The organism is Dactylosporangium sp. CA-152071, from assembly GCF_050936335.1.
Taxonomy (GTDB): domain Bacteria; phylum Actinomycetota; class Actinomycetes; order Mycobacteriales; family Micromonosporaceae; genus Dactylosporangium; species Dactylosporangium maewongense.
Genome location: NZ_JBNJMZ010000001.1, coordinates 1,768,007 through 1,993,280, shown reverse-complemented (window position 1 = coordinate 1,993,280; position 225,274 = coordinate 1,768,007). Strand labels below are relative to the sequence as shown.

Below are 225,274 nucleotides of genomic sequence, written 5' to 3'. Positions count from 1 at the left end.
CCAGGCAGGGGTGTCCGACACGCCGACATAGAGCACCTTGCCGGCGGTGACCGCGTCGTCGAGCGCCCGCATGGTCTCCTCGATCGGCGTGTGCCGGTCCCAGATGTGCACCCAGTAGACGTCGACGTGGTCGGTGCGCAGGCGGCGCAGGCTGGTCTCCAGCGACAGCCTGAGGTTCTTGCGATGGTTGCCGCCGCCGTTGGGGTCGGTCGCGTCGCGCGTGACGGTGTACTTCGTGGCCACCACGAACCTGTCGCGCCGCCCGGCGAGCAGCTCGCCCAGGATCTCCTCGCTGGCGCCGCCGCGGTAGTTGACGGCGGTGTCGACGGTGTTGCCGCCGGCGTCGGCGTAGGCGTCCAGGATGCGCCGGCACTCCTCGACCGGTGCGCCGACCCCACCCTGCTCGCCGAATGTCATCGCGCCGAGCACCAGCTCGGACACCCGCAGGCCGGTGCGCCCGAAAGTCGTGTACCTCATGCGGCGACCATACAGAGTGTCTGGTCACGCTGTCCAGACATGCCATGCGGTATGCTGCCGCACGTGGCAGCACGACGTGACGGACCCCAGCAGAGCGGCGCCGAGCTGCGCGAACGCATCCTCGACGGGCTGCACGGACTGCTGCGGGAGCGCACCTTCGACACGCTCAGCGTGGCCGAGATCATCACCGCCGCGGGGGTCTCCCGGGCGAGCTTCTACTTCTACTTCGCCGGCAAGCAGGCCGTGCTGGCCGAGCTGGTGCGCCGGGCGGTCGGCGCCGGCCACGAGGCGGCGCGGCCGTGGTCGGAGGCGGCGGCGGGCCCGCGCGAGACCCTGCGCGCAGGCGTCGACGCCGGCGCCGGGCTGTGGCTCGCCAACGCCGCCGTCCTGCGCGCGATCGTGGAGAGCTGGGCGTCCGACCCGCAGCTGCGCGAGCTGTGGCTGGAGCAGATGGCGTCGTACACCGACGTCGCGGCCACCCGGATCGAGGCCGACCGCCGGTCCGACCCCGCCGTCGCGGCCCGGCTGGAGGGCATCGACGTGCGCGCGCTCGCCGCCTCGCTGACCTGGACCGGCGAGCGGCTGTACTACCTGGCGGCGTGCGGCGTGCCGCCGTTCGACGACCGGACGGTCCTGGTCGACACGCTGACCCACCTGTGGGTGTCCGCGCTGTACGAGTAGCGGGCCTTCCTTCCCGATTCCTGTTATGCCCGGCCCTGCCTTCGCATCTACCTGGGTGCCCGCCGGATCGCCCCGGCGGTTCGTAGCTCAGCGTGACCGGAAGGGACCGGGTTCATGTCCAGATCGAGTTGGTCGAGGCGACATCTGCTCTATGCCGCGCTCGCCGTCGTCGTGCCCGCCGTGGTGACCGGGGTGTCGACGCCGCCGTCCGACGCGGCGACCCTGCCACCCACGGGCGGCACCTATCAGCTGGCGGTCAGGAAGAGCGGCATGTGCATCGACGTGCCGTCGGCGTCGACGGCGAACGGCGCGCTGCTGCAGCAGTGGGGCTGCACGAGCGGCGCGGCCTGGCAGCAGTTCAGGCTCACCGCCGCGGGCTCGGACTTCCAGCTGGTGAACGTGAGCAGCGGCAAGTGCGTCGACGTGCCGGGCTGGTCGACGGCCTCGGGTGTGCAGCTGCAGCAGTACACGTGCGTGGCGAGCCAGGCCAACCAGCAGTGGCGGCTGGTCGCGTCCGGCACCGGCACCTTCCAGATCATCAACGTGAACAGCGGCCTGTGCGTCAGCGACAAGGACGCCAGCACCGCGTCGGGCGCCGCGGTGATCCAGGAGACGTGCACCGCCAACAGCAACAAGCAGTGGGCCTTCAACGCCGTCGGCGGCACCGGCCCCGCCACCGTCGCCAAGGACGGGACCGGGCAGTACACGACCGTGCAGGCGGCGGTCGACGCGGTGCCGGCGAACAACACCACCCGCCGGGTCATCACCATCAAGGCCGGCACCTACCGCGAGATCGTCACGATCCCGTCGAACAAGCCCTTCGTCACCCTGCAGGGGCTGGGTTCGTCGGCGTCGGCGACGGTCATCGTCAACAACCACAGCAGCGCCGGCGGCTACGGTACGAGCGGCAGCGCCACGGTCTTCGTCAACGGCCACGACTTCGTCGCGACGAACCTGACCATGTCCAACGACTACGGCGAAGGCAGCCAGGCGGTCGCGGCGAACGTCAACGCCGACCGGTCGGTGTTCGACAACGTGCGGTTCCTCGGTAACCAGGACACGCTGCTGGTCAACAACTCCCGCCAGTACTACGTGAACTCCTACGTCGAGGGCACCGTCGACTTCATCTTCGGCGGCGCGACCGCGGTGTTCAACGCGAGCACCATCCACGAGAAGCGCAGCAGCGGCGGGCCGATCACCGCGGCGAACACCGACGCGGCCAAGACCTACGGCATCCTCATCTACAGGTGCACCATCACCGGCGCCGCGAACAACGTGACGCAGCTCGGCCGCCCGTGGGGCCCGGCCGCGCAGGTGCTCTACCGCGAGTCGAACCTCAGCGCGACGATGAAGACCGCGCAGCCGTGGACCGACATGTCCGGCAACTCGTGGAAGAACGCGCGGTTCCTGGAGTACCGCAACACCGGTGCCGGCGCCGGCACGAACAGCAACCGCCCGCAGCTGAGCGACTCGGCCGCGGCGAACTACACCCCGCAGAAGTACCTGGCCGGCACCGACGGCTGGAACCCAGTCTGAACCCGGTCTAGGAAACCACCGGCGACAGCCCACGGGCACCGCTCGCCCCGGTGCGTTCGCGACGCGGCGCACCGGGGCAAGTCAGCTGCAATTGCGCTGCAATCGGGGCGTTCCATCGTGGTGCGGCACACGATGGAAGGGACTCAACTTTGCGCACCATTCTTGTCACTGGATCGGCCGACGGCATCGGCCTGCACACCGCGACCCAGCTCGTCGACGGCGGGCACCGGGTGATCCTGCACGCCCGCAACGAGGAGCGCGCCGCCGCCGCGAAGGCCGCGCTGCCCGGCGCGGCCGCGGTCGTCGTCGGCGACCTGCGCTCGCTCGACGACACCCGGGCCCTGGCCGCCTCGCTGTCGGGGTACGGTCACCTCGACGCGGTCGTGCACAACGCCGGGATCGCCCGGCTGGAGAGCAGCGAGCGGGAGTTGACCGGCGACGGCCTGGAGTCGATGTTCCAGGTGAACGTGCTCGCCCCGTACCTGCTGACGGCGCTGCTGCCGCGGCCGGAGCGGCTGGTGTTCGTGTCGTCGGCGATGGCCGCGGACGGTGTCGTGGACCTGGCCGACCTGCAGTACGACCGGCGCCCCTGGGACGGGTTCGTGGCCTACTCCACGTCGAAGCTGCTCGACCTGATGCTGGCCGTCGCGATCGCCCGGCGCTGGCCGGCGACGCTCAGCAACGCCCTCGACCCGGGCTGGGTGCGCACCAAGATGGGCGGCGACAGCGCCCCGACGGACCCCGCGGACGCCGCGCGGGCGCAGGTGCGGCTCGCCGTCGGCACCGACCCGGAGGTGCTGGTCACCGGCCGGTACGTCAGCGACCGCGACTGGCGGCCGGGCGACGCCCACCTCGACGCGGCGCTGCTGGAGGCGCTGCTCGAGCACCTCGCCGACCTCAGCGGGGCACCGCTGCCGGCGTAGGTGTCGTATCCTGGCCGACTTTGCTGTCACAGGAGGTAACGATGGCCAGGTATCCGAAGAGCATCACCGAGCGGTTTCACGGCACGCCGGAGCAGCTGGCGGCGGGGTTGGTCGGCGACCCGCCCCGCCGCTGGTCCGCCGTTGTCGTCGACGACTACGACCCGTCGTGGCCGCTGCGGTTCGAGACGACCCGCGCCGCCCTGACCGGGGCGCTCGGCGACCTCGTGCTGGCCGTCGAGCACGTCGGCTCCACGGCCGTCCCCGGCCTGCCCGCGAAGCCGGTCGTCGACGTGGACCTCACCGTGCCCGACAGCGACGACGAGTCGTCGTTCGTGCCCGTCCTGGCCCCGCTCGGCTACCGGCTCGTGCTGCGCGAGCCGTGGTGGCACGGGCACCGCATGCTGGTCAGCGCGGCCGACGACGTGCACCTGCACGTGTGGCCGCCGGGCGCCCCGGAGCCGATCCGTCACCTGCTCTTCCGCGACTGGCTGCGCGAGCACCCATCGGACCGGGACCTGTACGCCGGCACGAAGCGGCGCCTGGCCGGCGAGACCGTGGACCGGCCCGGCGACTACAGCCTGGCGAAGAACGACGTCATCGACGCCATCTTCGCCCGGATCTTCGCTGCTTGACGGCTCCTGACGGCATTGCGCGCCGCGGGATCTCTCAGGAGCGGGACGGTTGCGCCGATCGGTGGGGTGCGAGCTTCGCGAGAACGGTCGGCGAGGGGTGGCAGAAATGGACGCGCTGCGGCGGACGCGGGTGGTCACGCGGCTGGTGATCGGTTTCCTCGTCATCGCGCTGTGCGTGGTGGCCATCTGGATCGCGGCGGTCTCGGCCTCCCACGGCACCCGCGACACGGCCGGGCACCTGTCCGCCGCCCAGGCCCAGCTCGACGCGGCCGAGCAGCTGAAGTTCCGCATCACCGACATCTCCGGCTGGCAGGTCGGCTACGCGTTCGACGTCGAGCGCGGCGAGCCCGGCAGCACCGACGACACGGCCGACACGCGGGCGGCGTTCCTGCAGGCGATGCGGGACTTCAGCACCGAGCTGGGCACGATGGCGAGCCTGCCGCTGCCGGCCGCCGACCAGGCCGCCGTGCGGGCGATCCGCCAGGCGTTCGACGACTTCAAGGCCCTCGACGACCGGGTCATCGCGGCGTACCGGGCGGGGACCCCGGCACAGGTCAAAGCGGCCAACGACCTCGTCGTCGGCGAGGGCCTGGAGGTGTACGCCCGCATCAGCGGCCCGGTCGACGAGCTGCTCGCCGGCGCCAAGCAGCGGTCGGCCGCCGCCGACAAGGCCGCCCGGTCGACGGCGAGCCGCACCGGCAGGCTGGCCAACGTCGTGGGCAGCGGCGCGCTCGTGCTGGCGGTCGCCATGGCGCTGGCGCTGTCGGTCTCGATCCTGCGGCCGCTGCGGGCCCTGCACGAGCGCCTGTCGGACATCGCCGAGGGTGAGGGCGACCTGACCCACCGGCTGGCGGTCAGCGGCAACGACGAGTTCACCACCGTGAGCCGCGAGTTCAACACGTTCGTCGAGAAGATCGCCGCGACGGTACGGGCGATCAGCGGGTCGGCGTCCACGGTCGCGGTCGCCAGCGAGCGGCTCAGCGACACCTCGACCCGGATCATGACCAGCGCCCAGCAGACGTCGACCCGGTCAGGGCTGATCGTGGCGTCGGCCGACGAGGTGTCCGACAACGTCCGCACCGTCGCGACCGGCGCGGAGCACATGAGCGCCTCGATCCAGGAGATCGCCGGCACCGCCGCCGACGCGGCCCGCATCGGCGGGCAGACCACCGAGCTGACCCAGTCGGCGCACGACCTGATCGGCCGGCTGAGCGGGTCGAGCCAGCAGATCGGCAACGTCGTCACGGTCATCAACGACATCGCGGCGCAGACCAACCTGCTGGCGCTCAACGCGACCATCGAGGCGGCCCGGGCCGGCGAGGCCGGCAAGGGCTTCGCCGTCGTGGCCACCGAGGTGAAGGACCTCGCCCAGGAGACCGGCCGGGCGACCAGCGACATCGCGTCGAAGGTGCAGAGCATTCAGGCCGACACGATGGCCGCGACCGAGGCGATCACCCAGATCGTCGAGATCACCGGGCGGCTCGGCGACTACCAGAACACCATCGCGGCGGCCGTCGAGCAGCAGAACGCCACCACGACCGAGATCGGCCGCAACATCTCCCGGGCCGCGGCCGGCTCGGCCGACATCGCCGCGAACATCGCCACCATCTCCGACGCGGCCCGCATCACCACCAGCGGGGTCGAGGAGACCCGCACCGCCGCGGAGGAGCTGTCGGCGATGAGCCGCGAGCTGCACGCCCTGGTCGGCCAGTTCCGCGTCTGACAGTGGCGCCGGGGACGGGCTACGCTCGGTGGGTCTCATCTACCGCTGGAGCCGCCGCGATGCCGATCGACGAAGCCGAGGAACGGCTGCGGGTCGGGCCGCCCGCCGACCACGCGGCGGGGCTGCCGGCGGTGCGGCTCAGCGTCACCAACGCGGTGCGGCGGATGGGGATCGTCAAGGCGACCCGCAACCTGCTCGCGCTCAACCAGGTCGACGGCGTCGACTGCATGAGCTGTGCGTGGCCCGACCCCCAGGGCAAGCGGCACACCGCCGAGTTCTGCGAGAACGGGGCGAAGGCCGTCTCGTGGGAGGGCGTGCGGGAGACCGTCGAGCCCGCGTTCTTCGCCGCGCACTCCCTGGAGGACCTCGCCGGGCGCACCGACCACTGGCTGGAGGCGCAGGGCCGGCTCATCCACCCGATGGTCCGCCGCGACGGCGGCACCCACTACGAGCCGATCTCCTGGGACGAGGCGTTCGCGCTCGTCGCCACCCACCTCAACGCCCTGGACGGCCCCGACGAGGCGGTGTTCTACACGTCCGGCCGGGCCAGCAACGAGGCGGCGTTCCTCTACCAGCTCTTCGCCCGCGCGTATGGCACCAACAACCTGCCCGACTGCTCCAACATGTGCCACGAGTCGACGTCGGCCGGGCTGGCCGCCACGATCGGCATCGGCAAGGGCTCGGTGTCGCTGCAGGACCTGCACGAGGCCGAGCTCATCGTCGTGTCGGGGCAGAACCCCGGCACCAACCACCCGCGGATGCTCACCGCGCTGGAGACCGCCAAGCGCAACGGCGCGAGGATCCTGGCGATCAACCCGCTGCCGGAGGCGGGGCTGCTGCGCTTCGACAACCCGCAGAAGGCGCGCGGGCTCGCCGGCCGGGGCACCGGGCTCGCCGACGAGCTGCTGCAGATCCGCTCCAACGGCGACCTGGCGCTGTGGCAGGCCATCGGCCACCTGCTCCTGCAGGCGCCCGGGGCGGTCGACCGTGACTTCGTCGACCGGTACACCACCGGCTTCGACGAATGGGAGCGCCACGCGCGCGCCGTGGACCGCGCCGCGGTGCTCGCCGCGACCGGCCTGACCTGGTCGCAGATCGAGACCGCCGCGGCGATGCTGGCCGCCTCCAAGCGCACCGTGCACTGCTGGGCGATGGGCATCACCCAGCACCACAACGCGGTCGCCACCATCAAGGAGTTCGTCAACGTCGCGCTGCTGCAGGGCAACATCGGCAAGCCGGGTGCCGGACTGTGCCCGGTGCGCGGCCACTCCAACGTGCAGGGCGACCGCACGATGGGCATCTGGGAGAAGCCGCCCGCCTGGTTCCTCGACGCGCTCGGCGCCGAGTTCGGCTTCGCGCCGCCGCGCCTTCCCGGGCACGACGCCGTCGACGCCGTGAAGGCGTTCCGGGACCGGCGGGCCAAGGTGTTCGTCGCGCTCGGCGGCAACTTCGTCGCCGCCATGTCCGACACCGACGTCACCACCGCCGCCATGCGGGATGCGACGCTCACCGTGCAGGTGTCCACGAAGCTCAACCGCAGCCACGTCGCCGCCGGCCGCACGGCGCTGATCCTGCCGACGCTCGGCCGGTCCGAGCAGGACATGACCGGCGGAAAGGTGCAGCGGGTCACCGTCGAGGACTCGATGTCGGAGGTGCACGCGTCGCGGGGCCGCTCCGCGCCGGCGGGCCCGCTGCTGCGCTCGGAGGTCGACATCGTGTGCGGTCTCGCGGCGGCCGTCCTGGGGGACCGGCACGGCATCCCGTGGGCGTCGTTCACCGTCGACTACGACCGGATCCGCGACCGCATCTCCCGCGTGGTGCCCGGCTGCGCCGACTACAACGCCCGTATCTCCGACGGCGGCTTCACGATGCCGCACGGGCCGCGGGACTCCCGCACGTTCCCGACCCCGGAGGGCAAGGCCGTGTTCACGGTCAGCCCGCTGGTCGTCCTGGAGGTGCCGCCGGGGCGGCTGGTGCTGCAGACGATCCGCAGCCACGACCAGTTCAACACGACCATCTACGGCCTGGACGACCGATACCGTGGCATCCGCTCCGGGCGGCGGGTCGTGTTCATCAACGCGCTCGACCTCGCCGAGCTCGGCTTCGCCGACGGGGACGTGGTCGACCTCGTGTCGGAGTTCTCCGACGGCGTCGAGCGTCGCGCCGCGCGGTTCCGGCTCGTCTCGTACGACACGCCGAAGGGCTGCGTCGCCGCGTACTACCCGGAGACCAACCCGCTGGTGCCGCTGGACTCGCAGGCTGCGGTCAGCGGCACCCCCACGTCGAAGTGGGTCGTCGTGCGGTTGGAGGCTAGCGGTAGGTGATGTCGCTCGCGCTGTAGAAGCAGTTGACGCCGTCCGCGCCGGAGCCGACGTGGGTCGGTTCGCTGCCCTTCGGGGCGCCCTTGTACTTGTCGCAGATGGTCGCCGAGCCGTAGACGGTGATCCGGGTGAACCGGGCCGTGTCACCCCAGTTGATGTTGATCCCGGCGATCACCTTCGTGGACTTCGCGATGATGTTGTCCACCACGACGTTGCGCTGGTAGGAGTTCGTGCAGTTGCCGCAGGCGCGGTACAGCTTGCCGGCGTTCTCGACGTAGAAGCCGGAGATGTTGACCGTGCCGTTGCCGTTGTGCTGGAACACCTTGTCGCTGGCCGACTTCGCGCCGCCGCCGATCACGTAGCTGGTGCCGCCGCCCGTGCCGAGGAACGTCGCGGCGTCCTCGCCCACGTCCTCCCACCACACGTTCTGGATCGTGCACGTGCCGAGGCAGTGGATGCCGTCACCGGCCGGCGCGCCGATGATCACGTTCTTGATGGTCGCACCGTTGGCCAGCTCGAACATCGGGTCCTGGCTCTCGCTCTGCCCGCCGTCACCGATGCAGCAGTACCGCTTCATCCCGCCGTCGAGCGTGCCCGACACCTTGACGGTGCCGCTGACGCTCGCGTCGCCCGACTTCGTCGGCCAGCTCGTGCTGGGGTTGGTAGTTGTGGGCGTGGTCGTGCCCGCCACCACCAGGCGCCACTGCTGGTTGGCGCCGTTGAGGTCGGTGAACTGCGAGATCCGCGCGCCGTTGGCGGTGGACCACTCCCAGACCTCGAGGGCCTTGCCGCTGTGCCGGTTGATGAGCTGGATGTTGTCGTCGATGTTCTGCACGGAGAACTGCTGGTTGTAGCCGCTGCTGATCGGCCACTGGCGGTACTCCGCGCCGTCGGCGGTGTTCCACTCCCACAGGTCGACGGCCTTGCCGCTGTGCCGGGCGATGATCCGCCACCAGCCGGTGCCGGCCGACTCGAACCGGAACTGCTGGCACTGGCAGCCGTTGCTGCTGTACTGGGTGACCGTGGCGCCGTCCGCGGTCGACGCGCCCGTGACCTCCATGACCTTGCCGCTGTTGACGTTCACCAGGTTGTACCAGGTGCCTTGCACGATCGTCGCCGCGTCCGCGGACCGCACGGCGACGGTCGTCACCGCCGCCACCACGGTCAGCACGACCGCACTGAGCAGCCAGCGTCTGTGTCTCTGCCTTGCCACGTCGGGGAACCTCCGATCGGTGTCTTGGTTCGTGTCGCGAGGAAAGCGCTTTCCTCGGTGGCGGACCGTATCGGCGTCGTCCGTACTTGTCAACGTCGATGTGAGCGCTCACTTCGTCCGCTCCTCGTCAACGGCGGCGCCGTGAAAGGAGGCTGTGAAAACTGTCGTACCCCGCGGGCATGATGTGCGCATGAGCGGTGGGGTGGGGATTCGGGACGTGTGGCAGCTTGTCGACGAGGCGCGGGCGGACCTGGGCGGGGCGCCGTCCGCCGACGACGTCGCGGCGGCGATGGTGCGGTTGCTCAGCGCGCGGCCGGCGGCTGGCATCGCCGCGTTCGACCGGCCCTTCGACGAGCTGATGGCGGTGTCCTACCGGGCGGATCTGTGGGCCGCCGCGTACATCATCAACGGCGGCGCGTCCGGTGACGGGTTCGACTATTTCCGCGGCTGGCTCGTGGCACAGGGCAGGGACTGGTTCGAGTGCGCCCTCGCCCACCCCGACAGCCTGGCCGCCCATCCCGCGGTGGCCGCGGCCGCGGACGGGGGCGGAGACCTCGACGGCGAGCCGGTCCTGTATGTCGTGATGGACGCCTATCGCGACGTCACCGGCGAGGAAGAGGTGCCGCCCTATCCCGACACGGTCTGGATCCCCGACCTCGACCCGGACTGGAATTTCGACTACAACGACGAGGCCGAGATGCGTCGCCGCCTCCCGGCGCTCGTGGCGCTCTTCGACGGGGAGGACGAGCAGTGAGCGTTGCCGAGGCGCGGCCGCCGGGCGCGGAGGACGTGTGGCGCCTGATCTCCGCGGCGCGGGCGGACCTGGGCGGGTCGCCGTCCGCCGAGGACGTGGCGGCGGCGGTGGTGCGCTTGCTGCGCAGCCGGCCGCCCACCGACATCGCCGCGTTCGACCGGCCCTTCGAGGAGTTGCTGGCGGCGTCCTACCGGGCGGACCTGTGGGCCGCCGCGTGCATCATCAACGACGGCGCGTCCGATGACGTCTTCGACTATTTCCGCGGCTGGCTCGTGGCGCAGGGCAGGGAATGGTTCGAGCGCGCGCTCGCCGACCCCGACAGCCTGGCCACCCATCCCGAGGTGATCGCGGCGGTGGCCGGGGTCGGTGACCTGTATGGCGAGGATGTCCTGTGTGTCGTGATAGACGCCTATCGCGCCGTCACGGGCGAGGATGTGCCCCGGATTTCCGACCCGGTGCGGATTCCCGACCTCGACCCGGACTGGAATTTCGACTACAACGACGAGGCCGAGATGCGCCGCCGCCTGCCGCGGCTCATGGCGCTCCACGACGGCGAGGAGGAGCGGTGAGCCGGACCGAGGCGCCACCGCCGGGCGCGGAGGACGTGTGGCGGCTGGTCGACGAGACGCGGGCGGGCCTGGGCGGGTCGCCGTCCGCCGACGACGTCGCGGCGGCGATGGTGCGGCTGCTCGGCGCGCGTCCGCCGGTCGTGATCGCGGCGTTCGACCGGCCGTTCGACGAGCTGGTGGCGGTGTCCTACCGGGCCGGCCTGTGGGCCGCCGCCTACGTCATCAACGGCGGCGCGTCCGACGACGGGTTCGAGTATTTCCGGGGATGGCTGATCACGCAGGGCAGGGAGACGTTCGAGCGGGCGCTCGCCGACCCCGACAGCCTCGCGACACATCCCGCGGTCGTCTCGGCGGCCGCCGAGTGCGACGACCTCGAGTGCGAGGACGTGCTGGCTGTCGTCTGGCAGGCGTACCGGGACCGGACCGGCGGCGACGAGCTGCCCGCCCGTGACTTCACCATCCGCTATCCCGACCTCGACCCGGACTGGGAGTTCGATTTCGACGACGAGGCCGAGATGCGGCGCCGCCTGCCGCGGCTCATGGCGCTGTACGACGAGGAAGAGGACACGTGAGCGAGCTTCGGGAAGAGGTCGGCGGGGACGAAGCGCTCTGGGGTGTTCTCGCGCCGCACGTGCTGCCGTCGGTCCGGCTGACCGGCGGCGGGGCGTGCGCGCCGGATTCGCGGGGCACGCGGCTCGGCGGGGACACGCTCGCCGGGGACGGGTTCGTCTGGCCGCGGACCGATGGCGGCAGAGCGCTGTCGGTGATCGCCCAGCTGGACTGCGACGAGATCAACGCGACGCTCGGCGGCGACGGCCCGGGTGTGCTGCCGGGCGGGGCGCTGCTGACGTTCTTCTACGACGCCGTCGAGATGGAAGGCTGGGGCTACGAGCCAGGCCACCGGCAGCACTGGCGGGTCGTCGTGTCCGACGCCGCGACGGCGCGGCCGGTGGTGGCGCCTGAGGGGACGGAAGCGTTCGGCGCTGTGGCGTGCGTGCCCCGGCGGGTGCTGACGATCCCCGACAGGTGGGAGCCGGCCGTGGAGCGGCTGCGCGAGCACGGTCGCGGCGCGGTGAGCCGGTTGTATGACCGCGTCGGGGCGAAGGACGAGGCGCCCAGACACCGGGTGTTCGGCTGGCCCGAGCCGGTGCAGGGCCCGATGCAGCTGGAGTGCCAGCTCGCCGCCAGCGGCATCTCCGTCGGCGGGCCCGAGGGCTATGGCGACCCGCGCGTGGAGCGGCTCCGCGAGGGCGTCGCCGACTGGGTGCTGCTCCTGCAGGTCGACTCCGACGACGTCGCCGGCTGGATGTGGGGTGACGTCGGCACGTTGTACTACTGGATTCGCTCCCAGGACCTCGCCGCCGGCGACTTCACCCGCATCTGGGGGATCGGCCAGTGCTGCTGAGCCGCCCCTCGTGCCCCGATCCAGCCGGCGGCCCGGCCGCGGCCGGAGACGGACGGCGGGCATGACCGAGGTCCGTGACGGTGTCGATGGCGACGACGACGAGGCGTTGTGGGCGGCGGTGATGGCGCATGCGCTGCCGTCGGTCCGCCTGACGCACAGCCCGGCGCACGGTTTGGAGTGCAGCCCGGCGCACGGTTCGGTGTGCGGCCCGGCGGGCGGTTCGGCGTGCGGGGAGGGGTTCCGGGGCACGCGGCTCGGTGGGGTCGCGCTCGGAGACGAGTGGTTCGTCTGGCCGCGGACGGACGGCGGGCGGGCGCTGTCGCTGATCGTGCAGCTGGACTGCGACGAGGTCAACGAGGCCCTCGGGCTGGACGCGTTGCCGGTGGGGGTGCTGCTGGCGTTCTTCTACGACGCCGTGGAGATGGGCGGGTGGGAGAACGACCCGAGCGACCCGCAGTGGTGGCGGGTCGTCATGGTGGACGCGGGGACCGCGGTGCCGGTGGCGACGCCGGAGGGAGTCGCGACCTTTCCGGCGGTGGCCTGCGCGGGCCGGCGGGTGCTCACGATCCCGGACGAGTCGGAGGCAGTCGTCCAGCCGTTGTGGGAGCGGCAGCCCGCCGGGATGGATGCGCTGTACGGGAGAGCGGAGGCGCCGATGCACCGCGTCTTCGGCTGGCCGGAGTTCATCCAGGACCCCGCACGGCCGGATGACGGCGACTGGGTGCTGCTGCAGGTGGACTCCGACGGCGTCACCGGGTGGATGTGGGGGGACGTCGGCCGGCTGTACTACTGGATCCGCCGGCAGGACCTGGTCGCCGGGGAGTTCGGGCGCGTCAGGGGCGTCGTGCAGTGTCATTGAACGGAGGGGCTGAGGGCGCGCGGCGGCGGTGGCGCGCGCCCCGTGAACGACGGTCAGGAGCCGGGCGGCGGCGGGGGCGGCGGGTCGACGGCGATGCCGACCTGGGCGCGGGTGGAGAAGTTGCCGGCACCGTCGAAGGCGCGGACGGCGACGAAGTAGGTGCCGTAGCCGGTGTAGGGGACGTAGGCGGTGGTGTTGCCGACCAGGCTGATGACCGTGCCGTTGAGGGCGACCTCATAGCCGGCGACGAACTGGTTGTCGGTCGAGGCGGTCCAGACGACTGTCCAGGAGCCGTCGGTCACCCCGCGAAATGCCAGGCCCGTCGGCTGGCTGGGGGCGGTGGTGTCCGGCGGCGTGCCCAGGCCCACCGTGGCGAAGGGGGAGCGGTTGCCGGCGGCGTCGATCGCCCGTACACCGAACGACATCACCATCGGTGGGGGCGTCGGCATGCTGTAGCTGGTGCCGGTGACGGTCGCGATCGGGGCGGTGGAGGTGTTGGAGTAGATCTCGTAGCCGGTGACGGCGCGGTCGTCGGTCGAGGGGGACCAGGTGAGCACGAACGAGCTGGCCTGTGCGGTGCCGCGCAGGTTGGTCGGGGTCGACGGCGGGCGGACGTCGCGCGACGGTGGGCGGCCGTCGCACGGGGCGGCGTTGAGCAGGCAGCCCTGCGGCGTGCCCTGGCCGGCGGCGACCCAGCCGAAGCTGGTCGACGCACCCGGGGCGAGGCTCGCGTTCCACGACGCGCCGACGGCGACGTAGTGGCTGCCGGAGCGGGTCACCGTGGCGTCCCAGGAGCTGCCGATGGTCGTGCCGGCGGGCAGGTCGAACTCGACCCGCCAGGTCAGGGCGGTCGTGCCGCCGTTGGTGACGGTCATGCGGCCCACGTAGCCCGCGGGCCACGTGCTGTCCTGGGAGAACGCGGCCGTCGGGACGGTGGCGGCACCGGCGGCCACGGGGTTGAGCGTGATCGCGAGGATGCCGGCCACGACGGCCGCCCTCGCTAAGAATCGACTCATGTGAATGGACGATACGCGAGCGCCGCAACTCAGGGGCAGTCGCGGCCCGTGCAGGTCCGCTGGCGGGCGAGGGCGGCGGCGAGCGCGGGGCGGGTCGAGCCGTCCTGGAGCGGGTTGGTCAGCTGCCACGGGTCGCGGGCCAGGTCGTAGTACTCGCGGTCGGTGACGGTGAACGCGTCGTCGTAGATCTCCGTGTACCGGTAGCGCCCCGGCACCACCGTCGACGCCCACGACGGGATGCCCGCACCGTTGGCCGGGTCCCGCCAGTACTCCGTGAGCAGCGCCCGCCGGTCGCCGGGTGCCAGCAGGTCGCGCCCGTCCACCTGGAACGACGGGGTGAGACCGGCGGCGGCGAGCACCGTCGGGGTGATGTCGAGGTTCGCGGCCAGCCGGCGGTCGCTGCCGGCGGGGATGTGCCCCGGCCACGAGATCGGCAGCGGGACGCGCTCGGCCTGCAGGTACGGCATGAACTTCTCCGGCAGCCCGTGCTCGCCGAACAGCTTGCCGTTGTCCGACAGCCACGCCAGCGCCTTCGGCATCGCGAACGTCTGCCCGGTCCGCGCGTCGTCCATGGGCAGCAGCAACACGTTCGGCCGACCCGGCGGCGCCGCCGCCCGTACATCATGGGTGGGCGCGACCGGACCGGCCGCCGCCACCACCGCCACAGCCCACGCCGCCACCCGTATCGCGCACTCCAGGTATCCGCTGCAACACGCTGTGCTACAAGGTAGCCGCTACGGGACGGCGGGGTGGTATTCCCCGTGATACATGCCGAGGAAGGGCGCGACCAGCAGCGCGACCTGCGTGGCGAGGAACCAGGCGACGGCGAGGGCGGGCACCGCCAGCAACGCGAGCGCCGGCGCCGTCCGGGCGGCGGCGACGACCCGGTCGAGCCGCGGCGAGTCGACCCTGGCCACCGCCACCAGCACGAGCAGCACGGCCGCCGCGCCGAACAGCAGGGACAGCGCCGCCCCGGCGTACTGCGCCAGCCACGCGAACCCGTTGTGCAGCCAGCCGAGATCCAGCGGCGCGTCCACGCCGTCGAGTCGCGCGCCGCGCCACCACCCGGGCCCGTACCTCGCCAGCAGGAAGTACGTGACGGCGGCGACGGCCGACAGCACCGTTGCGCCCCGACCGGACTCCCGCGCCGCCATCGCCACACGTTACCGCCGGACGGTGCCTCCGAACGGGTCGCTGTGCACCAGGTGCACGAAGGGATGCGAGCCGAGCGGGGTGGCGCCCTTACGGACGGGTGCGGCGGCGAGCCGGTCGCCCAGTCCCCGCCTTCGGCCTGCCCGTCGACCGTTCGTCGTGACGGTCAGCGGAACAGCGGGACCCACTCGTGGCGGCGCACGATCGTCACGCCGGGCGCCCGGTAGTACGGGTCGTCGTCGATGATCGCCTCGAACTCCTCGGCGGTCACGTCGAAGAGCAGCAGCGCGCCGGTCTCGTCCGAGTACGGCCCGGCCATCACCACCCGCCCGGCCTCGTGCAACACCCGCAGCCGTTCCCGGTGCGCGGGCCGCACCGCCAGCCGGTCGGGACTCCCGTCGAAGGCAAGCTCAAGCAGGTACACGCGGCCATCGTAGGGGAGGACCCGCTCACGGGTCGGGGGAGGTGGCGCGGACCTGCCGGAACGCGTCCAGCCACTGGCGCACCTGCTCGTCGGGGTGCAGGTACGGGCCGTCCGGGACGATCCGCGTGTCGACGCCGGACAGCATCGACAGCGCCAGCCACACCACCTGGTCGGCGGCGACGCCCGCGTCGGGGCGCGCGTGCCAGGGCGCCGCCCACGCGGCCACGTCCTCGCGCGACCGGGTGCCGCCCAGCACCGCCACGAAGCACCGTTCGAGCTCCGCGCGGGTCGGCCGCGGCGCCGGCGTCGTCATGCGCCCCAGCGTCGCAGACGGCGTCCACCCCGGGTGGCTAAGGTTTCGTCCGTGGATGCGAAGACCGATGAGCTGCGAGCCGCCCACGACGTCCTGGCCGAGATCTACGCCGACGGCCTGGCCGGCGAGCTGGACCGGATGCCGGTCGAGCGGGCGGTGCTCGGCCTGTTCTGCGAGCTGACCCTCGCCGCCGACCTGGGCCCCGACGTGGGCGACGTCGGCTGCGGCACCGGCCGGCTCGCCCCCTACCTGTCCGCCCACGGCCTGTCCCCGCACGGCGTCGACCTGTCCCCGGAGATGGTCAGGGTGGCCCGGCGCGACCACCCGGGCTTCCCCTTCGCCGTCGCCGACCTGCGCGACCTGCCGTTCGCCGACGCCTCCCTCGCCGGCGTCGTCTGCTGGTACTCGCTGATCTTCCTCGCCCCCGAGGACCGCGCGCCTGCCTTCGGCGAGCTGTCCCGCGTCGTCAAGCCGGGCGGCCACCTGGTGACGGCCTTCAAGGACGGCGACGGCACCCTCCGCCGCGCCGGCCGCACCGCCGGCGTCGAGTTCGACGCGTACTGGCTGCCCGCCGACGAGATGGCCCACCACCTCACCACCGCCGGCTTCACCACGCTCTTCCGCGCCACCCGCCCCGCCGAACAGGGCGAGTCGACCCCCCAGTCCTACCTCCTCGCCCGCCGCACATGAGACACGTGCTGCCGGCGCCGGTGTGTCAGACGTAGGCGACCGTCACGTGTTGCAGGGTGAGGGTGAGCTTCGGGGTGCCGTCGCCGTGGTAGCTGGTCTCGGGGACGACGCCGGCGGCGGCGACCTGCTTGACGATGTCCATGCCCTTGGTGACGATGCCGATCAGGCTGTAGTTCGCGGGGATTCCCGGGTTGTCGGCATAGTTGATGAAGAACTGGCTGCCGCTGGTGCCCGGGTCCTCCCAGCGGGACACGGCCACCGTGTCGCGGAGGTAGCCGGCCTTGGGGCCGAGGTTCTCCTCCGCGTACTGGTACGCGGGGCCGCCCGTGCCGGTGCCGGACGGGTCGCCGCACTGCAGGATGGACAGGCTTTCCGTGGTGCCCAGGCGGTGGCAGCGGCTGCCGTCGAAGAACTGCTTGCCGGCCAGGTAGGCGAAGCTCGCCACCGCGCACGGGGCGACCTTGGCGTCCATCGTGATCTCGATGGTGCCGAGGTTGGTCGTCAAGGTCATGGTCGCGATGGTGCCGCTGGGGACCGTGCCCGGGGGTGTGCCGACATCCTTGGTGTTCGCCTTGTTGTCGGGGTTGACCGGGGACCATCGGCACTCGGCGGTGGCGGCCGGCGACGGTGCCGCGGGCGTGGCGACCCGCCGGGCGGCCTGCGGCTGGCCGGTGCAGCCGGCCAGGCCCGCCGTGACGAGCAGCGCGGCGAGCGCCTGGGTGAGTCGCTTCACGGCTGGTTCCTTTCGGAAAGCGCGGCGCCGTCCGCCGCGACCCTTCCGACCATGCGGGCATCCGTCGTTGTCCGGTAGGGGCGACGCCCCTCGGGCGGTCAACTCCGGACAACCCCGGTGATGCCGAAGTTCGCCATGTCGACGACGGGGCGGTAGCCGAGGGCGGCGTAGATCTTGTTGGAGGTGGGGTTGGCCTGGTCGGTGAAGAGGCAGACGCGGTCGCCGGTGGACTGGAGGTGGCGGGAGACCTCGGCGACGGCGTTGCTGGCCCAGCCGTGGCCGCGCTGGTCCGGCGGGGTGTAGACGGGGGCGATCCTGACCACGCCGTACGTGGGTGCGGTGGCGCCGACGAGGCTGACCGGCCGGCCGGTGCCGTCGAGCCAGAACCAGAGCAGGCCGTCGTCGATGCGGCGCAGCAGCTCCTGGCGGTCGGGCATGGCGTGCATACCCGTGCCGCGGGGGCGACCGGCCTGCTCGTCGGCGTCGCCCATGAACGCGGTGACCCACTCGACGACCAGGTCGACGGCGGAGGCGGGGACCGGGGCCAGGCGGCCCGGCGCGGGGCGCGGCGGGACGAGCTCGCCGAGCACGTGCAGCCGGGTGTGGATGAGGACCTCGGCCCGGCCGCCGGTGAGGCGGGCCAGCTCGGCGGCGCACACCTGCGACGCGGGCAGCGAGCCGTTGACACCCAGGGTCTCCTCGCCGCGGGCGTGCAGGGCACGGGCGAGCTCGACCGCGGCGTCCGCCGGCATCGGCAGCAGGTACAGCGGATGCGGCGCCATCGGGGCGGTGCGCATACCCGCCCCGACCACCGCGCCGGAGGTGTCGCGCGCGACGAGCCACCAGAAGTGTGCGGGCGGGCCGCCGTCGGGCCAGGTGCGGGGCTTGTGCGCGTTCGCGGTCACGACGGTGTTCAGGACGGGGTCGGCGGCCAGGTGGTCCCCGGCCGCGGCGAGGAACTCGGCGGCGTCGGCGGTGAACTCGAGTGTGACCATCCGCGTACGGTATCCAGATGTCGACGATGGTGTTGGTACCGGCGGATCCGCTGCGCCCCCGCCGACCCGACGGGCACTTCGCCCCGGAGGCCGGCGCCGCCCGCGAGGCGGGCCTGGACGTGGCGGTGGTGGACCACGACGCGTTGAGCACGCCGGACGGGGCGCGGCGAGCCGTGGCCCGCGTCGAGGCGGGCGAACGGCAGGCCGTCTACCGCGGCTGGATGCTGCGCTCCGAGCAGTACGCGGCGTTCGCCGGAGCCCTGCGGGACCGTGGCGTCACGTTGCGGACCAGCGCCGCGCAGTACCGGCAGGCGCATGAGCTCCCCGGCTGGTACGCCGCCCTGGCGGACGTCACCCCACGCTCGGTGTGGACGGCCGGCGACGAGCGCGAGGCGTTCGAGCGGGCCGCGGGCGACCTCGGCAACGGCGCGGCGGTCCTGCGCGACTACACGAAGTCGATGAAGCACCACTGGCACGAGGCCGCGTTCATCCCCGACCTCGCCGACACCGCCGCGGCGTGGGCGGTCGCGCAACGGTTCCGGGAGCTGCGCGACGACGAGTTCACCGGCGGGTTCGTGCTGCGCCGGTTCGAGGAGCTGAGCAAGGCGGAGGTCCGCACCTGGTGGGTCGGCGGCGCGTGCAGGCTGGTCGGCCCGCACCCGGACACGCCGCACGACCTGCCGCCCGCGGATCTCGACCTGGCCGCCGTGGCGCCGCTCGTCGCCGCGCTGGGCCTGCCGTTCGTCACGGTCGACCTGGCGCTGCGGTCCGACGGCGTGTGGCGGGTCATCGAGCTCGGCGACGGTCAGGTCAGCGACCGGCCCGGCACCGTCGACCCGGAGGAGTTCGTCGCGGCCGTGGTGTGACGCCACACCACCCTCGCGGGCGGCCGGCCTCGCGAGATCGACCGCCGTCGCCCTGCTGCGGACCGGACAGCGTCGGTGGCGGATGTACGACGCAGCCGTCGGCCCACGGCAGCACCGGCGGTCATGATGACCCGATGCGGAGGCGGCGCGACGGTGTCCTGACGGTCCTGGTGGCGCTCGTCGCCGGCGGCACCATCGCGTGCCTCGTCGCCGCGCTCGTCGACGGCCTCGGCCCGTGGGTGCTCGCCGTGGTGGCGCTGCTCGCCGCCGGCGTCGCCTGGCTGAAGTGGCGCGAGGTGCGGGCCCGCCGGGCGGAGCGGCGCACCGAGGACGCCGTCCACGACCTGTACACCGACGCCCTCGACCGGGCCGGACGCGGCGACCACGCCGGCGCCGCCACCCGCCTCGCCAGCGCGCTCCGCCGGGGCGGCGGGGACCTCACCGCGGAACTCCAGCAGTGCCTGGCCGCCGCCCACCTCGCCCTCGGCGAGACCGGCCAGGCCGTCGCGGTGTGGCGCGAGGCGTACGAGCTGAACCAGCGCGAACAGGGCGACGACGCGCCACCGACGATCGCCGCCGCCAACGGCCTCGCCGCGGCGCTGCTGACGCACGGCGACCGGGCCGCGGCGGCCGCCCGCTACCGCGACACCCTCGAACGCTGCCGCCGGCTGCTCGGCGACGCCGACCCGGAGACCGTCGCCGCCCTGAACGGCGTCACCAGGACCGACCCCACCCCGCGCCACGACACGGTCGCCGCCCTGTACGAGGACCTGTTCGGCGCGTCCCACCCGGACGCGCGCATCGCCCGGCGCCAGTCCGCCCCGCAGGACCCCGCGACCGCCCACCTCGCCACCGGCGACCTCCGAGCCGCCCGCACTCTCTCCGAACAGGCCGCCACGACCCCGCCGGCTCTGAACGACCTGGCGATGGTGCTGCGCGAGCAGCGCGATCTGATGGGCGCCTACCGCGCCTACGAACGGGCCACCGAGCTCAGCGACCCCCTCGACCCGCACCACCTCACCGCGCTCGCCGGCCTGACCCGCATCATGCTGCTGCAGGGCGACGAGACCAACGCCACCGCCGCACTCACCGACCTCGCCGAGGCGTACGCCACGCGGTACGGACCCCACCACCCCGAAACGACCGCCGCCCGGCGCAACCTCGCCCGCCTCACACGCCCCGCGTAGCGGCCATGGCATCGTCTCGGCGGTCCGCGGTACGAGCCGAACCAACCCTCGCATCGGGGGCTTTCCGCCGACGAACGTCAGGACGGAGAGATGGCTCAGCTGCTGTGCAACCCACCCAGTGCCACCGAGACCCGGTCACTGGAGGGACTTGCGGAGCCAGTGGCCGGCGTACGGGCTGTCGTTGAACGCGGGCACCTCGTGGAAGCCGTGCCGCGTGTACAGGGCGCGGGCCTCGACCAGGTCGGTGCGCACGTCCAGCCGCAGGGACGTGACACCCTCGGTGCGGGCCTGCTGCTCCACGACGGTGATCAGCCTTCCGCCGAGGCCCTGCCGGCGGACCTTGTCCGAGACGTAGACCCTGGTCAGCTCGCCGACCCGGTGGCCGTCCTCGGTGACGTACCGCAGGCCGACGCAGCCGGCGACCGTGGTGCCGACGGTCGCGACCCAGAACCAGCCGGTCGGCGGCTGCAGGTCCTCGTCGGGGTCCTCGGAGAGGATCGTGTCGACCTCCACCTCCGTCATCGGGCGGTCGTAGTACCGCCCGCCGATGTCGTGGTAGTAGGCGCGCAGCGCCGCCCGCGCCCGCGGGTGCGCCGGTGGCACCACGGTCACGGCCAGGCTGGTCTCGGAGACGGCGGTCACCCGGCCATCATCGGCCGGTCCGCCACGCGCCGCCATCGCATTCCCGGCGGCGCGGGCGTGGCATGATGCGAGCCACCCGACGAGCCCGAGGGACCCGATGAGCGCTGGACTGGCGGCGGAGCTGTGCTACACCGGCGCGGTGCGCCTGCGTCCCTCGCCGGCCACGTTGCGGCGGTACTGGCCGTCCGCCACCCTCACCGACGGCACGAGCCGCGGCGGCGGGTACATGGTCGGCTTCCCGGAGCTCACCGCGCCCGACCCGATCCGGCTCCTGGTCAGCTTCGGGCGGCCGGCGGTGTCGCAGGGCCGCCGGGACCTCGCCCACACCCGTGGCTGGGCGGAGGCGGCGGAGGTGATGGCCGGGGTGACACGCACGGTGACGGTCACCGAGATCTTCGGTACGTCGTTCGCCCCCGCCGACCGGGTGCGGGCGTTCACCGCCGTCGTGCGTACCCTCGCCGACGACACGGCACCGGTCGCGGTCTGGTGGCCGTCGAGCCGGCTCGCCACGCCACCCGGCTCCGAGGTGGGCGTGGTCAACGTGCGGCACCACGACGTCACCGGCCGGTACCTGCTGGACACCCTCGGGCTCGGCCCGCTCGGCCTGCCCGACCTGCAGTGCGTGTGCGGGGCGCTCCCGCCGGAGGCCCTGTCCGCGTACCTGGCGGCGACCGCCTCCTCGATGATCGACGGCCGCGGCCTGAAGGCCGGCGACGTCGTGCCGGGCCTGACCCCGCACCAGCGGTGGAAGGTCGAGGCCGGACCCGCGTTCGCCGCGCCGGACCGGCCGGTCCTGACCATCACGCCGGACGGCGCCGCGTAAGGTCACCGGCATGAAGCTGCGTGAGGACGAGGTGTCGGTGCCGGCGCCCGGCGGGCCGGTCCGGGCCGTCGTGCTGCGGCCCTCCGGCGACGGTCCGTTGCCGGGCGTCCTGCTGTACACCGACATCTTCCAGCTGACGGAGTCGACGCTGCGGACCGCGCGGCGGCTCGCCTCGGCCGGCTTCGTCGTCTGCGTCCCCGAGATCTACCCGGACGGCGACCTGGCCGGCGTCGCGCTCGAGTTCGACGACGCGGGCAAGCAGGCGGGCCTCGCCGGCGCGGCGGCCACCACGACCGCCTCGTTCGACGCCGACCGGGTGGCGGTCCTGTCGTACCTCGACGGACGCCCCGACACGACGACCCTGTTCGCGACCGGGTTCTGCATCGGCGGGCACCTCGCGTTCCGGGCGGCGTTCGACCCGCGCGTGGCCGCGACGGTCTGCTTCTACCCGACCGGCCTGCACAACGGTGCGCTCGGCGCCGACCCCGACGCCGGCACCCTGGGCTCCCTCGCCGAGATCCGGGGGCGGCTCATGCTCGTGTTCGGCTCACAGGACCCGCACGTGCCCGCCGACGCCCGCCTGCGGATCATCGCCGCACTGTACGACGCGGGCCTGCACGATGCGGAGCTGCACGTCTACGCCGGCGGCGAGCACGCGTTCATGCGCGACGTCGGCCCGCGCCACGACCCGGTGCTCACCGACCAGGCGCTGACGGCGGCCATCTCCTTCTTCACCACGCTGTAGCAACCGTCCCGCACCCCGCCGCCCGCACGCTCACTTGTGACGTGACCGGCGACGGACGGAGTGGTGCATGCGGCGGCAACTGACGGTGCTGGGTCTGACGGGCGCCGCCCTGGTGGCGTTCGGCTCAACCGCGCTCGCGGCCTCCTCGTCCGTGCCGGGCACCGTCTCCTCCGGCAAGGTGAAGCTGGCGGTGCGCTCCGCCCCGACGCCCGCGGCACCCGCCGTCGGCAGCCTGCGCAACGGCGCGAAGCTGTCGCTGGTCTGCTCCGTGCGGGGCCCGAAGACGAAGGGCCGCGTCCGCACCACCGACCGTTGGGACCGGCTCACCAGCGGCGCCTACGTCTCGGACGCCTACGTCTCCCGCCGCAAGACCGTCCCCGCATGCCCGGCCCCGGCGCCTTCCGCGTCCCCGTCGGTCACACCATCGGCCACGCCGTCTTTGATCGTGCCGCCCACGGGTGCCGTGCCCGTCGGCACCTGGGTCAACCCCGTGCCGGGCAAGGGCACCAGCGGCTTCCGCACCGTCTCCCGCCCCACCCACGACGGCATCGACATCATGGCCGCCCGCGAGACCCCGATCCGCGCCGCCGCCGCCGGCACCGTCATCACCGTCGTGTGCAACACCTCCGGCCCGTCCTGCGACGTCGACGGCTCACCGAGCATCAAGGGCTGCGGCTGGTACGTCGAGATCCACCACGCCGGCGACATCGTCACGCGGTACTGCCACATGGTCCGCCAGCCCGACGTCACCGTCGGCCAGCAGGTCACCGCCGGCCAGACCATCGGCCACGTCGGCACCTCCGGCAACTCCTCCGGCCCCCACCTGCATTCGAGGTCCACTACGGCCGCCCCGCCACCCGCCTCAACGCCATCGACCCCGTCCCCTTCATGAGGACCGCCGGCGCCCCCGTCGCCTGACGTCACTTCTGTGGGTTCTCGATGAACCCGACATCCGGCACCTACTCGACCGCCACGCGCCTCTGCTGGATCGGCCGCCACAACCCAAGGTCAAAACGGACAGCGGTGCGACACGTGGGCCGGCAACCAAACGTCAGGACAGCCCGCCACGACAGCCGGACCGGCAGCTGTCGACCTGACTCGATCACCAACAACAGCCTGCCCAACGCCAGCGGGACAGCCGAATGACGGCAGAACGCGGACTCTCAGCTCGGCGATTGGCAGTCCTGCGTCACCATCTCCTTCCAGGTCCCGACCAACTCGACCTTCACATCCACCGACCGTCGCACACCGTCGGCCGTGACCACCACCAACGCAAGCGGCAGCGGCTGCTGCTCGACGCCGGCGGCGCACACAACCGTCAGGTTCGCCGGAAACCGCGCAGCCCCACCTGCTGCGACCCGCTGCTGACCCCACACTCGAAAGTCCCCGCTCGCAGGACCCGACACCTCCACCGGCAGTGGACCCCCGTTCGCGACCGCCACGCTTCCCTCCATCGAGACCCGGCCGTTGGAGCCCGTGGTCGTCGAGAGATCCGCTACCGCAACGAACAATGAAACCCGCGCCGACTCCAGCTTTCGCTGCTCCCATCGCGCCCAAGCGCGCCCGAGTGCCGCGCCGATCAACCCGCCTATCAACACCAGCACCACGACGCCAGAAGCGGACACCCGCAGCGACGTCCAACGCCGCCGCAGCCCGACTGGCCGCCGCGGCAACGGATCGTCGCTCAGATCAAGATCAATATGCCCGCTCGGGGGAGCTTGGCCATCCGGACCGTCCACCCGCAGACCCTATCTGGAACCCACTGCGCAGCGACCACCCCCCGGTTCGCCGCAACCAGCCCATGCTCCGATGCCACGCGAACCGCGACATGCAACGCACTTCAGAACAACAGATCGACGAGTAGAAGTCGGCGACAAACCGATGAGAAGCCCTGGGCAAGGCCAAGGTCAGCAGACATCAACCGCCGACAACATCCGGCCGACACACAGTGCTCGGGCGTCGCTGCGGTGCCGTGATCGTGAGGTCGCGGCCGACCGCTGCCACCCTGGGCCAGGCCACGCGGCGTTTGAACGCGTCGACCTACGCGTTCCACCAGCGGTCGGTGCCGCAGCCCACCTCGAAATGCCACCAGCCGTTCGACTCGCCCTCCACCAACACCCGCTTGATCTCTCCGAAGTCGGCGTCGACGGGCACGTCGAACGCCACCAGCGGAAACTCCGCGCTGAAGACCTCACCGCCCAGGCCGAAACGCTTGAACGCGGCGTGGACGGCCTGGGCGCTCGGGCCCAGCGGCCCGGAAGGCACCGGAAGCACACGGACAACGCAATGCCCGGATGCCTGCACCCGGCCGGTCGCCCACCGCAAGCCTTCGGCGTCGGTCCCGAACCGGACGATGTCACCTTGCGCAACACCGTTCTGCAGGAGGGCCACGTTGTCCACCCGAGCCGTGTCCTCGCTCAACTGGGTTGCCCACAAGCCTTCGGTGTCATGCGGCAACCAGCCCTCGCGCGGCACGAACTTGAACCAGATCTTGATCGCGTCGCCCACAGGCCGCTCGTGCGGCACGGAATCCGTCGTCACACCCGACATGATCCGCGACCGGTGCCTTCTCAGTGCTGCTGCGCCTTCACCTTTCCCACTGCTTGGTGAGGGCCTCGCGGAAGTGCTTGCTGAAGTCGTCGGACCCCGGGAGGTTGCCCGGCCACGAACAGCCCGACCTGCGCGTCGGTGCACCACGGCCCGAGGTCCAGCCTCGACCAGGGCGCCGTCGCCGCCGCGGGCCACGGCGGCACCTCGATGACCGGACGCATCGTGATCACGGCGCGGGGCTACCCGGCAGCCGGGGAGGAGCCGAGGAAGCCGGCCCGCTCGGCCACGAGCTCCGACCGGACGAGCTCCAGCAGGCGGCCGACCCAGTTCCGGGTGTCGGGGCCGCCGCCGTGCCCGAAGGAGTCGCTGCCGTAGTCGATGCGGGCGTCGCCGGTCGCCACGAGGACGTCGGCGAGGGCCGGGTGTTGGGTGAACTTCGCCCGCAGGACCGTGTGCATCGCGGCGGCGCGGACGAGCGGCCAGTCCGGGCGCAGCGGCGCGGTCCTGGCGGTCCGTTCCGCGAGCATCGCCGTCGCCGCGGCGCGGATCGCGTGGCGGGCCGCCTCGTCGGTGGTGGCGAGGGCCCAGTACGCGTGCACCGCGCTGGCGTACGTCGACCCGGCGACGGTGACCGGCACCGGGTACTCGTTGCGCAGCCACTCGATGCCCGGCGCCTGGGGCCAGGTGCCGGGGAGCCATGCCAGCATGACCGTGGCGTCCTGCGGGCCGTCGACGGATCGGCCGCCGTGCCGCCGGGCCGTCGCCCTGGCCCGGTCGGCGAAGTACTCGTCCGCCTGCGCGTGCATCGCCGGGGTGACGACCGCGCCGCGGGGTGTGGGCTCGCCGACCTGGGTGCACAGCACCTGCAGCGGCCAGTCCTTCGCGTCCATGTCGCCCAGGGTGAACATCCGCAGGTGTTCCGGGACGGCCAGGTACGCCTCCCGCAGCGCCACCCGGTCCGCCTCCGTCCGCGTCTCCAGGTAGCGGTCCAGCGCCTGCCGGCAGCGGCCGGTGGAGTCGGGCCGGTCGTTGAGCTCGTCGATCAGGTCGGCGACCTCACCCAGGAGGCCATCGGCGGTCACCCACATCTCCGGCTCCTCGATCCGCCAGTCCGCCAGCTCATGGGCGCTGGCCTCCGCGCCGGGCTCGAGCCGCGTGGCGACCCAGCCGGACGCCAGCTTCTCGCGCAGGCCGTCGAGGTCGACCCAGCCCCAGCAGTCGATGACGCCGTCGGCGAAGACGAACAGCTCGGTCAGGAAGTACGTGTCACCGTTGCGGATGAAGATGGGCCGCCAGGTGCCTTCGATCCGCTCGCCGTCGACGAAGCGGTACGTCCTCCTGAGCGCCACCGGCGAAGTGTACGGCCGTAGAGTGCGGTCCGTGACCAGCGAAGCCATGCGGCTCATCGGCTGGGGCGTCCTGGACCACTTCGCCGACGGCGGACTGGAGCGGGCCGGCCGCGACGGGCTCGACGAGCGGCTGCACTGCCGGTTCCGCCGCGACCCGGCCGAGCTGGTGACGATCCTCGGCGGCGGCAGCGACGGGCTGCATTACGGCCTCTGGTACGACGACCCGGCCGAGCTGCCCTCGTTCGTCGCCTACAACTACGCGAGGGACTCGGCGGAGACGTGGACGGCGAAGGCCCCGACGGGCCTCGCCCAGATCCGCCGCGTGCTCGACGACGCGCTCGACGACGACGAGGACCCCGAGCGGTACTGGACGCTGTACCCGCTGCGGGCCGTGCTCGACTGGTTCGACGCGGCCGACGCCGCGGCGTGCGCGGCCGACGGACCGCCGCGCTGGGCCGACGCGCGGCGGCCCCCGGGCGGCGTGACGCTCGGCGCGGTGCTCCCGCCGGACAGCGGCGACCCGCGCGTCGGGGAGATGGAGGCGCGCCACGACGCGTCCCGCGGCGACGAGGAACGCACCCGCGGCTGGATCGCCGAGGCGACGGCGGAGCTCGCCGCCGGCAGGCCCGCGTTCGCGCTCGTCCTCGGCCGGGAGCTGCACTGGCTGGACGCCGACCGGCACCGGCGAGAAGCCGTCGAACTGCTCGCCGGCGCCTACCGTGCGCTGGGCCGGGACGCCCTGGCGGGCATCGCCGAGGTCCACGCCGCCAACCGTGACCTGCCGTCGGTCGACGTCCTGCAGCCGCGCTGACGTCACCGGTCTTCGAGACGCTGCCGCCACCAGGCCCGCGCGTGCCTGGGGCCGCGGGTGGCGGCCCACGGGTCGGGCAGCGTCTTGCGCAGGAACTCCTCGTCCAGCACCGCGACGAGGCGCCGCAGCTCGCGGGCGGCGGCGCGGGGCAGGGCGTGCAGCGCCGCCTCGAGGATGTCCCGCTGGAAGCTGATGTCGCAGCTCGGGCTGGGGCACTGGCCGGCCAGGTCGATCCAGCGGCCCGCCTGCCGGATCTCGCGCCGGTAGGTGCGGAGCGCGCCGCCGACATCGCCGATGCGGGGGCGCAGGGCCTGGATCGCCGCGTTGGCTCGGCTCGACAGGCCGTCGATGGTGGGCGTCCGCGGTGTCACGCGGCCGGCGCCCGGGGCGTTACGCGCCATGCGCCTTTCGGAGTCGTCGCATGCGACCCATTGTGGCACAACGCTATGCTCGACCGGTCATGTCCGGGAGCGTGCGGTTCGCGATACTCGGGCCGCTCCTGGTGTCCCGCGACGGCGCGGCCGTGCCGGTCGGCGGTCCCAAGCAGCAGGCGCTGCTGACCCTGCTGCTCCTGCGACCCAACCGGGTGAACAGCACCGGCTGGCTCACCGACGCGCTGTGGGACGGCGACCCGCCGCCGAGCGCACAGGTCACGCTGCGCAGCTACGTCGCCGCGCTGCGCCGGGCGCTCGAGCCGGGCCGCGGTGCGCGGGCGCAGGGCACGGTCGTGGTCGGCCACGCCGGCGGCTACGAGCTGCGCGTGCCGCCCGAATCGGTCGACGCCGCGGAGTTCGTCGCGCTCGCCGAGGCGGGCGCCAGGGCCCTCGCCGCCGGTGACCCTGCCACCGCCGAACGCGACTACACGCGGGCCCTCGCGCTCTGGCGCGGCGACCCGCCCGCCGGGGACCTGTCGGCCGTCCACGCCGAGGTGGCCAGGCTCGCCGAGACCCGCCTGGCGGTCGAGGAGGGCCGCTGCACCGCCGCCGTCGCCGGGGGCCGGCATCTCGCGGTCCTGCCCGACCTGCGGCGGTTCGTGGCCGAACAACCCGCCAGGGAGTCGGCGCGCGGGCAGCTGATGCTCGCGCTGTACCGTGCGGGCCGGCAGACCGAGGCCCTCGCCGTCCACGACGAGGGCCGCCGCTTCCTGGCCACCGAGTTCGGCGTCGAGCCGGGCGCGGCGCTGCGCGAGCTGCACCACCGGATCCTCAGCCACACGGTCCCCGAGGCCGGGTCGACCGTCCACATCGGACACGAAGCCGCGCCGGCCGGCTTCGCCGGGCGGGAGGCGCGGCCGGCCGGCTTCGTCGGGCGGGGCGCCGAGCTGGCCGTCCTCGGCGAGCATCTCGGGGCGGCGCTGCGCGGCGGCGGGCGGATGGTCGCCGTCGTCGGCGAGGCGGGCATCGGCAAGACGACCCTGGCCACCGCCGTCACCGACCGGGCCGCGGCCGCCGGCGTCCCCGTGGTGTGGGGCCGCTGCCCCGCCGTCGGGCAGGCGCCGCCGTTCTGGCTGTGGAGTCAGATCGTGCGCGGACTGCTCGCCCTCCCGCACGCCGAGCCTCCCGCGGCGGCCCTCACCGGGTTCGTCGGCGGACCGTCCACGGTGGACGTCGCACCCGATCCCGCGGCGAGGTTCCGCGCCTACGAGGCGGTTTCGGCGCTGGTACGAACGTCCGCCGCCCCCTCCGGTCTGGTGCTCGTCCTCGACGACCTCCACGCGGCCGACCCGGACTCGCTGCTGCTGACCCGGTTCCTGGCCACGACCATCCACACGGGACGGACGCTCGTGGTGGCGACGCTGCGCCCGTACGAGCGCGACCCCGCCCTCGTGGAGACCCTCGACGACCTCGCCCGCGGCGCCGGGTCCGGGCAGCTGCGCCTCGCCGGCCTCGACCCCGCCGGGGTCGCCGACCTGGTCGCGGCCCGCACCGGCGCACCCGCGCCGGACGACGTGGTGCGGCGGCTCGCGGAGCGCACCGGCGGCAACCCGTTCTTCCTCACCGAGGTCCTCGGCGCGCCGGGGGAGCGGCTGCCGCCGAGCGTCCGCGACGCCGTGCGGCTACGCCTGGACGGCGTCCGCGACGCGGTCACCCGCGAGTGCCTGGACGTGCTCGGCGTCGCCGGACGGGACCTGGAGCTGCGGCTCCTCGCCGCCGTGACCGGCGCCTCCGCCGCCGAGCTGCTCGCCGGCCCGGCCGCGGCGCAGCTGGTCACGGAGGCCGGCCCCGGCGCGGTCCGGTTCCGGCACCCGCTGTTCGCCGAGGTCGCGTACGCCGAGCTGCCCGCGGCGCGACGGGCCGCCCTGCACGCCCGCCTGGCGTCCGCGGCCGCCGACCCGTACCCCGGCGCGCTCACCGCGGGCGAGATCGCGTTCCACTATGGACGGTCGATCGGCCTGGGCCACGCGGGCGACTTCCTGCGCTGGACGGTGCGCGCCGCCGACGACGCCGCGCGCCGCCTCGCGTACGAGGACGCGCTCGCCCACCTCGCCCGCGCCACCGACCAGCTCGCGCCGCACGCCGCCACGTCCCCCGGCGCGGCCGCCGCCGAGCTGGACGTGCAGCTGCGCCGGGCGGCGCTGCTGCAGATCACCGTCGGCGTCGGCAGCGACGTGGTCGCCGAGGCGGCCGCCCGGGCCAGGTGGCTGCTGCCGTACACCGGCACCGGCACCGACGTGCGCGCCGCGCTGTGGACCCTGGGCGAGGTCGCCTGCAACCGCGCCGAGTACACGGTCGCCGAGGACCTCGCCCGCCAACTGCTCGCCTCCGCCCCATCCGCGGGGGCGTCAAACGACTCCGGCGCGCCCGCGGAGGACCCGCTCGGTGCAGGCGCGCCTCCGCGCGAGCCGCTCGGTGCGGGCGCGCCTTCGGACGAGCTTCTCGCCGCCGCCGGCCCGTACCTGCTCGGTGTCGCCTGCTACTTCACCGGCCGCCTCGCCGAGGCCGACGAGCACCTCAGCACCGCCGTCGACCGCCTCGCCGCCGTCGACCCCCGCCACCTGCGCTCGCAGGCGGGCCGCACCCCGGCCCTCGCCGCGTACAACTTCCGTGCCCTCGTCCGCTCGCTGCGCGGCCTGCCCGCCGCCGCCCGGGAGGACCTGGCCTCGGCCGCGGCACTCGCCGAGCGCTGCGACGACCCGTACGGCCGGGCCAACGCCGCCCTGTACGCCGCCTGGACCGCCCTGCAGGAGCACGACGTCCCCGCCGGCCTCGCCGCCGCCCGGCGCTGCCGCGAGATCGGCGCCCGCCAGGGCATGCCCCACTTCGTCACCACCGGCGACTTCGTGGCGGCCTGGGCGGCCGTGCACACCGGTACACCCGCCGCCCTCGCCACGATGCGCACCACCGGCGAGGCGATCCACCGCCTCGGCCTGCGCGCCACGAGGACCATCTCCATCGCCGCCATGGCCGACGCCCACCTCGCCGCCGGCGACCGCACCACCGCCGCCACCCTCGCCACCGAAGGCCTCACCGCCGCCGCGGCCATGGGCGAGCAGGTCCTCACCGCCGAACTCCTCCGCGTCCGCGGCCTCGCCACCGCCAACCAGGAAGACCTCCACACCGGCGCCGCCACCGCCACCGCCCAGGGTGCCCACCTCCTCCTGCACCGCCTCCAGCACCCCCGAGCCGGATCGGCCTGACCCTCGGCACCTGGCGTGAGCGGGTTTCAGCAGCGTTTCAGGGGTGGCGGTCAGCCTTCTGGGAGATCGGCCGGGTGGGTCCGGCCGGCGGAACCAGACGGAGGTAGGCCATGAAAGCGAAGCGCAGCGCCGGTTGGCGGGTGGTCGTCGTGCTCGCGGCGGCGGGTGCCGTGCTCTTCGGGGCGGCGACCAGTGCGTCGGCGGCGACACAGCAACAGGCGGCGCAGGTCGCTGCGGCGCCGAGGCTGGTGATCCTCGCGCAGGACGGCGGGGCCAGGCTGCTCGACGCGCACGAGATCGCCTCGCAGGACTACAACGTGGTGACCAGGCCGTACCAGACGGACAACACGCAGAAGTGGTGGCTGACGGACGTGGGCGGTGGGCTGTACACCTTGCAGCAGGCCAGCAGTGGACGGTTCCTCGACGCGCACGAGATCGCGAGCCTCGACTACCGGGTCGTGACGCGGCCGCGGCAGACGTTCGACAGCACCCAGCTGTGGCGGCTGCAGGACTACGGCGGCGCGTTCTACACGGTGCAGCAGGTGAGCAGCGGCCGGTACCTCGACGCGTACGTGTCCAGCGCGCAGGACTTCCGCGCCGTCACGCGGCCGTGGACGGGGGCCAACTCGCAGGTGTGGCGGATCGTGGGCGCCTGATACCGGCTGTCAGGTCACCGACCGACGGGTCCCTCCACCGCCACACCTGCGGCTACCGTTTACCGGTCGTTGAAGGGGTGTGGGGGACACGATGCAGGTCAGGCTCCTCGGGCCGATCGACGTGACGCAGGCCGGGGTGCCCCGCGAGGTGCCCGGGCTGCGCCGCAAGGCGGTGCTCGCGGCGCTGGCGGTGGGCCGGGGTGAGGTGGTCAGCACCGACCGGCTGATCGACGCGGTCTGGGGTGAGGACCCGCCGGCCACGGCGATGAACACGTTGCAGCGGCACGTGTCGTACCTGCGGCAGGTGCTGGGCGGGCGGGACACCATCGTGGCCCGTCCGCCCGGCTACGTGCTGGCGCTGCCGGGCGACGACGCCACCGACGTCGCGGTCGCCGAACGGCTCATCCGGCAGGGGACCGCGCAGGGTTCCGCGCAGGGTTCCGCGCAGGGTTCCGCGCAGGGTTCCGCGCAGGGTTCCGCGCAGGGCGAGCACGCCGAGCGGGTGCGCGTGCTGCAACAGGCCCTCGCCCTGTGGCGCGGCAGGCCGCTCGAGGACATCGCCGGCCAGACCGGCCTCGACGCGGAGGCCGAGCGGCTGGAGGTGCTGCGCCTGCACGCCCAGTCGGCGCTCGCCGAGTGCCGGCTGCAGCTCGGCGAGCACGCGCAGCTCGTGCCCGACCTGGAGCGGCTCACCCGCGACCATCCCCTCGACGAGGGGCTGCACGGGCAGCTGATGCTCGCGCTGTACCGGTCGGGCCGCCCCGCCGACGCGCTCGCCACCTACCAGCGGCTGCGGCAGGCGCTCGCGACCGAGCTCGGGCTGGACCCGGGCCAGCACCTCCGCGACCTCGAGGCGGCCGTGCTGCGGCAGGACCCGGCGCTCGACCTGACCGCGTCGCGGGTCACCGCCGCCGCACCCGCCGCGCCGGCGCAGCTGCCGCTGGCGGTGCGCGGGTTCGCCGGCCACGCGCAGCGCCTCGCCCGGCTGGACGCCCTCGTGCAGGAGGCGGCGGCAGCGCGGACCACGGTCGTCTGTGCCGTGTCCGGCCCGCCCGGCGTCGGCAAGACCAGTCTCGCGGTGCACTGGGCGCACCGGGTCGCGGACCGGTTCCCCGACGGTCAGCTGTACGTCAACCTGCGCGGCTTCGACCAGCGCGGCGCCGTGATGGACCCGGCGGAGGCGCTGAGCGGCTTCCTGCACGCGTTCCGGACGCCACGGGAGCAGGTCCCGGCCGGGCTGGACGACCGGGCCACCCGGTACAGGAGCATCCTCGCCGGCAAGCGGGTCCTCATCATCCTCGACAACGCCCGCGACGCAGACCAGGTCCGCCCGCTGCTGCCCGGCGCGCCCGGCTGCCTGGTCCTGGTGACGAGCCGCAACCAGCTGACGCCGCTCGTCGCGGCCGAGGGCGCGGTGCCGCTCGCGCTGGACCTGCTGACGGCGGGGGAGGCGCGCGAACTGCTGACCCTCCGGCTCGGCGCGGCCCGGACCGCCGCGGAGCCCGCCGCGGTCGCGGAGATCGTGCAGCGGTGCGCGCGGCTGCCGCTCGCGCTGTCCATCGCCGCCGCGCACGCCGCGACCCGTCCGGGCACGTCGCTCGCCACGCACGCGGCCCAGCTGCGCGACACGGCCGGCGGACTGGACGCCCTCGACGGCGGCGACACGAGCACCGACGTGCGGGCGGTGTTCTCCTGGTCGTACCGCGCGCTGACCGACGACGGGGCGCGGATGTTCCGCCTGCTGGGCCTGCACCCGGGCCCCGATCTCGGCGTGCCGGCCGCGGCCAGCCTCGCCGGCGTCGGGCTGCCGCGGGCGCGGGCGCTGCTGGCCGAGCTCGTCGAGGCGAACCTGCTCACCGAGCACACGCCCGGCCGGTTCCGCTTCCACGACCTGCTGCGCAGCTACGCCGCCGAACAGGTCTCCGCGGACCGGGCCGCCGCCGTCCTCAGGATGTTCGACCACTACCTGCACACCGCGCACGCGGCGGTCATGCAGCTGGACACCGGCCGCCCGCCGACGCGGCTGCCGCGCCCCGCCGACGGCGTCACGGTCATCAAGGTCCGCGGCGGCGACGAGGCGATGGCGTGGTTCACCGCCGAGGACGCGGTCCTGCTCGCGGCCGTGCACGGCGGCGCCGCCGAGGGCCTCGACGAGCACGTGTGGCGGCTCGCGTGGACGCTGACCACGTACCTCGACTGGCTGGGCCGCTTCGACGACCTCATCGCGACTTCCGCCGCGGCCCTCGCGGCCCTGCTGCGCGTCGGCGACGTCCTCGGCCGCGCGCACGTCCACCGCGACCTGGGCCGAACCCTCGCCCGGCTGGGCCGCTTCGACGAGGCCGCGACGCACCTCGACCAGGCCATCGACCTCTACCGTTCCCTGGGCGACCCGGTCGGCCAGGCCCGCACCCACCACAACATCGGCTGGATGCTGCAGGTCCAGCAGCGGCACCGGGAGGCCCTGACCCACAGCGAGCAGGCGTTCGACCTGTTCGAGGCGGCGGGTGACGTACTGTGGCAGGCCCGCACCCTGAACGCGGCCGGATGGCTGCACGCCCAGCTCGGCGACCACCGGCGGACCCTGGACCTCTCCGGCCGGGCGCTGCAGCTGCTGCAGGAGGTCGGCGACCGGCACGGCGAGGCGGGCACGTGGGACAGCCTCGCCCTCGCCCACGACCATCTCGGCGACCACCAGCAGGCGACCCGCTGCTACGACAAGGCGATCCAGCTCTTCGAGCAGCTCGGCGACCGCGCCACCGCCGCCGACGTCCTCGTCGCCGCCGGCGACCGCCACCACGCCGCCGGCGACGGCGCCGGGGCGGCCGTGTCGTGGCGCCGCGCCCTCCAGCACTTCGAGGCGATCGGCGACCCCCGCGCCGGCGACGTCAACCGGAAGCTGCAAGCGGTCTGAGGCGCACGCTCCGGCGGGGCTACGATGCCGGTATGGCCGGGGACCGGCACTGGTTCAGGGGTGACTGCCACGTGCATTCCCGGCGCTCGCATGGTGGGGAGCTCACGCCGGCGGAGCTCGTCGCCGCCGCCCGGGCGGCCGGGCTCGACTTCATCGCCGTGACCGAACACAACCTGGACACGGCTCGGGACCCGTGGTCGCGGCTCGCCGGCGACGGCCTGCTGGTCATCCCCGGTCAGGAGGTCGTCACCGAGACCGGGCACTGGCTGGCGCTCGGCCTGGCTCCCGGGCACGTCGCCGACTGGCGCTACGGCGTCCGCGACGACCTGATCGACCGGTCCGTCGCCGAGGTCCACCGGGCCGGCGGCCTGTGCGTCGTGGCGCACCCGCACGCCCCGTACCCGGCGGGCACCTTCATGTACCCGTTCGACGGCTTCGACGCGGTCGAGGTGTGGAACGGGCAGTGGAGCTCCGACCTGCCCTGGAACGCCGACAACGAGGCCGCCCTCGCGGAGTGGGGCCGCGGCCTGGCGATCGGTGTCCACCGCCGCCGCTGGACACCGGCGATCGGCAACAGCGACGCCCACCTGGCCGGCCAGATCGGCACCCCGCAGACCGTCGTCCACGCCGCGGACCTCACCCAGCACGCCGTGCTCGCCGCCCTACGCGCGGGCCGCTGCTGGATCGCCGGGTCCGCCGCGATCCAGCTGACGCTGGTCGCCACCGCTGGTCCGTCCGAGGCCGGAATCGGCGAGCACCTGCCCGCCGTCGACGGCGCACCCGTCACGGTGGAGGTCCACGTGAGCGGCGTGCCGTCGGGCACGGTCAGCCTCCACACCGACCGCGGCCGGTCCCACCAGGAGGCACTGCCTCCCGCCGGCGCGGGCACCGCGACCTGGTCCACCACCGACCGGCCCACCTTCGTCCGCGTCGAGGTCCGCCATCCCACCGGCCACATGGCGGCACTCACCAACCCGGTCATCCTGACGTAGCAGCGCCGCGACGGGGCTTCAACCGGGTCCGGAACAGGTCGCCGGCGGGTCGCCCAGCGGACACTCCTCGTCGACGACGCGATCCCGCCACGCCTCGTCGGTGCGCACCTCCGCAGGCGGCGCGAACCGGAGATCCCGGTGTCGACGCTGCCGACCAGGTCGAACACGTCGTACAGCCCCACCGGCAGCCCCGCGTTCCGCGGCAACGGCACCGGGTCACCGACGACGGGAATGCCCTGCTCGACCGCCAGCCGCCGACACGTCTCGACCCGCTCCCGGAGCACCTCGTTTCACGTCCACCGCGGACTCGGCCACCAGTCTTGCCGAACTCCGCCGCCGATGAGACACCTGTGATCGCAACGCTCCTCCGCCCCCCGACCGGCCAGCACCTTGACATCGACCACCGTGGAACCGGCCCGAACCGGCATGCCGGCCCTGTGGAGGACGGCTACGCGCCCGCGCCGTTGACTCCAGCCCCTCATCGGGTGGGACCGGGCGACGTCGCGGCTGTCGGCGTCGGCCTGCAGCTCACCGTAGGTCGATCTCAACCTGGTGCGTCGTGAGCATGTTCAGCAGAAATTCCATGGTGACGGCAGGGCCCAGCCGGCGCCGGTCGTAGCCGGCGACGAGGTGCGCGCGGGCGACGGCGGAGTCGTGCCACACCAGGCGAAACGGTGTCTGCGCGCCGAACTTCCCGCACAGGCAGTCGTCGAGGGCGTCGAGGTTCCAGCCGAAGTATCCACCCGGGCCGTTGATCGCCTCACCGATCGCGCAGTAGAACCCGTCGATGTCGGTCACGAACCGGCCGTCGAGGTCGTATGTGGTGCCGGCCGGCCGGTCCGGCGTACCGGACGGGTGGGCGAGCGCCATGCCGGCCCAGTGATGGCGCAGCTCCCGGTCGTAGCCGGCCCACAGATTCTTCCCGGCGGGCCGTCCGGTGTGCCAATGCTCCAGGATGCTGAGGACTCCCGTCGGCAGCGGCTCCTGCGGATCGCTGTCGACCGTCACGTCGACGAGCCCGGCACCGAGCCGTGACGGCCCGCTCGCGGCGACCGTTCCGGACACCACGGCACCGATGATCTGGTCGGCCGAACCGTCGGCGGCGACTGCGTACACCTCGGCGCGGACGCGACGGCGACGCAGACCTGCCTTGGTCGACTGGCCGAGCGCACCGAGCGCGGTCAGCAGCAGAGGTTCCGGCCGGCAGCCGAGCAGCCGGATCTGCGGCACGGGTGGTGCGGCCTGATCGCGGAACACGCCGGTGACGTCCCGGCATGTGCCGTAGGGCTCCTCGTCCCGGCCCTGGACCACGAACTCGGTCACCTCGCCGGGACGCACCACGGCGTCCGTGCGGTCGTAGACATGGACGAAGCCGCTGAGATCGATGTCCACGGTTCCCGGCACGGCGAGGCTCGGCCGTTGCGCGAGCACGACGATGTCGCCGAGGTGCTCCCCCCACCAGGGCGGCGACGTGCCCGGCGGTGGCAGCGGCACCGCTATGTGGACGTCGCCCAGCCAGGCCTGATCTGTGCCGAACGCCTCGGCGGGCAGCCGGTCGAGGAGGTCGGCAAGCGCGCCGCCCGGGGCGCAGCCGACGAGCGTGAACCCCTCCCGGGGCCGGGGCGGCAGATCCACGAACAGTCCGTCGATCTCCGCGCACAGCGCCAGCGGGATGTCGTCCTCGTAGGTACCCTCGAAGCCGACGTCACCGAGGAGCAGCCAGCGCGGGTCGACCGGATGCTCCCACGTCCACCGCCGCCGCTCGGCCGGCAGGACCGCCTCGGGACCGGCGCCCATCGTCACACCGAGACCCTACCCCGCCGGAGACGCCACGACGGGGCGCACCGGTGGACGGTCGAGCACGGCCGGGCGCAGTCCGTACACAGGGTGGAACAACGCGATGACGGCCACCCTACGATCATGCACGCTTGCGATCAGCGTCGATGTCGGCGGCCGCCCGCACGGCGGCCGCCTGCTGGCCCTGGGCGCGAAGAAGGCGCACCAGCAGGTGGAGGGCGGTCTTGTCGCCGTCCTCCGCGCGGCGGCGCAGTTCGCCGGCGCGGCCTTCCTCGAACAGGAGCCGGTCCAGCCGCCGCCGCGCGTGCACGTCGATGCCGGCCTGATCGGCCAGTTCGTCCAGCAGGCCGGCTCTCGCCAGAAGGTCCATGTGCCACAGGTGTGCGTTGTGCCGGTGGAAGTCCTGGCTGTAGCACTCGGCGAACTCGCTGACGACGGCGATCGCCGTGGTCCAGTCGCCGCGCGCTTCGGCCGCTTCCGCCGCGGCGTGATCGAACCACGTCTCCATCCGACCAGTCTCGCGCCCGGGCGGCGGAATCAGGGGGTGGGCTTCACGGGAATTCGTCATCCATGGGGCGACGTATCGGTGTTTGCGGGTCTGGTACGCCCGGAGGTTGCACACGGTCGCCGCGAGGCGCGGGTACCCGCCCAGCGGACACTCCTCGTCGACGACGCGATCCCGCCACGCCTCGACGGTGCGCACCTCCGCGGGCGGCGCGAACCGCAGATCCCCGGTGTCGACGCTGCCGACCATGTCGAACACGTCGTACAGCCCACCCGGCAGCCCCGGATTCCGCGGCAACGGCACCGGCGCACCGATGACGACGGGAATGCCGTGCTCCACCGCCAGCCGCCGAAACGTCCCGACCCGCTCCCGCAGCACCTCGATCACATCCACCGCGGCCTCAGCCGACCGCCCAGGTGAGACAGAATCAGAATTCGCCAAGGTCGACTTCGACCAGGAAGGGCGCGGTCAGCTTGACGACGCCGGTGAAGATCTCGCTCTCGCGGTAGCGTGCGGTCGCCGGGTCAAGAACGTACGTGTAGAGGAGCGGCGCGCCAGTGGCGGCCTGCTCGACGCGCCAGTAGAACTGGATACCGGCCCTCGCGTACTGATCGGCCTTGACGATCCGATCGGTCGTCTCCGACCCGGGAGAGACCACCTCGACCACAAGAAGCACATGCTCGGGTCGAGTCGGAGTGACGTCGATGGTCTCCGCCCGGTAGACCGTCACGTCAGGACGACGGTTGTTCAGCGGCACGTCCTGAAGCCGGACGTCGAAGTCGGTGTCGGCGTTCCAGTCCGGCCCCGCGGCGGCATCCAAGGCGTTCGCCAGTAGCCTGGCCAGGCGGTTGTGCCGCTTGGAGGCGCTCGGACTCACGAGGACCATCCCATCCACGATCTCGATACCCGCGCATTGTTCTTCTGACCAGGACGCGTATTGGTCGGCCGTGACCTGCTCATGCATCCAGGCCGGTGCGACCCTCTCGGCCGTCATGCACACCTCCTGAACGGCGATCGGCTATGAGCCTCAAGATACCGCGGCTGCGGCGACAAGCCGTTCCTCTCGGCTCGTCTGGGTCTGTTGTCCTGATTGTTCCACTGCCCCCGCCGCGGTCGTGCCGGTTCAGGCGGCGGGCGGTGGTGGGCGGAGGCCGGCGACGAGGAGCTGGGCCATGTGGCGGGCGTCGTAGCGGGGGTCGCGGCCGGCGCCGATGCAGAGGTTGCCGACGGCGTACATGAGGGCGAACGGCTCCACGTCGGGCCTTGCCTCGCCGGCGGTGACGGCCGCTGACAGCAGGGACGCGCAGACGGGCAGCAGGCGGTCGATGAAGTACGCGTGCAGCGTCTCGAACGTGGTGTCGTCGGACCGCAGGGCGGCGGCGAGGCCGTGCTTGGTGACGAGGAAGTCGACGAACAGGTCGATCCAGGCGGCCAGGGCGGCGTGCGGGGAGGCGGTGCCGGCGAGGAGGTCCGGGCCGGCGGAGGCGCACGCCTCGACCTGGTGGCGGTAGACGGCGACGATCAGGTCGGCGCGGGTCGGGAAGTGGCGGTAGATGGTGCCGACGCCGACGCCCGCCCGCGCGGCGATGTCGCGGACCGGGGCGTCGACGCCCGCCGCGACGAACGCCGCGGCCGCCGCGTCCAGCAGGGTCTGCTCGTTGCGCCGCGCGTCGGCGCGCTTCCGTGGTGCCTCGTGCGTCACTGCCCGCTCCAGGAACTTGGCAAACGGAACCGTGTTCCGTATCGTCGAGAGAGCGGAACGAGGTTCCGCTTATAGGGAAAGGATGCCAGACGGCCATGCAGTACCGCACTTTGGGCCGCACGGGTGTGCAGGTCAGCACGCTCGTGCTCGGCGCGATGAACTTCGGCAGCATCGGGCGCACCACGCAGGACGAGGCGACGGCCATCGTCGACGCCGCCCTCGACGCCGGGATCAACATGATCGACACCGCCGACATGTACGGGCAGGGCGAGTCCGAGGAGATGGTCGGCCGGGCGATCGCCGGGCGGCGCGACGACATCGTCCTCGCGACGAAGGCGGTGATGCCGATGGGCGACGAGCGCAACCACCGCGGCGCGTCCCGCCGGTGGCTCGTCACCGAGCTCGACAACAGCCTGCGCCGCCTCGGGGTGGAGCACGTCGACCTGTACCAGATCCACCGTTGGGACCCGACGACCAGCGACGAGGAGACCCTGTCGGCGCTCACCGACCTCCAGCGCGCCGGGAAGATCCGCTACTTCGGGTCGTCGACGTTTCCGGCGTACCGCATCGTGCAGGCCGAATGGGCGGCGCGGCGGCACCACCTCGGCCGGTACGTGACCGAACAACCCAGCTATTCCATCCTGCAGCGGGGAATCGAGGCGCATGTGCTGCCCGTGACCCAGGAGTACGGTCTCGGCGTGCTCGCGTGGAGCCCGCTCGCGTCCGGATGGCTGTCGGGTGCGGTGCGGGAGGGCCGGGAGATCACCACCAGCCGGTCGGCGATCCTGCCGGAGCGCTTCGACCTCGGCATCGCCTCCAACCGGGCCCGGCTCGAGGCCGTCGAGCGGCTGGCCAAGGTCGCCGAAGACGCGGGACTCACGCTAATCCAACTCGCGTTGGGTTTCGTGACCGCACACCCGGGCGTGACGAGCGCGATCATCGGGCCGCGCACGCTGCAGCACCTGGATTCCCAGTTGGCGGCGGCGGATGTGGTACTGCCGGCCGACGTCCTCGACGCCGTCGACGCCGTTGTCGCGCCGGGCGTGGACCTGGCGCCGCAGGAGAAGTTCGACACGCCACCGTCGCTGCTCGACGCCGCGCTGCGCCGCCGGTAGGGACACCTCCACACGGGTTCCACACGGTTCCCACAGCGCGCTGGTGGACTGCCCGGATGGACACAGACGTCGTCGTGGTGGGCTGCGGGCCGGTCGGCGCGCTCACCGCCAACCTGCTCGGCGTCCGCGGGGTGCGGACCGTCGTCGTCGAGCGCAGCACCGCCCCGCACGGGCAGCCGCGGGCGTTCTCCTGCGACGACGAGGCCCTGCGGATCTACCAGCAGGCGGGGCTGCGCGACGAGGTCGCCGCCGACATGTACCCGCCGCCGCTCGTCGAGTACGTCAGCGGCGACGGCCGGCCGTTCGCCACGATCGCGCTCGACGAGGTCGACTTCGGCCTGGGCAGCGAGCCGCTGCACTTCTTCGACCAGCCTCGGCTGGAGGCGTCGCTGCGCGGCGGCCTCGAGCGGTTCGAGCACGTGTCGCTGCGGACCGGCGTCGAGCTGACCGGCCTCGACCAGGACGCCGACGGCGTCACGGTATTCCTCCGCGCGTTGGATAACGGCGCCGTCAGCTCGCTCCGGGCGCGGTACGTGCTCGGCTGCGACGGCGCCCGCAGCGCAACCCGTGCGGCCGTTGGAATCGCGTTGAGCGGCACGTCGTACGCCGAGCCGTGGCTGGCGATCTCCGGCGACGTCGAGCCGGGCGGCGTCCGCCAGCCGACGACCAGGTTCGTCTGCGACTGGCGCCGCCCCGCGTTCATCTCGCCCGGCGCGTTCGGCACGCACCGCCTCGAGTTCATGCTCCGCGCCACCGAGACACCCGCGGAGATGACCCGGCCGGAGACGGTGGCGCGGCTGGCCGCCCCGTACGTCGACCCCGACCGCTTCACGGTGACCCGCGCCGTCGTGTACACCTTCCACCACCTCGCCGCGCGGCAGTGGCGGGTGGGCCGGGTCTTCCTGCTCGGCGACGCCGCCCACCAGATGCCACCGTTCCTCGGCCAGGGCCTGTGCAGCGGCCTCCGCGACGCCGCGAACCTCAGCTGGAAGCTCGCCATGGCCCTGGACGGCACCGCCGGCGACGACCTGCTCGACACGTACGAGGCCGAACGACGCCCCCACACCGCCGCGATGGCCGCCATGAGCGTCCGCCTCGGCCGTGTCTTCCTGGTCCGCAACCGCGTGCTCGCCTTCCTGCGCGACACCACCCTGCGGGCAGTCCAGGCGGTGCCCCGCGTACGCCGCCTCATCCGCCACTTCGAGTTCAAGCCCGCGCCGATCCTGGACAAGGGCGCGCTCGCCGGCGGCACCCGCCGCGGCCCCATCGGCACGATGTTCCCCCAGCCGCTGGTCCTACCTGCCGGCGCCACCGCCCCCGTCCGCCTCGACGACGTGCTCGGAACGGGCTTCGCGGTGATCGGCCCGTCCGTGACCGCCACGACCCGACGCCCCGGCCCGCCGGCAACCCTCATCCGCGTCCTACCACCCGGCACCACCCCCGCCGCCGCGGAAGCCCCCGCCGCGTCAGACAGCCCAGCCGCGGCAGAAGGTCCTGCAACGGCGGAAGACGCGCTGACGGTGGTCGACGTCGACGGCGTGCTGACCGCCTGGTTCGCCAAGCACCGCGCCGAGGTAGCGGTCCTGCGCCCCGACCGCTTCGTCTACGCCACCACCCTCACCGCCTGACCAGCGGACCGCGAAACCCGATGCCGAACCAGTGCCCCGGCGCGATGATGAACGCTGTGGTCGCGACGTAGCGGGTGGCTCAGCAGCCGGGCCGTTTGGTCGCGGTCCGTCGCGGTGACGGAGGAGGCGACATCAGCGAACCGCGGATCGTCACCAGCTGGCTGCGGGAGCGGATCGGGCGCCGGCTGGCCGAGGTGACCGAGGCGCGCCACTGGCACCAGGGTGAACGCGACCCGGACGCCGCCAGTCTCATCCACGCGTGGCCGCGCTTCGAGGGACTGCCGCCGACCGAGCTGCACTGCAACGGTGACAGCCTGGAACTGTCCACCGCCGACCCGTACGACGGCTACGACATGGACGAGTGCGGTGACGTACGCGTCGCACCGGCCACACCGCCCGACCTGCTGGCCGGCGTGGTGGGGCGGCGGCTCACCGACGCCGCCGTGATCCTCGGCCCGTTCGGCGGCCAGGACTGCGCCGGCGTGCTGCTGCGCCTCGACGGTGTCGACATCGTCATCGGAGCCTTCTGCGACGAATGGGTCCTCACCACCGGCCGGCCTCCGGCACGCGTCGCTCCGTACTGGCGCGTCCAACCCTGGCTCGGACCGCGTTGACCCCCGACCCCTGCGCGGTCCGCAGGGAAACGCGGGCTGTCGCGGCCCCGCGTAGGGACACCCGACCGCGACGGCCGAGGTCGCCATCGGCCCGGCCGTCAGTGGCCGCGGCGGCGTTCGCGAGCCTTGGCGCGGCGGGCGTCGCGGCGATGCTCGGCGTGTGCCTCCTTCGCCTCGCGGCCGCGTCGGGTGGAGGCCTGCTTGCGCAGCTCCAGCTCCTTGCGGACCGCCTCCTGGGCCGCGGTGCTCGGCCGCGCCGCCTGTGCGGCCCGGGCCGCGTCCCGGGCCAGCCGCTTCGGGCTGCGGGCCGGGGGCTGCGCCGGCTGACCGGCCACCGCAGCAGACCGTCCGGCCCGGTCGAGCAGGGCACCGCCGTGCCGGAGCAGGAACTGGTACAGCTCGGCATCGGTCGGCTCGCCGCCGAAGACGTGCCGGGTCGCCCGTACACCCTCCGGGTCACGCACTTCGAGCACGGCAACCCAGAACGGGTTGTCGAAGAACACGGTCATCGTCGCCATCACGGTCTCCTGAGTGCAGGCAGCATGCGTCCTGCACCGGACAACCGGTCAGCGAACCGACCGGCAGGAGACGGATCGCCACCGAAGCGGCGACGCCCCGACTACCAACGGGGCCGTGTTTTCGTGCGCCGCCGACGATACCCTGCGCCGGCAGATGGGCGGCGGTTGATCGGTGGGGCGGTAGGGTCCGCGGCATGGAGTTGCGCGACGCGCTACGACGCAGGCCGGTCACGGCCGAGCGACGGGCCGCGATCACGGCGGCGGTACAGCGGATCGAGGAGCTCGTCGGCAGCGGTGCGGACGCCGCCGCGGCGGTCGCGGCACTCAACGAGACGACCGGCCACCGCTTCGGGCCGGACGACTTCCGTTATCACTGCGGAGCGCCGGACCGCGAAGCACTGATCGAGTGGGCGTGCGCGGCGCCGCCGGCCCGGCTGCCCGACGTCACCCGGGACGAACTGGTCGAGATCGTGCGTCGCATTCTCGCCGACCCGGCCGATGACTGGTCCATCGCCGCGTTCGACCGCAACACCGTGATGCCGGGCGCGAGCGGCCTCATCTTCCACCCGGCGCCCGCACTGCGCGACGCGACGGCGGAACAGATCGTCGACGCCGCGCTGGCCTACCGTCCGATCGCGCTCTGACACGGGCCGACGCACGATCGACATCGGCGCGGGCGTGGTGAGCGTGGGCGGGGGCGGGGAAGCGCGGGTGGATGGCTCAGGTGGGACATGGCGCGGAGGAGCTCGGAGCGCTCCTCCGGTTTCGTGCCGCGCAGGACGATGAGGACCAGGACAACGCGAGCCGTTGCCCAGATCGCCGCGCATGCGACAGGGACGAGGAAAGCGAACGCGGGCAGCGCGCCCATTGCGGTACCTCCGGCAGACACGGCAGCTTGCGTTCGACGCTGGGCCGAACGTGAGCGTGCAGCTGATACCGGAGGTCTCTTCCGCCGTCCGCTACGCGTGGACGACCGACAGTGCCGGGTCGAAATCCGGGATGGGCTCCGACCGTGCTGACGACAGCTGCCGCGGGGGAATACTCCCCTCCTGTTGTCTAGCGAGCATTGCACGTCCGGTAGCAGATCGCCAGATGTCGCTGTCGCGAGCGGCGTACAAGATCATCCGACCTCCGCGAGGGCGGACCGCCGCGCGGAGTCGGCGACAGGCGCAGCGCCCTTGAGCCGGTCCACCAACCAGATGGCGGCCGCCGGGGCGACGAACACGGTGGCGAACACGGCGACCGACGCCGCGACCAGGCCGACCCAGGCCATGGTCGAGAGCCCGTTCACGTCACCGACCTCTTCGGAGAAGACGCCGATGGCGGGCAGCATCAGGAACAGCGCCCCGGCCGCCGCCGCGAGCCAGCGCCACCACCGCATCGTGAAGGCAGCCGCCAGCGCCGCCGGCGCCACCGCGACAACGAAGATGAGCGCGATGAAGAAGGTCCCCGACCAGCTGAACCCGGGCTCACCGCCGGTCGCGAGCGTCAGGAGCCGCATGAACCCGCGCGACAGCGCACCCAGGACGACACCGGCGCCGACCGCCCCAGCGACCGCGCTGGTCAGAACCTTGATTGCACGCATGGAGACGGAGTTTAGGCAGGCGAACGGCGCGTGGCCGCGCCTTGGTCATCTTTATGACCGGCGGACCGCTGCCGGCTTCCCGACGATGTCAGGTGGTCGAGCAGTAGGCGGTGGCGCGGGCGAAGCCGAGCTCGAACTGCTCGTCGGTCAGGGTGATCAGCTCCGGTCCCTGGCCGGTGGTCAGCTGGAACCGGTCGCGCAGGGCCCGGGCCCAGAGCTGCCGGACGGCGTCCAGGATCTGCTGCCGATCCCCGCCGGCGCCTTGGACCTCGATGTAGTACGTCGCGCCGCGGGGGCGCACGCGCGTGTGGGCCATGAAGATCTCGGCGCCACCGGCCGCGCCGTGCAGCACACCGGCGCAGCCGACGACCGCGCGCAGGGGCAGCGGCCCGCCGCCGGTCGCGTCGGCGATGAGCTGCCCGGCCGCGACGTCGTCGGCGTCCAGCGGTAGCGCGGTCACCAGCGCCACCCTGACCGACGTCCGGCCGGCGGCGGCGCGGGGCGCGCGGCCGGCGGGCTTGACCCGCACCGCCCCGGGAAGGTCTTCCTGCCGGGCCCACCGGAAGGCCGTCGTGAGGCCGGCCGGGTCCAGGTTCATCGCCCTGACGATCAGCCGATGCTGGAACTCGGCGAAGACCTTCGTCCCGGTGCCGAACTCCCCGCGCAGCGTGACACCGAGCCGATCCAGGTCCACGGAGCCCACTCCGAACGGTGCGAACACACCGGGATCGGCGCCGCCGAAGCGGACCCTGGTCTCGCTGCCGTCGCCGGTGTACCGGCCGGCGAGCGCTGCCCGGTCGGAGACGTACTCGTGGACGCGGTCCCCGTCGCGGTAGACGGTGATGAACACCGCGTCCGAGTCGACGACGACGTGGCTCACCACGGGCGTGCGCAGCCGCGCGCTGACCGACCGCGCCAACCCGTCGACGTCGGCGACGCCGTGCTCGCCTTCGCGGGGCAGCACCGCCACCCGACCCGCCGCCGCAGGCACGACCCATGCGTCGGCGTCGAGGTCCGTCAGGGCGGACACCACCCCGGCGAACTCCCCGACCACCATCATCGTCTCGTAGCTGGTGCCCATGGCGTTCGTGCCTCCCGCGCTCTCGATCAGCCAGCGGAGGATACGCGCCGCACCAGGCTTCCGTGAGCCCGTTCTACGGCTTCGTCGCGTGGGCGCCGATGAGGGACGGGGTCCAGACGACCGTGCCGTTGGTGACGGCGTCGGCGCGGAGGCGGTCGGCGAGGGTGTCGAGGTCGCCGGGGAGGTCGAGACCGAGCTTCTGGATGAGCGGCGCGAGGGCTCGGGTGACGCCGGCCAGCCAGGCGTAGCCGCCGAAGTCGGGGCCGCCGCCGATCAGGGCCTCGTCGCGCATCGTGGGTTCGGGCAGGCCGGCGGCGGTGTACGCGGCGAACAGCTGGCGGCCCATGCGGACCTGCATGCCGGCGCGGCGGAAGGCTTCGGTGGTGAGCCGGCCGGTGTCGTTCCACAGCGACGCCTCGGGCAGCGACCGCGCGGCGATCGCGGGGTCGAGGTCGAGCTCCTGGAAGGCGACGATCCCGCCGGAGCGGACCCGGTCGGCGACGGCACGCAGCGCCGCGACGGGGTCGGCGCGGTACATCAGGACCAGGCGCCCGACGGCGGCGTCGAACCCGGTCCCGGCGTCGGCGGTGTCCAGGTCACCCTCGACGAATTCGACGTTGGACAGCCCGAGGGCCTCGGCCCGGCCCCGGGCGACCCGCAGCGCCGCCGCGTCGACGTCGACGCCGACGACCGTGCCCTGCGGTCCGACGATGCCGGCGGCGAGCAGCGCCACGTCGCCGGCGCCGCTGCCCACGTCGAGGACCCGCATGCCGGGGCGCAGGCCCGCGTCACGCAGCAGCCGTTCGGTGGTGCCGTGCAGGAACAGCGCCTGACGGCCGAGTCGTTCGTACTCCTCCTGCGACCGCTCCAGCGCGTACGCCGGGTCGCCTGTCGGGTTTCCCATCGCCCCAGGCTGGCTGCCCGGCGGGCGCCGCGCAGCCAGCATCAGGACAGCCGCGGGTTGAACCGCCGGGGCATCCCGTGCGTGCGGTCAGGCGCTCTCGGAGACCTCGAAGCCGACGAGCCAGTGCAGCCCGTAGCGCGTCGGGGCGGTCATGTTGTGGATCTTACGTACCGCGGCCGCTTCGCGCTGACCCTGATCGATGCGGGTCATGGAGGGGCGCGGAACGTGCGGCGGTAGGTGTCCGGCGGGACGCCGAGCGTCCGCTGGAAGTGCCGGCGGAGGGTGGTGGCGGTGCCCATGCCGGCGGCGGAGGCGATGGCGTCGATGCCGTCGTCGGTGCTCTCCAGGAGCTGCTGGGCGCGGCGGATGCGTTGCGTGTGCAGCCATTGCAGCGGGGTGGTGCCGGTGACGGCGTGGAAGAGGCGGGCCAGGTGCCGGGAGCTCAGGTTCGCCCGGGCGGCCAGGTCCTCCACGGTGAGCGGCTGGTCGAGGCGCTGCATCACCCACGGGAGCAGGTCGGACAGGGGGTGGCCGTCCTCGTCCGGCACCGGCGTGGTGACGAACTGGGCCTGGCCGCCGGCGCGGTGCGGCGGCACGACGAGGCGGCGGGCGACGATGTTGGCGACGGTCGAGCCGTGGTCGAGGCGGACCAGGTGCAGGCACAGATCCATGGCGGCGGCCTTGCCGGCGGACGTGAGGACGCGGCCGTTGTCGATGTACAGCACATCGGGGTCGACGGCCACCCGCGGGTAACGCGCGGCGAGCTCGTCGGTGTGCGCCCAGTGCGTCGTGGCGCGGAGCCCGTCGAGAATGCCGGCGGCCGCCAGTACAAAGGCGCCGGTGCACAACGAGACGACCCGGGCGCCGGCGTCGTGGGCCGCACGCACCGCCTCGACCAGGTCGGCCGGCGGGTCGGCGGCGACGTCGGCGAGCGCCGGCACGATGACGGTGTGGGCGCGCGCCAGGTGGTCGAGGCCGTGGTCGGGCTCCAGCCGGAAGCGGCCGGCCCGCACGCCCCGCGGGCCGCACACCGCGAGGTCATACCAGGGGCCGGTGAGCGCGTCCGGCGGCGGGCCGAACACCTCGCACGCCAGGGCGAGCTCGAAGTGCAGCATCCCGTCGGTGGCGGCGACCGCGACAGAGGTCATGTCGGAAATTGTACGGGTCGCGTCGTTCCGGACGCTGGTGCGGCTCGGCGGGCCGGGACAGGATCGTCCGCGTGGATCACTTCAAGGCAGAGGTCGCCGTGTACGGCGCCTACGGGCACACGGGGAAGTTCGTCGTCGCGGAGCTGGCCGAGCGCGGGTACACCCCGCGGCACGTGGGCCGCGACGCCGCCAAGCTGCCGGCCGGCGGGTGGCGGGCGGCGGTGGACGACCCGGCCGCGCTCGACCGCGCGCTGGACGGCTCGGCGGCCGTCATCAACACCGCCGGGCCGTTCGCCACGACCGCCGCGCCGCTGGTCGAGGCCGCGTTGCGGGCGGGCATCCCGTACGTCGACGTCGCCGCCGAGATCGAGGCCAACCGCGACACGTTCAGCCACTTCAAGGACCGCGCGGGGAACACCTCGGTCGTGCCGGCGATGGCGTTCTTCGGCGGGCTCGGGGACCTGCTCGTCACCACCGCGATGGGCGACCGGACCACGGCCGGCGAGGTGCACGTGGCGTACGGCCTGAGCGGCTGGCACCCGACCGCCGGGACCCGGGTCGCGGGCGCCGTGTCGGGGGAGCGGCGGGGCGGGCGCAGGGTCCGCTACAGCGGCGGGCGCCTCCAGTACCACACCGACACCCTGCCGGTCCTGGAGTGGCCGTTCCCGGCGCCGCTCGGTCCGCGCGACGTCATCGGGGAGTTCACGATGGCCGACGTCGTCACCGTCCCCAGCCACCTGACGGTCCCGGAGGTGCGCACGTACATGACCGCCACGGCCGCCGCCGACCTGGCCGCGCCGGAGACCCCGGCCCCGGCCGCCGTCGACGCGCGGGGCCGCTCCGCGCAGACGTTCATGGTCGACGTCGTGGTCCGCTCCGGCACCGAGGAGCGCCGCATCACCGCGACCGGCCAGGACATCTACGCGATCAGCGCGCCCCTGGCGGTCGAGGCCGTCGACCGGATCCTCACCGGCCGCGTCAGGACCACCGGTGTCGCCTCGGCCGGCGCCGCCTTCGACGCCCCGGACTTCCTGCGCGCGCTGTCGCCGCACCTGTCCGTGCACACGCCGGACGGCGGCGCGTTCACCGCCCGTTAACCGTAGGACCGGCGGCCGGCGGGCATGAGACAGCAGAGACACGAGTGAGAGGACGATGCCGTCATGACCGGTCCCGACGGGGTCGCTCACCTGGGCGACATCGACACGGCACTGCGGCGCGAGGCCGACATCCTGTCCGAGCGGTTCCCCGGCGCCCCGCGGGCCGAGGTCGACGCGATGGTCCGCGAGGTCTACGCCGAGCTGCTGCGCGACGCCGAGGTGGAGACGCACGTGCTGTCGCTGACCCGGCCGCGGGTGATCGAGCAGTTGCGCGAGCGCGGGTACGAGCTGCACGAGCCCGAGGTCGAGGCCGGCTAGCGAGCCCGGCACGCACCTCTCATGGCGCGGCGGCGAGGCAGAACGGGTGGCCGGCCGGGTCGAGCATGACCGGCCGCGGCGGGCTCGGCGAGTACCTGCGCGGGGCGTCGCTCACCACCGCGCACGTCGGCACGTGCGTGGAGGACATCGACCAGCTTGAGCGGTCGCACATCACCTGCACGGCCCGGTGGCTGGAGGGCGCGGGTGACGTGATCGGCATTGCCCCGGAAGGTGTGACGGCCGTCGACGCCGGCGTGAGCGGCTCCCACTACGAGGTCCGCCTGCCGGGCGGCGAGGACCTGCGGGTGTTCGCCCGCGGCGCCGAGGCCAGGGCCGCCGACAGCAAGTCGATGCTGGTCGGCGGCGGTGTCCTGCTGGTGACGGTCGCCCTGCTGGCGTGGGAGCTCACGGTCGTCGTGCGCCGCAGGCGCAGCTGACGGCGAGCGGGTCACGGGCCGGGCGTCGGCCAGGCGCCGCGGTGACCGCGCCGTGCGGCCGGCACCTCCGCCGCGGTGGTTGACCCAGTCGCCGACAATGCAGGGCATGGTTGCGTTCGATGTCGTCCTGCGCGGGTACGACCGGCGTGCCGTCGACGCCCTGATGCGGGCGGTCGAGGCGGCCGCGGGCGACCGGGACCGGATCGCCGCCGCGGTGCGCGCGGCCGGCCGGCTGCCGGTGGTGCTCCGCGGCTACTCGCCGGTCCAGGTCGACGCCTGGCTGGCAGCCTCCCGCACCGCCGAGCCGGAGCCCGGCGCCGGCCCCGCCCCGGTCTGGGCGGCGGCCGTCGAGCTGCCGGTCGTGCTGCGCGGGTACCGCCCCGCGGAGACCGACGCGCTGCTCACCCTCGTCGCCGGTGCGATCGCGAGCGGCGACGCCGCCCGGCGGGCCGACGCGCTGCGGGCGATCGGCGACGCGCACCTGCCGGTCGCGTTCCGCGGCTTCGACCGGGCCGCGGTCGACGCCTGGCTCGCCCGGGCCGCCCACCAGCTGCGCGGACGGTAGGGCTGTCCCTACCGGGCCGCCGCCCGCCCGCCCCACCCCGGGTCCGCCGGTCCGCCGGATCGATCCGGGGTGGGCGCCTCAATAGCGTTCCAAGCATGGAATCCAGGGACAACGTGAAGGGCATCGCGGCGCGGGTCGCGGTGTGGAGCGCCCGCCATCGCGCGCTCGCCATCATCGGATGGCTCGTCTTCGTCGTCGGGGTCACCGTGCTCAGCGGGCAGGCCGGGATGGTCGAGGCGGGCAGCGGCGACTTCGGCAACGGCGAGTCGGGCCGCGCCGACCGGATCGTCGCCCAGGCAGGCTTCCCCGAGCAGGGCGCCGGCGAGATGGTGATCGTCACCAGCAAGTCCACAGTGGACGACCCGGACCTCGAGGCCGCCGTCGCGGAGGTCACCGCCGCCGTGAACGGCACCGGCGCCACCGAGCCCGTCGCGGCGCCGGTCACCTCCGAGGACGGCAGGTCGGTGCTGCTCACGTTCACCGTGCGCGGCGACCCGGAGACCGCCAAGGACCGCATCCAGCCGGTCCTCGACGCCGTCGCCGGCGTGCAGCGCGCGCACCCACAGCTGTACATCGCCGAGGCCGGCGACGCCAGCGGCGACAAGCTCATCGGCGACGAGCTCGACGAGGGCCTGAACCGGCTGTCGATGCTGTCGATCCCGGTCACCCTCGGCATCCTGCTCGTCGCGTTCGGCGCGATCGTCGCGGCGCTGCTGCCCGTCGGGCTGGCCGTCACCGCGGTCGTCGGGGCGGTCGGGCTCCTCGCGTTCGCCAGCCACCTCGCGCCGGCCGTCGACACCACGATGCACGTCATGCTGCTGGTCGGGCTCGCCGTCGGCGTCGACTACTGCCTGTTCTACATCCGCCGGGAGCGCGACGAGCGGCGCAACGGCGTCGACCCGCACCGGGCCCTGGTCATCGCCGCGCAGACGTCCGGCCGGTCGATCTGGGTCTCGGGGCTGACCGTCATCGTCGCCATGGCCGGCATGTTCCTGACCCGCGACACGACGTTCGTCAGCTTCGCCGTCGGCACCATCCTCGTCGTCGCCACGGCCGTCCTCGGCTCGCTGACCGTCCTGCCGGCGCTGCTGTCCGCGCTCGGCGACCGGGTCGACCTCGGGAAGATCCCCGGCCTGTACCGCCGGCGCGGCGGCGGAGGCCGCGTCTGGGGTGCGGTGCTGCGGCTGGTGCTGAAGCGCCCGCTGGTCTCCACCGTCGTCGCCGTCGCCGCGCTCGGCGTGCTCGCCGCGCCCGCGCTGGACCTGCGCACCAAGGGTGAGGGCGTCGAGGACCTGTCCCCGAGCGCGCCGATCACCCAGGCGTTCCTGGCGATCCAGGCGGCGTTCCCCGGCGGCACCGGGCCCGCCGAGGTCGTCGTCAAGGCACCCGCCGTCACCGGCGCCGGATGGGACGCGGCGGTGGCGGAGTTCAAGCGGCAGGCGCTCGCCACGGGCAAGCTGCACGAGCCGGTCACGGTGACCGTCAACCCCGCCGGCGATGTGGCCGTCATCAGCGTCGGCCTCTCCGGTACCGGCAGCGACCGCGCCTCCGAGGAGGCCCTGGCGGCCCTGCGCGGGACGGTCATCCCCGCGACGCTCGCGAAGCAGCCGGGCGCGTGGGTCGGCGTCACGGGCGGCACCGCCGGCTCGAAGGACTTCAACGACCAGCTCGCCGGCTCCATGCCGCTGGTCTTCGGGTTCGTGCTGGGGCTGGCGTTCCTGCTGCTGCTCGTGTCGTTCCGGTCGGTCGTCGTCGCGGTCACCGGCGTGGTGCTCAACCTGCTGTCGGTCGCCGCGGCCTACGGGATGCTGGTGTTCGTCTTCCAGTACGGCCACTTCGAGTCGCTGCTGGACTTCCGGGCCGCCGACGGCATCACGAACTGGATGCCGCTGTTCCTCTTCGTCATCCTGTTCGGCCTGTCGATGGACTACCATGTCTTCGTCGTCAGCCGCATCCGCGAGGGCCACGACCGGGGGCTGCCGACCCGGCAGGCGGTCACCGAGGGCATCACCGCCACCGCCGGCGTCATCACCAGCGCCGCCGCGGTCATGGTGGCGGTGTTCGCCCTGTTCGCCACGCTGCCCCTGGTCTCCACCAAGGAGCTCGGCGTCGGGCTCGCGGCGGCGGTCCTGCTCGACGCGACGATCGTCCGCGCGGTGCTCCTGCCGGCCACGATGGCCCTGCTCGGCGAGCGCAACTGGTGGCTGCCCCGCTGGCTCGGCTGGCTGCCGGAGGTCTCCCACGACGTGCCGGCGCAGCCCAGCGACGCCCGGGAGCTGGCGGCGAGCAGCGTGTGACCGCCGGCGCGGCCATAGGATCTTCCCCATGCTCCGTGCCCTGCGGCACCCGACCCGCCTGCTGCCGACGGCGTTCCTGGCCGCGCTCGCCGTCGGCACCGGCCTGCTCATGCTCCCCGCGGCCCGCGCCGCCGGGGAGCCCGCGCCGTTTCTGGTGGCGCTGTTCACCGCCGCGTCGTCGGTGTTCATCACCGGCATGAGCACCGTCGACCCGGCGACCTACTGGTCACCGGCCGGCCAGGGCATCATCCTCGGCCTCATCCAGGTCGGCGGCTTCGGCATCATGACCTTCGCGACCGTCCTCGGGCTGATGGTCTCGCGCCGGCTCGCGCTGCGCACCCGGCTCGTCGCCCAGGCCGAGACCCGCTCGCTCAACCTCGGCGAGGTGCGGGCGCTGCTGCTGCGGGTCCTGGCCATGATGGTCGGCTTCGAGCTGGTGGTCGCCGCCGTGCTGACCGTCCGCTTCCGCACCACCTACGACGACTCGTTCGGCACCGCGCTCTGGCACGGCGTCTTCCACGCGGTCAGCGCCTTCAACAACGCCGGGACCACCCTGTACTCCGACAGCTTCATGGGCTTCGTCGGCGACCCGTGGATCTGCGGCACCGTCGCCGTCGCCGTCATCCTCGGCGGCCTCGGATTCCCCGTGATGCTGGAGCTCTACCGGGAGTGGCGCAAGCCGCGGTACTGGTCGATCCACACCCGCCTCACCGTCTGGGGCTCGGCGATCCTGCTGCTCGTCGGCGCCGGCGCGGTCACCGCCTTCGAGTGGTCCAACCCCGCGACCCTCGGCCCGCTCAACTGGTGGCAGACCCTCGTCGGCGGCATGTTCTCCGGTGTCAGCCCCCGCACCGCCGGGTTCAACAGCATCGACTACGCGGCGGCCCGCCCGGAGACCCTTGCCCTCACCAACGTCCTCATGTTCATCGGCGGCGGCAGCGCCGGCACGTCCGGCGGCATCAAGGTCACCACGTTCTTCCTGCTCGCGTTCGTCATCTGGGCCGAGGTGCGGGGCGAGGACGACGTCAACGTCGGCGCCCGCCGCGTCCCGGCGCAGACGGTCCGGCAGGCGGTCACGGTCGCGCTGCTCGGCGTCGGCATCGTCGCGCTGGGGACGCTGGTCCTGCTGCTGATCACCGCGCTGCCGTTCGACCGGGTGCTGTTCGAGGCGACCGCCGCGTTCTCGACCGCTGGGCTGTCCACCGGCATCACCGCGTCCCTGCCGCCGGCCGGCCAGCTGACGCTCGTCGCGCTGATGTTCATCGGCAGGGTCGGTACGATCACGGTGGCCTCCGCGATCGCGCTGCGGCACCGGAAGCTGCGCTACCGCCTGCCCGAGGAGCGGCCGATCATCGGGTGACGTTTTTCCGGGGAGGCTCCATGGGCAAGAGCGACGTGTCGGGCGGCGTGGTGGTCATCGGCCTCGGCCGCTTCGGCGGGCAGGTCGCCGAGTCGCTCACCGAGCTCGGCCACGAGGTCCTCGGCATCGACGAGAACGCCGAGATCGTGCAGAAGCTGGCCAACGTCCTCACCCACGTCGTGCAGGCCGACTCCACCGACGAGGAGGCCCTGCGCCAGATCGGCGTCCCCGAGTTCAACCGCGCCGTCGTCGGGATCGGCACCGACATCGAGGCGAGCGTCCTGACCGTCCTGGCCCTCACCGAGCTCGGCATCGAGGAGATCTGGGCCAAGGCCATCTCCGCCAAGCACGGCCGCATCCTGGAGCGCGTCGGCGCCCGGCACGTCGTCTTCCCCGAGGCCGACATGGGCGTGCGCGTCGCGCACCTCGTCACCGGCAAGCTGCTGGACTTCATCGAGTTCGACGACGGCTACGCCATCGCCAAGGTCTGCCCGCCCGACGACATGATCGGCCAGACCCTGACCCAGCTCGCCCTGCGCACCCGGCACGGCATCACCGTCGTCGCCGTCAAGCGCGCCGGCGAGGAGGCGGAGACCGCCCTGCCCGACACCGTCATCCAGCGCGGCGACACCCTGATCGTCTCCGGCCCGACGGAGAAGGTCGAGCAGCTGGGCGCCCGCCCCAGCTGAGGGGCTGCGGGACCGGTCCGGGTGCGACATGATCGGTCGCGGGCGGACGGCGGGGGGAGGCGCGGGTGCAACGCTATGTCGACGGCGACGGCATGCGCATGTGGCACGACGAGCGTGGCTCGGGCGAGCCGGTGGTGCTGCTGCACGGCGCCATCGTCGACTCGCGCTGCTTCGCCGGCAACCTGGACGCGCTGGCGGGATCGTTCCGGCTCTACCTTCCGGAGCGGCGCGGCCACGGGCACACCGCGGACCCGGGCGGCCCGCTCAGCCCGCAGGTGATGGCCGCGGACATGATCGCGTTCCTGGAGACCGTGGTGGGTGGGGCGGCCGCCCTGGTCGGGTACAGCGCGGGCGGGGTGGTGGCGCTGCTGACGGCGCTGGCCCGCCCGGACCTGGTGTCCCGGCTGGTGCTGATCAGCACCGCGTTCCACCAGGACGGCTGGGTGCTGCCGCCCGCCTCGCCGGCGGACATCCCACAGATCATCTACGACCAGCACGCCGGCGTGTCGCCGGACGGGCCCGGGCGGCTGACGTCCGTCATCGAGCGGATCGCCGAGTCGGCCGGGGCGGGAGACCTGGCGCTGACCGCGGCCGACCTGGGGGCGGCCGGCTGCCGCACGCTGGTGCTCGTCGGCGACGACGACGCCGTGTCCCTGGAGCACACGCTGGCGCTCTACCGCGGGCTGCCCGACGCCGAGCTGGCCGTGGTGCCACGCGCCTCGCACACGCTGCTGATCGAGCAGCCGCAGCTGTGCACCGGCCTGGTCGCGGCGTTCCTCGGCGGGGCACCGGCGACGACGCACATGCCGATCCGCAGGGCCTGAGTGTGTGAAGCCCGGGGCACACGAACGGCCCGGGACGCGAGGTCCCGGGCCGTTCGTCGAAGGGGTGGTCAGATGAGCCAGCGGTTGCGCTGGACGAAGGGGAGCTTGGCCCAGAGGCGGCCGAGGCCCCAGGTGTGGCCGGCGTACGCGGCGGCGAGGACGACCAGCACCACCGCGTAGACCAGGTGGTAGTCGGCGAACGGGTTGGTCGAGCCGCTCGCGGCGCCGGCCGCGGTGTGCTGCGCGATCGGGAACTCCGCCAGCCACATCATCGCCATGATGAGCGCGCCCGACGCGGCGGCGATCCGCAGGCCGATCCCGGCGATGAGGGCCAGGCCGACGCCGAGCATGCCGAGCATGAACAGCCAGTTCGCCCACCAGGTGCCGGCCATGGCGTGGAACGCCGACTGCAGCGGGCCGACGTCGACGGAGCTCAGGAAGCCCTTCGTGGGCGAGCCGCCGTTGATCCAGGCCTTCGCCGACGGGGTCGCGTAGCCGAGGCCGAACGTCTTGTCCAGGAACGCCCAGAGGAACACGAACCCGGTGCCGACCCGCAGCACCGCGAGCGCCTTCGCGGCGGTCTTGGTGAGCATGCTGCCGGGGGCTTCGACCCGCTCGAGGTGGCTGACGGGGGTGTGGTGGACGGATGCGGCGCTCATTTCGGGCCTCCAGTCGGTGTCCTCGACGACTTCAGTGTTGTCGTCGCGGCGCCGGTGCGAACGGGCCGGAAGTCCCGTGTTCGCGGGACCTCAAGCCGGGCGCGGGCCTGCCGATGGGACCATCGGGGGTGGTCTCGTGGACCCGGAGCCGTCGCTGTCCGAGGACGACGTGCGGGGCATCGTCTGGCAGGTGTGGACGGCGTACCTGAACTGCGCGCCGGAGGTGACGCCCGCCCCGGAGCCGCCGGCGGACACCGCGGACGTGACGGCCAGCATCGGCCTCGCCGGCGCGTGGAACGGCCTCGCCGTGCTGCGCTGCGGGCTGCCGGTCGCGGGGGTGATCGCCGGCGCGATGCTCGACGTCGACCCCACGAGCGCCAACGCCGACGACTGCGCCGACGCGCTCGGCGAGCTGGTCAACATCCTCGCCGGCAACGTGAAGAGCCTGCTGCCGAAGCCCAGTCACCTGTCGCTGCCGCAGGTGGTGGTCGGCCGGGCGAAGATCGTGTGGCCCGGCACGACGCCGCTGCACACGCTGCAGGTCACGCTGAACACCGAGCCGATGCTCCTGACGATCCTGCACGGCCAGCCCAAGCCCGCCTGACCCCCCGCCTGACCCCGGAGAGAGGGTGGACAGGACCTTCGCCTCTGGCGGTCGCCCGGCGTCCGGGGGAAGCGTCGTACCCGGCAGATACCGTGCGCACCCGCCGGGGGGGCATCCATGTGGGACCAGGACACGTTCGTCTCCGCGGTCGGCGACGCCGTGCGGGCGCCGTCGATCCACAACAGCCAGCCGTGGCGCTTCCGCCGCACGGAGGGCGGCATCGAGGTGCGCGTCGACCCGGCGAGGGCGCTGCCGGCCACGGACCCGGACGGCCGGGCCGCGCGCGTGTCGTGCGGCGCCGCGGCGGCCAACCTCGCCCTGTCGCTCGCGGTCGCCGAGGCGCCCGCGGACGTCGCGACCCATGCGGGCGCGGTGCACCTGACGCCGGCCGTACCGCGGCCGCCGACGCCGCTGGAGCGCCGCCTGCACTGGCAGATCTGGCGCCGGCACACCAACCGGTCGCCGTTCGCCGACACCGCCGTCGCCGCCGGCGTCACCACCCAGCTCGTGCGGCAGGTCGAGTCGGACGGCGGCTGGCTGGACCTGGTCGAGGACGGACCGGACCTGCACGCCCTGGCGGCGCTCACCCATGAGGCCGACACGGAGCTGCGCGCGGACCCCCGGTACCTGGCCGAACTGCGCGCCTGGAGCACCGGCGCCGACCAGGACGTGGAGGGTGTCGGGCCGCGGGCGGCCGGCGCCACGCCACACCCGGGGGAGCTGATGACCCGACGGGACTTCGGCGGCCCCGGCCACGAGGACACCCGCGACCCCGGCCGCGGCCCGGTCGTCGCCGTGTTCGGCGTCCACGGCGACCGGGCCGCCGACGAGCTGCGCGCCGGCATCGTGCTGCAGCGGCTGCTGCTGCTCGCCGCCGACCTCGGCCTGGCCGCCGCGCTGTTCTCCCAGCCGATCGAGGTGCCGGCCGTGCGCGAGCAGGTGCGGCTCGCCCTGCACCGGTCCCACGACCCGCAGCTCGTGCTCCGCTTCGGCTACGCACCGTCGATGTGCTTCACGAACCGCCGCCCGCCGTCCGACGTCATCGGGTAGCCCGGGGGCTTCCGCAGGCCGCGTTCAGATGGAAACATCGGTTCTCACAGCGGAACGAGGGGAGTCCCATGCACGTCGTCGTCAGCCAGGCCTGGACCCGGGACGCGGAGGGCCACGCCGACGCGTACGTCGCGCTGTCCGCGCGGTTCGCCGACTACTTCGCCGCCCATCCCGGCTTCCGGGGCCGCTGGCTGGTCCGCGACGCCGACGACCCGACGCACTTCACCCACATCCGCCTCTTCGACACGGCGGAGTCCTACGCCGAGGCGACCCGTACACCCGGCTACGTCGAGCACACCGAAGCCATGTACGAGCACCTCCGCCCGTACGACACCTATCCCCGCATGACCGGCGAGGTCGTGCTGGAGGACCGGCCGTGACCGTGTTCGTCCTGGTCCATGGCGCCTTCCGGGGCGCGTGGTCGTGGTCGCGGGTCCGCCGCCTGCTGACGGCCGCCGGTCACGAGGTGCACACGCCGTCGCTGACCGGCATGGGCGACCGCCGCCACCTCACCGCCGAGCCGCCATCCCTGGACACCTGGGCCCTCGACGTCGCCAACCTCCTGACCGAGGAGGACCTGCACGACGTCGTCCTCGCCGGCCACAGCCAGGGCGGCATCGCGATCGCCGCCGCGGCGCCCAGGTGCGCCGACCGCCTGGCCAGGCTCGTCTTCGTCGACGCGCCCGAGCCCCTGCCGGGCGAACGCGCCGCCGCCCTCCTCGGGCCCGTCCCCGACCTGCCCCGCGACCTGTGGCTGCAACCGAAGCCCCTCCAGGCCGGCGCCGGCCTCGACGAGGACACGGCCGCCTGGATGAACGCCCGCCTCTGCCCGACCCCGCTCGCCCCCTCCCTGGACCCCATGCCCGCGCACACGGCGGCGTCGGCGTCGGTGCCGCGCACGCACATCTTCTGCACCGCGACCCCACCCGGCTACCCGGCCGCCGTCACCCGCGCCCGCCTCGAAGCGGCCGGCACCCCGTACCACCTCATCGACAGCGACCACGACGCCCCGATGTCCCACCCCGCCGACCTCGCGGCGCTCCTCACGGGTCGCTGACGAGTGCCGTCCGACGGCGGGCCGCCCCGCGGCGCCGGTAACGCTGCGGCCGGGAAGTGGTCCGGAGCCGTTCACGTCGATGGCATCGGTCGATCGGCCCGCTCGCGTAGACCAAGGGCATGACTTCTGGAACCTGGAACCGCCGGCGGGTGCTGGGCACCTCGGCGGCCGTCGCGGCCGGTGCCGTTACGGCGTCCGCGCTGCCGGCCACGCCGTCCGTCGCGTTCGTGCCCGACGGCCGGCCGGTGCTGACCCACGGTGTGCAGAGCGGCGACGCGTTCGGCGCGGCGGCGAACATCTGGACCCGGGCCGACCGGGCCGGGCGGATGCTCGTGGAGCTCAGCGACCGCCCCGACTTCCGGCACGCGCGGACCCTGCGCGGCCCCGTGCTCGCCGCCGGCAGCGACTTCACCGGCAGCCTGCGGGTCCACGGCCTGGTGCCGGGGCGCCGCACCTACTACCGGGTCCGCGCCGACGCCGGGCACGGCCGGGTGAGCGAGCCGGTCAGCGGCTCGCTGCGGATCCCGGCCCGGCACGAGGGCGTGCGGTTCGTGTGGACCGGTGACATCGCCGGCCAGGGCTACGGCATCAACCCCGACGTCGGCGGCATGCGCATCTTCCGCGCGATGCGCGACGTGCGCCCCGACTTCTTCCTGTGCAGCGGCGACACCGTCTACGCCGACGGGCCGGTGCCGGAGACCGTCGCGTTGCCGGACGGGCGGGTGTGGCGCAACGTGACGACCGAGGCGAAGAGCAAGGTCGCCGAGACGCTGCAGGAGTACCGCGGCCAGTACGCGTACAACCTGCTCGACGCCAACCTGCGTGCCTTCACCGCGGAGGTGCCGCAGCTCAACCAGTGGGACGACCACGAGGTCCGCAACAACTGGTTCCCCGGCCAGATCCTCGACGACGCGCGGTACACGGAGAAGCGCGTCGACGTGCTCGCCGCCCGCGCCAGGCAGGCGTTCTACGAGTGGCAGCCGATCAGCCCCGGCCCGGTGTACCGCAAGGTGTCCTACGGCCCGCTGCTGGACCTGTTCAAGCTCGACATGCGCACCTTCAAGGACGCCAACGACGGCAACACCTACGCCGACCGGTCCCGGGGCCTGCTCGGCGCGCAGCAGCGGGCCTGGCTGACCCGGGAGCTGCTCAGCTCGCGCGCGACGTGGAAGGTCATCGCGATCGACCTGCCGCTGGGCCTGGTCGTCCCCGACGGCGCCGCGGCGCAGGAGGGCGTCGCGCAGGGCGACCCGGGCGCGCCGCTGGGGCGGGAGCTCGAGTTCGCGTCGGTGCTGCAGGCCGCGCACCGTCACGGTGTACGGGGCATCGTCTTCCTCACCGCGGACGTGCACTACACCGCCGCCCACCACTACGACCCCGCGCGGGCCGCGATCCAGGACTTCACGCCGTTCTGGGAGTTCGTGTCCGGGCCGGCGAACGCGGGTGCGTTCGGGCCGAACGCCCTCGACGCGACGTTCGGGCCGCAGGCCGCGTTCGTGCACGCCCCACCGCGCGCGAACGCCTCGCCGATGGAGGGATTCCAGCACTTCGGGCAGGTCGACATCGACCCGCACACCAGGGCGCTGACCGTCCGCCTCCGCGACCTCGACGGCGCGGTGCTGTGGACGACGACGCTGCCCGCCGCCTGAGCTGAGCGGCACCGCGGGCGGCCCGGGTTCCCGGGCCGCCCGCGCCGGTAACGCGGCAGGCCGGCGATACGCCCCTTGTCTGTACGGGTGCTTCCGCCCGCGGGAAGGGTGAGGTGGCGAGGGAATGTTCGGCCCGTGGCTCAGCACGGCCGGTCCGCGCCGGCGGCGCGAGCGGTCCGCGCCCGCCGGACGTAACGAGACCTCCGGCGCCGGCTCCTGCGGAGGCGCCGACCCCGACGGCCCCGGCCGCGCCACGGACGGTGCCGGCCGCCCTCTGGACGGCGCCAGCGGCGGGCGGGACGACGCGGCTCACCAGCGGGTGCGGAACCTGGCCGCGGCCGCCCGCGTGGCGACCGGCCCAGAGGCGCGGGCGCGGGCCGGGACCGAGCTGCGGCACGCGCTGCGGGGCCTGTGCGACCTGGTGCTCGCCGACGGCATGGCCGGACCCGACCTCGGGGCGTCGGTGCGCGGGCTCGCCGCGGCCATGCCGTTCCCCGTCGTCGTGACCGTGGACGTCGGGCCGGCGGCGAACGCGGTGGCCTCGACGGCGTACGCGGTGATCTGCGAGGCCCTCGCCAACGTCGCCGGGCATGCGCACGCCCGGCGGGCGGTCGTCACGGTCCAGCGGCACGTCCGGACGGTGCAGGTGGCGGTGGCGGACGACGGCGTCGGCGGCGCGCAACCGGTCATCGGCGGCGGGATCGTCATGGTCGCCGCCCGGGTCGCGGCGCTCGGCGGCCTGCTGCACCTCGACAGCCCCGCCGGCAGCGGCACGCACCTGACGGTGGAGCTCCCGGCCGGCTGATCCGCTCCCGCTGACCGGAGCCGAGGGCGGGAGAAGCTGCCGGCGCGACGGGCGCTGTTCGCGGCGCGTTCAACGGGCCGACGTCGCCGTCGGGAAGGCTGCGAACTTCGACATCCGTCCATGTCTGGAGCGTCCTTCGTGCGTGTTCGCCAGTCCCTCACAGCTGTCATCGTCGCCGCGCTGACCGTCCCGCTGCTGCCCGCCCCCGCGGCGCACGCGGCGGCGACCGGCGTGCGGATCAACGAGGTCGAGTCCAGCGGCGGCAGCCCGGGCGACTGGGTCGAGCTGACCAACACCGGCACCACCGCGGTCAGCCTCGCCGGATGGGTCGTCAAGGACAACGACGACGCCCACCAGTACGTCATCGGCGGCGGCGTGAGCCTGGCGCCCGGCGCGTACCTCGCCGTCGACGTCGAGAGCGCGTTCGGCCTCGGCAGCGCCGACAGCGTCCGCCTGTACGAGCCCGGCGGCACCCTCGCCGACTCCTACACCTGGTCGAGCCACGCGAGCAGCACGTACGGCCGCTGCCCGAACGGCACGGGCAGCTTCGTCACCACGAGCGCCGCCACGAAGGGCACCGCGAACGCGTGCCCGCCGCCGCCCCCGGCCGCCTGGCCCGGCGGGTCGGCGGTCGCCGACGCCGACGCGAGCAACGCCTTCGGGGAGAACCTCAGCGGCCTGTCGTACGAGTCCGCATCCGTCGTCTGGGCGGTCCGCAACGGCGCCGGCACGCTCTACCGGCTGACGCCGAACGGCACGACGTGGCAGAAGGCCGCCACGTACACGCTGCGCTACGCCAACGGCAGCGGCGACCCGGACGCCGAGGGTGTCGTCGTCACCCCCGACGGGATCATGGTGGTGACCGAGCGGGACAACGCCAAGAGCGGCACCAGCCTGCAGAAGATCCTGCGGTACAACCCGTCCGGCAGCACGGTGAACGCGTCCGCCGAATGGAACCTCACCGCCGACCTGCCGGGCACCGCCGCGAACAGCGGCCTGGAGGCCATCGCGTGGGTGCCGGACACCGCCCTCGTGGCGGCGGGCTTCCGCGACGAGCGCACCGGTGGCGCCTACACGCCGTCGTCGTACGCCGGCCACGGCACCGGCCTGTACCTCGTCGGCGCCGAGGCCACCGGCACCGTCTACGCGTATGCGCTGAACCTCGCGGGCACCGGCTACACCCGGGTCGCCGCGTTCCCGACCGGCCTCGCCGCCGTCATGGACCTCGAGTACGAGCCGTCGACCGGCCGCCTGTGGGCAGCCTGCGACGACACCTGCTCCGGCCGCTCCACCACCCTGACCATCAACGCGCAGGGCACCTTCACCCCGACCGCCACCTACAACCGCCCCTCGGGCATGTCGAACTACAACAACGAGGGCCTCGCCTTCAGCCCCGCGTGCTCGGGCGGCACGAAGCAGGTCCTGTGGGCCGACGACAGCAACGACGGCGGCCACGCCCTGCGCAGCGGCACCCTGTCCTGCTGATCGTCCTGCTGATCGCCGCCGGTGCGGGCCGGCCATGGTGCATGCTGGCCCCTCGGGTGGCGTCCGGGACGAAGGAGGATGCATGGGCAAGGTCGTGGCATCGGCGTCGATGTCGCTGGACGGGTACATCGCGAAGGACGACAACACGATCGGGCGTCTCTTCGACTGGTTCCAGAACGGGGACGTGGAGCTGCCCACCGTGGCCGGGCACTTCACGTTCCACGTGAGCCGGCCGAGCGCCGACTACTGGACGCGGTGGGTCTCGCAGATCGGTGCGCTGGTCTGCGGGCGGACGCTCTTCGACTTCACCGACGGGTGGGGCGGGCAGCACACGATGGGCATGCCGGTCGTGGTGGTCACCCATCAGGTGCCCGCCGAATGGGTGGCGGCGCATCCGGGTGCCCCGTTCCACTTCGTCACCGACGGCGTCGCGGCGGCGGTCGCGAAGGCCCAGGAGATCGCCGGCGACCGGATCGTGTCGGTCACCGCCGGCACGATCGCCGGGCAGTGCCTGGAGCTCGGCCTGCTCGACGAGGTCGCGGTCGACCTGGTGCCCGTGGTGATGGGCAAGGGCCGGCCGTTCTTCGGCGACCTCGCCGCCGGGGACGCCCTGCTCGGCGACCCGACCGTCTGCATCCAGGGCGACCGGGTCACCCACCTGGTGTTCCCGGTCGACCGCGCCGCCTGACGCGGCACCCATCGGACCGGCCGCGTCGCGGCGCGATCGCGCTGCGACCGGTCCGGCGGCGGGCCCGGCGGCCTCCTTGCAAGGGCCAGGCCGGTCCGGTGGCGGGTCCGGCGGCCTCCTTGCAAGGGCCAGGCCGGTCCGGTGGCGGGTCTGGCGGGCGTCCGGCGAGGGCCGGTCCGGTCCGGTGGCGGCGTGGTCAGCGACGCGGGTCGACGGCCTGGCGCAGCGCGGGTGAGTGGCCGGCCGCCGCGAAGGCGCGGTCGAGGTCGGCCAGGCCGAAGCGTTCGCCGACCAGCTCGGCGAACGGGAAGCGGCCGGCGTGCCCGGTGAGGAACGCGACGGCCCGGCGCAGGTGGCCGGGGCGGTAGTTGTGCACGCCGGTCACGGTCAGCAGGTTGCGCACGAAGCGCTCCGGCGCGATCGTGACCGGCGGGCCGGGGGAGACCGAGCCGGCGAGGACCGCGTGGCCGCCGACGTCCAGGGCGGCCAGGCAGCCCTCGACCGCGGTGGCCGAGCCGGACAGCTCCAGGGCGACATCGAAGCCGGTCAGCGGCTCGCCGGGGGCGGCCACGCGGTCGGCCCCGAAGCGGGTGGCGAGCCGGCGCCGGGCCGGATCCGGGTCGCTGACCGTGACCTCGGCGCCCGCCGTGGCGCACATCGCGGCGGCCGTGACGCCCAGCAGGCCGGCGCCGGTGACGAGCACGCGGCGGCCCGGCAGCGGCGGCGCGGCGTCCAGCATCGCGGCGACCGTCGCGGTCGCGCAGGACGCCGGTGCGGCCACGACGTCGGGCAGGTCCTCGGGGACCGGCACGATCGTGGTCCCGGCCGGCAGGACCGCGTGGGTGGCGAAGCCGCCGCTGAGGGTCCAGCCGCCGTCGACGGGCTCGTGGCCGAACTTGCGCAGCCGCACGCACTTGTGCTCCAGGCCGCGCGTACAGCGGGGGCACGCGCCGCAGGAGACGGTCACCGACCAGACCACCCGGTCGCCCGGGCGGACCGGGGCGCCGGGGGCCGCGGCGACGACCCGGCCGACCTGCTCGTGACCGAGGACGGTCGGCGTCGGGGCGGGGCGGTGGCCGGCGACGGTGTGCAGGTCGCTGCCGCAGATCGTCGCCAGCTCGACCTCGACCAGCACCTCGCCGGCGTCCAGCCGCGCCGGCAGCGCGGTGCTGACGACGCGGAAGGGCGATCCGGCGCCGTCCCAGCGGGCGAACCGCACCGTGCCGCCGCCCACGTCGCCGCCCACGTCAGCGCCGGCCGTCGGTGACGGCGTCGATGAGTGCGGGGAGCTCGACGACGCTGCCGAGCACGTGCTGCGCGCCCGCGGCCCGCAGCGCCGGCTCGGCGCGGCCGCCGGTGAGGACGCCGACGACCAGGCCGGCCCCGGCGGCGACGCCGGAGGCGGCGTCCGACTCGGTGTCGCCGACCACGACGAGGGCGTCGACGGACCCGGCGCCGGTCCGCAGCAGCGCGGTCAGGTTGAGGTCCGGGGCCGGGCGGCCGCGGCCCGCGTCGGCGGGGGTGAGCACGGCGTCGGCCAGGTCCCGCCAGCCGAGGGTGCCGACGACGGCGTCCGCCGTGGCGCGGCCGAAGCCGGTGGTGAAGACCACGGCCAGGCCGCGCTCGCGCAGCTCGCGGACGGCCTTCTCGGCGCCGGGGATGGGCGTGCACCGGCCCTCTTCGACCAGCTCGCCGTAGGCCTGCTCGAAGGCCTGGTTGAGGCGCTGCGCCGTGGCCTCGTCGGCGAGGGCGCGGAAGACCTCGATCTTGGACTGCCCCATCGTCGCCCGCACGTGCTCGACGGCGGCCGCGCGGCCCGGGTCGCCGGGCAGCACCCGGTCGAAGGCCCGCTCGAAGCCCAGCTCGACCAGGCCGTCGTCCACGACGGTCGTCCCGGCGAGGTCCAGCACCACGGTCTCGAATCGCATGTTCTCGTTTCCCATCTATGAGGTGGTTCCGAACAGGTCGGCGACGGTCGCGTCGCCCAGGCCGAGGCCGGTGGTCATGCCGATGCCGGTGGTGACCGACACGACCCGCAGCCCGTCCGCGGGCGCGGCGACGAGGAACTCTTCCGGCGCCGACGCGTAGACGCCCTGCCACCGTTCGCGGACCGGCAGGCCGGGCAGGCCGAACAGGTCGCGGGTGACGCCGGCGAGCGCGGCGAAGGACGACTCGGCCTGGAACGGCGCGACCGCGGCGTCCCGGTAGTGGGTATCGCCGACGATGAGGGTGCCGTCGGGGCGCTGCGTGTACATCTGGTTGAGGTCCAGCGCGTACAGGTCGGGGTGCTCGGCCGAGAGCCGCTCGCGCAGGGCCGCGGCGGCCGGGGTCGCGTTGGTGGCCGAGTACCGCAGCAGCGACCATCCTGTGAGGACCGGGGCGCTCAGCGGCGACGGCAGGGCCCCGGCGTCGACCAGGAGCATGTCCAGGCCGCAGCGTACGACGCCGGCGGCCTCCGCGACGTGCGGGAACAGCTGGTCGACGTCGTGCCCGACGGCGACGACGACCGCGCCGGCGCGGATCGGGCCGCGGGACGTGTGCAGCACGCCGCCGTCGACGCCGAGGGCCGAGGTGCGCCAGCGGAACTCGACGCCGGCCCCGGCCAGGTGCCGGGCCAGCGCCGGGGCGGCCTGCCGCGGGTCGACCTGCAGGTCCCGGGGCAGCCAGGCCCCGCCGACCGCGCCCGTCACCGGCACCCAGTCGGTGACCTCGTCCGGGCGCAGCAGGGTCATGGCCGGTTCGTCCTCGCGCCACTGCTCGAGGACGGCCAGCTCGTCGGCGGCCCGGGCGACGATCACGGTGCCGGACTCGCGGGCCCAGAAGCCGGCCCGTTGCGCGTAGCGCAGCCAGAGCTCGCGGGCCCGCTCGGCGTATTCGCGCGCCTGCCCGCTCTGCGCGGTGATGCAGACGTGCCCGAAGTTGCGCACGCTGGCGCCGTGGATCGCGGTGGACCGTTCGACGACGACGACCCGCAGCCCGCGCGCGTGCGCCGCGGCGGCGTGGCCGAGCCCGACGATCCCGGCGCCGACGACGGCGAGGTCGAAGGCGGGGGCGGCGCTCACCGCAGCGCCCGGCGGATGACGGCGGAGACGGCCTCGACCACCAGCACGACGACCACGAGGACGATGACGAACGCGGTGACCTGGTCGTAGCGGGACACCCGGGTGGCGTCGACGAGGTAGTAGCCGATGCCGCCGGCCGCGACGATGCCGAGCACGGTCGCCGAGCGGATGTTGGAGTCGAGCAGGTAGAGCGTGTGGCCGACGAACGCGGGCACGCTCAGCCGCGCGGTGGAGGAGAAGAACACCTGGGTGCGGGTCGCGCCGACGGAGCGGACGGCGACCTGCGGGCCCGGCGCCGCCTCTTCGAGGGAGTCCGCGATGAGCTTGCCGAGCAGGCCGACGCCGACGAAGCCGAGGGCGAGGGTGCCGGCCTGCGGGCCGAGCCCGGTGACGATGATCAGCACGATGGCCAGGATGAGCTCCGGGACCGAGCGGACCACCAGCAGCAGCAGCCGGGCGGCCGCCCGCGTCGGGCCGTTCGGGGCGGCGTTGCGGGCCGCGAGGGGGCCGACGAGCAGCGACAGCACGACGCTCAGCAGCGTGGCCGCCGCCGCGATCTCCAGCGTCACCAGCAGCGCGTCGAAGACGTCCGCCCAGGTGCGCGGCTCGATCGAGGGTGGCCAGGTCCGGTCGAGGAGGAACGGGATCTGCCCCCAGAAGCGGAACAGGTCCAGCCACTTCGCCTCGGACCCGATGACGGCCGCCACGATGACGGCCACCGCGGCGCCGACGGCCGCCGTGGACCTGACGCGGTCCGCGTTCCACGGGCGGCGCATCGCGGCTGCCACCGCCGCGTCCCGGTCATGGGTCGCGGGGATGGCGGCGGTGACGGGGAGGTCCGGCGCCGGCAGCCGGCGGGCCAGCCGGGAGCCGAGGCTGCGGCCGGTCGGCGCCGCGCCGAGCAGCTGGGCCCGGATCACGGTCGAGACGATCTCGAACAGCACGCACAGGCCGAAGATGACGAGGGCGAACGCCATCGCCTTGTGGTAGTTCAGCGACTCCAGGGACAGGCGCAGGTCGTAGCCGAGGCCGATGATGCCGGCGTAGCCGAGCAGGACCGACCCTCGCAGGTTGATGTCGCTGCGGTGCAGCGTCGTGGCGATCCAGGAGGGCAGCACCTGCGGGAAGATGCCGGACCAGAACTCCTGGGCCCGGGAGGCGCCGGTCGCCCGGATCGCCTGGCGCGGGCCCTCGTCGATCTGCTCGATGGCGTCGGCGAAGAGCTTCGAGATCATGCCGATCGAGTGCAGCGCGATCGCGAGGATGCCGGGCAGCGAGCCCAGCGTGAAGAGCAGCACGAACAGCATGGCCAGCACGACGTCCGGCACGGCGCGGGCCACGACGCCGATCGCCCGGCCGATCGGGACCAGCCACGGCAGCGGGCTGGTGTTGCGGGCCGAGATGTACGCGACCGGCACCGACAGCAGCGCGGAGATCGCGGTCCCGCACAGCACGACGCCGAGGGTGACGCCGATCGAGCGCAGCAGCTCCTGGACCGGCGGGAAGCGCAGCGGCAGCATCCGGTCGAGGAACGGCCCGACCTTGTCGGCGCTCTCGGTGAACGTCTCGGCCGTGAAGCCGATCTCGTTCAACGACCAGACCGCGAACCCCAGCAGCGCGACGAGCAGGCCGGCCGCGACGATCGTGGACGGGGCCGGTGCGGGGCGCTTCACAGCCCGGTCCAGGTCCAGCACCGGCATCTCGGGCAGGTCGGTGGCGCTCACTGCACCTCCGCCAGCGACGCCGTCATCCGGCCGTAGATGCGCATCGCCGTCTCGCGGGTGAGACCGGCGGCGGGCGTGTCGAGCACGACGCTGCCGCTGCGCATGCCGACGATGCGCTGCCCCCAGGCGAGCGCGAGCTCCACCTGGTGCAGGCTGCAGATCACGGTCAGCTTGTCCTCGGCGGCGATGTCGCGCAGCAGGGCCATCACCTGGTCGCTGGACTCGGGGTCCAGCGACGCGACCGGTTCGTCGGCGAGCAGGATCTCAGGCCGCTGCATCAGCGCCCGGGCGATGGCGACGCGCTGCTGCTGGCCGCCGGAGAGCGTGTCGGCCCGCTGGTAGGCCTTGTCGAGCAGGCCGACCCGGTCGAGCTGGGTCAGTGCCCGCCGGCGCTGCTCCCGTGGGTAGGACGCGACGCCGATCCGCGGGCCGCGCAGCCCGGCGAGGGCGCCGGTGAGGATGTTCTCCAGCACCGTGAGCCGGCCGACCAGGTGGAACTGCTGGAAGACCATGCCGATGCGGCCGCGCAGCCGGCGCAGGTCGCGGCCGCGCAGGCGGGTGAGGTCCTCGCCGAGGACGCGCAGGTCGCCCGCGCTCGGCGTCTCGAGGCCGTTCATGTGGCGCAGGAGGGTCGTCTTGCCCGAGCCCGAGAGCCCGAGCAGGACGACGATCTCCCCGCGGGTGACCGTCAGCGACACGTCCCGCAGCGCGGTGACCTGCCCGTAGGTCTTGCTGAGCCCGTGCACCTCGACAGCGGGCGCGTCGCTGACAGTCATCGTCCCTACCTCAGTTGCCGCAGGCCGCGGCCTTGGTCTGCTTGCACAGATCGCGGATGATGTCGTACTTCGCGTCGTCGACCGGCGCGAGGGCGTAGAAGGTCTTCTTGAAGGCGTCGCTGTCCGCGCCGGCGACACCGGCGGCCTGGATCTGGTCGATCGTGACGTTCTGCAGGCCCGAGACCAGCTTGGTCTTGAGGTCGGCCGGCAGCCCGTCGGCGAGGGTCATCGGCGCGCCGATGACGAAGGTCTTGTTGATGACCTTCAGGCCCTTCTGGGCCTCGACGGCGACGTCCTCGGCGAAGCCGGCCTCGCACTCGGAGCCCTGGGAGACCTTGAGCGCCGACGCGTCGTGCTTGCCGGCGAAGACCGGCGTCACGTCCTTGGTCGGGTCGATGCCGGCCTTGAGCAGGTTGTAGCTGGGGTACAGGTAGCCGGAGGTCGAGGTCTGGCTGACGAAGCAGACCTTCTTGCCCTTGAAGTCCTCGATCTTGCTGATGGAGGAGCTCTCGGGGGCGATCGCCTCGGAGTAGTAGCCGGGCTCCTGGCCCTTCTTGGTGATGATGGAGGCGAACGGCGTGATCTTGGCGCCGTTGTTCTTCGCCGTCACGTACGTGAAGCCGGAGAAGCTCGCGATGTCGACCTTGCCGGAGACCGCGGCCTCGATGAGGGCTGCGTAGTCCGACGACTCCCGGTACTCGACCTTGAGCCCGGAGATCTTGGCGATGTAGTCCTCGAGCGGCTTGTAGTTCTGCTGCGTGGAGGCGGTGTCCGGCACGACGCCGAACACGAGCGTGCCGGAGTCCTTGGCGAACTTGCCGGCCGCGGCCGACGCGCCGGCGGCGGTGGAGGTGGTGTCGTCGTCGGAGGAGCACGCGGTGGTGCCGGCCAGCAGCACGGCCACGGCGGCGACGCCGAGGGCGACCCGGGTGGAGACCTTCATGTTCAACCCTTCTTGACCTGCGGGTTCAGTCGTTCGTTCGGATTCCTCATCAGCGGCGTCAACGTAGGGAGCACAGGTGAACGGGCCGCCAACGAGCCGTAGTTCGCAGCGAACGAGCCACAAAGGTTCGCACCTGTTATGGTTCCGTTATGAAGCGGGCGCGCCGTAAGGTTGCCCCGTGTCGGTCTCCCTGCACCACTCAGGCATCCCCGCGCACGGCCGGGTCCCGAAGTACTACGCCGTCAAGGCGCGGATCCTCGACGAGATCGCCGAGCTCGGCGTCGGGGCGCTGCTCCCGCCGGAGCGTGACCTCGCCGCCCGGTTCGGCGTCGCCCGTTCCACGGTCCGCCAGGCGATCTCGGAGCTGGTCATCGAGGGCCGGCTCAGCGCGCGGCAGGGGCGCGGGACGTTCGTCGCCGGGCCCAAGCTCATCCATCCGCTGTCGCTGGCCAGCTACACCGAGGCGCTGCGGGCCATGGGCCGCACACCGTCCCGCATCGTCGTCACGATCGGCGAGATCCCGGCCGACGACGAGCTGGCCGCCACCCTGGAGATCGCGTCGGCCGCACCGGTCATCCATCTGGAGCGGGTGCTGCTCGCCGACGGCGAACCGCTCGGCCTGGAGAGCACCTGCCTGCCGGCCGAGCGCTACCCGACGCTGCTCGACGTGCTCGACCCCAGCGGCTCGCTGTACCGCTGCATGCAGGACGAGCTCGGCGTCGTCTGGGCCGAGGCGACCGAGCGGATCGAGACCGCCCTGGCCAGCCCACGCGAGGCGCTGCTGCTGCAGACCAACCCGGCGCTGCCGATGCTGCTCATGCAGCGGGTCAGCCGCGACCCGACCGGCACGCCCATCGAGCGGGTCCGTTCGCTGTACCGCGGCGACCGGATCGGCTTCGAGACCCGGCTGACCGCCGAACGGTAGGCGCCGCGCAGGCCGCGCTGTCCCCCGGTCGGTGCGACGTCGGCCGCGACCGGTCCGTCCCGCGGGCCCGAACGACCGCACCTGGGACGTCCGCGTCGCCGGCACCGCCGCCGTGTACCTCTCGGCGAGCGCGGACGGCACCGCCCCGTTCTCGGTCGACGACATCGTCGACATCACGGTCGTCACCCCGACCGGCTCGACCCGGCGCTGGCAGCGCGACTTCAGCCTGAACTGCAACACCACCGTCGACTCCCGCGCGGCCGAGAACATCCGCACGCTGTTCGAGCCGGGCCTCAACACCATGCGGGTCGTGCTGAAGGACTGGTGCGGCTACGACGTCGGCAACTCCGACCTGTGGCTGACCGGCGCCGCCGGCGCCACCCCGCGCTGACGCATTGTGGTGCCGGCCGCGAGCGCCGATGATGGTCACGACATAGACCATTGTCGAAGGGATGGACATGATCCGTCGTACGATGCTCGCGCTGCTGGTCACCGGTGCCGTGATCGCCGGCGCCGCCACCCCCGCCGGGGCGATCCCGCCGCCCCCGCCCGGCGGTGACCTTCTCATCGTCTTCGCCTACTACGCCGACGCCGCGAAGACCCAGGTCATCGGGCAGTCGTGGACCGGCTGCGGCCAGCCCCCGGGCAGCTGGGGCGTCACCTCGGGCATCAGGCAGGTGTTCTTCACCCCCTGCTGACAACACGGTCGCGACGGCGGCGCCGGCCCTGCCGCCGGTGCCGCCGGCGCCCGCATAGACTCCGCCGGGTGATCGTGCGGATGGCGGGACCGGCGGACGTGGCGGCGCTCGCGGAGCTGCGGGAGATCGGGCCGGACCAGTTCGACGAGTTCGCCGGCTGGGTGGCGGCGCACGCGGAGACGCACCTGCCGTTCGTCGCCGAGATCGACGGAGCCGTGGTCGGGTGCGCCTTTCTGTGCGTCGCGGAGCGCGTCCCCGGCAGCGGGGCGCCGCAGCGGCGGTTCGGGGACGTGCAGTCGGTGATGGTCCGCGAGGAGCGCCGGAACCGGGGCATCGGCGGTGCGCTGATAGCGGCGATCCTGGCCGAGGCCGAGGCGCGGGGGCTGCTGCACGTGACCGTCCACTCAGGACGGCGGGCGGTCGACTTCTACGCGCGCAACGGGTTCAGCCACCACCGGCAGCTGTTGCTGTGGGAGGCGGCAGCAGGGTCGTGAGGGCCTCGGCGGTGCTTCGCGACGCCGCAGCAACCACCGGAAGGCCCCGCCGTCTAGGGTGGCCGGTGTGATCGGTGTGCCTGTGCGGGTGATGGTGGTGGACGACCACCCGATGTGGCGGGACGGGGTGGCACGGGATCTGACCGACGCCGGTTACCTGGTCACCGCCGTGATCGGCGAGGGAGCCCAGGCGCTGCGGGTCGCGCGGGCGGCCCGCCCCGACGTGGTCGTGCTCGACCTGCAGCTGACCGACCTGTCCGGCGTCGAGGTGATCGGCGGGCTGCTCGAGGCGCTGCCCGAGGTGCGCGTCCTCATGCTGTCCGCCAGCGGGGAGCAGCGCGACGTGCTCGACGCGCTGAAGGCTGGCGCCACCGGCTACCTGGTGAAGTCGGCGGGACGGCAGGAGTTCCTGGAGGCGGTGCGCCGCACCGTGGAGGGCGAGGCCGTGTTCACCGCCGGGCTGGCCGGTCTGGTGCTCGGGGAGTACCGGAAGCTGGCCCGGTCCACGAGCGGCGGGCCCGAGCTGACCGCGCGGGAGACCGAGGTCCTGCGGCTGGTCGCCAAGGGCCTGCCGTACAAGCTGGTGGCGGAGGACCTGGGGCTCTCGGTCCGCACGGTGCAGAACCACGTGCAGAACACGCTGGGGAAGCTGCAGCTGCACAACCGCAGCGCGCTGGTGCGCTACGCACTCGAGCACGGGCTCGACTGAGTACTTCTACTCATGCCCGGCCGCCGCCGGTGCGGAATGTTCTGTGCATGGCCCTGAACCAATCGATGGTGGTCGCCCAACGGCACGGCGTCGTCCGGCGCCGTGACCCGCTGTACCGCGCCGTCACCCGCCTGCTGGCCGTCTCGCTGACGCCGGTCGCCGCGCTGGTCGCGCCGGGGCGGGCGCGGCACACCGCCTGCCAGTGGGCGCTGACCCTGCGCTTCCCGGCCGAGGACCTGGCCGGGCTCACCCCTGCGACGCGGGCGGCGTTCGAGGCGGCCCGCACGCGGGCGTTGTGGCGGCACGGCGAGCTGCTCGGGCTGACCTCCGGCCACCGGGACGCGGATGTCCAGGCCGCGCTGTACGCCGCGCAGGTCGAGCGCTGCGGTTCGGAGGAGCTGGCCCGGCGGTGGACGCTGCCGCCGGACGAGTCGCGGCACGTCGCGGGTCTGGCCCTCGACGTGCGGCCGTCGGAGGGTGCGCGCTGGCTCGAGGTGTACGGCGCGCGGTACGGCCTGTACCGGATGTACGACAACGAATGGTGGCATTTCGAGTACCACCCGGAAGGCCGCCCGGCCCGCCTGGCACACCCGGCCGTCGCGCACGCGGCCCATCGGTCATGATCATCGACATGCATGAACGGACGTTGCGGTGGTGGATCGCGCTGGCGGGTCTGGGCGGCGGTCTGCTGGTCGCGGTGGTGCAGTCCTCGCACGGGGGAGGATTCTCGCCGCGGCTCGGCGTGCAGGGGCCCGACGCGTACTACGGGCCCGACCCGTACACGCCGCTGATCCCCACCGCGGCGACCGTGCTGGCGCTGTGCCTGCTGCGGTGGTGGCCCTGCCTGCTGACGGCCGGCGGGCTGCTGTGCGTGCCGATCGCGTGGCCGGACCTGGTCCCGTATCCGGACACGATGATCTTCTACCACCTGTCCAGCGCGGCGTTCCCGGTCCTCGCCATCGGGGCGCTGGGCGCCGCGCAGCGGCTGCTGTGCACCGGCGCGCCGGGTCTGGGCGCCGCCGTGGCCGGCCTCGTCATCGGGTTCGGCCTCTTCGGCCAGGCCCTGCCGGGCACCATCTACCAGTTCATGGACCCGGCGCTGCCCATCTGGCGCGGGTTGCTGGTCGTGGCCGGCCTCGCCGCCGTCGCCCCGGCGACCTGGTGGTGGCGGCGCGGCGATCCCGCCGCGGTCGGGCCGCCGGACGAGAAGGCCTGGAGCTGGAAGCGGCTGCGGCCGATCGTCACCGGCGGGCTGGTGGCGATCGTGGCGCTGCCGTTCGCCATGCTCTCCACCGAGCGGCTCGCGGACCTGCTGGGCGTCAGCTGGCGGACGCTCGCCAACTCCCCGAACGCCAGGACCGCCATTCTCGGCGGGATGACCCTCGCGGCGGCGGTGGTCCTGGCCACGCTGGCCGGGGTGTGGTCGCTGGCCGGGGCGCTGACCGCGGCGACGGCGCAGATCGCGGTCTCCGCGCCGCTGGCGATCGCGCTGCTCGCGACCAGGGACGCGGGCCCCGCCCGCTGGTCCGCCGCGCTGCTGGGGGTGGCGATCGGCGTGGCCGCCGCGGCGACCAGGTGGCGGGTCGCGGCCACGGTCGCGCTCACGGTGGGCGCGGCGACGTGCCTGTTCATCGCGTTCTCGGGCACGAGCGGCGACCCGCAGAAGCTCGCCGGGCAGTACGGTGCGACGCCGGCGCTGCTGATGATCGTGCTGGTCACCGGGGCCGCGACCGCGGTCGCCGGCGCAACGGCACCGGTGCTCGCCCCGCGCGGCTCGCTCCCCGCGGTCCTCGGCCCGATCGCCGGCGTGCTCGTCGTCGCCGGCGTCAAGACCGCCCCGGTGATCGACCTGGGTGGCGCGGCGCCGCGGTCGATCGGCACGACGCTCCGCCTCGACACGGCCGGCGTCCTGCTGCTGGTGTCGGCCGCGGCGATCGGCGGACTGGGCATCGCGCACCATCTCTCCGAGCGCTGGGCGGAGCGCAAGCAGGCCGAGCTGATCCGGCAGGAGGCGGCCGCCGCGGAGCGGGACCGGCTGGCCCGGCCGATCCACGACGGCGTGCTGCAGGTCCTCGCCATGGTCCAGCGCGAGGGCTCGGAGCTCGGCGGCGCCGGCGCCCAACTGGCGGCGCTGGCCGGCGAACAGGAGGTGGCCCTGCGCAACCTGCTCAGCGGCAACCCGGCGCCACCCGGCGCGGGCACCGAGGCCGACCTGCGGGCCAGGCTCACCGGGCTGTCCTCGGCCACCGTCGACGTCGCCGCCCCGGTCGACCCGGTCATGCTGCCGGCCGCCCCGGCGGCCGAGCTGTTCGCGGCGGTCCAGGCGGCGCTGGACAACGTCCGGCAGCACGCCGGGCCGGGCGCGCGGGCCTGGATCCTCCTGGAGGACGAGGACGACGGGGTACGTGTGACGGTCCGCGACGACGGTGCCGGCTTCGAGCCGCACCGGCTGCGGGACGCGGCCCTGGCGGGCCGCCTGGGGGTGGAGCAGTCGATCCGCGGCCGGATCCACGACCTCGGCGGCACCGCGACCGTCAAGAGCCGCCCGGGCATCGGCACGGAGGTCGAGCTGTGGGTCCCGTTCCCCGCGCGGTGACCGAAAGTGACCGGAGGCATATTATCGGAAAACAACGGATTTGCAGTGATCCGATGAGGCCGCGGTACCGGTCAAATCCAACGGGATTGGCCGTTTCGCTGCCGCAGCGCGATTCTTATTGGATGATGGCCACACTCCGGGCCCGAGGGCGCGGATTCCGATCCAGCGGGATGGATAGAGAAGTGGAGCGGCGGTGATCGGGTCAAGGGTGGGTCTGCGCAGCGACATCGAGCAGGGCACAGTCGAGGTCATCGTCGAGGGGCCGTGCGACGGGCGGGTCAAGACCGACCTCGCCACCGCGGTGCGCAAGGGTCTGGCGGAGCATCCGAGGGCGCTGCTGCTGAACCTGACGGCGGTCGAGCAGCCCAACCCCGCGCTCGTCGGCGCGGTCCTCCTCGCCGAGCGGCACAGCGGCTCCATCCAGCCGCCGGTCCCGCTGGTGCTCGTGGCGTCGGACGCCACCTGGCGCAAGCTGGTCGGCGCCGGGCTCATGACCCGGATCCCGATCTACACCACCATGGCCGCGGCGCAGGACGCGCTCAGCCACAGGACGCCACCGTTCGGCCGGGTCAGGCTCGACCTGCAGCCGGAGGCCATGGCGCCCTCGACGGCGCGGTCGTTCATCGGTGACACGGTCCTGGCCTGGGACCTGCGCGCGCTGCTGCACCCGGCCCGGGCGATCATCTCGGAGCTCGTGACCAACGCCGTGCAGCACGCGCGGACGCCGTTCACCGTGACCGCCTCCCGCCGCTGGGACCTGCTGCATCTCGCGGTCGAGGACGGCGATCCGGCGCTGCCCCGCATGATCAGGCCGGTGCAGCGCGAGGACGTGCCACTGGACGTCCGGGGCATCGGGCTCGGGATCGTCGCGCGGTCGGCGCGCGCCTGGGGGGCGACGCGGACCGTGGCGGGCAAGGTGATCTGGGCGACCCTGGCGACGGTGCCGACGCAGCGCCGGACCTGAGCACGGGTCGGTAGCCCGCTCGGCGGATGCGCGGCGCCGAGGGACGATGCGCGTCCCGCACACAGACCAGCACGACTCCGCCGGCCGGCCGGCCGACCCGCCCGCACGTGAAGGTCGTGGCGCCGGCGGGCCGGATCACGCCGCCCGACTCCGTCCGAAGTGGATCGGCGCCGCGCTGGTGCTGCTCACCGCCGCGGACCCGCCGCACCTGGTGAAGGCGTCCGGGATCGACCCCGGCACACCGGATTCCCCGCACCGCGAACCCGGGCCGCGTGCCCCGGTGAGGCGGCGTGTGACGCGCGCAGAGCACCTCGGCCCACCGTCGCGGCCGCTGAGGGTGGGGGCGCCGCGCCGTGGGTGGTCTCGTGGTGAGAACTGACCGACGCCGCTCCCGCGAACTGAACCGGGGCGGCAATCTGGGGATGCGGTGCCCACCCAGGTGCCGCTGCCTCCGTTGGACCGCACCCGGTCACGCTGTGGCACGGCACGCCCGGGTCTCCGCCCCCGGCGCGCCCCCGTTCATGACTGTCGCTGAGACCCGCGGCCGGTCCTACGCCGGCCGCGGTGCCCCGCTGCGCCTTGGCGGCAGCCGCGCCGCCGGCCCGCACCTGTGCCGCGGCGGCATCAGCAGAGATAGGGCTGAAATTTTGATCCAGGCAACCACCAGGACGACCGCGCCGCCGTCCCGGCAGCACGAGCTCACGGCGCGACGCCTGCACCACGTGTTCGAGACCGCGTGCGACCGCACCCCCACCGCCGTCGCGCTGGAATGCGACGGGATCCGCCTCACCTACCAGGACCTCGACGAGCGCGCCAACCGGCTCGCGCACCGGCTGCGCGGCCTCGGCATCCGCGGCGGCGCCCGGACGGCGATCCTGCTGCAGCGCTCCGTCGCGACGTACGTGGCGCTGCTCGCCGTCGGCAAGGCCGGCGGGGCGTTCGTGCCGATCGACCCGGAGTCGCCCGCCGACCGGGTCGCCTACATCGCCGAGGACTCGGCGATCGCGCTGCTGCTGACGTCGGCGGAGCTCGCCGACCGCGCCGAAGGGCTGCCCTGCCCGGTGCTGCGCGTCGACAGCACCGGCGGCCCCGACGAGACCGCAGCGGCGGCCGGTGGGGACGGCGGCGCCGCCGAGGCGCCCGCGCTCCGCCCGGAGCCGGACGCCGCCGGCGACCCCGTCGCTTACATCATCTACACCTCGGGCTCCAGCGGCCGCCCGAAGGGCGTGGAGGTGGCCCAGTCCAGCATCTGCAACTTCCTCGACGTCGTGCCGGGGGTGTACGACGTGCGCCCCGGCGACCGGGTCTACCAGGGCATGACGATCGCGTTCGACTTCTCGATCGAGGAGATCTGGCCCACGTGGTCCGTCGGCGCCACCCTCGTCGCCGGGCCGACCGACTCGCGGCGCTTCGGCACCGAACTCGCCGACTTCCTGGACTCGTCCGGCATCACCGTCCTGTACTGCGTGCCGACCCTGCTGGCGACGATCCCCCGGGAGCTGTCCCGCATCCGCAGCGTCCTCGTCGGCGGGGAGGCCTGCCCCGGCCAGCTCGTCGAGCGGTGGAGCCGGCCGGGCCGGCGCATCCTCAACACCTATGGGCCGACCGAGGCGACCGTCACCGCGACCTGGTGCGAGCTGCTGCCCGGGCGGATCGTCACCATCGGCCGGCCGCTGCCCACCTACAGCGTCGTGCTGCTGGACGAGCAGCGCCGGCCGGTCCGCGACGGCGAGGTCGGCGAGATCTGCATCGGCGGGCCCGGCGTCGCCCGCGGCTACGTCGGGCGGCCCGAGCTGACCGCCGACCGGTTCGTCGAGCACCCTCTCGCACCGCCCGGATCCCGCCTGTACCGCACCGGCGACCTCGGCCGGCTCACCGCCGACGGCGAGGTCGAGTACCTCGGCCGCGCCGACGCCGAGGTCAAGATCCGCGGCCACCGGGTCGACCTCGGCGAGATCGAGAACGTGCTGCTGGAGGACGCCGGCGTGAGCGAAGCGGTCGCGGCGCTCGTCCCGGTCGGCACCGGGGACGACGCGCCCCGGGAGCTCGCCGCCTACATCGTCTGCCCGGAGCCCGGCGACTCGCTGGTGCCCCGCCTGTTCGAGCAGCTGCAGGAGCGCCTGCCCGGGTACATGGTGCCGGCGTACCTCGACGTGGTCGAGGCGCTGCCCGCCATGCCGAGCGGCAAGGTCGACCGCAAGCGGCTGCCGGCCCCGGTGCACCGGCGCCCCGCCCGCGGCGCCGTCGTCGCCGCGGACACCGAGCTCGAGGAGCAGGTCCGCGCGGTGTGGGCCGAGGCGTTCGGGCTGGAACCGCAGGCCCTGTCGGTCGAGGCGCACTTCTTCGACGACCTGGGCGGGCACTCGCTGCTCGCCGCGCGGGTCGTGTCGCTGCTGCGCACCCGCGGCATCGGCGCCAGCCCCGCCGTGCGCGACCTGTACAGCAACCCGACGGTGCGCGGCCTGGCCGGCCGGCTCGCCGCGCCCGCGACGGGACTTGCCGCGCCGCGCCGCCCGGCGCCGCTGCGCCACGGCAGCCGCCGCATCGCGGCCGCCGGCGCCGGCCAGGCGCTCGTCATCTACCTGCTGGTGCTGCTCATCACGCTGCCGGTGTCCTATGTGTACACCTGGAACAACGGCCGCGTGTCCTTCGAGGTCCTCGCCCAGCTGATGATGGCGATCCTGGTGAGCTACCTCGGCGTGCGCTGGATCGTGCCGGTCCTGCTCGCCCGGCCGGTCGCCGCCGGCATCCGCCCCGGCCGGTACCGACTATGGGGCCCGACCTACGTGCGGCTGTGGATGCTCGACCTGCTGCTGGCGCTCGGGCCGATGACCGTGCTCAGCGGCTCGCCGCTGATGGCGGTGTACCTGCGGCTGCTCGGCGCCCGCGTCGGCGCCCGGACCACGATCGCGACCAGCTCGATCGGCGTCCCCACCATGATCGAGATCGAGTCCGACGCCACCGTCGGCTACGGCGTGTCGATGCGGCCGTGGCGGGTCGAGCACGGCTGGGTCGTCGTCGAGCCGATCACGGTCGCGCGGCACGCGTTCGTGGGCGCCAACGCCGTGCTCGAGCCGGGGTCGTCGGTGCGGTCCGGCGCCGGGCTCGGCGAGCAGTCCGTGCTCGAGCAGGGCGAGACCGTGCCGCCCGGCGCGCGGTGGGCGGGCTCCCCGGCGGCGCCCGTCGACGCGCTGTGCTCGACGGTGGAGGTCATGCTGGCGGCCAAGGGCCGCCGCCAGAACTGGCACCCGAAGCACCTGCTCGCCGCCGGCCTCGGCGCCATCGGCCTCGAGCTGAGCGCCATCGCGACCGTCGTGCCCAGCGTGGTCCTCGTCTGGTGGGCGCTGCTGCAGTGGGGGCTGCTCGCCGGTCTCGTCGCCACCGTCCCCGCCGGGCCGCTCTACGTGCTGACCACCTGCGCGGTCATCGCGGGCGGCAAACGCCTCGTGCTGCGGCACGCCCCGGCCGGCATCCACCCGGCCCGCTCCGGCCTCGGCGTCCGCAAGTGGATCGCCGACAAGCTGCTGGAGTTCAGCCTGCTGTTCACCAACTCGCTGTACTCCACCCTGTACACGGTGCCGTGGCTGCGGCTGCTCGGCGCCCGCGTCGGGCGGGGCGCCGAGGTGTCCACCGCCGCGCACCTCGACCCGGACCTGCTCACCCTCGACCCGGACAGCTTCGTGGCCGACATGGCCAGCGTCGGCGCCGCCACGTTCGCCAACGGGCGGATGGCGCTGCTGCCGACCAGGGTCGGGCACCGGGCGTTCGTCGGCAACGCGGCGTTCGTGCCGGCCGGCACCACCCTCGGCGCCGGCAGCCTCGTCGGCGTGCAGACCCTGCCGCCGGACGAGGACGTCCCCGACGGCACCTCGTGGCTCGGCTCGCCCGCGATGCACCTGCCGCGGCGGCAGAGCAGCGGCACGTTCTCCGAGCAGGAGACGTTCCGCCCGCCGCGGCAGGTGGTGGCGCACCGCCTCGCCGTCGAGTTCGCCCGCGCGACCGTGCCGGCCTCGCTGCTGGGCATGAGCGTCTACCTGTACCTGTGGGTGCTGTCGGCGCTGGCCCGCGGCCGTGACCTGCCGGTGCCGGCGCTGGTCTCCCCGCTGGTCGTCATGGCCGCGGGCGCCGCCGTGATCGGGTGCTGCGCGGCCACGAAACGCAGCATCATCGGCGCCTACCGGCCCAGGGTCGAGCCGCTGTGGAGCACGTTCGTGCGGCGCACCGAGTTCGTCACCGGCCTGTACGAGGCCGCGGCGATCCCGGCCGGGGTCGGCATGCTCGTCGGCACCCCGTTCCTGCCGCCGGTGCTGCGCTGGTTCGGCGCCCGCATCGGCCGGCGCACCTGGATCGGCACCACGTACCTGACCGAGTTCGACCTGGTCGAGATCGGCGACGACGCCGCGGTCGGCGCCGAGGTGTCGCTGCAGACCCACCTGTTCGAGGACCGGGTGATGAAGATGTCCGTCGTCACCGTCGGCGCCGGCGCCAGCATCGGCACCCGGGCGATCGTGCTGTACGACGCCGTCGTCGGCGACGAGGTGTCGCTCGGCTCGCTGTCGCTGCTGATGAAGGGCGAACACCTCACGCCCGGCAGCCGATGGCGTGGCATCCCCGCACAGGGCGTCGCCACCCTTCCGGAGCTCGCCGCCCTTCCGGCGCCCGCCACCCTTCCGGCGATCGCAGCCTGAACCGTCCGCTGTCCGGCCCGCACCGGCGCCCGCCGTCCGCGTGCCTGCCGGTCGCGTGCGCACCGCCCGCTTCGCAAGATCCCGTCACACATCAAGGAGGACACCGCCCCATGAACACCGAACTGCTCGTCTCCGACGCCACCCACTTCCGCATCGACTACGAGATCAACCCGTACATGCACACCGACGTGCAACCCGACCCGGTCGCGGCCAACGCCGAGCACGACGCGATCGTCGCCGCGCACCTGGCCGCCGGCCGCCTCGTCGAGTACGTCCCCGCCGCACCCGAGTGCCCGGACATGGTGTTCACCGCGAACGCCGCGGTGGTCCGCGGCGAGCGGGCCGTGCTGGGCTTCCCGCCGCCGGAACGCAAGGCGGAGATGTCGTACTTCGAGGAGTGGCTGGTCGACCGCGGCTACGAGGTGGTCGAGGCGCCGTTCCCGTTCAGCGGCCAGGGCGACGCCCTCGCCTGCGGCGACCTGCTGCTCGCCGGCCACGGGCAGCGCACCGACCAGCGCATGCACGCCGTCCTGGCCAAGGAGCTCGACTACGACGTGATCCCGCTGCGCACCGTCGGCCCGCGCTGGTACGACCTCGATCTGGCCATCGCCGTCATCGACCCGCACACCCTGGCGTACTGCCCGCTGGCGCTCGACGAGCCGAGCCGCGGCAGCCTGCGCGCGCTGGGGCTGGACCTGATCGAGGTCGGCCTCGACGAGGCGTCCCGCCTCGCGCTCAACCTGATCAGCGACGGCCGCACCGTGACGATGACCCGCGGGGTGCCGCGCCTGGCCGCCGCGCTGCGCGAGCGGAGGCTGCACGTGGTCGAGCTCGACACGACCCAGCTCGCCAAGGGCGGCGGCGGCGTGCGGTGCACCGCCCTGACCCTGGACAACCCGCCGCGGCAGGGGTCGCGGTGATCGCATCCCGGCGCGTCCGGAGCACCGGCGCCGGGCGCGCCATGGCCGCGACGTGCCGCATGCCGGCCGCGCAGCCCACGGGAGGGTCCGGCGGGGCGCTGGTCGCGCTGGTGTACCGCGGGCCCGCGTCCCTGCCCGGCTGCCCCGAGGCGGTGGCCGACCTGCTGCGCCGCAGCCGCTGGGGCTTCGACGTGCGCTTCGTCGGCCCCGGCGAGGACGTGCAGGTGTCGGCGCGCGCCCTGTCCGGTGCGGTCCTGTACGCGCAGCCCGGCGGCGGCCTGCTCTCGCACGGCTACCGCCACCTGCGCCGGCACCGCGCCGCGATCCGCGAGTTCGTGCACGACGGCGGGCGGTACCTCGGCTTCTGCCTCGGCGGGTACCTGGCCGGCGCGACCCCCGGCTTCGGCCTGCTGCCGGGGGACACCGACCAGTACATCGCCTCGGCCGCCGCCACCGTCGTCGAGCCGCACGACACGCTCGTCGAGGTCGCGTGGCGGGGCCGCGCCCGGACGCTGTTCTTCCAGGACGGCCCGTACTTCTGGGTGCGGCCCGACGCCGGTGCGACGGTCGTCGCCACCTACCCCAACGGCACCGTCGCCGCGCTCGTCGCCGGCTTCGGGGAAGGCCGGGTCGGGGTCGTCGGCCCCCACCCGGAGGCGACCGGCGACTGGTACGCCGATGCCGGTCTGTCCGTGGACCGGCTCGGCGTCGACCTGGGCCTCGACCTGGTGGACGCGGTGATGACCGCATGACCGCTGTGCAACAGGGCGCGGGGGACAGTACGGCGCGGCCCGGTGACCTGGCGGCGTCCGCGCCGCCCGCGCGAGCCGCGGCGCCACGCACCCGGCAACGGCTCATCGGCATCGACGCCGCCCGGGGTGTGGCGCTGCTCGGGATGATCACCCTGCACGCGCTGTGGGAGGCCGATGCCGCAGGCAACCCGACCTGGTCGGACAGGGCGTTCAGCGGGCGGGCGGCGGCGGCCTTCGCGCTGCTCGCCGGCGTCGGCATCGCGTTCGTGTCCGGCCGGCGACGGGTCCCGGCGGCCGACCGTCCCGCCGTGGCCGCCGGGATGGCCGCCCGGGCTGTCGCCATCGGTGTGGTCGGATTCCTGGTCTGCGCCGCCGACACGACGCTCAAGGCGGTGATCCTGCCGTACCTGGCGGTGGTGTTCCTGCTGGCGATCCCGCTGGTGTTCCTGCGCACCTGGACCGTTGCCGTGGTGGGTCTGCTCCTGGCGACGGCGGGCCCGGTCGGCAACTACTTCCTGCTGCCACGGCTGCCGGAGCCGGAGCTCGGCAACCCGTCGTTCATAAGGCTCGTCCAGGACCCGATCGGGATGCTCACCGAGCTGACGTTCACCGGCTTCTACCCGTCGCCGACCTGGCTGGCGTACGTGTGCGTCGGCATCGTCATCGGGCGGCAGGACCTGAGCCGGCGACGGTTCGCCGCCCTGCTGCTGGCCGTCGGCACGGTCGTCGCCGTCGCGGCGCACACGGCCTCCACGCTGCTGCTGCACCGCTACGGGGGGCTGGCACACATCTGGGCCGCGCAGCCGCGCAGCGACCTGACGGCGGCGCAGACGACCGAGCTGCTCAAGTTCGGCGGCAACGGCAACGTCCCGTCCTCCACGTGGTGGTGGCTGGCGGTCGACACCGCGCACACGGGCACGCCGCCCGAGATGTTCGGCGCCGCCGGTTGCGCCGTCGCGGTGCTGGGCCTGATGCTGCTCGCCGCGCACGTCACGCACCGGGTGCTGGGGCCGGTGTGCACGGTCATCCTGGTGTTGCTGGCCTCGGCCGGCAGCATGACGCTGACCTTCTACTCCGCGCACATCCTGTTCATCAACTCGGATTTCGACACTTACAGTGCCGGGAACGGCTGTCTCGTGCAGGTCGTCGGCGCATTGCTGATCGGCCTCGCGGTCAGGGGAACGGTCGGCCGCGGCCCGCTGGAGGCGGCCGTCGCGGCGCTGGCCAACCGCGCCCGGCGGTTGACCACGTCCCGCGGCGCGGTACGGGTCGTCGCCACCATCAGAGCTACCGCCACCATCCCGGTCCAGGCCTCGCCGGCGCCGGTCTCGGCCGTGCCGGCGGCTTCGGCACCGGCTTTGGCACCGGCACCGGCGAAGCCCTCGGAATCCTCGATGGATTCGACGACGGCGTCGGCGGCGCAGGCACCGGCTGCGACGGCGTCCAAGGGGTCGGGGTCCGGTGGACCGGCGGCTGATGGCTCGGGGTCAGGTGGGCCGGTGCCGCGGCGGGCGCCGCGACGGCCGCATGGGCCCGGCGACGGCCGCCGCCGCACCGTCCGGCGGCGGGCGCAACCCGGGGCCGGACAGGGCGGCGGCCGGTGAACCGGCGGCGGTTCCTGCTCGGCGCGGGCGCCGCCGCCGGTGTCCTCGCCGCGCTCGGCGGGGCGGCCGGCGCCGGGTACATGAAGCTGTCCGGTGACCGGCCGCTCGCCCTCGTCTACCGCGGCCCGGCCGCCTGCGCGGGCTGCTCCGAGGCGGTCGCGGCCCTGCTGCGCGGCGCGCCGAGCGGGTTCCGGACCGAGTTCTGCGGCCCCGGCGAGCAGGTGGCGCTGTCCGCGGACTCGCTCGCCGGGGCCAGCGTGTACGCGCAGCCCGGGGGCGGAGACGTCCGCCAGGCGTGGCGCCGCCTGCGCGGGCACGCCGAGGAGGTCCGCGGCTTCGTGCACGGCGGCGGCAACTATCTCGGCTTCTGCCTGGGCGCCTACCTCGCCGCCGCCGACCCCGGCTTCGGCCTGCTGGCCGGGGTCGGCGTCGAGGGGTACATCTACAGCGCCGAGGCGACGGTCCACGACCAGGACGACACCGTCGTCGGCGTCGACTGGCGGGGCCGGCGGCGGCACATGTTCTTCCAGGACGGCGCGCTGTTCCGCCCCAAGCCGGGCACGCCGGTGACGGTCCTGGCCACGTACGACACCGGCGGCGCCGCGGCCGTCGTCACCGGCTACGGCTCCGGGCGCGTCGGGCTGGTCGGCCCGCACCCGGAGGCGGACCGGTCCTGGTACGACGACGCCGGCCTCAGCAACCCCGACGGCATCCAGTTCGACCTCGGCCACGACCTGATCGAGAGCACCCTGCGCCGGGACTGATCCGCCGCCGCGCCGTCGGCCCGCGCCGGCCGGCGTCAGGAGCCGCCACCACCGCCTGCGATGTCGGGGGAGCGGGGCGCCGGGCGGAACGCCGCCGCGATCCGGTCGGCCATGGCGCCGATCGCCCGGCAGTTCGCTGTATCCCGCTTCGCCGTGTCCTGCTGCGGTGTGGACGGCTCGCACCACGGCAGCCCGTCGACCCACGGCGGTGGGTGCGCGCCGGCCGGCCGGTGCCGCACCGTGCCGAAGGCCACGTGGTCGGCCAGGCTTCCGCCGTGTGCGCGGCACCGCTCGGCCCGGTCGAGCACCTCGGCGGCCGCGGCCCGGCCCTGTGCGGTCAGCCGCGGCCCGGTCAGCAGGTGGCGGACGACGAGGTACAGGCCGGCCGCGGTGGGCACGCCGATGGCCGCCGCGGTGGCCGCCGTGGCCGCGCCCTCGGCGAGCGCCGCGCCGGCGACGACGCCCGTCACCGCCACCACCAGGGTGGCCAGGGTGCTGCGCAGCTGGTCCCACGCCGGCGGCACGGTCTGCCAGAGCCCCGCCGTCTCGCCGCTTCGCCGGGCCCGCAGGTACAGCCTCCGGGCGGCGCCGGCGGCGGCGTGCCGGTGCAGCGACACCTCCCGCTCCGGGCCGAACAGCTCACCGAGCAGCGCGGCGTCGGCCGCGCCGATCCTGGTCGCGGGGCCGCGCGCGTGCGACACGTCGACCGCCCACAACCCGGCCGGCCGCTCGTGCCAGCGCAGCGTCACCAGCCCACGCTCGGCCACGTCGACCAGCTGGGCGGCGACCGCCCGCCCGTCCAGCGGCCGCCCGGCCAGCTCGGCCAGCAGCTCGTCGCGAATCCGATCCGGCACGCGCCCTCCCGCCCCGGTAGGCGCCCGATCGTATGCGGCAAGGTCAACGGCGGGTGGCAGTTGCCCACCGGTGGCAGTTGCAACGTTGTCGCGTGCGTACATGAGCACATAAAGTGGAGGCATGGGCGATCGACACGGGCACGGGCACCACCCGGACTCCCGGTGGGCGGCGGCACGGCACCGGGTCGGGCATCTGCTGGCACCGCACTCGCACGACACCGCGGGCAGGGTCGACGGTGCGCTGGAGACCTCGCGGGAAGGGATCCGCGCGCTGTGGGTCTCGCTGCTGGTGCTGGGGGCGACCGCCGCGATCCAGGTCGTGGTCGTGCTGGTGTCGGGGTCGGTGGCGCTGCTCGGCGACACGCTGCACAACATCGCCGACGCGCTGACCGCCGTGCCGCTCGGGGTGGCGTTCATCGTCGGGCGCCGGGTCGCCGATCGGCGGTACACCTACGGATACGGCCGCGGGGAGGACATCGCCGGCATCGTCATCGTGCTCACCATCGCCGCGTCGGCGGTCCTCGCCGGGCTCGAGGCCGTCGACCGGCTGTTCAACCCGGCCGCGGTGACGCACCTGCCGTGGGTGGCGGTCGCGGCCGTGACCGGTTTCGCGGGCAACGAGCTCGTCGCCCGGTACCGCATCCGCATCGGCCGGAGGATCGGCTCGGCGGCGCTCGTCGCGGACGGCCTGCACGCCCGCACCGACGGCTTCACCTCCCTCGCCGTGCTCCTCGGCGCCGGCGGCGTGGCCGTCGGCTGGCGGTGGGCCGACCCGGTCGTCGGCCTGGCCATCACCGTCGCGATCCTGTTCGTGCTCAAGGACGCGGCGCGGGAGGTGTACCGCAGGCTGATGGACGCCGTCGACCCCGCGCTCGTGGACACCGCCGAGGCGACCCTCGCCGGCACGCCCGGCGTGCGGAGGGTCGCCGCGCTGCGGATGCGCTGGATCGGCCACCGGCTGCACGCGGAGACCGATCTCGTCGTGGCGGACACGCTGACGGTCGTCGAGGCGCACGCCATCGCCCTCGACGCCGAGCACCGGCTGCTGCACGCGGTGCCCCGGCTCACCGGGGCCACCATCCACACCGACCCCGACAGCGCCGACGCGCACGCCGCCGTGGCGCACCACCACCGGGCTTCCGCGGTACCGTGAGTGCTCATGTACGCACCAGACGAAACCACGGTCGACTCGCCGACCGACGCGCAGGTCGCGACCGCGGTGACCGCGCTGCGGATGCTCGCCGACCCGACCCGCCTGCGGCTGCTGTGGGTGCTGCGCGATGGCGAGCAGGACGTCAGCACCCTGACGGCGGCGGTCGGCGCCGCCCGCCCGGCGGTGTCGCAGCACCTGGCCAAGCTGCTGCTCGCGGGCCTGGTCCACACCCGGCGGGACGGCCGGCGGGTGCTCTACCGGGCGGCCGGCGGGCACGTCCGCCGGCTCGTGACCGAGGTGTTCCACGCGGCCGACCATCATCTGACCGGCGCGCCCGAGCACGACTGACGCCGCCGCCAGTGCTTCAGCGTCAGCGCGCGGCGTTCGACGAGATGCCATGACGCGTAGGCGACGGCGGCGGTGATCGTCAGGCTCAGCGCCGTGTAGGGCAGGTAGCCCCAGCGGTTGGCGCCGAACGTGGCCAGGAGCTGCTGGACGACGAAGCCGTAGATGTAGATGCCGTAGGAGTAGTCGTTGACGGCGCCGACGCGGCGCAGCCGCCGCGGTGCCCGGACCGCGGCCCACACGAGCAGGTAGGCGAGGGTGGGGAAGCCGGCGACGAAGAACCCGCCCAGCAGGAGCGACGCGGCCAGGATCACGAGGCAGCCGGCGGCGAGGCCGTCGTGGATCGGGACGCGGTCGCGGTACAGCTCGATGGTCGCCCCGGTGAGGAACAGCGCGCCGAGGTAGATGAGCCACTGCACCGAGACGCTGCCGACCAGCGGCGGCACGATCGCCCCGTAGTGCTGCGCCGGCGGCCCTTCCAGGGTCCAGCCGCGGATCTGGTCGGCGACGATGCAGCCGTACAGCCCGGCGGCGAAAACCGGCACGAGCCACCGCGCCCGGCGCAGCACGGCCGTCACCGCGAGGACCGCGACGACCGCGTAGCAGGTGGACTCGTAGACGAGGGACCACAGCGCGCCGTCGAAGACGCTGTTGCCGCCGATCTCGCGGCCCCACGGGGTGTCGGCGAGGAGGTCCTGGATGCCGTACTGGCGCACGCCGGTGAACCAGTTGCCGGCGACGTACTGCAACGGCCCCTTCGGCCCGTCCCAGAACCCGGCGAGGGTGCCCCGCTGGTGCAGCGCGACGACCGGCGCGGCGACGAACGCGGTGACGAGCAGGCACACCCACAGGCCGGGCAGGATGCGCAGCGCGCGGTGCCAGGCGAACCGCCCGACGCTCGTGTGCGCGGCGGAGCGGGTGATGAGCAGTCCGGACAGGACGAAGAAGCCGAAGACCGCGAGGGTGCCGACGTTGGTCTGTCTCTGGAACAGGCTCCGGCCCAGGTCCTCCCAGCCGAAGCCGAGCGAGGTGGCGTGGGCGAGGACGACCGCGACGGCGAGGCCGAGGCGGATGGCGCCGATGCCGTTGTCGCGCCCGTCCCACCGCCCGGCGAGGCTGCCGTGGGCGAGGCGGTATCCGCGCGGCGGGGCGGCCGATGCGTGGTTGCCGGTGTGGTTGTCGGCGTGGTCGCCGGTGTGGGTTTCGGTGTGGGTTTCCGTGTCGGGGGCATGGTGCGTCGGCCGCCGGTCGGCGGTTGCGGGCATGTGGGAGCTCCAGGTGTGTGGCGTCGGTCAGGACACGTCGCGAGCGCCGTGCCGGCCTAGATCCGCCATACCTGGAGGTGCGACTGCCGAGGTTGCCCGGTGTCCCGGTCCGGGACCGCCGGTGGTGGTGGGGGTTCGGTGACGACGCCGGCCGGGACCGTGATGACGGTCGCGGAGCCGGTCGGCAGCTTCGGCTGCTGCGGGTACGCCGGCGCCCCGGCCGTGTGCAGCACGTTGTGGTGGTGCTGGTGGGAGTGCTCACCGGTGACGCCGTGATGGCCGTGCCCGGCCGATGCCGCGTGGCCGTCGGGGTGCCCCTGCAGGAGGTGCGCCGACTGCGCGCTGGCCAGCGGCGCGAGCAGTAACGACAGGAGGAGCAGGAACGTCAGTCCGGCCCGTGCCGGCCACAACACCCACCACCGCCCCATGCCTCGGATGATGGCAGCCTGCCGGGCCGTGGCGGTGTCGGAGATCCGCCACAACGCTGCATGTTCACCCGCACGTAACGGGCCGGCGCCCCGCGAGGTGGGGGCGCCGGCGGCGGCGCGTACGGGCGGCATCGGGCCTATTCCGCGACCTCGGACCGGATGGCGGTGAACCATGCCGGCCCGGCTGCGGCGGGTGCGGGACGGTTGGCCCGGTCGACGACGACGAGCGTGGCGGCGAGGACGCCGAGCACGATGATCGCGGTGGCAGCGACCCGCCGCGCCCGCTCCGACGTGTACCGGGCCGGCAGGTAGCCGGCGGCGAGCATGACGACGACGAGCGCGATGACCTGGCCGCCCTCGATGCCGAGGTTGAACGCGACGATGCGGGTGAGGCTGCCGACGCCGTGCACGACGAACTCGGGGACGGACCTGCCGGCCGCGTCGTCGACGCCGTGCGCCGACGCGGCGGTCGGCAGGAGCAGCAGCAGGGTCAGGGCGGCGCCGGGCACGACGGTGCCCCGGCGCAGGGTGGGTCGATGCATGGAGGCCTCTCGGGGTTTCCCGGGCACGGTGGAGCGACGCCCGGACGGACGTTGGGAAACAGCGCTATGCGGGCGTTCCCGACGCCGGCGGGGCTCGGCCCGCCACCCGGAGCACGGACCAGACCGACTCGCCGCCCGCGGCCGCGCGCACGACGGCGCGCATCCGCACCGGCGGATCGAACCGCCGCGAGGCAGCCGCCGCGGCGGCGAGGCTGATGCGCCGCACGGCGCCGCGCCACAGCAGCGTGGCGAGCACGCCGGCGGCGCCGTGCACCGCCAGGCCGAGCAGCAGCACGACCGGCGGCGGCACCACGTGCGTGTCGGAGGCGGCCCAGGCGGCGGTCTCGGCCGCGAGGAACGCTCCGGTCGACCAGAGCCCGGCGGTGCGGGCCAGCCGCCGTTTGCGCGGCGCCGGCAGCCGCCCGCCGGACGCGAACGCCGCGGCGGTGACCGCGAGCAGCGACGTCGCGGTGAGGGCGAGGGCCACGACCACCGCGGCCAGCTCGGCCGCGTGGACGTGCGAGACACCGTCGGCCATGCCGTGCGCCGCCGCGTGCCGGTGCGCGAGCAGCCGCGACGTGACCAGGTGCGCGGTGCTCCAGCCGAGCGCACCCGACGAGACCGCGGAGACGGCGACGAGCGCGCGACCCGCGTGCCGCTGGTCCGTCGCCCTCACCTCCCGCACCGTGTGGCCGCCGCCATCGTACGGGGTCGCCGCCGGCACCTGCCGCAGCCGTTCGGCCGGACTGTGGTGGCCGGCCCGCGGGTCAGCGTGCGGAGGCGATGGTCCGCACGACCGTGGCGTGGACGGTGGCGAGCGGTGCCGGGCCGAACAGCCTGGAGTCCAGGCCGGGGCGGTCGCCGAGCACGACGACCATGCCGGCCGGGACCGGGCCCGGCGCCGCCGCCGGCACGTCCGGCGGGAGGGGGTCGCCCGGCACGGCGGCGACCCGCTTGACCAGCCACGGCGACGGCGTCGCCGGCGTGGGTCCACCGTGGACGACCTCGGCGCCGGGCGGTGGCGCGGCGGCGGCCGGGCGCCGCAGCACCACGATGTCGCCGCGGCGCGGTGTGCGGCCGGCCCGCCGCCGGGCCAGCACGAGGTCGCCGTCGTGCAGCGCGGGTTCCATGCTGTCGCCGTGCACCCTGACCACCAGCCACCAGGGCCGGAGGAAGAGCCGCAGCAGCCACGTCACGGCGCCGCCGGGTCCAGGTCGTAGCCGCTGGCCTGCAACCGGAACAGCGTCGCGTACGTGCCGCCGGCCGCCATCAGCGAGGCGTGCGTCCCCGTCTCGGCGATCCGCCCGTCGGCGAGGACCACGATGCGGTCGGCGTCGCGGACCGTGTTGAGCCGGTGGGAGACCAGCACGCTGGTGCGGCCGTCGCGGTGGGCGGCGATCGCCCGGTGGACGCGGTGCTCGGCGGCGGCGTCCAGCCCGGAGCTCGGCTCGTCCAGGATCAGCAGGTCCCGCTGCCCGCGCAGCAACGCCCTGGCCAGCGCCAGCCGCTGCCACTGCCCGCCGGACAGCAGCACCCCCTCCGGCCGGTCGTAGTCGACGAACGTGCGGGACAGCAGGGTGTCGTACCGGCCGGGCAGGGCCAGCAGCGTGTCGTGGATGCCGGCCCGCGTCGCCGGTTCCGCGAGCCGGGACGGGTCGGTGTCCAGGGTCGTGCGTCCGTCGGTGTCGCCGAGCGCGATGTTCTCCGCGGCCGTCAGCTCGTAGCACATGAAGTCCTGGAAGACGGCCGCCACCCGCCGGCGGAGGTCCTCGACGGGCAGGTCGCGCAGGTCGACGCCGTCCCAGCGGATCGCGCCGCGGGTCGGGTCGTACAGGCGGCACAGCAGCTTCACCAGGGTGCTCTTGCCCGCGCCGTTCTCGCCGACGACCGCCACCGCGCACCCGGGCGGGATGGCGACGCTGACGCCGCGCAGCACCCACGGATGCTCGTCGCCGTAGCGGAACCACACGTCGTCCAGGACGATTCCGGTCTCGCCGGCGACCGGTCCGCCCACCGCCGGCGCCGCCCCGGCGTCCGGTGGGGTGGCCAGCAGCGCGCGGTAGTGGTCGAACAGCAGCCCGGCATGATGGGCCAGCGCGAGGTACTGCACGCCGCCCGACAGTGCGGCCTGCACGCCGGCGACCGCGAGGATCACGGCGCCGACGTCGCCGGCGCTGAGGCGGCCCGCGGCGGCCGCGACGAGGGTCCAGGCGACCGCGGCGCCGGCGAACAGGGCCGACAGCGCCGCGAGGGACACCTGGCTGCCGAGCTCGGCGCGGTCCATCCGGCGGTGCCCGGCGTTGACGGTCCGCAGCTCGGTGAGCATCCGGTGGCGCAGCAGGTCGCCGGCGCCGAACAGCCGCACCTCCTTGGCGGCGCTGAGGTCGGTGAGCAGGTCGGTGTAGAACAGCTCCCGCCGCTCGGCCGGGCTGAGGCTGAAGGTGAGCGCGGCCCGGCGCCGGCTCAGCCGCAGCTCCGCCACCAGCGCCGGGACGGCCGCGGCGGCGAGACCGGCGGCCAGCCACGGCGAGACGACGACGAGCGCGCCGGCCATGCCGGCGATCGTCACGACGGCCTGGGCGACGCCGAGGACGCTGTCGACGACCTGGCTCGGGCCGCCGTTCCCGGCCTGTTCGGCCATCCGCAGCCGGTCCCGGAACGCCGGGTCCTCGAGGGTCCGCAGCAGCGTGAACCGGCCGACGGCCGCGTACAGGCGGTCCTTGGCGATGACGGCGACGGCGCGGCCGAGCTCCGCCTGGACGTAGCGCAGCACGGGCGGGCCGAGCGCGGCGAGCAGCCCGGCGGCGGCGAGGGCGGCGGCGACGGGGAGCACCGCCGCGGCCGCGCCGCCCGCGACGACCCGGTCGATGCCGACCTTCGTCAGCCACGCGGCAAGCGCCGGTAGCGCGCCGGACAGCAGGCGCGCGGCGACATACCCGCACAGCAGCGCCGGACGGGCCCGCCACGCGAGCAGCAGCGCCGCGCCGGCACGGGACAGCACGGCGGTCACGCCGGCACGGGCACCTGGTAGCCGACGGACTCGACCACGCCACCGTCCCGCACGAGCACGAACGCGGGGAAGCCCCGGACGCCGAACGCGCCCGCGACGGGGCCCTCCGGGTCCTCCAGGATGACCGCGACGCCGCCGGTGCCGGTGAGCGCGCCGACGACGGGTGCCGGGTCGCCGCCGTCGTCGACGACGACCGCGAGGACGTCGCCGGGGTGCCGGGCCGCCGCGGCGCGGAAGTCGCCGAGCCGCTCATGGCAGGCGGGGCAGTCGGGCGAGAAGAACCCGATGAGGGTCTGGCCGGTGAGCGAGGCCCGGTCGACCCGCCGGCCGTCCACAGTGGACGCCGTGAAGTCGGCGACGGGTTCGCCGAGGGTCGCGGTCGACACCGGCGGCGGCTCGGCCATGTCGCCGAGGCGGTTCTCGTAGGCGCGCAGCCGGCGCACGACCCCGAGGACGACGACCAGGTTGAACAGGGTCAGCGCGGTGAGCAGCAGCACCGCGACGAGCAGCGCGGTGGTCACCGGCCCGCTCCCTTCGCCGGTACCGGCGGGATGCTGAGCAACGACACGATGTCCTCCAGCGACGCAAGGATGAGCCCCACGGCGCCACCGGCGACCGCGCGGACCAGGGACGGGGTTGAGGTGCCGGGGCCGGCGACGGGCACGGCCGCGGCGGCAGGCGGGCGTCCCGGCCCCGGCCGCAGCGCGGCCGCGCTGCGCCGGAGCCGGGTGAACGACCGGGATGAAACTTTCCCGGCGACCGCCATCGCGAACACGACGGCCGAGCCGGCGGCGAACGCGGTCACCGGCATCGGTGACCCGCCGGGGCGCGCCCGGCCGTCGTGTGGTTCAGCACGTGCCGGTGACCGTGCAGGAGTAGCAGTGGTTCGGCACGCCGGAGCAGCCGTACATGCACTTGCGGCGGTACCGCAGGCCGCCCTTGCAGTAGCACGTCTCCCATTCGTACGTGCATCCCGCGTCCGCCTCGGCCGTCGGGGCGAGGCGCGCGAGCACGCGGTCGGCGAGCCGACCCATGGCTTGAACCATCGATGACATCCTTCCATCGGGGGATACCGATAGGCAGCGTGATCGATACCGGTCGACCTGTCAATGGGAGCGTTCCCATCGCGTTGGCGGGCCGGGCGGTCAGCCGTACTGCATGCCGGGCGCGTTGCCGTCGTCGACCATGGCGAGGATCGCGTCGGGTTCGGCGGTGCCCGCCGTCGCGCGGACCATGTGCAGCCCGCCGCCGAGCGCGGTGACCGTGACGTCGCGGAACACCTCGGCCGGCCGGTCGTGCGCGTACTCCTGCCGCTGCTCCGTGACGGAGCGGTCCATGTCCTCGGCCGTGCTCCACGACGAGCACACGACGAACTTCGCCGGTTTGCTGGAGCCGGCGCCCGCCCGGAGCACCCCGGCGGCGATCACGTAGGTCCGTTCGTCCCGCGTCCGGGTCCGGAAGTACGCGGCGACCACGTCGCCGAGGCAGCCCGCCAGCGCGCGGAACGTCGGGTTCGCCGCGAGCGAGCGCTCCGGAGCGGCCCGGACGTCGTCCCAGTTCGCGTCGTCGCCGCCGACGAACAGGTCGCCGCCCTCGCCGTGGACGCGGGGCATGGCGATGCTCAGGAACTGCAGGCCGTCGCCGGTGAGGACCGGTGGGGCGACGAGGCCACCGCCGTCGTCCCGCCAGCCCGCCGCGACCAGCTTGCGGGTGACCTCGACCGGGAACTGCCCGCCGGCGACGAGCGACACGTCGCGCGACGACCCCCCGGCGGTGACGACGTATTCGCTGTTGTCCAGCCGGATGTCGTAGTCGGGCAGTCTGATGACCTCCGGCTGGAGCCGGGCGCTGCCGCGACCGATCAGCCCGCGCCACTTCACCGACCCGGTCTTGCGCGGGAAGTGCATCGTGACCGCCTCGTCGGCGAAACGCACGTTCGTGCGGATGTTCTCGGTGTCGGCGAGGCGGCCCAGCGCCTTGACGAGCTCGGCGTCCCCGCCGCCCGAGCCCGGCGACCCCTCGCGATCACCGCAGGCGGCCATGGTGCCGAGCAGGACCGCGCAGGCCAGGAGCAGTGCGTGCGTCCGGTGCCGCCGGAAGGGTGCGAACATGCCGGCACTGTGCCGCCCCGCGCGTGCAGCCGACGTGCAACCGGACCGGCCGCATGAATTTCCGGCCGGTTGTCGATTTCGGGCCGGTGGCCGCGTCATGGTGGCATCGGATGGAGGAGGAGTCATGCGGTACGCGCTGTTGCTCTACGGTGACGAACGGGTGTGGCAGGAGGCCGACGAGGCGGCCCGGCGGGAGATCTACGCCAGGCATGAGCGGTTCATGAAGCTGCTCGTGGAGCGCGGCGCGCTGGTCGGCGGGGCGGAGCTGGCGCCGACCGGGACGGCGACGACACTGCGGCGCGACGGTGCGGCGGTCAGCGTCACCGACGGGCCGTTCGCGGAGACGGCGGAGCAGCTGGCCGGGTTCTACCTGATCGAGGCGGCGGACCTGGACGAGGCGCTGGAGCTGGCCCGGGAGCTGCCGTCCGGGGTGGTCGAGGTGCGGCCGATGGCGCCGGGCCCGAAGGAGCCCAGCTGAGCGGTGCGGTCGAGCAGGCGTACCGGGAGCACTGGCCGCGCCTGCTCGCGCTGCTCGTCACCCGGCTGCGGCGGTTCGACCTCGCCGAGGAGAGCCTGCAGGACGCGTTCGCGGCCGCGGTCGAGCGGTGGGACCGGGACGGCGTGCCGGCGAACCCGGCGGGCTGGCTGATGACCGCCGCGTGGCGGCGGGCCCTCGACCGGGTGCGGCGGGAGGAGGCGGACCGGGAGCGGCTGCCGCTGCTGGTCGTCGACGCGCCCGGCACCGTCACCGAAGCCGGCGTCGGGGACGAGGTCGGCGACGAGCGGCTGCGGCTGCTGTTCGCCTGCTGCCACCCGGCGCTGGCGCCCGACGCGCGGACCGCGCTGATGCTGCGCTTCGGGGCGGGCCTGACCACGGCCGAGATCGCGCGGCTGTGCCTGGTGCCGGAGCCGACGATGGCGGCGCGCCTGACCCGGGCGAAGAAGAAGATCGCGCAGGCGGGGATCCCGCTGCGGGCACCGGCGCCGGCCGACCTCGCCGGCCGCCTCGACGGGCTGCTGACGGCGGTGTACCTGCTGTTCAGCGAGGGCTACCGGGCCACCGTCGGGCCGGTGCTGCTGCGGCCGCGGCTGGCGCAGGAGGCGATCCGGCTCGGCTACGAGCTGGGTCTCCTGCTGCCGGACGAGCCGGAGCCGGTCGCGCTGCTGGCGCTGATGGTGCTGCAGCACGCCCGCCGCGACGCCCGCGTCGACGCCGACGGGCACCTGGTCCGGCTGGCCGAGCAGGACCGGTCCCGCTGGCACCCGACCGAGCTGCGGCACGGCTTCGAGCTGCTGGCGTTCGTCCGCGACGACGAGGGTTCCGGCCGGTACGCGCTGGAGGCGCTGATCGCCGCGGAGCACGCGAAGGCAGCCGTCCTGACCAGCACAGCGGCCGGCACCGACTGGGCGCGGATCGCCGGGCTGTACGCGCGGCTGGAGGCGCGTACCGGCTCGCCGGTCGTGCGGCTCAACCGGGCCGTGGCGGTCGCGGAGGCCGGCGACCCCGCGCTGGCGCTGGCGCTGACCGAGGAGGCGGCCGAGCGGCTGCCGGGCCACCACCTCGTCCCGGCCGTGCGGGCGGAGCTGCTGCAGCGCCTCGGCCGTTCCGGCGCGGCTGGCGCGGCCTGGGAGGCGTCGCTGCGGCTGGTGCGCACCGAACCCGAGCGCCAGTACCTCCTGCGCCGGGCCGCCGCCGCCCCGGCGCCGCGGTCGTAGCCGCCGGCCGGTGCCGCGGCCGTGGTCGCCGGCTCGCTCAGGTGGCGGGGGAGACGGTCACCGGGATGCCGTTGAGGACGCTGTTGCCCGACAGCGGGTCGATGGCGTGGTCGTCGGTGAGGATGTTGCTGTTGACGCCGGGTGTGGCGGCGGCGACCGCGGCCCGCGTGCCGGGCGCGCCGTGCCCCCAGCCGTGCGGCAGGCTGACCACGCCCGGCATGACCGTGTCGGTGATCTCGACGGCGACGGTGAGCGTGCCGACGCGGGACGCGACCGTCGCCCTGCCGCCGTCGGCGAGGCGCAGCGCGGCCGCGTCGTGCGGGTGGACCTGCAGCGTGCAGCGGTCCCTGCCCTTCATCAGCCCCGGCACGTTGTGCATCCAGCTGTTGTTGGACCGCAGGTGCCGCCGGCCGACGAGGACGAGCCCGTCGCTCGGCCGGTCGAGGGCCGCCCGCAGCCGGTCGACGTCCTCGGCGATCGGCGCGGGGCACAGCTCGACCTGCCCGCTCGGGGTCCGCAGCACCTCCGGCACCCGCGGCTGCAACGGACCCAGGTCGACGCCGTGCGGGTGGTCGAGGAGCTTCCGCAGCGTCAGCCCTGACTCGTCGGCGCCGAAGCCTTCACCGTACGAGCTGAGCCGCAACCGCACGTCGAGCAGCCGCTCCGCGGGTCCGTCGCCGCCGACGAGGGCCCGCAGCCCGGCGACGTCCCGGCCGTGGACGGGGGAGCCTGGGTCGTCGACGGCCCGCTGCAGCAGCTGCAGGAGCAGCCGCTCGTGGTCGACCCCGGCGAGGCGGGCCAGGATGTCGGCCTCGTCCATGCCGCCGGGGTCCTTCGGCAGCACGGGCGGCGAGTACGCGGCCGTGTTGCGCACGACGAGGGTCAGGAACGCGAAGTCGTAGTGGCCGACCCGGGCGGGGTCGGTCGGCGGCAGGATCACGTCGGCGTGCCGGGTGGTCTCGTTGAGGTACGGGTCGACGCTCACCATGAACTCGAGCCCGCCGAGAGCCGCGTCGAGCTGCCCGCTGTTGGGCGTGGACAGCACCGGGTTGCCGGCGACGGTGACGAGCGCCCGCACCTGCCCGTCGCCGGGCGTGGTGATCTCGTCGGCGAGGGTCGCGACCGGCAGCTCGCCCTTGACCTCCGGCAGGCCGCGGACCCGGCTGGTCCACCGCCCGACCCGGAAGCCCTTGCCGCCCGGCTCCGTGGCCTTCCGGGCGTGCGGCGCGAGCGGGAACATGACGCCGCCGGGCCGGTCGAGGTTGCCGGTGAGCACGTTGACGACGTCGACGAGCCAGCTCGTCAGGGTGCCGAACTCGACCGCGCAGGTGCCGATCCGCCCGTACACGGCGGCGGACGGCGCGGCGGCGAGGTCGCGGGCGAGCCGGCGGATGTCCCCGGCCGGCACCCCGCACGCGGCGGCGACGGTCTCGGGCGGGAAGTCCTTCGCGAGGCCCGCGACCCGCTCCACGTCGCGGACGTGCCCCTCCAGGCGGCCGAGCGCGACGAGGTCCTCGTCGAACAGGGTGTGCACGAGCGCGAACAGCAGCAGCGCGTCGCCGCCGGGCCGGACGAACACGTGCTCGTCGGCGACGGCCGCGGTCCGGGTCCGCCGCGGGTCCACGACGACGACCCGCCCGCCCCGGGCCTGGACGGCGGCGAGCCGCCCGGGGAAGTCGGGCGCCGTACACAGGCTGCCGTTGGACTCCAGGGGGTTCGCGCCGATGAGGACGAGCAGGTCGGTCCGGTCGATGTCGGGCACCGGGATGGCGTCGGGGTTGCCGTACAGGTAACCGCACGACACGTGCTTCGGCATCTGGTCGACGGTGCTGGCGGAGTAGACGTTGCGGCTGGCGAGGGCCTTGACGAGCGGCCCGCCGTAGAGCGGCCCGGCCATCGTGTGGACGTTGGGGTTGCCGAGGTACACGGCGACCGCGTCCGCCCCGTGCCGCGCCTGCACCTGCGCGAGCCCGGCCGCGGCCGCCGCGAACGCCTCGTCCCAGCCCACCCCGTGATGCCGTCCGTCGGCGCCGCGCACCAGCGGCCGGCGCAGCCGGTCCGGGTCGTGCACCAGCTGCCCGAACGTGGCCCCCTTCGGGCACACGAACCCGGCGCTGAGCACGTGCTCCCGGTCGCCGCGCGCCGCCACGATCCTGTCCCCGGCGACGGTGAGCTCCAGCCCGCAGACGGCCTCGCACAGCGGGCAGGTCCGGAAGGCCGTGCGGGTCGCTTCACCGTGCATCGTGCCCCACCACCATTGGTCGAGGTTCGCCGTCGCGGCCAGCTTCACCCCTGAGACACGGTCCCGGCAAGCGGGCTACCGCGCCTGGACGGGCAGCTGGAGGTAGGAGGCGTGCGCGCCGCCGGTGTGGATGACGTGCCGGCCGCTGTTGGCGGGGGTGTACTCGACCAGCCGGGGCATCATCGGGCCGAGGAGGTTGCGGCCGCTGATGACGAGGCGGAGCTGCTCGCCGGGGTGGAAGAGCAGGCCGATCGGGAGCAGGTCGATCTCGACGTCGACGATCTCGCCGGGGGTGAGCTTCTCGACCCGGTCGAAGGTGTGGACGGGCACGTCGCCGGTCGACAGGGTCTCGTCGAGGTGGCGCAGGGAGACCCGCAGGCGGCCGTCGGAGCCCTTGTACCGCAGGATCGTGGCGCCGCGCTCGGTGAGGTCCTGCAGCATCGCGCTCTGGTTGGGGGTGGTGAACGCCTGCAGCGGCGTGCCGTGCGCGTCGAGCTTCTGGACGAGGACGAACAGGTCCATGTCGTCGGCGCCGTGCGCCTCGACCCACAGGTGCGCCTTCGGGTAGCCGACCAGCACGGTCTCCCGGTCGAACCGGGTCACGAACGAGACCACGTCAGGGTTGGCGCCGATGTCGTACGCCGCGGGCACGCCGGCCGCCGGTGCCGCCGGCACCAGGGTGCGGGAGCGGCCGTCGAGGTAGAACCTCGTCGGGGTGACGTCCCGCGGCGGGAACTGGTCGGCGGGGACCGCGACCCGGTCGCCGCCGTGCAGGTCGAGCAGCGAGTATCGGACGCGCGGCGTCCGCTCCCAGCCGTTGTCCTCGCCCTTGAGGTAGTGGTCGAAGAACCGGCGCAGGTCCTCGACGTTCGCCTCGTCGTAGTAGTCGGGCCACTCCTGGGTGTTGTGGACGCGCAGCCACTTGTCGGTCGAGGCCATCCGCCGCCAGGCGCGGAACGTGCCCGCGGTGTGCAGCGTGTTGGAGTAGCTGGCCACGACGTACGCCGGCACCGTGATCCGGTCGAAGTCCGGGACCTTGTCCGCCCACAGGGCGTTCATCAGTGGGAACCGCTCGGCCTCGGCGACGATGTCCTCCTTCTGTCCGAGGCCGAGGAAGCTGTGGTCCCGCAGCTGCCGGGCGAACCCCGTGTCGGGCATGCCGCCGCGCAGCACGAGGTCGCGGTACACGTCGCTGACCCCCTCCCACGGGTTGATCGCCACCAGGTGCGGCGGCTGCTCGGCGGCGGTGAACCATTGCGAGGCCGCGAGGTAGGAGGTGCCGCTCATCGCGACCTTGCCGGTGCACCACTCCTGGACGGCGAGCCACTCGATCAGGTCGTAGCAGTCGCGGCCCTCCTGCCGGTCCCACAGGACGCTGTCGCCCTCTGAGTTCGCGACGCCCCGGACGTCGGGGTTGCAGATCGCGTAGCCCCGCGCGCACCAGTACGCCGGGTCGGGCGCCTCGAACTTCGCCAGCCCCGACACGATCCCGTTGTCCAGGCCGACCAGCCCGAACACGCCCATCACGCTGGCCGAGGTGCCCTGCCCCTTGCCGTACGGACTCCACGCGACGATCACGGGCACCGGCTGCGCACCGGCGGGCCGCAGCACGTCGACGTAGATCGTCACGCCATCACGCAGTGTCACGGCGACGTCCTTCTCCAGGACGATGTCGACCGGGATCGGCTTGAACGGCGGCGCGATCCGGAAGCCCGCCTCCAGGGTCCGGGTGCCGGGCTCGAAGCCGCTCAGGATCCCGTACCGGTCGCCTGGCTGCAGGGGCTGGGACGGCAGGTAGATCTTCTCCATGGCAAGAATATAAACACGCGTTGAGATTGGCCGGCAAGGGTTCCGGGTTGGCAAACTCAACGCGCGTTCATAAACTGGGCGTGATGGAGGAGACGGTGCGACGCGGCCGCCGGCCCGGGCAGAGCGCGACCCGGCAGGCGATCCTCGAGGCCGCCCGGGCGCGCTTCGCCGCCGACGGCTTCACCGCCACCACGATCCGCCGCATCGCCGCCGACGCCGAGGTGGACGCGTCCCTCGTCATGCAGTTCTTCAAGTCCAAGGACGAGCTCTTCGGCGCCGTCATGTCGGTGCCGCCGGCCGCCCTCGACCGAATGACCGACGCGTGGCGGGGCCCGTCGGAGGAGATCGGCGAGCGGGTCGCCCGCGCGTTCCTCGGCGTCTGGGAGGACGACCCGGAGGCCTCTGAGCCGCTGCTGGCGATGCTCCGCGGCGCGATCGCCCAGGAGCAGGCCGCCGCCCAGCTCCGTGACTTCGTCGAGGCCCGCCTCATGAAGGGCGTCGACGCCCACCTCCGGGACGACCCGGACACCCGCCTGCGCGTCGCCCTCGCCGCCGCCATGCTGATGGGCGTCGTGGTCGCCCGCCGCATCGTCCGCGTGCCGACCATCGCCGACGAGGACCTGACCCAGGTCGTGGCCGCCGCCGGCACCGCCCTGCAAGCGCTGCTCGCGCCCGGCACGCCCGCACGCTGAGGCAGCCCTCCACAAGCTCGGCGCGAGGCAGCCCTCCACAAGCTCGGCACAAGGCCGGCGGCCGACGATGCGTTACATGACGCCAAGACTGAGGCAGGCACTCACCGCAGGTGCCGTCGTGTCCCTCGCCGTCGCGGTCGCGCCGGCACCGCCCGGGCGGAGCGCCGCCGCCGAGCCGTGCCTGCGCACGGTCGCCGTCCAGCCACAGGTGACGGCCGGCGAGCGCGCCGGCACGCTGACCTTCCTGGTGTATTCGGGCGGGTGCGCCGCGGCCGGCGCGGTGGAGTTCACGGTCACGGCCGGCAGCGCCCTGCCGGCGGCCGACTTCGTGCTGCCGGACGGGGTGCTGCGCTGGGACGCCGGAGACACCGGCGTCCGGTCGATCGTGGCGAGGATCGCCGACGACCGGGTGCGGGAGGCCGCGCTCGAAGACTTCACGGTGCGGCTCACCGCACCCAGCGCCAGCATCGTCGTGTGGCGCGGCACCGCGAACGGGCGCATCCTCGACGACGACGGCCCCGGCCTGGTCTGGGCCGTGGACGACGGCGTCGTCCCCATGCTGGGCCACGGCTACCTGTGCCCGCCGCCGCCTCCGCCCCCGCCGACACCGCTGACCTACGTGTGGCAGACCGGCGACGGGACGGCCAGGGCGGGCGTCGACTACGTCCCGGTCGGTGAGCGGACGCAGACCGTCCCGGCCGGGGCCACGCGCGTCCCGTTCGACGTGACCCTGCTACCGCGTCCGGCCGGCACCCCGAGCCGCTGGTTCACGGTGCGGATCGTCGCGGTCTCGTCCGGCACCGTCGTCGACTCGGTCGCGGTGGTCACCATCGACGGTCCCTAGGTGGGCCAGGACGACGGACTCGAGGTGCCGGTCGGCGAGCTCGCGGGCGAGCGCCAAGGCCCGGCGGAACTGGGTCGCGGCGGCCGCGCGGTCGCCGCGACCCAGGTGGGCGAGGCCGATGAACCTGAGCGTCTCGGCCTCCACGCCCCGGGCGCCGATCCTCCGCCGGATCGCCAGCGACGCCGTGAACTGTTCGAGCGCGCCCTCGTGGTCGGCGGCGGCCAGGTGGATCTCGCCGAGGCTGGTCAGCGTCAGCGCCTCCATGGGCGCGTCACCGATCTCGCGGGCGAGCGCGAGCGCCCGGCAGAGGTGCTCGCGCGCGAGGTCCGGCTCGCCCATCCGGGTGTACACGTGACCGAGATTGTTCAGGGCGAGGGCGACACCCGGCAGGTGGCCGTCCGTGCGGTGCAGGTCCAGTGCCTGGCCGAACGCGCCCGCCGCCGCGTCGAGCCGGCCCAGCTCGCAGTGGGCCACGGCGATGTTGTTCAGCGCCAGGCCCTCGTCGCGCCGGTACCCCACGGCACGCAGCAATGCGAGCGCCGCCGGTAGGTGCTCCAGCGCCTCCTCGTGCCGTCCGGCCGTGTTCAGGGCCATGCCGAGCAGGCCGCGCATCAGCGCCTGTGCGGCCAGTTCGTCGCCGCGCTCGGCGGCGGACAGGCCCAGGCGGTAGGTCTCGAGCTGGTCGGGCCAGCAGCCGCGCAGCATGTGGAAGCCGGTCAGCAGATAGGCCAGCTGCCAGGTCGCGCGGTCGTGCCCGTGCTCGGCGGCGTGCCGGACCACAGGGAGCAGGTTGGCCCGCTCGGCGTCGAGGAAGGCCAGCGCGTGGCCCCGGTCCAGCGGGAACGGCACCTCGACCGGCGGTTCGGCGGCCACCGCCCCGGCCCGGTCACGCGCCGGGTCGCACACGCGGTTCGCGGCGTCGGCGGCGACGAGGTACCACTCGACGATGCGCCGGTCGGCCGCGGCCGCCTCCTCCGGCCCGGCCCGTTCCGCCGCGTACAGGCGGATCAGGTCGTGGAACCGGAACCGGCCGCCGCCGGTGTCCACGACGAGATGCGCGCCGAGCAGCTCGCCGAGGGCCTGCCGTGCCTCGGCGTCGCGGGCACCCGCGACGGCGGACGCCAGCGCCGGGGTGAACGTGGCACCGGGATGGCGGCCCAACCGGCGGAAGGTGCGCGCGGCCAGCGGGCTCAACGCCTCGTAGGCGCTGGTGAACACCGTCCGGACGCTGCGGGAGTCGCCGGGGACCGTCAGGGTGGCCAGCCGGTCGGCGCCGGCGAGCGCGGCGACCAGCTCGGCGATCGGTCGCGGCGGATGGACGGTCAGCTTGGCCGCGGCGATCCGCAGGGCCAGCGGCATCCGGCCGCACAACTCGACGAGCGCCGCGGCCGGGCCGGGCTCCCGCGCGACCCGGTCGGTGCCGATCACGCGGCCGAGCAGGGCCAGGGCCTCACCGGCCGCGAGCACGTCGAGGTCGACGAGGGTGACCGCGTGGTCCATCGTGAGGCCGGCCAGCTGGCGGCGGCTGGTCACCAGCAGCCGGCTGCCGGCCGACGGCGGCACCAGCGAGGTCACCTGGGCCGCCGTCGCGGCGTTGTCGAGCAGGATGAGGACCTGGCGGTGGTGCACCACCGACCGGTACAGGCCGAGCAGCGCCGCCGGGTCGACCGGGATCTGCGCGGCCGGCACGTCGAGCCCGAGCAGCAGCAGGGTCAGCGCCTCGGCGGCCGGCGTCGCGGTCGCCGGGTCGTGACCGCGCAGGTCGAGGAAGAGCTGCCCGTCGCGGAACCGGCCGGCGACCCGGTGCGCCCACTGCACGGCCAGGGCGGTCTTGCCCATGCCGGCCGGACCGCACACCACCCCGACCTGCGACGGACCGCCGAGGAGCCCGTCGAGGGCGGACAGCTCGGCGGTGCGCCCGACGAAGTGGCCGACCCGCGGCGGCAGCTGCGCCGGGGTGGTCACCCCGGGCTGGGAGACCTCGAGATCGAGCACCGGTGACCGGCGCAGGACCGACGCGTACAGCGCCGCCGCCCGCGGACCGGGCTCCACCCCGAGCCGCTCCGCGAGCCGCCCCCGCAGCCGCTGGTACGCCTCGATGGCGTCGGTGTGCCGGCCGCACCGGTACATGGCGAGCATCGACAGCTCGACGAGCCGCTCCCGCACCGGATGGGTGACGAGGGCCTTCTCCAGCTCGTCGACGGCGGCGGCGTGCTCGCCGAGCCGCAGGCGGGCGTCCCACAGGTCCTCCTGCGCGCCGAGCCGCAGCTCGTGCAGCCGGCCCACCTCGGCCGCGACCCAGCCCACCGGGTCCGCGTCGGCGAGCGCCTCGCCGCGCCACAGCGCCAGCGCCAGACGCAGGCGGCTCGCCGCCTCGGTCACCTGACCGGCGGCCAGCGCCCGGCGGGCCTCGGCGGCCCATCGCTCGAAGCGGTGGGCGTCCACCTCGTCGGGCCGGACCGCGAGCAGGTACCCCGGGCCCCGGGTGAGCAGCACGCCCGGCAGCCCGCACGCGTCGAGGGACTGCCGGACCCGGGCGACGTGGCTGTACAGCGTGGCGACGGCGGTCCGCGGCGGCGCCTCTGCCCAGAGCGCGTCGAGCAGCCTGCCCTGCGTGACGACCCGGCCGGCGGTCAGCGCCAGCACGCCGACCAGGGCCCGCTGGCGCGCCCCGGACAGGGCCGTCGAGCCCCTCGGCCCGGCCACCTCCAGCGGTCCGAGCAGTCGCACCTCGGCCCGCCGCGCCGGCTCCTGGACCCGGACCGGCCCGGTGGCCCGGCGGCGGTGGTCCTCCGCGCGGTCCCGCGCGGTGGCGAGGACGCCCTGCTCGGCGGGGGAGGCGCCGAGCAGCCGGACGAGGACGTCGAACCGGTCGACGGGCGGCAGTGACTTGCCGGAGAAGTACTGCGCGACGATCCCGAGCGACCAGCCGGTGGCCGCGGCGAGGTCCCGGTAGGTCAGCTCCGCGCCGCCCCTCCGCCGGGCCTCCCGTCGCCGCAGCTGGTGCAGCATCCCCGGAAGATCCGGCACAGCCTGGTCGTCCGCCATCGACCGTTCATAGATGGACATCAGGCTTTCTGGCAAGGCGTCCGCGCAAACCCAACAGTTCAACAATGTTCAACCGTCGATGTTCAGCAGGGTTCAGGTTCGGCGGCGCGCCCCGGCGGCCGGGCCCACCGTGGTGGCACACCTCAACTGGAAGGGGCACCGATGAACATCCACCGACGCCTGGCCACCGTGGGCGCGGGCGCCGTCGTCGCGGTCGCCGCCGTCGTCCCGCTCGGGCCGGCACCGGCATCGGCCGACCCGGCGGGCCTGGTCACGGTCGGCTTCACGACGGCCGCGAACAGCAGCGACAAGACCTACTCGAAGGCCTGCCCGCCCGGCACCGTCGTCACCGGCGGCGGCGGGTACCTCACCGCCAACCCGGCGGCCCAGGGCTGGGTCGGGCTCGACCAGCTCGAGCCGAACGCCGACGGCTCGGGGTTCACCGCCACCCTGCGCGAGGTCGACACGTACGCGGGCAACTGGTCGCTGACGGTGAAGGCCCAGTGCGCCGACCCGCTGCCGGGCTGGCAGCGCCTCAGCGCCACGTCGGCCGCCGCCACCACCTCGGCCACCGCCACGACGCCGTCCTGCCCGGCGGGCAAGAGCGTGATCGGCACCGGCGCCAAGGTCAACAACGGCCAGGGCGAGGTCGTGCTGGACGACGTCATCCCGTCGGCGAACCTCAAGACCGTGACGGCCAAGGCGTACCGCGTCCCGGGCAGCGCACACAGCGGCTGGACCCTCACCGCGTACGCCATCTGCGCGAACACCCCCGCGGGCCTGCAACTGGTGTCGTGGGACACCGGCCCGCTCACCAGCACGGCGCATCAGTCGCTGAACTGGCACTGCGACGAGAGCGCGGGCCCGAAGGGCACCTTCGGCGGCGGGTTCGCGATCGACAGCGGTCTGGGCAACGTGCTGCCGTCCGTGCTGAACGTCTACAGCAGCGACGACATGTCGGCGGCAGCCGACGAGTTCCACAGCGGCTACGCCGGCAACTGGAACCTGACCCTCTACGTGATCTGCGGAAGCTAAGCGCCACAGCGGTCGCGCCGGGGCACACCCCCGGCGCGCACCGCGTACAGGAATCGCGGCGCTGGTGTGCCAGGCTGGTGTGGTGCGGATGATCGTTCCACAGTTGGTGGCGGAGCCCCGGGGCTCGTCCTCGACGGCGGACTCGTGCTGAGCGGCGGGCGGGTGGCCCGGCTCGGCACGGCGGTCAGCGAGTGGCGGTCCTCGATCCGTCCACATTGGACGTCGGTGACCACTTCGACTGGCACGGGTTCTTTCTCGGCGACCGTCGGGCCGTGCTCAAGACGTACGAGAGCGGCCTCCTGCTCTGCGACGCGGACCTGCGACCGGAGGCCTGGATCGCACTGCCCGGCGACGCCGAAGCGGTCGAGGCGGCCGTCGGGCTGGACGAGGACCTGTTCGCCGCGCAGCTGTGGGTCGACGACGAGCCGATGACGATGGTGTGGAGCCTGCCGACGCCGTGAACGAACGTGGACGTGCTCCGCGCCACGCAAGGATACGGCGCCACGTGTGGACGCCCGGGCGCGGCGCAACAACCCGGCCTCAGCAGACGTGCTCGGTGGCGGCCAGGATCTGGTCGGTCACGGCGTCGGGGTGGGAGATCAGCGTCAGGTGTGACCCGCCCGGCACCGTGCGGATGTGTGCCTTGGCCCGGTGCGCCATCGACTCCTGCGACGCCGGCGTGATGATCTTGTCGGCGCCCCCGATGACGTACCACGAGGGGATGCTCTCCCACGCGGCTGCCTTCGACGGGGTGGAGAACGCGGCGGTCGCGGCCGAGCGCTGGCTCGCCCACAGCACGTCAGCCTGGCCGGGCGCGAGGTCCGGCCCGAACGAGTGCACGAACACCGGCTGCTTCAGGTACAGGTCCGTGCCCACCTTGTCGAACAGCACGGTTGCGTTCTGGTTCAACGCCGAACCGGACCCGCTCAGCCCGCCGGTCGTCTCCCCGACGGCCGGCGCGGCGGCGTCGACGTAGACCAGCGCCTTCACGTTGGTGTTGCCGGCCGCCGCGTTGGTGATGACCGCGCCGCCGTAGGAGTGCCCGACCAGCACCACCGGCCCGTGCACCGACTTGAGAAATTCGGAGACGGACGCCGCGTCACCGGTCAGCCCGCGCAGCGGGTTGGCGATCGCCCGCGCCGTGTAGCCCCTGCCCTGCAGGCGGGAGACCTCCCCGCTCCAGCTTGACGTGCCCGCCCACGCGCCGTGCACCAGCACGATCGTCGGTTTCCCGCCGCACCCCGCCGGCGCCGCGGGGGCCGCGGAGGCGGTGAGCGAGGTTCCCAGCAGCCCGAGGACGATCGCCGAGGCTGCGCCACCAATCGCCTTCATCCGTCGGAACTACCCCGGCCGCCGGCCTTGATGTCCGCGTCGGCGATGCAGAACGTCCGGGCTATTCATCGGGTGGCTGCGCCGTCCGGCACACACGTCGCTGGACTCCGGCGGTGTAGCAGGCGGCTGCGGCGGCACGATGAGGGCATGGAGGAATATCGGGAGATCGTGTCGGACATTGTCACGACGGCCGGCGGAGCAGAGGCGTGGATCGAGATGAACCTCTCCGGATACCTGACTGAGCGCTGCACCGGATGCGGCGCGGACGAGGACGCGGATGGGATCGCGCCCGCGCTGCAGTGGCTGACCGATCACGCCGCCACCTGCACCACCCGCCTCTAGGCACGGCGCCGTCATCCACGCCTCGGGTCACCCGGTGACGATCCAGCTGCGCGCCCGCGGCAACATTTCGGGAAAGACCGAGGCTGGGACGTGGTGGGCACGGTGGCGTCCGGCTGTCGCCCCGCGGGCTCGGCCGTCGGGCCGGGCCCGGGTTCCCTCGTCAGATGGGCCGGACGGCACAGGCCAGCGCCTGCGGTGAGGCAGCCCGGCATGATCGAGCCGGATCACCGCTTACCGGATTTCGGAGATCCCGCCCGTGGAGGTCAGGCGCGGCGGTCCTGCCCGGGTCGTGCGGCGGGTCGGCGGGCCGGGGGCGGTGTGAACAGGTCCACCAGGTCGTCCAGGCGGATCATCAGCAGGCCGCAGACGGCGCCCGTCGTCAGGGCCACCGCCGTGCCGGCCAGGTCGGGCGGCTGGGTCCGGGTCATGGCGATGCCGAGCGCCGCGGTGCCGGTCGCCGCCAGCAGGAGTCCGTTGCGGACCAGGTGGCGGGCGCTCAGCGGGCGTTCGGCGGCGCCGAAGCAGGCGCAGCGGGCGCCGGTGCCGCGGCGCACGGCGAGCGCCACGCCGGTGGTGAACACGGCCAGCAGGGCGCCGGTGAGGGCGAGCACCACCATCGCGAGGGGCCGCGCGGGCGGCCATCCGCCGGTCACGGCCACCGCCGCCGCGGCGAGCCCCGCCACCAGGCCGGCCTCGGCGACCGTGGCCGCCATTGCCACGCCGGTCACGTGGCCGGCGGGGACGAGCGGCACGGGGCGCAGGGACTCCGCGAACGCCTGCTGGGCGGCGCGGCTGCGCAGCTTGCTCCAGGCGGAGGCGGCGAACACGCAGCACAGCGCCGCCAGCAGTCCCAACGACAGGTACGACATCGTCACCTTCAAACGGTCAGCCGGCCACGCCGGTCAGGGTGGTGAGCCGGGCGCGCACCTGCTCCGCGTCGGCGTCGCCGAGGTCGGCGAGGATCTGGCCGGCGACCCGCCAGGCGGCCCGCGCGGCGTCCGGGCGGCCGGACGCCAGGTGGGTGTCGCCGAGGTGGGTGAGCACCTTGGTTTCGCTGAACCGGTCGCCGAACCGGCGGCACAGCGCCAGCGCCCGTTCATAGCACTCCAGCGCGCGGGCGTACTCGCCCTGATGGTGGTGCACGTAGCCGATGCTGTCCAGGGTGGCCGCCTGGCCGCTGCGGTCACCCAGCTCGTCCTGGAGGGCCAGGGCGCGCCGGCAGTGGGTCAGGCTGTCCGCCCACTCGCGCTGCCTGGCGTGCACCCAGCCGACCAGGTTCAGCGCCCGGCCGCGGCCCAGGCGGTGCCCGGCCTCGGTGTAGAGCCGCAGCGCGGACGCGCTGTGCGAGCGCATCAGCGGCCACTCGCCCCGCGACTCGGCGAGGCGGGCGAGCGCGAAGTGCACGCCCGCGCGGCCCGCGGTGTCGCCGAGCCGCTCGTATCCGTCCAGCGCCGCTCGGTACGCCGCCTCGGCCTCGCCGTACCGCCGCAGGTGCGCGTGGGCGCATCCGAGGAACCGCTGCGCCCAGGCGCGTTCGCGGTGCTCGCCGAGCCGCTCGGTCGCCTCGATCGCGAGCCGCCCGACCGCGATGAGGTCCTGCCACCGTCCCTGGTTGTGCAGCAGCCCGGCGAGCACCCGGGCCAGCTGCCACGCGCGCCGGGTGAACCCGGCCTCGGCGGCCAGCGTCGCCGCGGCCAGCATCGCCTGCCGGTGCTCGGTGAACCAGGCCAGCGCCCGCCGCTCGCAGGCGCACGGCTCGACCAGCACCCCGGCCGGCGGCGGGTCCGCGACCAGGCGGATCCAGTGCGGCTCCAGCCGTAGCGCCGCGGCCTGCCCGCAGTACACGTAGTGGTCGAGCAGCCGGCCCACCGCGGCGGCCCGGTAGCGCAGGTCGGCGTAGCAGTCCAGCGCGTCGACGGTCCGGCCGGTCAGGTGCAGGGCCCGCATCAGGACGGCGGTGAGCGGCTCGACCAGCGGATACTCGCCGATCGCCTCGGTCAGCGGGCCGAGGACCGTGCCGGCGTTGCCGCAGCGCAGCTCCGCCTCGGCCCACTGCACCAGGGCGTCGACGTACTGGCGGCGCCACGCCCTGCGCATCCGCTCGGCCCAGCTCCCCGGCACCCCGGCGAGCGGCTCGCCGGTCCACAGGTTCAGCGCCCGGCGCAGCAGCGCCACCCCTTCGCCGTCCGGGCGGCCGCGGGCCCGGTCGATGAGGTCGCGGAAGCGGTTCAGGTCGATCCGCTCGGGCGCGACGTCCAGCACGTAGCCGCCGGAGCGGCGAGGCAGCACGGGCGCGTCGCCGTCGGGGGCCAGCAGCCGGCGCAGCCGGGTGAGGTAGACCTGGAGGGTGCGCCGGGCACCGGACGGCGCCTCGTCCCACACCCGGTCGATGAGCAGCTCGGTGGTGACCGGGCGGCCGGCGTCGGCGGCCAGCACCGCCAGGACGTGCCGCTGCTGCGGCGGCCCGGCGTCCACCACGTGGTGGTCGAGCCGCAGTTCCACCGGACCGAGCAACCGAATCTCCATGCCACCGCCCCCGTTGGCAGCGCCCGGCGTCAATGCCTGACTCAGTGATGCCTATCTAACACTCGTGCTGGCCGGATGCCAACAATTCGTTAACGAATCGACTTCGGTCTCCGTCGCATGCTGTGGGCAGCCGGCCGAAGATCACAGGCCGGCGCCTCCACTCATCCGTACAACGGAAGGGAAGGTGCACATGCGTGCAGCCAAGAAGATGGTCGGCGCGGTAGCCGACCGGATCCTCGGCATGGTCGTGCCGCACACCGTGGCCCGGGCAGCGGACTGCGACTACGAGTGCTGCAGTGCGCGCAACAGTGGCCGGTACTGCTGCTACTACCCGAGCGGTTCCCACCACTGCGGCAGCTGCATCACGTACATCCCGTGCTGACCCTGCGGTGAGCCCGGCGGATCGCCGGTGTCCGCGGGCACCGGCGGTCTGCGGGCCCGGTCCTTCCCACCCGTTCGCCGGTCGACCGGCAGATGCAAAGGCGGTTTCCATGCCCCTCCTCATAGTCGTCGTGGCGCTCGTCGGTGCCCTGTGCGTGCTGAACCTGTTGCTGTGCCTCGGGATGATCCGCCGGCTGCGCGAGCAGACGCAGCTGATCGACGCGGTGTACGAGTTCGTCGGCGGCGCACCCGCCGCGGGCCCGGCCGGGTCCGACCCGGTGGCCGGTGACACCGTCGCCGACTTCCACGCCACCACCACCGACGGTGCGCCGGTCGGCCGGGACGACCTGGCGCCGGCGACCGTCGTGGCGTTCCTCGCCGCGGACTGCAAGGGCTGTCAGGCGCAGCTGCCCGACTTCCTCGCCTGGGCCCGCGGCCAGGACCGCCAGCGGGTCCTGGCCGTCGTGAACGCCCACGACAGCGACCCGGACGCCCTCATCGCGCAGCTCACGCCGGTGGCGCGGGTGGTCCTGGAAGGCGCGAGGCCGCCGGTCGCGCGCGCGTTCGGGGTGACCTCGTACCCCCGGTTCTGCGTGCTCGGCGCCGACGCGACGCTGTCCGCGGTCGTCGCGGCGGTGTCCCGGCTCCCGGTCGGCACCGCGGCGTGACCGCTGCAGCAGCCGACCCACGGCCCGGCCGGCGTGCCCTTGCCGGCGCCGCCGGCCGGGCCGCCGGCATGGTCTGGCGCGCGGCCCGCGGCCACGTCCTCGGGTACGTCGCCGCGACCGTGGTCACCGCGGCGGCCCCGGTCGCGATGGCCTGGCTCACCCGGGAGGTGCTGGACCGGGTCGCCGGGCCGGGCCGGGCCGGCGCGGTCGCCGGGCTGCTCAGCCTGGCGCTGGCCCTGGCCGCCGCCGGTGCCGCCCTCGCCGTCGCCGTGCAGGCCGCGGAGTACCTCCGCAGCGAGGTGGACCGGCGGGCCGCGCTGCGCGGCAAGGACGAGCTCTTCGCCGCGGTGTCGAGCCTTCCCGGGCTGGCCCGCTTCGAGAGCCCGGCGTTCCTCGACCGGCTGCGGCTGGGCGTGCTCAGCGCGGCCAACCCCGGGCGGCTCGTGGACACCGCGCTGGCGGGAGTCCGCAGCGGGCTGACGGTCGCCGGGTTCGTCGGCTCGCTGGCCCTGATCAGCCCGGCGTTCACCGGCGTCGTCCTCGCCTCGGCCGTGCCGGCGCTGCTCATCGAGCTGCGCCTGTCGCGCCAGCGGACCGGCATGCTGTGGCGGATCGGGCCCGTGGAGCGGCGCGGCCTGTTCTATTCCAACCTGCTGTCCACCGTGGACGCCGCCAAGGAGATCCGGCTCTTCGACCTCGGCGGCTTCCTGCGCGGCCGGATGCTCGACGAGCAGCGCACCGCCGACGCGGCCCGGCGCCGCATGGACCGCCGCGAGCTGCTGGTCCAGGGCGGGCTGGCGGGCAGCTCGGCCGTGGTGGCCGGGGCCGGCCTGGTGTGGGCGATCCTCGCCGCCGGCGACGGCCGGCTCGGCGTGGGTGACGTGTCGATGTTCGTGGCCGCGATGGCCGGCGTACAGGCGTCCCTGGGCACGGTCGTCTCGGCCGGGGTGATGGCCTACGAGCACCTGTTGACGTTCCATCACTACGTCGCGGTGGTCACCGCCGAGCCCGACCTGCCGGTGCCGGCGTCACCCCGGCCGCTGCCGCCGCTGCGCCGGGGGATCGAGCTGCGCGACGTGTGGTTCCGTTACAGCCCCGACCACCCGTGGGTGCTGCGCGGGCTGAACCTGACCATCCCGTGCGGGCAGACGGTCGCCCTGGTCGGGCGCAACGGCGGCGGCAAGAGCACCCTGGTGAAGCTGCTGTGCCGGTTCTACGACCCGACCCGCGGTGAGATCCGCTGGGACGGCGTGGACATCCGGGACGTGCCGCCGGCGCAGCTGCGGGCCAGGATCGGCGCGGTCTTCCAGGACTTCGTGTCCTACGAGCTGACCGCTACCGAGAACATCGCGGTCGGCGACCTGTCCGCCGCCGCCGACCCGCGGCGCGTCGCCGACGCGGCCCGGGAGGCCGGGGTGCACGACGCCCTGTCCGCGCTGCCCCGCGGGTACCGGACGATGCTGAGCCGCGCCTTCGACGCCGACCCGGAGGGCGCCGGGTCCGCCACCGGCGTGCTGCTGTCCGGCGGCCAGTGGCAGCGGGTGGCGCTGGCCCGGGCGTTCCTGCGCCGCGACCGGGACCTGCTGATCCTGGACGAGCCGAGCGCCGGCCTGGATCCCGAGGCGGAGCACCAGGTGCACACCCACCTGCGCACCCTGCGGGCCGGCCGGACCAGCCTGGTCGTGTCGCACCGGCTCGGCGCGGTCCGCGACGCCGACCGGATCGTGGTCCTGGCCGACGGCGTCGTGGCCGAGGAGGGCACCCACGCCGAACTGGTCGCCGCGGACGGTGGCTACGCGCGGCTCTTCGCCCGCCAGGCGGCCGGCTACCGCGACGCCGTGCCCGCTGAGCCCGCTGAGCCCGCTGAGCCCGCTGAGCCGTTCAAGGTGCACGGATGATGTGGCTCCCGCTCGCCACGGTGGTGCTGGCCGCCCTCGGCGCCGTGTGGTGGCTGCGCCGGCGCTACCTGACGGTCACCGTCGACGGCCCCAGCATGCTGCCCACGTACCGCCCGGGCGAACGCCTCCTGGTCCGCCGGATCCCACCGGCAGCGCTGCGCACCGGCCAGGTGGTGGTCTTCACGGCCTCGCCCCCACCCCCACCGGCACCCCAGCGACCCGCGCGGATCGTCAAGCGTGTGGCCGCCGCCCCCGGCGACCCCATCCCGCGCGACACCGTGCCCGCCCTGCGCACCGTCCCGGGCAATCACGTCCCTCCCGACCGCGTGGTCCTGCTGGGCGACAACCCCGTCGTGTCCCACGACTCCCGCCGCTCCGGCTACTTCACCACCGACCGCCTCCTCGGCGTCGTCATCCGCCGACTGGGCGCACCGTAGGACGGAATTGATTGGACGGCACCGATCGTGCGGGCCGATACTGTGCGGCTGGTCTCCGGTTGACCGGCGTCCGGGGGCGGTCGCCCACCGGGCCGTCGCGACGACGGGCTGGGTGGTCATCGTGGAGCAGCGTTCGGAAGAAGCCGTCCTGCGTCGCCTGTACGCCGGGATTCGTGAGCGGCGGTCGCCGCAGGACGTGGCGGTGGACATCGTGGAACTCGGCGCGCAGCGGTGGCTGAGTGCGGTGGGCTGCCGGGACCTGTATTCGATGATGCGGTACCAGCGGGCGCGTCAGCTGGTGGTGGCGCAGGACGGGCCGGCGGTGTGGACCGGGCCGGTCGGGTCGTCGATGCCGACGACGTGGCGGCATCATCCGGGGCTGGCCAGGGCGTACGAGACGGCCAAGGTCGCGGTGGACGCCGTCGCGCTCGCCGCGGCGCGACCGGCACCGGTGGCGGCGGACCCGGCCGAGCCGGCGGCGCTGCACCTGTGGCTCGGGTCGGCCCTGACGCTGCTCGGCCTCCCCGACGAGGATCCCTGGCCGGCCCGCCGGACGGTCCCGCGCCGTCCGGTGCCGATCTCGTGGGCGGGCGGCACCTATTACCGGCTGCGCAAGCCGGCCGGGGCGCGGGGCGACCGGGGCGGGCACGCCGACGCCCGGGACCGGATGGCCGCCGCCACCCGCCGGGAACTGCTTCCCGGGGTGTCGGTGCGCACGTACCGCCGGGCGGTGCGGGCCGTGCTGCACCTGCAGCAGCGCACCGAGGTGCTGGGCGCCGAACGGGACCGCGAGGCGTCGGTGGCGTTCGGCAAGGCGCGGCTGGCGTACCTCGTCACCGAGGAGGACTTCGTCGCGTGCCCGGCCACCGCCGCGTTCACCGCGTACTACGTGGCGCGGCTGAACATGCGGACCCTGTTCACGTCGGGGCGCCAGGCCCGTCCCATGGACACCCTCGCCGAGCAGCTGCTGGCGGCCGCGCTGTCGAGCCCGGCCTGCCGGCCGTGGGTGCTGGCGTCGGTGCTGACGCGGTGGTCGGTGCTGGACCGGCTCGACGACACGCAGTGCGGCCGGCTGATGGGGCTGTACTACGAGCAGCTCGCCGCGTCGGCACGGGCACTGCGGCGCGCCTACGACGTGCGCCGCGACCCCACCCACATGATCATGCGGGCCGGCGACGACTCGTCGACGTGGAACAGCGCGTCCCGGGCGTTCAACCAGGCCCGCACCGGCTGGCTGAATCTGACGCGCGGACTCGGGTACGACGACGTCATCGAGGCGAGCTGCCCGGGCAAGGTGCCCGCGCTGGTGGCGGCCGACGTGGCGGCCTGGCACCGGTTGGAGGGCCGCGACCAGCACGCGGACGTGCAGGTGTGGGCGGACCTGCCGGTGCCGTGGGACGTCGTGCTCGGTGACGACTCCTGCGACGCCGACCTGGTGCGGCAGGCATGCCGCCGGCACGGGGTGGATCCGGAGGCCACCGGCTGGACGCAGCCGTACCGTCAGGGCATGACCGAGCTGCCGGCGCCGGCCCGGGATCTGGTGCACGGGGTGACGGTGTCGTCGCCGCTGCTGGCCGGGCTCCTGCGGGAGACCGGCGTGTTCTCCGGACAGACACAGCGGCGATAACGCCTTGCGCCGACCGGCGCGATCGACGAGGCTGACGTGGCACGGCGGTAGCTCAGAGAGCCGGAGGAGGCTCCGGCCCGGCAGAGCGGGCGGCTCACGAACCTTCCGCCCCGTCCCCGTTTCGACCACGGGTCGTCGTGCACACAGGCCAGGTGTCCGGAACCGTCCGGGCGCCTGGCCTGTGTGGTGCTGCGGGCTGAGCGCGGATCGGGGCTCAGCACAGTCCAGAGGGCGGTGAACCGGCAGCCGAGGCCGTCGAGTCCACTGTGGATGGCGGCGGCGGCGGTACGTAGGCACCGACGCCGATCCGGGTGACCGCCACCGCCTCGTAGGCGGACGTCAGCGAGCTGAGGTTGGCGGCGATCGAGGCCAGCGCGGCGACGGAGTTGGCGACCTGCCGGGTGCCGTCGGTGGAGCGGCCCGCCGCCTGCGCCAGGTCGTTGATCGTCGAGGTCAGCGCGAGCGTCGTGTCGCCGGTGTCGTGGACCCGCCGGGTCATCTCGGCGGTGACGGTGCGCTGGTCGTCCACCGCGGCGGTGATGTCCGCCTGGTGGCCGGTGATCTCGTGGATGACCTTCGTGATCGAGCCGAGCGCCGTCGCGGTGGCCTCCGCGTCGGTGCGGATGGCGGCCACCTGCGCGTCGATGCTGCCGGTGGCCTCCGCGGTCTGCTGGGCGAGGCCCTTCACCTCGTCGGCGACCACCGCGAAGCCCTTGCCGCTCGCGCCGGCCCTGGCCGCCTCGATGGTGGCGTTGAGCGCGAGCAGGTTCGTCTGGGCGGCGACACCGTTGATGAACGCGACCACGCCGCTGATCTCGGCGCTGGACGTGCCCAGCCGGGTCACGCTGACCTGGGTGTCGGCGGCCGTCGTGACGCCCTGCTGCGCCACCCGCCCGGCGTTGCCGGCCCGCTCGGCGATCGCGTCGATGCTGGTCCGCACGGCGTCGGCCCCGGACAGCAGGCCGCGCATGTTGGCGGTGACGTCGTCGATGGACCGGACAGCAGCACCGCCTGCTGGGCGGTCTCCGCGGTGTGGCGGGTGACCGTCGAGGCGTTCGTGGCCAGGTCGTCGGCGGCGTCGCGCAGGTTGTGCGCCTGCTGTGCGATATCGGCGACCACCGCGCGGAGTTGAGGCCGATGGGCCGCTTCGTTCGTGGATCCGGCCGGGGTACGGCGTCACCGCCGGGCGTCCTGCCCCGGGCGCCGCTCGACGCGGTGGAGCCGGGGCAGGAGTGTGCTGCGGGAGGACGGGCCGCTCAGGTGATGGGGACGTCGCGGCGGCGGAAGCCGGCCAGGCCGGCGACGACCAGGGCGACGGTGATCGCGGTCAGGACCAGCAGCGGCGCCGCGGCGACCGGCCCGCCCGGGACGTGGGGGATGTGGGTGAAGGGGGAGACGTCCAGCAGCGCCTGGCTCAGCTGCAGCGCGGCGCCGACCTGCCCCAGGATCACGCACAGCGACAGCGCCGCCCAGCCGATCGCCGGGGCGCGGCGGGGCGCCAGGCCGAAGACCGCCACGGTGAGCGCGGCGAGGAGCCAGATCGCGGGCAGCTGGACCAGCGCCCCGGCCAGGACGCGGGGGAGCTCCCGCCCGACGGCGCCGGTGGCCGTGCCGTAGAGGAGCCCGGCGGCGAGACCGGTCACGACCATCACGAGCGTCGGGCCGAGGAACGCGAAGACGAGGTGCGACGCGGCCCACCGCAGCCGGCTCACGCCGGTGGCCAGCAGGGCCTCGCTGCGCAGCGCCGCCTCCTCGGTGCGCATCCGCAGCGCCGCGGAGATGCCGTAGGCGGCGACCGCGATCGCGCCGAGGCCGAGCGAGCCGGCGATGAACACGTCGCCGGCGCCGGACGCGCCGCCGAGGCGCTCCATGATCTGCTTGAGCTGCTCGTTGTCGGCCAGCAGATCCCCCGAGGTCTTCGCGACGCCACCGAAGAGCAGCCCGCCGACGATCCCGAGGCCGATCAGCCAGCCGTACAGGGAGCCGCGGTGCAGCCGCCACGCGAGCGCCAGCGGGCTGGCGAGCCCGGGTCCGGCCGACGCCGGGCCGAGCTTCGGGGGCAGCAGCCCGGCGCCGACGTCGCGGCGGGCCGACAGGCGCAGCGCGAGCGCGGTGACGGCGAGCGCGGCGGCGGCGATGACCGCGAACACCCACCAGTGGTCGCCGGCATAGGCGCGCACGTGGTAGATCCAGCCGAGCGGCGAGACCCACGACAGCCACGACAGGCCACCGCCGGCGACGTCGCCGGCGCCCCGCACCCCGAACGCGACGCCGACAACGGCGACGCCGATGCCCCGGGCCGCGCCCGCGCCCTCGCTGAGCTGCGCGGCGGCCGCGCCGACGGCGCCGAACAGGATGCCGGCGCAGGCCCAGGCCAGTCCCATGGCGGCGGCGCCGCCGGCCTGCGTGTGCTGGCTGATCATGCCGAGCGTGACGAGCGCGCCGACGAGCACGCTCGCGCAGGAGATGGTGGCCAGCGCGGCGGCGACGGGGGCGTGCCGGCCGACGACGGTCGCGCCGAGCAGCTCGCGACGCCCGGCCTCCTCCTCGACCCGGGTGTGCCGGATGACGAACAGCACCCCGATCAGCGCCATGATCACCATGCCGGTCGCGGACCGCCAGTAGATCAGCGCCCCGAGGCTCGCGTTGTCCGGCTTCGTCCCGTAGAACAGCAGCAGCATCGGGTTGCCGGCGAGGTTGTCGATGTAGCCCTGCCGCCCGGCGTCGGTCGGGTACAGCTGCGCGGTGCCGGACGCGAGGGACAGCGGCAGCAGGCCCAGCAGCAGCATCCAGATCGGCAGCAGCACCCGGTCGCGGCGGACGATGAGGCGGGCGAGGGCGCCGGTGCCGGTGAACGCGCTCATTTCGACGGCTCCGTCTCGTAGTGGCGCAGGAAGAGCTCCTCGAGCGTCGGCGGCTGGCTGACGAGGCTGCGCACGCCGTGCGAGGTCAGCTGGCGCAGCACGGTGTCGAGCTGCGCCGAGTCGACCTGGAGCCGCACCTGGTGGTCGCGCACGTGCAGGTCGTGGACGCCGGCCAGGTCCGCGAGGCCGTTGGGCGGGGTGCTCAGCTCGGCGGAGATGGACGTGCGCGTCAGGTGCCGCAGTTGCGTCAGTGTGCCGGTCTCGACGGTGCGGCCCTGGCGGATGATGCTGACCCGGTCGCAGAGCGCCTCGACCTCCGACAGGATGTGGCTGGACAGCAGCACGGTGCGGCCGCGCTGCTCGGTCTCCTCGGCGACGACCTGCCGGAACACCTCCTCCATCAACGGGTCCAGGCCGGAGGTGGGCTCGTCGAGCAGCAGCAGCTCGACGTCGGAGGCGAGCGCGGCGATGAGGCCGACCTTCTGCCGGTTGCCCTTGGAGTAGGCGCGGCCCTTCTTGCGGGGGTCGAGGTCGAAGCGCTCGAGCAGCTCGTCGCGGCGGGTCCGGTTCACCCCGCCGCGCAGCCTGCCCAGCAGGTCGATGACCTCGCCGCCGGAGAGGTTGGGCCACAGGGTGACGTCGCCCGGCACGTACGCCAGCCGCCGGTGCAGCGAGACGGCGTCGTGCCACGGGTCGCCGCCGAGCAGCCGCACGGTGCCGCCGTCGGCGCGCTGCAGGCCGAGCAGGATTCGGATGGTGGTGGTCTTGCCTGCCCCGTTGGGACCGAGGAACCCGTGCACCTCGCCCTGCGCGACGGTCAGATCGAGGCCGTCCAGCGCGGTGGTCTGGCCGAACCGCTTGATCAGTCCGGCGACCTCAATGGAGTTTTCCATGCTTCAGACGCTACACTCATTTCACACAAGTGTGAAAGTTCGTGTTGGACAATTGACGGATGGAATCCCACATGCGAGATGAGGCGGCGTTACGGGCCTTCGTGGAGGACATGGCCAGGCTGCTCGGCGACTGGGGCTTCCCGCGCATGGCCGGCCGGGTCGTCTTCACGCTCATGGCCGCCGACGAGCGGTCGCTGACCGCCGGTGAGCTGGCCGACCGCCTGGGCGTCAGCGCCGCCGCGATCTCCGGCGCCGTGCGCTACCTGTCGCAGATCTCGATGGTGGCCCGCGAGCACGTCCCCGGCGACCGTCGCGACCGCTACCGGCTCGTCGACGATTCCTGGTATGAGGTGACGGTCGCCAAGATGACCCTGCTGAAGACCCTCGCCGACGCCGCCGACGTGGGCGCGGCCGCGGCGGGCGGACCCGGCACCACTGCCGGCGCCCGGCTCGCCGGGATGCGTGACTTCTACACCTGGGTGCAGGACCGGCTGCCGGCCCTGCTCGACCAGTGGGCCGCGGAGAAGGCGGCCAAGGCGGACTGAGTGCCCGGAGACGGACCTGCCGCCGGCCCGTTGGGGAGCCGGCGGCAGGTCGGTCGGGTGCGGGAGCTACTTCAGGGACTTCATCCAGTCCCGCAGCTGGCGGGCCTGGCGGTCGAGCTCGCCACGCGCCGCGTCGGTGCCGGCGGTGGGGGAGCCGGCCAGCGCGATGATCTTGTTGAGTGAGGTGCCCGCGGCGTTGTAGTCCAGCCGCAGGTACGCGGCCTGTGCCTCGTCGAGGAGCGCGGTGACCGCCGCGGCGGACTCCGGGTCCAGGGTGCCACCGGCGGCGCCGGCGGTGATCAGCGTGCGGGTCTGCCGGAAGGTCGAGCAGTTCGCCTCGCTCTGCCCGGCCGTCCAGTTGATGCCCGCCAGCAGGATCCTGGTGAAGTCCTCACGGTAGTACTGCGCGCGGTCGTGGCCGAGGATGAGCGAGAAGGCGCGGCCGCCGTCGTAGTTCTGGCACCACGCGATCGGGTGGTCGCCACCCATCAGCGCCATCGGGACGTTCGCGGCGTTGCCGCTGTTGAGGCTCCGGCGGTACGTCGACTCCTCGAGGCTCAGCAGCGTGTGCACCTCGGCCCGCGGGTTGTGGTCGAAGTTGTACAGCTCGTCGATGGTGAGCCAGGTCTTCGGCAGGTGCGCCGTGGCCGGGTTCGTCGGGTCCTCGGTGTTGACCTGCACGTTGATGCAGCTGCCGCAGGTGCCCTCGCCGTTCTGCCCGCCCGGGTGGTTGGTGAACCACGCCCCGACCAGGTCGCGGTACCAGGCCACGTTGTGGATCGCGTCGGACGCGCCGTGCAGCCCGACGAAGCCACCGCCGGCCTGGATGTACCCCTGGAACGCGGCCAGCTCGGCGGCGTTGAGCGCGTCGGACGCCGGCGCGCTGTTGGGGTTGGTCCCGTCCACCGGGGAGCCGAAGATGACCGTCTTGTACTTCGCCAGGTCGGCGGCGGAGGTGAACGGCGTGCTCGACAGCGACGCCGGGGCCAGCCGCGGGTCCCAGATGTCGACGTCGAAGCCGTGCTGCTGACCCCACTGCTGGACGAGCAGGGCGGTGTCGGCGATGTGGTCGTGGCGGAAGCCCTTGGTGGCCGAGAAGTACAGCACCCGGTAGGTGGCGCCGGGGAAGTTCGTCGAGGCCGCGAGCGGCGTCGCCGGCGCGATCGGGTTGGGCCCGATGGCCGGCGTGACGGTCATGCCGGTCGCCGGCTCGGCCGGGAGCTTCCCGGCGAGCTTGTCCTGCAGGTAGCGGGCGTCGCCGACGAGGGTGTCCCGGGCCGCGCCGGAGACCGATCCGTCCTGCGCGGCGGCGACGAACTGGTTGAGGGCCCGCTTCGCCTGGTTGACGTTGCCCGCCTCCGCGAGGCCCGCCGCCTCCGTCAGCTTGGCCCGCAGGCCGGCGCCGAGGTCCGCGCCGATCGCGCCGGCGGTGACGTAGCCGCCGATCAGGGTGTCGAGTTCAGCGAACGACGTGGTCACCACGAAGGTCTGCTCGAAGTGCGCCGCGTTGCCGGCGGCGTCGCTGGCGACCACGCTGATCGTGTGCGCTCCGGTAGCCAGGGTGGAGGTGGCGACGGGCAGCGGGGTCGTCTCGGTCTGGTCGATCCACATCCGGTGGATGAAGACACCGCCGGAGCCCGGCGCGGGATCGGTGCGGGTCGGGATCAGCGTGGCGGTGTGGCCGACGTGCCCGTCGACGATGCCGGGCCAGCTGACCACCGGGGCGACGGTGTCGACCCGGACCGTGATCGTGCGGACGGCCTCGGCCGACCCGTCGCCGCCGACGGCGCGGTACCCGACCGTGGTGGTGCCCTGCTGGGTGATCTGCACGGAGCCGCTCAGGCTCGCGGGGAACGGGCCGGTCGCGGACACCGCGGTCTGGAACGGTGCCGTGTTGCCGAGCCGGTACTCCAGGCGCTGGACGCCGTTGGCCGCGTCGGTCGCGGACAGGTTCAGCGTGACCGGGCCGCGGTAGTAGTTGTTGGTGCCGCTGGGGGTGGCCGGGGTGAGCGTGGCCGGCGCGCTCGTCGGCGCGGCCCATGCCGGGGTGGCGATGACGAGCGACCCGACGGACATGGACGCGACCGGCACGGCGGCGACCAGGCACCGTAACAGGTGCCGGCGGGCGTCTGGGCGGGCTCGGCCGGAGGTGGTCTGGCTGGGCATGGTCTTCCTTCCGGTTCAGGAACAGGAAAGGCAAGCGAACGGTCTCCGATGCGGCCGGAAGGGTCCCGTCCCTCCGGCCGCACCGGCCAACCACTCCGACTTCGCCGCCTCCGGCTGTGGAGCGCACCCACAGCCGGACCCTCTGGGCAGCGATGCCGGAGAGCTTCTGTATCGCCGCGTGCGTCGCCGGCACGTGTGCATGCGTCGATGGCAACGGTGGTCCCGGCGGCGCGTCCGTGAGGACGGCCGTGGGGTCAGCGTTGCTCGACGGTCACGGTGCGCAGGTCATCGCGGCGGGTGCAGGCACGGATCGAGCCGGCTGCGGTGTGCTGCGTGGTGGGTGTCAGACCTGAAGTGCAAGCGGACCACCTCCCCGGCTCGTTCACGTCGTTGAAACAGTGCTGCCCCGTGGCCGACACAGTAAGAGCCTTCCGCTCAGGATGTCCAGGGCTTCGATGTTTTATGAACCAACTTTCGTTCATCTCAGCGAAAGTGAACTTTTGTCCTCACGCCGCCATTCGCAGGTGTCGCCGGGTTTGGCGCGCCCGCGGCAGTGCAAAAAGCCTGATCGTCAGTTGCCATATGGCGATCCGCCGCATGTCACAGCCGATTCGGCGGTCCGCCGGAGCGACGTGTAACGCGAATCGCTCGCGTTCCGCTCCTTCGAATAGGGGCAATCTCAAGACCGCCATGAGTGCCTCCGGGAGGCTGGTGGCCGAAAGGAACTTTTGTAAGCACGATTAAAAGTTACGACCATCCAAACCGAACTTTTGCTTGATTAGCTCTTTCTTTTTGACGGAGTCGAGTTATACGGTGTCGCCAACAGGTTGACCGAGCCAGTCGCTCGCCCCGCTGAGCGGGATCCCGGCGAGCACTGACGCGCAGCTCGGTCACACCACTGCGGTTCGACACACACCCACACCCACACCCCGTACGCCTCCCTCCGGGCGTGCTGCACCACCACACCCGTCACCCGAACGGACGTCGTCCGCTCGCGGCGCCACCCCGCCGCGGCCTCCGACGGTCCGTTCGCCCTGCACCCTGCGGAGGAGGTCCCATGACCAGAGCTCCGGGCCGTCGCGTCACCACTGCGTACGCTGGCCTGCTCGCGCTCGTCGCATCCACGTTGGTCGGGACGGTGTCGGCGTCCGCCCCGGCGGTCGCCGCGCCTCAACCGACCAGTAATGGCATCCAGTACAAGGTCCTGGCATTCACCAAGTCGGTCGGCGCGAAACACGCGTCGACGTCGGCCGGCGTCAACGCGCTCAAGGAGCTGGGCAAGCAGCTCCGGTTCACCGTCGAAGAGACCGACGACGCCAGGAAGTTCGACGAGCCTCACCTCAAGCAGTTCCGGGTGGTCGTCTTCCTCAACACCGCCGGCGACGTGCTCGACGCGACGCAGCAGGCCGCGTTCGAGTCGTACTACCGTGACGGCGGCGGCTTCGTCGGCATCCACTCGGCGATCGAGACCGAGCCGGACTGGCAGTTCCTCACCGATGTCCTCGGCACCAGGGCGTCCGGCTCGTCGGGCGTCACGAAGGCCACCGTCAAGGTGGCGGACCGCGTGCACCCGGCGTCGGCGAACCTGCCCGAGCGCTGGGACCGCACGGATCAGTGGTACAACTTCACGTCCAACGTGCGGGGCTTCTCGCACGTGCTGGCGACCGTCGATGAGAACACCTACACCGGCGGCACGATGGGGTTCGATCACCCGATCACCTGGTGCAAGGACTACCAGGGCGGCCGCTCGTTCTACACGGGTCTGGGTGACACGCCGGCGAGCTTCGCCACGCCCGACCTGCGGGCCCACCTCGGTGGCGCGATCCAGTGGGCGGCCGGTCAGACCGACGGCGACTGCGGCGCGACCGTGCTGGCCAACTACCAGATGGACTACATCGCCGCGCCGCCGAACGTCAGCGAGCCGATCGGCTTCGACGTGCTGCCCGACGGCCGTGTCGTGCAGACCGACCGCCGTGGTGGCATCCGCCTGCACGACCCGGCGACCAACACCACCCACGTGCTGGCGCAGATCCCCGTGTACATGGCCAGCGAGGACGGCATGTACGGCCCGGCGATCGACAACGACTTCGCCAACAACCACTGGGTCTACGTGTACTACTCGCCGCTGACCCAGGAAGCGCCGTACCCGCAGACGACGCCGACGGCGAACTCGCCGACCACCGGCGCGGACCCGAGCGTCTGGGACCCGTGGAAGGGCTACTTCCAGCTGTCCCGGTTCAAGTTCGTCGACGGGCCGACCCCGACCCTCGACGTGGCGTCCGAGCAGAAGATCATGAAGGTGCCGGTCGACCGCGGGGCCTGCTGCCACGTGGCCGGTGACATCACCTTCGACAAGGACAACAACCTGTGGATGGTGACCGGCGACGACACCCCGTCGGGTGGCGGCAACTCCGGTGGCTTCGCGCCGTTCAACGACATGCTGACCACGACCGGGCAGTACAACGCCCCGTACGTCGACGCCCGTCGCTCGGCGATGAACACCAACGACCTGCGCGGCAAGGTCCTGCGCATCAAGGTCCAGGGTGACGGCTCGTACACCATCCCGGCCGGCAACCTGTTCACCGGCAACGAGGAGGGCGGCGGCAAGACCCGGCCCGAGATCTACGCCATGGGCTTCCGCAACCCGTTCCGCATCACCGTGGACAAGAACGGCGTCGCCTACGTCACCGACTACTCGCCCGACTCGTCGACGCCGCAGGTGAACCGCGGTCCGGCGGGCACCGGCCGGATGGAGATCGTGCGGAAGCCGGCAAACTACGGCTGGCCGCTGTGCTACTCGCCGTCCCTGCCGTACTACCGGTGGAACTTCAACACCTCGACGCCGCTGGACAACCCGGCGCAGGCGTTCGAGTGCAACAACCCGGAGCGCGGCCCGGCCAACACGTCCCGGTGGAACACCGGCCTGACGTACGCGCCGCCGATCGCGACGCCGGACATGTATTACTCGTTCCAGGACAACAACGCGGCCAACCCGCTCGGCACGCCCTGCCCGGCGTACTACATGCAGAGCCCGGCCGGCAAGTGCCCGCAGCTCTTCCCGGAGCTCGGCACCGGCGGCGTCGGCCCGCACGGCGCGGCCAAGTACGACTACGACGCGAACAACCCCAACCCGACGAAGTTCCCGGCCTACTACGACCAGTCGATCTTCTTCGGCGAGTTCACCCGCGACTACCTGCGGGAGATCCGCCTGGACTCGTCCGGGCAGGTCTTCAAGATCAACGATCTGCTCAGCTGTGGCGCCGGACCGACCACGCCCGCGCGGCCGTTCCTGTGCGACAACCCCATGGACATGATGTGGGGCAAGGACGGCAACTTCTACCTGCTGACCTACGGTGACGGCTTCTTCAACATCAACCCCGACGCCGCGCTGGTGAAGTTCAGCTACGTGAAGGGCACCCGGGCACCGGTCGCGAAGCTGTCGGCCAGCCCGACCGACGGCGTCGGGCCGCTGACCGTCGCGTTCTCCAGCGAGGGCTCGAACGACCCGGACCCGGCCGACTCCATCAAGTTCGCCTGGGACTTCGACGGCAACGGCACGACCGACTCCGTCGACCCCAACCCGTCGTTCACCTACACCACCAACGGGGTGTACACGGCCCGGCTGACCGTCACGGACTCCAGCGGCAAGACGGCCTCGGCGAACACGACGATCACCGTCGGCAACACCTCACCGACGGTCAAGGTCAACGTGCCGATCGAGGGCGGACTGTTCGCCTTCGGCGACTCGATCCCGTTCAACGTCACGGTCACCGACCCGCAGGACGGTGCGATCGACTGCTCCCGGGTCGAGGTGACGTTCGTGCTCGGGCACGACAGCCACGGCCACGCCGAGTCGACCGCGAACGGCTGTTCCGGGACGCTGCCCACGTTCGACGAGGACGTCTCGCACGGCGGCAACGTGTTCGGCGTGATCAGTGTCTCGTACACGGACAAGGGCGGCCCCGGTGGCATCCCGGCGCTGACCACGGTCGCGCAGACGACCATCCGGCAGAAGAAGCAGGAGCTCGAGTTCGCCGTCGACCAGTCCGGCACGAACACGGCGGCGACCACCGACACCGGCGGCGGCCTGCAACGCGGCAGCCTCGGCAGCGGTGACTGGATCGCCCTCAACGGCACGGTCGACCTGAAGAACATCAACTCGCTGACGTTCCGCACGTCGGGTGGCAGCGGCGCGGCCGGTACCGGATCCGTCGAGGTCCGCCTGGACTCGCTCACCGGACCGGTCCTGACCACGGTCACGATCGCGCCCACCGCGAACGCCAACACGTTCGCCAGCCAGACCTTCCCGATCACCGACCCGGGCGGCGCACACCGGATCTACCTGGTGTTCCGTCCCGTCACGGGCGGGCCGACGAACAACTTCTTCAACCTCAACTGGGTGGAGTTCGGCGGTCAGGGCGTGAGCGCGCCCTAGCTCCACCACCCACCGGGGCGGGGTGCGCCACCCCCCGCAGTGCGCCGCACCCCGCCCCGGTCTGAAGCACCCGCACTACCAGCAGAAGGAGCAACACATGTCCGGAAAGATCAACCGCCGCCGGTTACTGGCCGGCGCCGGCCTCACTGCGGCCGCCGCGTTCAGCCCGCTCGGCCCGGCCGCCGTCTTCTCGCCCATGGCGGCGAGCGCGGCCAACGGCCGGCTCATCCCCGACGGCAAGCTCGGCACCATCACGTACAGCCAGCGTGACGTCCCGACCCGGATCGGCATCGCGGCGAGCGCCGCGCTGGGTGTGGCGCCGACGATGGGCTACCTGGGCGGCCCCAACTTCCCGAAGGACCCGACCGACCTCGGCCCGCTGGTGCCGCTGCCGGGCGGCTGGCTGGAGCTGTTCGAGTTCCTGGCCAAGGCCGGCTTCAAGCAGATCGAGTTCGCCGGCTACGGCCAGCACGCCTCGAACCCGGGCGGCGCCGCGCCGAACCCGGCGCCGGGCGGCGTCACCACCCCGGAGGCGCGCGCGGCCTACCTCGCCTACGCCCGCACCCTGCGTGGCTTCCTCGACGCCTTCGGCCTGCAGGCGATCGGCAACCACGGGTTCGTCCCGAACACCTGGAACGGCCCGGGCAGCGCCGGCGGCGCGATGACCGCCCAGGACTACAACCGGCTGCAGGCCGAGCTGGAGTTCGCGGCGATCCTCGGCATGCCGTTCATGGGCACGGGCAGCGACCCGACGAGCGCCAACAACCGCAACATCGAGCCGTGGACCCTCGCGGGCGAGAAGTGGTCGGCGCTCAACGAGATCAGCGTGGGGCAGTGGGGCATCCACATGTACACGCACAACCACTCGCCGGCGTACAACTTCCTGCAGGACGGCCCGCTGGTCACCGTCACGCAGGACCGCATCACCGGTGCGCCGATCGCGCCCATCCAGGTCCGTGGCGAGTCGGGCAAGCGGCTCATGCAGCACTACCTCGACGTCACCAGCCCCGACCTGGTCGTCATCGAGATGGACGTCTACTGGGCCCACGTCGCTCAGCACCAGCACCGCTGGCGCTACGACTGGGAGGGCAAGCGCGTCGAGGACATCTTCGACCCGACCGCCCAGGTCGCCAAGCAGACCAAGCGGTACGCGCTGTTCCACGCCAAGGACGGCGACGCCACCGGCCAGGCCCCCGGCGTGGGCGACGGCTACTCGTGGATCCCGTTCGGCGACCCCCGCAGTGACATCAACTACAAGGGGTTCTACAGCAACATCGGCGCCAAGGGCTTCCACAACTCGAACTACGAGCAGGACAACGCCCCCGGCGGTAACGGCGACCCCGGCCAGTCGCTGAGGTTCGCCAGGATCAGCGCGGCAGGGATGGCGGCCCTGCGCGGCTGACCCGCCCGGCCCGAGGCCGTCCCCGGCGCTGCCGCCCGGGGACGGCCTTTGGTCGTCTTCCCGCAGCCCGCGTGTGACCTGCGGCAAGAACCCTGCCGCGCCGCGGGGGAGCTGCCGAAAGGTACGACGGTTCAGTCGTCCTCTCACGTTGTCGCGCACACGATGACCGCCGTCGCCGCCAACGCCTCCGCCACGACCACGGAGGCCGCCTCGGCGCAGCGCTCCGCGGGGAGCCTCGCCACCATGGCCGGCGAGCTGCGCGACATCGCCGCCTCGTTTCGCCACTGACCCCTGTGTCACGGTCGGCTTCGCCGTCCGCCGGCGCCGGATAGGCTTCAGGGCATGACGTCCGCCGCATCGAGCACCGCCCTGATCGTCGTGGACCTGATGCCGCGCGTCGTCGAGCGGGACCTGGGCCCGCACCGCGGCGCGGACGTCGTGGCCCGGTCCGCCGACCTCGCCACGGCGGCGCGCAAGGCGGGTGGCACCGTCGTCCTGGTCCGCGTCGAGCGGCCGAACGTCACGGAGCAGCCGCCGGGCAGCGGCTTCGTGCCGGAGATGGAGCCGCAGGACGGCGACGTCGTCATCGTGAAGCGCACCATCGGCGCCTTCTACGGCACCGGCCTCGCCGACCGGCTGCGCGAGCGCGGCATCGACACCGTCGTCATGGCGGGGATCGCCACCACCATGGGGGTCGAGTCGACCGCCCGGGCCGCCGCCGACCACGGCTTCGAGGTCGTCTTCGCCGCCGACGCGATGAGCGGGATGACCGCGCCGGAGCACGAGCACGCGCTCACCGTCACCCTGCCGCGGTTCGGCGAGGTCCACGACACCGCGTACCTCCTCGACCACCTGTGGCGCGGTTAAACATCGTTTTTGTCCTCAATCCAGCCATACCGACCAGGTCGCCACCCTCGCCTGACGACGACAGGTAACGAGGAAAGCCGGCCTGAGTACTGTTCCTGCATGTTGACGACGCATGACGCGTGCTGAACCGTCGGAGTGCTGATGTTTGGATCGGCCGAGCATTTTCGTGAGATGGCAGCGGAGTTCGCCGAGGAGATCGGGAGGCCGCCGACCGTCAGGGAGGTGATGGAGATCCTCGAGCTGGCCAGCATCGGCGAGGTGGACGTGTTGCGGCTGCGGTTCACCGCGAACATCAAGGCGACGGCCGGCGTGTCCCGCGTCGGGGATCTGAACGATGCCGCATTCGCGGCCGCGGCAAGTGGGCTGGAGGCGGTGATCGGCTCGGACCTGGACCCGGAGAGCCCCGGCTTCACGGGTGAGGTCGGGCGGCGGCTGACCTCCGCCTTGCGGGAATCGGGCATCGAATACGCGGATGTGGCGCCGGAGACAGAGGTCCGGGCCAAGGTTTCGGTAGCGCGCAGGCTCAAGCGCACACGGCTCGGCGACGTGGTGGCTGCGCCGATTCCGGCGGGTGGTTATCGCATCGGTGTGATCGTCGCCAAGAATGCGTTCGGTCTGGCGATCGGGTTCTTCGAAACGGTCGTTCCCGTGCCACGGGTGCCGGCGTCCACCGACAAGGTCGTGCCGTTTCCGATGTACATAGGAGACGACTCGATCGAGTCTGGGCGGTGGCCGATCATCGGCCACGACGAGCGACAGCTCGACCGATTTCCGCGCGATCCGGAGATTTACCATCGGCCTGACTGGCCGGCGAAGCCCCGCCGCGGTGAGTTCGGCGCCGCAGAGAACAGCGCGCGTGTCCTCCGCAAGATCGATGTGGAGGAGGCCCGGGCGGTCGGCCTGCTGGATGGCACCTACCATCAGTTTCTGCCCGGCCAGCGGATGCTGCGCTGGCTGGACGACCGCTACCCGCCGGGCGGTCGAGGCGATCAGAGGCCGGCTCCTTAATGCGGGTGGCTCAACCTGAGCTGGTCCTGGCCAGGTAGGCCCGGGCCAACTGGTGCCGGCAGCGCGAGGCCGTCCTAGCGCAGCCGTATCCGTCACGGACCGAGTCGCTGCTTCCGGGCTAACATTGGAGCGGTGACGCGAGGTTACGTCACGACATTCAACCAGAGATGCCCGGTTCGTTGCCGCGGTCAAGGGCCAGACGCAGCCGCCGTGTGTTGTCGCAAGGTGAGGGGCGTCGTTGATACGGGCGCGCCTGATGGCATTATTATTGCTACGTCCGAAGCCGCCACCGCTCGCGCTCGGGCTGATGGCTGCCGTGATACTCATCGCGGCGGAGACCGCCCTGTTGTTCCCCCTCAAGGCAGGTGTCGCAGAGGGCGCCAGAAGCGTGGTCTACCTCTGCGGCGTCATGGTCGTCTCAACCTTGTGGGGCGCCGGACTCGGCGTGGTGACCTCGGTGGTCAGCGCCCTCGCCTACAACTATTTCCACGTTCCGCCCTACTGGACGTTGCACCTCAACGCGCGCCGGGACATGCAGAGCATCGTGGTCTTCATCGCGGCCGGGCTGTTGACCAGCTTCCTTGCAGACCTGGCCCGGTCCCGCGCCGCCGAGGCATCGCAGCGACAGCAGGAGGCCGACCTCGCCGCTGAGCTGGCCCACCGGATGTTGCGCGCTGGCGATCTGCGCTCGGTCCTTGGTCCGGCGTCACAACGGATCGCGGAGGTGTTCGCGCTACGGTCCGCGGCCATCGAGCTCGGAGCGGTTCCCGGGGACGAGCGGCGGGCCGCGTTGCCGTTGTATGACCGCGCGACGTGTCTGGGCACCCTGCTGGTCCCGGCGGACCTCCCCGAACCGACGCTGGAGCGCCTGCGGCGACGGGTGGTGCCATCGCTGGAGTCGCTCCTGTTCGCGGAGTTCGGCCGTGAGGCGATCACCAACTCGCTGAAAGCGAGTCGTGAAGAGGCCACCAGGCTGATGGAGGAGCAGGCCGCGATGCGGCGGGTGGCCACCCTGGTCGCGCATGGAGCCGCACCGATCGAGGTCTTCGGTGCGGTGACGAGGGAGCTGTGCCGGATCTGCGGCCCCCAGAACACCGGTCTCGTCCGCTACGAGCCGGACGGCACGGGCACCCTCGTCTCGGGCCGCAACGAGGCCGACATCGCCCAGATGCCGGCCGGAACGTCCATCCTGCTTGAGGGAGACTGCGTGTCCGGGATCGTCAAGCGCACCGGTCGCTCGGCCCGGGTGAGCTATGACAAGGCCGTAGGTCCCACCGCAGCGACCTTGCGTGAGCTCGGCATCCGTTCGGGGGTCGGCGTTCCGGTCGTGGTCGGAGGTCGTCTCTGGGGCGCGGCCCTCGCCTCGACCACGTCGCCCACGCCGATACCGGCTGCCGCCGAGGCACGCCTGGTCGACTTCACCGAGCTGGTCGCGACTGCGATCGCCAACGCCGACAGCCGTACACAGCTCACCGCCTCCCGTGCCCGCGTCGTCGCCGCCGCGGACGACGCTCGCCGCCGACTCGAGCGTGACCTGCACGACGGCGCACAGCAACGTCTCATCTCGCTCGGCCTCCGACTGCGCTCTGTGGAAGCCGCAATGCCGCCCGGCTTGGACACGATCAGGGAGGAAGTGGCACTCGCCGCGAATGGCCTGACCGGTGTCTGCGAGGACCTGCGGGAGATCTCCCGGGGCATCCATCCGGCGATCCTGTCCGAGGGTGGGCTGGGCCCGGCGCTCAAGACGCTTGCCCGCCGCAGCGCGATTCCGGTGGAGCTCACGCTGGGCATCGACCGGCGGTTGCCCGAACGGGCCGAGGTCACTGCGTACTTCATCGTGTCCGAAGCGCTCGCGAACGCCGCCAAACACGCCCAGGCGACCGTGGTCTGTGTCGACGCCGAAGCCTGTGACGGACTCCTTGAGCTCTCGATCCGGGACAACGGCATCGGGGGAGTCGACACCGGCAACGGGTCCGGACTGATCGGCCTGCAGGACCGCACCGAGGCACTCGGCGGCCAGATGGAGGTCGTAAGCCCGGTCGGCAGCGGCACAGCACTACTGTTCAGCATTCCGATCGACGGCATCTGAGCGACAACGGAGGTCTGCCGCACACGCGGGCCAAGGGGGTGAGCGTGAAGCTGGTGCAGGAGTCCGACTACCGGTTCCGTATCGACCGGGACGGCGAGATGCGGGTGCCCGGCGTGGTGTTCGCCTCGCGGGCGCTGCTGCCCGACCCCGCTGGGGACAAGTCCCTGGAGCAGGTGGCCAACGTCGCGACACTGCCCGGGGTGGTGGGCGCGTCGTATGCCATGCCCGACGTGCATTGGGGGTACGGGTTCCCGATCGGCGGGGTCGCCGCCACTGACGTCGCCACCGGCGGGGTGGTCTCCCCCGGCGGTGTCGGGTTCGACATCTCCTGCGGCGTGCGGCTGCTCGCCGCCGACCTCGACCGCCAGGATCTCGCGGAGCCGGTGCTGCGGGCGCTGATGGACGGCCTCGGCGCGGCGACTCCCCGCGGCATGAACCGCGGCGCCGTGTGGGCGCTGCGCGATGCCCGGCAGCTGCGGGAGGTGCTGGCCGGCGGCGCCCGGTACGCGGTGCAGCAGGGCCACGGGGTGCAGCGCGACCTCGACCGCTGCGAGGACGGCGGCGTGGTGGCCGCCGCCGACCCCGGGCAGGCCAGCGAGCGGGCGGTGCAGCGCGGACTGGGCCAGGTGGGCAGCCTCGGGTCGGGAAACCACTTCCTGGAGGTCCAGGTCGTCGACCGGGTCTACGACGAGCCGGCGGCCGAGGCGTTCGGGCTGCGGGCCGGCCAGGTGTGCGTCATGATCCACTGCGGGTCCCGCGGGCTCGGACACCAGATCTGCACCGACCACGTGCGCGTCATAGAACGCGCCATGCACAGGTTCGGTATCACCGTCCCGGACCGGCAGCTGGCGTGCGCGCCGGTCTCGTCGCCGGAGGGCCAGGCGTATCTCGGGGCGATGGCCGCGGCGGCCAACTACGCCCGCGCCAACCGGCAGCTGCTCGCCGTGGCGGCCCGACGCGTGTTCGGCAGGGTCGCCGGTCGGGAGCTGGCGTTGGTGTACGACATCTCGCACAACCTCGCCAAGATCGAGACACACGAGGTGGCCGGGCTGCCGCGGCGGCTGTGCGTGCACCGGAAGGGTGCCACCCGGGCGCTGCCACCTGGCCATCCGGACCTGCCGGCCGACCTGCGCGGCGCCGGGCAACCGGTGCTCATCCCCGGCACCATGGGCACCGCGTCCTATGTGCTCACCGGCCGGCCGGGTGCGCCGGCGTTCGCCTCGACCTGCCACGGCGCCGGCCGTGCGCTCAGCCGCCATCGGGCAGCCAAGACGGTGCACGGCAAGGAGCTGCGCGAGCGGCTGGAGGCCGACGGCATCATGGTGCGCGGGGCGTCGTGGCGCGGCCTGGCCGAGGAGACACCGGAGGCGTACAAGGACATCGACACCGTCGTGGACGCCGCGCAGGGCGCCGGGCTGTGCGTGCGGGTCGCGCGGCTGGTGCCGATCGGCGTGGTCAAGGGGTGAGACGACCGGCTGGTCGGTGTGTGCCAGGACCTGCTACGGCAGCTGGCGGGCGGCAACATCGCTGTGCGCGGCGACTTCTCCTGCGGTCCGGCCGAAGAGGCGCCGAGGCTGACCTGCTTCGTTGCGCTCACACGTCGATGGTCACCGAGCACGACCAGCCGGCCCCTTCGCAGCCGAACCACAATTCGTGCAGCGAGACCCCCTTCGGTACCGCGCCCACCAACTCCACCCGGTCGGCGTCGACCATCGACAACCGCACGTCCAGACTGCCGTCACCGGCCTCCACCTGCGCCGCGACCGGAAGCCGGCCAGCGGTGTCGATCAGATAGATCACCTCGTCGAGCACCGCGACCAGCAGGTCGGCGTCTGGGCCGGGTCCGGCCCGGAACCGAACGGTCGCGGTCGGCGCAACGCCGGACACCTCGGCGAAGTTGCCCACCGTTGCCGCGACCGCCTCCACCACACAGCGTTCCCGCGACGGCGCCCACGCCTCGATCCGCACGTCCGCGGTGTGCGGAACGCTCCGATGCCCCGCTGCCGGCCGTTCAGCCATCACAGCCTCCAACCCGCCACCCGCCGTGCCGGGCAGATCGACCACGCACCAGTGCGCTTCATGGTCGCAGCCAGCCGGCTCATCGCCGTCCTCACAGCTCGGCGTCGTTCAAGGCCAGCCGTCGCGCCCGCAGTGACGGTGACCAGCTGACGCACCCGGCTACCCAGGCAATCGTACGATCCGTCGGCGGTCAGGGCACGTTCGGCAGCGGCCACAGCTGCCCGGTCGCGCTGTCGATGAGCGCAGCGCGGGTGATCCGGGCGGTGAGAGGGAGGATGCCGTAGACGGTGGTGGCGACGATGGGCAACCGCTCGGACCGGGCGCGCGGGGCGATCGAGCAGTGTGGCAGCCACGCGTCGATCTCATAGTGTGCGTGTACCAGCGCACCCGTGGCGCGGATCGCCTCGACGACGCCCTGTTGTCGCGCGATGAGGTCCGCCGGCACGGCGGGAACGAGGCAGATCCGGCCCCGCCGGAAGGCGCCCAGCGCGTCAAAGGTGACCTCGAAGCCGCCTCGGTCCGGGAGCCCCGCCACGGTGTCGCGGACGGCGTCGAGATCCCACCGCAGCAGCACGACGTACGACAGATGGGGATGATGCATCCCGTGGGTGTGCGAGCGCAGTGTCGCGACGCCCTGCTCCTCGAGCCTGTCCCACAGCTTCGTCAGGGCACGCTCGGCGCGACCGTCGAAGAGCAAGCAGACAGCCAAGGCCACCGCTCGACGGTAGCTCCCTCTTCTCCGCCACGAGGACGTGTCGGGCCGCACCGGACCGCTGCCCATCGGGTTGGCACTACAATAATTCCTTATTGTTGATGTTTCGATGAAACTCTGCGTCGATGAGGGGCAACCTTTGCGGGATAATTCGAACTGACCAGGAGATTTGCCCGATGCCGCGACACCACCGGCATTGGGCGTAAATCGTATTCCGGGCCGCAGAGCGGTACGGGAACGGACAATTTTCGGTCGCTATTCGTGAGTGCTGCCGCACGGTCCGAATTTGGAACGCTTTACCGAGAAATTGTGCGGTTCAATCGCCCGGCGGCTCGGGGACTTTGGTCTACCCTCTGCGACCGGCGCACGGCCGGGCCGTCAACAGAACGCACCGCGACGGCTCGTCACAGCGTGTGGCCGCCACCTTGGCACGTAGCCGGAGGCCCCGACGATGGCACAACACGCGACGCGATCCCGTTCATTGATCGCCGTCCTTTTGCACTGCCTGCTGGCATTCGCCCTGATGGCGCCGACCACGCTCCTCTTCGACCAGGTCTGGGGCTCGGTCGGGGAGCGGACCCGGTTCGCCCAGTCGGAACGCAACGGCATCCAGTACCTCCACAGCCTCGGTCAGCTCACGATCGCCCTGACGGACGCGCAGTCCGCCGCGGTCTCGGGGCGCCCGTTCCCGCGGGACACGGTCACCCGCGTGGTCGAGGCCACCGCTTCGGTCGACGCCCGGCTCGGCGGGGACCTGCGCACCCACGAGCGATGGTCCGGGCTGCGCGCCAAGATCGAGGCGCTGGCGGCGCTGGGCGTCATCGACCCCGCCGCGGCGTTCAGCACCTTCGGTGAGGCGACCGACCTGCTCCTCGCGCTGTACAAGGAGGTCCGCGACAACTCGCAGCTGACCCGCGAGCAGGACATCGACGCGTCCTACCTGCAGGAAGGCGCGGCGCAGCAGCTGCCCGAGGCCGTGGTGGCCGCCGGCCGGTTCATGGATCTGGCGGTCATCGCCGCCGGGCGGCCCCGCAACGACCCGGCGGGCACGGCCGCCAACCTGCTCAACGCCCGTGACGCGGTGACCTACCCGGCCAACAACCTCGCCGCCGGCCTGCAGGCCGCGGTCGACGGCACCAGCAGCCGGACCCTCAGTGGCAACCTGCTGAGCCGGCTGGACCGGTTCCGGCGCGGCATGGAGACGCTGACCGCGACGACGGTGCCGGTCGACGGCCGGACCGCGGTGAACACCGCGGCGCTGCGGGACGTCCGCAACGAGGTCCAGACGGCCGCGTCCGAGCTGGCGGCGACGATTCTGGACGAGCTCGACCTGCTGATCGGCGCCCGGATCGAGGACCTGGACCGGCAGCGACAGACGGCGGCGGTCACCCTGGCGGTGGCTGTGCTGCTGGCGCTGGTCCCGCTGACCGTGCGGCTCGCCCGGCCCCGCCGTCGACCGGTCGCGAACCCACCCGTCCCACCGGCCCCCCAACCGGCCGGGGACGTGGTCCCCGCCTGGCGCCGGGAGCCGACCGGTGCTCGCTAGGCTTCGCATCCGCGGCAAGCTCGCGGTCCTGCTCATCGCCCCGCTGGTCGCGATCGTGCTGCTCACGGTCGTCGTCGTGGTCGACCGGGTCGGGCAGGCCGGGCGGGCGGCGGACACCGCGCGGACCGCCCGGGTCGCCGGTGACGTCGGTGCGCTCGTCCAGGACCTGCAGCAGGAACGGCTGATGGCGGTTGGACACCTCGTCCAGGTGGTCGGCCGTTCGCGGCTGCTGCTGCAGACGGCGGCGGTCACCGACCGGGTCACCAACCTCAAGCTCGACTACGCCGGCAACCTGTCACCGGAGGTGGCGGAAGCGATCGACGACGTGAAGTCGCTCGCCGGGCTGCGTGCCTCGCTGGTGGCCGGCAGCGCCGACGTCGAGGGGGTGCTGACCCAGTTCACCGCGGTCATCGGCCGGCTGATCGACGCGCTGCGGCTGATGGACGCGGCCGACGCGACCACCGTCGAGGGCCGGCAGCTCCTGGCGCTGGACGCGCTGCTGCGGGTCGATGAGGGCAACAGCGCCGGCGCCGCACTGATCACCGTCATGGTCGCCACCCGCGCCCAGCGTGACCTCGCCAGGTACCTCGCCAACGCCGCCGCCGTGCAGCCGAACCTGGACCGGTTCACCGCCTCCGGGACCCCCGAACAGGTGGATCTGTACGGTCTGGTCACGGCCGCGTTCGCCTCCCGCGTCGGCGGTGGCTTCGTGGAGAACGTCGAGACCGACCCGACCGGGGCGATCGCCGACCTGCGGGTCGCCACGCTGTTCCCGTCGCTGGAGGCCTACATCGCGCTCGGCCGCTTCGTGGAGAAGCGGATCGTCACCGACGTCACCGCCACGATGGCCGACCAGGAGCGGCGGCAGACCACCATCGCGTATGGTTTCAGCGCCGGCATGCTCGTCCTGCTGCTGCTCGTCATCCTGCTGAGCACGGCGATCGCGCGCACGGTCGCGCGGCCGCTGACCCTGCTGACGGCCTCCGCCGCCCGCGTCGCGCAGGTCACCGAGGACGAGCTGGTCCGGGTCGCGGACGACGAGTCCGCCGCGCCCGAGCCGGTGCGCCTGGAGCGGATCACCGTCGGCGGCCGGGACGAGATCGGCGACCTGGCCCGGACCTTCGAGCGCGTGCAGCAGACCGCGGCGCAGCTGGTCGAGCGGCAGGTGACCAGCCGCCGCAACGTCGCGCAGATGTTCGGTCACGTCGGCCGCCGCACGCAGAACCTCGTCGGCCGGCAGCTCGGCCTCATCGACCAGCTGGAGCGCGACGAGACGGAGCCCGACCGGCTGCGGCAGCTGTACCGGCTGGACCACGTCGCCAGCCGCCTGCGCCGCAACGCCAGCAGCCTGGTCGTCCTGTCCGGCGGTACCGGCACCAACCCGCACCTGGCGCCGCTGGCACTGGCCGACGCGGTCCGCCTGGCGCTCGGCGAGATCGAGGAGTACGACCGCGTCGACGTGCAGCTCACCGGCACGATCATGCTGGCGCCCGCGGTCATCAGCGACCTGGTCCTGATGCTGGCCGAGCTGATGGAGAACGCGACCTCCAACTCGCCGCCGCACACCCGGGTCGCCGTCACCGCCGGCGAGAGCGCGACCGACGTGCGGGTGTCGATCGTCGATCACGGCATCGGCATGCCGGCCGAGCGGCTCACGGTCGAGAACGCCCGGCTGGAGCGCCGCGAGCGCATCGACCTCGCCCCGACGGAGGTGCTCGGCCTGTTCGTGGTGGGCCGGCTGGCCCGTCGGCACGGGCTGCAGGTGTCGTTGAGCGAAACGCCCGGCGGTGGCGTCACCGCGACCGTCGTCGTCGGGCGGGAGCTACTGGACGGCTCGGCCGCGCCGGTCCCGCAACCGCGGGAGACGATCGCTTCGGTCATCGACATCGGCGCATTCACCCGGGCCACCCACTCGATCGACGGCGGACAGCCGTGGAACGCGTTCGCCGCGCCGCACGCGCTCGCCGCCGCGCCGCCGCCGGCCATCGCCGCCGTTGCGTCGCCGCCGGCCATCGCCGCTGTCGTGGCACCGCCGGATGCCGCCGCCACCGCTGAGATCCCTGCGCAGCAGGGGCAACCATCGCGGCAGGGGCAAGCGTTGCGCCGGCGGGTGCCGGGGGCGCAGCTGCCGGCCGACAGTCAGGCTGCCAGGAACACGGCGCAGTCCGTGGCGGCCCCTCCCGATCCGAGCAGCGCGCAGGCACTCGTCGAGGCGTTCGAGGATGGTGTACGCCGAGCGCAGCACGACGTCACAGCACCCCCGGTCGACCAGACGCCACCGCTCCCGCCGACGCCGCAGCTCCAGTCGACGCCGGTGCGGCCGGCCACCGCCGATCGGAACCTGAGCAGACGGGTGCCGGGTGCCACGTTGCGGGACCCCGGTGCCATCCCGAGACCGGGGCTCCACCTGGTGGAGAGCCAGCCGTCCCACGATCCCGACAGTGCATTGAACCTTGTCGAGCAGTTCGAATCCGGCGTCCTGCGCGCACTGCGCGAGGTCAGATCAGAAGGATCATCACAATGACGAGTCCGTTCATCCAGGACAGCACGCCCCGCCAATCCTCTGGTGGGCCGTTCAACGCCGCACCGATGAGCACGGAGGTGCAGACCTTCAACTGGCTGCTCGACTCGTTCACGTCCGGCACCGCCGGCGTGGTGGAGGCCATCGCGGTGTCCGCGGACGGCCTGCTGATGGCTGCGTCGGCCTCGAAGGAACGGGCCAACGCGGAGCGCCTGGCCGCCATCGTCTCCGGGATGACCAGCCTCGCCAGCGGCGCTTCCGCCTCGTACAACCTCGGCGGGCTCAACCGGGTCATCGTCGACCTGGTCGACGGCTACCTGTTGATCACCGCCATCAGCGCCGGGTCGGTCCTCGGTGTCATCGCGACCCGCGCGGCCAACCTGAGCACGGTGGCATACGAGATGACGCTCTTCGCCAGCCGGGCCGGCGCGGCGCTCACCCCGCAGCTCATCGCCGAGTTGAAGAACGCGGTCCAGCGGTGACCGTGCCGCCCGGGCAGGAGCCGCCCGGCATCCGGCCGTATCTGCGTTCACCGGTCGCGCCGGTCTCACCGGCTCCGCCGGCAGCGTGGAACCGTCCTGCGCACCGTGCACCGGACAACCCGAGACCCTACGTCCTGACGGCCGGGCGGGTGCAGGGCGACGACCCGGCGGTGAACCTGGAGACGCAGGTGACGATCCGGCCGGGGGCGCCACCGGACGCCGCGCGGTCCATGCCGACCGAGCTCCAGGCGATCCTCGCCACCTGCGTGTCCCCGGTGTCGGTCGCCGAGATCTCCGCTCAGGCCCACCTGCATCTCGGCGTGACCAAGATCCTCGTCGGCGACCTGTGCGCCGCCGGATTTCTGGACATCCACCAGCTCGAGGTCGACCCCGTCCACAGTCCCGACGTCATCTTGCGAGTAATCCATGGACTCCGTGCGATCTCCTGACGCAGCACCCATTCCAGTCAAGATCGTTGTCGCCGGTGGCTTCGGCGTCGGCAAGACCACGACGGTCGCCGCGATCTCCGAGATTCCTCCCCTGACCACCGAGGCCGAGATGACCTCCGCGGGGGTCGGCATCGACAACCCCGGGCACCGCGTCAACAAGGTGACCACCACCGTCGCGATGGACTTCGGCTGCGTGACGATCGACCGCACGCTCAAGCTGTACCTGTTCGGCACGCCCGGCCAGGCGCGCTTCGGGTTCATGTGGGACGATCTCGTCCGTGGCGCCCTCGGCGCGCTCGTCGTCGTGGACAGCTCCCGCCTCGACGACTGCTACCCGGCCGTGGACTACTTCGAGCAGTCGGGGCTGCCGTTCGTGGTGGCGGTCAACGCCTTCGACGGCGTGCTCGCCAACGACCTGGAGAGCGTCCGGTGGGCACTCGCCGTCGCCGACCACGTGCCGGTGATCGAGTTCGACGCCCGCGAGCGCCTGTCGGTGCGCGACGCGCTGCTCGTGGTTCTCGACCGGGCCCTGGACCGGGCCGTCAGCGGTTCCCATTCATAGGCGGAGGTTCTGCACGAAGGCGCCCGGCGACGACCGTCGGCGCGGTAACGCCGGCCACCCGCCCCTCGCTATTGATGTAGATGCACTGCCCTTCACTGCTACCCGAGTGGAGGGGCTTTTGCTTGCCCGGGCAAAAGTTCGATCTAAGTAGAACGAACTTTCGATGGCGCGGCTATTTCTTTTGGTACGGGCGACCGATACCGTGACGGCTATGCATTGACGGGCGAGTGCCGCCCCGCATCGCGGGATCCCGGCGGCACTCCGGCGCGACGTCATCGCAGCACCACCACGGCACCCCACTCGCTGCGCGCTTTCCCTCCGGGCGTGCCGCACCCGCGTCGCCCCGTTCCCCTGCCTGACGCACCCCCGTGCGCCGTGTTCGTCCCGCGCCGCACCGGCCGGGCGGACACGCCTGCCCGGAGAACGACGGCATCAGCCTCCGGAACGGATCGCCCCGCTGACCGCCTGCGGCCTGGGCGGCATCTGCTGTTGAACGAAGGGAATGCACCATGGCAAGGAACAGGATCGATCGCCGTACCCTGCTGCGAGGTGCCCGATGAGGGCGTGGCGCCTGGTCGAGGACGAGCCGGCGGAGCCGCAGCCCGCCCCCGAGCGTCCGCGTGCCGTCGGACGGTACCTGGTCGTCGCGGCGGTGATGCTGGTCGGCCTGGTCGGCGCCGGTGGATTGGCCGCCGCCCAGACCGGGATGTTCGCCGAGCGTCCGGACGGCTGTGCCCAGCCTGACCGCAGCGTCCAGCTGTACGCGGTGGAGCTGCCCAAGGACGGCACGCAGACCCGGATCGGCTACGGCCTCACCCCGGAGACGGCGTCCTACCCGGGCCCGCTGATGGAGATGATGGAGGGGGAGTGCCTCGCCATCACCCTGCACAACCAGGTGCCCGAGGCGACCCTGGCGGCGCTGCGCACCAACCCGAGCCACCCGCTCGGCGTCTCCCTGCACGTCCACGGGGTCAAGTACACCCAGGAGTCCGACGGCACGGTGCAGAGCGGGTCGTACGTCCCGCCGGGCGGCACCCGCACCTACACCTGGTACGCCCAGCCCCGCAACACCAAGACCGGGGCGCAGGGCACCGCCGGGTACTGGTGGTATCACGACCACGTGGTGGGTGGCCCGCACGGCACCCAGGGACTCGCCGCCGGCCTCTTCGGCGGCCTGGTGGTCCGCCGCCCCGGCGACCCGAAACCGGACCGCACCTACACGGTGGTCTTCGGCAACCAGCAGAGCATCAACCTGCGTCGCGGCGCGGCCACCGACACCTGCGCGGAGGTGAACCCGCAGCCCGGCCCGACCTGCCTGGTCGCCCGCAAGGGGGAGCGGGTGGAGCTGGTGGTGGTCGGCGCCGGCAACGACATGCACACCTTCCACCTGCACGGGCACTCCTGGGCGGACACCCGGACCGGGGTGGTGAGCAACGGGCAGCCGCTCGCCGACTCCGTGCCGATCATCGACACCAAGGTGCTCGGCCCGGCCCAGTCGTTCGGGGTCAGCTTCGTCGCCGGCGACTCGGTCGGACCGGGGCACTGGATGCTGCACTGCCACATGCAGTTCCACTCCGACGCCGGCATGTCGACGATGCTGCACGTGCTGGACGAGAACGGGAACATGCCGTCCGGCATGGACCACCAGCACGCCGCCGCCCCGGCAGCAGCCGCCGTACCCGCCACCGACGACGGCACCCACGTGCACAACTGACGGCCCGGGGCGGCCGGCCTCAGCGTCGAGGACCGGCGGCCCCGGACCCCCACCGCACCCTGCGCCACGTACCGGAGCGGCTGAGGAGGACCCTAGTAGCCTGTGCGGCCAGTTCTCACAACATCAGGAGCTGCCATGTGTCAACGCGCCACCTGCAAGACCTGCGGCAAGGCCACCTACACCGGATGCGGCAACCACGTCGACACCGTCCTCGCCGGCGTACCCCGGTCCCAGCGGTGCGCCTGCGAAGCCAAGCCCCCGACGGTCCGCTTGCTGTCGTGGCTCCGCAGGCGCTGACGCTGTGCGATGCAGGTGCCGCGGGTGCGGGAACGGCTGATGCCATGCACTACTCCGCCGCTGCGGGGAGACGGATGGTGAAGGCGGCGCCTTCGCCCGGACGGCCCCACGCCTCGATGGTGCCGCCGTGGCCGGTGACGACCTCCCGGGCGAGGGCGAGGCCGAGCCCGAAGCGGCGGTGATCGCCATGACCCCGCGCGAACCTGGCGAACAGCCGCTCGGCGTCGGCCGGGTCGAAGCCGGTGCCGTCGTCCCGGACGACGACGGTGACGAACGCGCCGTCGGCGCCGAGTTCGAGGCTCACGTGGCCGCCTTGCCGGGTGTGGCTGAGGGCGTTGTCGACCAGGGCGGTGAGCACGCGCCGCAGGGCGGCTTCGTGGCCGGGGACCGTCGAGGGTGCCCCGGTGCCGGGCAGCAGGGCCAGCTCGACGTCCTGTCCCCGGGCGCGATCGGCGTGGCAGGCGATGACGTCCGCGGCGACCGCCTCGAGGTCGACCGGAGCGCGGGCGTCGTCGCGGCGGCTGAGCTGGGTGGACAGCAGCAGGTCCTCGACCACCTCACCGAGGTGCCGGGTGCCGGTGACGAGCCGGTCGACGTCGGTGGTGACGTCCGTGACGTCCGCGCCGGCGCGCAGGTCCATCTGGAGCAGTTGCGCCCGGGTGTGCAGCTGGGTCAGCGGGGTGCGCAGTTCGTGGCTCGCGTCGGCGACGAACCGCCGTTGCCGGGCGAGGGCGTCCGCCAGGGGTGCCGTGGCACGGCGGGCGAGCAACGCCGCGGACAGCAGCGCGATGAGCAGGCCGGCAAGCTCGCCGACGACGAGGGCGCCGAGCAGCCGCTCCCGCTCTTCGTGCTGCTCGTGCCGGCTCAGGACCACCTGCACGGTTTGGGTTCCTCGCGGCAGCGTCAGGGTCAGGTAGCCGCCCTCGCTGCCGGCGATGGTGCTGATCTCGCTCACTCCGCTGGCGCGGACACGCTGGAGCGCACCCCGGTCAGGCAGTTGCGTGGGTGCGCCCGTGGTGGCCCTGATACCACCGCCGGACTCCTGAACGAAGATCCACCCGTCCGGCGGTGGATCGTTCACATCCTCCGCGTGCGCGGCGGTCTGCCGCAGCAGCGCCATGGAGGCGGCGTTCTGGCTGTGGGTCACCACGGCGAACGCCAGCCCGCCGAGGACCAGCAGGCTCACCGTGATCGCGGCCGCGGTCTGCACCGCGATGACACGGCGTGCCCGCGACAGCAGGTTCTGGTCCGGATCAGTCCCGGCGGTGCTCCGGCGCTTCATCCGCGCCCGAGCCGATAGCCCACACCCCGGACGGTGGCGACCGCGGCCGTCCCGAGCTTGCGTCGCAGGTAATGCACATACGTGTCGACCAGCGCGACGGTGGCGGCCTCGGGAAACACCCGCTGCACGATCTCCTCCCGGGTGAACGCCCGCGCCGGGTTCCGGGCCAGCAGCCGCAGCAGGTCACTCTCGCGGCCGGACAGCGCCACGACGGACCCGTCCGGAGCGGTCACCGTCCTCGTGATCAGGTCGAACGTCGCATCCCCGACCATCAGATGCTGCCCCGACCGGGAGTGCCCGCGCAGCAGCACCCGGACGCGAGCGAGGAGCTCGTCGACCTCGAAGGGCTTGACGACGTAGTCCTCGGCGCCGGCGTCGAGTCCGGTCACCCGGTCCGGCACGGTCCCGAGGGCGGTCAGCACCAGCGCCGGAACGGTCACTCCGGTCCTGCGCAGCCGGCCGAGCAGGTCGAGGCCCTCGATGGCCGGGAGCCCCCGATCCAGGATCATCGCGTCGTACTGGCGGGTGAGCGCCAGATGCAGGCCGGCCTGGCCGTCCGGTGCGAGTTCGGGCTCGTACCCGGCGCTGCGGAGCAGGCGCAGCAGCAGCGGGCCGAGTTCACGGTCGTCCTCGACCACCAGCACCCTCGCAGCGCTCATGCCCGCTCCGTACTCCTCTCCTGCCCGGCCACAGGTCCAGCTTCTCCGCCGGAGATGGGAAAGTTCGAAGATTCGCTGCATAGCATCTGCCGGGTCGTGAGCCGTGGGGCATGACACCGAACTCCTGTCACCGCGGCCATCGTTTCCGGAAGGAATCCCCATGGGCACGGTCAACGGACTGCCGGCACACATCCTGCTCGTACACGCCATTGTGGTGCTGCTTCCACTCGCCGCCCTGCTGCTCGTGCTGACCGCCGCCTGGCCCGCGGCCCGCCGCCGTTTCGCCGGCCCGAACGCGATCCTGTCCGCGCTCGTCGTCGCCCTTGTTCCCGTCACGACGAGCGCCGGCGAGTGGCTGGAGCACCGGGTCGGCGAGACCGCGCTGCTGGACCGGCACACCGAGCTCGGCGACACCGCCATCTGGGCCGCCCTCCCAGTGGCCATCCTGGCCCTGGCCATCTGGTGGCGGCAACGGGAGACGACGTCGCCGGCGACCCGGCGCACCTACCTGGCGCCGCTGTCGGCCCCGATCACCAGGGCGGTCGTCGCGCTGGCCGTCGTCATCGCCGGCTGGGCCGTCTTCGACACGTACCGCATCGGCGACTCCGGGGCGAAGGCATCATGGAGCGGCACGTTCAGCACCGTCAGCCGGGACGGGCGCCACGGCGACTGATCGCCCGGCAGGCGTGCCGAAGCGGTCGCTCACCCGTTCACGTCGGTCGGCGTGGTCGGGTTGGTCGAGCCTTCTCGCGCCGGATGCCGGACGGCGGCAGGCCGGCCTGTGTGATGCATGCACCCGCCAGGGGTGGCCGCAGGTCGGTGTCGCCTTCGACCTGCGGCCGGGACTGCCGTACTGCCTCGGCGCCGTCCTCTGCGGTCTGGCTGCCGTGCTGCTGCACCGGTCCGGTAACGCCGAGGCGCGTCCAACCACCATCGAGATGGGACGACCAGCGTGATGACAACGTTCGGTCGCCTGGTCGCCCAACGCGGGCCGGATCGCCGGGCCGGACTACTCGTCGTCAGCGTCGAGGCGGCTGACGTCGGAGACGCGACTGGGCAGGGTGACGGTGTGGCCGTAGAAGTTGCGGATCTCGGCGACGACGCGCTCGAACTGGTCGAGGTCGATCGGCTTGGTGACGAACGCGTTGGCGTTGCGGGAGTAGCTGGCCGCGATGTCGCTCTCCGTCGACGACGTGGTGAACACGATGACCGGGATCGACTTGAGCTTGTCCTCCTGCTTGATGAGCGTGAGCGCCTGGCGGCCGTCGACGCGCGGCATGTTCAGGTCCAGCAGGATCAGATCGGGCCGGGGTGCGTCGGTGTAGGGCTCCTCCCGGTGCAGGAACGCCAAGGCTTCCCCGCCGTCGGCCACGTGGTGCAGCTCGCTGCGGATGCTGTGATCCTCGAAGACGCTCTCCATCAGTGCCACGTCGGCGGGGTCGTCCTCGACGAGCAGGACCTGCAGGACGGAACGCTCAGTCGGCATCGCGGTGCTCTCTGCTGGTTGGTCGGCCGCCGGGCGGCGTGGTCGGAGCATCAGGGCCGGCCGTAGCGAGGCGAGGCACCGCTCACGAGCGCGCCCGCGCTGCCGGCGACCTTGACAGCGGTACAGTACGGCACCGTTGCAGCACTGCCCGAAGACCCGGACCGGGAAACCCGCGCCGCCGGTCGACCGCCGGGACTTTCCGGTGCCCACCCGCTGTCAGCGCGGCTCAGCCGGGGTCGGCGGCGCGGAAGGCTTGGCCCGACATCGCGACGAGGGCCACGGCGACCGCGCCGGCGGCCATGGCCACGAGTGGGATCGCCGTCACCGAGCCGGCCGCGTAGCACCATGAGCCGACGGCCGAGCCGGAGACGATGCCGATCTGGAAGACGATGCCGTACACGGCGTTGGCCGGTTCGGCGGCGCGGCCCGGGGCGCGCCGCAGGACCGCCAGGGAGGTCGCCACCACGAGGACGGAGAAGGTGCCGCCCCACACGAGCAGCATCGGCACGCCGGCGTACGGGGCCGCCGCCAGACCCGCCGACCAGACGCCGGCGAGCGCCACCACGAAGACCACCGAGGCCGCGCGGGTGCCGGTGATCGGGCGGGTGTCGCTGAGCCGGCCGCCGAGGTTGCTGCCGATGACCGCGCATATGCCGTACACCAGAAGCAGCACGGTCAAGGTGGTGCCGTGCAAACCGAGTCGTTCGGCCGCGAACGGGGCTACGTAGGTGAACAGGGCGAAGTGCCCGACCACCGTGGCGAGCAGCACGCCGAGGACGGGGACGAGGCCCGGCAGCCGCAGCACCTCGGGGAGGCGGGGATGGTCCGCGAGGGTGCCGGGCTCGTCCGCGACGGAGGGCACCAGGAAGATCACGGCCACGGCGAGCAGCAGCGACACCGCGGCGATGGCGAGCAGGGCGGCCCGCCATCCGGCGAGCTGGCCCAGGCCGGTGGCGAGCGGCGTGCCGACGACGAGCGCCGCCGAGCCGCCGACCATCACCCGCCCGGCCGCGCGCCCCCGCGTCGACGGCCGGGCGAGGCGCTGGGCGGTGGGTGCGGCGAGCGCGAAGAACAGCCCGTGCCCGACCGCGGCGAGCCCGCGACCGGCGGCGAGGACCGTGAGGTTGCCGGCGGCGGCGGTCGCGACGTGCCCGACGCTGAACGCCGCCGTGCTCGCGGCCAGGACCCAGCGGCGGTCGAACCGGGCCGTCCACCGCGTCAGCGGGACCGCGGTGCCGCCGGCGACCAGGGCATACCAGCTGACCGTCAGCCCGACCCGGCTCTCGGTGCTACCGACACCAGAGGCGATGTCGCTGATCAGCCCGATCGGGGTGGTCTCGCCGGTGACGACGATGAAGGCCAGAGCCGCCAGGGCGAACGTGGCGACGAGTTCGGTACGCGGATGCATCGGCACCGACTCTGTCACGGCCCGGGCCGGCTCCGCCTCCGAACGTGATCCACGACTCGCGGACGTTCAGTCGTCATCCGAGGAGAACGCGCGGGCCAGCAGCGCGGCGATGGCGACACCGACCACGGCGATGGCGACCTGCACGCCGATGACCAGCCAGTCGTACCGGTGACCGGCCACCACCAGGACCTTGTCGCTGCTGATGTCCCACCGGTCGGCGGCCCACGTGCCGGCGACGGCGGCACCCATCCCGATCAGCACGGTGAGGATCAGGCCGATCGGCTGCCGGCCCGGCAGCACGATCCGCGCGACGACACCGATGACCGCACCGAACACGATCGCGGACACGTAATCCTGTGCACTCACCGAGCGACCTCCTCGTCCCGATCCGCCTCGCATTGTGCCGCAGCCGCGCAAGTCAGCCGTAGACGACGGTCACCTGTCGCAGGACGATGCCGACCTTCGGGGCGCCGTCGTCCGGGCTGCTGCCGCCGGGTTTGACGCCGCCGTCGGCGACCTTGTCGATGATGTCCATGCCCTTGGTGACGGTGCCGAAGCGGGTGTAGTCCGCGGGGAGCATCGGGTTGTCGTCGTAGTTGATGAAGAACTGGCTGCCGCTCGTCCCCGGCTCCTGGGCGCGGGCCAGGGCCACCGAGCCGCGGCGGTAGCCGGGCTGGGTGCCGAGGTTCTCCTCCGCGAACTGGTACGCGGGGCCGCCGGTGCTCGTGCCGGACGGGTCGCCGCACTGCAGGACGAACAGCCCGGCCGTCGTGAGGCGGTGGCAGGCGGTGCCGTCGAAGAACTTCTTGCCGGCCAGGTAGGCGAAGCTGGCCACCGCGCACGGGGCGGCCTTGGCGTCCATCGCGATCTCGACCACGCCGAGGTTGGTGGTCAGCGTCATGGTCGCCTTGCTGCCGCCGGGGACCGTGGCCGGCGGTGTGCCGACGTCCTTGATGGCCGGTTGGTTGCCGGCGGCGACCGGCGACCACCGGCACGCGCCGGCGGCAGCCGACGATGACGACGATGACGGCGATGACGATGCCGCGGATGGGGCGATCCGCTGACCGAACTGCTGCCCTGGCGACGATGCCGTGGTGCACCCGGCCAGCAGCGACACGGTCACCGCCGCGCTCAGCAGGCCATGCGGTCGACGAATCATGCGTGCACAGTACGACACCCATCAGGCCGGCGGGCGGGGAGCCAGGGCGACGACGAGCGGCAGCGGGATCAGCGCGGCCATCGTGACGGCGAGACCGACCTGATCGGCGACCCAGCCGATGAGCGCCGGACCGAGCAGGATCCCGGTGTAGGTGAACGTGGTCAGCCGCGAGATCAGGGTCGCCGCCGGAGCGCCCCGCAGCCGGCCGACCGCGCTGAAGGTCAGCGGGATCAGCACCGAGGCACCCAGCCCGGCCAGGGCGAAACCGGCCACCGCCGCGGCCGGGTGCGGCGTCAGCACGGCGAACGCGAAGCCGCCCGCGGCGATCGCCGCGCCGAGGCGGAACAGCGTGTTGCCGCCCCAGCGGCCGGTGAGCCGGTCGCCGACCAGCCTTCCCGCGGTCTGGCCGCCGGTGTACGCCGTGATCGCCGCCGCGGCCAGGCTGAGGCCGGCGTGCCGCTCCTGGTGCAGGAAGATGCCGCCCCAGCCGAGCACCGCACCCTCGTAGACCATGATCGCGGTGGCGGTCAGGCCCAGCACGATCAGGGCGCCGCTCCAGCCGGTCCGCGGGCCGGCGGCGCCGTCCTGCCCGGCCGCGCCGCCGACGTCGGCTTCCCCGCGCCCGTTCTCCGGCACCAGCCGGGGTCCGAGCGCGAGGCCGGCGGCCAGCAGGAGGGCGCAGGCGGTGACGAGGTGGACGGCGAGCGAGACCCCGGCGTGCGCCAGGGCGGCGGTGGACAGCGACGCGACGACCGCGCTGATGCTCCAGGCCGCGTGGCAGCCGTTGAGGACCGGGCGCCCGGCCCGGCGTTCGACGGCGACCGCGCTGGTGTTCATCGCCGCGTCGGTGGTGCCGTGGACGGCGCCGAGCAGGGTCGCCAGGGCGGTGAACCACCACGGTCCGGGCGCGACGGCGATGCCGGCCAGCAGCAGCGGCATGACCGCGAGGGTCACGCGCAGCACCGCCCGGGCCCCCACCCGGGCGGTCAGCGGCCCGACGAACTGCATGCAGGCCAGCGCGGCACCCGCGAACAGCAGCCCGGTGAAGCCGAACTGTCCGTCGCTGAGCTGGTGGGCGTCCTTGATCGAGGGCGCCCGCACGATGTAGGTCGACAGCGTGAGCCCGTTGAGGAAGAACACGGCGGTCACGGCCCACCGCCCCGGCGTCCTCACTGCTGGCTGATCGATGATGGTCTGGTCACTGACGGTCATGCACGCCACCCACTCCCGGAACGGACCCCGGTCGGGCCCCCACCTGGATGACGAACGGCGACCGGCTGAAACCGACAACCACCACCGGCAAGATCTGGTCAGGTCGCGATCGGCTGGGCGGTGATCACGACGTTGTCGCGGTAATGCCTGGTCGCGCTGTCGAACGGGCCGCCGCAGGTGATGAGGGTGAGTCGCACGGCGCCGTCGCGGGCGAAGTACCGCTGCAGCGGGATCGCCGTCTTCGGGTGGATCTCGCGGGCCACGACACCGAACCGGTGCACGGTGCCATCGCCGCCGGTGACGTCGATCCGGTCGCCCGGGCCGAGGTCGCGCAGTTTGAAGAAGGCCCCGCCACCCTGCCGGGCGCTGTCGACGTGGCCGGCGATGACGATCGACCCGGCGGTGGCCTCCAGCCCCGGCCCGTACCTGTACCAGCCGACGACGTCGACGCTCGGTGGCACCGCGAAGTCGCCGGTGCGCTCGTCCACGCCGACCGGGTTCACGGTCGCGTTCACGCCGAGCTTCCCGATGCGCAGCCGGGCCGGTGGCACCGCGGCGACCGCGGACGGCGGCGCACCGGCGACGATCGGCACACCGCCGCCGGACGGGGAGGGTGTCGCGGAGGCGAGCGCCGCCGCGCCGGCCGCTCCGACCGTCGGCGCCGGTCGGCCTTGGCCTCGTTCGGGTTGGTGAGGTTCTTGAACACCGGCTGGCCGCCCGCCCGCACGTCGACGGCCGGCGCCGCCGCCGTGTGCCGCACGACCAGCCGGGCCTTGCCCGGGGCGAGGGTCTTCGTGTCGTTGACGAACGGGGTCAGCGTCGGCTTGCCGTCGGCCGTCAGGTGCGCCACCAGGCTGATGTTCGCGTCGGCGGGCACGGCCGCCTGGTCGACCTTGACGACGGGGCTGGTGACCGGGTCGCCGGGCTTGACGATGACGATGTCGTACTTGCCGGCCGGCAGGTCGAGCGGCCCGGCGACCTTCGACGGCTGGAAGTTGTCGAGGGTCTTCTTGCCGTTGACGTACACGTCGACCGGCTGGCCCGGAATCCCGTGCACCACCGACACCTTGCTCGACCCGGCGGCGTGCGCCGGCGACGCGACCAGCAGCGTGGCCACGGCGACGGCGCCGAGCGCCCCGGCTCCGGCGGCGATGCGGCGCAAGGTCAGACGAATGCTCATGGTGAAGCCCTTCCAGTTCCGGACACGCGAGCGGCTTGCTCCGTCGCCAGGTCCTTCGTGCGCCGGAGGGCGTCGCGGATTCAGGCGGTGGAACATGCCACGAATCGCATCCAGCCGGGGGTCGCGACACGTACCTGCTTCGATGCGGTCGAGCCGGGCGTCGCCGCACTCGCACACTTGCGGACGTGGTCGACTGGTACATGCAGGCCGAATCTCGACGGCCGTGTTCACGTTGTGAAACGGCTGCGGCGGCGCGATGCGATCGCGACCGCCTGATTCGGGCCATGCGGGTCGGCGGACGGCGTAACGTCTTGGACGAGTACGCGTCGGCGCACCCTCGGCGCGGTGGGTGATCGGCCGCGAACTGGCCTCTGCTGTGCATCTGCCGTTTCCGAACCGGGCGGCGGACCGGCATGGATGCCGGGAAGGTAGCCGCCATATGAGCACGCGGGAGACCCGCCCGGTAGCGGCCCCACCGGGACCGGTGAGGACCTTGCGCCGTAGAAGGCGATGGCCGCTGCGGTCATACCTGATCGGGCTGTTGATGCTGTTCGTGGTCACGGCCGGCGCAGGAATCTGTGCGGGGTGGGTGCAGGCCCGCCACGACGCGGTGTCCGCCGCCCGGGCGGACGCGTCGACGGCGGCCCGTCTGGCGGCGCGGCAGATCGGCGAGCACCTCGCCGTCGTGCGTGGCACCGTCGAGTCCGTCGCGTCCAGCGCGGGCGTGGCGCAGGTGTTCGCCGACCCGAGCGCCTGCCGGCTGGCGTTCTCCCTCGGCGGCGCCGACGACGGGCACCTGGACGTCCTGCGCCCTGACGGGACCGTTGCATGCTCGTCCAGGCCACCGCCCGACGGCCAACCGGCGAACGCCTACACCAAGGCGTCGTGGCTGCCCGACGCGGTGCGCACGCCGCAGGCCGTGGCGCCGGTCCGCGACGACCGCACCGGACGACCCGCCTTCCTGGTCACCGCCGTGATCCCCGGACTCGGCCTGGTGGCCGCGTTCGTCGACCTGACCGCCCTCGGCGCGGCGGCGGGCAATCTGTTCGGCGGACCCCGCCACCTGGAATTCGTGATCACCACCGAGGACGGCTCGATCGTGCTGACGCGGTGGCCCGACGGGTCGCGGTGGGCCGGCACCCCGGTACGCGACAGCCGATTCGCGATGGCCGATGTCGATTCCGGTGCCGGGGTCGACGTGACGGGGCTGCCCCGGTTGTATGGCCGGACGGCCGTCGAGGGCGCCGGCTGGCAGGTCCTGGCCGGCGCGGACCGGTCGGCCGCGCTGGCCGGCGCCGACCGGCTGGCCCGGCGCCAGGCCCTGATCGTGGCGCTCGGCCTGCTCGCGGGACTGCTGGCCACCATGGTCGTGCAGCGGCACGTCACCGCCCCGATCGGCAGGCTCCGCACCGCGGTACGTACCGCCACCACCTCCGGCAACCTGGACACGACCGTCACGGTGTCCGGCCCGCGGGAGGTCGCCGAACTCGGCGAGGACTTCACTACGCTGCTGGCCACCGTCGACCGGGAACTGCGGGAACGCCGCCGCGCCGAAGCAGTTGCCCAGGAGCACGAACGCAACTACCGGCAGATGTTCGACGCCAGCCCCAACCCCGTTGTGGTCTTCGACGCCGGCACCCTCGACATCGTCGCCGCGAACGCCGCCGCTGTCGCGTACTACGGCCGGCCCGAAGACGCTCTGCTCACGATGACCTACACCGGTCTGCTCGCGGCGGAGGAACCCACCGTGCCGGCCGCCGGCACCGCGGCAGCCGAGCCGGTCGAACGTGACCAGCCGCAGCGCCATCTCAAGCACGACGGCACCATCACCGAGACCAGCGTCACCACCTACCTGACGTCCTTCGCCGGGCGGAAGGTCCGCTGCGCCGTCATCACCGACGTCACCGAACGCGAGCACCTGCAACGACGCCTGCGCCAGTCCGACCGCCTCGAAAGCCTCGGACAGCTCGCCGCCGGAGTCGCGCACGACTTCAACAACCTCCTCGGCATCATCAACGGCTACGCCGGCATGGCCGCCGCGGACCTGGAGCCGGCCGCCGCCGCTGACCCCGCCTGGCGCACCCTGCACGCCGACCTGACCGAGATCGTCGCCGCCGGTGACCGCGCGACCGCCCTCACCCGGCAGCTGCTGTCGTTCGCCCGCGCCGACCCCGCACCCGAGACCCGGGTCCTGGACCTCAACACCATCGTCGCCGACCTCGGCACCCTGCTGCGGCGTGCTCTCGGCGAGGACATCACCCTCATCACCGACCTCACCGCGCAGCCGTGGCCGATCAGCGCCGACCCCGGCCGCCTCGAGCAGGTCCTGGTGAACCTGGCCGTCAACGCCCGCGACGCCATGCCCGGCGGCGGTGTCCTCACCATCGAGACCGCGCCTGTCACCGTCGATGAGCATTACGCCGCCCAGCACCCGGGCGCACGAACCGGCCGCTACATGCGGCTGCGGGTCAGCGACACCGGCACCGGCATGGACCGAGCCACCCTGGAGCGCGCCTTCGAACCGTTCTTCACCACGAAACCCAAGGGCCACGGCACCGGCCTCGGCCTGGCCACCATCTACGGCATCGTCACCCAGGCCGGCGGCCACGCACAGATCTACTCCGAACCCGGCCACGGCACGACCATCATCACGCTGCTGCCGGTCACCGATGACCTCACCGAACCGGACGCCACGCCGGCGGAGCAGCACCGGCCGGGCGCCGGCGAGACGATCCTGCTCGTCGAGGACGACGACAACCTCCGCGCGATCACCGAACGCGTCCTGCACAACGCCGGCTACACGGTCCTGTCCGCCGCCACGGTCACCGACGCCCAGCAGCTCGCCACGGTCGACCCCGACATCGCGCTGCTGCTCACCGACGTGATCCTGCCTGACATGCACGGACCCGCCCTCGCCGCCGCACTGCACCGCGCCCGACCAGGACTGCCCGTCATCTATCTGTCCGGATACACCGAAACAATCCTCGCCAGCCGCAGCGCCATCCCGGCCGGCGCGACCTTGCTCACCAAACCGGTCAGTGCCCACCAGCTCCTGCGCACCGTCACCCGCGTCCTGGACCACACACCAGCGCAGGCCCCCGGCCCGCGGCCGCACTGACGCGGCTCCGCGACGCTTCGAGCGAACGCCGTCCATCGCCGACATCGAGGGGGTCGGCGGGGCGAAGCCCGGCGGTCTCCACGCGGTCAGACGGGGTACAGCAACCTACCGGTCAGAGGGTCCTGGCCGTAGCGCAGACACAGGTCCGCCAGCACGTCCTCGTGCGTCACGGCCACGTTCATGACCGTGTCGTTGCCGGCGTAGTAGACGACGACCGTGCCGTCGGCCTCGCGTACCAGGCCGCAGGAGAAGACCACGTTCGGCACGTGGACGTAGTCGGTGTCGGGGACGCGGCAGTCGGCGCGCGACGGAAACAGGATCGGGATGCTCGACACGCGCACCACGCTCGGGTCGTCGAGATCGTGCAGGGCGACGCCGAGCACATACGGATTGCCGTCCATCGTGGTGCGTACGCCGTGGAAGACGTTGAGCCAGCCGTGCGGCGTACGCACCGGCGGCGCACCCGGCCCGATCTTGTCGGAGAAGGCGCTCGGGCCCACGCCCGTTCGCAGCACCGGCTCGTCGGCGACCTCCCACGGCCCGGTCCGGAAGTCGTCCGCGTAGCCGATCCTGACCTGCGTGTACACGCCGCCGATGTCGCCCGGACCGACGTCGTTGGGCCGGAACAGCCCGACGTACCGCCCGCCGATCCGCTCCGGGAACACGACCACGTTGCGCATGTCCCGATCGAGCATCGGACCGTGCCTGGTGAACGTGGTGAGATCGTCGGTGAGGGCGAGCGACACGCGCACCCGGTTGCGAATCCCGGCGTGGTAGGCGCTGTACGTGACCGCGAACGTGCCCTCGACCGGGTTGATCCGGGCGTCCTCGACGCCGCCGGATTCGGTGTCGACGAGGTGCCGCCGGTCGACGCCGTCGACGCACACGTCCCGCTCGGTCGCCGGCGACAGCACCGGCCGCGGGTGCACGGTCCAGTCCGTGACACCGTCGGCGCTGACCGCGAGGCCGAGCACGCTGATCCCGCAGCGCAGGTGCGACCGGAACAGCAGTGCCGTCCGGTCCGCGAGCCTCGCCGCGCCCGCGTTGTGCACGGTGACCACCTGAAGGTGCGGCTCACGCCAGACGGCGTTGACCTGTCGCGCGGTGAGGATCGGATTGGCCGGATGCCGCAGGACCGGACGGTCCAACGACACGGCACCGGTCGTCGCATCGCCGAAGCGTACGTCGCGCGTCGTCACAGCGCCCACGGTCGCACGCGTCCGGCCGTCCCGGGTCACTCATCGAGGGCGACAACACCTGGACTTCGCCGACGGTCCGACTCCCCTCAGCGTCGATGATCTCCTCGGCATGGCCCCTATGCTACGGCCAGCACGGATGGTGCCGTACCGCCGAGGAAAGCGGCCGAACGTCCCGGCGGCGGCGGGTAGTTCGGCCATGACCCGGGCGCCGCGCCGGTGGCACGTTGGGAGGTGTGAGCCCCGCCGACATGACAGGAGCCGTGCCATGACCGTCCAAGCCCGGCCGGTGCTCGCCGGCCTCGACGACGCCGACGACGAACTGGTGGCCGTGCGGGCCGGAGCCGTCGAGGCGCGGCTACGTGACCAGCCGCTGCATCTGTTCTCGGCGTTCGCCCCGCCGCCCCCGGATGCGCGGCCCGAAGCGCGGTGGCAGCCCCGTGACGAGGCACTGGCCCGGATGATGCGGGCGGTCGCCTTGGCGGGCCGGTCGATCGACGTCGACGCCCGGATGGTCTGCGGCGACCTCGCCGGCGCCATGGTCGCCCAGGCACCGCATGCGTCGCTGGTCGTCCTGGCCTCGGCGGCGGCTCGCCCGGACAGCGACTCGGAGGCATGCTCGGTGGCTCGCAGCAGCGCCGTGCCAGTGCTCGTGGTGCCGGCGCGGCCGGCGACGCAGGACGCCCCGGTGACGGCCGGGCTGGCCGGCGGCGCCGCGTCCGACGCAGTCCTGGAGTTCGCCTTCGATGAGGCAGCGCGCCGCGGCGTGCCACTGCGCGTGGTCCACCTGAGCGACGCCGCGACGGCGCGGCACTGGCACCGGTCCGACTTCCTGGCGGGCCTGTCCGTGCCGGCGCCGCCGTCGATCGGGTTGACGCCGACCGACCTGGCCGAGCGGCTCCTGGCGGAGGCGCTTGCCGGCTGGCCGGCCCGGTACCCGGACGTGCCGATCGAACGGTGCATCGTTCACGGCCCCGATGTGGAGCACGGCATCGCGGCCCTGACACGGGACGCCTGCATGATGGTGGTGGCCGCGCGGAGCCGGCTCGAGACCGGCGCGCGGATCCTCGGCCCGGTCACGAGCGGGCTGTTGCGCGACGCGGGCTGCCCCGTGGCGGTCGTTGCCGCTGCGGACCGGCTGCTGAGCGCGCCGAACGGCGACGTCTGCGGGTAGTCGAGCGAACGATCGGGCATGTCGCCGGGACCGGGGAGCCGCGCTACGACGGCCCGGGCTTCTCCTGGCGGACGACGGCGACGGGGCAGGCCGCGTGCTGGACGGCGGTGAGCGACACCGAGCCCAGCAGCAGCCCCGTGAACCCGCCACGGCCGCGGGAGCCGACGACCAGCAACCGGGCGCCGGCGGACCGGTCGACGAGCACGGCGGAGGCCCGGCCGCGCACGGTGATCGTGCGGAAGTCGACGTCCGGGTACTTCTCCCGCCACCCGGCGGTCGACTCGGCCAGCGTACGATGCACGTCCTCGCCCACGTCGTCGGCGTCGACGATCAGCGGGTCGTCGGGGCGGCCGGCTGAGCCCGCCCGCCGGTGGGCCAGGACGGCCGTCAGGCCGGCGCCGCACGACGCCGCGTGCTCGAACGCGAAGCGCAGCGCGTCGCCTGCGTCGTGCGAGCCGTCGACCCCGACCACGACCCGTCCCGCTTCCGGGCCGGGCGGGCGGTCGAGGTGCCGCACGACCACGACAGGGCAGGGGGCGTGCATGGCGACCTGCGTGCTGACCGAGCCCAGCAGAAGACCGGCGAAGCCGCCGTGGCCGCGGCTGCCGACCACCACCTCGGCGGCGGTCCTGGCGGTGTCCAGCAACGCCACCGAGGCCGGCTCCGGCCGGGTGGCCGTGGTGAGCCGCACTGCGGACGCAGCCGCTCTCGCCCGGTCGGCGGCCTCGGCGACGATCTGCGCGGCCGCCTCCTGGATCCCGAGCTCGAACGGTGACGGCGACGGCGCGACGACCGGCGCGTAGATCGGCGGCGGCCACTGGAACGCGTTCAGGATGTGCATCGGCCGGCCCCGGCGCACCGCCTCCGCGGCTGCCCAGTCGACAGCTTCCAGGCTCGGTGGGGAGCCGTCGACGCCGACGACGATGGTGTGTTCGGCAACCATGGTGACCTCCCTTGACGGTGCCACGGGGTGAGTTCCTCCGCCGGAGCGCGGCGTGGCGGCCGGGGAGCCGCGGTCACGCGGCGCCGGCCGTGCAGAGCCAGTCGGCCGCCGCGCCGATCGCAGCCGCGAACGACTCGGTGCTCTCCGGCGCGGGACCGTCGCCGACGACCAGCACGTGACGCAGCTCCGGCAGCTCGCCGGCGGCGTGCCGGTCGATCGCCTCGTAGCCGATGTTGAGCCCCCGGCCATCGGGCCTGCCGGACAACCACGACCGGGCGTGCTGCCAGGTGAAGTCGTGCCGGACCCAGGCGTAGCCGGCCAGATCGGCTCGCTCGCGGTCGGCCGCCGTCTTCTGTGTGCGTTCGCTCATCGGATGCCATCCTCGTTCTGAGGAGCGGCTGAGTCGCGGGATGCTTGTCGTATCCAGCGTCGCGCGGATCGCCTGGCGCGCCCAGCACCGTTGGTCCCGAGCGGCCGGCCCGCGCCGCGTTGCGTCGCGCCCGGCGGTGGGGTGGCGGCACGGGACCTTCGGCCCTGACGATCTCCGCCATCACCGCGTCACGGTGGCCGAGTGAGGCCGATGTGCGGGCCGCGTACTGACCTGTACGAGGTCCGGATGGCGGTCGGCCACTACTGCCGCCGCTGTCACCTGGAGGTGGATCATGAAGATCGCAACCCCGCTCTTCAGCGATCGGGTCGACGCGGGCCGCCGACTGGGCCGCAAGCTGACCCGGCTGCGCGGCCCGGACGTCGTGGTGCTGGGCCTGCCCCGTGGCGGCGTGCCCGTCGCCGCCCAGGTCGCCGAAGAGCTGAACGCCCCGCTGGACGTCATCGTCGTGCGGAAGCTCGGCGTGCCGTGGCAGCCCGAGCTCGGCATGGGTGCCATCGGCGAGGACGGCGTGCGCGTCCTCAACCAGCGCGTCATCAACCTGGCCGGGATCGGCGACGAGCAGCTGGCCGCGGTCGAGCGGACCGAGCTGGCGGCACTGCGCCGCCGCGCGAGGCTGCTGCGCGGCGACCGGCCGGCGATCGACCTGGCGGGGCGGACCGTCATCATCGTCGACGACGGCATCGCGACCGGGTCGACGGCACGGGCCGCCGCGTGGGTCGCCCGCGCCCGGGGCGCCGCCCGCGTCGTCCTCGCCGTCCCGGTCGCGCCTGCCGAGGCGATCGAACCGCTGCTGCGCGACTGCGACGAGCTGGTCTCCGTCCGGTCGCTGAGCAGGCTGTCGTCGGTCGGCCAGTCGTACGAGGACTTCACGCCGACCACCGACGACGAAGTCCGCGACCTGCTCATCCACCACAGGGCGGCGAGCCGCCCGGCAACGGCCCAGGAGCACTGGCACGACGAGCAGGTCGTCACCTGTCCGGAAACCCTGCGCCTGCCCGGCCGCCTCACCGTGCCCGCCGGCGCCGACAGACTCGTCGTGTTCGCCCATGGCGGCGGCAGCAGCCGGCACAGCCCGCGCAACGAGTACGTCGCCGCGGTGATGCACCAGAGCGGGCTCGCCACGTTGCTGTTCGACCTGCTCACCCCGGACGAAGCGGCCGACCGGGCGCAGGTGTTCGACATCGAACGGCTCGCCGGCCGGCTCACCGAGGTCACCGCGTGGGTGCGCCAGCACCCGCTGTGCGCGACGCTGCCGGTCGGCTGGTTCGGCGCCAGCACGGGCGCGGGCGCGGCGTTGTGGGCGGCCGCGGAGCCGCATGCCGGCGTCGCGGCGATCGTCTCCCGGGGCGGCCGCCCCGACCTGGCCGGGCGGCGGCTGTCCGCGGTGACCGCACCCACCCTGCTCATCGTCGGTGGCCGCGACACCCGGGTCCTGGAGCTCAACCGGGCCGCGCAGGCCCAGCTGCGCTGCCCCAACCACCTGTTCGTCGTGCCCGGCGCCACGCACCTGTTCGAGGAGCCGGGCACCCTGACCACCGCCGCCCGGCAGGCCCGCGGCTGGTTCCTGAAGCACGGCCTACGGCAGGCCACCGGGCTCAGGGCGTGACGACGACCTTCAGTCCGGCGCGCCGGACCGCGGTGCGGAACGCCTCCGTGGCCTGGGTCAGAGGGAAGCGGTGTGTGACGAGCGACGCGACGTCGACCCGCCCGCGCTGGACGAGGTCGATCGCGCGCGGATAGACGTGGTTCATCCGCCGGCACATCGCGAACGTCAGGCCCTTGCGCCGGGCCGCCCCTGCGGGGAACGTCGTCGTGTCCTCGTCCGGGATGCCGACCAGCACGATCCGGCCGCCGGGGCGGGCCGCGGCGACCGCCGCATGCACGGCCCGGTCGTTGCCGGCCACCTCGAACACCACGTCGGCGTCGACGCCGTCCAAGCGGTCCGCCGCGTCCGCCGTCACCGTCTCGTCGGCGCCGAACCGTCGTGCCGCCTCCGTCCGGTGTACGAGGGGATCCATCGCCACCACCCGGGACGCGCCGGCCACCCGGGCGAGCTGGACCAGCAGCAGCCCGATCGGCCCGCAGCCGACCACCGCGACCGACCCGCCGAGCCGCAGGTGACCGAGGTCGAACGCGTGGACCGCGACGCCGAGCGGCTCCAGCATCGCGCCGTCGGTGTCGGAGAGGTTGTCGGGCAGCGGGTGCAGCAGGCTCGTCGGCCAGGCCAGCCATTCGCGCAGCGCGCCGTCGAGCTCGCCGTGCCCGGCGAAGCGGACGGTGGGGCAGAGGTTGCAGTACCCCTCCAGACACCTGGCACACCGCCCGCACGGGATGGCCGGGTCGACGGCGACGCGGCGCCCGTGCAGCGGACCGCCCGCCACGACGCCGGCGAACTCGTGACCCGGGACGACCGGCCGGGTCAGCTGCGCGTCGCCGATCCCGCCGTGGGTGAACCAGTGCAGGTCCGAGCCGCACAGCCCGACGGCGGTGACCCGCACCAGGCTCATGCCGTCGCCGGGGACCGGCCGGGGCTCGCTGGTGCCGCGCAGTGCGCCGACGCCGTGCAGCCGCACCGCCATGCCCGTGCTGTCGTCGCCCATTCAGCCATGATGACCCACCGGGACGCGGACCAGCTCGTACGGTGGCGAACGGGTCAACGCCAGGACCCGCGACATGCTCGCCGCGGCCGATGCCAAGCTGTCCTGGAGCATCAACAACCGGGCTTCTTCGGACTCGTCATCGGCGGCGTCGTGATGATGTCTCGGCGATGATGAGCGTTGGCTGGAACGTGGCGCGGGCCAGCCAGGCGGGGGAGGCCGCCGAGAGTCGGTAGAGGGCGGACCGTAGCGTGGCGCGATGGGAATGTACCCGGAGTACAAAGAGATACCTGCGGCCCTGCTCGCCCGGCTGCTCGAACACCCCGATGACGAGGAGTGGGTCGACGGGCTCCTGTTCGAGGCCGGTGATCCGGACTCGACGACTGCGCCGGGTTGGAGCGCGGCGGCGAGTTGCTCGACCCTGACCGACGGGGAGCTTCGCGCGCGCTTCACCTGGCCCCACCTGACCTTCTCCGCCGCGCAGCGGCGCCGACTCGGCGCCCTCGACCTCGGCAAGTACCCGGATCCGGACTGGTTCAGCCATTTCCTCTTCGCGGCCGACACCCCAGAACGGATCGATCTGGCAGGCGTGCTCAGCGACGACTGGGACGAGCGGAACGCCGCCTGGGAGAAGATCGTGCAGGTGCCGGTCCACGTCGCGCACCACAGCGCCTACCGCACAGGAGACACCGAGTACGGCTTCCACACGAACGTGCCCTGCTACGGCATCGGTGAGTACCGCACAGCCGAGGTTCTGGCCTCCGTGTGGGACAAGATCGAACGTGTCCTCGCCGCCTACCCCGAGCTGGCCAACCGCATCATCGAGCGATTCGAAGCGCAGATCAGGTACTACTACGGCTGCGTCGCCCGGGGCAGCGTCGACCTCAGCGTGTGCTGGTAGCGCATGGCAGACAAGCACGCAGAAGCCCGTCTCCTCATGGGAGCCGCAGCCGCGGGCCTACTCCATGCCGGGTTCAGTCTCTACTGGGCGTTCGGTGGTCGCTGGCTGCTTCCGACGGTCGGCCAGTGGGCAGTGACCGTTGCGCGAGAAGCGCCAGTCACCGCCGGCTTGTTGCTGGTCGCCGTCGCCGCGGTGAAATGCACGGTCGTGGTCGTGCCTCTGGTGACCAGCAGAAGGTCGCTCCCTCGCCCAGGCGCGTGGCGAGCGTTCGCGTGGCTGGCCGCCATCGTGCTCACCGGATACGGGGCGTTGAACTCCATCGCGGCCTGGCTCGTTCTGGGTGGTGTGCTGCGACCGGAGGGTGGCTTCGATCGGCAAGCGATGCTCGGCCACGCCTACCTTTGGGACCCGCTGTTTCTCGTGTGGGGCCTGCTTCTCGGAGCCGGCCTGCTCATCGGCAGCAACGACCGGCGAAGGCGTGCGCGGGCGAGCGCGTAGCACGCCGACGGTTGTGGCGTGCACCGGTCGACCGGGCAACGGCGGCCGACGACTGTGCTGTGCGCGGGTACCGTTGTCGATCGCACTCGCCGAGCGACACGGAGGCCTCGATGAGGACTGAGCTGGTCACCGAGGACACGATCGCCGAGTGTCGGGAGCTGGCGAGGCTCGACCCGGCCGTCGGCGTTCCCGAGCTGGCTCACGGCCTCAACAGGTTCGGATGGCAGGTTCGACACGAACAACCAACGCAAAGCCTTCCGTACTTCGAGGAGGCCGCCGACCTCTGGCGGGTCCTGGCGGCCGATGGAGCCACGGGGCATCTCGCCAGCGCGTCGCGGGCGTTTGCCTCGCTGGCCCAGCTGTACTCGTACGTCCACGACGACGAGCGCGCGTTGGCCGCACGGCACCAGGCCGCGGCGTACGCCCGGCGGGCCAGCCCACCGGCGGATGTCGACACGAGGGTCCTCATGGCGCTCGCGTCCGGGCTTGCCGAGGCCGGGCAGTTCGCGCAGGCCGCGACCGTGCAGCGTGAGGTCGTCGACAGCCACCGTACGGCCGGACCGCAGAACGGCCCCGACCAGCCGACCATGACCATGTGGGCACTGCTGGCCCTGGCCATCTATCTCGACCTTGCCGGTGAGACCGACGCGAGCCTCGACGTCGAGCGCGCGATCCTGGCACAGCAACGCCGCGAGGCCGAAACAGATCCCAGATGCCTGCCGATCCTGGCGATCTGGACGGCGGGATCGTCGGTCTGGTTCGCCGAGAACGGCCACCCGAAGATCGCGCACGGACTCCTGCGGGAATCCGTCGCTGCCTGCGAGCAACTCCCCTCCGCCGGAAGCGACGCCAACTACCAGTTCCGCCGGGCCGTCCAAGGGGCACTCTTCGCCCGATCCGGCACCCGGGACGAGCGGCCCCGAGCCGGCCGACCGACCCCGGTCGGCGTCGCGACGCACGCGCGCCTGCGACCAGTCGCCGGGCTGAGCTTGCACCGGTGGGCCTTCAGCCTCCGAGAGACGTACCGCGCGGGCCTCCTCGACATCGACGAAGCGATCGCGGCGCATGCCGGTCGCCTCCCGCCCGACACGGACCGCCTCGCCGAGCTCGGCACCCTGATCCGCCGCCGAGCCATCCGCGCCTCGGTACTCTTCAGCCTGCCCCGGCACGTCCACGACGAGATGACCCTGACGCTGGCCCGAAGCGTCGACCTTGAACGCGAACTGCACCGCACCGCGCCCGGCCCTGAAACCTCCCGGCGGCTGGTCCGAGCCCTGACTGATCAGGCCATGGGCCACCTCGCCACCGGCGACTACGCCACGGCGACCGACGACCTGCGCGAAGCCCTCGCCCTCCACGCCACCGCCGACAGTGCCTGACCTGCCAAACATCCGCATCTGGCCGATGATCGCGCACCTGATCATGGTTCTCAGTGGTTGCGGAACTTCTCCACTGCCCGTAGGTCGTCGCGTCGCCGCGCTCCTGCGCTGACGCTCCAGGTCTGGCCCGTGTCGCCGTTTGGCGTCAGCTGAACGATGAGGCCGCGACCGACATACGTGTCGCTCTGCCAGTCCAGCCACTCGCGGTTGGGTAGCGGCGCCCGGTGCAGGCCGGTCAGGATGCGGTCTTTGTCTTCCCGCCAGACTGCGCCGTACATGGTGTAGTGCCCGATCTGGGTGGCTTCGTAGAGCACGGTTGCGAGCAGGAACTGGCTCAAGGGCAGTGGCTTGAGTTCGGGCTCCTCGTCCTCGCGCAGGAACCACACCGGCGGGTCGTCGCCCGCCAGCTCGGTCGCCATGACGAAACAACCCTGATTCTCGGCACCGAACAGCAGCCGTCCGGCGTCATCCAGCCGCAGCTCATGCGGCGCGAACAAGGAGTCTTGCCTGCCGAGAAGGTCCCGGCGGTACGCGATCGCCGCGTGCAGCGCGGCGAGGGCTGGCGGCATCGGGACGGCAGCTGGCGGATGAGGACCGCAGACCGGGCCGACGTCGGCGTACCAGTCCGTTACGAATGCCGATGTGGCGCCCACTGGGTCGTGTGGCAGCAGGCGCAGCCAGTCGAGTTTCGGCATGTCCCGCTCCGGTTGGGGCGCGATGGCGGACCGGATCCGGTCCAGCAGCCCGAACGGCAGTGCGGGATCGAGCTCGAACGTGCAGCTGAGCAATCCTTCACTGCAGGGGTCCCAGGAGGCCCCGCACTCACGGAGCGACCCGAGCGGCACGCAGCCACCGCCGAGACGTGCGTAGCCCTCAACGCGGAACACCGCCCCTTCCCTCGAGGAAACGGCAGGCCACGGGTACAACAGGGCGTAAATCTCATCGGGGAACGGCGCTGCCACGGCCGCATGTCGCGCATCTTGAATGCCGGTGTGACCTGGACGGTCACCCGGCTCGAAAACGATCGTCAGTACATCTGAGCCCAAGACGTACGTCACCAACGGCGTGCGGTAGATCCGCGGGTCGACACCGGCGGCACCGAACACCGCATCCTGCGAGATCAGATGCACGCGCGCATGCTAGCCGACGGGGAATGCCGACGCTCGCTCATGCCGCGATCCGGGGCGGTCCCGGTTGGTGGAGCGCCTGCGCCCGCGTTACTGAGTAGTCTCGTGTCCGTGTCTGACAAGGCGGAGCGACGGGCGGCGCGCGAGGTGGTTGCTGCGTACCACGAGGCCGAGTTGGGCGAGCTTGTTGCCCGCGTCAGTGAGGCTGTCGACCGCTACCGTGCCGGAGAGCTCGACGCCTTCGACGTTGACCGAGTGCTATTCCAGTACTCGCGAGCGGCGAGGGAGCTCTGGAAGTACTGCAACTACGGCCAGGTGGAGATCGCCGCGGAGGTCATCAGAGCGCAGCCGTCCTGCGGCTGGTGGGAGCGGGGCGCTCCGCGACAGCGGTCCTGACCGAGGCCGCGCAACACGGTCAGGTATACGGATCTGCCGCCGTTGGTGCGCGACGGCAGGCCCGTGCACGTCACAGCGGGTGACCAGCGCGGCGAGGCCAAGACTTCCTGGCCTGCCGATGTCCGTGCGTCTGCGAGGCGCGGCTGCCCGACCGCGTTTCCGTGCCATGACCTACACGGTGGATGCGCGCCCCGCTTCGTCGAGGAGCACCTGCAGCCGATCCCGGCAGCGCAGCAACAGCCCGGCGATCTCATCGAAGGTCGCCGCATTGACCGTGCTGTTGTCGAACCACATCGCCCGCACCGCGGCCTGACTCTGCGCCAAATACGATCCCGCAGCGTCAACCAGTCCGATGAACTCGTCCCTGTTCTGCGGTGGCGCGAACTGGACCGACCCGCGCGCGGCTCGCAACGGCTCCCCGGTAACAGCGAACACCGCCGCCTGGTCGCCGCCCGCCTGATCAGCTCCGATCCACGCCAGGACATACTCGAGCTCTGTCGCGGCCAACGTCAGCCTGCCGACTGCCAGAACCGCTTCATCGGTGACTCGCCGCATCCCGCAACCGTATCGGAGACGCGCCTCGCAGGTGCAGGCTCATAGCCGCGATCCGTGGGCGAAACGAGATTCGGCTGAAGGGGTCGAGTTGATTCGCGTTCGACGTGCGCCGCATCGGCTTCAACAATGCTCCACCCGGGGCCGAGTAACCATGATCGGGTGAGCGAACATGCCGGTGAGCGCTCAGCTGATCTTGGTCGGACGCCAGGAGTTTGACGTTATCCACCCGCTCCCAGGCGCACGCCCGGCATCGGCGCTCTGACCGGCCGGCGTAAGTCCGAATCCGTACGAACCTGGCTCACTGCAGCTCGACGACGACGGATCATCGCTATCTGACCAGGTTGTGGTGATCATCGCTTGTTGGCTGCCGCAGTATTAACCACTCGACATACCGGTTCATGGCGAGGCACGCTGCTCGCCGTGTGCTGGACCCCGTTGTCCTTGCCGCCGAGGCCGACGCAACGACAGGCGCCGGATCCTTGTTGGCCGGCACGCCGGTGCTTGCGCTCGTGGGTCGAAACGGAGGGATGAAGGGTTGGCCGGCCTGAGCATCGTCGTGTGCCTTCCGCCGGATTCGGTGGCGGACGTCGTCGCCGCGCTCGACAGTGTGATGGCTCCGTTCGAGGCGATGCGGGGCTTCGCCCCGGAGCGGGACCAGTGGGAACGGTGGTCCATCCGGGGTGGCTCTGACGGCTTCGGGTTTCGGGTCCTGCCGGGTATGGAGCACGATCCGCGCCTCATCCACGATGAGCCCCACTGGCAGCACGGTCCCCAGCCGAGTTTGGCCGGTATGTGTGCGGGCGGCCCGAGAGGACTGCTTGACCTGGCGGGCCCGGTCGCCGACGCGGAGATCGCGGCTGGGCGGCTGTGGGACCTGTTCCACCAGCTCCGCGGCGAGATGCCGACCGTCCTGCCGCTGGAACACTTCAGGACGCTACCGGAAAACCAGGTCCGTTACATGCCCGTCGGCGGTAACCCTGAGCAATACCCGTTGCAGCCGAACCACAACTTGACGCAAGCGCTGCAGCAGTACCGAGCGCAACCACTGATCCAACAACTCCGCGCCGCGCCGTGCTTCAGCGCGGGCGTGGTCCGCGAGCTGCCGGACATGCTGCCGTGGTTCGCGCTGCCCCGCGAGGAGTATGTGGCTCAGCGGGCCGAGGACGCGTTGCGGCAATCCGAGCTGCTCACGCTCGACGGCTGGTGGATCGAGCGGAACTATCTACCGGTGCATGGAGCCTGCGAAAGCCTTGACACGTGTCCGCACCGCGCCGACCGGAGCGAGCCATGGACGCGAGCGGAGATGGCCGCCTACTTAGAGCACCTGGCCGAGGACGTCATCATCGTCCAGCTGCATTGCAAGGTCTGAACAGCCGTTAACTGGACATGGAGCCGCGAAGAGCGCGCTGTATGCGGCTGTAGTCAGCTCGGCAGGCCTCTCGACAGAGCGGCGGGCGTCAGCTGTTGGACACGTGGACGAAGAGGTCGGCGAGCGGGGTTGCGTCCAGGTCGGCCGCGATCTCCACCATCACTGATGAGGCGCTGTCGGCGGCGACGGAGTAGCCGCCGAGGAGCCGGCCGTCCGGCCAGCCCCACGCGTCGGGCGTGCGGGTGACGAACGTCGGCGGCCTGTCCCCAGCGGCGATGGGCTCGGCGGCATTCGATGACAGAGACTGTTCGACACATCCGTGCCGATGTGAGGACGTCCGGCTGTGCCGGATACACCTCTCTGTCAGGCGAGTCGACCCCGCCGATGGACGGTGTTACGTGACCATTGACAAACCGTGCCGCAGCACGGCGCCCGTTGCTGACGTGACGACTTCGGCGATCAGCGGTCATACCATCGCTTGGTAGGTCCTCATGCCGTCATCTGCTGGTCGCGATTGGCGTATGCCTTGCGCCGAGCCATGCGGAACCGCAAGCGTGCTGGGCCAACGACGTAGTGCCAGTTGTCAGTGACCCGATTGCCGAGGCCATCGAACACCCGGGCCGCTGACGGCCAATCCCTGGCCAGGTTGAACGCGAGCGCGAACGAGTTCCATGCCCTCGGCCAGCCGACGGTGTGGCGGTACTCGGCGTGCCAGATCGACCGCTCGGCGGCGACGCGCAACTCAGCCCGTACCTCGGGATGCCGCATGTAGCTCCAGTCCTCCTCGGCAGCCAACGCCGTCCACCGCTCCAGGTGGGCGATCGCGATAAGGGCGGGCAGTAGGCTGCCGGCCGGTGCTGTCTCCGCGGCAGATCGGGCGAACGCGAACATCTCATCGTGACTACCGAACCACTTGCGGCACAGGTACTGCATCATCTGTGCGTGTGCCACGTTGTTGAATGGTGCATGTCGGATGGCACCGGCGAACCGTCGCTGTGCCTCGGCCCGGCTGACCTGTGAGCCGCGTGCCGATGTCACCAGGAAGGTCCACGGCGCGGGGTCGGCTTCGTCGACGGCCGCGACCTCCCACAAGGTCCGCTCGACGAGTACGAGCCTGCGGTGGAATTCCTGGAACTGCGACCGGCGGGTGAACTTGGCGAAACGTGCTCCGCGGGCCTCCCAGGCCCATTGGACGCCTGCCGCTCCCTGCACCAAAGCCGGCAAACTGTCTTGGGGCTCCGCCGCCGCCCAGTCGCTGGCCAGCGCGTACGCGTTCGGCATGCCCGAGTACTCGTCGATCAGCACGGTGCGCTCGTCACCTTGGGCGGCTTCCACCACCCGTCGTGCCTCGGCCCAGTTCCGTCCACGGAGTGCGTTGTAGAAGGCGTGCACGGTCGCATCTCCCGCGGAGGGGTCCAGCCTCAGTCTTATTGACCACACGCCGGCATCGTAGTGTGTTGAATTCGCACGAACGATCAGGACCTGCGTCCGGTTTGAACACGAGACGCGGGCAGTTCGATGGTCGGGATCTTGTCGATCAGGAGTCGAGCAGTGTCGAGGTGGATCTGAAAGTCCACGATGTGATCCAAGGCGACACGGCTCAGTCGATGCTCAAGCCACTCGGCCCGGCGCTGCGGGTGCGTTTCCTCCTCGGCTGACGCTCCAACAGCCGCCAGAAGTCCTCCACGTCCACGGCGATGACCTTACGCCGACGCCCCGCACCTTGATCGCCGAGTTCCGGATCTGCCGCCGACCGAGCGCGTAGGCCCATCACTCGGTGTGACGGGCGTTCTGCGCCATCCGGTGCGCAGGCATGCCGATGAGCGTGCGTCTCGTACGACATAATGCGGCACATGGATCTTGCTGGATTCTGGGCGCTCATCGAGCGCTCGGCGCAGGAAACCACCGGTCCGATCGAGCGAGGCGACTGGCTCGCAGAGGCACTGACCGGGCTCGCGGACGAAGAATTGATCGACTTCCAGGACCACCTCGACGCCCAGACAGATCGGGTGAGCACCTGGTTGATGTGGCACGCGGCCAGCCTGATCCAGGACGGGTGCAGCGATGATGGTTTCAGCGGATTCCGCGCGTGGCTGGTCGGACTTGGTCCCGTCGTGGTCGACCGTGTTGCTGACGACCCTGACCGGCTCGCTGACCAGCCAGAGGTACAGCGCCTGGCCGGCCGGCACCCGCGCACCTGGGCGGAAGAGGACTGGCCCTATTGGGAGGAACTGGAGTTCGTTGCCGTCCATGAGTACGAGCGCCGTTACGGTGACTGCGCGAGTATCTACCACGCGCAGACGTCCCGGCTGACCACCGCCGAGCCAGTACCGCAGCCCGTCGAGGAAGAACGCTGGGATCACTACGACCTGGCAGAGTCCCGTCAGCGGCTGCCGCGACTCGCCGCGATGTTTCCACAGGCCGGTCCATCCCACGCCACGCCCGAGGCCGCGCAAGCCTCCCTCATGCAAGCGAAGGAGGGCCTCGAACGACAACTCGCAGAGTCCGGCCGAACATTGGCCGAGTTCTTCCGCGGGATACCGCCCAGGATTCCGTGACGAGCGAGCACTCGTAGCCGCGGACAACGCTCGCTGCGAGGCCGATACTCTCGTTGGGTGGTGGATGATCCGTCCAAGTTCAGCGACGTCACCTGTTCTCTGTGCGGCCGCCACAACCGGCATGTCCGGGTTGTAGCCACCGAGGCCGGGCCGATCATCTGCCAGGTGTGCGTCGCGAAGTGCGCCGAGATCTTCGACCAGGAGGTCGGGCTGACACCACCGCACGGCGGCTGGTCTCAGCGCTGGCCGTTGAAGAGCTAGAAATCCGATGTCGAACCATCCGCTCATGGCCGGTCGAGCGCCGCGACGGAGTGCCCTGATCAGGTGCCTACCGGATTGGTCACGCCCTGTCGGCGACTGAGTGATTCGCTCTACGCCGCGGCGTGCTCACGCCGGTCAGGCGGATGAGTCGAGGTGCCAGGTGCCGTCGACTCGTCGATAGAAGTCGCGGGTGAGCCGATGGTCGCCAGCTGGCCAGACACGGTCGATCAGTTGGCCCAGCTGCGCACGCCCCGCCTGACTGCTCGCCGGGCAGCAGGCGAGGATGTCCCTGGTAGGCGCGACGGCCAGAATGGAACGCTCACCGAACTGCGACTCGAAACGGTTCCACACCTCCTCGAGAAACATGACGCTGACCTCGAAGGTGCCGCCGAGCAATACCGGCCTGATGTCGTGATATTCGGGCGTGCGAAGCTGCCGCTGGCCGACGTACGCGGCGAGGTTCCGCACTGCCTGCTCGTGCAGTTCGTCCACGGTGATCGCTACGCCGTTGAGCTCGTCTTCGGAGACGAAACGCAACCCAGAGCCGACTTCGACCACATACGTGGTAACCAGCGAACCGACGAACGGGCGGCTGACCAGCGCGAGATCCAACCCCGGGATCGGCCCGGAGCTGCCCGGCGGCGTTACGGCCTTGGCGTACGGCAGGACTGAGTTCAGGTCCAGTCCATTCGACCCTTCCGGATTCACGCCATGATCGTACGCACCCGAGGCCCTCGCGCAGCCTCCAAGCCCGCCGCGACGGGGAGCTCTGGCGTCCATCGCTGCGGACAGTGCATTGCACGTGGCCCGGCGGTGTCCCACCGGGCCACGTGGCTATCTGCCCGCGGTGTTGCTGGCCCAGATCGCGGCGCCGGCGGCCGTGTACACGACCAGGTTGCCGTCGCCCTGGAAGGCGAACATGGTGCCGCCCCTGCCGTTGGTGCCGGTGGCCCACAGCGGCCGGCCGGCCTGGTAGATGACGAAGTTGCCGTCGCCCTGCATGGTCGCGGTGGCGCCCGGGTACCCCGCCGTGTTCGAGGCCCAGAGCGGCTGGCCGAACCGGTTGTACTCGACCAGGTTGCCGTCGCTTTGCATGAGCAGCGTGTAGTAGCCGTTCTGCGCGTAGTACTGCGTGCCGGGCTGGAGCGTCATGCCCGCGGTGAAGACGTTGGTGGTGGTCCAGATCTGCGTGCCGGCGGCGTTGGTGACGGTAAGGGTGCCGTTGGGGCTGAAGCGCAGCTGGTTGCCCGTGCCGCTGGTGCCGGTCGTCCAGCTCGGGTTGACCGCGTTCAGGTACGCCCAGATGACGAAGTTGCCGCCGGTCTGCAGCTGCGCCAGGGCGCCGGGCCAGCCGTTCGTGCCGGACGACCAGACCACGCCGCCGTCGCGGTTGTAGATGGCCAGGTTGCCGTCGGTCTGCATGATCAGGGCGAAGTTGTCGGTGGTGTACGCCGCGCCGGAGATGAAGACCTCGCCGGCGCCGAACGTGAAGCCGTTCGCGTTGTACCGGCCGAAGTTCGCGTTCGTGGTGGTGATGACGGCCGCGCCGTCGCCGGTGCGGACGCCGTCGCGGTAGCTGACGTTCGTGACGGTCGGGGAGGCCCAGCTCGTGCCGCCGCCACCGCCGCCGGTACCGCTCACGCCGTAGCTGGAATGGTTCATGCTGGAGCCGCCGGCGCCGCCGCCGATGTAGCCGCCCCCGCCGCCGCCCCCGTTGCCCCAGCCGCCTGAGCCGCCCTCGCCACCCTGGCCGAGGCCGACGTCGCGGCCGGCCGGGGCGGTGCTGCAGTTCGCCGCGCACGTGCCGCCGCCCCCGCCAGCGGACCCGCCGTAGCCTCCGCCACCGCCCGGCACCAGGGTCTGGCACCTGCCGGCCGGGCCGCACTGGGTGAGGTTGCCGCCCGACTGCCCGTTCGTGGTGGCAAGGCCACCATTGCCGCCGTTGGCGCCGTACGGGAGGAGGGACCACTCATTGCTTCCGGTCCTGGCGGTGAAGATCAGTCCGTGGTTGCCCGCGCCACCACCGCCGCCGGCCACGAGCAGCGGCTGCGTCAGCGGAGCGCCCGCGGCGAACAGGACCGTGGCGCCGCCGCCGCTGCCGGTGGTCGGCCCCACCGAGCTCGCGCCGCCGGCGAAGGGCTGCGGCCCGTCCTCCATGTGGACGCCGGCCGAGCCGGCCTCGTGCACGACCCGCTGGTAGGCGACGAACGGGCCGCTGCTGCCGTCCCGGCCGCCGACGTTGATCTGAAACGTGTCGCCGGCCGTGGGCAGGGTGCCACGGACCGCACCGCCGGAGCCGGGCACCCCACCGTCGGGGTTGCCGCCCTGCGCGCCATACAGATCGAAGGTGACCGTACGAGCGCCCGGCGGCGCGGTGTACGTGTGGGCGCCCTTGCCCAGGGTGCACTGCGTGATCCAGCCCCGGGCGAGCGAGACCGGCTGCCCGCCCGCGTTGGTGCAGGCCTGAAAATCCGCCGAGGCGGCCTGCGCCGCGCCGGCACCCACGACGACCAGGCCGGCCGTTCCGAGCATCACCACGGCTGCGCGAGCCATCGCGCGCCGCCAACGACCCTGAGCACGATTGCCGTTCATGTCGGTCTCCCTCGTCCGTTTCACTGGCATCCGGGGGGAGGACGGAGCCGGGCACGGTCCTCATACGAACGGCGGCAGGCAAGTTTTCAGCAGCCGGCCCGGCGATCGTCACGCTGTGTCGCGGTGAGTCAGGGGCGCAGACGATGCGTGGTCATCGACGAAGCCGGCGCCGTAAGCGGCGAACCGTCGTCGAAGGTGCGGGCGAGATCGGCGAGTCGGTCGACTGCGGCGTCGAGGGCGGTGTCGGTGGTCGTGACGGCGATCCGGATGTGGGAGTTCCAGCGGTCGGTCGGGGTCAGGGTGCGCCCGGCGGTGATGCCGACCTGGACTCTGGCGGCGGCTTGCACGATGGGGTCGGCGTCGTCGAGGTGGGTGCGGACCCAGAGGAACGGTCCGCTGTCGCCGCTCGCGTCGTGCCAGAGGGGGAGGTCTTGTCGGAGCCGGCGCCGCAGGTGGGTGCGTTGATGCGTGAGCTGCTGGCGCCGGTGTGCGGCGAGCGCGTCGATGTGTGGCAGGCAGTGCAGGACGAGCGCCTGGTCGAGGGCGGGTGTGGCGAGGTCGAGCGCGGCCTTGCGCGCGCTGAACCGGGCGATTGCCGGCGCCGGTGCGCGGAGCCAGCCGACTCGCAGGGCGGACCACAGCACCTTGCTGAACGTGCCGATGGTGATGATGTCCGCGTGGGGGTCGTGCGTGGTGAGGAAGGGCGGCGGCCGGTCGGCGAGGAACCGTAGGGCCTGGTCGTCGACGACGGTGGCGCCCCAGCGTCCGGCCAGCTCGACGACGCGTCGGCCGGTCGCGTCGTCGAGCTGGCGGCCGGTGGGGTTGTGCACGGCGGACGTGACATGGACGAGATCCACCCGGTGCTCGTCCGCGGCGAGACCGGCGGCCCGCTCGAGGTGATCGACGCTGCACGGCAGCAGTCTGGCGCGGCGCTGGAGGTAGGCGTGCAGCGCGCCGAAGTAGGTGGGGTCCTCGATCATGACGCGGTCGTTGCGTTCGAGATCGGAGGCGATGAGCGCCGGCGCCTGTTGGGAGCCGGTGGTGATCAGCAGCTGTGACGGCTGGGTGGGCAGACCGTGACCGGTGAGGTGGTCGGCGAGTGCGGATCGTAGTTCCGGCAGGCCCGCCGTGTCGTGTCCGCTGCCGATCAGGTCGAGCAGGGCGTCGGCGGAGTGGGCGAGCGTCTCGGCCAGGATCGTGGGCGGGTCGAACCGGCAGACCGTGAGGTCGACGGAGTCGGTCGAATGCCGTGGGTGCGTGCTGCGGATGAACGGGTTGGCCGCCAGGGCCGCGATGGCTGGATCGTGCCGCAAGGTCCGGTCGCCGGTCACGGTCGTGCCGCTCCCGCGGACGCTGTGCAGTGCTCCGCGCTGGCGCAGCAGGTCGTAGGCACCGGCGACCGTGGTGCGGCTGATCCCGAGACGGCGGGCGAGCGCGCGTTCGGACGGAAGGCGGTCGCCTGGCCGCAGCAGCCGGGCCTCGATGAGCGATGTCACGGCGAGCGCGAGGCACTGGTGCAGGGGGCCGCGATGGCTGCGCCAGTCGGCGAGCAGGGGCACGAGATCAGGCACGCTCATCTGGACCACTTTCGCGGCGAATGGCCCTTGAGGCGAGGGCCAATCGGGAGCACCTTGGCCTGCATGCGCGAAATTGTCACCAGCCCGCAGATCGCCCCTCCGGCCGGACCGTACTCGCACGCGGTCATCGGTACAGGCGATCTCGTCTACGTGTCCGGACAGACCGGACAGGACCCTTCCACCGGCGAGATCGTCGGCGGTGGCGTCGCCGCCGAGACCCGCCAGGTGTTCGCCAACCTGCTGCAGGTGCTGCACGCGGCGGGCCTGGACTACGCCTCAGTCGTGAAGTGCAACGTGTTCCTCGTCGACATGGCCGACTTCGGATCGATGAATGCCGTCTTCGCCGAGGTGATGCCCGGGCCGTATCCGGCCCGCAGCACCGTCGCCGTCGCCGCGCTGCCACTGGGCGCCCGGGTGGAGATCGAATGCGTGGCGGCCCGATGAACACCTGGCAGGCCGACACCGTCGCCGCCCAGCGACGCCCCGTCGGGGGACTCGTCGGCGTCGGCGTCGCGCCGGCGATTCATCCGACCGCCGCGTTCGCCGCTCCGACCGCCGCCGCGTTCGCCGACCTGGCGGTCCGGCGGCGGGCCATCGACTTCTACACCCGTTACGGCAACCCGAACCACGCCGAGACCGCTTCGGTCATCGCCGCGCTCGAGGGCGGCGAAACGGCGCTGCTGTACGCCTCCGGCATGGCCGCGATCACCGCGACGATCGTCGCGTTCGGCACCGGCGCGCGGGTCGTCGCGCAACGCGAGCTGTACGGGGGGACTGCCGGCTTCCTGGACAGCATCGCTCCGCGACTCGGCATCGGCGTCGACTTCGTGCACCATGACGACCTGGCCGGGTTCGACCAGGCATTGCGCACCCCGGCGACATTGGTGCTGCTCGAGACGCCGACGAACCCGCTGCTGCGCGTCACCGACGTCGCGGCGATCGCAACGCTGGCCCGTCGTGCCGGGGCGGTCCTGGCGGTCGACGCCACGCTCGGCTCACCGGTCAACCAGCAATTGCTCGGGCTCGGGGCCGACATCGTGCTCCACAGCGCCACCAAGTACCTCGGCGGCCACGGCGACCTCACCGCCGGCGTCGCGGTCACCTCCAACGACCTCGCCGACCGGCTGTGGAGCGATGCCTACCTGTTCGGCGCCACACTGTCCGCCCACGACGCGTGGATGTTGCAGCGCGGCCTGCGCACCTTGCCGGTACGGATGCGGCAGCACAACCGGTCGGCTTCAGCCGTCGCGGCCCATCTGACCGAGCATCCGGCCGTCGTCCGGGTGCACCACCCCAGCCTCGTCGACCACCCGCAGGCGGAGCTGATCGCCCGCCAGATGACCGGCCCCGGAGGCGTGCTCAGCTTCGAGGTCCGCGGCGGGCTCGAAGCGGCCGAGCGCGTGGTCTCCCGCCTGCGACTTCCCTCCCGGGCCGCGAGCTTCGGCGGGCCGACCGCCGCGGTGGTCCTCCCGGCCCGGATGTGGTCCGGCATGGGCAGCGCGACCGTGGAGGACCTGGTGCCGGCCGGGCTCATCCGGCTCGCCGTCGGCCTGGAGGACCCCGCCGACTTGAACACGGACCTCGACCAGGCGCTGTCGTGAAACTCGTTCGCTACGGACCACCCGGCGCCGAGCGGCCGGGCGTCCTCGACGCGGCGGGCGCGGTTCGGGACCTGTCCGCGCACATCGCCGACATCGATCCCGATGGCCTCGCCCCGCAGCGGCTCGCGCGGCTTGCGCGGCTCGACGTCGACCGGCTTCCAGCGGTTCCGACCCCGACCCGCATCGGGCCGTGCCTCGGCCGGGTCGGCAAGATCGTCGGGGTCGGCCTCAACTACCGGTCGCACGCGGACGAGGCCCGCATGCCCCTGCCGGACGAGCCGCTGCTCTTCCTGAAGCCGGCGTCGGCCGTCAGCGGCCCGAACGACCCGGTGCTCCTGCCGCCGCTGAGCACGACCACCGACTACGAGGTCGAGCTGGGCGTCGTCATCGGCCGCACGGCGCGCCAGGCCCGGACCTCCGAGGCGATGGGCCACGTCGCCGGGTACTGCATCGTCAACGACATCACCGAACGCACGTGGCAGCTGCACCGTGGCGGCACCTGGGACAAGGGCAAGGCACACGACACGTTCGCCCCCATCGGGCCCTGGCTCGTCACGACCGACGAGATCCCCGACCCGCACGGCCTCGCCATGCGGCTCCGCGTCGACAACGAGACCAGGCAACGTGCCAGTACCGGCGACATGCACCACCGGATCGACCAGCTGATCGCCTACATCAGCCAGTTCATGACGCTGCACCCCGGCGACATCATCACCACCGGCACGCCGGCCGGAACCGCCCTCGGCACCGACACCGACCACTACCTCAAACCAGGCCAGACGATGACCACCACCATCGACGGGCTCGGCACGCAGCACACCCCGATCGCCCAGGCCGCCCGGCCTCCCCAGGACGGCCACGCTGCACGTACACGGGACACATAGCGGACGCGCCCGGCCGGGGCCTGCAGGTCATGGCCCGGCAAAAACTTCTTGGCTCTGATGTCGAAACGGCGCGCTGTCGCGCGAAGGACGGGTGCGGGCCGGAACAGCCGGCCCACCACCGGGGGAGACCTGATGCGACGGATCATCGCTTCGACCTACACCACTGTCGACGGCTTCATCGACAACCCCCACGAGTGGTCGCTGGCATACAACGACCCGGCGGCCATGCGGTACGCCCTGGACCTGACGCTCAGGGCCGACGCGCTGATCCTGGGCCGCATCACCTACGAGGGCATGGCGCAGGCGTGGCCCGACATGGGTGGCAACCCGTACGCCGACCACGTCAACGCCATGCACAAGTACGTCGTCGCCTCCCAGCCGGTCGACACCAGCGCCTGGAACCCGACGACCGTCATCGCCGGCGCCGAGTTGCTGACCGCTGTCAAGGCGCTCAAGGAGAACGATGGCGCCGACATCCTGATCTGGGGCAACGGCCGGTTGACCGACGCACTCGCGACGGCCGGCCTCCTCGACGAGTACAAGATCTGGACCTACCCGGTCCTCAAGGGCAGTGGCGAGCCGCTGTTCCGCGCTGAGAGCCGAACCGGCCTCCAGCACTTCGAGACCACCACCTTCGAGTCCGGGGTGGTCGTGTCGACCTACCGCGTCACCACCGCCTGAACAGGAGCACCGAGATGAGCGACGACATGAGCCAGGACGTCACCGATTACCTCGCCAAGACCAAGCCGTGGCAGCAGGACCTGTGCGCGACGCTGCGCCAGACCGTTCTCGACACCGTCCCCGGCGTCGAGGAGGTCATCCAGTACGGCAAGCCGCACTTCAACCTCGCCGGCCAGAACACCGCAGTGCTGCACGTGGCCGCCGCCAAGGTCTCGTTCATGGTGTTCGGTGCTGGTGAGGTCGACCCGGTGCCGGGCGTGCTGCGGTCGATGGGCAACGGCGACCGCAAGGTCGTCGACCTCGCCGAGGGCGACACGGTCGACACCGACTTCATCGCCGGCCTGCTGCGCCGGACCACCGGCCTGGACTGAGACAAGATCAACCGAGAGGATCCTTCTCATGCGTGTGATGGTGATGACCAAGGGCGATGCCGCCGACGAGGGCAGCGGTGAGCCGACGACCGAGATGTTCGAGAAGATGCGGGTCTTCAACGAACGACTCGTCAACGCCGGCATCATGCTCGGCGGCGAGGGGCTTCAGCCCAGCGCCGCCGGGGCGAAGGTCGCGTTCTCGACAGCGGGCACGACGGTGGTCGACGGCCCGTTCACCGAGTCCAAAGAGGTGATCGCGGGCTACTGGATCTGGGAGGTCAGCTCGCTGGCCGAGGCGATCGAGTGGGCGAAGAGGTGCCCGTTCGACCCGTCCTACGGCGACTCGCAAATCCTGGAGATCCGGCCGTTGTTCGACATGGCCGACTTCGCCCAGACCGTCGACGCTGACGCGCTCGCCAAGAGCGAGCGGTTGCTCGACCCGACCTCGGACTGAACCGGACCCGGCCATGGACCTGCGCAAGTCGGTCGAGGCGCTATGGCGGATCGAGGCGCCCCAGTTGATCGCGACGCTCGCCCGCCGGATCGGGAGCCTCGACATCGCCGAGGATCTCGCGTCCGAGGCGTTCGTGTCGGCACTGGAGCAGTGGCCGGCCGACGGCATCCCGCCGAATCCGGGTGCCTGGCTGATGAAGACCGCCTGGCACAAGGCGATCGACCGTGCCCGGCGCGAGGAGACGGCCCGCAAGAAGGCGCCGCTCCTCGTCGCCGGGCACGATGGCGAACTGGCCGATGTCGCGGACGAGGCACTCGATCCGATCCCGGACGACCTGCTCACCATGGTGTTCACCACGTGCCATCCCGTGCTCTCACCCGAATCCCGGGTCGCGCTCACACTGAGGCTCTTCGGCGGACTGACGACCGACGAGGTCGCCCGTGCCTTCCTCGTGCCCACTGCGACGATCGGGCAGCGGATCTCACGCGCCAAGCGGACCCTGTCCGAGGCGCGGGTGCCGATCGAGGCCCCGTCAGCCGGGGAACTCCCCGAACGCCTGCGCGCGGTGCTGGATGTGCTCTACGCGATCTTCAACGAGGGCTATTCGGCCTCGTCAGGCACGAACCTCGTCCGCGCCGACCTCGCCGTCGAGGCGATGCGGATGGGACGGGTCCTCGCAGGACTCTCCCCGACCGAGCCCGAAGTGTTCGGACTGGTCGCCCTCATGGAGCTGCAGGCCTCCCGCTTCCGGACCCGTGTCGACGCTGCCGGCATCCCGATCCGGCTCGAGGACCAGGACCGCCGGCTCTGGGACCGCACGCTGATCGAGCACGGCCTCAGCATGCTCGACCGCGCCTTCGACCTGGCCCGGCCCCTCGGCGTGTTCTCGCTGCAAGCCGCCATCTCCGCCTGCCACGCCCGCGCGGCGACGTTCGCAGTCACCGACTGGGTCGCCATCCTCGCGCTGTACGACGCCCTCACCCAGATCACCCGGTCACCCGTCGTGGAGCTCAACCGCGCGGTCGCCGTGCTCCATGTCGACGGACCCGAAGCCGCACTCGCCACGACCCGACCACTGCTCGCCGACCGCCGGATGGCCGGCTACCACCTGCTGGGCGCGGTGCGCGGGGACATCCTCATCCGGCTCGGCCGCCACGCCGAGGCCGCAGCCGAGCTGGAACGCGCGGCCGAACTCGCACCGACCAGACAGGAACGGCAACTCCTTCTCAGCCGCATGGCGCAGGCGCTCGCCCCCCGCAACGCCGGCGGCCGGTCCAGCAAGGAGCCGCCAGCGGAGTGAGCCGGAAATCCAGACCTACGCCAACCCGAAACCACCCGATCAAAGCGGGACCTGAACTGGCAATGAAGGCACAGGTCACCACATGTTGGCCTTGATCTTCTTCATGGTGAGGTGGGATTCCACGCGCAGAACGCCGGGCAGGCCGATGAGCTTGGTGCTGAGGAACGCCTCGAAATCGGCGTGGTCGGCTACCGCGACACGGATGAAGTAGTCGGGACGGCCGAAGAGGCGGCGGAACTCGGTGACCTCGTCGTAACCGGCCACGGTGGTCTCGAACTCCTGCACGGTCTTCAGGTCTTGGGCCTGAATCTCCACGTCGATCAGGACTTCCAGTCCGCGTCCGGTGGCGGCGGGGTCGATCACGGCCCGATAACCGGCGATGACGCCGGCCTCCTCAAGCCGCTTGACCCGCCGCAGGCATGGCGGCGGGGTCAACCCGACCCGGCCGGCGAGGTCGACGTTGCTCAGCCGCCCGTCCCGACCGAGGTGAAACAAAATTTCACGATCAATCGCGTCGAGTCGGTTCACGTTGCGCACACCCCCACCGTAGAGCAACTATTCGCAATCGAACGAGCCCTGCGTCAAACTAAAATTGCTGCATGGGCATGAGTTCCGCTGCGAGAATCACCGTGCAAGCCGGCCGGCCGCCGATGCCGTCGCCGGTGGTGGCCGCGGTGAAGGACTCGCTGCCGGTGGGTCTCGGCCTGGCGCCGTTGGGCGTCGCGTTCGGGATGCTGATAGTGCAGACCGGGCTGTCGTGGTGGTGGGCGACGGTGTTCACCGCGGTCATCTACGCCGGGTCGTTCGAGTTTCTCCTCATCGGCCTGGTCACCGCTGCGGCGCCGCTGGCAACGATCGCGACGACCGCCTTCCTGGTCAACGTCCGGCACCTGTTCTACGCCCTGTCGTTCCCGCTGCATCGGGTCCGCGGCGTCGGCAAGGTGTACGGCACGTTCGCGTTGACCGATGAGGCGTACGCGCTGACCACCACTGAGCAGGCGCAAACCTGGCCCGGCCGGCGCATCCTGGCGCTGCAACTGTTCCTGCAGATGTACTGGGTCGCCGGCGCCACCCTCGGCGGCCTGCTCGGCTCCCGGGTGCCCGACGGCGTCACCGGGTTGGACTTCGCGCTGACCGCCTTGTTCGTGGTGCTGGCCATCGAGGCCATCCGGGCCGGCCGTGACATCCCCAGCCCCGTGCTGGCCCTGCTGGCCGCGGTGATCGCCGGTCTGCTGTCTCCCGAGCAGATGATGCTGACCGCCGTCACCCTGTTCACCGCCGCGCTGATGGTCCGCCGGTTCGTCGCCGCCCGGAGATCCGCCCGTGCATGACACCCCGTACATCCTCGCTGCGGTTGGCATGTCCGCGGCCGTCACCTGGGGCCTGCGGGCTCTGCCGTTCGCCGTGCTGGCCCGGCTACGCGCCAGCCACACGATCACCTACCTGAGCACCGCCATGCCGGCCGGGGTCATGGTCATCCTCGCCGTCTACTGCCTGCGTGACCTGCCTTCTGCCCCGACCCACCGGCTGCTCGCCGTGCTGCTGGCGCTGGCCGCCACCATCGGCCTGCACCTGTGGCGCCGCAGCGCCCTGCTGAGCATCCTGGGTGGCACCGCAATCCATGTCGCTCTGGCCAGCACCGTGCTCGCCGGCTGACAAACAGCCGAGGGGTGGCGACGAGGACGCGTCAGCGGTCCGCCCGATGAGGGTGGCGGCGAGGATGCCCGAGGGGCCGCCGGCCGCCGCGCAGGACGAGACGGTCAGGCGAGAGTGGCGGTGTCGATGTCGAACCGGTACCGCACGTCGGAGGCCAGGACGCGTTCGTAGGTGGCGCCAGTCGGGTTCGGCGTGGTCAGAACAGCGGCTGCTGGGCACCGGGTTGGTGCGGTGGTGCGGCGCCGGAGATGGCGTGCAGGTGCGACAGCCGGGACCAGGCCAGCCGGGTGCTGCCGGCGGTGAGCAGGTGCCGCACTGCGGTGGCGGTCGCGGTGGCGTCCGGCAGGGCTCGGTGCCGTCCGGCTGGGACTGGGATGCCGAGGTGGGTGAGGACGGTGTCGAGCTGGTAGTTCGGCAGGCCGGGGCAGGCGTGCCGGGCGAGCCGGATCGTGTCGAGCATCGGGGCGGTGGCGAGGGTCGGGCAGGCGGTGGCGTACCGGCGCAGGATGCCGGCCTCGGTGGCGGCGTGATGCGCGACCGTCACGTACGGCGGCGCGGTGAGCATCGCGTCGAACTGGCTGAGGACCGCCGCGGCACCAGGTCTTCCGGTCACCATCGCCGGGGTGATGCCGGTCTGGCGGGTGTCGAGCGCGGTGACCGGGGCGTGGGCCGGTGGCCGGATGAGTGCCTCGAACCGGCCGGTCTCGTCGAGCCGCCATCCTTCCGACCCGTCGTGCAGTCGGAGCAGGACGGCGCCGACCTCGATGGGTTCGGCCGGTGCTCCGGTCGGGGTGGTGCCTTCGAAGTCGAGGACCACGAACGTGGTGGCGCGCATCGCCGGATCGGTCGCGTACCGGTCAACCATCCGCAGCTCCGGAGGCGGATCTGCCGAGCCTGGCGAGGAGCTCGTCGACCTGCCGGCGGGTGGTCGCCTCGATCAGCAGCGCGTGGCCGCCGTGTGCGGCGATGTGAGCGCGTACGGCGGGTGCGTGCCGGCGGCGGAATCCCAGGACGGTCGGCATCGCGTACTGGCCGACCACGTCGGCGCCGATCCCGCCGAGTGGGCTACCTGTCGCCATGCGGAGCCCATTCGCCTGGTGCGGTGCGGGTGAACTTGGTGAGGAACCTCGGCAGGTGCGGGTCGGTGCGTTCGGCGGGCCAGGTCATGGCTTCGGCGCGGGGGTACCAGTCCCAGCCGGCGAACTCGCCCGGATCTGGTGTGATCGGCCGGTCAGCGTCCAGCGCGATCGGGAACCACAGGGTGCAGTCGGTGTGGACGTGCGGGCCGACGGTCTGCGTGACCGTGACGAACAGCGGCCGTCCGCCGGGCCACCACGGATGCGGATGCGCCGCCGCCTGGAGTTCTTCCCCGGCTTCCCGTGCGACGGTGACCCAGGGGTGTTCGTCGGGTTCGACGTGCCCGCCCGGCGGGAGCAGCCGCCCGGCCTTGCGGTGCTCGACGAGGAGCACCCGGTCGGTGCGTTCGTCGTACGGCAGGAAGTAAGTGACGAGGTGCTTCGGCGGAACGTCCGGCGGCACCCGCCGGTACACCTCGGCGCCGCTGTCGATCCACGCCAGGACGTCGTCGCGGTCGGCGGCTTCACGGTCGTCGAACGGAACCAGCCCGGCAACCAGCTCCCGCAGCGCCTGCCGCTCGGCCGCCATTCTCATCATATGTCCGCCTCCGCTCACGGGCTTTCTCGGCGAACTTACCCGGCGGTTTCCTGAGGAGTTCGCCGCTCACCTGAACGATTGGGACGGCAATGTGGTGGCCGTGTCAGCCAGAGACACCGCCTGGTGGATTGTTGTACTGGCTCTACAACCGGGCCGGCGACGACCGGGTGGTCACAAGCGGCGACGATCGACTGGTCGCGCAGCTCAAGCGGCTACTGACGGCCGTCACCAACACCGTCTGACGTGTGTTGGCGTGCAGAGGCTCGTGGGGGCACGGGAACGTACCGCGGACGGCCGCTCATCCCTGGCGTTCGGCGACCCGGGCGAGTTGTTCGGTGACCGATCCCCAGCCGTCCGCGAAGCCGAGCTTCTCGTGATGGTCTCGATCGGCCGGATCGCCGTGGCGGACGATGACGCGATAGTCCGTGCCGTCGGGGTGATCGCTCAGGGTGATCTCGGCGGTCATGGGGACAGGGGAGGGGTTCGTGGGTCGCCAAGCGCTGTCGATCGCGTTGGTGAACACGATCCGCTCGAGCTCGTCGACGACGAGGAAGCACGCGTCGAGGTGCGGGGCGAACGTCACCCCGTCGTCGCTGAGCCGGGTCACGAGCGCGCCACCGGGCCGCACGTCCAGGCGGTCGACGCGGCACAGGGTCGGAGCCGGGACCCACCACTGCTCGAAACGGGACGGGTCGGTCCACGCGGTCCATACGGCGGCGCGGGGCGCGCGGATCACCCGTTGCAGGGCCAGGTCCAGGTCCGGGTCGAGGTCGGGATTCATTGCCGTTACTCCTTCTGATCGGTGAGGAGGCGTTCGAGGCGGTCGGTGCGCGCTTCCCAGATCCCGCGCTGCTGGGCGAGCCAGTCGTCGACGACGGCGAGGCGTTCGCGGTTGAGCGTGCAGGTGCGCACCCGTCCGGACTTCGCCGTGCGGATCAACCCGCTGGCCTCGAGCGTCCGCAGGTGCTTGATGAACGAGGGAAGGGTCATTGGGAACTCGCCGGCGAGTTCGCCGACGCTCGCCGGGCCCCGGCCGAGGCGCTGGATGACGCCGCGCCGGGTCGGGTCGGCAAGGGCGACGAACACGCCGTCGAGCTGCGCCGAATACTGTGCCACGCGGCTAAGTATTCTTCGTCCAGATACTTAGCGCAAGGGCTAAGTATCGTGGGGGTGAACCGACTGAACGGGCGAGGGCTTCCCGCAGGGCATCGGCGGCGACCACCTGCTGGTCCGCCCGGGAGCGGACCAGCAGCGGCGGTGGGTCAGGAGCCGGCGGAGCGGATCTTGCCGGCCATGTCGACGTCCATCTCCTCCATCGAGGTGCGGATGTCGCGGAACTGCTTCGCGAAGTCGTTGATGCCCTTCATCGCGGCGAGGAGGCTGGTGTTGAACTTGTCGTAGGACTCCTTCATCGCGGGGCTGGACTGCTGGAAGACCAGGCCGTCCTCCAGCAGGTTGGACACGTCGCTGCGCAGGGACTCGAGCATCGGGAGGATGTCGCGGACGGCGCCGTCGAGGCGGGTCGAGGTCGCCTCGATCTTGTCGTAGTCGAGTGAGATGTTGGGCATGGCGGGCTCCTTCGGTCAGACGCCGATCGGGTAGCTGGAGTAGTCGGTCTCGTCCTCGGGCGTGGTCTTCTCGACCTCGTCCCAGCGCGCGTACTGATCGCCGCGCGTGTACTTCGTCACCGTGCCGTCGCTCTCGGTCACGGTCATCGTGCCGCCGCCGCCCTCGTTCAGGGCGATGACGGTGTGCGTGGTCGAGCCGTCGCCCGCCGTGGTGTCGGTCACCGACGAGCCGTGCTCACCCGTCGTCGTCACCGAGTGGGTCGTGCTGCCGTCGCTGTAGGTGGTGTCCGTCGTGTACGACGTGCGATCCGCCGAATACGTGGTGGTCGAGGTGTACCGCTGGTCGCCGTTGACGACCGTGGTCTCCTCCTTGATCACGTTGTAGTTCTCGTCGAGCGTCAGGTGGGTGTGCACCGATCCCGTCTCGGTCGTGATCGTCGAGTCGGTCGGCGGCGGGCCCGGGTCGGTCGCGGAGCAGAAGCCCGGCATCGACCCGTCCGGCCCCGGCACGCAGTCACCGCGGTGCGCCTGCAGGTAGTCCCAGGCGTCCTTGGAGTCCTTCCAGCGGTCCAGGTCCAGGCTGGCGCCCATCATGCCCATCCCGTTGGCGATCTGGGCGTCGACGTCGAAGTACCCGTCGGCGACCGCGCCGAAGATGTCACCGAGCTCCCGCAGGTCGTCCTCGGCCTTGCTCATCGGGTGCTGGGCCATCCGGTACAGGCTGCGAAACGACCCAGCCAGCCCGTCGTTGCCGAACACCGCGTCCGAGTCCTCGTATTCGATGCTGCCGACCTGCGAGAACACCGTGTCGCCGAGCTTCGGCCCGATCCGGTCGGCGAGATCGTGCAGGTCCTTCTTGGCCTCGTGCAACAGCCCGTAGTCGATGGCGAAGTCGGGCAACGCGGCCTCCTCTCGTGGTCCCGCCTCGACCACGTGTGAACCGTCCGGCGGGTTCACACGTGGTCATGCAGATCCGCTGCGAGGGGGGTGTCCGCGTGCCACGACCGACCGACTGGGACAAGGTCGGCCTCGGCGGCGACCCGACCCCCGGCGACCCCGCCCGGATCGACGAGGTCATCGCCTCGCTGCGCAGCCTCGGCACCGTCGCCCGCGAGGTCGACACCGCGCTCGCCGCCGTCCTGGACACCGCCGGCCCGGAGGCGTTTGCCGGCAAGACCGCCGAGGCGCTGCGGGAGAAGATCAGCGGCCGGCTGCGCGGCTTCGTGCAGAGTCTCGCCGAGGCGTTCGAGTGGTCGGCGGCGGCGCTCACCACCTACGTGGCGGTGATGCGCGACGAGCAGTGGCGCGCCGACCAGGCACTCACCCAGGCCCGCGGGATGGCTGAGGACGACCCTGGCCGGGCGGCGCTCACCGACACCGCCCGCACCGCGGGGGAGCAGCAGAGCGCCGCGGCCGACACCGCGTCGAACCGGATCGTCGAGGCGTATCAGAACATCAAGCAGCCCGTGTCCGGCTGCGAGGAGTTCTGGGAGATCTTCAAGTGGATCGCGATCGCCCTGATCCTGCCGGCGCTGGTCTTCGGCGGCCCGATCGCGCTCGTGGCCATCGGCGTCAACCTGGCCCTGTTCATCAAGACCGCGGTCGACTTCGCCCACGGCAACGCCACCGCGCTGGAGTTCTTCCTCTCCGCCCTGGGCATTCTCGCCCCGACCACCCGGGCCGTGCCGATCTTCCAGATCATCGCCGCCGGCGCGAAGTTCGCCTGGAACGGGCTGAAGGCCGGCGCGTTCGCGGTGTTCAAGTTCTTCGGCAACGCGTTCCGCGGCATCATCAGCCACCCGTTCGTGATCTTCCCCGGACTGCACGACATCGCGACCGTCGCCGGCACCTGGATCCGCAACGGCGCCCTGTGGCTGCGGACCGGCATCACCGACCTGCCCGCCCTCACCGGCATCGCGCTGTCGAAGGCGGGGCTCTTCGTCGTCAACGGCGTCCGCGGTATCCAGGCGTTCGCCACGAGCGTGCCCTCGATGGTCGCCAAGTTCGGCGTCAGCACCTGGACGTTCCTGAAGACCGAGTTCGGCGGCAACCGCTGGCTGCGGCTCTTCCTGCCCGCCGAGGCCGACGAGCTGCACCTCGGCGTGTGGAAGGCGATGAAGCTCGCCGTCTTCGACCGCGGTGTCCTGGGCCATCACCTGTACGGCCTGCCCCGCCCGCACGTCTTCCTCCCGGAGAGCGGGGGCGGCGGCGTACACCTGGACCTCAACGACGTGCGCACCGGCAACCTCACCGTCCCGCCCCGGATCGAGACCGTCAACGTCGGATCGTTCGAAGGCATCGGCAAGATCACCCCGACCCCGCCGGCGATGCAGCTGCACAGCACCATCGGCGACGGCTTCCACTTCAGCGGCGACGCGGTCCGCAGCATCGACGCCATCATGCTGTCGCCGATGGACACGCTGACCCGGGTGCGGCTGGAGGGCATGAGCATCGGCATGCCGCCCCTGCACACCTTCGACCCCGGCACGGGCGTCAGCGCCGGCGTACACCTGCAGCCGGTGTCGCCGGCGCAGCACGCGGGCGTCGGCGGCAACCTGCACCTGCCGGCCATCTCCGCGGTCACCGCCCCGCCGCCGAGCTCCCTGCTCGGCGGCATCCACCTCGGTGAGACCGGCTCCATGGCGGGCGCCGTCCACCTGACCCCGCCGGGCGCCGTCACCCACAACACCGTCCCACCGGCGAGCGTCCTGGCCAACGCCGTGCCCCCGCCGGCCGCGGTGACGCACCTCGGCGCCTCCCCGGTGCTCGCCAATGCCGTGCCCCCGCCGGCGGGTCTCACCCACGCGGGCGCCACGCCGGTGCTCGCGACGGCCGTGCCGCCGCCGGCGGGTCTCACGCATGCCGGTGCCTCGCCGGTACTGGCGAACGCCGCGCCCCCGCCGGCAGTCATCGCGAACGGCGTGCCGGCGCCCGGCGGGTTCACGCACGGCGGTCCCGCGCCGGTCGCGCTCGGGGACGCGATCACGCCGGGCGCCCTCACGCACGCCACCCCGGTCCCGTCCGTGCACAACGGCCTGCACCTCGGCCCGCCGCCCTCGGCGCACGCCGGGGCGATGGACCTGCTCGCCCAGCACCCGGGTGCGGCGCCCACCGCGCACACGCTGATCGGCACCCCGGGCGGCGCGGTCAACGGCGCCGGCGCCCGCATCGGCGACCACACCGGCCTCGCGATCGGCGCCCAGCACGTGTCGCAGGACCTCGGCGCCCTGAGCCGGGGCCTCGACACCCCGCCGGTGTCCCAGCTCGTCGTCACCCGCCTCGACGGCGTCTCCGCCCACCCCGGCGCCGCGGCCACGACCCCGGCCCACCTCGCCGGCTCCCCACCCGGTCTGAACGGCGCCGCGGGCCTGCACCCCACCCCGGCGCACGTCGCGGGCACCCCGCCGAACGTGAACGGCGCGCTGCACGCGGCACCGCACGACGGTGACCTCGTCGTCCCGCACACCCCGGTGCCGCACGGCGCGGATCCGTCCGCCCTGCACGCCCCGCCCCCGCGCGACCCCGGTGCCCCGGCGATCCACGGCCCGCACCATGCCGGCACACCCACGGTCCACGTGCCCGCAGGCGCCTCGGGCAGCCCCGCCCACCTCGCCGGTGTGCAGCCCCCACCCCCGGTCGCCCAGCTCGCCGTCGACGTCCGAGCCCTGAACGGCGCAGACAACACCGTCCGGGCCGGCGCCGGCGTCGATCCGGGTCCGGGCGGACGGGCCGGCGCCGGCGTCGACCCGGGTCCGGGCGGACGGGCCGGCGCCGGCGTCGATCCGGGTCCGGGCGGACGGGCCGGCGCCGACGTCGACCTGGGTCCGGGCGGACGGGCCGGCAGCGACGCCGACCCCGGGCCGGCCACCCCGCCCGGCGGCGGAGCGGCGGACGCCGGCGTCGACCCGGTCACCGTCACCCTCGCGCTCGGCCTGCTGCAGACCCAGCTCAGCCGGGGCGCGCCGCACGCCGGCGGCGCCGCGGTCCGGGACGCCGGCATCACCCCGCCCCCGCCGGCGTCGAACGCCCGCCCGACCGGCGCGCAGCTGGACGCCGCCTGGCAGCGTGACAGCAACCGCATCGCCGGACTGTTCGGCGCCATGGACGATCCGCTGCGCCGGCAACGCCTGGACACCTGGGGCCAGTACACGGGAGCCCGCAACGAACTCGGCCGCGTCGAGGCACTCTGGAACGACATCCAGGCCCGGCCAGGGCAGTCGTCCAGCGGCCCGGGTGTCGCTCACGTGCACGCCGGCAACGCCCACCAGGCCGCCCTCATGCGCGTCGAACGCCTGGAGGCCGAGCTGCGCGGCCTCGGGGTCAACCCGGCCGCGATGGACGCCCGGATCTCCGAGCTCACCGCCAGTTCGCTGCGGGACCGGCCGCGGCTGCTCGGCGGCGGCGGCAACCTCTCGCGGATCGTCAACGACCTGTGGGCCGGCGCGCCGATCGACGGGCACGTCGTGCTCCGCGGCGCCGACGGTGGCGGGCTCGGGCTGCGAATCGACGAGCACGTCGACGCCGCCGGCGCGGTGCAGCTGCGGCTGATCGACGACGACGGCGCCGTGGTGCCGCACCTGACCGTGACGGAGTTCGACGGCGGGTACCAGATCGGCGGCGGCACCGGGTTCCGCCGCTTCGACGCCGACGGCGACCTCACCGAGGTCGGCACGGTCCTGCGCGGCCTGGACGGGCACGACCTGCAGGGCCGGTTCGTGGTGGAGCCGGTCGGCGGGTACGCCATGGGCGGCGTGCGGATCGAGAGCACCGGCGGCCACGCGATCACGCGGCACGGCGACGGCTTCCAGGTCGCCGACGGCGCCGGCTTCCACCGCTTCGACGCCACAGGCACCGCGACGGCCACCGGCCGCCCGCTGCGGGACGCGACGGGCGCCCCCGTCGGCGGCCAGTTCGTCGTCACCCACGGCGCCGGCGGGCACACCGTCGAGGTCGCCGACCCCAGGTTCACCACGGCCGTGCACGGGGGTGGGTTCCAGGTGACGGACACCGCCGCGCACCACGGCTTCCAGCGCTTCGACCACACCGGCGCGCTCACCGAGACCGGCCGGCCGCTGCGGGACGCGGGCGGCGGCGTGCTCGGCGACCGCTTCCACGTCCAGCCGGTCGGCGGCGCGCCGGCCCGCATCGAGGTCACCGACGCCAGATTCACGGTCGCGGCGCACGGCCCGGGGTTCCAGATCACCGACACCGCGGCGCACCACGCGTTCCAGCGCTTCGACCAGGCCGGCACCCTGACCGCGACGGGCCGCCCGCTCACCGACGCGGGCGGCGGGGTCCTCGACCACCGGTTCTGGGTGACGGACGCGCACGGCGCCGGCGGCCGGATCGAGGTCACCGACCCCAGGTACACGGTCGCGGCGCACGGCGGCGGGACCCAGGTCACCGACACCGCGGCGCACCACGGGTTCCAGCGCTTCGACGGCACCGGTGCGCTGACCGAGACCGGCCGGCCGCTGCGGGACGCGGGCGGCAACGTGCTCGGCGACCGGTTCCACGTCCAGCCGACCGGCGGCGCGCCGGCCCGCATCGAGGTCACCGACGCCCGGTTCACGGTCACGGCGCACGGCGGCGGGACCCAGATCACGGACACGCTCGGCGGCAACGCGTTCCAGCGCTTCGACGGCGCCGGCACCCACCTGGAGACCGGCACGCCGGTGCGCGACCTCGCCGGCCGGGCCGACCGGGTCGTGGTCACCCCTGCCGCCGGCGGTGCCGGGCACGTCGAGGATCTGGCCGGCGTGCGGCTCCCGGGCCTCCAGGTCGCCGCGGACGGCGCCGGCTACCGGGTCACCGACCAGCTGGGCCTGCACGCCGGGGAGTTCCGCCGGTACGGCGCCGCCGGCAACCTCCTGGAGCAGTCCTTCAACGTGCTGCGCGACGCGGCACCCACCACCCGGCAGTTCGTGGTCAACGCCACCGGCCGGACCTGGCACCTCGCCGACAACGGCGTGCAGCTGCCCGCCGGCGCGTTCCACGCCGGGACCGTCGACGCGGCCGCCGCCGGTTCGGGGCGGGTCCGGCTGCTCAACCGGTCCGGCGTCGAGGTCTTCGACCGGCGCCCGATCCCGGGCGGCACCAGCCTCGACGTGTTCCGCCGCATCGACGGCGACTTCGGCCGCACTGCGCAACGCCCGCACTGGGTGGAGCTCACCCCCGACGGCCGGGTCGTCGACCACGGCGTACGCAGGTTCGACACCAACGCCGTCGGCTGGCGGGACGTCGACCATCGTGGCCGGCTCGTGCACGAGTTCCGGCAGGGCATCGGCGGCGGCGACGTCGTGGGGCTGCGCGGTGCCCTCGGCGACTGGACCTGGCACCGCTTCGACAACGCCGGCAACCGGCTCGGCCACGGCCCCCGCACCCTGGACCGAGACGGCGGCTGGACGGACCGGCTGCCCCCGGCCGGCGGCAACCCCGGGCCGGTCGTGCAGCGCCAGTGGGGCACCGCGCACGGCCCCGCGAACGCCGGCGTGTATCAGCAGTTCGACCTCGGCGCCGGCGGCGTGCGCCGATCACGTAGAGATGGCCGAACGTGCCGAGGTCGACCGTCGCGACCCGGCGCTGCTGGAGCTGCGGGACGTCTTCGAGCGCGTACGGGATCAGCGGCGGCACGCTCTCGTGCACGGGCGCCTCCCGCTGGACGGTCAGCTCCGCCAGCAGCGCCCGCTCGTGCAGCGCCGGCAGCCACGGGCTCGGCTGCGGCACCAGGTCGGTGAGGCCGGCCGCGGCCTCGTTCACGGCGGCGACGAAGACCTGCAGGTCCGTCGGCACGAGAGCGGTGGGGGCGTGCGGGTCGACGTCGGCGACGGGCAGGTCGACGGGGCGGCCGAGCCGCTGCCACGACAGTTCCGCGGTGCGCAGCGGCGCCGCGGCGACAGGTGCGGTGCCCTCGGGGTGCCGGCCGGCCCCGACCCACGCGGCCTGGAACGGCACGGTCGTGCGGTGCCCGGCGCGCACCAGCGCCCGACCCGGGTTGCCGGGCGAGATGGTGACGGCCTCGCCGGTGTCGATGATGTCCTGGCTCTCCACCGTGTCGGTGACCCGCAGCGCGATCCGCAGGTTGGTGTTGGCCTTGATGTCGGGGGTGACCGCCCCGGCCGGCCGTTGCGTGGCGAGGACGAGGTGGATGCCGAGGGACCGGCCCCGCTGCGCGATGCCGATCAGGCCGGGCACGAAGTCCGGCACCTCACGCACGAGGGTGGCGAACTCGTCGATCACCAGCAGCAGCCGCGGTAGCCGGGGCAGCGCCGGGTCGGCGGCGCGTTTCGCCCGGTACGCGGGCAGGTCCTTGCACTCGGCGCCGGCGAGGATCCGCTCCCGGCGGCGGAGCTCGGCGCCGAGGGAGTCCATCGCCCGCTGCACGAGGTGCGCGTCGAGGTCGGTGACCATGCCCAGGGTGTGCGGCAGCTCGGCGCACTCCCGGAACGCGCTGCCGCCCTTGTAGTCGACGAGGACGAAGGTCAGCTCGTCGGGGCGGTTCGCCGCGGCGAGCGACGCCACGAACGCCTGCAGCAGCTCCGACTTCCCGGACCCGGTGGTGCCGGCGACGAGCCCGTGCGGCCCGTCGCGGACCAGGTCCAGCGCGAGCGGCCCGTCGTAGCCGCGGCCGAGCGCGAACGTGGTGCTGGCCGGCCGCTTCTCCCACCGGCGCAGCAGCTCGGCGGGGTCTGGCGGCTCGAGGTCCAGCAGTTCCAGCAGCCGCACCTCGCGGGGCAGCCCGGCGTCGTGCTCGGGGCTGACGTCGCGCAGCGGGGCGAGGCCGCGGGCGAGCCACTCGCACCAGCCGACGTCGACCAGGTCGGCGCGGATGCCGGTGAGGTCGGCGCTGCCGGTGCGGCGCAGCGTGACGGTCGTCGCGGCGGCCACGACGACCGCGGTGCACTCCTCCGGCAGGAGCCGCTCCTGCTCGTCGAGGCAGATGCTGAACAGGCGGACCCGCGGGCCCTCGGTGAGCAGCTGCACGACTCCCGGGACGTCTCGCAGCTGGCGGGCGCCGTCGAGGATGACGAGCACGTCGGGGTCGGTGAACATGGCCTTGCCCAGCGACGAGCCGAGCGCCCGCTGGCGCGCCTGCACCTGGGCGACCAGTTCGGCGACGCGGTTGGCGACGCTCTCCGGGTCGTTGCCGACGCTGACCATCGGGCCGCCCCCACCGGCGGGCCGCAGGTGCGGCAGCCACCGGACCCAGCTCCAGCCGTCGCTGCGCTGGGGCTCGGTGAGCACGACCACCCGCAGGTCCCGGGGGCTGTGCAGGACGGCGCTCTGCGCGACGAACCACCGCGCCAGCGCCTGTACCGGCGCGGCCGGGCCGGCGACGCCGATGACGCCGTATTCGGCGAGCTCCAGGCCGACCGGCACGTCCTGGATGTTCCAGCGCACCGTGCGGTGGTTCTCGTCACGGCCCGGGTCGTCGATCTCCTTCACGGACGGCAGGTCGGCGGTGCCGAGCCGGACCAGCAGGTGGTCGGGGTCCCGCCGGCGCCGCTCCCACAGCCGCACCCCGGGGCCGGTCGCGACGAGGCCGAGCGTCGCCGGGTCGGGTCCGGTCACGCAGCGCACGTGCCGCTCCTGCCGGACCGCGTCGTGGATCTCGCGTTGCAGGGAGTCCATCCGCAGCCGGTACCGCCGCCACTGGTCCTCGTGCTGTTTGCGGTTGCCGCGCCGGCCGACCATCCAGTTGGTGACCGCCATGACCGGTGTGAACAGGATGAAGACCAGGTAGAAGTACGAGCGGAACACCCCGACGAGGACCAGCCCGAGCACGATCGGGGCGACGAGCATCAGCATCGGGAAGGGCTGGCGCGGCGGCTTGGTCGGAGGGTTCGGCAGCCGCACCCGCTCGGCGTCCAGATGCGGCGCGATCCGCGGCGGCCGGTTGTAGTCCAGGCCGATCCCGTCGGCGGCGTCCGTGACCGCGGCGTCGGCCGCCACCGGGGCGACGAGCCTCAGCAGGACCGGACCGACGGCGAGATCGGTGCCGGGCTCCCAGCGCCGGGCGGGTTCGTCGTCGTCCTGCGCGTCCGGTACCGATGGCCGCCCGCCGGTCTCGACGGTGATGCCGGTTTCCGGGTCGAACGCGTACGGCGGCTCCACGACCGCCGGTCTGACCTCGCCGTCGTCGCCGGGCTCGCGGTGCCAGGTCACGGTTCCCCGGGAGACCGTCACCCAGAGCCCGCCGGTGGGCGCGTCGGGGCCGTCGACGCTGATCGCGCAGTGATCGGCGGTGCCGATCTCCCAGCTGCCCGGGGTGAGCCGCCAGCTTCGGCCGGCGGCCGGCCCGGAGACCGCGTGCAGCTCGACGAGCACCGGGCCGGCGTCGGCCGCGTCGGGCCGGACCAGGTCCCGTCGCCGGACGGGCCGGCCCAGACCCAGGACCGCTCCTGACCGGATGCCGGAGCCGTGCACCGGGGCGGAGAGGGGCACCTCGACGCCGTCGAGGTACACCTTCCTGGCCGGACCGGCTCCGGCCAGGAACCTGGCCGCGCCCCCGTCGTCGGCGGGCCGGTCGAGGGCGGCGCTGAGCTCGGCCACGGTGCAGGCGCCGGGCAGGTCGACGAGGTGGTCCCGGCGCGTCCCGTCGATGCCGTCGACGGTGGTGAGTGTCAGGTTCACGCCGGCATCCCCCTGGTCGCGGACACGCCGGGGGCGGGGCGTTCCGGCTCGTCGAACTCGTCCTCGTCGTGCGTGGTGGCGCTGACCGGCCGGACGGGCGGCGCCCCGGCGTCGGCCGCTTCCCCCGGCGGAGGCGCCTCCGGGTCGGCCTCCGGAGCCGTCGCCGCTCGGACCGGCGGCCGGGACGACGGGCCGTCGAGGGAGGCCACGAAGGCGTCCTCGTCCAGGAGCGGGCCGGTGTCTGGGCGCCGCGGCGCGGGCGGGATCGTCGCGAGCGTGCGGACGACCGATCTCGGCAGCGCGGTGACGTCGAGGACGAGCGGGGTGCCGGCCGGGCGTACGAGTCCCGTGCGGTCGGCGACGAGCAGCCTGGCATGGCCCTGGGCGCCGCCGATGCGGACGGTGCGCAGCTCGGTGCGCGTGCTGCCGGGTACACCCGCGCAGATGTGGAACTCGCTGGCCGGCGTGGTCAGCTCGCCGTCGAACCCGGGATGCACGCCGGGGCCGATGGTGACCGCGCCGCCGGGCAGGCGGGCCTCGAGCTGGGCGGCGATCGACTGCACGAGCGCGCGGCCGGTGCGGTCGTCGCCGGTCGTGGCGACGGTGGCGGGGCCGGCGGTCAGGTCGAGGAACACCACGCCGCCGCGGGCGTCCTCCACGCCGGCAGCCACCAGCACCGGGGTCGCGTCGCCGGGTGCGTTCGGGTCCCGTGGGGTCCACCACAGCAGCGGGTCGTCCTCGTCGGCGGTCCACGACGAGTCGTCGGGGGCCTCGCAGGGCGCCCCGGCGAAGTACACGCCGACGGCGTCGCCGGCGAGGATCACGGCGTAGGGCTGCCGCCGGCCGGGCAGCGGGATGTCGCGCAGCGCCGCCGCGGCGGTCGTCCAGGTCTGCGGGTCGGCGAGCAGTCCGCTGAGGAGTTCGAGGCGTCGCCGGTACCGCCACCAGCGTCGGACGGGCCGCCCGAACGCCGCCGCCGTCCGCCGCACCTCGTGGGCGAACCGGCGCCGCACCACCCGCCAGCCGCCGGCCCGCCGCACCGCGCGCTGGAGCAGGACGAGGGCGAGCACGAGCAGGCCGAGACCGCCGAGCAGGGCGCTGATCGGCCCGCGGTGCGCCGACAGGTACGCGATCATGCCGCCTCCCCGAGGACCACGCGCATGGCCCGCAGCGCGTGGTGGGTGCGGGACTTCACGGTGCCGCCGGGGATGCCGAGCGCCGCCGCGGTGTCGTCGCCGCCGCGTCCGAGCAGGTGGACGTGCACCAGGATCTCGCGGTGCCGGGCCGGCAGCTGCCGCAGCCCGTGCACCAGGAGGTGCCGGTCGGCGACGGTCTCGGCCAGGTCGCCGCGGTCGGCCCGCTCGGGGAACAGGTCGGCCGCGATCCCGATCGGCACGCTGCGGTCCTTGCGCCAGGCGTCGACGACGAGGTTGCGCGCGATCCTGAACAGCCACTGCCGGATCGGCCGCTCGGCCCAGTCGAGCTGGTCGGCGTGCTGCCACGCGCGCAGCAGGGTCTCCTGCACGATGTCCTCGGCCTGGTGCAGGTCGGGGGCGACGAGTCGGGTCACGTAGCGGTGCAGGGCGGCGCGCTGTTCGCCGAGGTCGCGGGCGGCATCGCCAGAGCTCACGTTGGGCGCAGCCTTTCGCGTACATTCGTGCGAAGCGCCCGGATGGTCGTTCATTGAGCACTTCCGCGCCCACACTTACAGCGCCGGATTGCCTACGGGTAGCCGAAGATGAACATGGCGTGTCCGTTCATCGACCGCCAGCTATACGAGGTCGATGTAGTCCGTCGCCGGCGTGCTCGACGCTTCGTCGCCGCCGATGTGCAGGTACGGTCCGGGGTGAGGGCGGCAGAGCGCCACCAAGACGTCCAGCGCGTTCATCATCCAGTACCCGCGGCAACGTGTACTGCTGAGACGCGGTAGAGCCCGGCTCTGGCAGCGCTACGCCGTCGCCCCGACCGTGCTTTCCACGGTGACGGGGTGGCGGCGGGTGGGCAGACCCAGCGTCGGGTTGGCGACGCCCCAGGCCGCGCCCTTGCAGATCAGCTCCTTGTAGAGCGCGGCGAGCCGGCCGGTGAGGACCGCGGAGACGGCACGGTCGTCGGCGGTCACGTACTGGATCAGGCCCTCCTTGCGGCCCAGCGAGATGCACTGGTTGAAGTAGCGCAGCGGGACGTTCGGCAGCTTCCCGCCGGTCAGGCGTGCCGCGATCGCGTCGGCGGCCTGCCACGCCATCGGGGTGCCGGACGCGCACGACATCCGCAGCGGCTTGTCCCCGGCGCCCATGGCGAAGGCGGCGTCGCCCACGGCGTACACCTCCGGATGGGACGCCGACCGCATGGTGCCGTCGACGACGATCCGGCCGGTGTCGGTGACCTCCAGGCCGCTCGCCTGCGCGATCGGGTGGACCGCGAACCCGGCGGTCCATACCGTGACCGCGGCCGGGATGGTGCGGCCGTCGGCGGTGATGACGGCGTCGGCCTCGACCCGGGCGACGGCGGTGTGCTCGTGCACGGTGATCCCGAGCCGGGCGGCGACCTTCCGCAGGTGCGCGCGGCCCTTGTCCGACAGCCAGTCGCCGAGCTCTCCCCGGGCGGCGAGGGCGACCTCGAGGTCCGGACGCGCCTCGGCGATCTCGGTGGCGGCCTCCAGTCCCGTGAGGCCGCCGCCGACGACGACCACGGGCTGCCCGGCGTCGAGGCGGGCCAGGCGGTCCCGCAGCCGCAGCGCGCCGGAGCGGCTGGCGAGCTCGTGGGCGTGCTCAGCGGTGCCGGGGACGCCCTGGGCGTTCCAGCCGCTGCCGAGCGCGTAGACGAGGGTGTCGTATCCGAGTTCCTCACCGCCGGCCGTGACGGTCCTGCGCTCCACGTCCACGGCGGTGACCTTGGCGATCCGCAGCTGGACGCCGGTGCCGGCGAGCATCGCGCTGAACGGCCGCGGCTTGAGCGCCTGGCCGGTCGCCAGCTGGTGCATGCGGACCCGTTCGACGAAGTCCGGGTCGGCGTTGACGAGGGTGATCGCGACGTCCTCGCGGCGCAGCCGCTTGGCGAGCCGGCCGGCGGCGATGGCCCCGGCGTACCCGGCGCCCAGAACGATGATGCGGTGCTGCTGCATGTCCCTGCTCCTGTCTGGCGGTGTGCCCCTTGAACCGGGCGGCCCGCCGTTTGCTGACAGGAACGTGGTGTGAAGCAGCTCACATGCTCACTGGAACGCGGTGAACAGGGGTTTCCCGTGGTCGCCGGTGGCCGTCCAGCGCTCGGTCGCGCGGTCGAGCTTGTCGGGGTTGACCTGGTTGCGCAGCGCCGCGATACCGCCGTCGGTGACCTCCAGGCACATGACCCCCACGACCCGCCCGTCCACGACGGCCACGACGGCCGGCTCCCCGTTGGCGGTCGTGGCGTAGATCCCGGGCGACCCGCCGGCGGCGGCGCGCTTCGCCTCGCCGGGCGCGAACAGCCCCCGCACGAACTTCGCCACCGCGAGGGCACCCTCGTACGCCTTCGCCCGCGCCGGCACCTTCCCGCCGCCGTCGCCGATCGAGACGGCGTCCCCGGTGAGCAGCCGCACGAGCGGCTCGGTCCGCCCGCTGGTCGCGGCCGCCAGGAACTCCTCGACGATCCGCCGCGCCGCGGCCTCGTCGATCTCCGTGCGCGCCCGGCCCTCGGCGACGTGTTGCTTGGCCCGGTGGAAGATCTGCTGGCTGGCGGCCTCCGTGATGTCGAGGATCCCGGCGATCTCCCGGTGCGGGTAGTCGAACGCGGCGCGCAGCACGTACACCGCCCGCTCGTTCGGCGTGAGCCGCTCCATCAGCGTGAGCACCGCGTAGGACACCGACTCGCGCTGCTCCACGGTGTCGGCCGGACCGAGCATCGGATCCCCCGCGAGCAGCGGCTCCGGCAGCCACTGCCCCACGTACACCTCACGCCGCGCCCGCGCCGACGTGAGCTGATTGAGGCACAGGTTGGTGAGGACCTTCGTCAGCCACGCCTCGAGCACCTCGATGTGCCCGTGGTCCGCGCCCTGCCAGCGCAGGAACGTCTCCTGCACCGCGTCCTCGGCCTCCGCCGCGGAGCCGAGCATGCGGTAGGCGATGGCCTCCAGCCACGGCCGGGCCACCTCGAACCGCTCAACGTCCCCAACGGTCAGAGCCATGACCCCACGGTACGTGCTTCACTTTCGCCGGCCTCGCCCCGGCCGCGGCGCCCCACCCCGGGGCCGCCGTCGGTGAAGGCTCGCCTATGGGACGGTTGATCCTCGGACGACGAGGCGACCGGGCTGACGGACGACGCCAGAGCGGGTCTCGCCATCCAGGATCGCGAAGAGTTGTCCGACCGCGGTCGCGCCCAGCTGCTCGAGGTTGAGGTCGACGGTCGTCAGCGGGGGTCGGCACTCGGTGGCGAAGACCTCCCAGTTGTCGTAGCCGACCAGCGCGACGTCGTCGGGTACATGGCGGCCGAGTTCGCGTAAGGTGTCGGCCGCTCCCGAGGCGATCTGGTCGTTGCCGCAGAAGATCGCATCGATGTCGGGGTGTGCGCTCAGGAGCCGGGCGGCGGCGTGCCGTCCCCAGCGTTGCGACCACTGGCCGAAGAGCGGATCGCCGATGAGTGGCAGGCCGGCGCTGTCGAGGACCTCCCGTAACGCGGCGGCCCGGTCGCGGGCGGCCCGGTAGGTGTCGTCGCCGGTGATGTGGGCGATGCGCTTGCGGCCGAGCGCGACGAGATGCTCGGCGGCAAGGCGGGCGCCGCCGGCGTCGTCGGCGATGACAGACAGGTCGGCGGGGTTGTCGGACTCGCAGTAGGCATAGACGACCGGAATCGGGATGTCGCGCGTGAGTGATTGGCGCAGGTCGTTGGCGTCGCCGAGGATGATGAACCCGTCGACCTGGCGGGCCAGCAACGTTTGAATGTAGTGGCGCCGGCGGATGGCATCGCCGCGGGCATCGCACAGCAGGACGCTCATCTGTTCGTTGCCCAGGGCGTTCTCGGCGCCGAGCAGCACCGGAATCGCAAAGCGGGCGCTGGTCAGCTCGTCAGTGAGCAAACCGATGGTTCGGGTGTTACCGGAGACGAGCCCCCGAGCCAACACGTTGGGGTAGAAAGCCAATTCCTCCGCGGCCTGCTGCACCCGTCGACGGGTCGCGGGGGCCACCTCGTCGCGCGAGTTGAGTGCCTTCGAGGCGGTGGCGACGGAGACCCCTGCCCGCTTGGCAACGTCGGTCAGGGTCGCCCGCGCGCGTGTTCTGCCCACCGGTTCAGTCCTCTCGAAAACGTTTCGGCGAGCATAGCTGGTGGGTGAGCCTCGCAACGACAGGTGCTGCGCGATGGCTGCAAAACAGCCGTTGACAGGTGCGTCTCGCGCTGCCAAGATTCCCGAAAAGGTTTTCGTAACATTTCGGAAAGGTGGTGACGGTGGCGGCCGTCCCAGGACCCGTTGTGCCCTCGAGCGGGGAGCTGCACCCCGTCGGACTGCACCAGGTGCAGCTCACCGGTGGGTATTGGGGGAAGCGTCAGGCGGTCATCGGCACCGCCACCATTGAGCATTGCCGCGAGTGGCTGGACCGGCTCGGCTGGACGGGCAACTTCCGCGACCCCGACGCTGCGCTGCGCCGCCGCGGGCGTGAGTTCTCCGATTCCGAGGTGTACAAGCTCGCCGAGGCGGCCAGCTGGGAGACCGGCCGGGCCGGCGGCACCGATCACACCGGGCTGCTGTCCGAGCTGGTCGCGCTGGCCGCGGGCGCCCAGGCCGTCGACGGCTACCTGCACACCGGCTACGGGCGGCCCGGGCAGCCGGAGCGGTACAGCGACTTCAATTTCGGTCACGAGCTCTACTGCGCCGGTCATCTGCTGCAGGCCGCGGTGGCCGCGCACCGCACCGGCGCCGCTCCCGAGCTGCTGCAGGTCGCCCGCCGGGTCGCCGACCACGTCTGCGAGCGCTTCGCCCAGGAGGGCTTCTGCGGGCACCCCGAGATCGAGCCCGGGCTCGTCGAGCTCTATCGGCTCACCGGCGAGCGCAGGTACCTCGACATGGCCGTCGCGTTCATCGGCCGGCGCGGGCACCGCAGCCTGCCGGAGCACGAGTTCGGATGGCGGTACTTCCAGGACGAGACCCCGATCCGTGCGGCGGAGGCGTTCGGCGGCCACGCCGTGCGCGCCCTGTACCTGGCCTGCGGCGCCGTGGACGTGGCCGTGGAGACCGGCGACGACGAGCTGCTCGCGGCGGTCGTGCGGCAGTTCGACCACACCGTCGCCCGGCGCACCTACATCACCGGCGGGATGGGCTCGCGCCACCTCGACGAGTCCTTCGGCGACGACTTCGTGCTTCCGCCGGACCGGGCCTACTCCGAGACCTGCGCCGGCGTGGCCACCGTCATGCTCGCCCACCGGCTGCTGCTGGCCACCGGCGACACCCGCTACGGCGACATCGTCGATCGGGTGCTGCACAACGTGATCGCCGCCGCGGTGGCCGACGACGGCCGCTCCTTCTTCTACGCCCACACCCTGCACCAGCGCACCCGGCCCGAGACTCCCTCGGCTGAGCATGAGCAGCTGCGCTTCGGCGGTGGCCAGCGTGCGCCGTGGTTCGAGGTGTCCTGTTGCCTGACCAACGTGTCCCGGCTCGTCGCCTCCCTGGGCACCTACTTCGTGACCGCGACCGAGTCCGGCAACGACGCCGGTGTGCAGATTCACCAGTTCGCTCCCATGACCGTCCAGGCCGCGGGCATGCGACTCGAGGTCGACACGGCGTACCCGGACAACGGCACCGTCATCGTCACCGTGGCCGAAGCACCCGCTCAGGAGCGGACGATCACGCTGCGGGTGCCGGACTGGGCAGGTGGCGGGACCCGGGTCGAGCGCCGCGTCTTCGTTCCCGGCGAGCAGATCCGACTGGACCTGTCCGTGCGGCCTCGATGGACGTTCCCGGACCCGCGCGTGGACGCGGTGCGCGGCTGCGCCGCAGTGGAGGCGGGTCCGATCGTGATGTGCGCCGAGTCGATCGACCAGGAGGACGGCGTCGACCTCGATGAGCTGCAGGTCGACACCGGCGTCGCGCCCGAGGAGGGCGCGGTGAAGGGGCGCACCGCCGACCCGGGTAAGGCCAGGTGGCCGTACGGTGACCGGCCCGTGCCGGCCGAAAATGTGCAGCCAGTCCTCGTTCCGCTCGTCCCGTATCACCGCTGGGCCCGCCGCGGCCCATCCACGATGCGCGTCTGGCTTCCCATCATCCCGTCCTGACAAGGAGGTGACGCGATGCCACACCCCCGCCGGAAGTCTCGGCCGGCACTCGCGTTGACTACCGCTCCCGCCGCCGTAATGCCTCCGCCAGCAGCGACCAAGGGCCCCAGACGATCGGCCTCGGCGGGGCCGATCGAGGTCAAGGCGTTCGGCTGAGCATGCACACCGCCCGAAGGCCCCCGGCGATGCGGGACGTCGCTCACCTCGCCGGGGTCTCGCACCAGACCGTCTCGCGGGTGATCAACGACCACCCCAACGTCCGGTCGCAGACCCGGGCCAGGGTCCTGGACGCGATGCGGGCGTTGGACTATCAGCCCAACATCGCGGCCCGGACCCTGGCCACCAACCGGTCCCAGACGGTCGGCCTCGTCACCTTCGACACGACCCTCTTCGGGCCCTCGTTCATGGTCCACGCCATCGAGCGGGCGGCCCGGGAGGCCGGCTACTTCGTCAGCATCGCCAGCGCCCGGGAGCCCGACGTGCCACAGGTCCGCGACGCCGTGCGGCGCCTGCGCGAGCAGGCCGTCGAGGGCATCGTCACGCTCGCGCCGGTCGCGGCGGCCTGGACGGCGCTGCGGCAGGTGCCCCTGGACGTGCCGATCGTCGGCCTCGGCATCACTGCCGAGGCCGGCGACGACTCCGAGGTCCCCATGGTGGCGATCGACAACGCCGCCGGGGCGGCCCTGGCCACCCGGCATCTGCTCGAACTCGGCCATCGCACCGTCCACCATGTCGCGGGACCGGCGAACTGGCCGGAGGCCAGAGAGCGGATGGCCGGCTGGCGGACGGCGCTGGAGGACGCGGGACGCTCGGCCCCGGCGCCCCTCACGAGCGACTGGAGCGCCGCGGCCGGCTACGCCGCCGGCCGGACCCTGGCGGAGCGGCCGGAGGTGACCGCGGTGTTCTGCGCCAACGACCAGGTGGCCGTCGGTGTCCTGCGCGCCTTGTACGAGGCCGGCCGCTCGGTGCCGCACGCCGTCAGCGTCGTGGGCTTCGACGACATGCCCGAGGCCCCGTACCTCCTGCCGCCGCTCACCACGGTCCGGCAGGACTTCGCCGAGCTGGGCAGGCGCAGCCTGGACCTGCTCGTCGACCAGATCTCGACGGGCTCGCGGCGGGGCGGGGAGTTCCGCTCCGCGCCGAGCCTGATCGTGCGCAGTTCCACGGCGACACCCCTTGCACTTTGAGAACGCTCACAAACAATGGATCACCTGGGAAAGGAAACGATCGTGAAACGCTGGATGGGCAGCATCGTCGCTGCGACGTTACTGTTGGGCGCCGCCGCGTGCGGTGACGACACCAAGGCCGGCACCCCGGCCGACGCGGACAGTGGCACCACGCTCAAGCTGTGGACACGGGCTGCCACCGAATCGCAGTCCAAGGCCTACGCGGCCGCCTACAACGCCACCCACAAGAACCAGGTCGAGGTCACCGCGTACCCGAACGAGGAGTATCCGGCCAAGCTCGCGTCCGCCGCCGGGGCCAAGGCATTGCCGGATCTGTTCGCCTCCGACGTGGTGTTCGCGCCGCAGTACGCCTCGCAGGGGCTGTGGCTGGACATCACCGACAAGTTCAACGCCCTGACGGTCAAGGACAAGGTCGCCCCCGCGCACGTGCGCAACGGCACCTGGAACAAGAAGAACTACGCGGTCCCGCACACCATCGACATGTCGGTCATGCTGTACAACAAGGACCTCTTCGCCAAGGCCGGCCTGGACCCGAAGAAGCCACCGACGACCCTGCAGGAGTTCGCCGACGCCGCCCGCGCCGTGGACAAGCTCGGCGGCGACGTCAACGGCACCTACTTCGGCGGCAACTGCGGTGGCTGCAACGTGTTCACCCTGTGGCCGTCGGTGTGGGCCTCCGGCGGTGACGTGATGAACGCCGAGGGCACCGAGAGCACCGTCAACGGCAAGGCGATGGCCGACGTCTTCGCGCTGTACCGCAAGCTCTACGACGAGGGCGTGGCCGCGCCGGCGTCGAAGGACGAGGCCGGCCCGACGTGGCTCGGCGCGCTGCAGAGCGGCAAGATCGGCATCGCGCCCGGCCCGGCGGCCTGGCTCGGCCTGATCGAGGAGAAGGCGACGTTCAAGCTCGGGATCGCCCCGATCAGCGGCATCGACGGGGGCGAGTCGACGTTCGTCGGCGGCGACGCGATCGGCATCGGTGCCACCAGCAAGCACGCCGCCGAGGCGTGGGACTTCCTGGCCTGGACCCTCGGCGACGAGGCCCAGGTGGAGGTCGTGGCCAAGAACAAGGGCGTGCCGGTGCGCACGGACCTGGCCGCCAACAAGTACTCCTCCGCCGACCCGCGGATCGTCACCATCAACAATCTCATGGCCAAGGGCCGCACGCCGTACGCGAAGAACTTCAATGTCACCTACAACGACCCGCAGAGCCCGTGGGTGACCGCGTTCCGGGGTGCGCTGTTCGGCGACGCCCAGAAGTCCCTCGACGACGGCGCGACCGCGCTCACCGCCTCCCTGAAGAAGTGAAGTAGAGACCGATGACCCTGCTCGTCGACGAGCGGCCGGCGGTCTCACCGCCGGCCGCCCGGCCCCGCACCCGACGCACCCGCCGGTGGGTGGGCGCCCTGTACGCCGCACCCACCGCCTTCATGGTCGGCATGTTCTTCCTCGTCCCGCTCGGCCTCGTGGCGTACATGTCGCTGCACCACTGGCCGTTGCTCGGCGCGCCAGAGCTCAACGCGCCGGAGAACTACGCCGGCATGGCCGACGACGAGCTGCTCGCCACCGCGGCCTGGTTCACCCTCAAGTACACCGCCGTGGTCACGGTGTTGCTCTTCGGGCTCTCCTTCGGGCTGGCGCTGCTCGTGCAGCACCCGGGCCGGGGTGTCGGGCTGCTGCGCACCGCGTACTTCATCCCGGCCGCGGTCGGCTTCGCCAGCGCCTCCCTGCTGTTCCTGGGCCTGCTCAGCGACGAGATCGGCCCGGTCAACCGGATCCTCGAGTCGCTGGGTCTGCTGCACGGCTACGTGTCGTGGACCAGCGGCAGCCCCGGCAGCGCGCTGGGCTCCGCGGTCGGGCTCGTGCTGTGGCGCTTCGCCGGGTTCAACATGCTCATCCTGCTCACCGGCCTGCAAGCGATTCCAGTCGAGGTGTACGAGGCCGCCCGCCTCGACGGCGCCTCCCGCTGGGCGACATTCCGGCGGATCACGGTGCCGCTGATGCGCCCCACCCTCGCCCTCGTCCTCACGCTCATGGTCACCGGCTCCCTCCTCGCCTTCGACCAGTTCTGGATCCTCACCCGCGGCGGGCCCGACAACTCCACCACCTCGCTGGTGATGATCATCTACCGCAAGGCCTTCATCGAGCTCGACCTCGGATCCGCCGCGGCCATCTCCGTCGTGCTCCTCGTCGTCCTGGTTCTGTTCAACGTGGTGCAGCTCGGCATGCTGCGCAGAAAGGGCTGACATGCGACGGCTCACCGGCGCCGCCCTGGCCATCCTGTTCCTGTTCCCGCTCGCCTGGAGCGCGTTCGCCTCGGTGCGCACGCCGAGCGGGTTCGGGCTGGAGAACTACGCACGGCTGTTCAACGCCGACAACGGCATCCACTTCGAGCAGGTGTTCAACTCCGTCGCCGTCAGCGTCCTCACCGTCGGCGGCACCCTGGTCGTGAGCACCCTCGGCGGCTACGCGTTCGGCCGGTTCACCTTTCCCGGCCGCGACGCGCTGTTCCTGCTCACCCTCGCGATCCTCATGGTGCCCTACGCGACCATCCTCATCGCGCTGTACGTCCTGCTGGGCTGGATCGGTCTGCAGGACTCGCTCATCGGCCTGAGTCTCGTGCTCATCATGTTCCAGCTGCCCTTCTCCGTGTTCATGATGCGCAACTCCTTCGAGGCCGTGCCCAAGGAGCTCGAGGAGGCCGCACTGCTCGACGGCTGCGGCAGCTTCCGGGCGCTGACCCGCATCATGCTGCCCGCGGTGAAGCCGGGCCTCATCACCGTCGGGCTCTTCGCCTTCCTCACCTCGTGGAGCGAGTTCTTCGCCCCGTTGATCCTGCTCAACTCGACCGACAAGTTCACCATGATGCTCACCGTGGTGAACATGCGCACCGCCACGTTCGGCGCCATCGACTACGCCGCGCTGGAGGCCGGCGTGACATTCATGGCGGTGCCCTGCCTGGTGCTGTTCCTCGTTCTGCAGCGCAGCTACGTCCGTGGTTTCATGTCAGGCGCATTGCGCGGCTGACTCCCGGGGCACTCGACCACCCGCCGTACATCGGCTCGTCCACCAGGCGTCCGTTGCCACTGCCGCATGGCCGGATGGTCATCACCGTGCGGCGTGCGGCGATGCGGGCTGACTCGGGGCGGGCGCCCTGCCGAACCGGGGGAGTTCGGCACTGCGCGGCTGATCGGCCGGCCGCGCCGCGCCGCCATGTCGACGACCCGGATGCCGGCTCGGGAACGCGGCGCTGTCGGTAGGAATTGCGACGGGATCGCCGCTGCGTGCGGGGCTGCCGGGCTTCGCCCGGGCGAGTCCTCCAGCCTTCACCGCCACCATCGTGGAGCAGGGCTGCGTCCGATTAGCCCGACCTTTCCGAATTGCCGGTAAGGAGGGCGTCGACAACTCGTCACATTCATACATTTGCGTTCCTTGTCGGCGATCGCGCTGGTGGGAGCACTTCCAGGCAGGTGGGCGCTTCGAACCGAAAACGTTTCGGTTTGTAAGGACCCAAACGGCGACTGTCTCAGTTGTAACAACCCGTAGAACGGCGGAAATCAACCGTTGACACGGTCGTAACGTGTTGCCACCATTTCCGAAAAGGTTTTCGAGGAAGGTGTCCATGCTTCGTCGCACGCTCGTCGCCGTCGCCGCGGTCGTGGTCCTCGCAGGGTGCTCCGGGTCGCCGAAGTCCGCACCGCCGCCGCCCGTCGACGGGGCCGACAGCGGCGGCCGGCTCGTCCTGTGGACCCGGTCCCAGCTCGAGGTCCAGGCGACCCTGCTCGTTGACGCGTACAACGCGACCCACACCAACCAGGTCGAGCTGGCGCTGGTGAACGGCGCCGATGTGAACGTTCGCATCGACGGCGCCGCGCAGGCCGGGGCCCTGCCCGACCTGCTCGCCGGCGGCCTGGCGGATGTGCCCGGGTGGACCGGGCGCGGGCTCTTTCAGGACATCACCGGGCGAGTCGCGCGCCTGTCCTTCGCCGCTCAGCTCGACCAGCCGTCGATCCAGGCCGGGACCAGGGACGGCGCCAAGCACGCGGTGCCGTTCGTGCTCGCGAAGGACGGCGGCGACGGCATCGGCATCTCCCGCGACTCGAAGAAGGCGGACCAGGCGTGGAACTTCATCGCCTGGGTGCTCTCCGACGAGGCCCAGGTGCAAGTGCTCGCCCGCAACGGGGACGAGGTCGCGCGGGCCGACCTGAAGACGAACGAATTCACCCCCACCGAGAAAGGTGCCCGTTCGTGAGAACAGTCCGGCCACGCGTCGCGGCCGCTGCCGCGGTCGCCGGCCTGCTGCTGACCACCCTGACCCCCGTGCCGGCTCAGGCCGCACCCAACACCGCCACCCCCTATCCGACGTTCACCGGCGGCGCCAACCCCGTGCCGGACGAGCGCACCGGCTACCACCCCCGCAACCAGCTCCAGGCCATCTTCGACGCCGACGTCACCGCCGGCGCCGGAACGGGCCCGGACAACGACTTCTGGATCGACCGCATGCTCGCCCGCACCGGCAACCAGCCGGGCGGGTCGAACGGCGACGCGAACCAGTACCTCTTCAGCCGCGGCCGCGCCGTGTTCATGAAGACGCACAGCCCGAACGTGCTCGGCTTCGGCGGCGAGGTCGCCTACATCGAGTCGATCGCGGGCGGCCAGGGCGCGTACACCATCACCGCCTCCGTCAACGGCGCCGACGTCGCGCTCACCGAGGACGTGAACCAGCGCAGGCAGACCCCGAGCTACTTCCGCACCGTCTTCAACAACACCGCGGGCGGGCTGCGCATCACCGAGACCAAGTACATCACCGACGCCAATGTCGCGGTGACCTCGGTGGACGTCGCCAGCACCAACGGCGCGGCCAAGAGCATCACGCTCACCGCGAGCTCGGCGTTCGCCAAGACCGTCGCGGGTGACAACGGCGAGCTGACCGGCGCCGTGCGCGCGTTCAACCAGCTCACCACGCTCTTCCCACGCTTCTCCGGCGACGGCTTCGCGCCCGTTGACGGCACGCTGCGCCAGACCCTGAGCGTGCCGGCGTCCGGCGCGGTGACGACGAAGGTGCAGCTGGGCTTCATCACCAAGGAGCAGCCGGCCGCGGAGACGGAGTACACCCGCTACCGGGGCCTGACCCCGGCCGCGGCCTACAAGGAGCACGTCACCGCCTACAACCGGTGGTGGGCCGACAACGTGCCCTACCTGGACACGCCTGAGAACAACATCGACAAGACGCTGTTCTACCGCTGGTGGCTGATGCGGTACAACTTCCTCGACGCCGACCTGCCGGGCAACGACTACCAGTTCCCGACGTCGATGGAGGGTGTGCTCGGCTACAACAACGCGATCGTGCTGACCGCCGGCATGTTCGTCGACGACCTCAAGTACTTCCGTGACCCCGTCTACTCCTACGGCCCGTGGGTGTCGGCCGGCGAGGTGTCGAAGAGCTCGAAGTACGTCGACAACCCCGGAGACCCGGCGAACTGGTCCAACTCCTACACCGAGTACATCTCCGAGGCCGCCTGGCGTTCGTACCAGCTGCACGGCGGGCCGAAGGCGATCGCCCGCAACCTGGCTGGCTACGCCGAGAACGACGTGAAGGGGCTGCAGCAGGCGTACGACTTCGACGGCAACGGCCTCATCGAGTACAACTGGGGCGCCATGACCGGCAACGACGCCGACGCGGTGTCGTTCGACTGGAAGTCCGGCTACATGGACCGCGCCGAGAACGCGTACCTGTACTCCAACGCCAAGGCCGCCGCGGCCGCGTACCGCACCGCCGGTGACACGGCCAAGGCCGACGAGATGGAGGCGTTCGCCGCACGGATCAAGGCGGCCGTGCTGCAGTACCTGTGGGAGCCCGCCCGCAGCACCCCGGACCAGATGGGGCTCTACGGCAACCTGCTCAAGCACCGCCTGGTCTCCGGCAACCAGCTCGTGCCGTGGAAGGAGATCAACAACTACTACCCGTTCTCGGTCGGGCTGATGCCGAAGCCGGGCGACGCCGACTACACCCAGCCCTACGTCGAGGCGCTGCGGCTGTTCGCGGACAGCTCCCAGTACCCGATCTTCCCGTTCACCACCGCGAACCAGGCCGACAAGGCCGCGGCCGCGGCGGCGGGCTACCCGGGCAGCAACAACTTCTCCATCATCAACTCCACGGTGACGTTCCGGATGTTGTCGTCGGTGCTGCGCAACTACCCGACGAGCTACATCGACGCCGAGTGGTACAAGAAGCTGCTGTACTGGAACGCCTGGGCGCAGTACCAGAACAACGGCGACAACCGGTACCCGGACCAGAACGAGTTCTGGGCCGACGGCTCCGCGACGGCCGGGACGATCGGCTACCGCTCCTGGATCCACCACACGATCCTGGGCGCCACCAACTTCACCGTCATCGAGGACGCGATGGGCCTGCGCCCGCGCGCCGACGCGAAGGTGGAGCTCGACCCGATCGACATCGGCTGGGACCACTTCACCGCCAACAACATCCGCTACCGCGACCGTGATCTCACCATCGTCTGGGACGCGCCCGGCGGCACGCGGTACTACGGCACCGGCGTCCCGGAGGGCTACTCCGTCTACCTGGACGGGCAGCTCGCGTTCACCGCGGACAAGCTCGGCAAGCTGGTCTACGACCCGGCCACCGGCACGGTCGAGGCCGCTCCGGGCGTGCAGGTGCTGACCCACACCGCGATCGCGGTGAAGGCGCCGCAGGACGTCACCTACGCCGCCGGCGACCGCGTCGTCGACGTGATGGCCAAGGCGGGCGCCGACATCGCCCCGGCCAGCACCGGCTCGGAGAACTTCGCCCAGGGCCGCCCGGCCACCGCGACGTTCTCGGCGGCGGGCCGCGCCCCGGCCGGCGCCGTCAACGGCACGACGATCAACGAGCCCTTCTGGGGCACCGCCGGATCGCCCAACACCAGCGACTTGATCGACATCGATCTGCAGGGCGAGCGGTCGATCGACGACGTGCGGGTGTACTTCTACAACACCACCACGACCGCGACGGTCGCCGGCTACGCGCCGCCGGCCCAGTTCACGGTCTCCTACGACGACGGCTCCGGCTGGAAGCTGGTCCCGAGCGAGTTCCGGGCGCCCGCGTACCCGCGCGGCAACCTCAACCAGGTCCGGTTCCCCGCGGTCAAGGCGAAGAAGCTGCGCATCACCGTGCAGCACTCGCCGGGCGCGAAGACCGGCGTCAAGGAGGTCCAGGCGTTCGGCACCGGCGTGGCCGCCCCAGCGGCGGTGAACAACCCGCCGCTGGCCGACGCGTGGCTCGACTCGTCCTACAGCCAGGCCGGCTCGGCCCGCATCATCGGCCTCGCCCAGGACGACGGTGACCCGGGCTCGGCGCTCAGCTCGGCATGGACGGTCGTCGACGCGCCCGACGGCGGTTCGGCCGCCTTCGACCCGGCCAACGCGCCGAGCACGGTGGCCCGGTTCACCAAGTCCGGCCGGTACACCCTGCGCCTGAGCGTCTCCAACGGCCAGGCGACCTCGACCAAGGACCTCGTGGTCAACGCGACCGCGCTGGCCGAGGGCGAGATCAACGTGGCGAGCACGGCGACGGCGTCGGCGAGCTTCACGGCCGGCTGGAACAACGTCAACGCCGTCAACGACGGCAAGCCCGCGCTGTTCAGCGGCGGCGTGCAGACCGACCTGTGGGGCACGTGGACCGGCAGCGAGCCGGCCACCCGCTGGCTGCAGTACGACTTCCCGTCGGCGGTGCGCGTGGACCACGCCTCGATCGACTTCTGGTCGGACAGCACCACGGGCGGCAGCGGCGTCGCGGTGCCCAAGTCGTGGAAGCTGCAGTGGTGGGACGGCACGGCCTGGCAGGACGTGACCAACGCGGCCGGCTTCGACCCGGCGGTGCGCGGGCGCACCAACCAGGTGACGTTCGACGCGGTCACCACCACCCGGCTGCGGGCCACGTTCAACGCGCTGCCCAACGCCGCCGGCACCGCGTACTCGGCGGTCGGCGTCTCCGAGTGGCGGGTCTTCGCCGCCGCCGCGAGCTCCGTCAAGGGCGTGGACGCGCGGACCCAGGTCGGCGTCGTGCCCACCCTGCCGTCCACTGTGGACGTCACCTACGCCGACGGCACCACGCTGCCGGTCGCGGTGGCCTGGGGCGCGATCGACCCGGCGAAGGTGGCCGCGGTCGGCGACTTCACGGTCTCCGGCTTCGTCACCGGCACCACGCTCACCGCCACCGCCCACGTGTGGGTGCGCGGCCCAGACCCGGTGCAGATCAACACGATCGACCCGGTGGCGGTCGCCACGAAGGTCGGCGTCGCGCCGAAGCTGCCCACCGGGGTGACCGTCGGGTACAACGACGGGTCGCGGCAGAGCGGCATCGCGGTCACCTGGGCGGCGATCGACCCGGCCAAGTACGCGTCGGCGAGCACCTTCGAGGTGAGCGGCCAGGTGGCCGGCACCGACAAGACGGCCACCGCGACGGTCACCGTCGGCGACGGCGGCCCGAGCGACACCGCCCCGCCGGTCGCGGTCCTTGCCGCCGATCCGGCGCCGGCCAGCGGCTGGACGACGTCGAACGTCACCGTCACCGCGACGGCGACCGACAACGCCGACCCGGCGCCGAAGCTCGAGATCGCGGTCGGGACGGGGGCCTTCCAGGCGTACACCGGACCGGTCACCATCTCCGCGGAGGGCTCGACGCCGGTGAAGGCCCGGGCCACCGACAAGGCGGGCAACGTCTCGCCGGTGACCGAGCGCACCGTCGGCATCGACCGCACCGCGCCGACGGCCGCGGCGGCACTCGACGCCGCCAGCCGCTCGGTGACCATCACCGGCACCGACGCGCTGTCGGGCATCGGGGCGGTGCAGTACCGCCTCACCGTCGGCGGCGTGGTCACCCAGGACTGGACGACGGCCAACGGCGCGGTGCCGATCGGCTCGGCGGCGACGATCGTCGACTACCGGGCCGTGGACAAGGCCGGCAACACCTCCGCCACCGGCTCGCTGCCGGTCGCGGCGGGTCAGGCGCCGGTGAACGTGGCCCGCACGGCCACCGCCTCCGCGTCCTACACCCCGGCCTGGGTCACCGCGGACAACCTCAACGACGGCGTCCAGCCGACCGGGCCGGTCGGGCCGAACACCGACGTGTGGAACACCTGGCCGCAGGTGGGCGAGCAGTGGATCCAGCTGGACTGGGCCTCGCCGGTCACCGTCGACCGTAGCCGGATCTGGTTCACCCAGGACGTCGACGACTCCGGAGCCGGGGTCGCGCCGCCGAAGACCTGGAAGCTGCAGTACTGGACCAGCGCCGGCACCTGGGCCGACGTCGAGCAGCCCGGCGCCTACGGCACCTCCGCCACCGAGTGGAACACCGTGACGTTCAAGGCGGTCACGACCACGAAGCTGCGGGCGCTGCTCACCGCGAGCGGGACCGAGGAGGGCAAGGGCGCACCCGGCGTGCAGGAGTGGGAGGTGTACGACGTGCCGGGCAACCCGGCGCCGAAGTTCCACGTCGAGGTCCAGGCCAAGACGCAGTGCATCGCCGGCACCGCGTACGTGTCGGTCAACGTCCGCAACGCCGACGACCAGACGCTCACCATCGAGCTGGTCACGCCGTACGGGTCGCGGACGGTGACCGGGGTCGCCCCGGGCAAGACCGCGTACCAGTCCTTCACCACCCGCTCCGCCGCCGTGGCGGCCGGGACGGCCACGGTGAAGGTCACCGGCACCGGCGGAAGCATGGAGATCACTGCCCCCTACACCGCTTCCAGCTGCTAGGAAGGCAAACCTTGAGACCGCTCCGCATGATCGCGGTCGCCGGTCTGGTGCTGGCCGGGCTGCTCGTCAGCCCGGCCGGTCCGGCCCACGCCGCGGATTCGTACACCTTCACCCACCAGGGCAACCCGATCCTCGCCGACGGCAGCTACTACTCGGCCGACCCGGCCCCGCTCGTCGCCGGCGACCAGTTGTACATCTACACCGGCCACGACCAGGCCGGCCCCACCACCAACGACTTCCAGATGAACGAGTGGGGCACGCTGCGCACCGGCGACGTCCAGAGTGGACAGTGGACCCACTTCCCGTCGCTGGCCCGCCCCGAGACCCTGTTCAGCTGGGCCACGGCCGGTCGCGCCTACGCCGGCCAGGTGGTCCAGGGCCCTGATGGGCGCTACTACTGGTACCTGCCGGTCAGCGAGCGCAACAGCACCGCCGCCGACAAGTTCGCCATCGGCCTGGCCGTGTCAGACAGCCCGACCGGGCCGTGGACCGACTACATCGGCGGCCCGCTGATCTCGCAGCGGGTGCCGGCGGCCAACGACATCCAGAACATCGACCCGACCGTCCTCGTCGAGAACGGCCACGTCTACGTCTACTGGGGCACCTTCGGTCAGCTGCGGGTGCTCGAGTACCAGTCGGACATGAAGACGCCGGTCGGCGCCCAGAAGTCCGTCACGGGCCTCACCGGGTTCTTCGAGGCGCCGTGGCTGTTCGCCCGCAACGGCACGTACTACCTGGCGTACGCGGGCAACAACGCCGGCCCGACCTCGTCGTGCACCCCGGCGAACTACCACGCCTGCATCGCCTACGCGACGTCGTCCTCGCCGACCGGCCCGTGGACCTACCGCGGCACCGTGCTCGCGCCGGTGTCCTCGACCACCAGCCACCCGGGCATCATCCAGTTCAACGGGCAGTGGTACATCACGTACCACACGGCCGACGCGGTCGGCGGCGGGCACTTCCGCCGCTCGGTCGCGATCGACAAGGTGGAGTGGGACGACACCCAGTCGCCGCCGCGGATGAAGATGGTCGTGCAGACGCCGGTGAAGCAGCGCGACCGCACCCCGCGGGCGAACATCGCCCAGGAGGCGAAGGTCACCGTCTCCAACGACCCCGTGCCGACGCAGTACTGGGTGAAGTCGCTCAACGACGAGATCGTGCGCGCCAACCCGCTCCCGCCGGACATGTGGGGCACGTGGACCGGCAACAACCCCGCGCAGCAGTGGGTCCAGTACACCTGGGACCAGCCGATGCGGGTCAGCGGCTCGCAGATCGACTTCTGGAACGACCAGCCGCAGGGCAGCGGCGTCGGCGTCGCCGCGCCGGCCAAGTGGAAGATCCAGTACTGGAACCTCGGCACGGGGCAGTGGGCCGACGTGCCCAACCCGAGCGGGTACCCGACGGCGACCGCGGGCTTCCAGAGCACCACCTTCGATCCGGTCACCACCACGCAGGTGCGGGCGATCTTCGACGCCTCGACCAACGGCAGCACCTATTCGGCCGTCGCCGTCGAGGAGTGGAAGGTCCTCGCCGCGCAGCCGGCGTCCGTCACCGCCCCGGCGATCACCGTCGAGGTCGGCGAGACCGATCTGCCCGGCACGGTGCCGGTCACGTTCGGCGCCGAGACGCTGCAGGTGCCGGTCTACTGGGACCCGGTCACCGCGGCCGACGTCGCCGAGCCGCACCAGTTCACCGTCAAGGGATCCGTGCTCGGCTACGCGGCCGGCCAGGTCTCGGCCCCGGTGACCGTGGTCTCGCCCGGCGACACCGCCGGCGACGTGACCGCGCCGACCCTGACGCTCACCCCGAGCGGCAGCGCGGGCACCGGTGGCTGGTTCCGCTCCACGGTCAAGGTCCGGGTCGCGGCGGTCGACGACCGCGGCGGGCGGATGACGATCGAGTCCAAGGTGGACGGTGGTGCGGCGGCCGGTGCGTCGCCGGTGCGGTACACCGACGTCACCGTCTCCGGCGACGGGCAGCACACCGTGAGCGCCACGGCGACGGACCGGGCCGGCAACACCTCGGCCGCGGCCACGCTGCCGGTGCGCATCGACGCGACGGCGCCCGTCAGCACGGGCACGGTCGACGCCGCCGCGAGAAGGGTCAGCGTCACGGCGAGCGACGCCACCTCGGGCGTGGCCCGTATCGAGTACGCCGTCGACACCGGAGCGTGGGCCACGTACACCGGGGCGATCGCGGCGCCGGACTCGAACAAGCACACGGTGTCGTTCCGGGCGCTGGACAACGCCGGCAACCTCGAGACGGCGAGGACGGCCACGATCGCCGCCGACCTGTCCGGTCCGATGTCGGGCAACGTCGGGCCGATCGCGACCCCGACGGCGTCGTACACCGCCTCCTGGAACAGCGTCACCGCGCTCAACGACAACGCCGACCCCGCCAACCCGGCCCAGGCCCAGATCTGGGGCACGTGGTCCGGCACCCGGCCGGCGACGCAGTGGGTGCAGTACGACTGGGCACGGCCGATCCGGCTCACCGGCGCCGAGCTCAAGTTCTGGAAGGACTCCAACCGTGGCACCGGCGACGGCGTCGCCGAACCCGACGGGTGGAAGCTGCAGTACTGGGACGGCGCCGCCTGGCTCGACGTCGCCGCCGCCGGCGCCTACGGCACGTCCACGACGGCGTTCAACACCGTGTCGTTCACCCCGGTGACGACCAGCCGGCTGCGGGCGACCATCAACGCCAACGGCAACGGCACCACCTACTCGGCGGTCGCCGTCACCGAGTGGCGGGTCTTCGCCGACGACCCCGGCACCGTCCCGGCCACCGTGCCCGTCACGGTGACCGTCCAGCCGCGCTGCATCGCCGGCAAGGCGTATCTCGCCGTGCAGGCCCGCAACGACCACGACTCGACGGTCGACATCGCCGTCGAGACCGCCTACGGCGACCGGGCCTTCGCCGCCGTCGCCCCCGGCGCCAACGCCTACCAGTCCTTCGCGGTCCGTGCCGGGTCGATCCCGGCCGGCGCCGTCACCGTCCGTGCCACCGGCACCGTCGGCGGCAAGGACGTCACCACCCCCATCACCGCCGACTACGGCACCCTCACCTGTTAGGAGCAGCATGAACACACGCGCTCGACTTCACCTGGCCACCGCCACGGCCGTGCTGGCGGGTAGCACCGCCTTCGCGGGCGTCGCGGCCGCCGACCCGGGGGACTCCAGCGATGTCAACGTGACCGTCGACATCCCCGCGATCCACCAGCCCGGCGTCCTGGCTCTCAGCGTCGCCGCCAACGCGGTGAACCTGACGGAGAACGGCTCCACCGCCCTGGTGCGCCAGTTCACCGGCACCCTGCCGACGGTCACCGTCACCGACACCCGCACCGCGGAGGAGGTCCCGCCCGGGGCCGCATGGGCCGTGCTCGGCACGTCCAGCAACTTCACCGGCACGGCGGGGCAGCCCGCCATCACCGCCGACCACCTCGGCTGGAAGCCGCGCCTGATCGACGGCGGCGAGACCGGCCAGGTGAGCGAGGGTGAGGAGGTCGTGACGGTGCTCGACGACCCGACGCAGCCGGGCAACAACGTCGGCCTCAAGGACCAGGAGCTGCTGGTCTCCACGTACGACTCGGCGGCGGTGGCCGGCGGCTCGTACGACGTGAACGCCGACCTGTTCCTGCGCACCCCCGCCGACGTCGCGGCCGGCTCCTACCACGCCACCCTGACGATCTCGCTGTTCGAGTAATGATCCTGTCCCGCTCGGCCCGGACCGCGGTGATGGTGCTCACCGCGGTCCTGGCCGCCCCCCTCGTCCCCACCCCAGCCGTCGCGGACCCGAGCCCGAGCCCCGCCGGCAAGCTCACCTGGACCGTCCAGCCCGCCACCGAGAGGGGGCCGGACGGCCGCCGCTGGGTCGAGCGCACCCTCGACCCGGGTCAGGTCGTCACCGAGCACATGGCCGTGCGCAACCTCGGCAAGATCCCGGCGGTCTTCGTCCTGTCGGCCGCCGACGGTTACCTCACCGACAAGGGCCGCTTCAACATGCTGCCCGCCGACCAGCCCTCCAAGGACGGTGGCACCTGGATCGCGGTGCAGCCGCAGATCACCGTCGGCGCGAACGAGACCAAGGTCGTGCCGTTCACCATCACCGTCCCGCGCGACGCCGCCCCGGGCGACCACCCGGCCGGCATCGCCGCCTCGGTGCTCAGCAGCAACGGCACCGTCCAGGTCGAGAGCCGGGTCGGGTTCCGGGTGATGCTGCGCGCCAGCGGCAGCGTGCAGGCCGCCCTGGCCGCGCGGGGCCTCACCGCCCGCTATGAGCGCTCGTGGAACCCGCTTCGCCCCGGCGCGGTCCATGTCACCTACACGCTGGTCAACACCGGCAACGTGCGGGTCGACGCCCGCGCCGGCGCCTCCGTCGCCGAGCTGTTCGGCGCGCACCGCCGCGACGCAGGCGTGGAGACGGGGGAGCTGTTGCCCGGCGGCGGCCGCGAGGCCGACACCCGCATCGGCGGCGTGTGGGGCCTGGTCCGCGTGCGAACCACGGTGGTGCTCACCCCGTCGGTGCTCGGCGATGCCGGGGCGGGCACGCGGGCGAGCCCGGCGACGGCGGAGGTGACGGCCTGGATCGTGCCCTGGCCGCAGCTCTTCGTGCTGGTGGTGCTCGTGGCGCTCTTCTTCGTCCAGCGCACCCTCCGGCGCACCCGGCGCCGTCGCTTGACCCGCCTGCTGGACGAGGCGCGGCGGGAAGGACGGGCCTCGGCACTCGCGGCGAAGTGACGATTGTTAGCGCTAACAATTGAGGTGGTCGCACCTCAAACGGGTTATTGACCCGATCCGAAGTGAGCGCTAACAATGAGATGCAGTACACCCCTCGGGAAGGAATGACCTTCAGTGGCCAATCGACGTCAGATTCTGCAGGCCTCCGCGCTCGGCGCCGCGACCATCGCCGGCGCGGGCCTGCTCGACCCTGCCTCCGCCGCCGCGGCCGTCACCGCGGCGGCCGCCGCCCCGCCCCAGCCCGGCCCGGGCGGGACCGCGCCCGTGCGCCCCTTCCAGCTGCGCGACGTGCGGCTCGGCAGCGGCGTGCTGCAGGAGAAGCGGGACCGGACCAAGGCGTTCCTGCGCGCCTACGACGAGCGCCGCTTCCTGGTGCTGTTCAACAACCAGGCCGGCCGGTCGAACCCGTCGGGGGTCAACGTCCCGGGCGGCTGGGAGGACGGCGGGCTGCTCAGCGGCCACTGGGCCGGGCACCACATGACCGCCCTCGCACAGGCGTACGCCGACCAGGGCGAGGCGGTCTACAAGTCCAAGCTCGACTGGATGGTGGGCGAGCTGGCCGCGTGCCAGGCCGCCATCACGGCCCGGATGAGCACCGGCGGCACCGGCGGCGGGGAGCAGCCCGCCCCGCAGATCGGCCGCGTGCCGGGCCGCTTCGGCAACGCGCTGAAGCTCAACGGCACCAGCAAGGCGCAGTACTGCACGCTGCCCCAGGAGGCCATCAACCAGCTCACCGACTTCACCATCGCGACCTGGATCAACCTCGCCTCCACGACCAGCTGGACCCGGCTGTTCGACTTCGGCCAGTCCACGACCGTCAACATGTTCCTGACCCCGCGGGCCGGCGCGACCGGCAACGTGCCGCGCTTCGCCATCACCGTCGGCGGGTCGGGTCAGGAGCAGCAGATCAACGGCAGCTCGGCGCTGCCCACCAACCAGTGGGTGCACATCGCGGTCACGCTGTCCGGCAAGACGGGGACGCTGTACGTCAACGCCCAGCCGGCCGGCACCAACGCCAACATGACGCTGAACCCGTCCAACCTCGGCAACCCCGGCAACCGGTGGATCGGCCGGTCGCAGTACGGCGACCCGTTCCTGGACGCGGCGATCGACGAGTTCCACATCTTCGACCGGGCGCTGAGCCAGACCGAGCTGCTGTCGATGCTGGACTCCCCGGCCGGGAGCACCGGGGGCGGCAACATCGCGTGGTACAAGTTCGACGAGGCCGACGGCACCGCGCTCAAGGACTCCTCGCCCAACGGCCGCGACGCGGGCATCGTGGCCGCCTCCACGGCCGGGCCGGCCGACTGGATCCCCACGTTCGCGGGCTACCTCGGCGCCATCCCCGAGGACGCCGTGCTGCGCCTCGGCCCGCCGCGCTGGGCGGTCTACGGCGGCAACGCCCAGACCAACACCTGGGCGCCGTGGTACACGCAGCACAAGATCATGCGCGGGCTGCTCGACGCGTACTACAACACCGACAACGCCCAGGCCCTCGAGGTCGTCACGAAGATGGCGGACTGGGCCCACCTGGCGCTCACCATCGGCGACAAGAACCACCCCGACTACAAGGGCCCGCTGACCCGCGACGACCTCAACTACATGTGGGACCTCTACATCGGCGGCGAGTTCGGCGGCGCGAACGAGATCTTCCCGGAGATCTACGCGCTCACCGGCGAGGCGAAGCACCTGGAGACCGCCAAGGCCTTCGACAACCGCGAGTCGCTCTTCGGCGCCTGCGTGGAGAACCGCGACATCCTCGTGGTCACCCCGCAGAACCGGCCCGGCCGGCGCCGTGGCGAGCGGCTGCACGCCAACACCCACGTGCCGCAGTTCATCGGATACCTGCGCGTCTTCGAGCACGGCGGCGGACAGGAGTACTTCGCCGCCGCGAAGAACTTCTACGGCATGATGGTGCCGCACCGCATGTTCGCCCACGGCGGCACGGGCGGCAACTACCCCGGCTCCAACAACAACCTCGAGCTGTTCCAGAACCGCGACAACATCGCCAACTCGGTGCCGACCAGCGGCGCGGAGACCTGCACCACGTACAACGTCATGAAGCTGGCCCGCAACCTCTTCCTGCACGAGCACGACCCGGCGTACATGGACTACTACGAGCGCGGCCTGCTCAACATGATCCCTGGGTCGCGGGCCGACACCGCCTCCACCGGCGACCCCCAGGTGACGTACTTCCAGCCGCTGGCGCCGGGGACCGTGCGCAGCTACGGCAACACCGGCACCTGCTGCGGCGGCACCGGGCTGGAGAACCACACGAAGTACCAGGAGACCATCTACCTCAAGTCCGACGACGACACCACGCTGTGGGTCAACCTCTACCTGCCGTCGACGCTGACCTGGGCCGAGAAGGGCTTCACCGTCACGCAGGCGACGACGTACCCGCGCGCGGACCAGACGAAGCTCACGATCGACGGCACCGGCCCGCTCGATCTGAAGCTGCGCGTGCCCGGGTGGTGCCGGCGCGGCTTCGCCGTCACGGTCAACGGCGTCGCACAGAGCCTGAACGCGCAGCCGGGCTCGTACGTGACGCTCAGCCGCAGCTGGAGCCGCGGCGACGTCGTCGAGATCAAGATTCCGTTCAGCATCCACATCGAGCGGGCCATCGACCGCCCTGACACCCAGGCGATCTTCTGGGGTCCGGTGCTGCTGCAGATCATGGGCAACCCGGGCAGCGGCGCCTGGCGGGAGCTGTCGCTGTACCGCTTCCTGAAGCGCGACGGCGACTACTCGCGCGCGGCGGTCACGGCCGGGGCGGTCACGGCGGCCGGCGACCAGACGTTCACCGCGGGCGGGTTCACGCTGCGGCCGTACTACATCAGTGACACCCAGGCCGCCTCGTCGTACTTCCGCCGGGTCGAGCCGACCGTCGTCTTCGGCTCGATCGACTCCGGGGTGCCCAACCGCAAACGCAACGACGGGCTGCCGAACTACGACGTCCCCGTCACCGGCGTCACGTCTCCGGGCACGGACGGCCCGACGTTCCTGGACCTACTGTGGGACCGGGCGCCGTTCGCGACCCACGGCCAGTTCATGGCGGCGGTCAACGACCTCGCGGCCCAGCTGTACACGGGGGCCGAGAAGGACGCGGTGGTGGCCGCGGCGGTCGCGGCCGAGCGCGAGCTCGCGACCGGGCCGTCGCTCAGCGTCGCCGTCGAGGCCCGCACGCAGACGATCGGCGCGACCAGGTACGTCTCGGTCAGTGCGCGCAACGACGACAGCGTGTCGCTCACCATCGAGCTGATCACGGCGTACGGTTCGCGGACGGTCGCCGGGGTGGCGCCCGGCAAGTCGGCGTACCAGTCGTTCAACTCGCGGGCCGCGTCGATCCCGGCCGGCACCGTGACCGTCAAGGCCACCGGCATCATCGATGGGCAGGCGGTGACGGCGGAGTTCTCCGCCTCATACAGCTGATGCGATCTTCCGCACCCCGGGGCCGCAGTCGCAGGCGCCCCGGGGTGCGGACCTGCCGGTCCAGGTCAAGGGCAACCAGTCCGCCCCGCCCCGCACCTGGACTCAGCGCGGTCAGGCCGACCTGCGCACCACGAGCGAGTAGTCCGTGAGCACCTCGGTCGGCGGTGTGCCACGGCCGGCGACGCGTGCTGCGAGCATGTCGACGGCCTGCTTGGCGACCTGCGCGGTGCCCGGCTCGATCGTGGTGAGCGGCGGCGTGGTGAACTCCGCCATCGCCACGTTGTCGAATCCGATGACAGCCACGTCGTCGGGCACGCGTACGCCGCGGGCCGCGAGCGTGTGGAGCGCGCCGAACGCCATCGTGTCGTTGAAGCAGAAGACCGCATCTGGCGGCTGCGGCAGGCCGAGGAGGCGCGCCATGCCGGCGGCACCGTCGCGCAGGTGCCACTCCTCGGCGGTGACGACGTGCTCGGCAGGCAGCGAAAGGCCGTTCTCGGCGAGCGTGTCGCGAAACGCATCGAGGCGCAGCGACGCGGCCGACGTGGTGGCGACCCGCGGGTTCGCGCCGATCGCGGCGATGCGGCGGTGGCCGCGGTCGATGAGGTACTGCGTCGCGAGCCGGGCCGCCTCGGTGTTGGCCATGGTGACGTGGTCGACGGGTCCGCGGAAGATCCGCTCGCCGAGGATGACGAGCCGGTCGTTGCCCGTGAGGTACCGCTCGTCGCCGGGCCCGAGCGCGTGGGGCTGGAAGATCAGGCCGTCGGAGTGCTGGCGCCGTGCGCCGGAGAGGATCGCGATCTCGATGTCGCGGCGTGCACCGGTCTGCTGGATGACGACGGTCCAGTCGTGCCGCTCGGCCTCGGTCATGATGCGCCCGGCGAGGTCGGTGAAGTAGTCGATCGTCAGGTCAGGGATGGCGAGCGTGATCGTGCCGGTTCGCCCGGTGCGCAAGCTGCGCGCTGACGTGTTCAGGCGGTAGCCGAGTTCGTCGACGGCGCGCAGCACGCGGTCACGCGTCTCGGGCCGCACCGACGTGTGCCCGGAGAGCACGTTGGACACGGTCCGGGCCGTGACGCCGGCGCGGGCGCCGACGTCGGCCATCGTGACGCTCTCGTCCTTGCGTGCCATCTGCTCACCCACTTCCGGTTGCGCAGCCGATGCGGACGGTGGCCCACGATACAGGCGGCAGCCGAAGGGCGAGCGTCCCGTCGTCGAGCCGCGTGTCCAGCGGTCGCGGCACGACGGCGTCGGGGTCGTCGGCCGTGTTCGTCGCCGTGGGGTCCGGCGCCCACAACAGCTCGGCGTGCTCGACGACGCGCGGGGCCAGCTCACGCAGGTCGAGCGCGATGTCGGTGACCGTGCTCGTCGAACGGTTGGCCAGGTGGACGAGCGCGTGGTCGCCGCCCGGGGAGACGGTCACGACGCAGGTCGCATCGGCGCCGCCCGTCGCGTCCGCCGCGGTGTCCAGCAGGGTGTCCGGCAGGGTGTCCAGCACGGTGTGGCCCGCGCTGCGGGCGACGGCGGCGAACGGGTGGAAGGTGGTCTGCCGCCATGCGGGCCGGCCGGGCTCGGCGCGGATCGGGCCGATCACGTTGACGAGCTGTGCCATCGCGGCGACGGCGACGACGTCGGCGTGGCGCAGGATGCTCTGCAGCAACGTGCCGACCACGACCGCGTCGGCGAGCGTGTACGTCTCCTCGAGGATGCGCGGCGCCTCCTCGAACACGCGGTGTGGCTCGATCTCGTCGTACGACGTGTAGTTCCACACGTTCCACTCGTCGAGGCTGATGCGGATGTCGCGCTCGCTGCGCGTCGCGGCCCGCACGTGCGCGATGGTCGCGGCGACGTCGTCGAGGAACCGGTCCAGCACGTCCGACGAGCGCAGGAACCGTGCGCGGTCGCCCTCGTCGTAGAAGTAGATGTGGCACGACAGGTGATCGACGAGGTCGATCGTGCGGGTCAACACTTCCCGCTCCCACGCGCCGAACGTGGGCATCCGCTCGTGCGAGCTGCCGACCACGACGAGCTCGAGCGCGGGGTCGAACCGGCGCATCGCGGCGGCGGTGACGGCCGCGTGCTCAGCGTAGGCGGCTGCGGAGCGGTGGCCGAGCTGCCACCGGCCGTCGGCCTCGTTGCCGAGGCACCACAGGCGCACGTCGTGCGGCTCGGGTGAGCCGTTCGCGACGCGCGCGTCGGAGAGCGTCGTGCCGCCCGGGTAGTTGGCGTATTCGAGCAGGTCGAGCGCCGAGCGTGTGTCGCCGAGGCCGAGGTTGAGCGCGAGCATCGGCTCGACGCCGGCGTGCCGGCACCAGGCCACGAACTCGTCGGTGCCGAAGATGTTCGGCTCGATGGTCTTCCAGGCGAGGTCGAGGCGGCGTGGGCGGACGTCTCGCGGGCCGACGCCGTCGCGCCAGTCGTAACCCGAGACGAAGTTCCCGCCGGGATAGCGCACCACGGTGACGCCGAGCTCGCGGACGAGCTCGAGCACGTCGCCGCGGAAGCCTTCAGGCGTCGCGGACGGGTCGTCGGGGGCGAACAGCCCGCCGTAGACGCCGCGGCCCAGGTGCTCGACGAACGAGCCGAACAGGCGCGGGTTCGCGATGCCGATCCGGCGGGCCAGCCGGAGCCTCACGGGCACGGCGGGGGTGTGGTCATCCACGTCGACGATCTACCTCTCTCGGTTGTTCATCGATGAAATTAGGCGACAGAAGTTGCAGCGTCAACGTGACCGCTGACCAAGCGGCAGTTTGCTGGAGACGCTTGACGAAAAGCTTTTCGGCGTGCAAAGTCACTGCCCTAACAGGGCCGATTCATCGATGAAACAAACCTGGGGTTCGGCGGCATCGCCGCACGGTCCATGGCGACAGGAGGAAGACAGCTCATGAGAAACGCACGCCTCGCCCGCGCGCTCGTCGCGCTGGTCGGGGCCGCAACGCTCGGCCTGGCGGCCTGCTCGTCCGGCAGTCCGAGCAGTGAGGGCTCGACCACGCTGACGGTCTGGCATTACTACAACACCGACGGACAGGTGCAGGGCCTGCAGCGGCTTGCGACCGCGTTCGAGGCCAAACACCCCGGCGTGCACGTCCAGTTCCAGTACGTGCCGGTCGAGCAGATGACGACGAAGGCGGTCACCGCCGCGGGCGCCAAGACGGGCCCCGACGTGCTGGTCTTCGGTGCCTCGGGCACCTACCCGCTGGCACAGGCCGGCGCGATCAAGCCGATGGACGACTGGTGGTCCACGTACTCCGACGCCAAGCAGTTCCCCGACGGCGTGCTGCAGAAGGTCGACGGGAAGCTGTACGGCGTCCAGGGCTACGTCAACCTGCTCGGCCTCTGGTACAACAAGGACCTGCTCGACCAGTTCGGCGCCCAGGTCCCCACCACGATTCCCGAGCTCGAGGGCGTGATGGCGAAGGCCGTCAAGGCCGGCAAGCAGGGAATAACGCTCACCGGCAAGCCGGGCCTCGAGAGCCAGTGGCAGGGCTTCCCCTGGTTCACGTCGAACGGGTTCACCTACGGCAACGCTCAGGCCGCGCCCATGGCGCAGACCTACACGATGCTCCAGGACTGGACCGCCAAGGGATACCTGTCCAAAGAGGCGGCGGCGTGGGACCAGGTGGTCCCGTTCCAGCAGTTCGCCGGCGGCTCGTCGGTGTTCGCGGTCAACGGCAACTGGCAGATCGCCGCCGCGGCCCAGGCCAAGTTCAAGTACGGCGTCGCACCTCTGCCGATCACCTCGCAGGGCGGCGTCCTGCTGGGCGGCGAGGTGCAGAACGTCGGGGCGTTCTCGAAGCACCCCGACCTGGCGAAGCAGTTCCTCGAGGACGCGTTCTTCTCGGTCGACGGCGAGCTCACGCTGCTCGACGCGTTCGGCTCGATCCCGGCGCGCGCGGACGCCGCGGCGTCCGCGAAGATCAGCGGTGACCCAGTCCTCAGCGTGTTCGGCAAGATCGTGCAGCAGCAGGGGCGCCCGTCGCCGAGCCCACAGGTGCCGTCCAAGAACGTCGACAAGGTCGAGACGCTCGTCGGCAACTCCTGGTCGAAGGCGATCTCGGGTCAGGGCAAGCCGGAACAACTCGCCAACGAGCTGATCGACCAGCTCACGCCCCTGTTGAAGGGCTGAGGTCGGATGAGTTCGAGCGTGCCCCCGGTGCCCACGCCGACGAGCACGACCGCCGCCGGTCTCTCCGCACCCGCACGGGCGCGGAGAGGCCGGCGCCACGGCCGCACCGTCGACCGTCGTATCGCCCTGGCGACTCCCGCAGGCGCCCTGTTGCTCGCGCTGGCCGTCTGGCCGCTCGTACAGCTCGGCAGCATGAGCCTGCACGCGGTGAGTGCGGCGACCCTCAACTCCGACTGGGACCTCGTCGGTCTCGACAACTACGCGGCGATGCTGCGCGAGCGTGACTTCGGTCAGGTCCTGGCCAACACGTTGGCGTTCGTCATCATCGTGACCGCGATCGGGATGGTCGGCGGCTTCATGGTCGCCGTCGCCGTCTTGTCGTCGACCCGCGGTGGCTCCTTCCTGCTCGGTCTGATGGTGTTCGTCTGGGCGTTGCCACCGGTCGTCAACGGATCGATCTGGAAGTTCCTCCTGGCTGACCAGGGCCTGGTCAACCAGATCCTCCGAACCCTCGGCGGTCACGGGGTGGGGTTCCTCTACGACTCCGATCTCGCCCTGTGGTCGGTCGCGCTGGTCAATGCCTGGGCAGTCGTGCCGTTCAACGCACTGGTTCTGCGCGCGGCGCTGCTCGGCGTCGACCCGCAGGTGCTGGAGGCCGCGGAGCTCGACGGGGCGCGGCCGTGGAAGCGGGTATGGCATGTGCTGATGCCCGCGGGCCGCACCGCGGCGACCGTACTCACGATCCTGACGATCGTGTACGCCTTCCGCAGCTTCGACTTCATCTACGTCATGACGTCCGGCGGACCGGGAACGGCATCCACGACGCTGCCGTTTCTCGCGTACTCCGAAGCGTTCTTGACACTCGACTACGGACGGGGGGCCGCGACGGCGCTCATCGCGCTCGCCGTTGTCGTCGTGCTCGCGCTGATCTACTCCCGCGACGTCCGCCGAACCGAAGGGGAGGCATGATCCGCCGCCGCGAGCCGGTCGCCTTCTCGTTCCGCTCCGTGCTCTATGTGCTCTACGGGCTTCCGTTGCTGTGGATCGTCCTCACGTCGCTCAAGAGCCAGGGCGAGGTGCTGTCGAGTCAGGCCTCGATCATGTTCCATCCGACGCTCGAGGCGTACCGCGCCGCCATCGCTGATCCGGCGCTCGGTGCCGCTGTTCGTCAGTCGGCGACCGTGGCGATCGGCACGACGGCCGTGTGCCTCGCGTTCGCGACGCCCGCCGCGTACGCGCTCGCCAGAGCGCGAAGCGCGATCGTCGTGCCGGCGCTCGTCCTTCTCGTCGTCCTCCAGATGGTGCCGCAGACCGCGAATCTCATCCCGCTGTTCTGGCTGCTGTCGAAGTGGGGACTGCTCGACTCGACGCTCGGCCTCGTGCTCGCGGACGCGGCCATGTTCCTTCCGTGGGCGATCCTGCTGCTGCGCCCGTTCTTCGGGCAGATCCCGACCGCCATCGAAGAGGCCGCACGCGTCGACGGTGGCTCCACGATCCGCACGTTCTGGTCGGTGGCGCTGCCGCTCGCCCGGAACGGGATCCTCACCGTGTCCTCGGTGATCTTCCTCGTCTCGTGGGGCGAGTTCCTCTATGGCATGACGTTCATGCTCTCGCCCGAGAAGTACCCGCTGTCGTCGCTGATCGCGGTGCAGTCCGGCGCTTACGGCGCGGACTGGCCGGCGATGATGGCGTTCGCC

206 protein-coding genes and 1 pseudogene (2 of these 207 cut by a window edge) are annotated in these 225,274 nt (G+C 72.6%); 118 read left to right on the top strand and 89 right to left on the bottom strand.

The window, feature by feature from the left end; all coding sequences use genetic code 11:
- A protein-coding gene (locus tag ACQEVZ_RS08570; protein ID WP_433363663.1) for an aldo/keto reductase crosses the window boundary here: on the bottom strand, positions 1 to 477 show its 5' end (the start). It extends 519 nt beyond the left edge of the window; 477 of the gene's 996 nt are visible here — the first part of the coding sequence; the start codon lies at positions 475 to 477; the stop codon falls past the left edge of the window.
- A 63-nt stretch (positions 478 to 540) separates the two neighbouring features.
- Between ACQEVZ_RS08570 and ACQEVZ_RS08565 the strand changes: the two genes are divergently transcribed.
- The 6 genes from ACQEVZ_RS08565 to ACQEVZ_RS08540 all read left to right on the top strand — a co-directional run bounded on the left by ACQEVZ_RS08565 (position 541) and on the right by ACQEVZ_RS08540 (position 8,296).
- Positions 541 to 1,158, top strand: a complete 618-nt coding sequence (locus ACQEVZ_RS08565; RefSeq protein ID WP_433363660.1) for a TetR/AcrR family transcriptional regulator — start codon at positions 541 to 543, stop codon at positions 1,156 to 1,158.
- 114 nt (positions 1,159 to 1,272) lie between these two features.
- Positions 1,273 to 2,694 carry a pectinesterase family protein gene (locus ACQEVZ_RS08560; protein ID WP_433363657.1) on the top strand — a complete coding sequence of 474 codons (1,422 nt, stop codon included), beginning with the start codon at positions 1,273 to 1,275 and terminating at the stop codon, positions 2,692 to 2,694.
- 149 nt (positions 2,695 to 2,843) lie between these two features.
- The gene (locus ACQEVZ_RS08555; protein ID WP_433363654.1) at positions 2,844 to 3,617 is read left to right on the top strand and encodes an SDR family NAD(P)-dependent oxidoreductase; all 774 of its coding nucleotides are present in this window, start codon (positions 2,844 to 2,846) and stop codon (positions 3,615 to 3,617) included.
- Positions 3,618 to 3,658: 41 nt separating this feature from the next.
- On the top strand, positions 3,659 to 4,249 hold the full coding sequence (locus ACQEVZ_RS08550; protein ID WP_433363651.1) for a GrpB family protein: 591 nt from the start codon (positions 3,659 to 3,661) through the stop codon (positions 4,247 to 4,249).
- Between the two features lie 106 nt (positions 4,250 to 4,355).
- Positions 4,356 to 5,972 (top strand): methyl-accepting chemotaxis protein, encoded by a 1,617-nt coding sequence (locus ACQEVZ_RS08545; RefSeq protein ID WP_433363648.1) that lies wholly within the window; start codon positions 4,356 to 4,358, stop codon positions 5,970 to 5,972.
- Positions 5,973 to 6,031: 59 nt separating this feature from the next.
- Complete coding sequence (locus ACQEVZ_RS08540; protein ID WP_433363645.1) at positions 6,032 to 8,296, top strand: FdhF/YdeP family oxidoreductase; 2,265 nt, start codon at positions 6,032 to 6,034, stop codon at positions 8,294 to 8,296.
- Here ACQEVZ_RS08540 and ACQEVZ_RS08535 read toward each other — a convergent pair.
- Positions 8,283 to 9,506 carry a pectate lyase gene (locus tag ACQEVZ_RS08535; protein WP_433363642.1) on the bottom strand — a complete coding sequence of 408 codons (1,224 nt, stop codon included), beginning with the start codon at positions 9,504 to 9,506 and terminating at the stop codon, positions 8,283 to 8,285. The two genes, ACQEVZ_RS08540 and ACQEVZ_RS08535, sit on opposite strands and share 14 nt — an antisense overlap.
- Positions 9,507 to 9,696: 190 nt before the next feature.
- Between ACQEVZ_RS08535 and ACQEVZ_RS08530 the strand changes: the two genes are divergently transcribed.
- The 5 genes from ACQEVZ_RS08530 to ACQEVZ_RS08510 all read left to right on the top strand — a co-directional run bounded on the left by ACQEVZ_RS08530 (position 9,697) and on the right by ACQEVZ_RS08510 (position 13,093).
- A complete protein-coding gene (locus ACQEVZ_RS08530) occupies positions 9,697 to 10,260 on the top strand; it encodes a DUF4240 domain-containing protein (RefSeq protein WP_433363639.1) in 564 nt (187 codons plus the stop codon).
- On the top strand, positions 10,257 to 10,829 hold the full coding sequence (locus ACQEVZ_RS08525) for a DUF4240 domain-containing protein (RefSeq protein ID WP_433363636.1): 573 nt from the start codon (positions 10,257 to 10,259) through the stop codon (positions 10,827 to 10,829). The genes ACQEVZ_RS08530 and ACQEVZ_RS08525 overlap by 4 nt, the downstream gene beginning before the upstream one ends.
- Positions 10,826 to 11,401, top strand: a complete 576-nt coding sequence (locus tag ACQEVZ_RS08520) for a DUF4240 domain-containing protein (protein WP_433363633.1) — start codon at positions 10,826 to 10,828, stop codon at positions 11,399 to 11,401. Before ACQEVZ_RS08525 ends, ACQEVZ_RS08520 begins: the two co-directional genes overlap by 4 nt.
- Positions 11,398 to 12,234 carry a YwqG family protein gene (locus tag ACQEVZ_RS08515; protein ID WP_433363630.1) on the top strand — a complete coding sequence of 279 codons (837 nt, stop codon included), beginning with the start codon at positions 11,398 to 11,400 and terminating at the stop codon, positions 12,232 to 12,234. The genes ACQEVZ_RS08520 and ACQEVZ_RS08515 overlap by 4 nt, the downstream gene beginning before the upstream one ends.
- Positions 12,235 to 12,295: 61 nt before the next feature.
- On the top strand, positions 12,296 to 13,093 hold the full coding sequence (locus ACQEVZ_RS08510; RefSeq protein WP_433363627.1) for a DUF1963 domain-containing protein: 798 nt from the start codon (positions 12,296 to 12,298) through the stop codon (positions 13,091 to 13,093).
- Between the two features lie 53 nt (positions 13,094 to 13,146).
- On the opposite strand, the gene ACQEVZ_RS08505 is transcribed toward ACQEVZ_RS08510, so the two are convergent.
- From ACQEVZ_RS08505 to ACQEVZ_RS08485, 5 genes are all read right to left on the bottom strand, one after another.
- Complete coding sequence (locus tag ACQEVZ_RS08505) at positions 13,147 to 14,109, bottom strand: cellulose binding domain-containing protein (RefSeq protein WP_433363624.1); 963 nt, start codon at positions 14,107 to 14,109, stop codon at positions 13,147 to 13,149.
- Positions 14,110 to 14,138: 29 nt separating this feature from the next.
- Positions 14,139 to 14,789 carry a sulfatase/phosphatase domain-containing protein gene (locus ACQEVZ_RS08500; RefSeq protein ID WP_433363621.1) on the bottom strand — a complete coding sequence of 217 codons (651 nt, stop codon included), beginning with the start codon at positions 14,787 to 14,789 and terminating at the stop codon, positions 14,139 to 14,141.
- A gap of 54 nt (positions 14,790 to 14,843) precedes the next feature.
- A complete protein-coding gene (locus ACQEVZ_RS08495) occupies positions 14,844 to 15,263 on the bottom strand; it encodes a hypothetical protein (protein ID WP_433363618.1) in 420 nt (139 codons plus the stop codon).
- A gap of 164 nt (positions 15,264 to 15,427) precedes the next feature.
- The gene (locus ACQEVZ_RS08490) at positions 15,428 to 15,685 is read right to left on the bottom strand and encodes a YciI family protein (RefSeq protein WP_354900077.1); all 258 of its coding nucleotides are present in this window, start codon (positions 15,683 to 15,685) and stop codon (positions 15,428 to 15,430) included.
- Between the two features lie 25 nt (positions 15,686 to 15,710).
- Positions 15,711 to 15,998 (bottom strand): hypothetical protein, encoded by a 288-nt coding sequence (locus ACQEVZ_RS08485; protein ID WP_433363615.1) that lies wholly within the window; start codon positions 15,996 to 15,998, stop codon positions 15,711 to 15,713.
- Between the two features lie 51 nt (positions 15,999 to 16,049).
- Between ACQEVZ_RS08485 and ACQEVZ_RS08480 the strand changes: the two genes are divergently transcribed.
- The gene (locus ACQEVZ_RS08480; RefSeq protein ID WP_360568506.1) at positions 16,050 to 16,688 is read left to right on the top strand and encodes a class I SAM-dependent methyltransferase; all 639 of its coding nucleotides are present in this window, start codon (positions 16,050 to 16,052) and stop codon (positions 16,686 to 16,688) included.
- 25 nt (positions 16,689 to 16,713) lie between these two features.
- On the opposite strand, the gene ACQEVZ_RS08475 is transcribed toward ACQEVZ_RS08480, so the two are convergent.
- Both ACQEVZ_RS08475 and ACQEVZ_RS08470 read right to left on the bottom strand, forming a co-directional pair.
- A complete protein-coding gene (locus tag ACQEVZ_RS08475; protein WP_433363610.1) occupies positions 16,714 to 17,421 on the bottom strand; it encodes a peptidylprolyl isomerase in 708 nt (235 codons plus the stop codon).
- Between the two features lie 98 nt (positions 17,422 to 17,519).
- Positions 17,520 to 18,416: a GNAT family N-acetyltransferase gene (locus tag ACQEVZ_RS08470; protein ID WP_433363607.1), complete on the bottom strand. Its 897-nt coding sequence runs from the start codon at positions 18,414 to 18,416 to the stop codon at positions 17,520 to 17,522.
- 17 nt (positions 18,417 to 18,433) lie between these two features.
- Here ACQEVZ_RS08470 and ACQEVZ_RS08465 point away from each other — a divergent pair, with 17 nt between their 5' ends.
- Positions 18,434 to 19,282 carry an ATP-grasp domain-containing protein gene (locus tag ACQEVZ_RS08465; RefSeq protein ID WP_433363604.1) on the top strand — a complete coding sequence of 283 codons (849 nt, stop codon included), beginning with the start codon at positions 18,434 to 18,436 and terminating at the stop codon, positions 19,280 to 19,282.
- A 134-nt stretch (positions 19,283 to 19,416) separates the two neighbouring features.
- A complete protein-coding gene (locus tag ACQEVZ_RS08460) occupies positions 19,417 to 20,469 on the top strand; it encodes a tetratricopeptide repeat protein (protein ID WP_433363601.1) in 1,053 nt (350 codons plus the stop codon).
- Positions 20,470 to 20,604: 135 nt separating this feature from the next.
- Here the strand turns inward: ACQEVZ_RS08460 and ACQEVZ_RS08455 are convergent, their stop codons facing one another.
- The gene (locus tag ACQEVZ_RS08455) at positions 20,605 to 21,111 is read right to left on the bottom strand and encodes a GNAT family N-acetyltransferase (protein ID WP_433363598.1); all 507 of its coding nucleotides are present in this window, start codon (positions 21,109 to 21,111) and stop codon (positions 20,605 to 20,607) included.
- 97 nt (positions 21,112 to 21,208) lie between these two features.
- Here ACQEVZ_RS08455 and ACQEVZ_RS08450 point away from each other — a divergent pair, with 97 nt between their 5' ends.
- The 3 genes from ACQEVZ_RS08450 to ACQEVZ_RS08440 all read left to right on the top strand — a co-directional run bounded on the left by ACQEVZ_RS08450 (position 21,209) and on the right by ACQEVZ_RS08440 (position 23,571).
- Positions 21,209 to 21,934, top strand: coding sequence for a DUF4261 domain-containing protein (locus tag ACQEVZ_RS08450; RefSeq protein WP_433363595.1), 726 nt, complete (start codon positions 21,209 to 21,211; stop codon positions 21,932 to 21,934).
- Between the two features lie 10 nt (positions 21,935 to 21,944).
- Positions 21,945 to 22,679 (top strand): dienelactone hydrolase family protein, encoded by a 735-nt coding sequence (locus ACQEVZ_RS08445; protein ID WP_433363592.1) that lies wholly within the window; start codon positions 21,945 to 21,947, stop codon positions 22,677 to 22,679.
- A 67-nt stretch (positions 22,680 to 22,746) separates the two neighbouring features.
- On the top strand, positions 22,747 to 23,571 hold the full coding sequence (locus tag ACQEVZ_RS08440; protein ID WP_433363589.1) for a M23 family metallopeptidase: 825 nt from the start codon (positions 22,747 to 22,749) through the stop codon (positions 23,569 to 23,571).
- Between the two features lie 271 nt (positions 23,572 to 23,842).
- Here the strand turns inward: ACQEVZ_RS08440 and ACQEVZ_RS08435 are convergent, their stop codons facing one another.
- The 3 genes from ACQEVZ_RS08435 to ACQEVZ_RS08425 all read right to left on the bottom strand — a co-directional run bounded on the left by ACQEVZ_RS08435 (position 23,843) and on the right by ACQEVZ_RS08425 (position 26,578).
- Positions 23,843 to 24,418, bottom strand: coding sequence for a hypothetical protein (locus ACQEVZ_RS08435; protein WP_433363586.1), 576 nt, complete (start codon positions 24,416 to 24,418; stop codon positions 23,843 to 23,845).
- A 301-nt stretch (positions 24,419 to 24,719) separates the two neighbouring features.
- Positions 24,720 to 25,229 (bottom strand): DUF4265 domain-containing protein, encoded by a 510-nt coding sequence (locus ACQEVZ_RS08430; protein WP_433363583.1) that lies wholly within the window; start codon positions 25,227 to 25,229, stop codon positions 24,720 to 24,722.
- Positions 25,230 to 25,468: 239 nt separating this feature from the next.
- Entirely contained in the window at positions 25,469 to 26,578 is a 1,110-nt protein-coding gene (locus tag ACQEVZ_RS08425; protein WP_433363580.1) for a DUF7638 domain-containing protein, read from the bottom strand.
- Positions 26,579 to 26,609: 31 nt separating this feature from the next.
- Here ACQEVZ_RS08425 and ACQEVZ_RS08420 point away from each other — a divergent pair, with 31 nt between their 5' ends.
- Positions 26,610 to 27,389 (top strand): ADP-ribosylation family protein, encoded by a 780-nt coding sequence (locus ACQEVZ_RS08420; RefSeq protein ID WP_433363577.1) that lies wholly within the window; start codon positions 26,610 to 26,612, stop codon positions 27,387 to 27,389.
- A gap of 2 nt (positions 27,390 to 27,391) precedes the next feature.
- On the opposite strand, the gene ACQEVZ_RS08415 is transcribed toward ACQEVZ_RS08420, so the two are convergent.
- Positions 27,392 to 27,790, bottom strand: coding sequence for a hypothetical protein (locus tag ACQEVZ_RS08415; RefSeq protein ID WP_433363574.1), 399 nt, complete (start codon positions 27,788 to 27,790; stop codon positions 27,392 to 27,394).
- A 59-nt stretch (positions 27,791 to 27,849) separates the two neighbouring features.
- Here ACQEVZ_RS08415 and ACQEVZ_RS08410 point away from each other — a divergent pair, with 59 nt between their 5' ends.
- From ACQEVZ_RS08410 to ACQEVZ_RS08395, 4 genes are all read left to right on the top strand, one after another.
- On the top strand, positions 27,850 to 31,026 hold the full coding sequence (locus tag ACQEVZ_RS08410) for a BTAD domain-containing putative transcriptional regulator (protein WP_433363571.1): 3,177 nt from the start codon (positions 27,850 to 27,852) through the stop codon (positions 31,024 to 31,026).
- A gap of 110 nt (positions 31,027 to 31,136) precedes the next feature.
- Positions 31,137 to 31,682, top strand: a complete 546-nt coding sequence (locus tag ACQEVZ_RS08405) for an RICIN domain-containing protein (RefSeq protein ID WP_433363568.1) — start codon at positions 31,137 to 31,139, stop codon at positions 31,680 to 31,682.
- A gap of 91 nt (positions 31,683 to 31,773) precedes the next feature.
- Positions 31,774 to 34,593 (top strand): AfsR/SARP family transcriptional regulator, encoded by a 2,820-nt coding sequence (locus ACQEVZ_RS08400; protein WP_433363565.1) that lies wholly within the window; start codon positions 31,774 to 31,776, stop codon positions 34,591 to 34,593.
- A gap of 32 nt (positions 34,594 to 34,625) precedes the next feature.
- On the top strand, positions 34,626 to 35,585 hold the full coding sequence (locus ACQEVZ_RS08395) for a CehA/McbA family metallohydrolase (RefSeq protein WP_433363562.1): 960 nt from the start codon (positions 34,626 to 34,628) through the stop codon (positions 35,583 to 35,585).
- A 528-nt stretch (positions 35,586 to 36,113) separates the two neighbouring features.
- Here ACQEVZ_RS08395 and ACQEVZ_RS08390 read toward each other — a convergent pair.
- The 4 genes from ACQEVZ_RS08390 to ACQEVZ_RS08375 all read right to left on the bottom strand — a co-directional run bounded on the left by ACQEVZ_RS08390 (position 36,114) and on the right by ACQEVZ_RS08375 (position 39,589).
- Positions 36,114 to 37,382 (bottom strand): barstar family protein, encoded by a 1,269-nt coding sequence (locus ACQEVZ_RS08390; RefSeq protein ID WP_433376686.1) that lies wholly within the window; start codon positions 37,380 to 37,382, stop codon positions 36,114 to 36,116.
- 121 nt (positions 37,383 to 37,503) lie between these two features.
- Positions 37,504 to 38,280 carry a hypothetical protein gene (locus tag ACQEVZ_RS08385; RefSeq protein ID WP_433363559.1) on the bottom strand — a complete coding sequence of 259 codons (777 nt, stop codon included), beginning with the start codon at positions 38,278 to 38,280 and terminating at the stop codon, positions 37,504 to 37,506.
- A 34-nt stretch (positions 38,281 to 38,314) separates the two neighbouring features.
- Positions 38,315 to 38,881, bottom strand: coding sequence for a Uma2 family endonuclease (locus ACQEVZ_RS08380; protein ID WP_433363556.1), 567 nt, complete (start codon positions 38,879 to 38,881; stop codon positions 38,315 to 38,317).
- Between the two features lie 129 nt (positions 38,882 to 39,010).
- Positions 39,011 to 39,589, bottom strand: coding sequence for a TetR/AcrR family transcriptional regulator (locus ACQEVZ_RS08375; RefSeq protein WP_344512791.1), 579 nt, complete (start codon positions 39,587 to 39,589; stop codon positions 39,011 to 39,013).
- Between the two features lie 95 nt (positions 39,590 to 39,684).
- Here ACQEVZ_RS08375 and ACQEVZ_RS08370 point away from each other — a divergent pair, with 95 nt between their 5' ends.
- The 3 genes from ACQEVZ_RS08370 to ACQEVZ_RS08360 all read left to right on the top strand — a co-directional run bounded on the left by ACQEVZ_RS08370 (position 39,685) and on the right by ACQEVZ_RS08360 (position 42,946).
- Positions 39,685 to 40,704 (top strand): aldo/keto reductase, encoded by a 1,020-nt coding sequence (locus tag ACQEVZ_RS08370; protein ID WP_433363553.1) that lies wholly within the window; start codon positions 39,685 to 39,687, stop codon positions 40,702 to 40,704.
- A gap of 56 nt (positions 40,705 to 40,760) precedes the next feature.
- Positions 40,761 to 42,332, top strand: a complete 1,572-nt coding sequence (locus ACQEVZ_RS08365) for a bifunctional 3-(3-hydroxy-phenyl)propionate/3-hydroxycinnamic acid hydroxylase (protein ID WP_433363550.1) — start codon at positions 40,761 to 40,763, stop codon at positions 42,330 to 42,332.
- A gap of 74 nt (positions 42,333 to 42,406) precedes the next feature.
- The gene (locus ACQEVZ_RS08360) at positions 42,407 to 42,946 is read left to right on the top strand and encodes a hypothetical protein (RefSeq protein WP_433363548.1); all 540 of its coding nucleotides are present in this window, start codon (positions 42,407 to 42,409) and stop codon (positions 42,944 to 42,946) included.
- 98 nt (positions 42,947 to 43,044) lie between these two features.
- Here ACQEVZ_RS08360 and ACQEVZ_RS08355 read toward each other — a convergent pair whose 3' ends face one another.
- Positions 43,045 to 43,464: a YjdF family protein gene (locus tag ACQEVZ_RS08355; RefSeq protein WP_433363545.1), complete on the bottom strand. Its 420-nt coding sequence runs from the start codon at positions 43,462 to 43,464 to the stop codon at positions 43,045 to 43,047.
- Positions 43,465 to 43,658: 194 nt separating this feature from the next.
- Here ACQEVZ_RS08355 and ACQEVZ_RS08350 point away from each other — a divergent pair, with 194 nt between their 5' ends.
- Positions 43,659 to 44,108, top strand: coding sequence for a hypothetical protein (locus tag ACQEVZ_RS08350; RefSeq protein ID WP_433363543.1), 450 nt, complete (start codon positions 43,659 to 43,661; stop codon positions 44,106 to 44,108).
- A gap of 476 nt (positions 44,109 to 44,584) precedes the next feature.
- Here ACQEVZ_RS08350 and ACQEVZ_RS08345 read toward each other — a convergent pair whose 3' ends face one another.
- The 5 genes from ACQEVZ_RS08345 to ACQEVZ_RS08325 form a co-directional block, all read right to left on the bottom strand.
- Positions 44,585 to 45,049 carry a hypothetical protein gene (locus ACQEVZ_RS08345; protein ID WP_433363540.1) on the bottom strand — a complete coding sequence of 155 codons (465 nt, stop codon included), beginning with the start codon at positions 45,047 to 45,049 and terminating at the stop codon, positions 44,585 to 44,587.
- An 88-nt stretch (positions 45,050 to 45,137) separates the two neighbouring features.
- Positions 45,138 to 46,130, bottom strand: coding sequence for a hypothetical protein (locus tag ACQEVZ_RS08340; RefSeq protein WP_433363538.1), 993 nt, complete (start codon positions 46,128 to 46,130; stop codon positions 45,138 to 45,140).
- A gap of 73 nt (positions 46,131 to 46,203) precedes the next feature.
- A complete protein-coding gene (locus tag ACQEVZ_RS08335; protein WP_433363535.1) occupies positions 46,204 to 47,034 on the bottom strand; it encodes a class I SAM-dependent methyltransferase in 831 nt (276 codons plus the stop codon).
- Positions 47,035 to 47,121: 87 nt separating this feature from the next.
- Positions 47,122 to 47,244, bottom strand: a complete 123-nt coding sequence (locus tag ACQEVZ_RS08330; RefSeq protein WP_433363532.1) for a hypothetical protein — start codon at positions 47,242 to 47,244, stop codon at positions 47,122 to 47,124.
- Positions 47,241 to 48,182: a helix-turn-helix domain-containing protein gene (locus ACQEVZ_RS08325; RefSeq protein ID WP_433363529.1), complete on the bottom strand. Its 942-nt coding sequence runs from the start codon at positions 48,180 to 48,182 to the stop codon at positions 47,241 to 47,243. The genes ACQEVZ_RS08330 and ACQEVZ_RS08325 overlap by 4 nt, the downstream gene beginning before the upstream one ends.
- A gap of 71 nt (positions 48,183 to 48,253) precedes the next feature.
- Between ACQEVZ_RS08325 and ACQEVZ_RS08320 the strand changes: the two genes are divergently transcribed.
- From ACQEVZ_RS08320 to ACQEVZ_RS08285, 8 genes are all read left to right on the top strand, one after another.
- Positions 48,254 to 49,279 carry an NAD(P)H-binding protein gene (locus ACQEVZ_RS08320; RefSeq protein WP_433363526.1) on the top strand — a complete coding sequence of 342 codons (1,026 nt, stop codon included), beginning with the start codon at positions 48,254 to 48,256 and terminating at the stop codon, positions 49,277 to 49,279.
- A gap of 63 nt (positions 49,280 to 49,342) precedes the next feature.
- Complete coding sequence (locus tag ACQEVZ_RS08315; protein ID WP_433363523.1) at positions 49,343 to 49,597, top strand: three-helix bundle dimerization domain-containing protein; 255 nt, start codon at positions 49,343 to 49,345, stop codon at positions 49,595 to 49,597.
- 65 nt (positions 49,598 to 49,662) lie between these two features.
- Positions 49,663 to 50,034 (top strand): hypothetical protein, encoded by a 372-nt coding sequence (locus ACQEVZ_RS08310; protein ID WP_433363520.1) that lies wholly within the window; start codon positions 49,663 to 49,665, stop codon positions 50,032 to 50,034.
- A gap of 106 nt (positions 50,035 to 50,140) precedes the next feature.
- Positions 50,141 to 50,599, top strand: a complete 459-nt coding sequence (locus tag ACQEVZ_RS08305; RefSeq protein WP_433363517.1) for a hypothetical protein — start codon at positions 50,141 to 50,143, stop codon at positions 50,597 to 50,599.
- Positions 50,600 to 50,694: 95 nt separating this feature from the next.
- Positions 50,695 to 52,896: an MMPL family transporter gene (locus tag ACQEVZ_RS08300; protein ID WP_433363514.1), complete on the top strand. Its 2,202-nt coding sequence runs from the start codon at positions 50,695 to 50,697 to the stop codon at positions 52,894 to 52,896.
- Positions 52,897 to 52,924: 28 nt separating this feature from the next.
- Positions 52,925 to 54,256 (top strand): TrkH family potassium uptake protein, encoded by a 1,332-nt coding sequence (locus ACQEVZ_RS08295; protein WP_433363511.1) that lies wholly within the window; start codon positions 52,925 to 52,927, stop codon positions 54,254 to 54,256.
- 20 nt (positions 54,257 to 54,276) lie between these two features.
- Positions 54,277 to 54,945, top strand: a complete 669-nt coding sequence (locus ACQEVZ_RS08290; RefSeq protein WP_433363508.1) for a potassium channel family protein — start codon at positions 54,277 to 54,279, stop codon at positions 54,943 to 54,945.
- Positions 54,946 to 55,010: 65 nt separating this feature from the next.
- The gene (locus ACQEVZ_RS08285; protein ID WP_433363505.1) at positions 55,011 to 55,769 is read left to right on the top strand and encodes an alpha/beta fold hydrolase; all 759 of its coding nucleotides are present in this window, start codon (positions 55,011 to 55,013) and stop codon (positions 55,767 to 55,769) included.
- Positions 55,770 to 55,837: 68 nt separating this feature from the next.
- On the opposite strand, the gene ACQEVZ_RS08280 is transcribed toward ACQEVZ_RS08285, so the two are convergent.
- Positions 55,838 to 56,428 (bottom strand): hypothetical protein, encoded by a 591-nt coding sequence (locus tag ACQEVZ_RS08280; protein ID WP_360568544.1) that lies wholly within the window; start codon positions 56,426 to 56,428, stop codon positions 55,838 to 55,840.
- A 136-nt stretch (positions 56,429 to 56,564) separates the two neighbouring features.
- On the opposite strand from ACQEVZ_RS08280, the gene ACQEVZ_RS08275 reads away from it, so the two are divergent.
- The 8 genes from ACQEVZ_RS08275 to ACQEVZ_RS08240 all read left to right on the top strand — a co-directional run bounded on the left by ACQEVZ_RS08275 (position 56,565) and on the right by ACQEVZ_RS08240 (position 63,766).
- Positions 56,565 to 57,032: a chemotaxis protein CheX gene (locus tag ACQEVZ_RS08275; protein WP_433363501.1), complete on the top strand. Its 468-nt coding sequence runs from the start codon at positions 56,565 to 56,567 to the stop codon at positions 57,030 to 57,032.
- Between the two features lie 117 nt (positions 57,033 to 57,149).
- On the top strand, positions 57,150 to 58,082 hold the full coding sequence (locus ACQEVZ_RS08270; protein WP_433363499.1) for an Acg family FMN-binding oxidoreductase: 933 nt from the start codon (positions 57,150 to 57,152) through the stop codon (positions 58,080 to 58,082).
- Positions 58,083 to 58,150: 68 nt separating this feature from the next.
- Positions 58,151 to 58,462 carry an antibiotic biosynthesis monooxygenase family protein gene (locus ACQEVZ_RS08265; RefSeq protein ID WP_354899953.1) on the top strand — a complete coding sequence of 104 codons (312 nt, stop codon included), beginning with the start codon at positions 58,151 to 58,153 and terminating at the stop codon, positions 58,460 to 58,462.
- Positions 58,459 to 59,139, top strand: coding sequence for an alpha/beta hydrolase (locus ACQEVZ_RS08260; RefSeq protein WP_433363497.1), 681 nt, complete (start codon positions 58,459 to 58,461; stop codon positions 59,137 to 59,139). The genes ACQEVZ_RS08265 and ACQEVZ_RS08260 overlap by 4 nt, the downstream gene beginning before the upstream one ends.
- Positions 59,140 to 59,258: 119 nt before the next feature.
- Positions 59,259 to 60,788, top strand: a complete 1,530-nt coding sequence (locus ACQEVZ_RS08255) for an alkaline phosphatase D family protein (RefSeq protein ID WP_433363494.1) — start codon at positions 59,259 to 59,261, stop codon at positions 60,786 to 60,788.
- A 124-nt stretch (positions 60,789 to 60,912) separates the two neighbouring features.
- Positions 60,913 to 61,593, top strand: coding sequence for a sensor histidine kinase (locus ACQEVZ_RS08250; protein WP_433363491.1), 681 nt, complete (start codon positions 60,913 to 60,915; stop codon positions 61,591 to 61,593).
- Positions 61,594 to 61,731: 138 nt separating this feature from the next.
- Entirely contained in the window at positions 61,732 to 63,078 is a 1,347-nt protein-coding gene (locus ACQEVZ_RS08245) for a lamin tail domain-containing protein (RefSeq protein WP_433363488.1), read from the top strand.
- An 82-nt stretch (positions 63,079 to 63,160) separates the two neighbouring features.
- On the top strand, positions 63,161 to 63,766 hold the full coding sequence (locus ACQEVZ_RS08240; protein WP_433363485.1) for a dihydrofolate reductase family protein: 606 nt from the start codon (positions 63,161 to 63,163) through the stop codon (positions 63,764 to 63,766).
- Positions 63,767 to 63,962: 196 nt separating this feature from the next.
- On the opposite strand, the gene ACQEVZ_RS08235 is transcribed toward ACQEVZ_RS08240, so the two are convergent.
- The 6 genes from ACQEVZ_RS08235 to ACQEVZ_RS08210 are packed head-to-tail and all read right to left on the bottom strand — an operon-like array spanning position 63,963 to position 70,271.
- On the bottom strand, positions 63,963 to 65,012 hold the full coding sequence (locus ACQEVZ_RS08235; RefSeq protein ID WP_433363482.1) for a zinc-binding dehydrogenase: 1,050 nt from the start codon (positions 65,010 to 65,012) through the stop codon (positions 63,963 to 63,965).
- A gap of 1 nt (position 65,013) precedes the next feature.
- Positions 65,014 to 65,694, bottom strand: a complete 681-nt coding sequence (locus tag ACQEVZ_RS08230) for an HAD-IA family hydrolase (protein ID WP_433363479.1) — start codon at positions 65,692 to 65,694, stop codon at positions 65,014 to 65,016.
- Between the two features lie 15 nt (positions 65,695 to 65,709).
- Positions 65,710 to 66,828: a TIGR03364 family FAD-dependent oxidoreductase gene (locus ACQEVZ_RS08225; protein WP_433363476.1), complete on the bottom strand. Its 1,119-nt coding sequence runs from the start codon at positions 66,826 to 66,828 to the stop codon at positions 65,710 to 65,712.
- Positions 66,825 to 68,552 carry a phosphonate ABC transporter, permease protein PhnE gene (gene phnE / locus ACQEVZ_RS08220; protein WP_433363473.1) on the bottom strand — a complete coding sequence of 576 codons (1,728 nt, stop codon included), beginning with the start codon at positions 68,550 to 68,552 and terminating at the stop codon, positions 66,825 to 66,827. The genes ACQEVZ_RS08225 and phnE overlap by 4 nt, the downstream gene beginning before the upstream one ends.
- Complete coding sequence (phnC, locus tag ACQEVZ_RS08215) at positions 68,549 to 69,328, bottom strand: phosphonate ABC transporter ATP-binding protein (RefSeq protein WP_433363470.1); 780 nt, start codon at positions 69,326 to 69,328, stop codon at positions 68,549 to 68,551. Before phnC ends, phnE begins: the two co-directional genes overlap by 4 nt.
- A gap of 10 nt (positions 69,329 to 69,338) precedes the next feature.
- Complete coding sequence (locus ACQEVZ_RS08210; protein ID WP_433363467.1) at positions 69,339 to 70,271, bottom strand: phosphate/phosphite/phosphonate ABC transporter substrate-binding protein; 933 nt, start codon at positions 70,269 to 70,271, stop codon at positions 69,339 to 69,341.
- A gap of 178 nt (positions 70,272 to 70,449) precedes the next feature.
- On the opposite strand from ACQEVZ_RS08210, the gene ACQEVZ_RS08205 reads away from it, so the two are divergent.
- The 6 genes from ACQEVZ_RS08205 (at position 70,450) to ACQEVZ_RS08180 (ending at position 73,720) form a co-directional block, all read left to right on the top strand.
- On the top strand, positions 70,450 to 71,196 hold the full coding sequence (locus ACQEVZ_RS08205) for a GntR family transcriptional regulator (protein WP_433363464.1): 747 nt from the start codon (positions 70,450 to 70,452) through the stop codon (positions 71,194 to 71,196).
- A gap of 31 nt (positions 71,197 to 71,227) precedes the next feature.
- The gene (locus ACQEVZ_RS08200; protein WP_433363461.1) at positions 71,228 to 71,587 is read left to right on the top strand and encodes a hypothetical protein; all 360 of its coding nucleotides are present in this window, start codon (positions 71,228 to 71,230) and stop codon (positions 71,585 to 71,587) included.
- Positions 71,588 to 71,654: 67 nt separating this feature from the next.
- On the top strand, positions 71,655 to 71,894 hold the full coding sequence (locus tag ACQEVZ_RS08195; protein ID WP_433363458.1) for a DUF6289 family protein: 240 nt from the start codon (positions 71,655 to 71,657) through the stop codon (positions 71,892 to 71,894).
- Positions 71,895 to 71,962: 68 nt separating this feature from the next.
- A complete protein-coding gene (locus ACQEVZ_RS08190) occupies positions 71,963 to 72,388 on the top strand; it encodes a GNAT family N-acetyltransferase (protein ID WP_433363455.1) in 426 nt (141 codons plus the stop codon).
- 91 nt (positions 72,389 to 72,479) lie between these two features.
- Positions 72,480 to 73,097: a response regulator transcription factor gene (locus ACQEVZ_RS08185; RefSeq protein ID WP_363412991.1), complete on the top strand. Its 618-nt coding sequence runs from the start codon at positions 72,480 to 72,482 to the stop codon at positions 73,095 to 73,097.
- A gap of 47 nt (positions 73,098 to 73,144) precedes the next feature.
- Positions 73,145 to 73,720 (top strand): D-alanyl-D-alanine carboxypeptidase family protein, encoded by a 576-nt coding sequence (locus ACQEVZ_RS08180; protein WP_433363452.1) that lies wholly within the window; start codon positions 73,145 to 73,147, stop codon positions 73,718 to 73,720.
- 139 nt (positions 73,721 to 73,859) lie between these two features.
- Here the strand turns inward: ACQEVZ_RS08180 and ACQEVZ_RS08175 are convergent, their stop codons facing one another.
- Positions 73,860 to 74,009, bottom strand: a complete 150-nt coding sequence (locus ACQEVZ_RS08175; RefSeq protein ID WP_433363449.1) for a hypothetical protein — start codon at positions 74,007 to 74,009, stop codon at positions 73,860 to 73,862.
- Positions 74,010 to 74,184: 175 nt separating this feature from the next.
- Between ACQEVZ_RS08175 and ACQEVZ_RS08170 the strand changes: the two genes are divergently transcribed.
- The 7 genes from ACQEVZ_RS08170 to ACQEVZ_RS08140 all read left to right on the top strand — a co-directional run bounded on the left by ACQEVZ_RS08170 (position 74,185) and on the right by ACQEVZ_RS08140 (position 85,385).
- Positions 74,185 to 75,693 (top strand): sensor histidine kinase, encoded by a 1,509-nt coding sequence (locus tag ACQEVZ_RS08170; protein ID WP_433376682.1) that lies wholly within the window; start codon positions 74,185 to 74,187, stop codon positions 75,691 to 75,693.
- 193 nt (positions 75,694 to 75,886) lie between these two features.
- The gene (locus ACQEVZ_RS08165) at positions 75,887 to 76,657 is read left to right on the top strand and encodes an ATP-binding protein (RefSeq protein WP_433363446.1); all 771 of its coding nucleotides are present in this window, start codon (positions 75,887 to 75,889) and stop codon (positions 76,655 to 76,657) included.
- 521 nt (positions 76,658 to 77,178) lie between these two features.
- Positions 77,179 to 81,345: a Pls/PosA family non-ribosomal peptide synthetase gene (locus ACQEVZ_RS08160; RefSeq protein WP_433363443.1), complete on the top strand. Its 4,167-nt coding sequence runs from the start codon at positions 77,179 to 77,181 to the stop codon at positions 81,343 to 81,345.
- A gap of 110 nt (positions 81,346 to 81,455) precedes the next feature.
- Positions 81,456 to 82,265: a dimethylarginine dimethylaminohydrolase family protein gene (locus tag ACQEVZ_RS08155; protein ID WP_344514628.1), complete on the top strand. Its 810-nt coding sequence runs from the start codon at positions 81,456 to 81,458 to the stop codon at positions 82,263 to 82,265.
- Positions 82,262 to 83,017: a BPL-N domain-containing protein gene (locus tag ACQEVZ_RS08150; RefSeq protein ID WP_433363439.1), complete on the top strand. Its 756-nt coding sequence runs from the start codon at positions 82,262 to 82,264 to the stop codon at positions 83,015 to 83,017. The genes ACQEVZ_RS08155 and ACQEVZ_RS08150 overlap by 4 nt, the downstream gene beginning before the upstream one ends.
- Positions 83,014 to 84,621, top strand: coding sequence for a heparan-alpha-glucosaminide N-acetyltransferase domain-containing protein (locus ACQEVZ_RS08145; protein ID WP_433363436.1), 1,608 nt, complete (start codon positions 83,014 to 83,016; stop codon positions 84,619 to 84,621). Before ACQEVZ_RS08150 ends, ACQEVZ_RS08145 begins: the two co-directional genes overlap by 4 nt.
- Positions 84,618 to 85,385 carry a BPL-N domain-containing protein gene (locus ACQEVZ_RS08140; protein ID WP_433363433.1) on the top strand — a complete coding sequence of 256 codons (768 nt, stop codon included), beginning with the start codon at positions 84,618 to 84,620 and terminating at the stop codon, positions 85,383 to 85,385. The genes ACQEVZ_RS08145 and ACQEVZ_RS08140 overlap by 4 nt, the downstream gene beginning before the upstream one ends.
- 35 nt (positions 85,386 to 85,420) lie before the next feature.
- On the opposite strand, the gene ACQEVZ_RS08135 is transcribed toward ACQEVZ_RS08140, so the two are convergent.
- Positions 85,421 to 86,239, bottom strand: a complete 819-nt coding sequence (locus tag ACQEVZ_RS08135) for a hypothetical protein (protein WP_433363430.1) — start codon at positions 86,237 to 86,239, stop codon at positions 85,421 to 85,423.
- Positions 86,240 to 86,360: 121 nt separating this feature from the next.
- Between ACQEVZ_RS08135 and ACQEVZ_RS08130 the strand changes: the two genes are divergently transcribed.
- Together ACQEVZ_RS08130 and ACQEVZ_RS08125 are read left to right on the top strand one after the other, a co-directional pair.
- On the top strand, positions 86,361 to 87,392 hold the full coding sequence (locus ACQEVZ_RS08130) for a cation diffusion facilitator family transporter (protein WP_433363427.1): 1,032 nt from the start codon (positions 86,361 to 86,363) through the stop codon (positions 87,390 to 87,392).
- Between the two features lie 6 nt (positions 87,393 to 87,398).
- Positions 87,399 to 87,740: an ArsR/SmtB family transcription factor gene (locus ACQEVZ_RS08125; protein ID WP_344514640.1), complete on the top strand. Its 342-nt coding sequence runs from the start codon at positions 87,399 to 87,401 to the stop codon at positions 87,738 to 87,740.
- Here ACQEVZ_RS08125 and ACQEVZ_RS08120 read toward each other — a convergent pair.
- The 10 genes from ACQEVZ_RS08120 to ACQEVZ_RS08075 form a co-directional block, all read right to left on the bottom strand.
- Positions 87,710 to 89,002 (bottom strand): acyltransferase family protein, encoded by a 1,293-nt coding sequence (locus tag ACQEVZ_RS08120; RefSeq protein WP_433363423.1) that lies wholly within the window; start codon positions 89,000 to 89,002, stop codon positions 87,710 to 87,712. The genes ACQEVZ_RS08125 and ACQEVZ_RS08120 overlap by 31 nt on opposite strands.
- 56 nt (positions 89,003 to 89,058) lie before the next feature.
- Positions 89,059 to 89,430 carry a hypothetical protein gene (locus ACQEVZ_RS08115; protein ID WP_433363420.1) on the bottom strand — a complete coding sequence of 124 codons (372 nt, stop codon included), beginning with the start codon at positions 89,428 to 89,430 and terminating at the stop codon, positions 89,059 to 89,061.
- A gap of 137 nt (positions 89,431 to 89,567) precedes the next feature.
- Positions 89,568 to 89,972 (bottom strand): hypothetical protein, encoded by a 405-nt coding sequence (locus tag ACQEVZ_RS08110; protein ID WP_433363417.1) that lies wholly within the window; start codon positions 89,970 to 89,972, stop codon positions 89,568 to 89,570.
- A 64-nt stretch (positions 89,973 to 90,036) separates the two neighbouring features.
- Positions 90,037 to 90,648 carry a hypothetical protein gene (locus ACQEVZ_RS08105; RefSeq protein ID WP_433363414.1) on the bottom strand — a complete coding sequence of 204 codons (612 nt, stop codon included), beginning with the start codon at positions 90,646 to 90,648 and terminating at the stop codon, positions 90,037 to 90,039.
- 91 nt (positions 90,649 to 90,739) lie between these two features.
- Positions 90,740 to 91,168, bottom strand: a complete 429-nt coding sequence (locus ACQEVZ_RS08100; RefSeq protein WP_433363411.1) for a S26 family signal peptidase — start codon at positions 91,166 to 91,168, stop codon at positions 90,740 to 90,742.
- A complete protein-coding gene (locus tag ACQEVZ_RS08095; RefSeq protein ID WP_433363408.1) occupies positions 91,165 to 92,982 on the bottom strand; it encodes an ABC transporter ATP-binding protein in 1,818 nt (605 codons plus the stop codon). Before ACQEVZ_RS08095 ends, ACQEVZ_RS08100 begins: the two co-directional genes overlap by 4 nt.
- Positions 92,979 to 93,503: a TlpA family protein disulfide reductase gene (locus ACQEVZ_RS08090; RefSeq protein ID WP_360566802.1), complete on the bottom strand. Its 525-nt coding sequence runs from the start codon at positions 93,501 to 93,503 to the stop codon at positions 92,979 to 92,981. Before ACQEVZ_RS08090 ends, ACQEVZ_RS08095 begins: the two co-directional genes overlap by 4 nt.
- Positions 93,500 to 93,793: a hypothetical protein gene (locus ACQEVZ_RS08085; RefSeq protein ID WP_433363404.1), complete on the bottom strand. Its 294-nt coding sequence runs from the start codon at positions 93,791 to 93,793 to the stop codon at positions 93,500 to 93,502. Before ACQEVZ_RS08085 ends, ACQEVZ_RS08090 begins: the two co-directional genes overlap by 4 nt.
- 37 nt (positions 93,794 to 93,830) lie before the next feature.
- The gene (locus tag ACQEVZ_RS08080) at positions 93,831 to 94,028 is read right to left on the bottom strand and encodes a hypothetical protein (RefSeq protein WP_344514655.1); all 198 of its coding nucleotides are present in this window, start codon (positions 94,026 to 94,028) and stop codon (positions 93,831 to 93,833) included.
- 99 nt (positions 94,029 to 94,127) lie between these two features.
- Complete coding sequence (locus tag ACQEVZ_RS08075) at positions 94,128 to 95,093, bottom strand: hypothetical protein (protein WP_433363401.1); 966 nt, start codon at positions 95,091 to 95,093, stop codon at positions 94,128 to 94,130.
- Between the two features lie 124 nt (positions 95,094 to 95,217).
- Between ACQEVZ_RS08075 and ACQEVZ_RS08070 the strand changes: the two genes are divergently transcribed.
- A complete protein-coding gene (locus ACQEVZ_RS08070) occupies positions 95,218 to 95,571 on the top strand; it encodes a YciI family protein (protein ID WP_433363398.1) in 354 nt (117 codons plus the stop codon).
- On the top strand, positions 95,568 to 96,809 hold the full coding sequence (locus ACQEVZ_RS08065) for an RNA polymerase sigma factor (RefSeq protein WP_433376679.1): 1,242 nt from the start codon (positions 95,568 to 95,570) through the stop codon (positions 96,807 to 96,809). Before ACQEVZ_RS08070 ends, ACQEVZ_RS08065 begins: the two co-directional genes overlap by 4 nt.
- Before the next feature lie 37 nt (positions 96,810 to 96,846).
- On the opposite strand, the gene ACQEVZ_RS08060 is transcribed toward ACQEVZ_RS08065, so the two are convergent.
- Entirely contained in the window at positions 96,847 to 99,099 is a 2,253-nt protein-coding gene (locus tag ACQEVZ_RS08060) for a molybdopterin-dependent oxidoreductase (RefSeq protein WP_433363395.1), read from the bottom strand.
- Positions 99,100 to 99,126: 27 nt separating this feature from the next.
- Positions 99,127 to 100,860, bottom strand: a complete 1,734-nt coding sequence (locus ACQEVZ_RS08055; RefSeq protein ID WP_433363392.1) for a CocE/NonD family hydrolase — start codon at positions 100,858 to 100,860, stop codon at positions 99,127 to 99,129.
- Positions 100,861 to 100,943: 83 nt separating this feature from the next.
- Between ACQEVZ_RS08055 and ACQEVZ_RS08050 the strand changes: the two genes are divergently transcribed.
- Positions 100,944 to 101,552 carry a TetR family transcriptional regulator gene (locus tag ACQEVZ_RS08050; protein ID WP_433363389.1) on the top strand — a complete coding sequence of 203 codons (609 nt, stop codon included), beginning with the start codon at positions 100,944 to 100,946 and terminating at the stop codon, positions 101,550 to 101,552.
- 76 nt (positions 101,553 to 101,628) lie between these two features.
- Positions 101,629 to 102,396 carry a Calx-beta domain-containing protein gene (locus ACQEVZ_RS08045; protein WP_433363386.1) on the top strand — a complete coding sequence of 256 codons (768 nt, stop codon included), beginning with the start codon at positions 101,629 to 101,631 and terminating at the stop codon, positions 102,394 to 102,396.
- Here ACQEVZ_RS08045 and ACQEVZ_RS08040 read toward each other — a convergent pair.
- Positions 102,286 to 105,444 (bottom strand): BTAD domain-containing putative transcriptional regulator, encoded by a 3,159-nt coding sequence (locus ACQEVZ_RS08040; protein ID WP_433363383.1) that lies wholly within the window; start codon positions 105,442 to 105,444, stop codon positions 102,286 to 102,288. The genes ACQEVZ_RS08045 and ACQEVZ_RS08040 overlap by 111 nt on opposite strands.
- A 162-nt stretch (positions 105,445 to 105,606) precedes the next feature.
- Between ACQEVZ_RS08040 and ACQEVZ_RS08035 the strand changes: the two genes are divergently transcribed.
- A complete protein-coding gene (locus ACQEVZ_RS08035) occupies positions 105,607 to 106,479 on the top strand; it encodes a hypothetical protein (RefSeq protein ID WP_433363380.1) in 873 nt (290 codons plus the stop codon).
- Between the two features lie 191 nt (positions 106,480 to 106,670).
- Complete coding sequence (locus ACQEVZ_RS08030; protein WP_433363377.1) at positions 106,671 to 106,940, top strand: hypothetical protein; 270 nt, start codon at positions 106,671 to 106,673, stop codon at positions 106,938 to 106,940.
- Positions 106,941 to 107,019: 79 nt separating this feature from the next.
- Here ACQEVZ_RS08030 and ACQEVZ_RS08025 read toward each other — a convergent pair whose 3' ends face one another.
- Entirely contained in the window at positions 107,020 to 107,811 is a 792-nt protein-coding gene (locus ACQEVZ_RS08025; protein WP_433363374.1) for an alpha/beta hydrolase, read from the bottom strand.
- Between the two features lie 147 nt (positions 107,812 to 107,958).
- Between ACQEVZ_RS08025 and ACQEVZ_RS08020 the strand changes: the two genes are divergently transcribed.
- Complete coding sequence (locus ACQEVZ_RS08020) at positions 107,959 to 108,153, top strand: hypothetical protein (protein ID WP_433363371.1); 195 nt, start codon at positions 107,959 to 107,961, stop codon at positions 108,151 to 108,153.
- 263 nt (positions 108,154 to 108,416) lie between these two features.
- Here the strand turns inward: ACQEVZ_RS08020 and ACQEVZ_RS08015 are convergent, their stop codons facing one another.
- Positions 108,417 to 109,022 (bottom strand): MauE/DoxX family redox-associated membrane protein, encoded by a 606-nt coding sequence (locus ACQEVZ_RS08015; protein WP_433376676.1) that lies wholly within the window; start codon positions 109,020 to 109,022, stop codon positions 108,417 to 108,419.
- Between the two features lie 16 nt (positions 109,023 to 109,038).
- Positions 109,039 to 110,679, bottom strand: a complete 1,641-nt coding sequence (locus ACQEVZ_RS08010) for a tetratricopeptide repeat protein (RefSeq protein WP_433363368.1) — start codon at positions 110,677 to 110,679, stop codon at positions 109,039 to 109,041.
- 190 nt (positions 110,680 to 110,869) lie between these two features.
- On the opposite strand from ACQEVZ_RS08010, the gene ACQEVZ_RS08005 reads away from it, so the two are divergent.
- The 5 genes from ACQEVZ_RS08005 (at position 110,870) to ACQEVZ_RS07985 (ending at position 115,690) form a co-directional block, all read left to right on the top strand.
- Positions 110,870 to 111,061, top strand: a complete 192-nt coding sequence (locus ACQEVZ_RS08005) for a hypothetical protein (protein WP_344515990.1) — start codon at positions 110,870 to 110,872, stop codon at positions 111,059 to 111,061.
- A 109-nt stretch (positions 111,062 to 111,170) separates the two neighbouring features.
- A complete protein-coding gene (locus ACQEVZ_RS08000) occupies positions 111,171 to 111,728 on the top strand; it encodes a hypothetical protein (protein WP_344515988.1) in 558 nt (185 codons plus the stop codon).
- On the top strand, positions 111,725 to 113,626 hold the full coding sequence (locus ACQEVZ_RS07995; protein ID WP_433363364.1) for an ABC transporter ATP-binding protein: 1,902 nt from the start codon (positions 111,725 to 111,727) through the stop codon (positions 113,624 to 113,626). The genes ACQEVZ_RS08000 and ACQEVZ_RS07995 overlap by 4 nt, the downstream gene beginning before the upstream one ends.
- The gene (locus ACQEVZ_RS07990; protein ID WP_433363361.1) at positions 113,623 to 114,063 is read left to right on the top strand and encodes a S26 family signal peptidase; all 441 of its coding nucleotides are present in this window, start codon (positions 113,623 to 113,625) and stop codon (positions 114,061 to 114,063) included. Before ACQEVZ_RS07995 ends, ACQEVZ_RS07990 begins: the two co-directional genes overlap by 4 nt.
- A 121-nt stretch (positions 114,064 to 114,184) precedes the next feature.
- Positions 114,185 to 115,690: a hypothetical protein gene (locus tag ACQEVZ_RS07985; RefSeq protein WP_433363358.1), complete on the top strand. Its 1,506-nt coding sequence runs from the start codon at positions 114,185 to 114,187 to the stop codon at positions 115,688 to 115,690.
- A gap of 214 nt (positions 115,691 to 115,904) precedes the next feature.
- Here the strand turns inward: ACQEVZ_RS07985 and ACQEVZ_RS07980 are convergent, their stop codons facing one another.
- The 3 genes from ACQEVZ_RS07980 to ACQEVZ_RS07970 form a co-directional block, all read right to left on the bottom strand.
- The gene (locus tag ACQEVZ_RS07980) at positions 115,905 to 116,660 is read right to left on the bottom strand and encodes a methyl-accepting chemotaxis protein (protein WP_433363355.1); all 756 of its coding nucleotides are present in this window, start codon (positions 116,658 to 116,660) and stop codon (positions 115,905 to 115,907) included.
- Positions 116,661 to 116,946: 286 nt separating this feature from the next.
- On the bottom strand, positions 116,947 to 118,554 hold the full coding sequence (locus tag ACQEVZ_RS07975) for an ABC transporter permease (RefSeq protein ID WP_433363353.1): 1,608 nt from the start codon (positions 118,552 to 118,554) through the stop codon (positions 116,947 to 116,949).
- Entirely contained in the window at positions 118,551 to 119,447 is an 897-nt protein-coding gene (locus tag ACQEVZ_RS07970) for an ABC transporter ATP-binding protein (protein WP_433363350.1), read from the bottom strand. Before ACQEVZ_RS07970 ends, ACQEVZ_RS07975 begins: the two co-directional genes overlap by 4 nt.
- Before the next feature lie 71 nt (positions 119,448 to 119,518).
- Between ACQEVZ_RS07970 and ACQEVZ_RS07965 the strand changes: the two genes are divergently transcribed.
- On the top strand, positions 119,519 to 119,992 hold the full coding sequence (locus ACQEVZ_RS07965; RefSeq protein ID WP_360566752.1) for a GbsR/MarR family transcriptional regulator: 474 nt from the start codon (positions 119,519 to 119,521) through the stop codon (positions 119,990 to 119,992).
- A gap of 66 nt (positions 119,993 to 120,058) precedes the next feature.
- Here the strand turns inward: ACQEVZ_RS07965 and ACQEVZ_RS07960 are convergent, their stop codons facing one another.
- Positions 120,059 to 122,158, bottom strand: a complete 2,100-nt coding sequence (locus ACQEVZ_RS07960; protein WP_433363346.1) for a ThuA domain-containing protein — start codon at positions 122,156 to 122,158, stop codon at positions 120,059 to 120,061.
- A 1,057-nt stretch (positions 122,159 to 123,215) separates the two neighbouring features.
- Here ACQEVZ_RS07960 and ACQEVZ_RS07955 point away from each other — a divergent pair.
- From ACQEVZ_RS07955 to ACQEVZ_RS07925, 7 genes are all read left to right on the top strand, one after another.
- Entirely contained in the window at positions 123,216 to 126,593 is a 3,378-nt protein-coding gene (locus tag ACQEVZ_RS07955) for a ThuA domain-containing protein (protein ID WP_433363343.1), read from the top strand.
- A 97-nt stretch (positions 126,594 to 126,690) separates the two neighbouring features.
- Positions 126,691 to 127,995 carry a hypothetical protein gene (locus tag ACQEVZ_RS07950; RefSeq protein ID WP_433363340.1) on the top strand — a complete coding sequence of 435 codons (1,305 nt, stop codon included), beginning with the start codon at positions 126,691 to 126,693 and terminating at the stop codon, positions 127,993 to 127,995.
- Between the two features lie 162 nt (positions 127,996 to 128,157).
- Positions 128,158 to 128,283 (top strand): hypothetical protein, encoded by a 126-nt coding sequence (locus ACQEVZ_RS07945; protein WP_433363337.1) that lies wholly within the window; start codon positions 128,158 to 128,160, stop codon positions 128,281 to 128,283.
- Between the two features lie 54 nt (positions 128,284 to 128,337).
- On the top strand, positions 128,338 to 128,862 hold the full coding sequence (locus ACQEVZ_RS07940; RefSeq protein ID WP_433363334.1) for an isochorismatase family protein: 525 nt from the start codon (positions 128,338 to 128,340) through the stop codon (positions 128,860 to 128,862).
- Between the two features lie 171 nt (positions 128,863 to 129,033).
- Positions 129,034 to 129,870, top strand: a complete 837-nt coding sequence (locus tag ACQEVZ_RS07935) for an Imm26 family immunity protein (protein WP_433363331.1) — start codon at positions 129,034 to 129,036, stop codon at positions 129,868 to 129,870.
- 256 nt (positions 129,871 to 130,126) lie between these two features.
- Positions 130,127 to 131,959: a DUF4118 domain-containing protein gene (locus ACQEVZ_RS07930; protein ID WP_433363328.1), complete on the top strand. Its 1,833-nt coding sequence runs from the start codon at positions 130,127 to 130,129 to the stop codon at positions 131,957 to 131,959.
- Positions 131,960 to 132,003: 44 nt separating this feature from the next.
- Complete coding sequence (locus ACQEVZ_RS07925; RefSeq protein WP_433363325.1) at positions 132,004 to 133,425, top strand: RtcB family protein; 1,422 nt, start codon at positions 132,004 to 132,006, stop codon at positions 133,423 to 133,425.
- A gap of 127 nt (positions 133,426 to 133,552) precedes the next feature.
- Here the strand turns inward: ACQEVZ_RS07925 and ACQEVZ_RS07920 are convergent, their stop codons facing one another.
- Positions 133,553 to 133,978 (bottom strand): archease, encoded by a 426-nt coding sequence (locus ACQEVZ_RS07920; RefSeq protein WP_433376673.1) that lies wholly within the window; start codon positions 133,976 to 133,978, stop codon positions 133,553 to 133,555.
- Between the two features lie 190 nt (positions 133,979 to 134,168).
- Positions 134,169 to 134,693, bottom strand: a complete 525-nt coding sequence (locus tag ACQEVZ_RS07915; RefSeq protein WP_433363322.1) for a 2'-5' RNA ligase family protein — start codon at positions 134,691 to 134,693, stop codon at positions 134,169 to 134,171.
- A 520-nt stretch (positions 134,694 to 135,213) separates the two neighbouring features.
- On the opposite strand from ACQEVZ_RS07915, the gene ACQEVZ_RS07910 reads away from it, so the two are divergent.
- The 6 genes from ACQEVZ_RS07910 (at position 135,214) to ACQEVZ_RS07885 (ending at position 141,964) form a co-directional block, all read left to right on the top strand.
- Entirely contained in the window at positions 135,214 to 136,236 is a 1,023-nt protein-coding gene (locus ACQEVZ_RS07910) for a hypothetical protein (RefSeq protein WP_433363319.1), read from the top strand.
- The gene (locus ACQEVZ_RS07905; protein ID WP_433363316.1) at positions 136,226 to 138,760 is read left to right on the top strand and encodes a sensor histidine kinase; all 2,535 of its coding nucleotides are present in this window, start codon (positions 136,226 to 136,228) and stop codon (positions 138,758 to 138,760) included. The genes ACQEVZ_RS07910 and ACQEVZ_RS07905 overlap by 11 nt, the downstream gene beginning before the upstream one ends.
- The gene (locus tag ACQEVZ_RS07900; protein ID WP_344511159.1) at positions 138,757 to 139,239 is read left to right on the top strand and encodes a roadblock/LC7 domain-containing protein; all 483 of its coding nucleotides are present in this window, start codon (positions 138,757 to 138,759) and stop codon (positions 139,237 to 139,239) included. Before ACQEVZ_RS07905 ends, ACQEVZ_RS07900 begins: the two co-directional genes overlap by 4 nt.
- Positions 139,240 to 139,388: 149 nt before the next feature.
- Positions 139,389 to 139,688, top strand: coding sequence for a DUF742 domain-containing protein (locus ACQEVZ_RS07895; RefSeq protein ID WP_433363312.1), 300 nt, complete (start codon positions 139,389 to 139,391; stop codon positions 139,686 to 139,688).
- A complete protein-coding gene (locus ACQEVZ_RS07890) occupies positions 139,666 to 140,250 on the top strand; it encodes a GTP-binding protein (RefSeq protein WP_433363309.1) in 585 nt (194 codons plus the stop codon). The genes ACQEVZ_RS07895 and ACQEVZ_RS07890 overlap by 23 nt, the downstream gene beginning before the upstream one ends.
- 556 nt (positions 140,251 to 140,806) lie before the next feature.
- A complete protein-coding gene (locus tag ACQEVZ_RS07885; RefSeq protein ID WP_433363306.1) occupies positions 140,807 to 141,964 on the top strand; it encodes a multicopper oxidase domain-containing protein in 1,158 nt (385 codons plus the stop codon).
- 346 nt (positions 141,965 to 142,310) lie between these two features.
- On the opposite strand, the gene ACQEVZ_RS07880 is transcribed toward ACQEVZ_RS07885, so the two are convergent.
- Both ACQEVZ_RS07880 and ACQEVZ_RS07875 read right to left on the bottom strand, forming a co-directional pair.
- Positions 142,311 to 143,543, bottom strand: a complete 1,233-nt coding sequence (locus ACQEVZ_RS07880; protein WP_433363303.1) for a sensor histidine kinase — start codon at positions 143,541 to 143,543, stop codon at positions 142,311 to 142,313.
- Entirely contained in the window at positions 143,540 to 144,202 is a 663-nt protein-coding gene (locus ACQEVZ_RS07875) for a response regulator transcription factor (protein WP_433363300.1), read from the bottom strand. The genes ACQEVZ_RS07880 and ACQEVZ_RS07875 overlap by 4 nt, the downstream gene beginning before the upstream one ends.
- 160 nt (positions 144,203 to 144,362) lie before the next feature.
- Between ACQEVZ_RS07875 and ACQEVZ_RS07870 the strand changes: the two genes are divergently transcribed.
- A complete protein-coding gene (locus ACQEVZ_RS07870) occupies positions 144,363 to 144,875 on the top strand; it encodes a DUF2231 domain-containing protein (protein ID WP_433363297.1) in 513 nt (170 codons plus the stop codon).
- Between the two features lie 336 nt (positions 144,876 to 145,211).
- On the opposite strand, the gene ACQEVZ_RS07865 is transcribed toward ACQEVZ_RS07870, so the two are convergent.
- From ACQEVZ_RS07865 to ACQEVZ_RS07835, 7 genes are all read right to left on the bottom strand, one after another.
- Positions 145,212 to 145,688 carry a response regulator gene (locus ACQEVZ_RS07865; RefSeq protein WP_344511175.1) on the bottom strand — a complete coding sequence of 159 codons (477 nt, stop codon included), beginning with the start codon at positions 145,686 to 145,688 and terminating at the stop codon, positions 145,212 to 145,214.
- 226 nt (positions 145,689 to 145,914) lie between these two features.
- Positions 145,915 to 147,096, bottom strand: coding sequence for an MFS transporter (locus tag ACQEVZ_RS07860; RefSeq protein ID WP_433363293.1), 1,182 nt, complete (start codon positions 147,094 to 147,096; stop codon positions 145,915 to 145,917).
- Between the two features lie 66 nt (positions 147,097 to 147,162).
- Entirely contained in the window at positions 147,163 to 147,462 is a 300-nt protein-coding gene (locus ACQEVZ_RS07855; protein ID WP_344511179.1) for a GlsB/YeaQ/YmgE family stress response membrane protein, read from the bottom strand.
- Positions 147,463 to 147,514: 52 nt separating this feature from the next.
- Complete coding sequence (locus ACQEVZ_RS07850) at positions 147,515 to 148,255, bottom strand: peptidylprolyl isomerase (RefSeq protein ID WP_433363288.1); 741 nt, start codon at positions 148,253 to 148,255, stop codon at positions 147,515 to 147,517.
- Positions 148,256 to 148,276: 21 nt separating this feature from the next.
- Positions 148,277 to 149,467, bottom strand: a complete 1,191-nt coding sequence (locus ACQEVZ_RS07845) for an MFS transporter (protein ID WP_433363285.1) — start codon at positions 149,465 to 149,467, stop codon at positions 148,277 to 148,279.
- A 98-nt stretch (positions 149,468 to 149,565) separates the two neighbouring features.
- Positions 149,566 to 149,982: a class F sortase gene (locus tag ACQEVZ_RS07840; protein WP_433363282.1), complete on the bottom strand. Its 417-nt coding sequence runs from the start codon at positions 149,980 to 149,982 to the stop codon at positions 149,566 to 149,568.
- The gene (locus tag ACQEVZ_RS07835; protein WP_433363279.1) at positions 149,979 to 150,647 is read right to left on the bottom strand and encodes a DUF4397 domain-containing protein; all 669 of its coding nucleotides are present in this window, start codon (positions 150,645 to 150,647) and stop codon (positions 149,979 to 149,981) included. The genes ACQEVZ_RS07840 and ACQEVZ_RS07835 overlap by 4 nt, the downstream gene beginning before the upstream one ends.
- Before the next feature lie 544 nt (positions 150,648 to 151,191).
- Between ACQEVZ_RS07835 and ACQEVZ_RS07830 the strand changes: the two genes are divergently transcribed.
- Complete coding sequence (locus ACQEVZ_RS07830) at positions 151,192 to 153,765, top strand: ATP-binding protein (protein ID WP_433363276.1); 2,574 nt, start codon at positions 151,192 to 151,194, stop codon at positions 153,763 to 153,765.
- Between the two features lie 86 nt (positions 153,766 to 153,851).
- Here ACQEVZ_RS07830 and ACQEVZ_RS07825 read toward each other — a convergent pair whose 3' ends face one another.
- Positions 153,852 to 154,964, bottom strand: coding sequence for a glycoside hydrolase family 130 protein (locus ACQEVZ_RS07825; RefSeq protein WP_433363273.1), 1,113 nt, complete (start codon positions 154,962 to 154,964; stop codon positions 153,852 to 153,854).
- 265 nt (positions 154,965 to 155,229) lie between these two features.
- Between ACQEVZ_RS07825 and ACQEVZ_RS07820 the strand changes: the two genes are divergently transcribed.
- Complete coding sequence (locus tag ACQEVZ_RS07820) at positions 155,230 to 156,135, top strand: universal stress protein (protein ID WP_433363270.1); 906 nt, start codon at positions 155,230 to 155,232, stop codon at positions 156,133 to 156,135.
- 43 nt (positions 156,136 to 156,178) lie between these two features.
- Here the strand turns inward: ACQEVZ_RS07820 and ACQEVZ_RS07815 are convergent, their stop codons facing one another.
- Together ACQEVZ_RS07815 and ACQEVZ_RS07810 are read right to left on the bottom strand one after the other, a co-directional pair.
- Positions 156,179 to 157,078 (bottom strand): universal stress protein, encoded by a 900-nt coding sequence (locus ACQEVZ_RS07815; protein WP_433363267.1) that lies wholly within the window; start codon positions 157,076 to 157,078, stop codon positions 156,179 to 156,181.
- A 73-nt stretch (positions 157,079 to 157,151) separates the two neighbouring features.
- A complete protein-coding gene (locus ACQEVZ_RS07810) occupies positions 157,152 to 157,448 on the bottom strand; it encodes a hypothetical protein (protein WP_433363264.1) in 297 nt (98 codons plus the stop codon).
- 292 nt (positions 157,449 to 157,740) lie between these two features.
- On the opposite strand from ACQEVZ_RS07810, the pseudogene ACQEVZ_RS07805 reads away from it, so the two are divergent.
- A pseudogene (locus ACQEVZ_RS07805) lies at positions 157,741 to 158,361 on the top strand (phosphoribosyltransferase); the annotation flags it as partial.
- Positions 158,362 to 159,064: 703 nt separating this feature from the next.
- Here the strand turns inward: ACQEVZ_RS07805 and ACQEVZ_RS07800 are convergent.
- Positions 159,065 to 160,069, bottom strand: coding sequence for a zinc-binding dehydrogenase (locus ACQEVZ_RS07800; RefSeq protein ID WP_433363261.1), 1,005 nt, complete (start codon positions 160,067 to 160,069; stop codon positions 159,065 to 159,067).
- Between the two features lie 256 nt (positions 160,070 to 160,325).
- On the opposite strand from ACQEVZ_RS07800, the gene ACQEVZ_RS07795 reads away from it, so the two are divergent.
- From ACQEVZ_RS07795 to ACQEVZ_RS07785, 3 genes are all read left to right on the top strand, one after another.
- A complete protein-coding gene (locus ACQEVZ_RS07795) occupies positions 160,326 to 160,967 on the top strand; it encodes a hypothetical protein (RefSeq protein ID WP_433363258.1) in 642 nt (213 codons plus the stop codon).
- A 3-nt stretch (positions 160,968 to 160,970) separates the two neighbouring features.
- The gene (locus tag ACQEVZ_RS07790; RefSeq protein WP_433363255.1) at positions 160,971 to 161,465 is read left to right on the top strand and encodes a DUF3995 domain-containing protein; all 495 of its coding nucleotides are present in this window, start codon (positions 160,971 to 160,973) and stop codon (positions 161,463 to 161,465) included.
- A gap of 110 nt (positions 161,466 to 161,575) precedes the next feature.
- Complete coding sequence (locus ACQEVZ_RS07785; protein ID WP_433363252.1) at positions 161,576 to 162,844, top strand: hypothetical protein; 1,269 nt, start codon at positions 161,576 to 161,578, stop codon at positions 162,842 to 162,844.
- A gap of 50 nt (positions 162,845 to 162,894) precedes the next feature.
- Here ACQEVZ_RS07785 and ACQEVZ_RS07780 read toward each other — a convergent pair whose 3' ends face one another.
- Positions 162,895 to 163,974, bottom strand: coding sequence for a hypothetical protein (locus ACQEVZ_RS07780; RefSeq protein WP_433363249.1), 1,080 nt, complete (start codon positions 163,972 to 163,974; stop codon positions 162,895 to 162,897).
- Positions 163,975 to 164,082: 108 nt separating this feature from the next.
- Between ACQEVZ_RS07780 and ACQEVZ_RS07775 the strand changes: the two genes are divergently transcribed.
- Positions 164,083 to 164,367, top strand: coding sequence for a hypothetical protein (locus tag ACQEVZ_RS07775; RefSeq protein ID WP_433362148.1), 285 nt, complete (start codon positions 164,083 to 164,085; stop codon positions 164,365 to 164,367).
- Positions 164,368 to 164,538: 171 nt separating this feature from the next.
- On the opposite strand, the gene ACQEVZ_RS07770 is transcribed toward ACQEVZ_RS07775, so the two are convergent.
- Positions 164,539 to 164,922, bottom strand: coding sequence for a hypothetical protein (locus ACQEVZ_RS07770; RefSeq protein WP_344507158.1), 384 nt, complete (start codon positions 164,920 to 164,922; stop codon positions 164,539 to 164,541).
- Between the two features lie 535 nt (positions 164,923 to 165,457).
- Between ACQEVZ_RS07770 and ACQEVZ_RS07765 the strand changes: the two genes are divergently transcribed.
- Positions 165,458 to 166,291 (top strand): hypothetical protein, encoded by an 834-nt coding sequence (locus ACQEVZ_RS07765; protein ID WP_433363246.1) that lies wholly within the window; start codon positions 165,458 to 165,460, stop codon positions 166,289 to 166,291.
- Between the two features lie 489 nt (positions 166,292 to 166,780).
- On the opposite strand, the gene ACQEVZ_RS07760 is transcribed toward ACQEVZ_RS07765, so the two are convergent.
- Positions 166,781 to 167,683, bottom strand: a complete 903-nt coding sequence (locus ACQEVZ_RS07760; protein WP_433363243.1) for a DUF4034 domain-containing protein — start codon at positions 167,681 to 167,683, stop codon at positions 166,781 to 166,783.
- Between the two features lie 461 nt (positions 167,684 to 168,144).
- On the opposite strand from ACQEVZ_RS07760, the gene ACQEVZ_RS07755 reads away from it, so the two are divergent.
- Positions 168,145 to 168,849 carry a DUF4240 domain-containing protein gene (locus ACQEVZ_RS07755; protein WP_433363240.1) on the top strand — a complete coding sequence of 235 codons (705 nt, stop codon included), beginning with the start codon at positions 168,145 to 168,147 and terminating at the stop codon, positions 168,847 to 168,849.
- Positions 168,850 to 168,906: 57 nt separating this feature from the next.
- Positions 168,907 to 169,110, top strand: coding sequence for a ClpX C4-type zinc finger protein (locus tag ACQEVZ_RS07750; protein WP_344511227.1), 204 nt, complete (start codon positions 168,907 to 168,909; stop codon positions 169,108 to 169,110).
- A gap of 135 nt (positions 169,111 to 169,245) precedes the next feature.
- Here ACQEVZ_RS07750 and ACQEVZ_RS07745 read toward each other — a convergent pair whose 3' ends face one another.
- The 3 genes from ACQEVZ_RS07745 to ACQEVZ_RS07735 form a co-directional block, all read right to left on the bottom strand.
- Complete coding sequence (locus tag ACQEVZ_RS07745) at positions 169,246 to 169,818, bottom strand: hypothetical protein (protein ID WP_433363237.1); 573 nt, start codon at positions 169,816 to 169,818, stop codon at positions 169,246 to 169,248.
- Between the two features lie 126 nt (positions 169,819 to 169,944).
- Positions 169,945 to 171,645 (bottom strand): hypothetical protein, encoded by a 1,701-nt coding sequence (locus ACQEVZ_RS07740; protein WP_433363234.1) that lies wholly within the window; start codon positions 171,643 to 171,645, stop codon positions 169,945 to 169,947.
- A 185-nt stretch (positions 171,646 to 171,830) separates the two neighbouring features.
- Positions 171,831 to 173,279 (bottom strand): PLP-dependent aminotransferase family protein, encoded by a 1,449-nt coding sequence (locus ACQEVZ_RS07735; RefSeq protein ID WP_433363231.1) that lies wholly within the window; start codon positions 173,277 to 173,279, stop codon positions 171,831 to 171,833.
- A 63-nt stretch (positions 173,280 to 173,342) separates the two neighbouring features.
- Between ACQEVZ_RS07735 and ACQEVZ_RS07730 the strand changes: the two genes are divergently transcribed.
- The 7 genes from ACQEVZ_RS07730 to ACQEVZ_RS07700 all read left to right on the top strand — a co-directional run bounded on the left by ACQEVZ_RS07730 (position 173,343) and on the right by ACQEVZ_RS07700 (position 178,570).
- Positions 173,343 to 173,723 carry a Rid family detoxifying hydrolase gene (locus ACQEVZ_RS07730; RefSeq protein WP_433363228.1) on the top strand — a complete coding sequence of 127 codons (381 nt, stop codon included), beginning with the start codon at positions 173,343 to 173,345 and terminating at the stop codon, positions 173,721 to 173,723.
- Entirely contained in the window at positions 173,720 to 174,880 is a 1,161-nt protein-coding gene (locus ACQEVZ_RS07725) for a trans-sulfuration enzyme family protein (protein ID WP_433363225.1), read from the top strand. Before ACQEVZ_RS07730 ends, ACQEVZ_RS07725 begins: the two co-directional genes overlap by 4 nt.
- Entirely contained in the window at positions 174,877 to 175,764 is an 888-nt protein-coding gene (locus ACQEVZ_RS07720; protein ID WP_433363222.1) for a fumarylacetoacetate hydrolase family protein, read from the top strand. Before ACQEVZ_RS07725 ends, ACQEVZ_RS07720 begins: the two co-directional genes overlap by 4 nt.
- 132 nt (positions 175,765 to 175,896) lie before the next feature.
- Positions 175,897 to 176,445, top strand: a complete 549-nt coding sequence (locus ACQEVZ_RS07715) for a dihydrofolate reductase family protein (RefSeq protein ID WP_433363219.1) — start codon at positions 175,897 to 175,899, stop codon at positions 176,443 to 176,445.
- A 14-nt stretch (positions 176,446 to 176,459) separates the two neighbouring features.
- Positions 176,460 to 176,816 (top strand): DUF1801 domain-containing protein, encoded by a 357-nt coding sequence (locus ACQEVZ_RS07710; protein WP_433363216.1) that lies wholly within the window; start codon positions 176,460 to 176,462, stop codon positions 176,814 to 176,816.
- A 28-nt stretch (positions 176,817 to 176,844) separates the two neighbouring features.
- Entirely contained in the window at positions 176,845 to 177,270 is a 426-nt protein-coding gene (locus ACQEVZ_RS07705) for a YciI family protein (protein ID WP_433363213.1), read from the top strand.
- Between the two features lie 13 nt (positions 177,271 to 177,283).
- Positions 177,284 to 178,570 (top strand): RNA polymerase sigma factor, encoded by a 1,287-nt coding sequence (locus ACQEVZ_RS07700; protein WP_433363210.1) that lies wholly within the window; start codon positions 177,284 to 177,286, stop codon positions 178,568 to 178,570.
- A 75-nt stretch (positions 178,571 to 178,645) separates the two neighbouring features.
- Here the strand turns inward: ACQEVZ_RS07700 and ACQEVZ_RS07695 are convergent, their stop codons facing one another.
- Positions 178,646 to 179,107, bottom strand: coding sequence for an Lrp/AsnC family transcriptional regulator (locus ACQEVZ_RS07695; RefSeq protein WP_433363207.1), 462 nt, complete (start codon positions 179,105 to 179,107; stop codon positions 178,646 to 178,648).
- A 62-nt stretch (positions 179,108 to 179,169) separates the two neighbouring features.
- Between ACQEVZ_RS07695 and ACQEVZ_RS07690 the strand changes: the two genes are divergently transcribed.
- Together ACQEVZ_RS07690 and ACQEVZ_RS07685 are read left to right on the top strand one after the other, a co-directional pair.
- Positions 179,170 to 179,901 (top strand): AzlC family ABC transporter permease, encoded by a 732-nt coding sequence (locus tag ACQEVZ_RS07690; RefSeq protein WP_433363204.1) that lies wholly within the window; start codon positions 179,170 to 179,172, stop codon positions 179,899 to 179,901.
- Positions 179,894 to 180,226 (top strand): branched-chain amino acid transporter permease, encoded by a 333-nt coding sequence (locus ACQEVZ_RS07685; protein ID WP_433363201.1) that lies wholly within the window; start codon positions 179,894 to 179,896, stop codon positions 180,224 to 180,226. Before ACQEVZ_RS07690 ends, ACQEVZ_RS07685 begins: the two co-directional genes overlap by 8 nt.
- 196 nt (positions 180,227 to 180,422) lie before the next feature.
- Here ACQEVZ_RS07685 and ACQEVZ_RS07680 read toward each other — a convergent pair whose 3' ends face one another.
- The 7 genes from ACQEVZ_RS07680 to ACQEVZ_RS07650 form a co-directional block, all read right to left on the bottom strand.
- Positions 180,423 to 181,091 (bottom strand): 3'-5' exonuclease, encoded by a 669-nt coding sequence (locus tag ACQEVZ_RS07680; protein ID WP_433363198.1) that lies wholly within the window; start codon positions 181,089 to 181,091, stop codon positions 180,423 to 180,425.
- On the bottom strand, positions 181,084 to 181,305 hold the full coding sequence (locus tag ACQEVZ_RS07675) for a hypothetical protein (protein ID WP_433363195.1): 222 nt from the start codon (positions 181,303 to 181,305) through the stop codon (positions 181,084 to 181,086). Before ACQEVZ_RS07675 ends, ACQEVZ_RS07680 begins: the two co-directional genes overlap by 8 nt.
- Positions 181,292 to 181,900, bottom strand: a complete 609-nt coding sequence (locus ACQEVZ_RS07670; protein WP_344511251.1) for an NUDIX domain-containing protein — start codon at positions 181,898 to 181,900, stop codon at positions 181,292 to 181,294. Before ACQEVZ_RS07670 ends, ACQEVZ_RS07675 begins: the two co-directional genes overlap by 14 nt.
- A 298-nt stretch (positions 181,901 to 182,198) precedes the next feature.
- Positions 182,199 to 182,681, bottom strand: coding sequence for an SRPBCC domain-containing protein (locus ACQEVZ_RS07665; RefSeq protein ID WP_433363191.1), 483 nt, complete (start codon positions 182,679 to 182,681; stop codon positions 182,199 to 182,201).
- Positions 182,682 to 182,686: 5 nt separating this feature from the next.
- A complete protein-coding gene (locus tag ACQEVZ_RS07660; protein WP_433363188.1) occupies positions 182,687 to 183,016 on the bottom strand; it encodes an ArsR/SmtB family transcription factor in 330 nt (109 codons plus the stop codon).
- Positions 183,017 to 183,162: 146 nt separating this feature from the next.
- Positions 183,163 to 183,468 (bottom strand): WXG100 family type VII secretion target, encoded by a 306-nt coding sequence (locus tag ACQEVZ_RS07655; RefSeq protein WP_203844309.1) that lies wholly within the window; start codon positions 183,466 to 183,468, stop codon positions 183,163 to 183,165.
- 15 nt (positions 183,469 to 183,483) lie between these two features.
- A complete protein-coding gene (locus tag ACQEVZ_RS07650) occupies positions 183,484 to 184,368 on the bottom strand; it encodes a hypothetical protein (protein WP_344511260.1) in 885 nt (294 codons plus the stop codon).
- Between the two features lie 95 nt (positions 184,369 to 184,463).
- On the opposite strand from ACQEVZ_RS07650, the gene ACQEVZ_RS07645 reads away from it, so the two are divergent.
- Positions 184,464 to 190,205: a hypothetical protein gene (locus tag ACQEVZ_RS07645; protein WP_433363183.1), complete on the top strand. Its 5,742-nt coding sequence runs from the start codon at positions 184,464 to 184,466 to the stop codon at positions 190,203 to 190,205.
- Positions 190,206 to 193,097: 2,892 nt separating this feature from the next.
- Here ACQEVZ_RS07645 and ACQEVZ_RS07640 read toward each other — a convergent pair.
- From ACQEVZ_RS07640 to ACQEVZ_RS07620, 5 genes are all read right to left on the bottom strand, one after another.
- Positions 193,098 to 194,237 (bottom strand): hypothetical protein, encoded by a 1,140-nt coding sequence (locus ACQEVZ_RS07640; RefSeq protein WP_433363180.1) that lies wholly within the window; start codon positions 194,235 to 194,237, stop codon positions 193,098 to 193,100.
- Complete coding sequence (locus tag ACQEVZ_RS07635; protein WP_433363177.1) at positions 194,234 to 194,731, bottom strand: sigma-70 family RNA polymerase sigma factor; 498 nt, start codon at positions 194,729 to 194,731, stop codon at positions 194,234 to 194,236. Before ACQEVZ_RS07635 ends, ACQEVZ_RS07640 begins: the two co-directional genes overlap by 4 nt.
- A 318-nt stretch (positions 194,732 to 195,049) precedes the next feature.
- Positions 195,050 to 196,222, bottom strand: a complete 1,173-nt coding sequence (locus ACQEVZ_RS07630) for an NAD(P)/FAD-dependent oxidoreductase (protein ID WP_433363174.1) — start codon at positions 196,220 to 196,222, stop codon at positions 195,050 to 195,052.
- An 87-nt stretch (positions 196,223 to 196,309) separates the two neighbouring features.
- Positions 196,310 to 197,260 carry an RNA polymerase sigma factor SigJ gene (gene sigJ / locus ACQEVZ_RS07625; protein WP_433363171.1) on the bottom strand — a complete coding sequence of 317 codons (951 nt, stop codon included), beginning with the start codon at positions 197,258 to 197,260 and terminating at the stop codon, positions 196,310 to 196,312.
- Between the two features lie 84 nt (positions 197,261 to 197,344).
- Entirely contained in the window at positions 197,345 to 198,355 is a 1,011-nt protein-coding gene (locus ACQEVZ_RS07620) for a LacI family DNA-binding transcriptional regulator (protein WP_344511299.1), read from the bottom strand.
- Between the two features lie 161 nt (positions 198,356 to 198,516).
- Here ACQEVZ_RS07620 and ACQEVZ_RS07615 point away from each other — a divergent pair, with 161 nt between their 5' ends.
- The 11 genes from ACQEVZ_RS07615 (at position 198,517) to ACQEVZ_RS07565 (ending at position 219,454) form a co-directional block, all read left to right on the top strand.
- On the top strand, positions 198,517 to 200,340 hold the full coding sequence (locus ACQEVZ_RS07615) for a glycoside hydrolase family 127 protein (RefSeq protein ID WP_433363167.1): 1,824 nt from the start codon (positions 198,517 to 198,519) through the stop codon (positions 200,338 to 200,340).
- A 185-nt stretch (positions 200,341 to 200,525) separates the two neighbouring features.
- Positions 200,526 to 201,527: a LacI family DNA-binding transcriptional regulator gene (locus tag ACQEVZ_RS07610; RefSeq protein ID WP_433363164.1), complete on the top strand. Its 1,002-nt coding sequence runs from the start codon at positions 200,526 to 200,528 to the stop codon at positions 201,525 to 201,527.
- Between the two features lie 42 nt (positions 201,528 to 201,569).
- The gene (locus ACQEVZ_RS07605) at positions 201,570 to 202,835 is read left to right on the top strand and encodes an ABC transporter substrate-binding protein (protein WP_433363161.1); all 1,266 of its coding nucleotides are present in this window, start codon (positions 201,570 to 201,572) and stop codon (positions 202,833 to 202,835) included.
- Between the two features lie 11 nt (positions 202,836 to 202,846).
- On the top strand, positions 202,847 to 203,773 hold the full coding sequence (locus tag ACQEVZ_RS07600) for a carbohydrate ABC transporter permease (protein WP_433363158.1): 927 nt from the start codon (positions 202,847 to 202,849) through the stop codon (positions 203,771 to 203,773).
- A 1-nt stretch (position 203,774) separates the two neighbouring features.
- Positions 203,775 to 204,554 (top strand): carbohydrate ABC transporter permease, encoded by a 780-nt coding sequence (locus tag ACQEVZ_RS07595; RefSeq protein WP_433363155.1) that lies wholly within the window; start codon positions 203,775 to 203,777, stop codon positions 204,552 to 204,554.
- A gap of 595 nt (positions 204,555 to 205,149) precedes the next feature.
- The gene (locus ACQEVZ_RS07590) at positions 205,150 to 205,779 is read left to right on the top strand and encodes a hypothetical protein (protein ID WP_433363152.1); all 630 of its coding nucleotides are present in this window, start codon (positions 205,150 to 205,152) and stop codon (positions 205,777 to 205,779) included.
- Positions 205,776 to 211,286: a galactose-binding domain-containing protein gene (locus ACQEVZ_RS07585; protein WP_433363149.1), complete on the top strand. Its 5,511-nt coding sequence runs from the start codon at positions 205,776 to 205,778 to the stop codon at positions 211,284 to 211,286. The genes ACQEVZ_RS07590 and ACQEVZ_RS07585 overlap by 4 nt, the downstream gene beginning before the upstream one ends.
- 11 nt (positions 211,287 to 211,297) lie before the next feature.
- Positions 211,298 to 214,357: a family 43 glycosylhydrolase gene (locus ACQEVZ_RS07580; RefSeq protein ID WP_433363146.1), complete on the top strand. Its 3,060-nt coding sequence runs from the start codon at positions 211,298 to 211,300 to the stop codon at positions 214,355 to 214,357.
- A 7-nt stretch (positions 214,358 to 214,364) separates the two neighbouring features.
- Positions 214,365 to 214,988, top strand: coding sequence for a hypothetical protein (locus ACQEVZ_RS07575; RefSeq protein WP_354899322.1), 624 nt, complete (start codon positions 214,365 to 214,367; stop codon positions 214,986 to 214,988).
- Positions 214,988 to 216,022: a COG1470 family protein gene (locus tag ACQEVZ_RS07570; protein ID WP_433363141.1), complete on the top strand. Its 1,035-nt coding sequence runs from the start codon at positions 214,988 to 214,990 to the stop codon at positions 216,020 to 216,022. Before ACQEVZ_RS07575 ends, ACQEVZ_RS07570 begins: the two co-directional genes overlap by 1 nt.
- A gap of 114 nt (positions 216,023 to 216,136) precedes the next feature.
- On the top strand, positions 216,137 to 219,454 hold the full coding sequence (locus ACQEVZ_RS07565) for a beta-L-arabinofuranosidase domain-containing protein (protein ID WP_433363139.1): 3,318 nt from the start codon (positions 216,137 to 216,139) through the stop codon (positions 219,452 to 219,454).
- 111 nt (positions 219,455 to 219,565) lie between these two features.
- Here the strand turns inward: ACQEVZ_RS07565 and ACQEVZ_RS07560 are convergent, their stop codons facing one another.
- Both ACQEVZ_RS07560 and ACQEVZ_RS07555 read right to left on the bottom strand, forming a co-directional pair.
- On the bottom strand, positions 219,566 to 220,582 hold the full coding sequence (locus tag ACQEVZ_RS07560; RefSeq protein ID WP_433363136.1) for a LacI family DNA-binding transcriptional regulator: 1,017 nt from the start codon (positions 220,580 to 220,582) through the stop codon (positions 219,566 to 219,568).
- Positions 220,583 to 220,586: 4 nt separating this feature from the next.
- The gene (locus tag ACQEVZ_RS07555) at positions 220,587 to 222,092 is read right to left on the bottom strand and encodes an alpha-N-arabinofuranosidase (RefSeq protein WP_433363133.1); all 1,506 of its coding nucleotides are present in this window, start codon (positions 222,090 to 222,092) and stop codon (positions 220,587 to 220,589) included.
- Between the two features lie 243 nt (positions 222,093 to 222,335).
- Here ACQEVZ_RS07555 and ACQEVZ_RS07550 point away from each other — a divergent pair, with 243 nt between their 5' ends.
- The 3 genes in view from ACQEVZ_RS07550 to ACQEVZ_RS07540 are tightly spaced (at most 27 nt apart) and all read left to right on the top strand, a layout consistent with a single transcriptional unit that may run on beyond the window.
- Positions 222,336 to 223,577, top strand: a complete 1,242-nt coding sequence (locus tag ACQEVZ_RS07550; RefSeq protein WP_433363130.1) for a sugar ABC transporter substrate-binding protein — start codon at positions 222,336 to 222,338, stop codon at positions 223,575 to 223,577.
- A gap of 27 nt (positions 223,578 to 223,604) precedes the next feature.
- A complete protein-coding gene (locus ACQEVZ_RS07545) occupies positions 223,605 to 224,546 on the top strand; it encodes a carbohydrate ABC transporter permease (protein WP_433363127.1) in 942 nt (313 codons plus the stop codon).
- On the top strand, positions 224,543 to 225,274 hold the 5' portion of the coding sequence (locus ACQEVZ_RS07540) for a carbohydrate ABC transporter permease (protein ID WP_433363124.1). The gene runs 87 nt beyond the window's last position; only the first 732 of its 819 coding nucleotides appear in the window; it begins with the start codon at positions 224,543 to 224,545; the stop codon falls past the right edge of the window. Before ACQEVZ_RS07545 ends, ACQEVZ_RS07540 begins: the two co-directional genes overlap by 4 nt.

What these genes read in the sequence shown, in the direction of transcription:
- ACQEVZ_RS08560 (WP_433363657.1), top strand. Translation starts at nt 1,273, where the DNA reads ATGTCCAGATCGAGTTGGTCGAGGCGACATCTGCTCTATGCCGCGCTC.
- ACQEVZ_RS08550 (WP_433363651.1), top strand. Translation starts at nt 3,659, where the DNA reads ATGGCCAGGTATCCGAAGAGCATCACCGAGCGGTTTCACGGCACGCCG.
- ACQEVZ_RS08545 (WP_433363648.1), top strand. Translation starts at nt 4,356, where the DNA reads ATGGACGCGCTGCGGCGGACGCGGGTGGTCACGCGGCTGGTGATCGGT.
- ACQEVZ_RS08540 (WP_433363645.1), top strand. Translation starts at nt 6,032, where the DNA reads ATGCCGATCGACGAAGCCGAGGAACGGCTGCGGGTCGGGCCGCCCGCC.
- ACQEVZ_RS08530 (WP_433363639.1), top strand. Translation starts at nt 9,697, where the DNA reads ATGAGCGGTGGGGTGGGGATTCGGGACGTGTGGCAGCTTGTCGACGAG.
- ACQEVZ_RS08510 (WP_433363627.1), top strand. Translation starts at nt 12,296, where the DNA reads ATGACCGAGGTCCGTGACGGTGTCGATGGCGACGACGACGAGGCGTTG.
- ACQEVZ_RS08505 (WP_433363624.1), bottom strand. Translation starts at nt 14,109, where the DNA reads ATGAGTCGATTCTTAGCGAGGGCGGCCGTCGTGGCCGGCATCCTCGCG.
- ACQEVZ_RS08495 (WP_433363618.1), bottom strand. Translation starts at nt 15,263, where the DNA reads ATGGCGGCGCGGGAGTCCGGTCGGGGCGCAACGGTGCTGTCGGCCGTC.
- ACQEVZ_RS08485 (WP_433363615.1), bottom strand. Translation starts at nt 15,998, where the DNA reads ATGACGACGCCGGCGCCGCGGCCGACCCGCGCGGAGCTCGAACGGTGC.
- ACQEVZ_RS08470 (WP_433363607.1), bottom strand. Translation starts at nt 18,416, where the DNA reads ATGGTCACACTCGAGTTCACCGCCGACGCCGCCGAGTTCCTCGCCGCG.
- ACQEVZ_RS08465 (WP_433363604.1), top strand. Translation starts at nt 18,434, where the DNA reads ATGTCGACGATGGTGTTGGTACCGGCGGATCCGCTGCGCCCCCGCCGA.
- ACQEVZ_RS08460 (WP_433363601.1), top strand. Translation starts at nt 19,417, where the DNA reads ATGCGGAGGCGGCGCGACGGTGTCCTGACGGTCCTGGTGGCGCTCGTC.
- ACQEVZ_RS08450 (WP_433363595.1), top strand. Translation starts at nt 21,209, where the DNA reads ATGAGCGCTGGACTGGCGGCGGAGCTGTGCTACACCGGCGCGGTGCGC.
- ACQEVZ_RS08445 (WP_433363592.1), top strand. Translation starts at nt 21,945, where the DNA reads ATGAAGCTGCGTGAGGACGAGGTGTCGGTGCCGGCGCCCGGCGGGCCG.
- ACQEVZ_RS08440 (WP_433363589.1), top strand. Translation starts at nt 22,747, where the DNA reads ATGCGGCGGCAACTGACGGTGCTGGGTCTGACGGGCGCCGCCCTGGTG.
- ACQEVZ_RS08430 (WP_433363583.1), bottom strand. Translation starts at nt 25,229, where the DNA reads ATGTCGGGTGTGACGACGGATTCCGTGCCGCACGAGCGGCCTGTGGGC.
- ACQEVZ_RS08415 (WP_433363574.1), bottom strand. Translation starts at nt 27,790, where the DNA reads ATGGCGCGTAACGCCCCGGGCGCCGGCCGCGTGACACCGCGGACGCCC.
- ACQEVZ_RS08410 (WP_433363571.1), top strand. Translation starts at nt 27,850, where the DNA reads ATGTCCGGGAGCGTGCGGTTCGCGATACTCGGGCCGCTCCTGGTGTCC.
- ACQEVZ_RS08405 (WP_433363568.1), top strand. Translation starts at nt 31,137, where the DNA reads ATGAAAGCGAAGCGCAGCGCCGGTTGGCGGGTGGTCGTCGTGCTCGCG.
- ACQEVZ_RS08400 (WP_433363565.1), top strand. Translation starts at nt 31,774, where the DNA reads ATGCAGGTCAGGCTCCTCGGGCCGATCGACGTGACGCAGGCCGGGGTG.
- ACQEVZ_RS08395 (WP_433363562.1), top strand. Translation starts at nt 34,626, where the DNA reads ATGGCCGGGGACCGGCACTGGTTCAGGGGTGACTGCCACGTGCATTCC.
- ACQEVZ_RS08390 (WP_433376686.1), bottom strand. Translation starts at nt 37,382, where the DNA reads ATGGGCGCCGGTCCCGAGGCGGTCCTGCCGGCCGAGCGGCGGCGGTGG.
- ACQEVZ_RS08380 (WP_433363556.1), bottom strand. Translation starts at nt 38,881, where the DNA reads ATGACGGCCGAGAGGGTCGCACCGGCCTGGATGCATGAGCAGGTCACG.
- ACQEVZ_RS08370 (WP_433363553.1), top strand. Translation starts at nt 39,685, where the DNA reads ATGCAGTACCGCACTTTGGGCCGCACGGGTGTGCAGGTCAGCACGCTC.
- ACQEVZ_RS08365 (WP_433363550.1), top strand. Translation starts at nt 40,761, where the DNA reads ATGGACACAGACGTCGTCGTGGTGGGCTGCGGGCCGGTCGGCGCGCTC.
- ACQEVZ_RS08355 (WP_433363545.1), bottom strand. Translation starts at nt 43,464, where the DNA reads ATGGCGACGATGACCGTGTTCTTCGACAACCCGTTCTGGGTTGCCGTG.
- ACQEVZ_RS08350 (WP_433363543.1), top strand. Translation starts at nt 43,659, where the DNA reads ATGGAGTTGCGCGACGCGCTACGACGCAGGCCGGTCACGGCCGAGCGA.
- ACQEVZ_RS08345 (WP_433363540.1), bottom strand. Translation starts at nt 45,049, where the DNA reads ATGCGTGCAATCAAGGTTCTGACCAGCGCGGTCGCTGGGGCGGTCGGC.
- ACQEVZ_RS08340 (WP_433363538.1), bottom strand. Translation starts at nt 46,130, where the DNA reads ATGGGCACCAGCTACGAGACGATGATGGTGGTCGGGGAGTTCGCCGGG.
- ACQEVZ_RS08335 (WP_433363535.1), bottom strand. Translation starts at nt 47,034, where the DNA reads ATGGGAAACCCGACAGGCGACCCGGCGTACGCGCTGGAGCGGTCGCAG.
- ACQEVZ_RS08330 (WP_433363532.1), bottom strand. Translation starts at nt 47,244, where the DNA reads ATGACCCGCATCGATCAGGGTCAGCGCGAAGCGGCCGCGGTACGTAAG.
- ACQEVZ_RS08325 (WP_433363529.1), bottom strand. Translation starts at nt 48,182, where the DNA reads ATGACCTCTGTCGCGGTCGCCGCCACCGACGGGATGCTGCACTTCGAG.
- ACQEVZ_RS08315 (WP_433363523.1), top strand. Translation starts at nt 49,343, where the DNA reads ATGACCGGTCCCGACGGGGTCGCTCACCTGGGCGACATCGACACGGCA.
- ACQEVZ_RS08310 (WP_433363520.1), top strand. Translation starts at nt 49,663, where the DNA reads ATGACCGGCCGCGGCGGGCTCGGCGAGTACCTGCGCGGGGCGTCGCTC.
- ACQEVZ_RS08305 (WP_433363517.1), top strand. Translation starts at nt 50,141, where the DNA reads ATGGTTGCGTTCGATGTCGTCCTGCGCGGGTACGACCGGCGTGCCGTC.
- ACQEVZ_RS08300 (WP_433363514.1), top strand. Translation starts at nt 50,695, where the DNA reads ATGGAATCCAGGGACAACGTGAAGGGCATCGCGGCGCGGGTCGCGGTG.
- ACQEVZ_RS08295 (WP_433363511.1), top strand. Translation starts at nt 52,925, where the DNA reads ATGCTCCGTGCCCTGCGGCACCCGACCCGCCTGCTGCCGACGGCGTTC.
- ACQEVZ_RS08290 (WP_433363508.1), top strand. Translation starts at nt 54,277, where the DNA reads ATGGGCAAGAGCGACGTGTCGGGCGGCGTGGTGGTCATCGGCCTCGGC.
- ACQEVZ_RS08280 (WP_360568544.1), bottom strand. Translation starts at nt 56,428, where the DNA reads ATGAGCGCCGCATCCGTCCACCACACCCCCGTCAGCCACCTCGAGCGG.
- ACQEVZ_RS08270 (WP_433363499.1), top strand. Translation starts at nt 57,150, where the DNA reads ATGTGGGACCAGGACACGTTCGTCTCCGCGGTCGGCGACGCCGTGCGG.
- ACQEVZ_RS08265 (WP_354899953.1), top strand. Translation starts at nt 58,151, where the DNA reads ATGCACGTCGTCGTCAGCCAGGCCTGGACCCGGGACGCGGAGGGCCAC.
- ACQEVZ_RS08255 (WP_433363494.1), top strand. Translation starts at nt 59,259, where the DNA reads ATGACTTCTGGAACCTGGAACCGCCGGCGGGTGCTGGGCACCTCGGCG.
- ACQEVZ_RS08250 (WP_433363491.1), top strand. Translation starts at nt 60,913, where the DNA reads ATGTTCGGCCCGTGGCTCAGCACGGCCGGTCCGCGCCGGCGGCGCGAG.
- ACQEVZ_RS08240 (WP_433363485.1), top strand. Translation starts at nt 63,161, where the DNA reads ATGGGCAAGGTCGTGGCATCGGCGTCGATGTCGCTGGACGGGTACATC.
- ACQEVZ_RS08230 (WP_433363479.1), bottom strand. Translation starts at nt 65,694, where the DNA reads ATGCGATTCGAGACCGTGGTGCTGGACCTCGCCGGGACGACCGTCGTG.
- phnC (WP_433363470.1), bottom strand. Translation starts at nt 69,328, where the DNA reads ATGACTGTCAGCGACGCGCCCGCTGTCGAGGTGCACGGGCTCAGCAAG.
- ACQEVZ_RS08210 (WP_433363467.1), bottom strand. Translation starts at nt 70,271, where the DNA reads ATGAAGGTCTCCACCCGGGTCGCCCTCGGCGTCGCCGCCGTGGCCGTG.
- ACQEVZ_RS08195 (WP_433363458.1), top strand. Translation starts at nt 71,655, where the DNA reads ATGATCCGTCGTACGATGCTCGCGCTGCTGGTCACCGGTGCCGTGATC.
- ACQEVZ_RS08185 (WP_363412991.1), top strand. Translation starts at nt 72,480, where the DNA reads ATGGTGGTGGACGACCACCCGATGTGGCGGGACGGGGTGGCACGGGAT.
- ACQEVZ_RS08180 (WP_433363452.1), top strand. Translation starts at nt 73,145, where the DNA reads ATGGCCCTGAACCAATCGATGGTGGTCGCCCAACGGCACGGCGTCGTC.
- ACQEVZ_RS08170 (WP_433376682.1), top strand. Translation starts at nt 74,185, where the DNA reads ATGGACCCGGCGCTGCCCATCTGGCGCGGGTTGCTGGTCGTGGCCGGC.
- ACQEVZ_RS08160 (WP_433363443.1), top strand. Translation starts at nt 77,179, where the DNA reads ATGACTGTCGCTGAGACCCGCGGCCGGTCCTACGCCGGCCGCGGTGCC.
- ACQEVZ_RS08155 (WP_344514628.1), top strand. Translation starts at nt 81,456, where the DNA reads ATGAACACCGAACTGCTCGTCTCCGACGCCACCCACTTCCGCATCGAC.
- ACQEVZ_RS08145 (WP_433363436.1), top strand. Translation starts at nt 83,014, where the DNA reads ATGACCGCTGTGCAACAGGGCGCGGGGGACAGTACGGCGCGGCCCGGT.
- ACQEVZ_RS08130 (WP_433363427.1), top strand. Translation starts at nt 86,361, where the DNA reads ATGGGCGATCGACACGGGCACGGGCACCACCCGGACTCCCGGTGGGCG.
- ACQEVZ_RS08125 (WP_344514640.1), top strand. Translation starts at nt 87,399, where the DNA reads ATGTACGCACCAGACGAAACCACGGTCGACTCGCCGACCGACGCGCAG.
- ACQEVZ_RS08120 (WP_433363423.1), bottom strand. Translation starts at nt 89,002, where the DNA reads ATGCCCGCAACCGCCGACCGGCGGCCGACGCACCATGCCCCCGACACG.
- ACQEVZ_RS08115 (WP_433363420.1), bottom strand. Translation starts at nt 89,430, where the DNA reads ATGGGGCGGTGGTGGGTGTTGTGGCCGGCACGGGCCGGACTGACGTTC.
- ACQEVZ_RS08110 (WP_433363417.1), bottom strand. Translation starts at nt 89,972, where the DNA reads ATGCATCGACCCACCCTGCGCCGGGGCACCGTCGTGCCCGGCGCCGCC.
- ACQEVZ_RS08085 (WP_433363404.1), bottom strand. Translation starts at nt 93,793, where the DNA reads ATGCCGGTGACCGCGTTCGCCGCCGGCTCGGCCGTCGTGTTCGCGATG.
- ACQEVZ_RS08080 (WP_344514655.1), bottom strand. Translation starts at nt 94,028, where the DNA reads ATGGTTCAAGCCATGGGTCGGCTCGCCGACCGCGTGCTCGCGCGCCTC.
- ACQEVZ_RS08075 (WP_433363401.1), bottom strand. Translation starts at nt 95,093, where the DNA reads ATGTTCGCACCCTTCCGGCGGCACCGGACGCACGCACTGCTCCTGGCC.
- ACQEVZ_RS08070 (WP_433363398.1), top strand. Translation starts at nt 95,218, where the DNA reads ATGCGGTACGCGCTGTTGCTCTACGGTGACGAACGGGTGTGGCAGGAG.
- ACQEVZ_RS08055 (WP_433363392.1), bottom strand. Translation starts at nt 100,860, where the DNA reads ATGGAGAAGATCTACCTGCCGTCCCAGCCCCTGCAGCCAGGCGACCGG.
- ACQEVZ_RS08050 (WP_433363389.1), top strand. Translation starts at nt 100,944, where the DNA reads ATGGAGGAGACGGTGCGACGCGGCCGCCGGCCCGGGCAGAGCGCGACC.
- ACQEVZ_RS08045 (WP_433363386.1), top strand. Translation starts at nt 101,629, where the DNA reads ATGACGCCAAGACTGAGGCAGGCACTCACCGCAGGTGCCGTCGTGTCC.
- ACQEVZ_RS08040 (WP_433363383.1), bottom strand. Translation starts at nt 105,444, where the DNA reads ATGGCGGACGACCAGGCTGTGCCGGATCTTCCGGGGATGCTGCACCAG.
- ACQEVZ_RS08035 (WP_433363380.1), top strand. Translation starts at nt 105,607, where the DNA reads ATGAACATCCACCGACGCCTGGCCACCGTGGGCGCGGGCGCCGTCGTC.
- ACQEVZ_RS08025 (WP_433363374.1), bottom strand. Translation starts at nt 107,811, where the DNA reads ATGAAGGCGATTGGTGGCGCAGCCTCGGCGATCGTCCTCGGGCTGCTG.
- ACQEVZ_RS08020 (WP_433363371.1), top strand. Translation starts at nt 107,959, where the DNA reads ATGGAGGAATATCGGGAGATCGTGTCGGACATTGTCACGACGGCCGGC.
- ACQEVZ_RS08015 (WP_433376676.1), bottom strand. Translation starts at nt 109,022, where the DNA reads ATGTCGTACCTGTCGTTGGGACTGCTGGCGGCGCTGTGCTGCGTGTTC.
- ACQEVZ_RS08010 (WP_433363368.1), bottom strand. Translation starts at nt 110,679, where the DNA reads ATGGAGATTCGGTTGCTCGGTCCGGTGGAACTGCGGCTCGACCACCAC.
- ACQEVZ_RS08005 (WP_344515990.1), top strand. Translation starts at nt 110,870, where the DNA reads ATGCGTGCAGCCAAGAAGATGGTCGGCGCGGTAGCCGACCGGATCCTC.
- ACQEVZ_RS08000 (WP_344515988.1), top strand. Translation starts at nt 111,171, where the DNA reads ATGCCCCTCCTCATAGTCGTCGTGGCGCTCGTCGGTGCCCTGTGCGTG.
- ACQEVZ_RS07990 (WP_433363361.1), top strand. Translation starts at nt 113,623, where the DNA reads ATGATGTGGCTCCCGCTCGCCACGGTGGTGCTGGCCGCCCTCGGCGCC.
- ACQEVZ_RS07980 (WP_433363355.1), bottom strand. Translation starts at nt 116,660, where the DNA reads ATGCGCGGCCTGCTGTCCGGGGCCGACGCCGTGCGGACCAGCATCGAC.
- ACQEVZ_RS07975 (WP_433363353.1), bottom strand. Translation starts at nt 118,554, where the DNA reads ATGAGCGCGTTCACCGGCACCGGCGCCCTCGCCCGCCTCATCGTCCGC.
- ACQEVZ_RS07970 (WP_433363350.1), bottom strand. Translation starts at nt 119,447, where the DNA reads ATGGAAAACTCCATTGAGGTCGCCGGACTGATCAAGCGGTTCGGCCAG.
- ACQEVZ_RS07965 (WP_360566752.1), top strand. Translation starts at nt 119,519, where the DNA reads ATGCGAGATGAGGCGGCGTTACGGGCCTTCGTGGAGGACATGGCCAGG.
- ACQEVZ_RS07960 (WP_433363346.1), bottom strand. Translation starts at nt 122,158, where the DNA reads ATGCCCAGCCAGACCACCTCCGGCCGAGCCCGCCCAGACGCCCGCCGG.
- ACQEVZ_RS07955 (WP_433363343.1), top strand. Translation starts at nt 123,216, where the DNA reads ATGACCAGAGCTCCGGGCCGTCGCGTCACCACTGCGTACGCTGGCCTG.
- ACQEVZ_RS07950 (WP_433363340.1), top strand. Translation starts at nt 126,691, where the DNA reads ATGTCCGGAAAGATCAACCGCCGCCGGTTACTGGCCGGCGCCGGCCTC.
- ACQEVZ_RS07945 (WP_433363337.1), top strand. Translation starts at nt 128,158, where the DNA reads ATGACCGCCGTCGCCGCCAACGCCTCCGCCACGACCACGGAGGCCGCC.
- ACQEVZ_RS07940 (WP_433363334.1), top strand. Translation starts at nt 128,338, where the DNA reads ATGACGTCCGCCGCATCGAGCACCGCCCTGATCGTCGTGGACCTGATG.
- ACQEVZ_RS07935 (WP_433363331.1), top strand. Translation starts at nt 129,034, where the DNA reads ATGGCAGCGGAGTTCGCCGAGGAGATCGGGAGGCCGCCGACCGTCAGG.
- ACQEVZ_RS07930 (WP_433363328.1), top strand. Translation starts at nt 130,127, where the DNA reads ATGGCATTATTATTGCTACGTCCGAAGCCGCCACCGCTCGCGCTCGGG.
- ACQEVZ_RS07920 (WP_433376673.1), bottom strand. Translation starts at nt 133,978, where the DNA reads ATGGCTGAACGGCCGGCAGCGGGGCATCGGAGCGTTCCGCACACCGCG.
- ACQEVZ_RS07910 (WP_433363319.1), top strand. Translation starts at nt 135,214, where the DNA reads ATGGCGCCGACCACGCTCCTCTTCGACCAGGTCTGGGGCTCGGTCGGG.
- ACQEVZ_RS07900 (WP_344511159.1), top strand. Translation starts at nt 138,757, where the DNA reads ATGACGAGTCCGTTCATCCAGGACAGCACGCCCCGCCAATCCTCTGGT.
- ACQEVZ_RS07890 (WP_433363309.1), top strand. Translation starts at nt 139,666, where the DNA reads ATGGACTCCGTGCGATCTCCTGACGCAGCACCCATTCCAGTCAAGATC.
- ACQEVZ_RS07885 (WP_433363306.1), top strand. Translation starts at nt 140,807, where the DNA reads ATGAGGGCGTGGCGCCTGGTCGAGGACGAGCCGGCGGAGCCGCAGCCC.
- ACQEVZ_RS07880 (WP_433363303.1), bottom strand. Translation starts at nt 143,543, where the DNA reads ATGAAGCGCCGGAGCACCGCCGGGACTGATCCGGACCAGAACCTGCTG.
- ACQEVZ_RS07875 (WP_433363300.1), bottom strand. Translation starts at nt 144,202, where the DNA reads ATGAGCGCTGCGAGGGTGCTGGTGGTCGAGGACGACCGTGAACTCGGC.
- ACQEVZ_RS07870 (WP_433363297.1), top strand. Translation starts at nt 144,363, where the DNA reads ATGGGCACGGTCAACGGACTGCCGGCACACATCCTGCTCGTACACGCC.
- ACQEVZ_RS07865 (WP_344511175.1), bottom strand. Translation starts at nt 145,688, where the DNA reads ATGCCGACTGAGCGTTCCGTCCTGCAGGTCCTGCTCGTCGAGGACGAC.
- ACQEVZ_RS07860 (WP_433363293.1), bottom strand. Translation starts at nt 147,096, where the DNA reads ATGCATCCGCGTACCGAACTCGTCGCCACGTTCGCCCTGGCGGCTCTG.
- ACQEVZ_RS07850 (WP_433363288.1), bottom strand. Translation starts at nt 148,255, where the DNA reads ATGATTCGTCGACCGCATGGCCTGCTGAGCGCGGCGGTGACCGTGTCG.
- ACQEVZ_RS07845 (WP_433363285.1), bottom strand. Translation starts at nt 149,467, where the DNA reads ATGACCGTCAGTGACCAGACCATCATCGATCAGCCAGCAGTGAGGACG.
- ACQEVZ_RS07835 (WP_433363279.1), bottom strand. Translation starts at nt 150,647, where the DNA reads ATGAGCATTCGTCTGACCTTGCGCCGCATCGCCGCCGGAGCCGGGGCG.
- ACQEVZ_RS07830 (WP_433363276.1), top strand. Translation starts at nt 151,192, where the DNA reads ATGCTGTTCGTGGTCACGGCCGGCGCAGGAATCTGTGCGGGGTGGGTG.
- ACQEVZ_RS07820 (WP_433363270.1), top strand. Translation starts at nt 155,230, where the DNA reads ATGACCGTCCAAGCCCGGCCGGTGCTCGCCGGCCTCGACGACGCCGAC.
- ACQEVZ_RS07815 (WP_433363267.1), bottom strand. Translation starts at nt 157,078, where the DNA reads ATGGTTGCCGAACACACCATCGTCGTCGGCGTCGACGGCTCCCCACCG.
- ACQEVZ_RS07810 (WP_433363264.1), bottom strand. Translation starts at nt 157,448, where the DNA reads ATGAGCGAACGCACACAGAAGACGGCGGCCGACCGCGAGCGAGCCGAT.
- ACQEVZ_RS07800 (WP_433363261.1), bottom strand. Translation starts at nt 160,069, where the DNA reads ATGGGCGACGACAGCACGGGCATGGCGGTGCGGCTGCACGGCGTCGGC.
- ACQEVZ_RS07795 (WP_433363258.1), top strand. Translation starts at nt 160,326, where the DNA reads ATGGGAATGTACCCGGAGTACAAAGAGATACCTGCGGCCCTGCTCGCC.
- ACQEVZ_RS07790 (WP_433363255.1), top strand. Translation starts at nt 160,971, where the DNA reads ATGGCAGACAAGCACGCAGAAGCCCGTCTCCTCATGGGAGCCGCAGCC.
- ACQEVZ_RS07785 (WP_433363252.1), top strand. Translation starts at nt 161,576, where the DNA reads ATGAGGACTGAGCTGGTCACCGAGGACACGATCGCCGAGTGTCGGGAG.
- ACQEVZ_RS07770 (WP_344507158.1), bottom strand. Translation starts at nt 164,922, where the DNA reads ATGCGGCGAGTCACCGATGAAGCGGTTCTGGCAGTCGGCAGGCTGACG.
- ACQEVZ_RS07755 (WP_433363240.1), top strand. Translation starts at nt 168,145, where the DNA reads ATGGATCTTGCTGGATTCTGGGCGCTCATCGAGCGCTCGGCGCAGGAA.
- ACQEVZ_RS07735 (WP_433363231.1), bottom strand. Translation starts at nt 173,279, where the DNA reads ATGAGCGTGCCTGATCTCGTGCCCCTGCTCGCCGACTGGCGCAGCCAT.
- ACQEVZ_RS07730 (WP_433363228.1), top strand. Translation starts at nt 173,343, where the DNA reads ATGCGCGAAATTGTCACCAGCCCGCAGATCGCCCCTCCGGCCGGACCG.
- ACQEVZ_RS07725 (WP_433363225.1), top strand. Translation starts at nt 173,720, where the DNA reads ATGAACACCTGGCAGGCCGACACCGTCGCCGCCCAGCGACGCCCCGTC.
- ACQEVZ_RS07715 (WP_433363219.1), top strand. Translation starts at nt 175,897, where the DNA reads ATGCGACGGATCATCGCTTCGACCTACACCACTGTCGACGGCTTCATC.
- ACQEVZ_RS07710 (WP_433363216.1), top strand. Translation starts at nt 176,460, where the DNA reads ATGAGCGACGACATGAGCCAGGACGTCACCGATTACCTCGCCAAGACC.
- ACQEVZ_RS07705 (WP_433363213.1), top strand. Translation starts at nt 176,845, where the DNA reads ATGCGTGTGATGGTGATGACCAAGGGCGATGCCGCCGACGAGGGCAGC.
- ACQEVZ_RS07700 (WP_433363210.1), top strand. Translation starts at nt 177,284, where the DNA reads ATGGACCTGCGCAAGTCGGTCGAGGCGCTATGGCGGATCGAGGCGCCC.
- ACQEVZ_RS07690 (WP_433363204.1), top strand. Translation starts at nt 179,170, where the DNA reads ATGGGCATGAGTTCCGCTGCGAGAATCACCGTGCAAGCCGGCCGGCCG.
- ACQEVZ_RS07680 (WP_433363198.1), bottom strand. Translation starts at nt 181,091, where the DNA reads ATGGTTGACCGGTACGCGACCGATCCGGCGATGCGCGCCACCACGTTC.
- ACQEVZ_RS07675 (WP_433363195.1), bottom strand. Translation starts at nt 181,305, where the DNA reads ATGGCGACAGGTAGCCCACTCGGCGGGATCGGCGCCGACGTGGTCGGC.
- ACQEVZ_RS07670 (WP_344511251.1), bottom strand. Translation starts at nt 181,900, where the DNA reads ATGATGAGAATGGCGGCCGAGCGGCAGGCGCTGCGGGAGCTGGTTGCC.
- ACQEVZ_RS07665 (WP_433363191.1), bottom strand. Translation starts at nt 182,681, where the DNA reads ATGAATCCCGACCTCGACCCGGACCTGGACCTGGCCCTGCAACGGGTG.
- ACQEVZ_RS07655 (WP_203844309.1), bottom strand. Translation starts at nt 183,468, where the DNA reads ATGCCCAACATCTCACTCGACTACGACAAGATCGAGGCGACCTCGACC.
- ACQEVZ_RS07640 (WP_433363180.1), bottom strand. Translation starts at nt 194,237, where the DNA reads ATGATCGCGTACCTGTCGGCGCACCGCGGGCCGATCAGCGCCCTGCTC.
- ACQEVZ_RS07630 (WP_433363174.1), bottom strand. Translation starts at nt 196,222, where the DNA reads ATGCAGCAGCACCGCATCATCGTTCTGGGCGCCGGGTACGCCGGGGCC.
- sigJ (WP_433363171.1), bottom strand. Translation starts at nt 197,260, where the DNA reads ATGGCTCTGACCGTTGGGGACGTTGAGCGGTTCGAGGTGGCCCGGCCG.
- ACQEVZ_RS07610 (WP_433363164.1), top strand. Translation starts at nt 200,526, where the DNA reads ATGCGGGACGTCGCTCACCTCGCCGGGGTCTCGCACCAGACCGTCTCG.
- ACQEVZ_RS07600 (WP_433363158.1), top strand. Translation starts at nt 202,847, where the DNA reads ATGACCCTGCTCGTCGACGAGCGGCCGGCGGTCTCACCGCCGGCCGCC.
- ACQEVZ_RS07595 (WP_433363155.1), top strand. Translation starts at nt 203,775, where the DNA reads ATGCGACGGCTCACCGGCGCCGCCCTGGCCATCCTGTTCCTGTTCCCG.
- ACQEVZ_RS07590 (WP_433363152.1), top strand. Translation starts at nt 205,150, where the DNA reads ATGCTTCGTCGCACGCTCGTCGCCGTCGCCGCGGTCGTGGTCCTCGCA.
- ACQEVZ_RS07575 (WP_354899322.1), top strand. Translation starts at nt 214,365, where the DNA reads ATGAACACACGCGCTCGACTTCACCTGGCCACCGCCACGGCCGTGCTG.
- ACQEVZ_RS07570 (WP_433363141.1), top strand. Translation starts at nt 214,988, where the DNA reads ATGATCCTGTCCCGCTCGGCCCGGACCGCGGTGATGGTGCTCACCGCG.
- ACQEVZ_RS07560 (WP_433363136.1), bottom strand. Translation starts at nt 220,582, where the DNA reads ATGGCACGCAAGGACGAGAGCGTCACGATGGCCGACGTCGGCGCCCGC.
- ACQEVZ_RS07550 (WP_433363130.1), top strand. Translation starts at nt 222,336, where the DNA reads ATGAGAAACGCACGCCTCGCCCGCGCGCTCGTCGCGCTGGTCGGGGCC.